215 protein-coding genes, 3 tRNA genes, 3 rRNA genes and 5 pseudogenes (2 of these 226 only partly in view) are annotated in these 221,315 nt (G+C 65.1%); 121 read left to right on the top strand and 105 right to left on the bottom strand.

Going from position 1 to position 221,315, the window contains the following annotated elements:
• From tpiA to hisC, 5 genes are all read right to left on the bottom strand, one after another.
• Nucleotides 1-640 carry the 5' portion of a triose-phosphate isomerase gene (gene tpiA, locus CHINAEXTREME_RS12855; RefSeq protein WP_007141754.1) on the bottom strand. 5 nt of this gene lie to the left of the window's left edge, so 640 of the gene's 645 nt are visible here — the first part of the coding sequence; it begins with the start codon at nucleotides 638-640; its stop codon lies off the left edge, out of view.
• Nucleotides 641-761: 121 nt separating this feature from the next.
• Nucleotides 762-1,328, bottom strand: coding sequence for a multiprotein bridging factor aMBF1 (locus CHINAEXTREME_RS22255; RefSeq protein WP_076738739.1), 567 nt, complete (start codon nucleotides 1,326-1,328; stop codon nucleotides 762-764).
• Between the two features lie 67 nt (nucleotides 1,329-1,395).
• The gene (locus tag CHINAEXTREME_RS12845; protein ID WP_007141751.1) at nucleotides 1,396-2,007 is read right to left on the bottom strand and encodes a CDP-alcohol phosphatidyltransferase family protein; all 612 of its coding nucleotides are present in this window, start codon (nucleotides 2,005-2,007) and stop codon (nucleotides 1,396-1,398) included.
• Nucleotides 2,004-2,537: an adenylate kinase family protein gene (locus CHINAEXTREME_RS12840; protein ID WP_007141750.1), complete on the bottom strand. Its 534-nt coding sequence runs from the start codon at nucleotides 2,535-2,537 to the stop codon at nucleotides 2,004-2,006. The genes CHINAEXTREME_RS12845 and CHINAEXTREME_RS12840 overlap by 4 nt, the downstream gene beginning before the upstream one ends.
• Entirely contained in the window at nucleotides 2,534-3,682 is a 1,149-nt protein-coding gene (gene hisC / locus CHINAEXTREME_RS12835) for a histidinol-phosphate transaminase (protein WP_007141749.1), read from the bottom strand. Before hisC ends, CHINAEXTREME_RS12840 begins: the two co-directional genes overlap by 4 nt.
• Before the next feature lie 373 nt (nucleotides 3,683-4,055).
• Here hisC and CHINAEXTREME_RS22250 point away from each other — a divergent pair, with 373 nt between their 5' ends.
• Both CHINAEXTREME_RS22250 and CHINAEXTREME_RS12825 read left to right on the top strand, forming a co-directional pair.
• Nucleotides 4,056-4,265 (top strand): hypothetical protein, encoded by a 210-nt coding sequence (locus CHINAEXTREME_RS22250; protein ID WP_007141747.1) that lies wholly within the window; start codon nucleotides 4,056-4,058, stop codon nucleotides 4,263-4,265.
• A gap of 97 nt (nucleotides 4,266-4,362) precedes the next feature.
• Nucleotides 4,363-4,557, top strand: a complete 195-nt coding sequence (locus CHINAEXTREME_RS12825; protein WP_007141746.1) for a cold-shock protein — start codon at nucleotides 4,363-4,365, stop codon at nucleotides 4,555-4,557.
• 77 nt (nucleotides 4,558-4,634) lie between these two features.
• On the opposite strand, the gene ligA is transcribed toward CHINAEXTREME_RS12825, so the two are convergent.
• Both ligA and CHINAEXTREME_RS12815 read right to left on the bottom strand, forming a co-directional pair.
• Nucleotides 4,635-6,392 carry an ATP-dependent DNA ligase LigA gene (gene ligA / locus CHINAEXTREME_RS12820; RefSeq protein ID WP_007141745.1) on the bottom strand — a complete coding sequence of 586 codons (1,758 nt, stop codon included), beginning with the start codon at nucleotides 6,390-6,392 and terminating at the stop codon, nucleotides 4,635-4,637.
• Nucleotides 6,393-6,469: 77 nt separating this feature from the next.
• Nucleotides 6,470-7,099: a class I SAM-dependent methyltransferase gene (locus CHINAEXTREME_RS12815; RefSeq protein ID WP_007141744.1), complete on the bottom strand. Its 630-nt coding sequence runs from the start codon at nucleotides 7,097-7,099 to the stop codon at nucleotides 6,470-6,472.
• Between the two features lie 111 nt (nucleotides 7,100-7,210).
• Here CHINAEXTREME_RS12815 and CHINAEXTREME_RS12810 point away from each other — a divergent pair, with 111 nt between their 5' ends.
• The 8 genes from CHINAEXTREME_RS12810 to CHINAEXTREME_RS22450 all read left to right on the top strand — a co-directional run bounded on the left by CHINAEXTREME_RS12810 (nucleotide 7,211) and on the right by CHINAEXTREME_RS22450 (nucleotide 14,216).
• Nucleotides 7,211-7,885, top strand: coding sequence for an Ntn hydrolase family protein (locus CHINAEXTREME_RS12810; protein WP_007141743.1), 675 nt, complete (start codon nucleotides 7,211-7,213; stop codon nucleotides 7,883-7,885).
• Between the two features lie 94 nt (nucleotides 7,886-7,979).
• Nucleotides 7,980-9,548 carry a hypothetical protein gene (locus tag CHINAEXTREME_RS12805; RefSeq protein WP_007141742.1) on the top strand — a complete coding sequence of 523 codons (1,569 nt, stop codon included), beginning with the start codon at nucleotides 7,980-7,982 and terminating at the stop codon, nucleotides 9,546-9,548.
• Between the two features lie 58 nt (nucleotides 9,549-9,606).
• Nucleotides 9,607-10,401 carry an aldo/keto reductase gene (locus CHINAEXTREME_RS12800; RefSeq protein WP_007141741.1) on the top strand — a complete coding sequence of 265 codons (795 nt, stop codon included), beginning with the start codon at nucleotides 9,607-9,609 and terminating at the stop codon, nucleotides 10,399-10,401.
• A gap of 62 nt (nucleotides 10,402-10,463) precedes the next feature.
• Entirely contained in the window at nucleotides 10,464-11,462 is a 999-nt protein-coding gene (cofD, locus tag CHINAEXTREME_RS12795) for a 2-phospho-L-lactate transferase (RefSeq protein ID WP_029601647.1), read from the top strand.
• A 9-nt stretch (nucleotides 11,463-11,471) separates the two neighbouring features.
• Complete coding sequence (locus CHINAEXTREME_RS12790) at nucleotides 11,472-12,215, top strand: tRNA-dihydrouridine synthase (RefSeq protein WP_007141739.1); 744 nt, start codon at nucleotides 11,472-11,474, stop codon at nucleotides 12,213-12,215.
• 219 nt (nucleotides 12,216-12,434) lie between these two features.
• Nucleotides 12,435-13,442 carry an arsenic resistance protein gene (locus tag CHINAEXTREME_RS12785; RefSeq protein ID WP_007141738.1) on the top strand — a complete coding sequence of 336 codons (1,008 nt, stop codon included), beginning with the start codon at nucleotides 12,435-12,437 and terminating at the stop codon, nucleotides 13,440-13,442.
• A 170-nt stretch (nucleotides 13,443-13,612) separates the two neighbouring features.
• Nucleotides 13,613-13,936 (top strand): hypothetical protein, encoded by a 324-nt coding sequence (locus CHINAEXTREME_RS12780; RefSeq protein WP_007141737.1) that lies wholly within the window; start codon nucleotides 13,613-13,615, stop codon nucleotides 13,934-13,936.
• 151 nt (nucleotides 13,937-14,087) lie between these two features.
• Entirely contained in the window at nucleotides 14,088-14,216 is a 129-nt protein-coding gene (locus CHINAEXTREME_RS22450; protein ID WP_007141736.1) for a hypothetical protein, read from the top strand.
• Nucleotides 14,217-14,329: 113 nt separating this feature from the next.
• Here the strand turns inward: CHINAEXTREME_RS22450 and CHINAEXTREME_RS12775 are convergent, their stop codons facing one another.
• Nucleotides 14,330-16,249, bottom strand: a complete 1,920-nt coding sequence (locus CHINAEXTREME_RS12775; RefSeq protein WP_007141735.1) for a DHH family phosphoesterase — start codon at nucleotides 16,247-16,249, stop codon at nucleotides 14,330-14,332.
• 161 nt (nucleotides 16,250-16,410) lie between these two features.
• On the opposite strand from CHINAEXTREME_RS12775, the gene CHINAEXTREME_RS12770 reads away from it, so the two are divergent.
• Both CHINAEXTREME_RS12770 and CHINAEXTREME_RS12765 read left to right on the top strand, forming a co-directional pair.
• Nucleotides 16,411-16,908: a Mov34/MPN/PAD-1 family protein gene (locus tag CHINAEXTREME_RS12770; protein WP_007141734.1), complete on the top strand. Its 498-nt coding sequence runs from the start codon at nucleotides 16,411-16,413 to the stop codon at nucleotides 16,906-16,908.
• Nucleotides 16,909-17,029: 121 nt separating this feature from the next.
• Nucleotides 17,030-17,467 carry an adenylyltransferase/cytidyltransferase family protein gene (locus CHINAEXTREME_RS12765; RefSeq protein WP_007141733.1) on the top strand — a complete coding sequence of 146 codons (438 nt, stop codon included), beginning with the start codon at nucleotides 17,030-17,032 and terminating at the stop codon, nucleotides 17,465-17,467.
• 37 nt (nucleotides 17,468-17,504) lie between these two features.
• Here CHINAEXTREME_RS12765 and CHINAEXTREME_RS21885 read toward each other — a convergent pair whose 3' ends face one another.
• The 3 genes from CHINAEXTREME_RS21885 to mobA form a co-directional block, all read right to left on the bottom strand.
• Nucleotides 17,505-17,660: a hypothetical protein gene (locus tag CHINAEXTREME_RS21885; protein ID WP_007141732.1), complete on the bottom strand. Its 156-nt coding sequence runs from the start codon at nucleotides 17,658-17,660 to the stop codon at nucleotides 17,505-17,507.
• A gap of 221 nt (nucleotides 17,661-17,881) precedes the next feature.
• A complete protein-coding gene (gene ilvD, locus CHINAEXTREME_RS12760) occupies nucleotides 17,882-19,618 on the bottom strand; it encodes a dihydroxy-acid dehydratase (RefSeq protein ID WP_007141731.1) in 1,737 nt (578 codons plus the stop codon).
• Nucleotides 19,619-19,702: 84 nt separating this feature from the next.
• Nucleotides 19,703-20,332: a molybdenum cofactor guanylyltransferase gene (gene mobA / locus CHINAEXTREME_RS12755; protein WP_007141730.1), complete on the bottom strand. Its 630-nt coding sequence runs from the start codon at nucleotides 20,330-20,332 to the stop codon at nucleotides 19,703-19,705.
• 240 nt (nucleotides 20,333-20,572) lie between these two features.
• Between mobA and CHINAEXTREME_RS12750 the strand changes: the two genes are divergently transcribed.
• From CHINAEXTREME_RS12750 to CHINAEXTREME_RS12715, 8 genes are all read left to right on the top strand, one after another.
• Nucleotides 20,573-20,932 carry a hypothetical protein gene (locus tag CHINAEXTREME_RS12750; protein ID WP_007141729.1) on the top strand — a complete coding sequence of 120 codons (360 nt, stop codon included), beginning with the start codon at nucleotides 20,573-20,575 and terminating at the stop codon, nucleotides 20,930-20,932.
• A 108-nt stretch (nucleotides 20,933-21,040) separates the two neighbouring features.
• On the top strand, nucleotides 21,041-22,120 hold the full coding sequence (locus CHINAEXTREME_RS12745) for a beta-ribofuranosylaminobenzene 5'-phosphate synthase family protein (protein WP_007141728.1): 1,080 nt from the start codon (nucleotides 21,041-21,043) through the stop codon (nucleotides 22,118-22,120).
• 63 nt (nucleotides 22,121-22,183) lie between these two features.
• Nucleotides 22,184-23,020 (top strand): RAD55 family ATPase, encoded by an 837-nt coding sequence (locus CHINAEXTREME_RS12740; protein WP_007141727.1) that lies wholly within the window; start codon nucleotides 22,184-22,186, stop codon nucleotides 23,018-23,020.
• 87 nt (nucleotides 23,021-23,107) lie between these two features.
• The gene (locus tag CHINAEXTREME_RS12735; protein ID WP_007141726.1) at nucleotides 23,108-24,049 is read left to right on the top strand and encodes a hypothetical protein; all 942 of its coding nucleotides are present in this window, start codon (nucleotides 23,108-23,110) and stop codon (nucleotides 24,047-24,049) included.
• Nucleotides 24,050-24,099: 50 nt separating this feature from the next.
• Nucleotides 24,100-24,702 (top strand): hypothetical protein, encoded by a 603-nt coding sequence (locus CHINAEXTREME_RS12730; RefSeq protein ID WP_007141725.1) that lies wholly within the window; start codon nucleotides 24,100-24,102, stop codon nucleotides 24,700-24,702.
• A 51-nt stretch (nucleotides 24,703-24,753) separates the two neighbouring features.
• A complete protein-coding gene (locus CHINAEXTREME_RS12725) occupies nucleotides 24,754-25,083 on the top strand; it encodes a transcription factor S (RefSeq protein WP_007141724.1) in 330 nt (109 codons plus the stop codon).
• Nucleotides 25,084-25,357: 274 nt separating this feature from the next.
• Entirely contained in the window at nucleotides 25,358-26,728 is a 1,371-nt protein-coding gene (locus tag CHINAEXTREME_RS12720; protein ID WP_007141723.1) for a DNA polymerase Y family protein, read from the top strand.
• A gap of 139 nt (nucleotides 26,729-26,867) precedes the next feature.
• On the top strand, nucleotides 26,868-28,250 hold the full coding sequence (locus tag CHINAEXTREME_RS12715) for a J domain-containing protein (RefSeq protein ID WP_007141722.1): 1,383 nt from the start codon (nucleotides 26,868-26,870) through the stop codon (nucleotides 28,248-28,250).
• 11 nt (nucleotides 28,251-28,261) lie between these two features.
• Here CHINAEXTREME_RS12715 and CHINAEXTREME_RS12710 read toward each other — a convergent pair whose 3' ends face one another.
• From CHINAEXTREME_RS12710 to CHINAEXTREME_RS12700, 3 genes are all read right to left on the bottom strand, one after another.
• Entirely contained in the window at nucleotides 28,262-28,900 is a 639-nt protein-coding gene (locus tag CHINAEXTREME_RS12710) for a uracil-DNA glycosylase family protein (protein WP_007141721.1), read from the bottom strand.
• Nucleotides 28,901-29,049: 149 nt separating this feature from the next.
• Nucleotides 29,050-29,769 carry a helix-turn-helix domain-containing protein gene (locus tag CHINAEXTREME_RS12705; RefSeq protein WP_007141720.1) on the bottom strand — a complete coding sequence of 240 codons (720 nt, stop codon included), beginning with the start codon at nucleotides 29,767-29,769 and terminating at the stop codon, nucleotides 29,050-29,052.
• Nucleotides 29,770-29,959: 190 nt separating this feature from the next.
• On the bottom strand, nucleotides 29,960-30,355 hold the full coding sequence (locus CHINAEXTREME_RS12700; RefSeq protein ID WP_007141719.1) for a CopG family ribbon-helix-helix protein: 396 nt from the start codon (nucleotides 30,353-30,355) through the stop codon (nucleotides 29,960-29,962).
• Nucleotides 30,356-30,453: 98 nt separating this feature from the next.
• Here CHINAEXTREME_RS12700 and CHINAEXTREME_RS12695 point away from each other — a divergent pair, with 98 nt between their 5' ends.
• Nucleotides 30,454-30,945, top strand: a complete 492-nt coding sequence (locus CHINAEXTREME_RS12695; RefSeq protein ID WP_007141718.1) for a metal-dependent hydrolase — start codon at nucleotides 30,454-30,456, stop codon at nucleotides 30,943-30,945.
• Nucleotides 30,946-31,084: 139 nt separating this feature from the next.
• On the opposite strand, the gene CHINAEXTREME_RS12690 is transcribed toward CHINAEXTREME_RS12695, so the two are convergent.
• On the bottom strand, nucleotides 31,085-31,906 hold the full coding sequence (locus tag CHINAEXTREME_RS12690) for a COX15/CtaA family protein (RefSeq protein ID WP_007141717.1): 822 nt from the start codon (nucleotides 31,904-31,906) through the stop codon (nucleotides 31,085-31,087).
• Nucleotides 31,907-32,165: 259 nt separating this feature from the next.
• Here CHINAEXTREME_RS12690 and CHINAEXTREME_RS12685 point away from each other — a divergent pair, with 259 nt between their 5' ends.
• Nucleotides 32,166-33,380, top strand: a complete 1,215-nt coding sequence (locus CHINAEXTREME_RS12685) for a M24 family metallopeptidase (protein ID WP_007141716.1) — start codon at nucleotides 32,166-32,168, stop codon at nucleotides 33,378-33,380.
• A 1-nt stretch (nucleotide 33,381) separates the two neighbouring features.
• On the opposite strand, the gene CHINAEXTREME_RS12680 is transcribed toward CHINAEXTREME_RS12685, so the two are convergent.
• A complete protein-coding gene (locus CHINAEXTREME_RS12680; protein ID WP_007141715.1) occupies nucleotides 33,382-34,083 on the bottom strand; it encodes a helix-turn-helix domain-containing protein in 702 nt (233 codons plus the stop codon).
• Between the two features lie 146 nt (nucleotides 34,084-34,229).
• Between CHINAEXTREME_RS12680 and CHINAEXTREME_RS12675 the strand changes: the two genes are divergently transcribed.
• Both CHINAEXTREME_RS12675 and CHINAEXTREME_RS12670 read left to right on the top strand, forming a co-directional pair.
• Complete coding sequence (locus CHINAEXTREME_RS12675) at nucleotides 34,230-36,713, top strand: DNA topoisomerase VI subunit B (RefSeq protein WP_007141714.1); 2,484 nt, start codon at nucleotides 34,230-34,232, stop codon at nucleotides 36,711-36,713.
• Nucleotides 36,710-37,801, top strand: a complete 1,092-nt coding sequence (locus CHINAEXTREME_RS12670; RefSeq protein WP_007141713.1) for a DNA topoisomerase IV subunit A — start codon at nucleotides 36,710-36,712, stop codon at nucleotides 37,799-37,801. Before CHINAEXTREME_RS12675 ends, CHINAEXTREME_RS12670 begins: the two co-directional genes overlap by 4 nt.
• Nucleotides 37,802-37,968: 167 nt before the next feature.
• Here the strand turns inward: CHINAEXTREME_RS12670 and CHINAEXTREME_RS12665 are convergent, their stop codons facing one another.
• Both CHINAEXTREME_RS12665 and CHINAEXTREME_RS12660 read right to left on the bottom strand, forming a co-directional pair.
• Nucleotides 37,969-39,315 (bottom strand): Nramp family divalent metal transporter, encoded by a 1,347-nt coding sequence (locus CHINAEXTREME_RS12665; protein ID WP_007141712.1) that lies wholly within the window; start codon nucleotides 39,313-39,315, stop codon nucleotides 37,969-37,971.
• Between the two features lie 186 nt (nucleotides 39,316-39,501).
• Complete coding sequence (locus tag CHINAEXTREME_RS12660; RefSeq protein ID WP_007141711.1) at nucleotides 39,502-40,209, bottom strand: MBL fold metallo-hydrolase; 708 nt, start codon at nucleotides 40,207-40,209, stop codon at nucleotides 39,502-39,504.
• Between the two features lie 241 nt (nucleotides 40,210-40,450).
• On the opposite strand from CHINAEXTREME_RS12660, the gene CHINAEXTREME_RS12655 reads away from it, so the two are divergent.
• The 3 genes from CHINAEXTREME_RS12655 (at nucleotide 40,451) to CHINAEXTREME_RS12645 (ending at nucleotide 42,332) form a co-directional block, all read left to right on the top strand.
• Nucleotides 40,451-41,428, top strand: coding sequence for a transcription initiation factor IIB (locus CHINAEXTREME_RS12655; protein ID WP_076738738.1), 978 nt, complete (start codon nucleotides 40,451-40,453; stop codon nucleotides 41,426-41,428).
• Between the two features lie 124 nt (nucleotides 41,429-41,552).
• Nucleotides 41,553-41,732 carry a DUF7836 family putative zinc-binding protein gene (locus CHINAEXTREME_RS12650; RefSeq protein WP_029601642.1) on the top strand — a complete coding sequence of 60 codons (180 nt, stop codon included), beginning with the start codon at nucleotides 41,553-41,555 and terminating at the stop codon, nucleotides 41,730-41,732.
• A gap of 363 nt (nucleotides 41,733-42,095) precedes the next feature.
• Entirely contained in the window at nucleotides 42,096-42,332 is a 237-nt protein-coding gene (locus tag CHINAEXTREME_RS12645) for a UPF0058 family protein (protein WP_007141708.1), read from the top strand.
• Between the two features lie 297 nt (nucleotides 42,333-42,629).
• Here the strand turns inward: CHINAEXTREME_RS12645 and CHINAEXTREME_RS12640 are convergent, their stop codons facing one another.
• On the bottom strand, nucleotides 42,630-43,127 hold the full coding sequence (locus CHINAEXTREME_RS12640; RefSeq protein WP_007141707.1) for a DUF555 domain-containing protein: 498 nt from the start codon (nucleotides 43,125-43,127) through the stop codon (nucleotides 42,630-42,632).
• Nucleotides 43,128-43,331: 204 nt separating this feature from the next.
• Between CHINAEXTREME_RS12640 and CHINAEXTREME_RS12635 the strand changes: the two genes are divergently transcribed.
• Entirely contained in the window at nucleotides 43,332-44,237 is a 906-nt protein-coding gene (locus CHINAEXTREME_RS12635) for a DNA-3-methyladenine glycosylase 2 (protein ID WP_007141706.1), read from the top strand.
• Nucleotides 44,238-44,274: 37 nt separating this feature from the next.
• On the opposite strand, the gene CHINAEXTREME_RS12630 is transcribed toward CHINAEXTREME_RS12635, so the two are convergent.
• Together CHINAEXTREME_RS12630 and CHINAEXTREME_RS12625 are read right to left on the bottom strand one after the other, a co-directional pair.
• Complete coding sequence (locus CHINAEXTREME_RS12630) at nucleotides 44,275-44,523, bottom strand: hypothetical protein (protein ID WP_007141705.1); 249 nt, start codon at nucleotides 44,521-44,523, stop codon at nucleotides 44,275-44,277.
• Nucleotides 44,524-44,528: 5 nt separating this feature from the next.
• Nucleotides 44,529-45,599, bottom strand: coding sequence for an MBL fold metallo-hydrolase (locus CHINAEXTREME_RS12625; RefSeq protein ID WP_007141704.1), 1,071 nt, complete (start codon nucleotides 45,597-45,599; stop codon nucleotides 44,529-44,531).
• Between the two features lie 137 nt (nucleotides 45,600-45,736).
• On the opposite strand from CHINAEXTREME_RS12625, the gene CHINAEXTREME_RS12620 reads away from it, so the two are divergent.
• The gene (locus CHINAEXTREME_RS12620) at nucleotides 45,737-46,015 is read left to right on the top strand and encodes an acylphosphatase (RefSeq protein ID WP_007141703.1); all 279 of its coding nucleotides are present in this window, start codon (nucleotides 45,737-45,739) and stop codon (nucleotides 46,013-46,015) included.
• On the opposite strand, the gene CHINAEXTREME_RS12615 is transcribed toward CHINAEXTREME_RS12620, so the two are convergent.
• On the bottom strand, nucleotides 46,012-46,530 hold the full coding sequence (locus CHINAEXTREME_RS12615; protein WP_007141702.1) for an SET domain-containing protein: 519 nt from the start codon (nucleotides 46,528-46,530) through the stop codon (nucleotides 46,012-46,014). The two genes, CHINAEXTREME_RS12620 and CHINAEXTREME_RS12615, sit on opposite strands and share 4 nt — an antisense overlap.
• Before the next feature lie 75 nt (nucleotides 46,531-46,605).
• On the opposite strand from CHINAEXTREME_RS12615, the gene CHINAEXTREME_RS12610 reads away from it, so the two are divergent.
• The 3 genes from CHINAEXTREME_RS12610 to CHINAEXTREME_RS12600 all read left to right on the top strand — a co-directional run bounded on the left by CHINAEXTREME_RS12610 (nucleotide 46,606) and on the right by CHINAEXTREME_RS12600 (nucleotide 49,604).
• Nucleotides 46,606-48,033 (top strand): bifunctional ADP-dependent NAD(P)H-hydrate dehydratase/NAD(P)H-hydrate epimerase, encoded by a 1,428-nt coding sequence (locus CHINAEXTREME_RS12610; protein ID WP_029601641.1) that lies wholly within the window; start codon nucleotides 46,606-46,608, stop codon nucleotides 48,031-48,033.
• Nucleotides 48,020-48,541, top strand: coding sequence for a cyclic pyranopterin monophosphate synthase MoaC (gene moaC, locus CHINAEXTREME_RS12605; RefSeq protein ID WP_007141700.1), 522 nt, complete (start codon nucleotides 48,020-48,022; stop codon nucleotides 48,539-48,541). Before CHINAEXTREME_RS12610 ends, moaC begins: the two co-directional genes overlap by 14 nt.
• A gap of 82 nt (nucleotides 48,542-48,623) precedes the next feature.
• Nucleotides 48,624-49,604, top strand: coding sequence for a DUF7351 domain-containing protein (locus CHINAEXTREME_RS12600; protein WP_007141699.1), 981 nt, complete (start codon nucleotides 48,624-48,626; stop codon nucleotides 49,602-49,604).
• A 10-nt stretch (nucleotides 49,605-49,614) separates the two neighbouring features.
• Here the strand turns inward: CHINAEXTREME_RS12600 and CHINAEXTREME_RS12595 are convergent, their stop codons facing one another.
• The 7 genes from CHINAEXTREME_RS12595 to CHINAEXTREME_RS12565 form a co-directional block, all read right to left on the bottom strand.
• The gene (locus CHINAEXTREME_RS12595; protein WP_007141698.1) at nucleotides 49,615-50,358 is read right to left on the bottom strand and encodes an archaeal proteasome endopeptidase complex subunit alpha; all 744 of its coding nucleotides are present in this window, start codon (nucleotides 50,356-50,358) and stop codon (nucleotides 49,615-49,617) included.
• Nucleotide 50,359: 1 nt separating this feature from the next.
• Complete coding sequence (locus CHINAEXTREME_RS12590; protein WP_007141697.1) at nucleotides 50,360-51,100, bottom strand: Ntn hydrolase family protein; 741 nt, start codon at nucleotides 51,098-51,100, stop codon at nucleotides 50,360-50,362.
• 113 nt (nucleotides 51,101-51,213) lie between these two features.
• Nucleotides 51,214-51,957, bottom strand: coding sequence for a beta-ketoacyl-ACP reductase (locus CHINAEXTREME_RS12585; RefSeq protein WP_007141696.1), 744 nt, complete (start codon nucleotides 51,955-51,957; stop codon nucleotides 51,214-51,216).
• Between the two features lie 106 nt (nucleotides 51,958-52,063).
• Nucleotides 52,064-53,503 (bottom strand): class III poly(R)-hydroxyalkanoic acid synthase subunit PhaC, encoded by a 1,440-nt coding sequence (phaC, locus tag CHINAEXTREME_RS12580; RefSeq protein WP_007141695.1) that lies wholly within the window; start codon nucleotides 53,501-53,503, stop codon nucleotides 52,064-52,066.
• Nucleotides 53,500-54,081 (bottom strand): poly(R)-hydroxyalkanoic acid synthase subunit PhaE, encoded by a 582-nt coding sequence (locus tag CHINAEXTREME_RS12575; protein ID WP_007141694.1) that lies wholly within the window; start codon nucleotides 54,079-54,081, stop codon nucleotides 53,500-53,502. Before CHINAEXTREME_RS12575 ends, phaC begins: the two co-directional genes overlap by 4 nt.
• A 43-nt stretch (nucleotides 54,082-54,124) precedes the next feature.
• A complete protein-coding gene (locus tag CHINAEXTREME_RS12570; protein ID WP_007141693.1) occupies nucleotides 54,125-54,610 on the bottom strand; it encodes a hypothetical protein in 486 nt (161 codons plus the stop codon).
• A gap of 82 nt (nucleotides 54,611-54,692) precedes the next feature.
• Nucleotides 54,693-55,022 (bottom strand): AbrB/MazE/SpoVT family DNA-binding domain-containing protein, encoded by a 330-nt coding sequence (locus tag CHINAEXTREME_RS12565; protein ID WP_007141692.1) that lies wholly within the window; start codon nucleotides 55,020-55,022, stop codon nucleotides 54,693-54,695.
• Between the two features lie 235 nt (nucleotides 55,023-55,257).
• Between CHINAEXTREME_RS12565 and CHINAEXTREME_RS12560 the strand changes: the two genes are divergently transcribed.
• The 7 genes and pseudogenes from CHINAEXTREME_RS12560 to cdd form a co-directional block, all read left to right on the top strand.
• Nucleotides 55,258-55,929 (top strand): MaoC family dehydratase, encoded by a 672-nt coding sequence (locus CHINAEXTREME_RS12560; protein ID WP_007141691.1) that lies wholly within the window; start codon nucleotides 55,258-55,260, stop codon nucleotides 55,927-55,929.
• Between the two features lie 162 nt (nucleotides 55,930-56,091).
• Nucleotides 56,092-57,477, top strand: a complete 1,386-nt coding sequence (locus tag CHINAEXTREME_RS12555; protein ID WP_076738737.1) for a phosphohexomutase domain-containing protein — start codon at nucleotides 56,092-56,094, stop codon at nucleotides 57,475-57,477.
• A 143-nt stretch (nucleotides 57,478-57,620) separates the two neighbouring features.
• On the top strand, nucleotides 57,621-58,676 hold the full coding sequence (locus CHINAEXTREME_RS12550; protein ID WP_029601638.1) for a BMP family lipoprotein: 1,056 nt from the start codon (nucleotides 57,621-57,623) through the stop codon (nucleotides 58,674-58,676).
• A gap of 4 nt (nucleotides 58,677-58,680) precedes the next feature.
• The gene (locus CHINAEXTREME_RS12545) at nucleotides 58,681-60,378 is read left to right on the top strand and encodes an ABC transporter ATP-binding protein (protein WP_007141689.1); all 1,698 of its coding nucleotides are present in this window, start codon (nucleotides 58,681-58,683) and stop codon (nucleotides 60,376-60,378) included.
• A complete protein-coding gene (locus CHINAEXTREME_RS12540; protein ID WP_007141688.1) occupies nucleotides 60,375-61,625 on the top strand; it encodes an ABC transporter permease in 1,251 nt (416 codons plus the stop codon). The genes CHINAEXTREME_RS12545 and CHINAEXTREME_RS12540 overlap by 4 nt, the downstream gene beginning before the upstream one ends.
• On the top strand, nucleotides 61,612-62,655 hold the full coding sequence (locus CHINAEXTREME_RS12535) for an ABC transporter permease (protein ID WP_007141687.1): 1,044 nt from the start codon (nucleotides 61,612-61,614) through the stop codon (nucleotides 62,653-62,655). The genes CHINAEXTREME_RS12540 and CHINAEXTREME_RS12535 overlap by 14 nt, the downstream gene beginning before the upstream one ends.
• A 52-nt stretch (nucleotides 62,656-62,707) precedes the next feature.
• Nucleotides 62,708-63,154, top strand: a pseudogene (cdd, locus tag CHINAEXTREME_RS12530) (cytidine deaminase); the annotation flags it as partial.
• Nucleotides 63,155-63,166: 12 nt separating this feature from the next.
• Here the strand turns inward: cdd and CHINAEXTREME_RS12525 are convergent.
• Nucleotides 63,167-63,619: a DUF488 domain-containing protein gene (locus tag CHINAEXTREME_RS12525; RefSeq protein ID WP_007141685.1), complete on the bottom strand. Its 453-nt coding sequence runs from the start codon at nucleotides 63,617-63,619 to the stop codon at nucleotides 63,167-63,169.
• Between the two features lie 58 nt (nucleotides 63,620-63,677).
• Between CHINAEXTREME_RS12525 and CHINAEXTREME_RS12520 the strand changes: the two genes are divergently transcribed.
• The gene (locus tag CHINAEXTREME_RS12520; protein WP_007141684.1) at nucleotides 63,678-64,511 is read left to right on the top strand and encodes a nucleoside phosphorylase; all 834 of its coding nucleotides are present in this window, start codon (nucleotides 63,678-63,680) and stop codon (nucleotides 64,509-64,511) included.
• Nucleotides 64,512-64,612: 101 nt separating this feature from the next.
• On the opposite strand, the gene CHINAEXTREME_RS12515 is transcribed toward CHINAEXTREME_RS12520, so the two are convergent.
• From CHINAEXTREME_RS12515 to CHINAEXTREME_RS21880, 4 genes are all read right to left on the bottom strand, one after another.
• Nucleotides 64,613-65,377 carry a mechanosensitive ion channel family protein gene (locus tag CHINAEXTREME_RS12515; RefSeq protein ID WP_007141683.1) on the bottom strand — a complete coding sequence of 255 codons (765 nt, stop codon included), beginning with the start codon at nucleotides 65,375-65,377 and terminating at the stop codon, nucleotides 64,613-64,615.
• Between the two features lies 1 nt (nucleotide 65,378).
• Nucleotides 65,379-66,191, bottom strand: coding sequence for a diadenylate cyclase DacZ (gene dacZ, locus CHINAEXTREME_RS12510; RefSeq protein ID WP_007141682.1), 813 nt, complete (start codon nucleotides 66,189-66,191; stop codon nucleotides 65,379-65,381).
• 332 nt (nucleotides 66,192-66,523) lie between these two features.
• A tRNA-Leu gene (locus CHINAEXTREME_RS12505) sits at nucleotides 66,524-66,608 on the bottom strand.
• A 52-nt stretch (nucleotides 66,609-66,660) separates the two neighbouring features.
• Nucleotides 66,661-66,834 (bottom strand): hypothetical protein, encoded by a 174-nt coding sequence (locus CHINAEXTREME_RS21880; RefSeq protein WP_006674019.1) that lies wholly within the window; start codon nucleotides 66,832-66,834, stop codon nucleotides 66,661-66,663.
• Between the two features lie 236 nt (nucleotides 66,835-67,070).
• Between CHINAEXTREME_RS21880 and CHINAEXTREME_RS12495 the strand changes: the two genes are divergently transcribed.
• Entirely contained in the window at nucleotides 67,071-67,379 is a 309-nt protein-coding gene (locus CHINAEXTREME_RS12495) for a transcription initiation factor IIB family protein (RefSeq protein ID WP_007141680.1), read from the top strand.
• Between the two features lie 128 nt (nucleotides 67,380-67,507).
• On the opposite strand, the gene CHINAEXTREME_RS12490 is transcribed toward CHINAEXTREME_RS12495, so the two are convergent.
• Complete coding sequence (locus CHINAEXTREME_RS12490; protein WP_007141679.1) at nucleotides 67,508-67,978, bottom strand: phosphopantetheine adenylyltransferase; 471 nt, start codon at nucleotides 67,976-67,978, stop codon at nucleotides 67,508-67,510.
• A gap of 139 nt (nucleotides 67,979-68,117) precedes the next feature.
• On the opposite strand from CHINAEXTREME_RS12490, the gene CHINAEXTREME_RS12485 reads away from it, so the two are divergent.
• The 3 genes from CHINAEXTREME_RS12485 (at nucleotide 68,118) to CHINAEXTREME_RS12475 (ending at nucleotide 72,398) form a co-directional block, all read left to right on the top strand.
• Nucleotides 68,118-70,373: an NADP-dependent malic enzyme gene (locus tag CHINAEXTREME_RS12485; protein WP_007141678.1), complete on the top strand. Its 2,256-nt coding sequence runs from the start codon at nucleotides 68,118-68,120 to the stop codon at nucleotides 70,371-70,373.
• Nucleotides 70,374-70,459: 86 nt separating this feature from the next.
• Entirely contained in the window at nucleotides 70,460-71,878 is a 1,419-nt protein-coding gene (locus CHINAEXTREME_RS12480; protein ID WP_007141677.1) for an outer membrane protein assembly factor BamB family protein, read from the top strand.
• A gap of 142 nt (nucleotides 71,879-72,020) precedes the next feature.
• On the top strand, nucleotides 72,021-72,398 hold the full coding sequence (locus tag CHINAEXTREME_RS12475; RefSeq protein WP_007141676.1) for a 30S ribosomal protein S8e: 378 nt from the start codon (nucleotides 72,021-72,023) through the stop codon (nucleotides 72,396-72,398).
• Nucleotides 72,399-72,515: 117 nt separating this feature from the next.
• Here the strand turns inward: CHINAEXTREME_RS12475 and CHINAEXTREME_RS12470 are convergent, their stop codons facing one another.
• The 3 genes from CHINAEXTREME_RS12470 to CHINAEXTREME_RS12460 form a co-directional block, all read right to left on the bottom strand.
• Nucleotides 72,516-72,959 (bottom strand): hypothetical protein, encoded by a 444-nt coding sequence (locus CHINAEXTREME_RS12470; RefSeq protein WP_238593274.1) that lies wholly within the window; start codon nucleotides 72,957-72,959, stop codon nucleotides 72,516-72,518.
• A 95-nt stretch (nucleotides 72,960-73,054) separates the two neighbouring features.
• A complete protein-coding gene (locus CHINAEXTREME_RS12465; protein WP_007141674.1) occupies nucleotides 73,055-74,056 on the bottom strand; it encodes a phosphate signaling complex PhoU family protein in 1,002 nt (333 codons plus the stop codon).
• A 320-nt stretch (nucleotides 74,057-74,376) separates the two neighbouring features.
• Nucleotides 74,377-75,021 (bottom strand): hypothetical protein, encoded by a 645-nt coding sequence (locus CHINAEXTREME_RS12460; protein WP_238593273.1) that lies wholly within the window; start codon nucleotides 75,019-75,021, stop codon nucleotides 74,377-74,379.
• A 151-nt stretch (nucleotides 75,022-75,172) separates the two neighbouring features.
• Here CHINAEXTREME_RS12460 and CHINAEXTREME_RS12455 point away from each other — a divergent pair, with 151 nt between their 5' ends.
• The 8 genes from CHINAEXTREME_RS12455 (at nucleotide 75,173) to CHINAEXTREME_RS12420 (ending at nucleotide 84,575) form a co-directional block, all read left to right on the top strand.
• Entirely contained in the window at nucleotides 75,173-75,775 is a 603-nt protein-coding gene (locus CHINAEXTREME_RS12455) for a helix-turn-helix transcriptional regulator (RefSeq protein WP_007141672.1), read from the top strand.
• A gap of 197 nt (nucleotides 75,776-75,972) precedes the next feature.
• The gene (locus CHINAEXTREME_RS12450) at nucleotides 75,973-76,635 is read left to right on the top strand and encodes a hypothetical protein (RefSeq protein WP_238593272.1); all 663 of its coding nucleotides are present in this window, start codon (nucleotides 75,973-75,975) and stop codon (nucleotides 76,633-76,635) included.
• 581 nt (nucleotides 76,636-77,216) lie between these two features.
• Nucleotides 77,217-78,083: a phosphate ABC transporter ATP-binding protein PstB gene (gene pstB / locus CHINAEXTREME_RS12445; protein WP_076738736.1), complete on the top strand. Its 867-nt coding sequence runs from the start codon at nucleotides 77,217-77,219 to the stop codon at nucleotides 78,081-78,083.
• A 349-nt stretch (nucleotides 78,084-78,432) separates the two neighbouring features.
• Nucleotides 78,433-79,410: a PstS family phosphate ABC transporter substrate-binding protein gene (locus CHINAEXTREME_RS12440; protein WP_044962147.1), complete on the top strand. Its 978-nt coding sequence runs from the start codon at nucleotides 78,433-78,435 to the stop codon at nucleotides 79,408-79,410.
• Nucleotides 79,407-80,330: a phosphate ABC transporter permease subunit PstC gene (pstC, locus tag CHINAEXTREME_RS12435; protein ID WP_007141668.1), complete on the top strand. Its 924-nt coding sequence runs from the start codon at nucleotides 79,407-79,409 to the stop codon at nucleotides 80,328-80,330. The genes CHINAEXTREME_RS12440 and pstC overlap by 4 nt, the downstream gene beginning before the upstream one ends.
• Nucleotides 80,330-81,280: a phosphate ABC transporter permease PstA gene (gene pstA / locus CHINAEXTREME_RS12430; RefSeq protein WP_007141667.1), complete on the top strand. Its 951-nt coding sequence runs from the start codon at nucleotides 80,330-80,332 to the stop codon at nucleotides 81,278-81,280. Before pstC ends, pstA begins: the two co-directional genes overlap by 1 nt.
• A 7-nt stretch (nucleotides 81,281-81,287) precedes the next feature.
• A complete protein-coding gene (pstB, locus tag CHINAEXTREME_RS12425; RefSeq protein WP_076738735.1) occupies nucleotides 81,288-82,151 on the top strand; it encodes a phosphate ABC transporter ATP-binding protein PstB in 864 nt (287 codons plus the stop codon).
• Nucleotides 82,152-82,286: 135 nt separating this feature from the next.
• Nucleotides 82,287-84,575, top strand: a complete 2,289-nt coding sequence (locus CHINAEXTREME_RS12420) for a PAS domain S-box protein (protein ID WP_007141663.1) — start codon at nucleotides 82,287-82,289, stop codon at nucleotides 84,573-84,575.
• 37 nt (nucleotides 84,576-84,612) lie between these two features.
• On the opposite strand, the gene arsB is transcribed toward CHINAEXTREME_RS12420, so the two are convergent.
• The 3 genes from arsB to CHINAEXTREME_RS12405 all read right to left on the bottom strand — a co-directional run bounded on the left by arsB (nucleotide 84,613) and on the right by CHINAEXTREME_RS12405 (nucleotide 86,945).
• The gene (arsB, locus tag CHINAEXTREME_RS12415; RefSeq protein WP_007141662.1) at nucleotides 84,613-85,797 is read right to left on the bottom strand and encodes an ACR3 family arsenite efflux transporter; all 1,185 of its coding nucleotides are present in this window, start codon (nucleotides 85,795-85,797) and stop codon (nucleotides 84,613-84,615) included.
• Nucleotides 85,798-85,903: 106 nt separating this feature from the next.
• Complete coding sequence (locus CHINAEXTREME_RS12410) at nucleotides 85,904-86,362, bottom strand: RidA family protein (RefSeq protein WP_007141661.1); 459 nt, start codon at nucleotides 86,360-86,362, stop codon at nucleotides 85,904-85,906.
• A 172-nt stretch (nucleotides 86,363-86,534) separates the two neighbouring features.
• The gene (locus CHINAEXTREME_RS12405; RefSeq protein ID WP_007141660.1) at nucleotides 86,535-86,945 is read right to left on the bottom strand and encodes an ArsR/SmtB family transcription factor; all 411 of its coding nucleotides are present in this window, start codon (nucleotides 86,943-86,945) and stop codon (nucleotides 86,535-86,537) included.
• Between the two features lie 162 nt (nucleotides 86,946-87,107).
• Between CHINAEXTREME_RS12405 and phoU the strand changes: the two genes are divergently transcribed.
• Nucleotides 87,108-87,779: a phosphate signaling complex protein PhoU gene (phoU, locus tag CHINAEXTREME_RS12400; protein WP_007141659.1), complete on the top strand. Its 672-nt coding sequence runs from the start codon at nucleotides 87,108-87,110 to the stop codon at nucleotides 87,777-87,779.
• Nucleotides 87,780-87,850: 71 nt separating this feature from the next.
• Here the strand turns inward: phoU and CHINAEXTREME_RS12395 are convergent, their stop codons facing one another.
• From CHINAEXTREME_RS12395 to CHINAEXTREME_RS12355, 9 genes are all read right to left on the bottom strand, one after another.
• Nucleotides 87,851-88,177 carry a HalOD1 output domain-containing protein gene (locus tag CHINAEXTREME_RS12395; RefSeq protein WP_007141658.1) on the bottom strand — a complete coding sequence of 109 codons (327 nt, stop codon included), beginning with the start codon at nucleotides 88,175-88,177 and terminating at the stop codon, nucleotides 87,851-87,853.
• 46 nt (nucleotides 88,178-88,223) lie between these two features.
• Nucleotides 88,224-88,877, bottom strand: coding sequence for a helix-turn-helix domain-containing protein (locus tag CHINAEXTREME_RS12390; protein WP_007141657.1), 654 nt, complete (start codon nucleotides 88,875-88,877; stop codon nucleotides 88,224-88,226).
• 71 nt (nucleotides 88,878-88,948) lie between these two features.
• Complete coding sequence (locus CHINAEXTREME_RS12385) at nucleotides 88,949-89,338, bottom strand: hypothetical protein (RefSeq protein WP_007141656.1); 390 nt, start codon at nucleotides 89,336-89,338, stop codon at nucleotides 88,949-88,951.
• A 6-nt stretch (nucleotides 89,339-89,344) separates the two neighbouring features.
• Complete coding sequence (locus CHINAEXTREME_RS12380; protein WP_007141655.1) at nucleotides 89,345-91,027, bottom strand: FAD-dependent monooxygenase; 1,683 nt, start codon at nucleotides 91,025-91,027, stop codon at nucleotides 89,345-89,347.
• Nucleotides 91,024-92,652 (bottom strand): electron transfer flavoprotein subunit alpha/FixB family protein, encoded by a 1,629-nt coding sequence (locus CHINAEXTREME_RS12375; RefSeq protein WP_029601635.1) that lies wholly within the window; start codon nucleotides 92,650-92,652, stop codon nucleotides 91,024-91,026. The genes CHINAEXTREME_RS12380 and CHINAEXTREME_RS12375 overlap by 4 nt, the downstream gene beginning before the upstream one ends.
• Before the next feature lie 2 nt (nucleotides 92,653-92,654).
• Nucleotides 92,655-93,539, bottom strand: a complete 885-nt coding sequence (locus CHINAEXTREME_RS12370) for an electron transfer flavoprotein subunit beta/FixA family protein (RefSeq protein WP_010546743.1) — start codon at nucleotides 93,537-93,539, stop codon at nucleotides 92,655-92,657.
• Nucleotides 93,540-93,701: 162 nt separating this feature from the next.
• The gene (locus CHINAEXTREME_RS12365; protein WP_007141652.1) at nucleotides 93,702-93,848 is read right to left on the bottom strand and encodes a hypothetical protein; all 147 of its coding nucleotides are present in this window, start codon (nucleotides 93,846-93,848) and stop codon (nucleotides 93,702-93,704) included.
• A 16-nt stretch (nucleotides 93,849-93,864) separates the two neighbouring features.
• On the bottom strand, nucleotides 93,865-94,725 hold the full coding sequence (locus CHINAEXTREME_RS12360; protein WP_007141651.1) for a polymer-forming cytoskeletal protein: 861 nt from the start codon (nucleotides 94,723-94,725) through the stop codon (nucleotides 93,865-93,867).
• 143 nt (nucleotides 94,726-94,868) lie between these two features.
• Nucleotides 94,869-96,650: a glycoside hydrolase family 13 protein gene (locus CHINAEXTREME_RS12355; protein WP_007141650.1), complete on the bottom strand. Its 1,782-nt coding sequence runs from the start codon at nucleotides 96,648-96,650 to the stop codon at nucleotides 94,869-94,871.
• 174 nt (nucleotides 96,651-96,824) lie between these two features.
• Here CHINAEXTREME_RS12355 and CHINAEXTREME_RS12350 point away from each other — a divergent pair, with 174 nt between their 5' ends.
• On the top strand, nucleotides 96,825-97,022 hold the full coding sequence (locus tag CHINAEXTREME_RS12350) for a DUF5800 family protein (protein ID WP_007141649.1): 198 nt from the start codon (nucleotides 96,825-96,827) through the stop codon (nucleotides 97,020-97,022).
• A 366-nt stretch (nucleotides 97,023-97,388) separates the two neighbouring features.
• Nucleotides 97,389-98,183 carry an SRPBCC family protein gene (locus CHINAEXTREME_RS12345; RefSeq protein WP_007141648.1) on the top strand — a complete coding sequence of 265 codons (795 nt, stop codon included), beginning with the start codon at nucleotides 97,389-97,391 and terminating at the stop codon, nucleotides 98,181-98,183.
• A 14-nt stretch (nucleotides 98,184-98,197) separates the two neighbouring features.
• Here CHINAEXTREME_RS12345 and CHINAEXTREME_RS12340 read toward each other — a convergent pair whose 3' ends face one another.
• On the bottom strand, nucleotides 98,198-99,340 hold the full coding sequence (locus CHINAEXTREME_RS12340) for a saccharopine dehydrogenase family protein (protein ID WP_007141647.1): 1,143 nt from the start codon (nucleotides 99,338-99,340) through the stop codon (nucleotides 98,198-98,200).
• A 68-nt stretch (nucleotides 99,341-99,408) separates the two neighbouring features.
• Nucleotides 99,409-99,963, bottom strand: a complete 555-nt coding sequence (locus tag CHINAEXTREME_RS12335; RefSeq protein ID WP_007141646.1) for a DUF7097 family protein — start codon at nucleotides 99,961-99,963, stop codon at nucleotides 99,409-99,411.
• 135 nt (nucleotides 99,964-100,098) lie between these two features.
• Between CHINAEXTREME_RS12335 and CHINAEXTREME_RS12330 the strand changes: the two genes are divergently transcribed.
• From CHINAEXTREME_RS12330 to CHINAEXTREME_RS12320, 3 genes are all read left to right on the top strand, one after another.
• On the top strand, nucleotides 100,099-102,621 hold the full coding sequence (locus tag CHINAEXTREME_RS12330) for a methyl-accepting chemotaxis protein (RefSeq protein ID WP_007141645.1): 2,523 nt from the start codon (nucleotides 100,099-100,101) through the stop codon (nucleotides 102,619-102,621).
• Between the two features lie 77 nt (nucleotides 102,622-102,698).
• Nucleotides 102,699-103,052, top strand: coding sequence for a DUF192 domain-containing protein (locus CHINAEXTREME_RS12325; protein WP_007141644.1), 354 nt, complete (start codon nucleotides 102,699-102,701; stop codon nucleotides 103,050-103,052).
• A gap of 208 nt (nucleotides 103,053-103,260) precedes the next feature.
• Nucleotides 103,261-104,793, top strand: a complete 1,533-nt coding sequence (locus tag CHINAEXTREME_RS12320; protein WP_010546741.1) for a (R)-citramalate synthase — start codon at nucleotides 103,261-103,263, stop codon at nucleotides 104,791-104,793.
• 109 nt (nucleotides 104,794-104,902) lie between these two features.
• Here CHINAEXTREME_RS12320 and CHINAEXTREME_RS12315 read toward each other — a convergent pair whose 3' ends face one another.
• The 3 genes from CHINAEXTREME_RS12315 to CHINAEXTREME_RS12305 form a co-directional block, all read right to left on the bottom strand.
• Entirely contained in the window at nucleotides 104,903-105,100 is a 198-nt protein-coding gene (locus CHINAEXTREME_RS12315; protein ID WP_007141642.1) for a hypothetical protein, read from the bottom strand.
• A 155-nt stretch (nucleotides 105,101-105,255) separates the two neighbouring features.
• A complete protein-coding gene (locus CHINAEXTREME_RS12310; protein ID WP_007141641.1) occupies nucleotides 105,256-106,677 on the bottom strand; it encodes a 4Fe-4S ferredoxin N-terminal domain-containing protein in 1,422 nt (473 codons plus the stop codon).
• 294 nt (nucleotides 106,678-106,971) lie between these two features.
• A tRNA-Ser gene (locus CHINAEXTREME_RS12305) sits at nucleotides 106,972-107,056 on the bottom strand.
• A 157-nt stretch (nucleotides 107,057-107,213) separates the two neighbouring features.
• Here CHINAEXTREME_RS12305 and CHINAEXTREME_RS12300 point away from each other — a divergent pair.
• The gene (locus tag CHINAEXTREME_RS12300; RefSeq protein ID WP_007141640.1) at nucleotides 107,214-108,164 is read left to right on the top strand and encodes an AAA family ATPase; all 951 of its coding nucleotides are present in this window, start codon (nucleotides 107,214-107,216) and stop codon (nucleotides 108,162-108,164) included.
• Nucleotides 108,165-108,353: 189 nt separating this feature from the next.
• The gene (locus CHINAEXTREME_RS12295; protein WP_007141639.1) at nucleotides 108,354-109,796 is read left to right on the top strand and encodes a sugar porter family MFS transporter; all 1,443 of its coding nucleotides are present in this window, start codon (nucleotides 108,354-108,356) and stop codon (nucleotides 109,794-109,796) included.
• Between the two features lie 128 nt (nucleotides 109,797-109,924).
• Here CHINAEXTREME_RS12295 and ppc read toward each other — a convergent pair whose 3' ends face one another.
• Nucleotides 109,925-112,672 carry a phosphoenolpyruvate carboxylase gene (gene ppc / locus CHINAEXTREME_RS12290; protein WP_007141638.1) on the bottom strand — a complete coding sequence of 916 codons (2,748 nt, stop codon included), beginning with the start codon at nucleotides 112,670-112,672 and terminating at the stop codon, nucleotides 109,925-109,927.
• Nucleotides 112,673-113,364: 692 nt separating this feature from the next.
• Here ppc and CHINAEXTREME_RS12285 point away from each other — a divergent pair.
• From CHINAEXTREME_RS12285 to CHINAEXTREME_RS12275, 3 genes are all read left to right on the top strand, one after another.
• A complete protein-coding gene (locus CHINAEXTREME_RS12285; protein WP_007141637.1) occupies nucleotides 113,365-114,270 on the top strand; it encodes a universal stress protein in 906 nt (301 codons plus the stop codon).
• A gap of 69 nt (nucleotides 114,271-114,339) precedes the next feature.
• Nucleotides 114,340-115,926 carry a succinic semialdehyde dehydrogenase gene (locus tag CHINAEXTREME_RS12280; RefSeq protein WP_007141636.1) on the top strand — a complete coding sequence of 529 codons (1,587 nt, stop codon included), beginning with the start codon at nucleotides 114,340-114,342 and terminating at the stop codon, nucleotides 115,924-115,926.
• Complete coding sequence (locus CHINAEXTREME_RS12275; protein WP_010546739.1) at nucleotides 115,914-117,023, top strand: SDR family oxidoreductase; 1,110 nt, start codon at nucleotides 115,914-115,916, stop codon at nucleotides 117,021-117,023. Before CHINAEXTREME_RS12280 ends, CHINAEXTREME_RS12275 begins: the two co-directional genes overlap by 13 nt.
• A 25-nt stretch (nucleotides 117,024-117,048) precedes the next feature.
• On the opposite strand, the gene CHINAEXTREME_RS12270 is transcribed toward CHINAEXTREME_RS12275, so the two are convergent.
• Nucleotides 117,049-118,482, bottom strand: a complete 1,434-nt coding sequence (locus CHINAEXTREME_RS12270) for a sulfatase family protein (protein WP_007141634.1) — start codon at nucleotides 118,480-118,482, stop codon at nucleotides 117,049-117,051.
• A 121-nt stretch (nucleotides 118,483-118,603) separates the two neighbouring features.
• Between CHINAEXTREME_RS12270 and CHINAEXTREME_RS12265 the strand changes: the two genes are divergently transcribed.
• Both CHINAEXTREME_RS12265 and CHINAEXTREME_RS12260 read left to right on the top strand, forming a co-directional pair.
• Nucleotides 118,604-119,035 carry a universal stress protein gene (locus CHINAEXTREME_RS12265; RefSeq protein ID WP_007141633.1) on the top strand — a complete coding sequence of 144 codons (432 nt, stop codon included), beginning with the start codon at nucleotides 118,604-118,606 and terminating at the stop codon, nucleotides 119,033-119,035.
• Nucleotides 119,036-119,104: 69 nt separating this feature from the next.
• A complete protein-coding gene (locus CHINAEXTREME_RS12260; RefSeq protein WP_007141632.1) occupies nucleotides 119,105-119,566 on the top strand; it encodes a universal stress protein in 462 nt (153 codons plus the stop codon).
• 74 nt (nucleotides 119,567-119,640) lie between these two features.
• Here CHINAEXTREME_RS12260 and CHINAEXTREME_RS12255 read toward each other — a convergent pair whose 3' ends face one another.
• From CHINAEXTREME_RS12255 to CHINAEXTREME_RS12240, 4 genes are all read right to left on the bottom strand, one after another.
• Nucleotides 119,641-120,117, bottom strand: coding sequence for a universal stress protein (locus CHINAEXTREME_RS12255; RefSeq protein WP_007141631.1), 477 nt, complete (start codon nucleotides 120,115-120,117; stop codon nucleotides 119,641-119,643).
• 66 nt (nucleotides 120,118-120,183) lie between these two features.
• The gene (locus CHINAEXTREME_RS12250) at nucleotides 120,184-120,684 is read right to left on the bottom strand and encodes a universal stress protein (protein ID WP_007141630.1); all 501 of its coding nucleotides are present in this window, start codon (nucleotides 120,682-120,684) and stop codon (nucleotides 120,184-120,186) included.
• On the bottom strand, nucleotides 120,681-121,103 hold the full coding sequence (locus CHINAEXTREME_RS12245) for a universal stress protein (protein ID WP_007141629.1): 423 nt from the start codon (nucleotides 121,101-121,103) through the stop codon (nucleotides 120,681-120,683). The genes CHINAEXTREME_RS12250 and CHINAEXTREME_RS12245 overlap by 4 nt, the downstream gene beginning before the upstream one ends.
• Nucleotides 121,104-121,256: 153 nt before the next feature.
• Nucleotides 121,257-122,039: a beta-ketoacyl-ACP reductase gene (locus CHINAEXTREME_RS12240; RefSeq protein WP_007141628.1), complete on the bottom strand. Its 783-nt coding sequence runs from the start codon at nucleotides 122,037-122,039 to the stop codon at nucleotides 121,257-121,259.
• Nucleotides 122,040-122,477: 438 nt separating this feature from the next.
• Here CHINAEXTREME_RS12240 and CHINAEXTREME_RS12235 point away from each other — a divergent pair, with 438 nt between their 5' ends.
• The 3 genes from CHINAEXTREME_RS12235 to CHINAEXTREME_RS12225 all read left to right on the top strand — a co-directional run bounded on the left by CHINAEXTREME_RS12235 (nucleotide 122,478) and on the right by CHINAEXTREME_RS12225 (nucleotide 126,978).
• Complete coding sequence (locus CHINAEXTREME_RS12235) at nucleotides 122,478-125,216, top strand: cation-translocating P-type ATPase (RefSeq protein ID WP_010546738.1); 2,739 nt, start codon at nucleotides 122,478-122,480, stop codon at nucleotides 125,214-125,216.
• A gap of 319 nt (nucleotides 125,217-125,535) precedes the next feature.
• Nucleotides 125,536-125,940 carry a universal stress protein gene (locus tag CHINAEXTREME_RS12230; protein WP_029601632.1) on the top strand — a complete coding sequence of 135 codons (405 nt, stop codon included), beginning with the start codon at nucleotides 125,536-125,538 and terminating at the stop codon, nucleotides 125,938-125,940.
• Nucleotides 125,941-126,090: 150 nt separating this feature from the next.
• Nucleotides 126,091-126,978: a universal stress protein gene (locus tag CHINAEXTREME_RS12225; protein ID WP_007141624.1), complete on the top strand. Its 888-nt coding sequence runs from the start codon at nucleotides 126,091-126,093 to the stop codon at nucleotides 126,976-126,978.
• Nucleotides 126,979-127,043: 65 nt separating this feature from the next.
• Here the strand turns inward: CHINAEXTREME_RS12225 and CHINAEXTREME_RS12220 are convergent, their stop codons facing one another.
• Nucleotides 127,044-127,454 carry a universal stress protein gene (locus CHINAEXTREME_RS12220; RefSeq protein WP_007141623.1) on the bottom strand — a complete coding sequence of 137 codons (411 nt, stop codon included), beginning with the start codon at nucleotides 127,452-127,454 and terminating at the stop codon, nucleotides 127,044-127,046.
• 271 nt (nucleotides 127,455-127,725) lie between these two features.
• Here CHINAEXTREME_RS12220 and CHINAEXTREME_RS12215 point away from each other — a divergent pair, with 271 nt between their 5' ends.
• The gene (locus CHINAEXTREME_RS12215; protein WP_007141622.1) at nucleotides 127,726-129,084 is read left to right on the top strand and encodes an APC family permease; all 1,359 of its coding nucleotides are present in this window, start codon (nucleotides 127,726-127,728) and stop codon (nucleotides 129,082-129,084) included.
• 375 nt (nucleotides 129,085-129,459) lie between these two features.
• Entirely contained in the window at nucleotides 129,460-130,221 is a 762-nt protein-coding gene (locus tag CHINAEXTREME_RS12210) for a proteasome assembly chaperone family protein (RefSeq protein ID WP_007141621.1), read from the top strand.
• A 79-nt stretch (nucleotides 130,222-130,300) separates the two neighbouring features.
• Here the strand turns inward: CHINAEXTREME_RS12210 and CHINAEXTREME_RS12205 are convergent, their stop codons facing one another.
• Nucleotides 130,301-131,227: a universal stress protein gene (locus CHINAEXTREME_RS12205; RefSeq protein WP_007141620.1), complete on the bottom strand. Its 927-nt coding sequence runs from the start codon at nucleotides 131,225-131,227 to the stop codon at nucleotides 130,301-130,303.
• A gap of 82 nt (nucleotides 131,228-131,309) precedes the next feature.
• Complete coding sequence (locus CHINAEXTREME_RS12200; RefSeq protein ID WP_007141619.1) at nucleotides 131,310-132,218, bottom strand: universal stress protein; 909 nt, start codon at nucleotides 132,216-132,218, stop codon at nucleotides 131,310-131,312.
• A 303-nt stretch (nucleotides 132,219-132,521) separates the two neighbouring features.
• On the opposite strand from CHINAEXTREME_RS12200, the gene CHINAEXTREME_RS12195 reads away from it, so the two are divergent.
• Nucleotides 132,522-133,754, top strand: coding sequence for a CBS domain-containing protein (locus CHINAEXTREME_RS12195; protein ID WP_007141618.1), 1,233 nt, complete (start codon nucleotides 132,522-132,524; stop codon nucleotides 133,752-133,754).
• An 80-nt stretch (nucleotides 133,755-133,834) separates the two neighbouring features.
• Here the strand turns inward: CHINAEXTREME_RS12195 and CHINAEXTREME_RS12190 are convergent, their stop codons facing one another.
• Nucleotides 133,835-134,752: a glycosyltransferase gene (locus CHINAEXTREME_RS12190; protein ID WP_007141617.1), complete on the bottom strand. Its 918-nt coding sequence runs from the start codon at nucleotides 134,750-134,752 to the stop codon at nucleotides 133,835-133,837.
• Between the two features lie 358 nt (nucleotides 134,753-135,110).
• Here CHINAEXTREME_RS12190 and CHINAEXTREME_RS12185 point away from each other — a divergent pair, with 358 nt between their 5' ends.
• Nucleotides 135,111-135,533: an SPW repeat protein gene (locus CHINAEXTREME_RS12185; RefSeq protein ID WP_007141616.1), complete on the top strand. Its 423-nt coding sequence runs from the start codon at nucleotides 135,111-135,113 to the stop codon at nucleotides 135,531-135,533.
• A 72-nt stretch (nucleotides 135,534-135,605) separates the two neighbouring features.
• Here the strand turns inward: CHINAEXTREME_RS12185 and CHINAEXTREME_RS12180 are convergent, their stop codons facing one another.
• Nucleotides 135,606-136,925 carry a hypothetical protein gene (locus CHINAEXTREME_RS12180; protein ID WP_007141615.1) on the bottom strand — a complete coding sequence of 440 codons (1,320 nt, stop codon included), beginning with the start codon at nucleotides 136,923-136,925 and terminating at the stop codon, nucleotides 135,606-135,608.
• A gap of 93 nt (nucleotides 136,926-137,018) precedes the next feature.
• On the opposite strand from CHINAEXTREME_RS12180, the pseudogene CHINAEXTREME_RS22245 reads away from it, so the two are divergent.
• Nucleotides 137,019-137,492, top strand: a pseudogene (locus tag CHINAEXTREME_RS22245) (metal-dependent hydrolase); the annotation flags it as partial.
• Between the two features lie 118 nt (nucleotides 137,493-137,610).
• Nucleotides 137,611-138,021, top strand: coding sequence for a universal stress protein (locus tag CHINAEXTREME_RS12170; protein WP_010546734.1), 411 nt, complete (start codon nucleotides 137,611-137,613; stop codon nucleotides 138,019-138,021).
• A gap of 25 nt (nucleotides 138,022-138,046) precedes the next feature.
• On the opposite strand, the gene CHINAEXTREME_RS12165 is transcribed toward CHINAEXTREME_RS12170, so the two are convergent.
• Nucleotides 138,047-138,271 carry a hypothetical protein gene (locus CHINAEXTREME_RS12165; RefSeq protein ID WP_007141612.1) on the bottom strand — a complete coding sequence of 75 codons (225 nt, stop codon included), beginning with the start codon at nucleotides 138,269-138,271 and terminating at the stop codon, nucleotides 138,047-138,049.
• Nucleotides 138,272-138,374: 103 nt separating this feature from the next.
• On the opposite strand from CHINAEXTREME_RS12165, the gene CHINAEXTREME_RS12160 reads away from it, so the two are divergent.
• The 7 genes from CHINAEXTREME_RS12160 to CHINAEXTREME_RS12130 all read left to right on the top strand — a co-directional run bounded on the left by CHINAEXTREME_RS12160 (nucleotide 138,375) and on the right by CHINAEXTREME_RS12130 (nucleotide 144,036).
• Nucleotides 138,375-138,839 carry an Hsp20/alpha crystallin family protein gene (locus CHINAEXTREME_RS12160; protein ID WP_007141611.1) on the top strand — a complete coding sequence of 155 codons (465 nt, stop codon included), beginning with the start codon at nucleotides 138,375-138,377 and terminating at the stop codon, nucleotides 138,837-138,839.
• A 69-nt stretch (nucleotides 138,840-138,908) separates the two neighbouring features.
• The gene (locus CHINAEXTREME_RS12155) at nucleotides 138,909-139,550 is read left to right on the top strand and encodes a dienelactone hydrolase family protein (protein WP_007141610.1); all 642 of its coding nucleotides are present in this window, start codon (nucleotides 138,909-138,911) and stop codon (nucleotides 139,548-139,550) included.
• 96 nt (nucleotides 139,551-139,646) lie between these two features.
• Nucleotides 139,647-140,099 (top strand): universal stress protein, encoded by a 453-nt coding sequence (locus CHINAEXTREME_RS12150; RefSeq protein WP_029601628.1) that lies wholly within the window; start codon nucleotides 139,647-139,649, stop codon nucleotides 140,097-140,099.
• A 32-nt stretch (nucleotides 140,100-140,131) separates the two neighbouring features.
• A complete protein-coding gene (locus tag CHINAEXTREME_RS12145) occupies nucleotides 140,132-141,052 on the top strand; it encodes a universal stress protein (protein WP_010546733.1) in 921 nt (306 codons plus the stop codon).
• Nucleotides 141,053-141,142: 90 nt separating this feature from the next.
• The gene (locus CHINAEXTREME_RS12140; protein WP_007141607.1) at nucleotides 141,143-141,547 is read left to right on the top strand and encodes a universal stress protein; all 405 of its coding nucleotides are present in this window, start codon (nucleotides 141,143-141,145) and stop codon (nucleotides 141,545-141,547) included.
• Between the two features lie 160 nt (nucleotides 141,548-141,707).
• A complete protein-coding gene (locus CHINAEXTREME_RS12135) occupies nucleotides 141,708-142,127 on the top strand; it encodes a universal stress protein (protein ID WP_007141606.1) in 420 nt (139 codons plus the stop codon).
• A 550-nt stretch (nucleotides 142,128-142,677) separates the two neighbouring features.
• Nucleotides 142,678-144,036 (top strand): TIGR00341 family protein, encoded by a 1,359-nt coding sequence (locus CHINAEXTREME_RS12130; protein WP_007141605.1) that lies wholly within the window; start codon nucleotides 142,678-142,680, stop codon nucleotides 144,034-144,036.
• A 22-nt stretch (nucleotides 144,037-144,058) separates the two neighbouring features.
• Here CHINAEXTREME_RS12130 and CHINAEXTREME_RS12125 read toward each other — a convergent pair whose 3' ends face one another.
• Nucleotides 144,059-144,478, bottom strand: coding sequence for a universal stress protein (locus CHINAEXTREME_RS12125; protein ID WP_007141604.1), 420 nt, complete (start codon nucleotides 144,476-144,478; stop codon nucleotides 144,059-144,061).
• 406 nt (nucleotides 144,479-144,884) lie between these two features.
• Nucleotides 144,885-145,350: pseudogene (locus CHINAEXTREME_RS12120) on the bottom strand (phosphopantetheine adenylyltransferase).
• Between the two features lie 234 nt (nucleotides 145,351-145,584).
• On the opposite strand from CHINAEXTREME_RS12120, the gene pyrB reads away from it, so the two are divergent.
• From pyrB to CHINAEXTREME_RS12105, 3 genes are all read left to right on the top strand, one after another.
• Nucleotides 145,585-146,520, top strand: a complete 936-nt coding sequence (pyrB, locus tag CHINAEXTREME_RS12115) for an aspartate carbamoyltransferase (RefSeq protein ID WP_007141603.1) — start codon at nucleotides 145,585-145,587, stop codon at nucleotides 146,518-146,520.
• Nucleotides 146,513-146,983: an aspartate carbamoyltransferase regulatory subunit gene (gene pyrI / locus CHINAEXTREME_RS12110; RefSeq protein WP_007141602.1), complete on the top strand. Its 471-nt coding sequence runs from the start codon at nucleotides 146,513-146,515 to the stop codon at nucleotides 146,981-146,983. Before pyrB ends, pyrI begins: the two co-directional genes overlap by 8 nt.
• A gap of 132 nt (nucleotides 146,984-147,115) precedes the next feature.
• On the top strand, nucleotides 147,116-149,011 hold the full coding sequence (locus CHINAEXTREME_RS12105) for an arginine--tRNA ligase (RefSeq protein WP_007141601.1): 1,896 nt from the start codon (nucleotides 147,116-147,118) through the stop codon (nucleotides 149,009-149,011).
• 378 nt (nucleotides 149,012-149,389) lie between these two features.
• Here CHINAEXTREME_RS12105 and arcD read toward each other — a convergent pair whose 3' ends face one another.
• The 6 genes from arcD to CHINAEXTREME_RS12075 form a co-directional block, all read right to left on the bottom strand.
• On the bottom strand, nucleotides 149,390-150,847 hold the full coding sequence (gene arcD / locus CHINAEXTREME_RS12100; protein WP_007141600.1) for an arginine/ornithine antiporter ArcD: 1,458 nt from the start codon (nucleotides 150,845-150,847) through the stop codon (nucleotides 149,390-149,392).
• Between the two features lie 620 nt (nucleotides 150,848-151,467).
• Nucleotides 151,468-152,355 (bottom strand): ornithine carbamoyltransferase, encoded by an 888-nt coding sequence (gene argF / locus CHINAEXTREME_RS12095; RefSeq protein ID WP_007141599.1) that lies wholly within the window; start codon nucleotides 152,353-152,355, stop codon nucleotides 151,468-151,470.
• Between the two features lie 56 nt (nucleotides 152,356-152,411).
• On the bottom strand, nucleotides 152,412-153,335 hold the full coding sequence (gene arcC, locus CHINAEXTREME_RS12090) for a carbamate kinase (protein ID WP_007141598.1): 924 nt from the start codon (nucleotides 153,333-153,335) through the stop codon (nucleotides 152,412-152,414).
• 303 nt (nucleotides 153,336-153,638) lie between these two features.
• Nucleotides 153,639-155,099: an arginine deiminase gene (arcA, locus tag CHINAEXTREME_RS12085; RefSeq protein WP_007141597.1), complete on the bottom strand. Its 1,461-nt coding sequence runs from the start codon at nucleotides 155,097-155,099 to the stop codon at nucleotides 153,639-153,641.
• Between the two features lie 79 nt (nucleotides 155,100-155,178).
• Nucleotides 155,179-155,967, bottom strand: a complete 789-nt coding sequence (locus CHINAEXTREME_RS12080) for an IclR family transcriptional regulator (RefSeq protein WP_007141596.1) — start codon at nucleotides 155,965-155,967, stop codon at nucleotides 155,179-155,181.
• Nucleotides 155,968-157,149: 1,182 nt separating this feature from the next.
• Entirely contained in the window at nucleotides 157,150-158,742 is a 1,593-nt protein-coding gene (locus tag CHINAEXTREME_RS12075) for an ABC1 kinase family protein (RefSeq protein ID WP_007141595.1), read from the bottom strand.
• A gap of 162 nt (nucleotides 158,743-158,904) precedes the next feature.
• Here CHINAEXTREME_RS12075 and CHINAEXTREME_RS12070 point away from each other — a divergent pair, with 162 nt between their 5' ends.
• Entirely contained in the window at nucleotides 158,905-159,336 is a 432-nt protein-coding gene (locus CHINAEXTREME_RS12070) for a hypothetical protein (protein WP_029601626.1), read from the top strand.
• Between the two features lie 116 nt (nucleotides 159,337-159,452).
• On the opposite strand, the gene CHINAEXTREME_RS12065 is transcribed toward CHINAEXTREME_RS12070, so the two are convergent.
• Nucleotides 159,453-159,887 carry a universal stress protein gene (locus CHINAEXTREME_RS12065; RefSeq protein ID WP_007141593.1) on the bottom strand — a complete coding sequence of 145 codons (435 nt, stop codon included), beginning with the start codon at nucleotides 159,885-159,887 and terminating at the stop codon, nucleotides 159,453-159,455.
• Between the two features lie 190 nt (nucleotides 159,888-160,077).
• Here CHINAEXTREME_RS12065 and CHINAEXTREME_RS12060 point away from each other — a divergent pair, with 190 nt between their 5' ends.
• Both CHINAEXTREME_RS12060 and CHINAEXTREME_RS12055 read left to right on the top strand, forming a co-directional pair.
• Entirely contained in the window at nucleotides 160,078-160,296 is a 219-nt protein-coding gene (locus tag CHINAEXTREME_RS12060; protein WP_007141592.1) for a hypothetical protein, read from the top strand.
• Between the two features lie 477 nt (nucleotides 160,297-160,773).
• The gene (locus CHINAEXTREME_RS12055) at nucleotides 160,774-162,030 is read left to right on the top strand and encodes a magnesium transporter (protein ID WP_007141591.1); all 1,257 of its coding nucleotides are present in this window, start codon (nucleotides 160,774-160,776) and stop codon (nucleotides 162,028-162,030) included.
• 179 nt (nucleotides 162,031-162,209) lie between these two features.
• Here the strand turns inward: CHINAEXTREME_RS12055 and CHINAEXTREME_RS12050 are convergent, their stop codons facing one another.
• Nucleotides 162,210-162,503 (bottom strand): HalOD1 output domain-containing protein, encoded by a 294-nt coding sequence (locus CHINAEXTREME_RS12050; protein ID WP_007141590.1) that lies wholly within the window; start codon nucleotides 162,501-162,503, stop codon nucleotides 162,210-162,212.
• A 58-nt stretch (nucleotides 162,504-162,561) separates the two neighbouring features.
• Nucleotides 162,562-163,743: a hypothetical protein gene (locus CHINAEXTREME_RS12045; RefSeq protein WP_007141589.1), complete on the bottom strand. Its 1,182-nt coding sequence runs from the start codon at nucleotides 163,741-163,743 to the stop codon at nucleotides 162,562-162,564.
• A 155-nt stretch (nucleotides 163,744-163,898) separates the two neighbouring features.
• Here CHINAEXTREME_RS12045 and CHINAEXTREME_RS12040 point away from each other — a divergent pair, with 155 nt between their 5' ends.
• The gene (locus CHINAEXTREME_RS12040) at nucleotides 163,899-165,254 is read left to right on the top strand and encodes a M28 family peptidase (protein WP_007141588.1); all 1,356 of its coding nucleotides are present in this window, start codon (nucleotides 163,899-163,901) and stop codon (nucleotides 165,252-165,254) included.
• Nucleotides 165,255-165,446: 192 nt separating this feature from the next.
• Entirely contained in the window at nucleotides 165,447-166,787 is a 1,341-nt protein-coding gene (locus tag CHINAEXTREME_RS12035) for an MATE family efflux transporter (RefSeq protein ID WP_007141587.1), read from the top strand.
• A gap of 181 nt (nucleotides 166,788-166,968) precedes the next feature.
• On the opposite strand, the pseudogene CHINAEXTREME_RS22555 reads toward CHINAEXTREME_RS12035, so the two are convergent.
• The 7 genes and pseudogenes from CHINAEXTREME_RS22555 to dhaL all read right to left on the bottom strand — a co-directional run.
• A pseudogene (locus CHINAEXTREME_RS22555) lies at nucleotides 166,969-167,133 on the bottom strand (helix-turn-helix transcriptional regulator); the annotation flags it as partial.
• Nucleotides 167,134-167,377: 244 nt separating this feature from the next.
• On the bottom strand, nucleotides 167,378-167,629 hold the full coding sequence (locus CHINAEXTREME_RS12030; protein ID WP_007141586.1) for a HalOD1 output domain-containing protein: 252 nt from the start codon (nucleotides 167,627-167,629) through the stop codon (nucleotides 167,378-167,380).
• Nucleotides 167,616-168,014 carry a DUF7344 domain-containing protein gene (locus CHINAEXTREME_RS12025; RefSeq protein ID WP_238593271.1) on the bottom strand — a complete coding sequence of 133 codons (399 nt, stop codon included), beginning with the start codon at nucleotides 168,012-168,014 and terminating at the stop codon, nucleotides 167,616-167,618. The genes CHINAEXTREME_RS12030 and CHINAEXTREME_RS12025 overlap by 14 nt, the downstream gene beginning before the upstream one ends.
• A gap of 217 nt (nucleotides 168,015-168,231) precedes the next feature.
• A complete protein-coding gene (gene ptsP, locus CHINAEXTREME_RS12020) occupies nucleotides 168,232-169,917 on the bottom strand; it encodes a phosphoenolpyruvate--protein phosphotransferase (RefSeq protein ID WP_007141584.1) in 1,686 nt (561 codons plus the stop codon).
• A complete protein-coding gene (locus CHINAEXTREME_RS12015; RefSeq protein ID WP_007141583.1) occupies nucleotides 169,914-170,174 on the bottom strand; it encodes an HPr family phosphocarrier protein in 261 nt (86 codons plus the stop codon). Before CHINAEXTREME_RS12015 ends, ptsP begins: the two co-directional genes overlap by 4 nt.
• A gap of 331 nt (nucleotides 170,175-170,505) precedes the next feature.
• Nucleotides 170,506-170,886 (bottom strand): dihydroxyacetone kinase phosphoryl donor subunit DhaM, encoded by a 381-nt coding sequence (gene dhaM / locus CHINAEXTREME_RS12010; RefSeq protein WP_007141582.1) that lies wholly within the window; start codon nucleotides 170,884-170,886, stop codon nucleotides 170,506-170,508.
• Complete coding sequence (dhaL, locus tag CHINAEXTREME_RS12005; RefSeq protein ID WP_007141581.1) at nucleotides 170,883-171,611, bottom strand: dihydroxyacetone kinase subunit DhaL; 729 nt, start codon at nucleotides 171,609-171,611, stop codon at nucleotides 170,883-170,885. The genes dhaM and dhaL overlap by 4 nt, the downstream gene beginning before the upstream one ends.
• A 181-nt stretch (nucleotides 171,612-171,792) precedes the next feature.
• On the opposite strand from dhaL, the gene tnpC (CHINAEXTREME_RS12000) reads away from it, so the two are divergent.
• Nucleotides 171,793-173,229, top strand: a complete 1,437-nt coding sequence (gene tnpC, locus CHINAEXTREME_RS12000) for an IS66 family transposase (protein ID WP_029601814.1) — start codon at nucleotides 171,793-171,795, stop codon at nucleotides 173,227-173,229.
• A 33-nt stretch (nucleotides 173,230-173,262) separates the two neighbouring features.
• Here tnpC (CHINAEXTREME_RS12000) and dhaK read toward each other — a convergent pair whose 3' ends face one another.
• Entirely contained in the window at nucleotides 173,263-174,264 is a 1,002-nt protein-coding gene (dhaK, locus tag CHINAEXTREME_RS11995; protein WP_007141580.1) for a dihydroxyacetone kinase subunit DhaK, read from the bottom strand.
• A 327-nt stretch (nucleotides 174,265-174,591) separates the two neighbouring features.
• A complete protein-coding gene (locus tag CHINAEXTREME_RS21480) occupies nucleotides 174,592-174,771 on the bottom strand; it encodes a hypothetical protein (RefSeq protein WP_152423893.1) in 180 nt (59 codons plus the stop codon).
• A 144-nt stretch (nucleotides 174,772-174,915) separates the two neighbouring features.
• Between CHINAEXTREME_RS21480 and CHINAEXTREME_RS11990 the strand changes: the two genes are divergently transcribed.
• From CHINAEXTREME_RS11990 to CHINAEXTREME_RS11970, 5 genes are all read left to right on the top strand, one after another.
• Entirely contained in the window at nucleotides 174,916-175,410 is a 495-nt protein-coding gene (locus tag CHINAEXTREME_RS11990) for a hypothetical protein (RefSeq protein WP_007141579.1), read from the top strand.
• A 353-nt stretch (nucleotides 175,411-175,763) separates the two neighbouring features.
• Nucleotides 175,764-176,801 (top strand): ornithine cyclodeaminase family protein, encoded by a 1,038-nt coding sequence (locus tag CHINAEXTREME_RS11985; RefSeq protein ID WP_007141578.1) that lies wholly within the window; start codon nucleotides 175,764-175,766, stop codon nucleotides 176,799-176,801.
• An 81-nt stretch (nucleotides 176,802-176,882) separates the two neighbouring features.
• On the top strand, nucleotides 176,883-177,626 hold the full coding sequence (locus tag CHINAEXTREME_RS11980) for a competence/damage-inducible protein A (RefSeq protein ID WP_007141577.1): 744 nt from the start codon (nucleotides 176,883-176,885) through the stop codon (nucleotides 177,624-177,626).
• 101 nt (nucleotides 177,627-177,727) lie between these two features.
• The gene (locus tag CHINAEXTREME_RS11975; RefSeq protein ID WP_029601624.1) at nucleotides 177,728-178,972 is read left to right on the top strand and encodes a CaiB/BaiF CoA transferase family protein; all 1,245 of its coding nucleotides are present in this window, start codon (nucleotides 177,728-177,730) and stop codon (nucleotides 178,970-178,972) included.
• A 323-nt stretch (nucleotides 178,973-179,295) separates the two neighbouring features.
• Nucleotides 179,296-179,550, top strand: coding sequence for a Sec-independent protein translocase subunit TatA/TatB (locus CHINAEXTREME_RS11970; protein WP_029601623.1), 255 nt, complete (start codon nucleotides 179,296-179,298; stop codon nucleotides 179,548-179,550).
• A 117-nt stretch (nucleotides 179,551-179,667) separates the two neighbouring features.
• On the opposite strand, the gene CHINAEXTREME_RS11965 is transcribed toward CHINAEXTREME_RS11970, so the two are convergent.
• The 8 genes from CHINAEXTREME_RS11965 to CHINAEXTREME_RS11925 all read right to left on the bottom strand — a co-directional run bounded on the left by CHINAEXTREME_RS11965 (nucleotide 179,668) and on the right by CHINAEXTREME_RS11925 (nucleotide 189,558).
• Nucleotides 179,668-180,045, bottom strand: coding sequence for a DUF7344 domain-containing protein (locus CHINAEXTREME_RS11965; RefSeq protein ID WP_007141574.1), 378 nt, complete (start codon nucleotides 180,043-180,045; stop codon nucleotides 179,668-179,670).
• A gap of 80 nt (nucleotides 180,046-180,125) precedes the next feature.
• Nucleotides 180,126-180,527, bottom strand: a complete 402-nt coding sequence (locus CHINAEXTREME_RS11960) for a pyridoxamine 5'-phosphate oxidase family protein (protein WP_007141573.1) — start codon at nucleotides 180,525-180,527, stop codon at nucleotides 180,126-180,128.
• Nucleotides 180,528-180,576: 49 nt separating this feature from the next.
• Nucleotides 180,577-181,563 (bottom strand): asparaginase, encoded by a 987-nt coding sequence (locus CHINAEXTREME_RS11955; RefSeq protein WP_007141572.1) that lies wholly within the window; start codon nucleotides 181,561-181,563, stop codon nucleotides 180,577-180,579.
• Nucleotides 181,564-181,642: 79 nt separating this feature from the next.
• Nucleotides 181,643-183,319, bottom strand: coding sequence for an aldehyde ferredoxin oxidoreductase family protein (locus CHINAEXTREME_RS11950; RefSeq protein ID WP_010546728.1), 1,677 nt, complete (start codon nucleotides 183,317-183,319; stop codon nucleotides 181,643-181,645).
• Nucleotides 183,320-184,505: 1,186 nt separating this feature from the next.
• Nucleotides 184,506-184,627, bottom strand: a 5S ribosomal RNA gene (gene rrf, locus CHINAEXTREME_RS11940).
• 123 nt (nucleotides 184,628-184,750) lie between these two features.
• A 23S ribosomal RNA gene (locus tag CHINAEXTREME_RS11935) occupies nucleotides 184,751-187,666 on the bottom strand.
• A gap of 221 nt (nucleotides 187,667-187,887) precedes the next feature.
• Nucleotides 187,888-187,959, bottom strand: a tRNA-Ala gene (locus CHINAEXTREME_RS11930).
• A gap of 128 nt (nucleotides 187,960-188,087) precedes the next feature.
• A 16S ribosomal RNA gene (locus tag CHINAEXTREME_RS11925) occupies nucleotides 188,088-189,558 on the bottom strand.
• The 16S, 23S and 5S rRNA genes sit together here with 1 tRNA gene alongside, the layout of an rRNA operon.
• Nucleotides 189,559-190,625: 1,067 nt before the next feature.
• Here CHINAEXTREME_RS11925 and CHINAEXTREME_RS11915 point away from each other — a divergent pair.
• The 4 genes from CHINAEXTREME_RS11915 to CHINAEXTREME_RS11900 all read left to right on the top strand — a co-directional run bounded on the left by CHINAEXTREME_RS11915 (nucleotide 190,626) and on the right by CHINAEXTREME_RS11900 (nucleotide 193,842).
• Complete coding sequence (locus CHINAEXTREME_RS11915) at nucleotides 190,626-191,684, top strand: ComEC/Rec2 family competence protein (protein ID WP_029601621.1); 1,059 nt, start codon at nucleotides 190,626-190,628, stop codon at nucleotides 191,682-191,684.
• On the top strand, nucleotides 191,684-191,959 hold the full coding sequence (locus tag CHINAEXTREME_RS11910; RefSeq protein ID WP_007142758.1) for a DUF3006 domain-containing protein: 276 nt from the start codon (nucleotides 191,684-191,686) through the stop codon (nucleotides 191,957-191,959). The genes CHINAEXTREME_RS11915 and CHINAEXTREME_RS11910 overlap by 1 nt, the downstream gene beginning before the upstream one ends.
• Nucleotides 191,960-192,052: 93 nt before the next feature.
• On the top strand, nucleotides 192,053-192,799 hold the full coding sequence (locus tag CHINAEXTREME_RS11905) for a proteasome assembly chaperone family protein (protein WP_007142757.1): 747 nt from the start codon (nucleotides 192,053-192,055) through the stop codon (nucleotides 192,797-192,799).
• A gap of 209 nt (nucleotides 192,800-193,008) precedes the next feature.
• Nucleotides 193,009-193,842, top strand: a complete 834-nt coding sequence (locus tag CHINAEXTREME_RS11900; RefSeq protein WP_007142756.1) for a class I SAM-dependent methyltransferase — start codon at nucleotides 193,009-193,011, stop codon at nucleotides 193,840-193,842.
• Between the two features lie 166 nt (nucleotides 193,843-194,008).
• Here CHINAEXTREME_RS11900 and CHINAEXTREME_RS22445 read toward each other — a convergent pair whose 3' ends face one another.
• On the bottom strand, nucleotides 194,009-194,137 hold the full coding sequence (locus tag CHINAEXTREME_RS22445; RefSeq protein ID WP_274520295.1) for a hypothetical protein: 129 nt from the start codon (nucleotides 194,135-194,137) through the stop codon (nucleotides 194,009-194,011).
• A gap of 250 nt (nucleotides 194,138-194,387) precedes the next feature.
• Here CHINAEXTREME_RS22445 and CHINAEXTREME_RS11890 point away from each other — a divergent pair, with 250 nt between their 5' ends.
• Nucleotides 194,388-195,683 (top strand): PQQ-like beta-propeller repeat protein, encoded by a 1,296-nt coding sequence (locus tag CHINAEXTREME_RS11890; protein ID WP_238593269.1) that lies wholly within the window; start codon nucleotides 194,388-194,390, stop codon nucleotides 195,681-195,683.
• Between the two features lie 166 nt (nucleotides 195,684-195,849).
• On the opposite strand, the gene CHINAEXTREME_RS11885 is transcribed toward CHINAEXTREME_RS11890, so the two are convergent.
• The 3 genes from CHINAEXTREME_RS11885 to CHINAEXTREME_RS11875 form a co-directional block, all read right to left on the bottom strand.
• Nucleotides 195,850-196,626 (bottom strand): inositol monophosphatase family protein, encoded by a 777-nt coding sequence (locus CHINAEXTREME_RS11885; RefSeq protein WP_007142754.1) that lies wholly within the window; start codon nucleotides 196,624-196,626, stop codon nucleotides 195,850-195,852.
• A complete protein-coding gene (locus tag CHINAEXTREME_RS11880; RefSeq protein WP_007142753.1) occupies nucleotides 196,623-197,246 on the bottom strand; it encodes a GNAT family N-acetyltransferase in 624 nt (207 codons plus the stop codon). The genes CHINAEXTREME_RS11885 and CHINAEXTREME_RS11880 overlap by 4 nt, the downstream gene beginning before the upstream one ends.
• A 478-nt stretch (nucleotides 197,247-197,724) precedes the next feature.
• Complete coding sequence (locus CHINAEXTREME_RS11875; RefSeq protein WP_007142752.1) at nucleotides 197,725-198,420, bottom strand: HAD family hydrolase; 696 nt, start codon at nucleotides 198,418-198,420, stop codon at nucleotides 197,725-197,727.
• A gap of 146 nt (nucleotides 198,421-198,566) precedes the next feature.
• Here CHINAEXTREME_RS11875 and CHINAEXTREME_RS11870 point away from each other — a divergent pair, with 146 nt between their 5' ends.
• Together CHINAEXTREME_RS11870 and CHINAEXTREME_RS11865 are read left to right on the top strand one after the other, a co-directional pair.
• A complete protein-coding gene (locus CHINAEXTREME_RS11870) occupies nucleotides 198,567-199,445 on the top strand; it encodes a DUF7351 domain-containing protein (RefSeq protein ID WP_007142751.1) in 879 nt (292 codons plus the stop codon).
• A gap of 72 nt (nucleotides 199,446-199,517) precedes the next feature.
• The gene (locus CHINAEXTREME_RS11865; protein ID WP_007142750.1) at nucleotides 199,518-200,153 is read left to right on the top strand and encodes a helix-turn-helix domain-containing protein; all 636 of its coding nucleotides are present in this window, start codon (nucleotides 199,518-199,520) and stop codon (nucleotides 200,151-200,153) included.
• Nucleotides 200,154-200,276: 123 nt separating this feature from the next.
• On the opposite strand, the gene CHINAEXTREME_RS11860 is transcribed toward CHINAEXTREME_RS11865, so the two are convergent.
• A complete protein-coding gene (locus CHINAEXTREME_RS11860; protein ID WP_007142749.1) occupies nucleotides 200,277-200,669 on the bottom strand; it encodes a hypothetical protein in 393 nt (130 codons plus the stop codon).
• Between the two features lie 203 nt (nucleotides 200,670-200,872).
• On the opposite strand from CHINAEXTREME_RS11860, the gene CHINAEXTREME_RS11855 reads away from it, so the two are divergent.
• Nucleotides 200,873-202,060, top strand: coding sequence for a S8 family peptidase (locus tag CHINAEXTREME_RS11855; protein WP_238593268.1), 1,188 nt, complete (start codon nucleotides 200,873-200,875; stop codon nucleotides 202,058-202,060).
• Between the two features lie 288 nt (nucleotides 202,061-202,348).
• Here CHINAEXTREME_RS11855 and CHINAEXTREME_RS22640 read toward each other — a convergent pair whose 3' ends face one another.
• Nucleotides 202,349-202,501, bottom strand: a complete 153-nt coding sequence (locus CHINAEXTREME_RS22640) for a DUF7837 family putative zinc-binding protein (protein ID WP_007142746.1) — start codon at nucleotides 202,499-202,501, stop codon at nucleotides 202,349-202,351.
• Nucleotides 202,502-202,738: 237 nt separating this feature from the next.
• Here CHINAEXTREME_RS22640 and CHINAEXTREME_RS11850 point away from each other — a divergent pair, with 237 nt between their 5' ends.
• Nucleotides 202,739-202,984, top strand: a complete 246-nt coding sequence (locus CHINAEXTREME_RS11850) for a DUF7861 family protein (RefSeq protein WP_007142745.1) — start codon at nucleotides 202,739-202,741, stop codon at nucleotides 202,982-202,984.
• A 43-nt stretch (nucleotides 202,985-203,027) separates the two neighbouring features.
• Here the strand turns inward: CHINAEXTREME_RS11850 and CHINAEXTREME_RS11845 are convergent, their stop codons facing one another.
• Nucleotides 203,028-203,840 (bottom strand): SDR family NAD(P)-dependent oxidoreductase, encoded by an 813-nt coding sequence (locus tag CHINAEXTREME_RS11845; RefSeq protein ID WP_007142744.1) that lies wholly within the window; start codon nucleotides 203,838-203,840, stop codon nucleotides 203,028-203,030.
• Nucleotides 203,841-204,008: 168 nt separating this feature from the next.
• Between CHINAEXTREME_RS11845 and CHINAEXTREME_RS11840 the strand changes: the two genes are divergently transcribed.
• Nucleotides 204,009-204,749, top strand: a complete 741-nt coding sequence (locus CHINAEXTREME_RS11840) for a hypothetical protein (RefSeq protein ID WP_007142743.1) — start codon at nucleotides 204,009-204,011, stop codon at nucleotides 204,747-204,749.
• 115 nt (nucleotides 204,750-204,864) lie between these two features.
• Here CHINAEXTREME_RS11840 and CHINAEXTREME_RS11835 read toward each other — a convergent pair whose 3' ends face one another.
• The gene (locus CHINAEXTREME_RS11835) at nucleotides 204,865-205,551 is read right to left on the bottom strand and encodes a helix-turn-helix domain-containing protein (protein ID WP_007142742.1); all 687 of its coding nucleotides are present in this window, start codon (nucleotides 205,549-205,551) and stop codon (nucleotides 204,865-204,867) included.
• Between the two features lie 187 nt (nucleotides 205,552-205,738).
• Here CHINAEXTREME_RS11835 and CHINAEXTREME_RS11830 point away from each other — a divergent pair, with 187 nt between their 5' ends.
• The 3 genes from CHINAEXTREME_RS11830 to CHINAEXTREME_RS11820 all read left to right on the top strand — a co-directional run bounded on the left by CHINAEXTREME_RS11830 (nucleotide 205,739) and on the right by CHINAEXTREME_RS11820 (nucleotide 209,021).
• Nucleotides 205,739-207,163, top strand: coding sequence for a DASH family cryptochrome (locus CHINAEXTREME_RS11830; protein ID WP_007142741.1), 1,425 nt, complete (start codon nucleotides 205,739-205,741; stop codon nucleotides 207,161-207,163).
• Nucleotides 207,164-207,253: 90 nt separating this feature from the next.
• Nucleotides 207,254-207,751 carry a hypothetical protein gene (locus tag CHINAEXTREME_RS11825; protein ID WP_029601618.1) on the top strand — a complete coding sequence of 166 codons (498 nt, stop codon included), beginning with the start codon at nucleotides 207,254-207,256 and terminating at the stop codon, nucleotides 207,749-207,751.
• 241 nt (nucleotides 207,752-207,992) lie between these two features.
• Nucleotides 207,993-209,021, top strand: coding sequence for a Cdc6/Cdc18 family protein (locus tag CHINAEXTREME_RS11820; RefSeq protein WP_007142739.1), 1,029 nt, complete (start codon nucleotides 207,993-207,995; stop codon nucleotides 209,019-209,021).
• A 126-nt stretch (nucleotides 209,022-209,147) separates the two neighbouring features.
• Here the strand turns inward: CHINAEXTREME_RS11820 and CHINAEXTREME_RS22235 are convergent, their stop codons facing one another.
• On the bottom strand, nucleotides 209,148-209,591 hold the full coding sequence (locus tag CHINAEXTREME_RS22235) for a hypothetical protein (protein WP_238593267.1): 444 nt from the start codon (nucleotides 209,589-209,591) through the stop codon (nucleotides 209,148-209,150).
• A 320-nt stretch (nucleotides 209,592-209,911) separates the two neighbouring features.
• Between CHINAEXTREME_RS22235 and CHINAEXTREME_RS11810 the strand changes: the two genes are divergently transcribed.
• The 9 genes from CHINAEXTREME_RS11810 (at nucleotide 209,912) to CHINAEXTREME_RS11775 (ending at nucleotide 216,823) form a co-directional block, all read left to right on the top strand.
• Nucleotides 209,912-210,826, top strand: coding sequence for a hypothetical protein (locus tag CHINAEXTREME_RS11810; protein ID WP_007142737.1), 915 nt, complete (start codon nucleotides 209,912-209,914; stop codon nucleotides 210,824-210,826).
• A 2-nt stretch (nucleotides 210,827-210,828) separates the two neighbouring features.
• Nucleotides 210,829-211,134, top strand: coding sequence for a hypothetical protein (locus CHINAEXTREME_RS11805; RefSeq protein ID WP_007142736.1), 306 nt, complete (start codon nucleotides 210,829-210,831; stop codon nucleotides 211,132-211,134).
• A 1-nt stretch (nucleotide 211,135) separates the two neighbouring features.
• Complete coding sequence (locus tag CHINAEXTREME_RS11800) at nucleotides 211,136-213,313, top strand: type B DNA-directed DNA polymerase (RefSeq protein WP_007142735.1); 2,178 nt, start codon at nucleotides 211,136-211,138, stop codon at nucleotides 213,311-213,313.
• Between the two features lie 383 nt (nucleotides 213,314-213,696).
• Nucleotides 213,697-214,101 (top strand): DUF7344 domain-containing protein, encoded by a 405-nt coding sequence (locus CHINAEXTREME_RS11795; protein WP_152423900.1) that lies wholly within the window; start codon nucleotides 213,697-213,699, stop codon nucleotides 214,099-214,101.
• A gap of 168 nt (nucleotides 214,102-214,269) precedes the next feature.
• Entirely contained in the window at nucleotides 214,270-214,521 is a 252-nt protein-coding gene (locus CHINAEXTREME_RS21475) for a hypothetical protein (RefSeq protein ID WP_152423899.1), read from the top strand.
• Between the two features lie 83 nt (nucleotides 214,522-214,604).
• Nucleotides 214,605-215,492 (top strand): ParA family protein, encoded by an 888-nt coding sequence (locus CHINAEXTREME_RS11790; protein ID WP_007142733.1) that lies wholly within the window; start codon nucleotides 214,605-214,607, stop codon nucleotides 215,490-215,492.
• A complete protein-coding gene (locus CHINAEXTREME_RS11785) occupies nucleotides 215,489-215,905 on the top strand; it encodes a hypothetical protein (protein WP_007142732.1) in 417 nt (138 codons plus the stop codon). Before CHINAEXTREME_RS11790 ends, CHINAEXTREME_RS11785 begins: the two co-directional genes overlap by 4 nt.
• 180 nt (nucleotides 215,906-216,085) lie before the next feature.
• Complete coding sequence (locus CHINAEXTREME_RS11780) at nucleotides 216,086-216,292, top strand: hypothetical protein (RefSeq protein WP_007142731.1); 207 nt, start codon at nucleotides 216,086-216,088, stop codon at nucleotides 216,290-216,292.
• A gap of 180 nt (nucleotides 216,293-216,472) precedes the next feature.
• Nucleotides 216,473-216,823 carry a DUF7344 domain-containing protein gene (locus CHINAEXTREME_RS11775; protein WP_238593266.1) on the top strand — a complete coding sequence of 117 codons (351 nt, stop codon included), beginning with the start codon at nucleotides 216,473-216,475 and terminating at the stop codon, nucleotides 216,821-216,823.
• 201 nt (nucleotides 216,824-217,024) lie between these two features.
• On the opposite strand, the gene CHINAEXTREME_RS11770 is transcribed toward CHINAEXTREME_RS11775, so the two are convergent.
• Nucleotides 217,025-218,017, bottom strand: coding sequence for a transposase (locus tag CHINAEXTREME_RS11770; protein ID WP_076738695.1), 993 nt, complete (start codon nucleotides 218,015-218,017; stop codon nucleotides 217,025-217,027).
• A 112-nt stretch (nucleotides 218,018-218,129) separates the two neighbouring features.
• On the opposite strand from CHINAEXTREME_RS11770, the pseudogene CHINAEXTREME_RS22510 reads away from it, so the two are divergent.
• From CHINAEXTREME_RS22510 to tnpC (CHINAEXTREME_RS11755), 4 genes and pseudogenes are all read left to right on the top strand, one after another.
• Nucleotides 218,130-218,477, top strand: a pseudogene (locus tag CHINAEXTREME_RS22510) (ribbon-helix-helix domain-containing protein); the annotation flags it as partial.
• A gap of 3 nt (nucleotides 218,478-218,480) precedes the next feature.
• A complete protein-coding gene (locus CHINAEXTREME_RS22230; protein WP_238593265.1) occupies nucleotides 218,481-218,687 on the top strand; it encodes a hypothetical protein in 207 nt (68 codons plus the stop codon).
• A gap of 280 nt (nucleotides 218,688-218,967) precedes the next feature.
• The gene (locus CHINAEXTREME_RS11760; RefSeq protein WP_010546651.1) at nucleotides 218,968-220,206 is read left to right on the top strand and encodes an FAD-dependent oxidoreductase; all 1,239 of its coding nucleotides are present in this window, start codon (nucleotides 218,968-218,970) and stop codon (nucleotides 220,204-220,206) included.
• 969 nt (nucleotides 220,207-221,175) lie between these two features.
• Nucleotides 221,176-221,315 carry the 5' end (the start) of an IS66 family transposase gene (gene tnpC / locus CHINAEXTREME_RS11755; protein WP_029601814.1) on the top strand. It continues 1,297 nt past the right edge of the window, so 140 of the gene's 1,437 nt are visible here — the first part of the coding sequence; the start codon lies at nucleotides 221,176-221,178; the stop codon falls past the right edge of the window.

The raw sequence follows: 221,315 nt of genomic DNA, 5'->3' as shown, positions 1-221,315 counted from the left end.
GCGGATCGACCAGATCCTCGAGCGCGGCCCGCGGATCGTCGGCCTTGGCGACCCCGCTGGCGAGCAACACGCCCTCGGCTCCGAGGTCGCCGGCCGCGACGACGTCGTCACCGGTACTGATTCCCGCGCCACAGAGGACCGAGACGTCCGGGTCGACGTTCCGGGCAGCCTCGACGGCATCCTCGACGACCTCGGGGTCGGCCTGGCTGACCGGGGTCCCCGTCCCGATGAGTTCCGGCGGTTCGACGGCGACGGCGTCCGGCCCGAGCGCCGCCGCGGCACCGATCTGTTCGGGGTTGTTTGCGCAGACGACGGTCTCGAGGCCGGCGCGTTCGGCCGCCTCGACGGCGCCGTCGATGTCGGCGAGTTTCAGCCGCCGCTCGGAGTGGTTGATTAGCGTCCCGTCCGCCCCCGCGTCGGCGAGCGACTCGGCGAGCGCGTGACCGGTGTTGCTCCCGTAGTCGATCGGGTCGACGTGCTGGGCCCAGGTTTCGACGCCGGTTTCGGCCACGCGCTCGAGGTGGGCCGCCTGCGGGGCGACCACCAGCCGGGCGTCAGTCGCTTCGTCGACGTCGCGTACCGCCGTCGCGACGTCGACCGGATCACACGGATACGTCTTCAGGTTGACGAGGACGAACATGGGCGTGAGAGGGCCCGCACGAAAGAAATAGCTTGCGAGTCATCGACGAGGATGGACGTGGGCCGAGAAGAGCGACGGACGGCGGAAAAACTCGCGGACGAACCGGCTGGTCCGGGCCGCCTCAGTCCTTGCGTTTGACGACGTCGCCCAGCGTGTAGCTGCCCGACGAGGAGCCGCCGGACCACTCCGAATCGTCGCCGGAACCACTCTGGGCGCTGAGTTCGATCTCGAGGAACCGCTCGAGTTTCGACTGGACCTGGTCGCTGGGCAGGGTGTCGCCGCGCTCGATCTTCCGGATGAGGCTCGCCTTCTCGTTCAACTCGTTGGCGAGATCGGACTGGCTGAGCCCCTTCTGCTCGCGGGCCTTCCGGACGCGCTCGTCGTAGTCGGTGGCGAGTTCGTCCATGTCGTCGAACATGTCCGAGCGGGAGCGACCGCCGGAGCCACCGGAACCGCCGGAACGACTCGAGGAGCTTCCGCCCGTCGAGCCACCCGAACTCGAGCCGCCCGAACCCGACGAGGAACTGCTCGAGCCGGTCGAGTACTTCGTCGAGGAGCCGGAGCTAGAGGTCTGGGTGACCTCGGTGCCGAAATCGGTGCAGTTCGAACATACGTCTAACTTCGCACCCTCGACTTTGATGGTCTTCGGAGACGACGTCTCGGCGCCACACATCTCGCACTGAACCATGCCCGAAGCTATATCGCGGCGAGCCATAAAGGATGCGGCGCGGTCCCCGGAATTGAGAGGTTCGCGGTCAGTCCAGGGCCGACCAGGAGTAGGCGAACCGCTGGAGGGCGGTCAGGTGGCCGACGGCCGCGAGGAAGACTAGCAACCAGCCGACCAGCCCCCAGCCGCCGTAGGTACCCGTAAAGGGATAGGCCAGGAAGCCGACGAACCCGATGATCGCCAGCCGGTCGGCGCGACCGACGGCCCCGCCGTAGACCCGCTCGAGGCCGACCGCCTGGGCCTGCGTGCCGAGATAGGATGTCATCACGACGCCGGTCACGGCCAGGAAGCCGAGGAAGTAGTCGAGGATCCCGGCCGCGAGGCCGCCGATGACGACGATGTCGGCGTAGCGATCCAGGACGTGATCCAGCAGGTCGCCGGACGACGACGCGACGTCCTGTTCGCGCGCGAGCGCGCCGTCGATGATGTCGAGCCAGCCGTTGAGGAAGACCAGCACCGCCCCGGCGACGTACCAGATCGGATCGGCGCGGCCACCGAGCAAGAAGGCGGCCCCGGCCAGGATCGCCGTCCCGAACGCGAGGACGCTCACCCCGTTCGGCGTCAGCCCGACGCGGTCGAACCCCGCGACGAACGGGTCGAGAAACGGCGAGATGTACGGGCGAAGCTGATCCAGCGTCATGTGAGATACCCCATGAAGTCGACCTCGCCGGCACTCGGTTCCCGATCCCCGGTGACGACCGCCTCGAGCGCATCGGCAACCCCGTCGGGATCACGGTCGGTCGTGTCGATCTCGTAGACCGACTCGAGGCCGTGCTCCTCGACCGCTTCCGAGAGGACGACGTCTAAGGCTTCGCTCTCGGCGTTCTCCGCGGCTTTCGCCTCGGTCTCGCCGCGCTCGAGTAGTCGCTCCTCGAGTCGCTCGGGTTCACACCGGAGGACCGCCACGCGGTCCGCCTCGAAGTGGTGGGCGAGGTGGGATTCGACGACCCCTTCCCGACCCTCGAGCCACTCCGCGAGCGCGTCGAGGTCCGCGACCTTGCTCTCGCGTTCGGCGTCGACCTCGGTGTACAGCCCCTCGCGCTCGAGGACGCGGTTGAGGTGGACCACCTCGAGGTCCGGCAGGGAGTCGTCTTCGGCGAGTCGCCCCTCGAGCAGGTCGGCCGCGGTTGTCTTCCCAGTGCCGGGGGTGCCGGTGACGGCGACTCTCACGCGTCGGTCACCTCCTGGCTATCGGGGTCGGATTCGGATTCGGCTCCCGAGTCGACCTCAGCGAGCACCGCGTTGACCGTCTCGACCGCACGTTCGGTCTCCTCCTCGGTGCCGCAGGTAATCCGGATACACTCCGGCAGCCCGAAACTCGTGCAGTCGCGGACGATGACACCCCGTCGCTGTGCTTCCTCGGCGACCCGCTCGGCGTCGCCGACGTCGACGAGGACGAAGTTCCCCTCGCTCTCCCAGACGGGAGCCTCGAGGTGTTCGCGCATGTACGCGCGGGACTCGCGGGCCGTCCCGACCGTCCGCTCGACGTGCTCGTCGTCGTCGATGGCGGCCAGCCCGGCCCGGCAGGCCAGTTCGCTGGCGGCGAAGGGGGTGTTCACGCGGGCGTAGGCGTCGCCCCACTCCTCGGGGACGACGGCGTACCCCAGCCGGATTCCGGCCAGGCCGTAGGCCTTCGAGAACGTCCGGAGGACGGCGACGTCGTCGCGGGCCTCGAACCCGTTCCGGCCCTCGATCAGCGCGAGGGCGCTGTCCCGGTCCGCGAACTCGCCGTAAGCCTCGTCGACGACGACCAGCGTTTCGTCGTCGGTGCGCTCGGCGATCTCGGCGACGTCCTCGAGCGGGATCGTCGATCCCGTCGGGTTGTGCGGACTGGTGAGATAGACCATCCGGTCGCCGTCGTAGGACTCGAGGACGGTCGCGGCGTCCTGTGCGAAGTCGTCGGCCTTCGAGAGTTCGTACTCCCGGACGTCGCCGTGGTGGAACCGGGCGCTCATCCCGTAGTAGGCGAAGCCGGGTGCGGGGACGAGTACGTCGTCGCCTGGCTCGAGGACGGCCCGCGAGAGGTAGTCGATCGCGCCGTCGCCGCCGTTTGCCAGCCACACCTGCTCGTCGTCGACGTCCCACTGCTCGGCGATGGCGGCGGTGAGGTCCGCGTGGGCGGCTTTCGGGTAGGAACTGACGTTCGAGGCGGTCTCGCGGATCGCGACGGCGGCCGCAGGGGAGGGGCCGTGGGGGTTCTCGTTCGAGGCGAGTTTGACGAACTCGGAGGGGTCCCGGTCGAGTTCCCGGGCGACTTCCTCGATCCCCCGACCGGCTTCGTACGCGACGTGGTCGGAGAGGTCTCGCGGTTGCATACGGGAACCCTGTTGCCGATGGCTCTTAAGGGTGCTCACCTCTCTCGAGGGCCGTAGGCGATCGGACCGGTCCCGGCCCGGTCACCAATCGCTACGTAGGGGCCGGGAGCAGGACGCGTATGGACATCGTCGAGAACACCCTCGAGTGCCCGATCGAGGACGTCCTCGAGCGGCCGCTGTTTTGTTTCCTCGGGACCGTTTCACCTGACGCGGCACCAGAGTATCCCCGCTGTGGTTCCGCTGGGAGGACGAGCGGGTCTGGATCATCGCCGATACCGAGAAGTCCTACGTCGATCGCGTTGCGGCGGAACCCCGAACCGCACTCGCCGTCGTCGACTTCGACGTCGCTGGCGGTCGCCTCCACCACGTCGGGATGCGCGGCCGCACCGACGTCGTCCCGTTCGACGAGGACCGTGCCGAGCGACTCCTCCGGCGGTATCTCGGCGCCGACCGGAGCGAGTGGGGCCCGCGGTTCAGGGGCCTCGATCCCGATCGCTGGCAGTTCGTCCGCTTCGACCCGGGGACGGTCGTGGCTCGCGACCAGTCGTTCGTTCCGGCGCTCGAGGCCCGTTCGGACGGGTAAGACGCGTCGGAGGGCGGATTGACGTTCGAATACTCTCGATCGTGGTACCGTTACCCTCGGAAGACTTATCCGGGTACCGGCCATACGTTTGTTTGTAATGGCAAACGGTAACGTTGATTTCTTCAACGACACTGGCGGCTACGGTTTCATTTCGACGGACGACGCGGACGACGACGTATTCTTCCACATGGAAGACGTTGGCGGCCCGGACCTCGAGGAAGGACAGGACGTCGAATTCGACATTGAACAGGCCCCCAAGGGCCCCCGCGCGACGAACCTCGTCCGCAACTAATCTCGCTTCGAACTGCCGTCTGACGGCATTTCTGACGCGATTCAGTTTTTTGTAACCAACGATAGAGAGCGACGGCGCTACGACCGCAACCGCTCGACGCGCTCGAGCGTGTCCGCGTCCTCGGGTGATTTGTCGTCTCGTACTGCCTGGAACCGCGGGAACCGCAGCGCGTAGCCCGACGAATACGTCGGCGAGGTCTGGATCTCTTCGTAGCCGACCTCGAAGACGACGGCGGGCTCGAGGTCGACCACCTGGCCCTCCTCCGCGGCGATGTGTGGCTCGAGTAACTCCGTCAGGTCGGCCAGTTTCTCGTCGGTGATCCCGGTCGCGACCTTGCCGACGGTTTCCAGGTCGCCCGTCGCCTCGTCGCGCACGGAGAGTTCGAAGGTGCCGAGGAAAGTCGCCCGTCGTCCTTCGCCCCACTCCGCACCCGTCACCACGCAGTCGAGCGTCTCCACGTCGGGCTTGCGCTTGCGCCAGTTCTTCCCGCGTCGGCCGGGCGAGTACGCGGAGTCGGGGTTCTTGAGCATGATCCCCTCGTGGCCGGCCTCGAGCGCCTCGGCGTCGATCGACTCGATCTCGTCGGGGTCGTCGGCGAGCCACAGCAGGGAGAGGCCGTCGACGTCGTCGGGGTCCTGCTGCGGATCGTCGCGCAGCACCCCCTCGAGTCGGTCGTGTCTCGCGGTCAGGGGCTCCTCGAGCAGGTCGTCGCCGTCGGCGTGCAGACAGTCGAAGAACACCGGTCGGACGGCGACGTCCTCGCGGGCCTTCGCGACGTCGTGTTTCCGGCGGAACCGCTTGAGGACCTCCTGGAACCGGAGGGGGTTGCCCGCGTCGTCGACTGCGACGACCTCGCCGTCCAGGATGGCCGGTCCCTCGAGCGTCCCCTCGGCGAACTCGACGATCTCGGGGAGCGCGCCGGTGACGTCCTCCATGTTCCGGGAGAAGAGGCGGGTCGTCGCGTCGTCGTCCTCACCGGCGGCCGACTCGAGGCCGTCCGGGTCGTGGTGCAACTGGATCCGCGCGCCGTCGTACTTCCACTCGACGGCGGCTTCCTCCCACTCCTCCAGGGCGTCGGTCACGGTCCCGGCCTGGGCGAGCATCGCCTGCACGGGCCGGCCGACGGCCAGTTCCATCGCGTCCAGCCCCTCGAGCCCTTCGTCGCGGGCGACGCGGGCGACCTCGCCGTAGTCGTTCGAGACTTGCAGGGCCCGCTCGACGCGCTCCTCGGGGACCTCGAAGGCCGCGGCGACGGCGTCGCGGACGGTGCCCTCGCCGACGCCGATCCGCATCTCCGAGAGGACGAGGCGGGCGAGATACCGGGCCTCGTCGCTCGAGCAGCGGTTGAACAGCCCGAAGAGGATGTCGACCTTGCGGTCCTCGCTGCCCTCGCCCTCGGCGGCGGCGAGGTCGACGAGTTCGTCGTGGACCTCGCGCACGGTGAGGTCGTCGTCGCCGCTGCCCCCGTCGCCGGCGGCGAAGGCGTCCAGTCCGCGCTGGCCGCCGAAGTCGTAGCTCGCGGCCACGTCGCCGATCTCGCCCACGTCGGCGAGGCGCTCCTCGACGTCGTCGGCGTCGACGTTCTGCCCGGCGGCGCGGGCGATCGCCTCGTAGCAGGCGCTGGGTCCGATATCGAGGGTGGTCGAGTCCCACGCCGGGAACACCCGTCCCTGGACGAAGCGGGCGACGATCTCGACGGTCGCGATTCGGTCGTCGGCTCCGTTCTCGGCGTCTCCTGCGTCCTCGAGGAGGTCCCGCACGTGAGCGACGATCTCTAGATCCGCGGGTTCGGCTTCGATCGCGGCGGCTCGGTCGGCGAACGTGGCGAACTCCATCGGCGGTGTCTATCGCCGGGGGAAGTAAAACGGTTCTGAGATGCACGAACCTCGGACGGTCCGCTCGCGGCGACGTCCTACCGGGTCGCCCTGATCCCGACGAACGAGCCCTCGCCGTACCCCTCCTCGACCGGCTCGGGGCCGTCGATCTCGTCGAGCCAGTGGTAGATCGTCTGGACGTACTCGAAGTCAGTGAAGCCGGTCGCCTCGAGTCGATCGACGAGTTCGTCGGTCGAAACGAACGTCGCGTCCCGGTAGAACGGGTTGTGCTCTTTCATCTCCTGGTATTTGCGGCCGACGGGACTTTCCCTGTCGATGTACCCGATCACGAGGCTCCCCGACGGCCGGAGGACGCGATCGGCCTCGGCCAGCGTCGCCGGAATATCGTCGACGAAACAGATCGCAGTCACGATCAACGCGGTGTCGAAACTCCCGTCCCGAAACGGGAGGGATTCGGCGACACCGCGAACCGCGTCGACGTCCCGCTCGCGGGCGCGCTCGAGCATCGCCTCGGCCGGATCGATGCCGACCTCGATCCCGAGGGGCGCAGCGAACCGCGCGCTGCCGACGCCGATCTCGAGTCCGCGGCCGGTCGACGGGACGAGTCGCTCGAGCGCCTCGAGTTCGGACCGATAGGCGTCCCCGTGTTCCTCGAACCAGCCCTCGTAGCGTTCGGCGTGTTCCTCGAACGGAGCCGTCGTGGGCATACTCGGCGATAGGATGCGGAGCACCACTAACGTTGGGCCCCGTTCCCGACCCGTGCTGGCTTCCCGCGGCAGGGCCCGCCGTTTTGACCCTGGACGTGGAACGATTCCGGGATGGACCCGACCGAATTTCGGACGGCCGACGGACGACCCGACGAACGGCTGGCGACCGACGGTGCCGGCTCCGGTTCCGGGGACGAGGGAGGCGGGACGCTCGTCGCCCTCGCCTCCCGGGACGGCGTCCTCGTGGCGGCCGACACGCGCGTGAGCGACGGCACCGTCGTCACCGGCGAGCGCGCCCGAAAACTCGAGAAGGTTCACCCAACCGCCGCGATGGGATCGGCCGACGGCCCCGGGAGCGTGCGATCGATCGTTCAGGTCGTCCGTTCCGCTGCCGACCACTACGAGAACGAGCGAGGCCGCCCGATGACGATGCCGGCACTCGGGAACGCCGCGTCCGCGGAGATCCGGTCCGAGTCGGACGCCGGTGCGTTCGTCCTCGGCGGCGTCGACGACGACGGGCCGCAGGTCTTCCACCTGCACCCCGACGGCGGCGTCTTCGAGGAGGATCACGTTGCGATCGGGAGCGGCCGCGAGGCCGCCGCGGGCGTTCTCGAGGCCGAGGCGACGGACTCGCTCGCGATAGCCGACGCGAGACGGGTCGCCGCTCGAGCCCTCGAGAGCAGTGCCGAACGCGACGCTCGAACCGGTTTCGGCGTGCACGTCGCCGAGATCACGGCGAGCGGGGTCGACCTCGAGGAACTGGATTCGACCGACGAACTCCGATAGAGCACCTGTCGCCGACACCGAAGTACGCTCGCCCCGGTTCCCGGACACCCTCGAGAGACGTGCTTTCAAGTCCGTCGGGCGCACACTCGGAGGTATGCCAGAAGCGGAACTCGCGACGCGGGTCGCGGACGTCCTGTCCGTCGACACCGACGACTTCCGGCGGCGGGCCGAGGAGGACGCCGAGGTGATCAAAGACGCCGTCGAGGACGGCGTGTTCGACAACCCCCAGGCGATCGTCGGCCTCGAGTACGAGTTCTACGCCGTCAAGGACGACGACTGCGCGCTCCGGCGAGTTCCGCGCCGGTTGCTCGAGCTCATCGGCTTCGAGAAGGAACTAGGGCTGCACAACGCCGAGATGACGACCAGCCCCCAGCCGCTGAACGCCGACGGCATCCTCGCCCAGGAGTCGGAGGTCAAGGCACGGCTCCGGACGGCGCTCGACGTGACCAAGTCCGAGCGGATGCGGCTGGTCAGCGACGCGCTCTGGACGCTGCCGCCGGAAGGCGAGGACGCGGGAACGTACCTGACCGACAGCGTCGAGCGGACGGTCGGCGACACCGACCGGACGATTCGGATCGCGACCAACATGAGCGATTCCGCCCGCTATCACGCGATGGCCAACACCGACCAGGCCAGCGCCGCGGGGATGTGCATCGAGGCTCCGAACGTCTCGCTGCAGGGAGATACGGTCATGCCCGAGAGCCTCATCACCTCGATCCAGCCTCACTACCAGGTCGCCCACGCCATCGACCTCCCCACCTACTTCAACTATGCGCTGCGGGTCGCCGGCCCGCTGCTCGCGCTGGGGGTCAACTCCCCGTTCTTTCCCGCCGACCTCTACGACGACGACGCGACTCCCGAGACGATCCTCGAGGACGGCTGGATGGAACACCGGATCAGCGTCTTCGAAACGGTCCTCAACGACCCCTCCACCGGCGAGGGGAAGGTGCGGTTCCCGCGGGACCTGAGCAGCGTCGACGAGGCCATCGACCGGGTCGCGACCGACGACACGATGGTACCGATGCCCGTCGAGGCCGGCGAGCGGTTCGACGACGAGTTCCCCCACTTCCGGCGCAAGCACGGCACCTACTGGCGGTGGGTGCGCCCGGTCTTCGGCGGCCCGACCCGGTCGGCCGCCAACGCCCGCATCGAGTTCCGGCCGATCCCCGCCCAGCCGACGGTGCGGGACTCCGTCTCCTTCCTCGCGGCCTTCGCCGGCCTGCTCGAGAGCCTGGTCCGACTCGAGCATCCGGTCCACGAACTCGACTGGCAGGTCGCCCGCGAGAACTTCTACGCGGCGATGCGGGAGGGGCTCGAGGCCGACCTCACCTGGATTACCAACGACGGGAAGGAGACGACCGATCCGCTCGACCTCTACGAGGACCTGCTCGCCCACGCCGAGGACGGCCTGACGAACCGGGGCCTCTCGGAGGAACAGGCCGCGAAGTACCTCTACCCGCTGCGCCGACGGGTGCGACAGCGGATGACGCCGGCCAGCTGGAAACGCGCCCAGGTGCGGGCGGCCCTCGAGGACGGCGCGGATCTCCCCGACGCGATCGGACGGATGCAGCGCCGGTACGTCGAACGACAGAGCGAGACGCTGCTCGAGGGGAGTTTCGCGGACTGGATCGTCGAGACCGACCGCGAGTGGGATCGGGAGTAGCGACGATCGGCTTGCCGGTTCCCTCACCCACGAGTATCCGCCCTTCGAACCCGTGGCCATGACACGACTCCCGCAACCCGGGTTCGGAACCTCCGGCCACGAGGGCGAGTCCTGCACGGAAGCGGTCCGGACTGCCCTCGAGACGGGCTACCGCCACGTCGACACCGCACAGATGTACGACAACGAGCGCGCTGTCGGCCGCGCGCTCGAGGAGACCGACGTCGACCGCGAGGACGTCTTCCTCGCGACGAAGGTCCACCCCTCGAACCTCGCGTACGACGACGTGATCGAGACGACCGAGGAGAGCCTCGAGCGACTCGGCGTCGACGCCGTCGACCTGCTGTACGTCCACTGGCCCGTCGACGCCTACGACCCCGAGGAGACCCTCCCCGCGTTCGACGAGGTCCGCGACCGCGGCTGGACCCGCCACGTCGGCGTGAGCAACTTCACCGTCGACCTGCTCGAGGAGGCCGTCGACGTCCTCGAGTCCCCGATCGCAGCCCACCAGATCGAACTCCACCCGCAACTCCAGCAGGACGACCTCGTCTCGGTCGCCCGCGACCACGACGTCGAGACGGTCGCCTACTGCCCGATCGCGCAGGGCGATGTCGCCGAAATCGACGTCCTCCGGGAGATCGCCGACGCACACGACGCGACGCCGGTCCAGGTCGCGCTGGCCTGGCACTACGGGCGGGACGGCGTCGTCCCGATCCCGAAAGGCACCGGCGACCACATCCGGGAGAACTACGAGGCGCTCGACCTCAAGTTGAGCGACGACGAACGCCGGCGAATCGCCGACCTGGATGCCGGCGAGCGACTGATCGACCCGGATCGGGCGGCCTGGAACCGGTAGCGACACCGCAGCCGCAGACGCGGCCACAAGCGATTAAGTGGCCACGGGCGAGAGTGTTGCGTATGGTTACTTTCCTCTCCGGAGGCACCGGAACCCCGAAGCTTTTAGACGGTGCCGGCGCGGTGTTTTCGCCGGAGGAGACGACGATCGTCGCCAATACGGGCGACGACATCGAACTCGGCGGTCTCTTCGTCTCGCCGGACGTCGACACGTTACTGTTTCAGGGCGGCGGAGTTCTCGATCGGGACACGTGGTGGGGAATCGACGGTGACACGCACCGGACCAACGCGGCGCTGATGGACCTCGCGGACGCCGCGGACCTCCCCGAGGGACCGCAGTATCTCCCCGAGGACAGACAGACCGCGGGTCGGCGACTCGCGAACTGGCGTCGCTTCTCCGGAATCGCCGAGTTCATGACTATCGGCGACCGCGATCGGGCCGTCCACATCACGCGGACCAGCCTCCTGGATCAGGGGGACACGCTGAGCGAGGCGACCGAGACGCTGGCCGACGCCTTCGGCCTCTCGGTCGACCTCCTGCCGATGAGCGACGATCCGGTCGCCAGCCTCGTCCACACCGAAGACGGGATGATGCACTTCCAGGAGTACTGGGTCGGCCACCGTGGCGACCCGACGGTCGAGACCGTCGAGTTCCGCGGCTCCTCGAAGGCCGAACCCGCGCCGGGCGTCCTCGAGGCGCTCGAGGACACGGTCGTCATCGGCCCGTCGAACCCCGTCACCAGCATCGGGCCGATGCTCGCCCTGCCCGGCTTCGCGGACGCCCTGGCGAAGACGACCGTCGTCGCCGTCTCGCCGTTCCTCGGGGACGAGGCGTTCTCCGGGCCGGCCGAGGACCTGATGGCGGCGGTCAACGCCGAGCCGGGCACGGAAGGACTGACGACGGCCTACCCCTTCGCCGACGCGTTCGTGGTCGACGAGGGCGACGACGCGACCTTCGACCAGCCGACGGTCAGGACCGACATCCGGATCGACGGCCCGAAGGACGCCAAGCGAGTAGCCCGGGCGATCGACGACGCGATCGGCCGTGTCGGCCGGGACTGACCATCGACCATGTTCGAACCACGCCTGGCGCTCGCGAGCCTGAGCGGGGCCGCGGACGCCGACTGGGCCCGGAACGGGGCCGACTACGCCGGCGCTGCATTCCTCGGCGGCATCGCGATCGATCCGGAGTCGCGGGCCGCGGCGCGAACGCTCGTCCAGCGGGACCGCGAGGAGTTCCTCCCCGAGGACCCCCTCGCGTTCGTCGACCGGGAACTCGCAGCCCTCGAGGACGTGCCCCTCCGGCCCGCGTTCAACGTCCGCAGCGCGACCGTCGACCCGGTCGCCGACGCCGCGCGGATCTGTCGGGAGCACGACGCCTTCCTCGAGATCAACGCTCACTGTCGCCAGGAGGAACTGTGTGCGGTCGGTTGCGGGGAAACGTTGCTGCGGGACGCCGATCGGCTCGCCGAGTACGTCCGGACGGCCGCCGACGCCGGCGCGACCGTCGGCGTGAAGGTCCGGGCGGAGGTGCCGGGCGTCGACCTGCCCGCTGTCGCTCGAGCGATCGACGACGCCGGCGCGTCGTTCGTCCACGTCGATGCGATGGACTCCGAACCCGTCATCGCCGACGTCTCCGACGCCGCGGACCTGTTCGTGATCGCCAACAACGAGGTCCGCGACGACGCGTCGGTCCGGGAGTACGTCGAGTACGGGGCCGACGCCGTCAGCGTCGGTCGACCGAGCGACAATCCGGTCGTGCTCGAGCGGGTCCACGACGCGGTTCGGCGACGACTCGCGGTCGGAACGCCGTAACGGACCGAGACTGTATCGCGGGTCAGCGGCGTCGTCCGGGTCGGGATTCGGGCCTCCCCGACTCGGCCGCGTTCCGCTGGAGGAGCTATTCAGGTACGACGTCGGCCTTCGGTGTCGCTCGAGACGCCGACATGGACTTACACGTGGCACGTTTAGGGGCGGACGGAAACTCGAGCCGGTCCCGTCGGCGCTGTATTTCCCAGTACTCGATCCCTCACTATGACTCGGATTTCGAAACGGTGGATCCAGCACAACCAGGTCGGTATCTACGCTATCGCCGTTCTCCTCGCGATCGGCGTGGGACTGGGCCGACCGGGTGTGGGTTCGACCATCGAACGGTTCATCAACCCCGTGCTCGCGGTCCTGCTGTACGTGACCTTCCTCGAGATCCCGTTCGTCCGGATCCGGCGGGCGTTCCGGAACGGGCGGTTCATGCTGGCCGCACTGGGGATGAACTTCCTGATCGTTCCCGTCGTCGTCTTCGGTCTCAGCCGATTCTTGCCCCGGGAGCCGGTCATCCTCGTGGGGGCGTTCATGGTACTGTTGACGCCCTGTATCGACTACGTCATCACGTTCACGGAGCTCGCGGACGGGGACGCCGAACAGATCACCGCGGCGACACCGGCGCTGATGATCGTCCAGTTGCTGTTGTTGCCGATCTATCTCTGGCTGTTCATGGGGGCACAGGTCGCCGAATTTATCGAGGCCGGGCCGTTCGTCGAGGCGTTCGTCGTCATCATCGCGCTCCCGCTGGTGTTCGCGTGGCTCACGGAGCTCTGGGCGGAGCGGTCCACGACGGGTTCTCGGTGGCAGGGTACGATGGGGTGGCTGCCGGTTCCGATGATGGGGACCACCCTGTTCGTGGTGATCGCGTCACAGCTCCCTCGCGTCCGGGACTCGATCGAGCAGATCGCTGCAGTGGTCCCGGTGTACGTCACGTTCCTGATCGTCATGCCGCTGCTCGGACGGCTCGCGGCGGGACTGCTCCGGATGGACGTCGGCGAGAGTCGCGCGCTCGTGTTTACGTCCGTGACGCGGAATTCGCTCGTCGTCCTTCCACTGGCGCTCGCACTGCCGCCGGAATACGCCCTCGCGCCGGCGGTGGTCGTGACCCAGACGCTCGTCGAACTGACGGGGATGGTCGTTCTCACCCGAGTCGTCCCCGGGTGGCTCGTGCCCGACTCGCCGGACCCGCTTCCCTTCCCGGGCGTCGCCCGGGGTGATTGAATCCCGATCCCGTTCGGTTGAAATCGACCCCTTCGAACCTTGCAGGCGTCACGAACCGACCGGGCGATAGCGCCCTCGAGCGAGACAAGTACCGGACAGGGTTCTCGGGTCCGATCCCCGGTCGAGACGACCACGAAAAGCCTATCCAGCCGGCTCGCTTGCTCTCTCGCATGAGCCTCGAGGATCTCAACGAGGACGTCCAGGAATCGTACTCCGCGTTCGGCGACGAACTCTCGATCTCGCTCGACCGCGAGACGCGCAACGAACTCGCCCTGCTCGAAACCGCGCTCGAGCCCGACGAGACCGACGAACTCGTCCGGCGGGCGATCCACATGCTCTTCCAGACCAGCGTCGACACCGGCAAACTCGACTTCCACCTCCGGTCGGGGTTCGACGTCACATACGACGAGTTCCTCTCGGGGATGACCTTCGACGAGATGACCGGCGCGGACCAGTACCCCTCGATGGACGACGAGCGGCGATACCAGTTCTGACTTCTCGAGCGTCGTTTCGATCGGCCCGGCGTCTCCCGCATTGTCGCCGGTTCGGACGGTCAGCGTCGAGAGAGTATGTGTATAATGCTCAATCAAGTGTTCGAGTTGTATAATAGGCGAGCTTATTAGTCTCCGCTGCCCCGCCTCGAACATGGCAATCAGTCAATCCCCGACCGACGTCGAGTATCGCTGTCCGGACTGTGACGGAACGCTTCTCGTTCGACACCAGTCCCTCGAGTGTACCGACTGCGGCTACACCCCGCGACACGGCGCGGACTGACCCGGAGAGTAGGGAGTATCGACAGTAAAACGCTATTCGGTGACCGGTTTCCGTTTTCTCGCCTTCTTCGTCGGAACGAGCGGCGAACCGCGTGAGGAACGTCCTGCTAGCCGTCAGTCGTCGTCGATCGGCGCCGCGCTCGAGAGTTCCTCGTCGATCTCGGCGTCCTCCATCTTGTCGACCAGGGCCTCGATCACTTCCTCGCGTTTGCCCTTGACGAACTTGATCGAGCCGACGACGAGGTGGCCCCCGCCGGAGACGCCGCCGCCCGGTACCTCCGCCTCGAGTTCCGAGACCATCTGCGGGATGTCCAGGCGGACGCCGTCGGAGCGCAGGACGGCGAAGTCCGGGCCGTAGCCCACGGTGATCACGGGGTCGCCGGTCTCCTCGATCTTGCGGTCGTGGATCTCGCCGGTCGTCTTCCCCGGCGCGGGGTAGGTAAAGCGGTGGGCGTGGTTCTCGACGTCGATCCGGTAGAGGTGCGCGCCGTTGTCCAGTTCCTCGTGCTCGAGGTGGGGAGTCGCGGCCGCGAGCTGTTCGTCGACTTCCTCGCGGGCGCGCTCGGCGAAGAAGTCCACGAGCTTGCGGTGGCGGTCCTCGTCGTCCGAGTCGATCTGGAGCAGGTCCTGGATCAGCTGATCGCCGGAGTTGTAGCGCAGCCAGAAGGCGGCGTAGTCCAGCGCCTCGCTGACGTCCTGCAGACGCTCTTCGTCGTAGCCTTCCTCGGCGGCCAGCGCGAGGTAGTCGTCCATCGCGTCGGCCTTCGAGCGGTCAGAGATGCCGGCGACGGCGGGGACGTGGCGCAGTTCCTCGGTGAGGTCGGGGTAGATCATCCGCGCGAGTTCGACACAGAGCATCCCCGTGGTGATTCGGTAGTCTTCGTCGTGGAGGTAGGGGTTGACGTGGGCGTCGAGCAGGTCGCCGACCGCGTCGGGGTCGGGGTGGTGGTGGTCGACGGCGATGATCGGGATGTCGTAGTGGGCCAGCGTCTCGTAGGCCGGGACGTCCTCGGCCGTCGAGCCGTTGTCGAGCATCAGCAGGAGCGGGAGCTGCTGGCCGTGTTTCTCGCGGTCCTCCAGCGCGAAGTTCAGGTCACGCGTCGCGTCCTCCATCTCGTAGAACGGGGCCTTCGCGGGCAGGCGCTTGATGAGGTGTCGCGGCGCGTCGTCATCCTCGTGGACGTCGGCGATGAACTTCTCAAGGGCGACCTGGACCGGGACCGCGGCACACATCCCGTCGCCGTCGGCGTGGTGACGCACGCGGACGGGCCGGCCCTCGAGGACCGCCCGGCGGAGTCGCTTCGCGACCTCGCGGAGGTTCGGTCGGAGCTTTTCGAAGGCGGGCCAGTCGATCAGCGGCTCGACGTCGTGGGGCTCGGAGCGGGACTCGAGGGCGGTTTCGATCCGTTCGCGGGCGGCCTCGGCGTCGTCGCCATCGAGTTTCGAGAGCCCGTCGACTTCGATCTGGACCGATCCCTCGCGGTGTTCGGGGGTACCGGTGACGCGGACGACGTCGCCGACCTCGACCGAGGGGTAGGCGCGGACGCCGGCCTCCTCGAAGGCAGCACAGGGAACGACGCCGTACTCGTCGGCGATGTGGAAGATCGTCGGCCCGGCGGTCTGTTTGACCTGGACGACCTCGCCCTCGAGGTGGATCTGGTCGCCGACGTTGGCCTCGAGGCGGTCGGTGCCGGTCAGCGCGTAGTCGTGAGAGACGTTCCGGAGGGTGAGGTCGTCGACGTCGACCTCGGTGTCGACCGGCTCGAAGGCCATGTCGCCGTTGTCGCGGATGCTCTCGAGTTCGACGACGAGTTCGTCGCCGACGGCGAAGGTGCCCTCGAGGACGGATTCGTGAACGAGACCGGAGACCGATTCGGAGAGATCGACGAAGACGCCGTAGTCGACGATGCCGTTGATTTCCGCGAGATATGACTGGTCTTTTTCGACGTCTTCTGCGGTACAATCCGAGTCGAGATCGTAGACGACGGAATCCCCGTCATCCGTGCCGGGTTCCCCGGCAGAGGCTCGTGTCATCTTGATTCATCGTTTGGGGGTGGCCGCGTATAACCCTTATCAAGCAGTGACGGGTGGGGTCCGGTCCGAATCCGGTCCGAGTTCAGTCCGGATCCGGATCCGGGTCCGGGTCCGGGTCCCCTTTCGGAACGTTTAGCAACCGCAAGCCCACAGGTACGGGCATGGGGCTGCTCGACGCCTTGTTTCGCTCGAACGAGATCCTCGGCATCGCCGAGGAGACCCTCGAGTTCGCGATCGAATCCTCGGAGGCGGCCCACCCCCGCGAGTACATGGGGTTCCTTCGGGGCACCGAGGCCGATCGGCTCGGACTCGAGCGGGACGGCCTCGTCATCACCGACGTCCTGGTGGTGCCGGGGACCGAGACGAACAGCGTCAGCGCCACGGTCAAGACGAACCAGATCCCGAACGACGTGAAGGCGTTGGGCAGCGTCCACTCGCACCCGAACGGGGTCATCCAGCCGAGCAACGCGGACCTGGATACGTTCGGCCGGGGGAGCGTACACATCATCATCGGCGCGCCCTACCGCCGGACCGACTGGCAAGCGTTCGACTCCCAGGGGAAGCCGACGAACCTGAACGTGATCGACGTCGAACTCCCCGAGACGGAGGAGTTCTTCGATTTCACGCAAGCGGATATCGACGAGGATTTGCGAGGATGAGAACGACGACGACGAGGACGAAGACGACGAAGACGACGAAGACGACGAAGACGAGGACGAGGATGAGGATGAGGACGAGAACGCCGAAACCACCAATACAACCGACAGAGGCAAGCGACGCATGAGTTCGACCCGCACCGTCATCGCACAGGGAACGTTCGACATCCTCCACCCGGGGCACGTCCACTACCTCGAGGAGGCGGCCGCGATGGGCGACGAACTGTACGTGATCGTCGCCCGGAAGGCGAACGTCGACCACAAGGCGAAGCCGATCTGTCCCGCCACCCAGCGCCGGGACGTCGTCGACGCCCTCGAGGCCGTCGACGAGGCGATCCTCGGCCACGAGGAGGACATCTTCGTCCCGATCGAGGAGATCGAGCCGGACGTGATCGCGCTGGGACACGACCAGCACCACGACGACGAGGCCATCGAGGCCGAACTCGAGCGTCGGGGGATCGATTGCGTCGTCGAACGGGCCAGCGCCCGAGAGCCGAAACGCGACGACGAACTCCTCTCGACGCGGCTGATCGTCGAGCGCATTCTCGAGCGACGGGGCTGACGCCGACGGTTCTCGGCCGCCAGTTCCTCCCGGCCCCTCAGTTCTCGATCACGATCGGCGGCGGCAGTCGCAGTGAATCGACGGTGTGGCCGGTTTCGACGAAGTGGTCGATAGCCGCCTTGGAGACCTCCCGTTCCGTTAACCCCTCGTCGGTCCCGGCGTGCCAATCGCAGTCGAGACAGTATTTATACATTCGTACCGACTTCCGTGGTAAGCGGGGGAAAGAACCGTGCAAGAAATAGAAGGGAGCAGGCCGGTCGAGAGCCGACTGGGAACCGTATCAATCCTCGTTTCGAATTGACACGTGTCGAAGTTACGGATGAGGGCACGAACGGGGCTCTCGCCGCGCCGGCGATCCGAGGTCGGGTTCGCAGGGGACGGGACGATCGACTCGGATCGTGAGAGCGCCCTCGTTCACTCCCGCTTGACGCCCGGGTTCGTCACGGCGCCGTCGGCCGCAGAGCCGAAGTCGCGGCCGAACTTCGCGAGCACGCCGCCCTCGTAGGCTGGCTCCGGCCGGTCCCACTCCTCACGGCGGGCCTCGAGTTCGTCCTCGTCGACGTCGACCTCGAGGGTGCGGTCCGGAATGTCGACCGTGATCTCGTCCCCGTCCTCGAGCAGGCCGATGGGGCCGCCGACGAACGCCTCGGGGGCGACGTGGCCGATCATCGGGCCGCGCGTGCCGCCGGAGAACCGCCCGTCGGTGATCAGGGCGACGTCGTCCTCGTGGCCCGCGCCGACGACCGCCGCGGTCACGCCCAGCATCTCGCGCATGCCGGGACCGCCCTTCGGCCCTTCGTTACGGATGACGATCACGTCCCCGGACTCGATGTGGCCCTCCTGGACGTAGGCCATCGCGTCCTCCTCGTTCTCGAAGATCCGGGCCGGCCCCTGGTGGTAAAACTCGTCGTCGCCGGTCACTTTCAGCACCGCGCCGTCGGGGGCGAGGTTGCCGGTGAGGATCTTGATCGCGCCCTCCTCTTCCTTGGGGTCGTCGACCGGGTAGAGGAAGTCGGCCTCGATTTCGTCGTCGCTCGGCAGTTCGTGTTCCTCCTCGAGGAATTCGAGTTCCTCTTCGATCGTCCGCCCAGTGACGGTCATCGCATCGCCGTGGAACAGGTCGGCCTCGAGCAGTCGCCGGATGACGACCGGGACGCCGCCGAGTTCGTGGAGGTCGTTCATCACGCTGTCGCCGCCGGGTTGCATGTCGGCGATCTTCGGCGTCCGCCGCGAGATTTCGTCGAAGTCCTCGATCTCGAGGTCCACGTCCGCCTCGCGGGCGAGCGCGAGCAGGTGGAGCACGCCGTTGGTCGAGCCGCCGATGGCGGTCTGGAGCGCGATGGCGTTCTCGAAGGACTTTCGCGAGAGGATGTCCGACGGCCGACGGTCCTCCTCGACGACCTCGACGGCGAGTTCGCCGGCCCGGCGGGCGACGGCGTACCGTTCGTGGTGTTCGGCCGGCGGCGAGGCGCTGCCCAGGGGTGCCATCCCGAGCGCCTCCGAAATGGAGGCCATCGTGTTCGCGGTGAACATCCCGCCACAGGAGCCCGCGCCGGGACAGGCGTTGCGCTCGAGGTCGTCGAGTTCGTCGGCGTCCATCTCGCCGGTCCCGTAGGTCCCGACGCCCTCGAACACCTGGACGATGGTAACGTCCCGGCCCTCGTGCTCGCCGGGCATGATCGAACCGCCGTAGAGGAAGACGGAGGGGAGATCCGTGCGGATCGCGGCCATCATCATCCCGGGCAGGTTCTTGTCACAGCCCGCGACGGTGACCAGCCCGTCCATCCGTTCGCCGAAGGAGACGAGTTCGACGCTGTCCGCGATGACCTCCCGCGAGATCAGCGAGGCCTTCATCCCCTCGGTCCCCATCGAGATGGCGTCGGAGATGGTGATCGTGCCGAACTCGATGGGCATCCCGCCGGCCTCGTCCGCGCCCTCGAGCGCCGACTCGGCGACCTCGTCCAAGTGAACGTTACACGGCGTGATGTCGGCCGCGGGGTTCGGAACGCCGATCATCGGGGAGGAGAAGTCCTCGTCGTCGAACCCCATCGCGCGGAACATCGCCCGGTGTGGGGCTTTCTCCGCGCCCTCTGTCACGTCGCGGCTCCGCAGCCGCTCGTCCTTGCCGAAATCGAACTCGTCGCTGCTCATGCACGGATCTTGGGACGCGTCGCCATAAGTCACCCTTTCCCGGCGTATCGTGCGACACTGGCCGGATCGGCCGAACGGCTTCGGTTATTCCAGTCGGTCGGCCGCGTCCTCGAGTTCGGCTTGCGTGTCGACGCTTTCGAAGGTCGCGTCGTCGACACCGGCGGCCTCGAGGTCGGACTCGGCGACGGTAACGCAGTCGATCCGATCGATCGCCGCGAGGATTCGCCCGTCGTCGCCCTCGAGCGCGGCCGCGCACGCCCGGGCCATCGCGTCGGTCCGGTATACCGCCTGCGTCGTCTGGTACCAGCCGTCCTCGAGGCGGACGACGGCACCGTCGCTCTCCTGTGCGCGCTCGAGCAGGAATTCCAGCAGCGTCGGGTCGACGAACGGCATGTCGCAGGCGACCACCGCGGCGTACTCCCGGGTCGCGGCCTCGAGGCCGACACGGATGCCGGCCAGCGGGCCCCGATCCTCGACGGGGTCGGTCGCGAACCGGACCGAGGCGTCACAACCCGCGAGGGCCGCGTCGATCGCCTCGAGCTGGTCCTCGCGGCAGTTGACCACGATCTCGTCGGTCACCGCCGCGAGCCGGTCGACGACGCGCCGGATCATCGGCGTCCCCACGACGTCGGCGACGGCCTTGTCCGCGTCCCCGAAGCGGGTCGAGTAGCCACCCGCGATGACGACCCCCGCAAGCGTTTGGTTCGTCGGCACGGTCGTCGGTACGCACGAGGCCGGATTATACCTGTTGGACCATCCCACGTGGCGGCAATCGACCGGACCCTGTCGATCCGGCCCCGACTCCGACCAGTCCATCCCCCGACGGCGCTTCGATCGGCCCCTCGAGCGGGATCGAACGATCACGGAATTTTATACGCTAACTGGGCTAATTCGTCCGATCCGACCGTTCCCTGAGGAAAAAAGCTTATACCTCACCGTTCGACTCATCGAAACATGGCACGCGACGATCCGGTACGCAGCCAGACAGCATCGAACACGAACGCGAATGCGAACGGGAACGAAGCCGACACCGATTCCCTCCCCAACCTCGTGACGATCGTCGGACGGGGCGTCCCCTCCCGGTTCGAAATCTCCGTCGACGGCGAGATCGAGATGGTCGGGGGCGACCCCGAACGGGAAGCGACGGTCGTCACCGAGAAAGTGGCGGAGGGCTCGATCGACGTCGGCGTCCAGCGGTTCCGGTTCTCCGGCGAGATGGCGAACGTTCGCGTCGTCGACTGGAACGGCGTCCCGGCGCCCGAATCCGCCAGTACGCCGAACGTCCACGTCGACTACGGCGTTCCCGGCCGGTAGGCGCGACAACTGCGCCCGGGGACTCGTTTCTTCTCACCCCGACGGCGTCAGTCGTTGCCACCGTCGAAACCCCCTTCCGGAGGGGTTTCCTACCCCCGGCAGAGCGGCATGTCAGGAGGATATGCGGAGGCGACGGCGACCGTCAGCGCGGGCGCCCGCCTCCACGTCGGGTTCCAGAACCTCTCCCTGGCCCGGGACCGTCTCTACGGCGGAATCGGCGTCGGCCTCGAGGAGCCGCGAGTGACCGTCACCGCCGAACCCGCCGAAGGAGTCGAGACCGACGACCCGCTGGTCGCCGACTACGCGCGCCGCGCCGTCGCGATCCTCGACGTTCCCGGTGTCGCGGTCGACCTCGAGTCGGCCCTGCCCCGTCACGTCGGCCTCGGCAGCGGAACCCAACTCGCGCTGTCGGTCCTCGCCGCGACCGCACACGCCTACGGCCTCGAGCCGCGGGTCCGCGAGCGCGCGCCGGCGCTTGGCCGTGGCGGCCGCAGCGGCGTCGGCGTCGCCACCTTCGAAGCCGGCGGCTTCGTCGTCGACGCCGGCCACCCGACAAACCGGTTCACGACGGACCCCCCTGCCGAGGGGGACTGGGCGGTGCCGCCAGTCGTCGCCCGCCACGACCTGCCCGATCGCTGGCGATTCCTCGTCGCCGTGCCCGAGGCCGACCCCGGCCGCAACGGGGACGACGAGGACGCGAGCATGCGCGAAGTCGTCGAACGAGCCGACCCGACCGTCTCCGACGAGATCGCGGGCGTCGTCACCCGGAAGCTGTTGCCGGCGGCCGCGGAGGGTCGACTCGAGGCATTCGGCGACGCGGTCGCCGAGATCGGGCGCAAGAACGGCTCCTGGTACGCGGACGCCCAGGGCGGTGTCTTTCGGCCGCCGGCCGGCGCGCTCGTCGAGGCGCTCGAGGAGTGTCCGGTGCTGACGGGGATCGGGCAGTCCTCCTGGGGGCCGGTCGTCTACGGCGTCACGGACCGCAGGCACGCCGCCGAGGCGAAAGCGGCGGCCGAGGATGCGCTCGCCGACCTGGACTGTGACGGGCAGGTGTTGCTGTCGGTGCCGGCGGGGGCCGGGACGAACGCGAGTACGAGCGCAAACGCGAGCGCAAGCTCGGACCGGAACCCGGACCCGGAACCACGAACGACCGGCGGCGCTCGCGTCACCCTCGAGGACGACACGTAGCGCAGGACTCGAGGACGACGCCCGCGCCACAACAGGTAAACCGGTCGACTCCAACGATCAGCCATGGAACGGCTGCCGCTCGGAATCTCGCGACTCGATCGCATCATCGGCGGCGGCGCGCCTGCCGGCAGCGTCGTGTTACTCGCGGGGGAGTCGGGTGCCGGGGCGCGGGAGTTTTGCTATACTAGCGCGCTGATGAACGGCCTCGCCAGGGTCGGCTCCGACCGGTTCGACCTCCACTACGGCGCGCTCGAGGATGGGACGAGACTCCCCGAAGAGATCCACTACGTCTCGTTCACCGACGAGCGCGACGCCGTCGAGAACGAGATGTCGTTCGTCGTCGAGGAGCCACTCGTCGAGGACGGAATGGAGGCCATCGAGTTCGTCGAGTTGGCCGAGGAGTACTTCCAGCTGACCCCCGTGCCGACCGACTGGTACGCGGAGCGGACCACCGACATCACGAACCTCGGCAACAAGACCGATCGGGGTGACGTCCTCGAGGCGTTCGGCGACTACCTGACCGAACACGCCGCGGGGAACCTCGTCGTCGTCGACTCGATCACCGACCTGGCGGCGGCGGCCGACGACCGGCTCGACTGGGCGGACCTGACGGTCCTGCTGAAGGGGCTTGCTCGTGCCTCCCACCGCTGGGGCGGCGTGATCCTCCTGCTCGTCAATTCCGAGCCGCTCACGTCGACCGAGCTCGGCCGGCTGAAGGAGTCGACCGACGGTACCTTGCTCTTCGAGTGGGAGAGCGGCGGCTCCGAGCGCGCCCGGACGCTCGTCGTCGAACAGTTCCGCGGCGTCCTCTCGCGGCTCGAGGACGAGGACGTCGTCCGCTTCGAGACCGAGATCGGCGACGCCGGCTTCGATATCAGCAACGTTCGGAAGATTCGCTGACGGTTTCTGGTCCCCGTTTCTCCGTTTCCCTGGGAGGTGGAAAATGGGCAATAATCCTTATGCGGCGCTCGCCGCTATGTGGGGTAGATGGCGGGTGAGGACAACGAGAACGGGGGGGTTTCGTTCGCGTTACCGGCCGACGTCGACGACTGGATCGCCGACGCCGCCGAGCGGCGCGACGAGTCGCGCGACGAGTTCTGTCGCCGCCTGCTTACCGCTGCCCGGGCCGTCGCGGCCGCCGAGGACGGGGTGCTCGAGGCCGAGGCCGAGGGCGAAGGCGGGCACGGAGACGGGGACGGGAACGGGGATGCCGAAAGCGGGAACGAGTACGCGTTCGACCCCGTCGTCCGCGACGACCTCGAGGCCCTGCAGGGCGAACTCGAGGCCAGCCGCGAGGAATTTCGGGAACTGCTGGAAGACGTCCGCTCGCGGGTCGTCCAGGTCAAACGCGAGACCGACGCGAAGGCACCGGCGGACCACGGCCACCCGGAGTACGCCGAGGCCGAGGCCCTCGAGCGCCTCCAGGTGGACCTCGAGGCCCTCGAAGAGACCGTCGACGGCGGCTTCGACAACTTCGAGGAGGTGCTCGATTACCTCCTCGAGCGGACGGATCGCCTCGAGGAGCGGTCGACGGTCCTCGCGACGGCCGTCGTCGATCTGCGGGATCGGTGGGACGACCTCGTCGAGCGCGAACGGCAACGCGCCCAGGTCGAAGACCTCAAACTGGCCGCGAACCGGCTTGGGATCCGGTCCGCGGCCTGCGAGGAGTGCGACGCGTCTGTCGATCTCGCCCTGTTGACCGCGCCGGAGTGTCCCCACTGTGCCAGTCCCTTCGCCGACGTCCGGGAGCGGACGTCTTTCTTCGGCTCTCACACGCTCGAGACCGGTAGCCCGCCCGCGCTCGAGGGGCGAGGGAGCGAAGTCGAGACGACACCGGAGGGCGTGTTCGAGGCCGTCGAGGCCGACGCGGACGGGACCGACGAGGACGACGAGCGCCGCGGGCTCGGACTCGGTGGTGGGAACGAGTGAGCGACCGAAACTCCGAGGATGGCGGAGAACCAGGTGTCGAACGAGAACCAATGGCCGACCGCGACGCGAACGACGGGATCGAGCGTTCCTCGAGCGACGAACGCGAGGGCCGAGACGGGAACGAGAACGAGAACGAGAACGCCAACTCGAGAACCGTCCGCCCGACCCTTCGGGACGATTCCGGGACGGAACCGGGCCGATCGCCGGCGGACCGCGACGGGAGCGTGTGGACCGAACACGACACAGTCTCCGACTCGCGGCCGGAAGGCAGCAGCGCTACCGGCCCGCTCGGTGATCTCGCCGCGACCGTCGAACGGCGCCGCGCCGAGTCCGTGGAGTTCGCGGCCGGCGCCTCGAGCGACGAGTTCGACGACCTGTTCGACCGCGAGGACGTCGCCGAACTCGACCCCGATCGGCTCTGGGAGCGACTCGAGGACGACGCGCCGCCGGCGGACCTCTTCGAGGACGAACGCGAGATCCGCACGGTCGACAAGCGGGAGTACTGCCACCAGTGTGAGCACTTCGCGACGCCGCCGAACGTCGGCTGTACGCTCGAGGGAACCGACATCCTCGACATGCCCGCACTCGACCAGTTCCGGGTCGCCGACTGTCCCGTGGTTCTCGAGGACGAAGAACTCGAGCGTCGCTACTAGACGGGAACCGAGGACCTAGGTGTTTTTGCGCTCGATCCCGTACCGCCCGACATGCAGTTTTGCGACGAATGCGGTTCGATGATGAAAGCCGACGGCGACCGCATGGTCTGTACGAACGAGGACTGCGGTGCCTCGAGCGAGCGGGACAGCGACCTGGAAGACGAGTTCGTTACGACGGAGTCCCAGTCCGAGGACGACGTCATCGAGTCCAGCGAGGACGCGAACTTCGAGGGCAAACCGAAGGCCACCGACGTGATCTGTGACGAGTGTGGCAACCAGGAGGCGTGGTACACGCTCAAACAGACCGCGTCGGCCGACGAGCCGCCGACGCGCTTTTTCAAGTGTACCGAGTGCGGCCACCGCTGGCGCGGCTATAATTGACTCGACCATCCCGCGTCTCGTCTCGAGCGATATATCCCCTTCGGGTCTTCCGCTTTTCGAGTAACGAACGACGACGTTTACCACCCTCGCGACGGAACTCGAGGATGCGGTTCCAGTATTCACCTCTTCGATACACGAGACCGTCACGAGCCGACGCGTCCGTCTCGGGCGTCTCCGCTCTACCAGGGACGCGTCGGTACACTTCGTCGTTCCGTCCCGGCGGACGGACGCAACGTTCACAACCGTCCGCGCGAATCGATCCGTAGGCACAGGTATGTCCGACGGGCCGCGCCTTCCCGGCGTCCAACGCGAGGACGACGAGGACCGGATCGTCCTCCACGTCGACGCGGATTGCTTCTACGCCTCCTGTGAGCGACTGCGCGAGCCCGAACTCGAGGGCGAACCCGTGGTCGTCGGCATGGGGTACGAACCCGGCGAGTCCGTCGGCGCGGTCGCCACCGCCAGCTACGAGGCGCGCGAGTTCGGCGTCGAGAGCGCGCAGGCCATCTCCACGGCCCTGGAACGACTGCCCCGCCGTGCGGCCCTCGACCCCGAGGCCCCCGACCACGACCCCGACCTGACCCGCGAGGAGACTGGCCACTACCGGCCCGTCGACATGGACTACTACGAGTCGATCGCCGAGGAAGTACAGTCGATCCTCCACGACTGCGCCGACGTCGTCCGGGAGGTCAGCATCGACGAGGCCTACCTCGACGTCACCGACCGCACCGCCTGGGAAGTCGCCGACGGGTTCGCCCGCCATGTCAAGGACCGAATCCGCCGCGAGGTCGGCGTCGTCGTCAGCGTCGGCGTCGCGCCCACGATGAGCGCTGCCAAGATCGCCAGCGACTACGACAAACCCGACGGGCTGACCGTCGTCCGCCCCGACGAACTCCGGGAGTTCCTCGCGCCGCTCGAGGTGAACCTGCTCCACGGCGTCGGCCCCGTGACGGCCCGGGAACTCCGCGAGATGGGCCTCGAGACGGCGGGCGACGTCGCCGCCGCCGATCCCGAGCCCCTGGTCGAACGGTTCGGCGAGCGCGGCCGGGAACTGTACGACCGCGCGCGCGGCGAGGACGACCGCCGCGTCGAGCCGAAGGGAGATCCAAAGAGCTTCTCGCGGGAGTCGGCGTTCGCCGAACCCGTCGCGGAGCCTGACCCGAAGTACGAACAGATAGAGACGCTCGCGGCCGCGGTCGCCGACCGGGCCCGCCGGGAAGGCGCGCTCTACCGAACCGTCGGCGTCAAGGCCGTCACGCCGCCGTACGATGTCAACACGCGCGAGCGCTCGCTGCCAGGGCCGGTCGACGACCCCGACCTCGTCGACCGGATCGCCCGTGACCTGTTCGCGGAGTTCGAGGACGACCCCGTCCGGAAGGTCGGCGTCCGCGTGGCGAACCTCGAGTTCGCCTCGGCCGACCAGGCGAGCCTCGAGGGGTGGGGCAGCGACGGCGGGTCGTCGACCGACGCGGTGGGGCCCGGGTCCGACGACGGCGGGGACCTCGAGTCCGAGAGCCAGGACGCCGAGGAGGAGAAGGAGGAGAAGAAGGAGAAGAAGGAGGGGAGCGTCGATCGCCCGGCGTCCCGGGACGAACTCCCGCCGGGCCAGACCTCGCTGGCCGATTTCACGTCGCGTTCGCGGTGACCCGGATCCGTCGATCGCAGGACACTGCGGCGGCAACGGGACGGTTTTCGTCTCGTTCCGGATCGATGGGCCGGAACATTGAAATTATAACCCTCCGTTGGTAACGATTCGCCAGACGCATCCGTCCCCGGACTTTCACATGACAGACGACTTCTACGACCTTCTCGAGATTCCCTCCGACGCCTCCCAGGACGAGATCAAGGAGGCCTACCGCGAGAAGGTCCGGGTCTATCACCCCGACGTGAACGACGACGACCGCGCTCGAGCGCAGTTCACGGCGGTCAAGAAGGCCTACGACATCCTCGGCGATCCGGTCGAGCGCCAGGCCTACGACCGGCTGGGTCACGAAAATTACGTCGCCAAACGAACCAGCGGCATCCCGTCGCCCGACGTCTGGAGCAGCGATAGCGGATCGGACGGGGCCTCGAGTTCGACGACGGGTTCGACGACCTCGACGTCCAGTTCCGGATCGACGGCAGAGACCTCGAGAACCGGCACCTCGAGTTCGTCGGGCGGCCGAACGAGAACGAAGTCGCGGACGGGGTCGACCTCCGGAACTGGCTCGACGGGGTCCGCCGGATCGGGTGCTGCGTCGACGTCCGCGTCCTCGCGGTCGCGAACCGACTCGAGTGGTTCCTCGTCGGCCAGCGACAGAGCGTCCGGGACGGCCGGAACGAAGACCGAGAGCGCGGCGGGAACCGGGACCGAAAACACGACCGCCACCAGCGACGGCGGAACGACGGCGAACGCCGCCGCAGGTACTGCCGGTGCAGCGACGAACCGTTCTGGGACTTCAAAAACCACGACCGGCACCGGTACCGGTACCGGCACGGACTCCGACAACGCCGTCCTCTCGTGGTGGCGACGGCGGAACTTCTCGCTTCCCCTGATCTGGGCCTCCCTGCTGGTCTACCTGACCGGGATCGTCCAGTTCGCCCTCGCTAACCGGAGCGCCCTTGAGGCCGTCGTCGCCGACGCGACTGCCGTCGGCGCGGACCCGGGGGCCCTCTGGGCGTACCTCACGACCAGCCGACACGGCGTCGAGACGATGTCCGAGTTCGTCGTCGGCTTCGAACCCGTTTCGCCGCCGCTCGAGCCGCCAGGGTGGTACGCGGCGCTCGCTGGAATCGTCGGCGTCGCCGTCGTAGTCGCCCTGGTCGACCGCGTCGTCAGGCGGGAGGATACCTGGGGAACGATCTCGATCGACGAGACGATCCTGTTCGCGCTCGCGCTCGGCGCGGCGGCGACGCTGGCCGGCGGGCCCGTCCTCGCCGGCGCGGTCCTCATGCCGTTCCTGTTTACCGTGATCGTCCACCGGACCAGGCTGGGACCGGGCTGGAAGCCGTCGTACCTCTACGTCCTGCCGGTGCTCGCGCCGGTGACCGGTATCACCGTCGGCACCGCGGGCGTCGTCGGCGAGGTCACGCTGGTCGTCGACCTGCTCGCGTACGTCGTGTTGCCGCTGGCTGGGGCGCTCGGCCTGCCGTTGCGTGCGACGATCAGGAAACACTTCGACCGCTAATCGGAGGCCGGTTAGCCGACCCGCGTCGCCACGCCCTTCGTCTGTCGGTAATCGCTCTCGAGGATCGACTCGAGCGTCGAAACGATTTCCTCCCGATCGCCGGCCGCCCACTCGTCGGGGTTCCGGATCGGGACGACCATGAAGCCGCGACCGCGGAGTTCGCGGGCGTGGAGGTCGGCCATGTCCAGATCGTGGTCGAACCGCCGGCGCTGTGTCGTGTACGCCCGGAGGACGTGATCGGTCACCGTCTCGCCGACGGGAAGCAGGATGTGCGCGTTGATCGCGCGCAACTCGGCGTCGAAGTACCGCTCGAGGTCGTCGTACTCCCGCCCGGTCGGCTCGTGGCCGTTGGGGAGACAGCACATGTGGAGATAACTGCAGTAGAGGTTCTCGCAGTCGGGGTCGTCCGCCGGGCCGGTCACGAACCCGGCCTCGCGGAAGACGTCCTGAACGGCCCGTCCGGCGTCGGTTCCGGTGAACGGGACGCCGGTACGCTTCCCGCCGTGGACGCCCGGGTGGTCGCCGATGACGTGGAAGTCGCCGTTGGCGTCACCGTACCCGAAGACGGCGTCGCGTCCCTCCTCGGGAGCGCGGTCGCAGGGCGGGCGGAGACCGAACGGATTGCTCGTCCTGTCGGTGACGTTTTTCACGGGTATCGGGAGGAGGCCCCGACAAATAACGGACGCGGTTGGCGCCGACAGGGGCGCCTGCTCGGATCATACGGTTTACTGTCCGTCAGTTCCGGCGCAACCGCCGCGCGGGTCGCGGTTGCGCCGGTTTATCGGGACAGGGATCCGTATCAGCCGTCGTGATCGGAGCGACGCCCGGCGTCGGTTCCGGCAGCGGCCGTTCGATCGGTTCCGTCGGCTCGGTGGGAATCGACGAGCAACGTCGCGTTGATCAGGGCGGCGAGTCCACGACGGAGCCGCTGGGAGACCGCCGAGTCGGAGATCTCGAGTTGCTCCGCGAGTTCGACGAGCGTCGTCTTCCGGGGAACCTCGAAGTACCCCGCCTCGTAGGCGGCGATCACGAGTTCACGCTGGGCGCGGGTGAGACCGAACCGGAACTCGCTGCCCGGGTCGACCGCCTCGTGGAGCTGGACCAACTCGAGCGAGACGTCGCCGTCGACACAGTCCGTGTAGAACTGCGAGAGGTCCTCGTAGGCCGGGAATCGGAGCCGGAGCGTCCACCGGGAGGCGGTCCCGACCGCGCTCGTGACGATCGCGTCGCTCTCCCGGATGGCCGCGAGCACGCCGTTGACCCGCTGGTCCCACTCGATCTTTACGAGCACGCTGTCGTCGACCTCGTCGATCGGTGTCGCGTCGTCGACGTCGGCCGAGGCCTCGAGGGCCGCGAGTATCTCGGCGGCGGCCTCGTCGGGGACCCAGAGGTAGGGGACGACGCCGTCGCTCGTGGGGACCGTCGTCTCGACGGTTACCGTCGCCTCCGGTGCGGGATCGAGCAACGATCCCAGCGGAAACTCCGACGCGGGAATCGCGACTGTTGCGATGACGCTCATTTGCTACTCTCGGTATCGGTCGCGTGGCTACCGACAATGTCCTTTGTGATCGTTCGTTCTCGAGACGATACGGATCGTCGCCGTTCGCGCTCGCGCCGATACATGTCGAACCTGTCCAGTAAGATATCGGTGGAATCTGTAAGAAGCGACCGGTTAGATGTCGAAGGTGTTTAAGTGGCCTCCGGGAGCGTCAGTACTCCTCGGAGCGCAACAGCGTCACCGATACCCGTCCGACGGCGTCGAAGTCCTTCAGGCGGTAGACCAGCGACCTGATCTGCTCGGCCGCGCCGTGACAGAACACCGCCTCGAGACACCACTCGCCGTGGTGGACGTGGCAGGTCGTGTCGATCGCTGCCTGGAACTCGTGTTGGATCTCGTGGAGGTCGTCGATGATCTCGTCGTGGACGTAGTCGAAGACGACCGTCGCGGCGACGGTACCCCGCGCCAGCTCGAGGGTGTGGTGGGATTCGACGTACTCCTGGATGGCCTCCCGGAGCGCCCGGGATCGGGAGTCCAGTCCCTCCGCTTTCCAGGTCCGGTCGAACTCGGCCAACATCTCTTCGGGAACGTTGAGGCTCGTTCGCATATTCGCCCGTTCGCTCGCGGGCGAAAAAGGTTCGGCGGTCGAACGGCTCCGTCACGGTGGATTTATGGGTCGGAACGGGGTCACTCGTACCGAGAGCGATGTACCAGGCTGGTCACTACGGCGTTGCCCTCCTCGCGTACGCCCCGCTCGGGATCGTCGTCGCGCTGGCCGGCTACCCCGGCGGCGCGCTCGTCGGTGGACTCCTCTGTGTGGGGCTGTCGACGCTGCCCGACGTCGATCACCGGCTCCCACTGGTCGATCACCGTGGCCCGACCCACACCGTCGCCTTCGCCTTTCTCGTCGGGGCGGCGCTCGCCGCCGCCGCGGCGATCCTCGTCGAGTCGTCGTCCCCGCTCGTCGACGTCGGGTTCGTCGGGTTCGCCTTCGTCGTCGGCACGGTCTCGATCGGTTCGCACCTGCTCGCCGACGCGCTGACGCCGATGGGAGTCCGCCCGTTCTGGCCGTTCTCGAGGCGTCACTACTCGATCGAGGCGACTCGAGCCGCGAATCCGATCGCGAACTACGCGCTGCTGGGAGTCGGCGTTGCGGCGACGGCTGTGGCTTTCGGGGTCGTATTGCTCGTCGCCTGACGCGAACGATCGCGACGCGGGTCGTCATCCTACCGGACAGAAGTCGATACGAAGTCGCTCGCGAATTCGCGGCCGTTCCGGTTCGACGTGGAACGGCCACACGTATGCGACCGGCGTTACAGAGTTCTATCCGGCAGTATCAGGCGCTCGAGGCGGAGCGAGTCAGGCCCAGTCCCGCGGCGAACGCGATGGCCAGAAGGGCTACGGTCGCGAGGTAGACCACGTCGAGGGTCGAACTGAAGTTCATCACCGCCTGCCGTCCGAGGTAGGCGACGGCGAACGCCAGGACGACCGAGGCGGACAAAAGCGGGACGATTCTCCGGTCCTCGAGTCGCCAGCGACCGACCATCGTGGCGACGATGGGGGACGCGAGCAGAGCGAGGGTCACGCCGTACTGGAGCAACTGAATCGTCGGGGTGTACTCCGTCACGACCCCGAGGTCCGTCGGGCTGAGTGCGACGTGCAGCGGCAACGCGACGAATCCGAGGCCGAGGGCGCCGGTGACGTGGCTCGCGGTCAGCGTCGACTGCCAGACGAGTACCGTCGCGACGACGAACAGGCTGAAGATGAGCACGGCCGTCCAGAAGTGCAGCGACAGGATGTCCATCGTGTACTGGGTGACGGTCTCGCGGCCGAGCGTGACCTGAACCGGAGTCAGGAGCATCCCGAGGACGACCAGGGCGGTAACGCGCCTGTCGACGCTCGAGGACCGCCAGGCGGCGAGCGCGGAGCCGATGATCGCGAAGCCGGCGAACATGGCGACGAAGCGGTGGAACCACTCGTAGAAACTCGGCAGGTTCGCGGGCAGGAGATTGAACGGTCCCGCGTCACACTGGGGCCAGTTGGCCTGACAGGCCAACCCCGAACCGGTCGCCTTCGCGGCGACGCCGAGCAGGATCGTTGCGGTGACGAGCGCCAGCGTGCCCGCGAGCAGGTGGGGGTACCCGAACCGATCGATCACCGAGCGAGAGGTCCGACGCCGGAAGTGACTGTTGGACGGCACGGTCGTTCAGCCGGGGGTTAGGAGCGGGCATATTTAGGTTTCCCGTGTCATGTTCGGGCGGTGGGAGTCGTCCCCGCCAGAGAGGCCCGGTTCGGAAACTCGCAACTGCCCCACCGACCGGTGTTTCGACCGGCGACGGCGACGGAACCGGCGTGGGCGAGAACGTGCCGGAACGGCGTTCGCCGCATTCAAGACAACCCCTGCCCCAGCACCCGCCATGGAGAAACGCGAGCGACTCGAGGCCTACCTCGAGGCGGAGGGGCTCGACGCCGTCTGGTTCGCCCGGCCGAACAGTTTCGCCTGGCTGACCGGCGGCTCGAACGTGGTCGACCGCGAGGGCGACACCGGCATCGCGGCGATCGGATACGAACGGGACGGGTCGGCGCTGCGGCTCGTGACCAACAACGTCGAAGCCGACCGGCTCGTCGCCGAGGAGCTGCCGGACGTAGCGCCCGACGAGGTCGTCGTCGAGCGCGATCCCTGGTACGAGTCGTCGCTACCCGAGCAGATCGCCGCCCGCGTCGACGAGGACGAAGGCGTCGCCGCGGACGTCGAGTTGCCCGGCCGCGAGACCGTGACCGTCGACGCGAGTCGGCTTCGACAGCCGCTGACCGAGAGCGACCTCGAGCGGTATCGGGCGCTCGGACGGGAGACCGCGAGGGCCGTCGAGTCGGTCTGTCGGGAGCTCCAGTCCGGCGATACCGAACACGAGGTCGCGTCGGCGCTGCGGGTGGCGCTTTCGGCCCGCGGGATCGAGGCGCCGGTCGTACTGGTCGGCGGCGGGGAACGCGCCCGCCAGTATCGCCACTACACCCCGACGGAGGCGGAACTCGGCGACTACGCGCTCGTCTCGGTGACGGCCGAGCGGGCCGGTCTCCACGCGAGTTGTACCCGAACCGTGGCCTTCGACCCGCCGGCGTGGCTCGATGAGCGCCACGAGGCCGCCGCTCGGGTCGAGGCGACGGCGCTGGCGGCGACGCAAGTGGCTGCGACTTCCGGCGGGAACGAGGCCGCCGACACAGACATCGACGCCGACGCCAGCGCGGGCACCGCCGGCGACGTGTTCGCGGCGATCCAGGCCGCCTACGACGCCGTCGGCTACGACGGCGAGTGGGAACACCATCACCAGGGCGGGGCCGCCGGATTCGACGGCCGCGAGTGGGTCGCCACGCCCGACCACGAGGGGCCCGTCACGGCGCCGATGGCGTACGCCTGGAACCCGACAGTACAGGGCGCAAAAAGCGAAGATACCGTGCTCGTGACCGACGAGCGTGTCGAGGCGCTGACCGCGACCGGGGACTGGCCGACGACGACCGTCGAGGCGGTCGAACTCGAGCGCGTGGGCGGGATCGACGCCAGCGACGACGGCGAGGGTGCGCTCGATCTTGACCTCGAGATCGAGCGGCCAGGGATCCTGGAACTCGGGAACTGAGCTACCGGTCGCCAGCGGTGTCGTCGTCTTCTTCCGTTTCGTCTCGCGTTTCGGCGTCGTCGCCGTCGCCGTCGCCGTCGTCCTCGTCCGCCAGCGGATCGGTCTCTTCGACGGTGATCGTGACGGGTTCGACGTCGTCCGCGAAGGCGGGTTCACCCGCGTGCGCGCTCTCGTCATGGCGCTCGCGGTCGAGGACTCTGTCCAGCGTGAAAATCGCGTTCAGTTCCTGTTGGACCTGATCGACGACGCCGCCGACCAGTTCGCTCGGCTGGATCGCCGTGTACTCGTAGGGGTTGTTGCCAGCCCCCTGGCTCTCGCGTTTCTCGCGTGTGACGCGTTCCTCGTCGTGGAGTTCGGCGAGCGCCTCGCGGACGGTACTCGGATAGAGACCGGTGCCTTTCGCGACTTCCTCGGAGGTGCTGCCCGGGTTCGCAAGCAGGAAGACGTAGATCTTCGCCCGCGTCTCGGTGTCGAGGATCCACGAGAGCAGGTCGACGATCCGCTGGTCGACCTCGTCCGTCGTAGTACGGATCCCGTCCTCGAAGTCGTCCTCGTCGAACCCGTCGTCGAACCCGTCGTCGAACCCGTCGCCGTCCTCGAGCGGGTCGCGGTTCGAGTCGTCGGTCGGGTCGACGTCGCCCTCGCCTTCGCTTTCGCCCTCGTCGTCGTCCACCCGGCGCTCGTCGGTGTCGTCCGGATTCATGTGTCCTCTCGTATAGGACGAAGTTTCGCGCGAGGTTAAACCTTTGTGAGGGGTGTCCCCGAGGGGGTTCGCCGTCGTTCGATCGGCGTCTACTTTCACTCCGGTAGCACACACCTTTTAGCCTCCCCGTTAGTACAGGGAGAGTGATGACGTCGTTCCAGTCGACACTCGGTGAGGAACCGGGGATCGCCGAGGAGCTGGCGGAGAGCCAGCAGGCGATCTCTATCGCCGAGTTCTTCGAGAAGAACAAGCACATGCTCGGCTTCGACAGTGGCGCTCGGGGCCTCGTCACGGCCGTCAAGGAGGCCGTCGACAACGCCCTGGACGCCGCCGAGGAAGCCGGTATTCTCCCCGATATCTACGTCGAAATCCAGGAGGAGGGTGACTACTACCGGCTGATCGTCGAGGACAACGGCCCCGGGCTGACGAAGGAATCGCTGCCCAAGGTCTTCGGGAAACTGCTCTACGGTTCTCGTTTCCACGCGCGCGAACAGTCCCGCGGTCAGCAGGGGATCGGGATCTCCGCCGCCGTGCTCTACTCACAGCTGACCAGCGGTAAACCCGCGAAGATCACAAGCCGCACCGAGGGCTCGAGCGAGGCACAGTACTTCGAGCTGATCGTCGACACCGACGACAACGAGCCCGAGATCAGCGTCGAGGAGACGACCACGTGGGACCGCCCGCACGGCACGCGCATCGAACTCGAGATGGAGGCGAACATGCGCGCCCGCCAGCAGCTTCACGACTACATCAAGCACACGGCGGTCGTCAACCCCCACGCGCGCCTCGAGCTGCGCGAGCCACAGGCCCACTTCAAGTTCGAGCGCGCGACCGACCAGCTCCCGGAGGAGACCGAGGAGATCCGTCCCCACCCCCACGGGGTCGAACTCGGGACCGTGATGAAGATGCTGACGGCGACCGACTCCCAGACGGTCTCGGGGTTCCTCCAGGAGGAGTTCACCCGCGTCGGGAAGAAGACCGCCGACTCGATCATCGACGCCTTCCGGGACCGCCACTACGGCCGGGAGATGCGCTGGCGGCCGCCCGCGGTCCACGAGGACGTCGACCTCCACGCAGCCGTCGAGGACGCGACGGCGAATAAGGGCGCGGACGCGACCGCCGCCTTCGCCGAGGCCATCGCCGAGGAGGTCGACGGCTACGACCGGATCGCCCACCACGAACTGCTCGAGGTCGTCGACGAGGCGGCCGAAGCGGTGGAGGGCGATCACGGCACCACCTTCGGCGACACGGTCCGCGAGAACGCGGTGACGGCGGTCTGGCGCGACCTCGTCGGTGCCGCGCCGGAGGACGAAGCTGCCGAGACCGAGGCCGAGGCCGAGGCGGAGGAGGTCGGGTCCGGGGAATCCCGGCTCGTCGCCGACCTCTACGACCTCGCCGACGAGGCGACGAGTACGCGCAAGGACGACGAGGTCGTCCGCGCGTTCGCCGAACGGCTCGCAGGCAAGTTCGACGACGCCACCGAGGACGACGTTCGCCACCGGCTCACTCGAGACGACCTCGTGGCGTACGTCGACCGCGCCGCGGACCTCACCGAGGAGTACGACGACGTTGCCTTCGGCGACACGGCCCGCGAGAACGTCGTCGAGGCGATCTGGGACGTGATGGCGACCGTGCCCGACGACCCGCCGCTCGTGCGCGAACTCGACGGCGACCGCGACGCGACCAGCGACCTCGTCGACGGGATGCGCGCGACCGACATCATGGCGCCGCCGACCCGGTGTCTCTCGCCCATCTCCGCGGACCTGATCGAGGCCGGCCTCGAGAAGGAGTTCGACGCCGACTTCTACGCCTCCGCGACCCGGGACGCCGAGGTTTCGGGCGGCGACCCGTTCATCGTCGAGGCCGGCATCGCCTACGGCGGCGAACTCGAGTCGGAGGGCAGCGCGGACGTGATGCGGTTCGCGAACCGCGTCCCGCTGGTCTACCAGCGCGGCGCGTGTGCGACCACGGACGTGGTCAAGTCGATCGGCTGGCGCAACTACGGGCTCGACCAGCCCGGTGGCTCCGGCCTGCCGAAGGGGCCGGCCGTCATCATGGTCCACGTCGCCTCGACGAACGTTCCCTTCACCAGCGAATCGAAGGATGCCGTCGCGAACGTCCCCGAGATCGAGGACGAGATCGAACTCGCGATCCGGGAGGCGGCCCGCGAACTCAAGAGCTACCTCAACAAGCGCCGGTCGATGCAGAAACGCCGGAAGAAGCAGAACGTCCTCGGGAAGATCCTGCCCGAGATGGCCGAGAAAGTCGCCGAAGTGACCGGCCGCGAGGAGCCGGACATCGACGACGCAATCGCACGCATCATGAACAACGTGCTCGTCGAGCGCCAGGTCGAGGAGAACGGCGACTCGAAGGCCGTCTCCGTCGTCGTCGAGAACAACTCCGGAACGAACGAGAGCCTCGAGATCACGGACATCGTCTCGGCCGAGCCCACCGACCTCTCGGACGGCGCGACGGTCGTCGAGATGGACGGCGAGTGGTTCGTCAAGTGGGAGCCCGAGGTGAAAAGCGACGACGAGGCGACCCTCGAGTACGAGGTGTCCGACGACGCGAGCTGTGATCTCGACGTGAAGGGTGTCGAAAGCGAGAAACTCACGGTGAACGAACAATGAGCGCGGACAACGAGCGAGAAGCCAGAGAACAGTTGATCGATCTCGCGGCGCAGTTCTACGACCAGTTCGAACTGGGCGAGATCCCTCACATGTCCGTGCCGACGCGGACGAAGAACAACATCGAGTACGACGAGGAGAAGGACGTCTGGGTCTACGGTGACCGGGAGTCGACCCGTTCGGCGAACTCCGTCCGCGGTGCACGGAAGCTGCTGAAGGCCGTGTACACGATCGAGTTCCTCGCCGACCAGCTCGACGAAGGCCGGTCGTCGACCCTGCGTGAACTCTACTATCTCTCGGAGAGTTGGGACAACGAGGAGGCCCAGTTCTCGGATCAGGACGAATCGAACCAGCTCGTCGAGGACTTAGAGATCGTGTCGGGCGCGACCCGCGAAGACTTCCACATGCGCCCCGAGGAGTCGGGTGCGACGATCATGGGCCCGCTGCACCTGCGCGAGCAGACTCGCCGGGGAGAACGCGAGATCCACTGCCAGAAGGACGTCGGCGAGGGCGGCTACCAGATCCCGAACAACCCGGACACGATCGAATTCTTGGACTGTGACGCCGACTTCATCCTCGCCGTCGAGACCGGTGGTATGCGCGACCGGCTCGTCGAGAACGGGTTCGACGACGAGTACAACGCCCTGATCGTCCACCTCAAGGGCCAGCCCGCACGGGCGACCCGCCGGATCACAAAGCGCCTGCACGACGAACTCGATCTCCCCGTCACGGTCTTTACGGACGGTGACCCGTGGTCGTACCGCATCTACGGCTCCGTCGCCTACGGGTCGATCAAGTCGGCGCACCTCTCCGAGTACCTGGCGACGCCCGAGGCCCAGTTCATCGGCATCCAGCCGGCCGACATCGTCGAGTACGAACTGCCGACCGACCCGCTCAGCGACTCCGACGTCAACGCCTTAGAGAGCGAACTCGAGGACCCGCGGTTCCAGACCGACTACTGGGAGGAACAGATCGAACTCCAACTCGAGATCGAGAAGAAGTCCGAACAGCAGTCGCTGGCGTCCCACGGCCTGGACTTCGTGACGGAGACGTACCTGCCGGAGCGGCTCGACGAGATGGGCGTCCTGTGAACCGCCTCGGGGTCAAGTGGTTCGAGACGCCTTTGGCGTCTCGTCATCACGACAATCGAAGCTTTTCGAACGACCCCGAGGCACTCGGCCTGTTCCGCCTGTAGACGGGAACGGAACGTCACCGGTTTTCGACGGAATCGCAAGTGGGGAATCGGGTTTCGGACCCGCTACAGGTAGCCGAATTCGTGTGCCGCGCCCATGAGGCCGAACAAAAGCACCAGGGCCAGGCTGACCGTGTAGTAGGCGATCCACTTGCGGGAGGGCTGGAACGGTTCGGGCAGATGCTCCCTGACGACGTACCAGTTCGCGGGGTAGAACAGGATTTCGGTGACCGCAAGCAGTGCGGAGATCCAGATCAGGAACGTCACCGGGACGGTTCCGACAGTGAGGACGACGCCACAACTGACTGCCACGATACCGACGACGACGAGCTTCCGGATCGGTTCGCTATCCAGGTCCTCGCGCTCGAGCGCCATCGGGAGGACGTCGGCAGTCGCGCGCGACGCGCCGTCGAGCAGCGTGATGACCGTCGAGTAGAGCGCGGCGAACGCACCGAGGACCATCGCGTAGTAGGACCACTCGCCGAAGGACTCGCTTAGAATGTCACCGATTGCGACCGCGAGGTTCGCGTCTTCGGGTGGATTGGGGTAGAGGACGTTCGACGCCAGGAGCACCATCGCGACGATGAGTACGAAACTGAATACGTAGCCGATGTTGAAGTCACGCCGTCCGGTCCGAATCCAGGCACGGATGTAGTCGTGATGTCGCTCGTCGTCCGGATCGAGGCCCCGTTCCCGGAGTTCGCCCGCGCCCTCTCCCTTGGCCATGCTCCAGCTGCCGATGAGGACGCTCGTGCTGAATCCGGTCGGGGCGAACCCGGCTGCGGCGGCGAAGAGGCCGACGAACAGCGGCCCGGTGAGGTCCGGGGCGGTAAACGTCGTCTCGACGACGACCTCGCCCGAGGGCGGGCCGACGAGGACGCCCACCAGGACGAGCACGCCGAGCGCGATCGTAAACCCCATTAAGAGCTTCTCGAGGAGGCTGTACCGTGCGAATAACACGAGCGCGCCCGCGAGGCCGACGCAGGCGACGAACGCCTGCGGGAACGAAAGCGGGGTCAGGGCTTCGACGAAGGCTGCAGTGCTCATCCCGACGGCGGCCGTAATCCCGGTGTAGGCGATCGTAAAGACTGCGACGGTGAACCATTGCATCCAGTTTTTGGGGCCAGGGATGTCGCCGTACGCCTCGACGGGGTTCCCGCCGACCCCGTAGTTGTAGCGGATTCCGAGCTCCCAGCCCCCGTACTTCGCGAGGTAGATGATGGCGAACACCCAGATCGCGAAGAGGCCGAACGTTCCCCCGAGCGTCGGTGCGAGGACGATGTGACTCCCGCCGATGCCGATCAGCGCCCAGAGCATCGACGGCCCGAAATGGTTCTTGAAGAAACCGGCCCACTCCGAGGACGGGTAGGTGAGATCCGGTTCGTCGGTCGTCTCAGTAGACACGCCGATCACCCGTCTCGGCGCTCGTGTCCGTGGTGAACGTTCCGACGGCCAACGGTAGCCTTGTGTTCTGTGACAACACTTTACACTTTGAACGAATGTTGGAATACCGCATGGGTTCTATGCGGTAATTTGTGACACGTTACTTATATCCGCGGATTTGTCCTCGAGTGTACAGGTGTGTTCATTGCTCCCTGCTCAGGGGGTGTCGAGAACGACCGGCACGCCGCGCTTGGCGAGGTCGAGGACGAACGCCTCCTCGTCGGCCTCGATCTCGGCGTCGGTGTCGTAGTGGACCGGTAGCACGAGGTCCGGTTCGACGCGCTCGGCGAAGTCGGCCGCTTCGTGGCGATCCATCGTGACCGTGCCGCCGATCGGCGGGAGCAGGAGGTCGGCGGTTACCTCCTCGTGAAACGGCAGAACGTCGGTGTCGCCTGGCCAGAACGCCGTAACGCCGTCGACGGTGACGCCGAAGCCACACCCTTCACCCTCCGGGTGGTACGGCATCCCCTCGTCGTCGGTGTGTGGACCTGCCGGATCGTTGTACGCCGGCGTCGTGTACAGGTCGAGCGGGCCCAGGACGAACGATTCGTCCGCGCGGACGCGTTCGACGTCGTACGGGAGGCGTTCGGGTTGGGTCTCGACCCCGTCGATCACTGCCGCGTCGACGGACTCGTGGACGACGACGATCGCGTCTTCGTGTGCGACTCGACGGATCGAGTCGGGATCGTAGTGGTGCCCGTGCGAGACCAGGATCAGGTCGCCGTCCCGGGGCTCTTGCCCCTCGAGCACGCCGTACCGTTCCGGACCGGGATCGATGTAGATAACCGCGCCGGTTCGTCCCTCGAGACGGACGGTCGCGTGGCCGAACCAGTCGACTGTTACTGCGCCGAAGCGGACGCTCATGGGGATCGGTTCTACCGAGGTTCCGAAAAGCGTTGGCTTCCCTACGATCCGGACTCGTGGCCCAGAGATCGTCAATGATTAATTGACATATAACCGGAACATATATAATAGCAATCCCGGTTGTTTTATAAAGAAGGCGAAAACTTTATATGCGTTACGGCCTTACCCTATGTTAGCCGAGGCGACCGGGTTTCTTCTGGTTACCCCACCCGGGAGCCCCGAGTAACCGACCCCATACACCATGACCAACATCCGAACCTATACCAACGAACGAAAGACGGAGGAGGAAGAGGCGGAACGAGAGGAGCGTGCCGAGGAGCAAGAGCACTGCCCCGAGTGTGGCGGTCGCCTCGTCTCGGACGCCGAGCACGCCGAAACTGTCTGTGAGGACTGCGGGCTCGTCGTCGAAGAGGACGAAATCGACCGCGGCCCCGAATGGCGAGCGTTCGACGCCGCCGAGAAGGACGAGAAGAGCCGCGTCGGTGCCCCGACGACGAACATGATGCACGACCAGGGCCTGTCGACGAACATCGGCTGGCAGGACAAAGACGCCTACGGAAAGGCCCTCTCGAGCCGCCAGCGCCAGAAGATGCAGCGGCTGCGCACCTGGAACGAGCGGTTCCGAACCCGCGACTCGAAGGAGCGCAACCTCAAGCAGGCGCTCGGCGAGATCGACCGCATGGCTTCGGCGCTCGGTCTGCCGGAGAACGTCCGCGAGACCGCATCGGTGATCTATCGCCGTGCACTCGAGGAGGATCTCCTCCCGGGTCGCTCGATCGAAGGCGTCGCGACCGCGCCGCGTCACGCCCCCCCCCGCCAGGCCGGCACCCCCCGTTCACTCGACGAGATCTCGGCGGTCAGCCGCGTCGACAAGATGGAACTGACCCGGACGTACCGCTACGTTATCCGGGAACTCGGCCTCGAGGTCCAGCCGGCCGACCCCGAGAGCTACGTCCCGCGGTTCGTCAGCGATCTCGACCTCTCGGACGAGACCGAGCGTATGGCCCGCGAACTCCTCGACTCGGCCCGCAAGGAGGGCGTCCACAGCGGCAAGTCGCCCGTCGGCCTCGCGGCCGCCGGCGTCTACGCTGCCGCCCTGCTGACCAACGAGAAGGTCACACAGAACGAGGTCAGCGAAGTCGCCAGCATCTCGGAAGTGACCATCCGCAACCGATACAAGGAGCTTCTCGAGGCCTCGGACACGGCCGCCCCGGCCTGAGGGGAGACGTCGGTTCGGTGCCGTGGTAGTCGGGTCGATGCGGTGACGTCGGAGTTGTAGGAGACGATTTTCCCTGCGTACGAGTGCGACAAAGTTTTTCCCGCCTGGTGTGTAACCCCATAACATGGATGAAACGACAGTGCAACTGTTGTGTCCGGAATGTGCGAAAGATTGGCAGACCGCGCCCGGCGAACTTCCGGAGTCCACGGCGATGTTTCACTGCCCGAACTGTCACGCATCTCGGCGGATGGCCGAGTTCATGCGGACCGATCGCGACCTCCAGACGCTGAAGCAACTCGGCTGAGTTCTTTTCCAGTGCGGTTTTCGGAGCCTGGCATCGCGCTCCGGGCATTCTCGAACGGCGATCGAAAGGCGCGGCCAACGAGTGCCGGCAAAATAACCGCTTCGATTCGACCGCCTCGAGGGGCGGCCCGATTTCGCTCGTCCGGACCCAGGGAAACACTGGACTTCCGACCGGAAGGGAACGATAAATCGATCCTTACCCCACCGTTGGTCGAGTATAGCCGTTTCTTCCACGAGTTTCGATTCGTTAGAGGCCCTCTTCGAAGGGTTAGCGAAAACGATAGTCTCGAGCGCTCATACGGGTCGTATGGTAACGCGACTCAAGATAATAATATAACCCTGCAGTGGATAGGAGAGCATGGTTATGAAGAAGCAGGAACTCATCCACCTTCACGGTCTTCTCGCCGAAGTATCCAACCAGTGTGCAGAGTGGGAGGACTGTGAGATCGACCTCGACGAGTACGAATCGCTCGGTATTCGACCGACATCGATTCACAAATCGAAGACTGACCACAAAGCTGCTGTTTTCGCCCTCGCCAGCGGAATCACGACCAACATGCGCGAGGACGAACAGGAAGCCGTCGCCGCTACTGCCGACTGAGTATCCCGACGTATCCTGCGGTCCTAACAGATTCATAACTGGCGAGACTGTCACCGCTGTTCCGCGCTCTACCACTGGTTGAAAACGAAACGTCCGATAGTGCACCCGGTAACCAGTTGTTATTTCCTCGGGCCTCGATGGCGGAGACACCACTGAACTATCAACGGGGAAAGCATCCGACACGAATCCGTCGGCGAGACGGGGAGTCCGCTGCAGGAGAAAGCGGTCCGAAGGTCGCGGGTAGCGGTCGTCGCTCTCGTATCGACGAGTCGATGATCGAGTCCCTGAGGCGGTCGGTTATTCGACCAGGTCTTCGAACTCCGGGAGGACTTCGTCGTCTTCCTCGTCCGCTTTACCGGCGTCGGCATCGGCCTCGTCGGACCCACCGGATTCCGACTCCTCGTCCTCGGTTTCGGACTCCGGTTCCGCTTCGGTTTCCGTTTCGTCTTCGATTTCTTCCTCTTCCAGTACCTCGACTTCCATGACCTCGAGTGGAATGTTCTCGAGCCGTTGGCCGATCTCCTTGCGTGCGATACGCGAGGCGTGTTCCTCGCGCTCGACGTTGAAGACGGTCATCTCGAGCTCGAGTGCGACCAGTGCCTCGTCGGCCGCGATGAACGCGGGCGGCAGTTCCTCCCCGGATGGGGAGGTCCGTTCGCCCATGTTGATCTCGACGTAGTTCAGATCAGGGTTCAACATCTCTCCCGTCTTCGAGATGGCGATGCGAATCGCCTCGTCTTCCGTCTCAACGTCGAATACCGGCACGGCAGCTTCGACGACAACCCTGCAGTTCATACCTAGACATTGTGTCGCCTACAGTATCAAGGTTCGCCTCGACCCCCCATTTTCGTGGCCGAGGTGGGTCTCAGCCGCGAGCGTGTCTCCGAATCCCCATCTCCGTCTCCGATTTTCACCCGCTATGAGCGGGCGGTACTGCGCTCGATCCCGTTCTGATCGGCTTCGAAAGGTCCAAGCCGCCGCCCTCGAAGCACCCCACGAATGGAAACCGGAACGATCCCGCTTGCGGACCTCCCCGGCGGCCTCGATCTCTACCTGACGCTCGAGAGCGGACAGAGCTACCTCTGGCGGCGCGAAGACGGCAAAATGTACACCGGCGAGCGGCCCGGCGACGCCTGGTACTACACCGTCGTCGACGACGCCTCGAGCGGGCCGGAGCCGGACGTGGTCCGCGTCCGAACCCGTGACGGCCGCCTCGAGTGGGAGTCGACGGCCGACGACGCCGAGGCGACCGTCCGCCGACTGCTGCGGCTCGACGACGACCTCGAGGCGATCGTCGCCGCTGCGCCCGACGATCCGCTGCTGACGGCGGCCTACGAGGCCCACCGCGGGATGCGGCTGGTGTCCGACCCAGCCTTCGGCTGTCTGATTTCGTTTATTTGCTCGGCCCAGATGCGCGTGAGCCGGATCCACTCGATGGTGTCGGCTCTGTCCCGAGAGTACGGCGATCCGATCGAGTTCGACGGGCGGACCTACCACGCGTTCCCGACGCCCGAACGGCTCGCGGCCGCGACCGAGGACGAACTCCGCGAGTTAGGCCTCGGCTACCGTGCGCCGTACGTCGTCCGTACGGCGGAGATGGTCGCCGATGGCGAGGCCCATCCGGAGGACGCCCGCGACCTCGAGTACGAGGCGGCGCGGGACTACCTCGGCCGGTTCGTCGGCGTCGGCGACAAGGTGGCCGACTGCGTGCTCCTATTCTCGCTCGGCTTCGACGAGGCCGTGCCGCTCGACACCTGGATCAGGTCGGCGATCGAGGACTACTACCCGGACTGCGATCGGGACTCCTACGCCGCCACGTCGCGGGCGATCCGCGAACGGTTCGGCGGCGAGTACGCGGGATACGCCCAGACGTACGTCTTCCATCACCTGCGAACTGGGGAGTAACGCCGGTTCCGGTCCCCGGGTCCCTGTTTTCGGGCGATTAGTCCTCGTAGTCCGCGCGGCCGGTCAGCGCCCAGTAGGCCTGCGAGGCGACCGTGATCGTGAACACGACGGCAAGGACCGCGACGACGGCCAGCGCGACGGTGCGCCCGAGGAGGTAGTACGCGAGTCCGCCGGCGAGGAGGACGAACAGGACCGATCCGAACGCGAGTTCGAACAACTCGCGGACGGTCGCCCGGCTCATCGAGACATCGACGAACTCGTCCTCGAGTCGGTCGAGAACGCCCATCGCGATCAGCGGAACTCCCCCAGCGTTCGCTGATCGCGTTTCAGCGGCCACGCCCGGTAGCCGTACTCGGTGGCGAGCGCGTCCGCGAACTCCTCGGCGAAGCCGTGGTGGGTGTAGACGACCTCGGGATCGATCGCCCGCACCGTCTCGAGCAGTTCGTCGTAGTCACAGTGGTCGGTCAGTGGGAAGGTCGCGTCGTAGCCGCCCCGATACCGAAAGGAGTCGTCAACCGCCCTACCGGAGAACCCGGCCTTCAGGGCGCCCTCGCGGTCGGCCGCGGTCTCGACCCAGTCCGCTCGCGCCTGGTTCGACGGGAGGACGACGATTTCGTCCTCCAGATCTCGCAACGAGTCGTACGCCCGCCCCGGGAACGAGAGATCGGTCGCGGACTCGATGGCGCGGTTGACCTCGCGGATCGACGCCGAGACGAGGATCTCACGGTCGCCGCCCCGTCCCTCGAGCGCCTCGCGGGTGAGCCACTGGAGCTTCTGGGCGCGACCCAGCGAGTAGCCGAACAGAAAGAGCGGCCGGTCGTCGTTGTCAACGAGCCAGTCCAGGATCTCGGCCTCGAGAGCGTCCTGGGGCGGGAACCGGTAGGTCGGCCGCCCGTACGTCGTCTCCATCACGAGGGCGTCGACATCGATCGCGTCGGGGTCGAACCCCTCGAGATAGCACCGGTCGCGGATCGAGAAATCACCCGTGTAGCAGTACCGCCGCGGTCCGTTCGCGGACTCGCGGTCGGACTCGACGTCGACGAGCGCCGCCCGCGAGCCGACGACGTGGCCCGCCGGGACGAGTTCGACCCCCGGTGCGGTCTCGGCGAACTCGAAGCCGGTGCCGGTTCGTGCTTCCGCGATCGCCGCCGTTTCGGCCGAGCAGACGACGGTCTCGGGCGCCGATCGAAAGGTGTGATCGGCGTGGGCGTGGCTGACGACGTTGACCGCGCCGACGGCGCTTCCGGCGTCGGCGACGATGCGACCTCGCTCCCCACGGTCGAAGTGGATGCCGTCCCGGCGGCGGACGGTCCCAGTTCCGGTTCCGGTTCCGGTTCCGGTTCCGGTTTCGGTTCCGGTCACGGGTAGCGATAGGGGCTCGAGGCACCTTGCGTTGTCGCCGGGCCCTGGTTCTGGTTCTGGTTCTGATTCCGGTTCCGGTTCCGGCTCTGATCCATAACGGACGGGATTTTTGACACTCGCGGTCGATTCATCCAACAATGTCCGAACGCACACGAGCACACGTCTTCGTTTCGGGGACCGTACAGGGCGTCTTCTACCGGGCAAACACCCGCGACACCGCCCGCGAGAAGGGCGTCGACGGCTGGGTGAAGAACCTCGCCGACGGCCGGGTCGAGGCCGTCTTCGAGGGGCCCGAGGACGCCGTCGAGGGGATGGTCCAGTGGTGTCACACGGGCAGCCCCGCGGCGGAGGTCGAGGACGTCGAGGTAGAGTACGAGGAGCCACAGGGCGAGGACGGGTTCGAGATCCGGTACTAACCCTGGTGGCGGTTGGCGTCGGCGACTGACTCCCGATACACCTCGAGCCACGGCGGCTCCTCGGTGTAGTTCCACTCGGCCCACTCGGCCTTTTCGCCGGCGTAGTAGGCCCGGTAGGCCGCCACCGGATCGCCGGGCCGCTTGTACTCGTCGGGCATCGCCTGCGGCCGTGACGTCGGCTCCTCGGCAGGGAACTCGATCTCGCCGGGCTCGATCCGCTCGATCACCCGCCAACTCGCGTGGTCGTCGTCCTTGTCGTAGCGCTCGACGAACTCCGCGTTGAGCGCCGCGGCGTGCTCGCGCAGGCGGAGCCAGTTGGCCCGGGACTCGGCGGCCCAGCGTGTGACCGGGTGACCGACGTGGGTCGACCCGTAGAGGAACTCGGGATCGTATCCGTTCTCGCGGGCCGCTGTACAGAGGACCTGGGCCGCCTCGAGCAGCATCTTGTTGACGTGCTGATCGCAGTGGTACCGCGCGGCGAGCCGGGGGTCCTCGTCGAGCCAGAAGACGTTCACGCCGTCTCTAGCCGGTCCCGGGCCATGAGCGTGTCGTCCGCAATCTTGAACGGCCGGCCGGTCGAACCCCTGTACATGATCACAGGCAGGCGGATGGCCGCCGTCGACGAGAACGCCGCGGCGCTTGGCGTGGCGCGCAAGCAGCTCATGGAGTCGAGCGGGAACGCCGTCGCTCGCGCGGTCCGGGACGTCGCCGAACCTGACTCGAGCGTGGCGATCGTCGCGGGACGCGGGAATAACGGCGGTGACGCGTTCGTCGCCGTCCGCTTCTTGGACGGGTACGCCGTCTCCACCCTCCTACTCGGGCGCCCCGAGAACATCGGGACCGAGATCTCCCGGGAGAACTGGGCGGCCCTCGAGCAGGCCGACTACGACGTCCGGGAGGTCCGGGACTCGAGCGGGTTCGACCTGCCCGAGGCCGACGTGATCGTCGACGCGATGCTCGGGACGGGGATCAGCGGCGACCTCCGGGAGCCCGTCGCGACCGCCGCCGAGGCGATCAACGACGCCGACGCGACCGTCGTCGCGGTCGACGTCCCCACCGGGTTCGACGCCGACGGGGGCGACCACGCCGGGAACCGGGTCGAGGCGGACCGCGTGGTCACCTTCCACGACGCGAAGCCCGGCCTCGAGGACCTCGCTGCCGAGATAACGGTCGCGGACATCGGCATCCCTGCCGCGGCGGAGCGGTTCGTCGGCCCCGGCGATCTCTCGCTGGCTCGGCCGGTCGGCCGCGACGGTCGCCCCTACGTCATCGGCGGCGGGCCGTACACGGGCGCGCCCGCGCTCGCCGCCCAGGCCGCCCTGCGGGCCGGCGCCGAACTCTCCTTCGTCGCCGCGCCCGAGTCGGTCGCCGGCGAGATCCAGGGCTACGCCGAGGATCTCATCGTCCAGCCCTACGAGGAGGACGTGCTCACGCCCGAGCGGGCCGATGAGTTGCTCGAGACGGCCCGGCGGTACGACAACCCCGTCGTGCTCGGCCCCGGGCTCGGCACCGCCGACGAGACGCTCGAGGCCGCCCGCCGGTTCCTCGAGTCTTACGACGGCCGTGTGGTCGTCGACGCCGACGCGCTCGCGGTCGTTCCCGACGTCGAGACCGACGCGACGCTCGTCTGTACGCCCAACCGGGCCGAACTCGCACGGATGGGCGGACCGGACGCCGACGATCTCCGGGCGGTCGCCGACGAGATCGAGTCGTTCGCCGCGGACCTCGGCCACGTCGTCCTCGCAAAAGGGGCCGACGACGTGATCACGGACGGCGAGCGGACCCGGATCAGCCGCTCGGGGACGGTCGGCATGAAGGTCGGCGGCACCGGCGACACGCTCGCCGGGATCGTCGCCGCGCTGCTCGAGGGGGCAGAACCGCTCGAGGCGGCCGCGGCGGGCGCCCACGTCAACGGCCTCGCGGGAGAACGGCTCGCCGACGGGAACGGACACGGGTTCCTCGCCTCCGAACTGCTCGGGGAGATCCCCGGGGTCCTGTGGGGTGATGCGGATGTCTGAGGAGACCGACGCCGACGGCGACGCGGAGGCGGAGGCGGAGGACCTCACCCACACCACCGACGACGGCGACGTTCAGATGGTCGACGTCGGGGACAAACCCGACAGCGAGCGCCGTGCCGTCGCGGCGGGCGAGATCCGCCTGCAGCCGTCGACGGTCGAGGCCATCCGCGCGGACGAGATCGGCAAGGGAGACGTGCTCGCGACCGCCCGGATCGGCGCCGTCCAGGCCGTCAAGCACACCTGGGAGACGATCCCGATGTGTCACCAGATCCCGATTACGAACGTCGACACCGACTTTTCACTGGGCGAGGACCGCGTCGAGTGCGAGGTCGCCGTCGAGACGACCGGCAAGACGGGCTGCGAGATGGAGGCCCTCGAGGGAGTCACGACCGGACTGAACGTCGTCTGGGACATGGTCAAAGCCGTCGAGAAGGACGAGGACGGGCAGTACCCCGAGACGGGTATCGAGAACGTCCGGGTACTCGAGAAGCGGAAACGGACGCCGTAGCCGCCGGCCTCAGCCCACGACGACCGCGGATTACGATTGTCAGTTTGAGAACTTACTTCTCCGTCCGTGACAAAGCGTCTCTATGGACGAGGTCGACGAGCCGTCGATCGGATCACGGGACCGCGGGCCGGACTCGAGCCCCTCGATCGCTTCGCCGACCGCGGAACCGGCGCGGGCGGAACGCGTGTCCGACCCGAGCGACGCGTTCCAGGCCCTCGGCAACGAGATCAGGATGGGTATCCTGGATACGATGCTCGAGCGGACCGACGGCGAGGGGCCGTCTCGAGTCTCGTTCTCGGCGCTGTTCGAGGCATCGGACGTCGATACCTCCGCCGGGTTCGCCTACCACCTCGAGCAACTCGTCGGCCCGTACCTCCACCAGTACGACGACGGCTACGAACTAACCTACGCCGGCGAACGGATCGGCAGGACCATTGCGACCGGGACGTACACTCACCGGGTCGATCGGCCGCCGGTCGAACTCGAGGAGTCCTGTCCCTTCTGTGGTCGGCAGGACCTCGAGGCCAGGTCGGCCGACAACGTCGTGACGATCTCCTGTGACGACTGCGGCCGATCGCTGTTGCGACTCGGCGTCCCGCCTGTGGGGATCGGGGGCCACGGCGACGAGTTCCCCGCGGCGTTCGACCGGTATCATCGACACCGACTCGGACTCGCCGCCGACGGGGTCTGTCCCGACTGTAGCGGCGACGTCTCCGGACGGCTCGTGACGCCGAGTACGACCGTCGCGGACGAACTTCCGTCGGAGTACGACGACCACGTTCAGGCGGAGTTCTCGTGTCACGGTTGCGGTATCGAGTTGCGGTGTCCGGTGACGCTCGCCGTTCTCGATCATCCGTCCGTCGTCTCCTTCTACCACGAACACGGCGAAGACGTCTCGGAGCGGCCGATCTGGAACGTCGGCCACGAGTGGACCGAGACGACTCTCTCGGAGGAGCCACTCGCCGTTCGCGTCGTCACCGAACTCGAGGGGGACGTGCTCGCGCTCTACGTCGACGAGCACGCATCGGTCGTCGACGTACAGCGTTCGTCGGCCGACGAGTGAGAGTGAGTCGCTACGAGCCGACTTCGGCGAGGGCGTCCCCGATGCGGGCCGAGGAAAGCGCCTCGACGCCGTCGCGGGAGTCGATCGTTCGAACCTCGACCCTTTCGGGCTCGAGGTCGTCGCCGGTCGTCGCGTCGAGTCCCTCGAGTGCGGTCTCGATGGCCCACTGGCGTCCGCCGCCGGAACCCCCGTCCTCGAACTCCGCTTCGAAGAACCCCCTGACGTCGTTTGCCCCGTCGCCGACCGCAGTCGCGTTCCAGCCGTACGGCGTTCCGCTCGGGTCGACCTCGAACAGCCGCGGTCGAGTTGCCTCACCAGCGGGATCGGCTCCGCCGACCAGCAGCGCAGCCCCGTACGGCCGCGATCCGCCGTTCTGTGTGCGTTCCTGGACGTGATCGGCCAGCCGCTTCGCCAGCGTTTCGACGCCGATCTGCTCGTCGTATCGCAGCCGGTGGCGCTGGCTCGCCCGACGGGCGACGTCGACGAGCTGTCTGGCGTCGGCCGCGTGTCCCGCGGACGCGATTGCGAGATGGTCGTCGACGGCGTGCACTTTCTCGACCGATGTCGGCTCGAGCAGCGGCGACCGGACGCGTTTTCGCGCCGCGAGGACGGTGCAGTCGTCGGCGACGACGCCGACGCTCGGCGCACCCCGGTCGACGGCCTCCCGTGCGTACTCGACCTGGTAGAGCCGGCCGTCCGGCGAGAAGATCGTGCTCCCGCGATCGTAGGCCTGCTGGTGGGCACCCGAGTCCATCTCAGGCCACCTCCTCGGTCGTCGCGGCGACCGCTGCGTTCGGGGTGTCGAACGTCTCGAGGTCGATGCCGTCTTCTGTAATCGTCGCGAGGGTCGTACCGTCGCCGCTCGCAGTGTCTCGCTCGCTCGCGCTGTGGACCGCAACGGCCGCAGCTTCCCGGAGCGCCGACACCGGGAGATCGGGCTCGTAGGCATCCTCGAGGTTGCCATAGGCCAGTTGCATCCCGCTTCCGCTCGCCGCGTAGTCCGCACGCATGACCCCGCCACCGCGACCGATCTGGTACAGCGACGGCTCGTCGTCGACGCCTGCGAGCACGAGCTCGAGCGCGCGGTATGGCCCCTGCTGAATCAGGTCGCCGGCGACCGTCGCTATCGTCTCGACAGAGGCGCCCCCCTCGCCGCGCAGTTCGTACAGTCGTCGCTCGGACCGAAGCTGTCGGACGAACGTCTGGGCCTCGCCGACGTTGCCCGAGAACGTGAGGGCCGTCCGGTCGGCGACAGGCTCGATCTTTCGAGCCCGTTTGCTGGTCACGAAGCGACCGCCCAGGCTCGCTCGCCTGTCGGCCGCGAGAACGACGCCGTTCGTTCCGACGACGCCGACTGTCGTCGTGCCAGTTTCGACGATTCTACTCGAGTCGTCCGCCGTTCCTTCCCCGAGAGGGGCCTGAAACCCGTCAGTCGCAGGACTGATCGGTTCCAACTCGTGTCCGGGGCGGGACCGACCGTCAGTTGTTCGTCGCATACACCGTACGAGCGGCTCCGACGGATTAACTGTTAGCTAAAATATATTTTAGCTGCGGGTGCGTACGAACCCGGCTCGGCGCTGTTGCGGGATCCGCTCCGCGACGAGCGACCTTAGAGGTCCATCCCGCCGTTGACGTCGATCACTTCGCCCGTCACGTACGACGACTCCTCGCTCGCGAGGAACCGGACGACCGAGGCGATGTCCTCGACCTCCGCCAGCCGCTCGAGCGGAATCCCCGAGACGATCCGGTCGAGGACTTCGTCGGGGACGCTCTCGACCATGTCCGTCCGCGTGAACCCGGGTGCGACGCAGTTCGCCGTCGACCCGCCCTGGGCGAACTCGAGCGCGATCGTTCGCGTGAACCCGAACATGCCGCTCTTTGCGGTGGCGTAGTTCGCCTGCCCGAAGTTCCCCTGTTTGCCGACGACGCTCGAGATGTTGATCAACCGGCCCTCCTCGGCGTTCCAGATGTCGTCGTAGAACTCCTGAGTGCAGTTGAACATCCCGCCGAGGTTGACGTCCATGACGCGATCCCACTCCTCGCGGCTCATCTCGGTAAACTGCTTGTCGGCCGTGATGCCCGCGTTGTTCACCAGCACGTCCGCCGGGCCGAACGCCTCGTGACAGATCTCGCGCAGCCGCTCGACGTCCTCGCGGTCCGAGACGTCGGCCTGGGCGGCGACCGCCGACCCTCCGGCGGACTCGACGGCGTCGACCGCCTCCCCGGCCGCTTCCTCGGAGGACCGGTAGTTGATGACCACGTTCGCACCTTCGTTGCCGAGACGTTCCGCGATCCCCCGACCGATACCGCGTGCCGAGCCCGTGATGACGCAGGTTCGTCCCTCCATAGACATGTTCGGGGACAGGTTCTACCTCCACTGATAAATAATGACATGTTGAATGAACTAACAGGAATGGTGTCGACCGGTACGGCGGGGAGCGCCGCGGATCGATTGGTGGCTATCGCTCGGCGGCCTGGTCGATCCAGCTCTCGATCCGACTCGGCGAGATTCCGGTCTCGGCGGCGAGGTTCGCAACATCAGCGGCGGCCAGGTCGTCGAACGTCTCGATGCCGGCAGCCGAGAGGTCCTCGGCGTAGGCCTGTCCAACGCCGTTCAACTCCGTGAGGTCGTCGGGTTCGGCCTCGAGGGCGGTTTCCCCGCCGTCGCCCTCGGTGACCTCGTCGACGACCTCCTCGTCGACCGTCATCTCGCCCGGCTCCGCTGGCGTTTCCTGAACGTCGTCTTCGCCGCGGGCCTCGATCTCCTCGTCCGATCGGGTTGCGGTCTCGGCCTCCACCTCGAGGTCTTCGTCGACCCGGGATCGCTCCTCGAACCACTCGCAGACGTCCGGCCAGAGTTCGTCGTGGCTCCGCGAGGAGACCGACATGCCGATGTGACCCGTCGCGAACTCCATGATCTCCGTGTCCTCGGAGGGAATGGCCTCGTTGAACGGCTTCGAGGCCCCCGGCGGAATGAGGTGGTCGTACTCCGCGACGATCTGGAGGACCGGCACGTCGATGTTCTCGATGTCGACGTGTTTCCCGTCCAGGTGGAGTTCGTTGTCGATCAGCTTGTTCTCCTGGTAGATATCCTCGATGAACTGCTCGTAGGCCCGGCCCGCGACGTCGATCCCCTCCGAGAGCCATCGCTCCATCCGGGCGAAGTTCTCGACGAAGTCCTCGTCCTCGACGTTGTCGTAGAACCGGACGTACTTCGTCACGTTGTTCGCGACGGGGTCCATCAGCGCGAACCCGACGTCCAGGAACTCCGCGGGGACGTTGTCGAACGTCTCCGTGACCTCCTCGGGGTCGTAGTACTCCTCGGCACCCCACAACTCGAGGACGCCGCCGTCGCCGGCGAAACAGAGCCCGGCGGCCATCAGCCCGAGGTTGCGGACCTTCTCGGGGTGGAGGGCGGTGTACATCGCGGACATCGTCCCGCCCATACAGTAGCCGAGGACGTTGATCGCGTCCTGGCCGGAGCGTTCGCGGACAACGTCGACGCAGTTGTCGATGTACCGGTCGACGTAGTCCTCGAGTCCGAGGGCGCGATCGAGCTTCGAGGGCTCGCCCCAGTCGATCAGGTAGACGTCGAAGCCGGCCTCGAGCAGCGTCTGGACGACCGAGCGGTCCGGCTGCAGGTCGAGGATGTACGGCTTGTTGATCAGCGCGTAGACGATGAGGATCGGGACGTCGTACTGCTCGTCAGTTTGGGACTCGTAGTGGAGCAGTTCGAGCTTGTTCTCCTCGTAGACGACCTCGCTCGGCGTCTTCCCGACGTCGACGTTCTCGAGGGTCTCGGTCCGCTCGGGTGCGACCTGACTTTTCTCGGCCAGGTCGGCCGTCGCTTCCCAGGCTTTCCGCTGGAAGTCCAGTGCGGTTGCGTACGGGTTGTTCATTGCTCGCTATCGCCCTCCGTCTCGCTTCCCTCGAGGTGCTCGAGGTGCTCGAGTACGCGGTCGAGTTTCCGCTCGACGTCGTGCTGGCGGCGCTCGAGTTCGACGAGTCGGTCGCCGACCTCGACGACGTCCTCCTCGGTCGCGAAACCGAGCGACCGCAGCGTCTCCTGGGAGGCCTCGTCGGCCTGCTGCTGGAGTTCGAGGACGTCGCCGACGGTCTCGCCGGTCATCTTCGCGAAGGCCGTCGTCGACATGACCTCCTTGAACGCCTCGTTGGCGGTGTTGAGCCAGATGTCGCGGAACTCCTCGACGTCGACGTCCTCGCCCTCGAGCACGTCGTTCATCCGCTCGACCATCTGCTCGGAGGCCCCCATCCAGGACTCGTAGGCCCGCGCGTACCCCTCGACGCCGTCCGAGATCTCCTCTTCCTCGCTCATCTCGCCGACCGCGTCCGACCAGCTCTCGACGAACTGGGCCTGGGCCTCCATGTTGTCCTCGAGCGCCTCGAGGAACTGTTCGTTCCACTGTTCGACGAACGCGTTCCAGTTCCCCGCCTGGGGAGGTTGTGAGTCCGACATTGGCGAAAATTGTGTAAGTAGTGTAAAAAGTCTGGTCCCGGCGTCAGGCCGACACGTCGAACTCGTCGGCGGTCTCCTCGACGTTCTCGGCGACGGCCGAGACGTTGCGCTCCATCTGCTCGTGGGCCTCGAGCGCGGTGTCGAAGGACGTGTCGATCATCTCGGCGTAATTGTCGGCGAACTCGTCGTAGGCGTCCTCGGACTCGTGGACCGCCTCGATCATGGCCTCCATCGACTGCATCTGGGCTTCCGTCGCGGAGTCGACGCCCTCGTCGACGAGGTCGCGCATGTCGTCGAACTCGGCGGCGTCCTCGGGCATCGTGGACTCGAGGGCGTCGAAGTAGGCGTGGAGCGCGCCGCGCGTGAACTCGGCGTTGGACTCGGCTAGCGATTCGGAGGTCTCGAGGGCGTCGGCCATCGCGCTCATCGAGGTCTTCTGGGCCTCGAGGGCGTCGTGGGCGAAGCGCTGGGATTGTTCGAGGGCGGTGCGCTGTGCGTCGAAAACGGCGGTGAGTGGGTTCTGGGTCATGGTTGGTGTGGTGTCGTGGTGTGTCGGGTGTGATCTGATTCGGGGCGTGCCGTGCGTCGGGTCGGGTAGCGGGATCGCGACGTTACTCGTCGTCATCGTCCCGGTCGCGTTTGACCGGTACGACGATCGTCTGGACGATGTCGCCCTCTTCGATGTCGAGGGCTTCCCGTTCGGGGCCGGGAATGCTGATCCGACCGCCGCTCTGGACGCGAGCCTTGAACGTCGCCGTCCCCATGTTCATCGGCCCGAACGCTGACAGCTCTTCGAAGGGGTTCGACGACGCGGAGGTCGCCTCCAGCAACTGCTTCATCATCTCCTGCTGGGACTGAGCAACCTGCTCGCCGGCTTCCTGCATTCCCTGGGTGAACATCGCGGGCGGAAACCACGGCGAGCGGTCGGAGTCGTCCGTCATCACCCGTACCAACGACGGCGTCGCTAATAAGAGTTTCCACTAGATACCATTTGATGCCATCAGATGGAGCAGCCGGGACGATACCGGCGGGGACCGACGCTCTCGACCCACCGTGCCTCCAATTCCCATACATCGAAACCGGGTGTAACCAGATCTTACGGCATCCGAGGGATAGTAAAAACCGATTGGATGAGCCAAAGAAGTGATAACCTCCCCCACCCTAGTTCGGTCGTAGATGTCTCACCAGAACTCCGGGACACCCGATTTCGCCGCCGTGACGGACGCCTGGACGACGATGACTCAGAGCTTCTTCCAGAGTGCGACCGCCGCAAACCGGGCAGCAGTATCGGCGATGATGCCCACGACCGACGACCAGAGTTCGTCGGCGTCCGCATCGCCCTCGAGCGGCCGTTCGGGTGACGAGACCGTCCCCGCGTCGATCCCCTCGGTCGATCACTCCGACCTCGACTGGGAGTTCGACCGCAGCGTCGACGACCGCGACGAGATCACCGTCGGCGACGCCGTCACGTTCGAGAAAACCCTGACCGACGAGGACGTTCGCGCGTTCGCGACGATCAGCGGCGACACCAACCGACTCCACCTCGACGACGAGTTCGCCGCCCGCACCCGGTTCGGCGAGCGAATCGTTCACGGGACGCTCGTCTCCGGGCTCATCAGCGCCGCGCTCGCACGCCTTCCCGGGCTGACGATCTACCTCTCGCAGGACCTCGAGTTCAGCGGTCCGGTCGGGATCGGCGACCGCGTCTCCGCACGCGTCGAAATCGTCGAAGCGCTTGGCAACGACCAGTACCGCCTCGAGACGGTCATCCGCGACGAGGACGACGATGCGACCGTCATCGACGGCGAAGCGGTCGTCCTGATCGACGAAATGCCCGACGAATCGTAACGCCCGTTCCGTCGTCCGTCCGGTTCGAAACGCGGTGTCCGTTCGCGGCCCCTGGCCCCGACCGGATCCCAGTCCCGTCTCTCTTTCTCGTCGACCCCGCCGAGGACTGCCCGGCGAGTCCGTCTCAGATAGTATAAGTGCGTCCTCCGGAAAGGGACGGCCATGTCACTGTTCGGGACAGCCGGGATCCGCGGCCCGGTCGAAGAGATCACACCCGCGCTCGCGCTCGAGGTCGGCCAGGCCGCGGGCCGGCCGGGAGAAACGTTCGTCGTCGGCCGTGACGGCCGCGAAACCGGGGCGGCGCTGGCCGCTGCGATGGAGGCCGGCCTCGAGAGCGCCGGCGCCGACGTCTACCGCCTCGGCCAGGTGCCGACGCCCGCGCTGGCGTTCGCCTCGCAGGGCCGCCGCGGCGCGATGATTACCGCGAGTCACAACCCGCCGACGGACAACGGGATCAAACTGTTCGCCGACGGCGTCGAGTACGACCGCGAGGCCGAACGCGGGATCGAAGATGGGGTCACCGAGGGTGTCCCGCTCGCCTCCTGGGAGCAGTGGGGCGATTCCGAACGGCTCGAGGTCCTCGACGACTACCGCGACGCCGTCGCTGACTACGTCGACGCGCAGTTTTCGGACGGCGAGGGCGCGCCCCTCGCGGGACTCTCGATCGCCGTCGACTGCGGCAACGGCATGGCCTCGGTGGCGACCCCACAGGTGCTCGAGCGACTGGGCGCGGAAGTCGTCGCGGTCAACGCCAGCGTGGACGGCCACTTCCCGGCCCGCGAGAGCAAGCCGACGCCGGAGACGCTCTCGGACTTCTCGACCTTTCTTTCGGCCGCGCGCGAGGACGGCTCGGCGTTCGACCTGGGGCTCGCCCACGACGGCGACGCCGACCGCCTCGTGGTCCTCGGCCCCGACGGCGACGTGATCCACGAGGACACCGTCCTCGCGGTCGTCGCGGCACACTACGCGGCCGAGAGCGATGCCGACGATCCGGTCGTGGTCACGACGCCGAACGCCTCCGCGCGGATCGACGAGCAGGTCCGGGAAGCCGGCGGTCGCGTCGAACGCGTCCGACTGGGCGCGCTCCACGAGGGAATCGCCCGGGAACGCCGCGCCGGCGACGCGGACACCGAAGTCGTCTTCGCGGCCGAACCCTGGAAGCACATCCACACCGCCTTCGGCGGCTGGATCGACGGCGTCACAAGCGCCGCGGCCGTCTCCGCACTCGTCGCCGAGGCCGGGGACACCGGGACGCTGCGGGAGCCGGTCACCGAACGCCCCTATCGCAAGGTTAGCGTCGACTGTCCGGACGACGCCAAACCCGACGTCATGGCCGACCTCGAGTCCGAGTTGCCGGCCGCGTTCCCCGAGGCTGCCGTCGACACCGATTACGGAGTCCGCCTCGAGTTCGAGGACGCGTCCTGGGTGCTCGTCCGGCCCAGCGGAACGGAGCCATACGTACGCATCTACGCCGAGAGCGACAACGTCGACGCCCTGATCGGCGACGCCCGCGAGGTCGTCGAGGCGACCGTCGCCGACCGGAGCTAAACGTACGCACGTCCGCGCTAGCGGGAAATGAGAGTACTACTTTCGTAGTAAACTGTTGCGTGCACCGCTGACGCGTCGGTTCGCGTAAACGGGTCCGTCGATTCCGACGGCTATAAACCCTGTCTCCTCACTAGCCGTGTCTAATGCCACGAAACAGGCGGACGTTCTTGACAGGTGCCGGCGCTGCTGGGCTCGCGGGGCTGGCTGGCTGCGTCGGTGGGTTCGGCGACGGCGGCGGCGATTCCGAAGCACGGATCGGCATGGTGTACGCAACCGGCGGCCTCGGCGACAACTCGTTCAACGACATGGCCCAGCAAGGGCTGTTGGACGCCGAGGACGAGTTCGACATCGCGTTCGACGAACGTGAGCCGGAGACGGAAGGCGAGTTCACCAGTGCACAGCGGGACTTCGCCGAGTCCGGCGACTACGACCTCGTCTCCTGTATCGGCTTCGCACAGCTCGACGCGCTCGAGGAGAACGCGGATGCCTACCCCGACCAGGACTTCATCATCATCGACGAGGTCCTCGAGGTGGACAACGTCCGAAGCTACATCTTCGGCGAGCCGGAGGGATCGTTCCAGGTCGGTCACCTCGCAGGCCTGCTGACGGACATGGAGTTCGCCGCGGCCGAAAGCGAGACGAATCCCGACGCGAACACGGTCGGGTTCGTCGGTGGCGTCGAATCGCCGCTGATCGAGTCGTTCGAGGCCGGATTCAAAGCCGGCGTCGAGTACGCGAACGAGGACGCGGAGGTCGTTACCTCCTACGTCGGCGACTTCAACGACACCGCCGGCGGCCAGGAGGCCGCGCTGTCGATGTACCAGGACCAGGACGCCGACATCGTCTTCCACGCGGCGGGTCGAACCGGCGTCGGCGTGCTCCAGGCCGCACAGTCCGAGGGTCGGTTCGCGATCGGCGTCGACGCCGACCAGTCGCTGACCGAACCCGACTACGCGGACGTCATCCTCGCGAGCATGGTCAAGCAGGTCGACACCGCGGTCTACTCCGCCGTCGAGTCGGTCGTCAACGATGCGTTCGAGGGCGGCGAAACCGAACGCCTCGGCCTCGAGGAAGAGGGCGTCAGGGCAGTCTACGGTGACACGATCGGAGACGAGATCCCCGACGACGTCACGGGCGCACTCGACGAGTCCAGACAGGCGATCATCGACGGCGAGATCGACGTCCCACAGGAACTGTAATCGCATGACCGACTCCGGCACAGGCACCACTACCGAGGAAGGGGAAACCGCTCGAGGGGGCACCGGTCCCGACTCGAGGCGGGCGGCCGACCTGGCCGTCCACCTCGACGGGATCACAAAGCGGTTCCCGGGCGTCGTCGCCAACGACGACGTCGACCTCCGCGTCGAACGGGGGTCCGTCCACGCGTTGCTCGGGGAGAACGGTGCGGGGAAGACGACGCTGATGAACGTCCTCTACGGGCTCTACCAGCCCGAAGGGGGCCGGGTCGTCGTCGACGGCGAGGAACGCTCGTTCGACTCCCCACGGGACGCCATCGACGCGGGAATCGGGATGATCCACCAGCACTTCATGCTGGTCGACACGATGACCGTCGCGGAGAACATCGCGCTCGGCAACGAACCCCGGAAGTGGTTCGGGCTCGCGGTCGACCGCGAACGGATCGACCGCGAGATCCGCGACCTCTGTGACCGATACGGGTTCGACGTCGATCCGGGAGCGACGGTCGCCGACCTCAGCGTCGGCGCACAGCAGCGCGTCGAGATCCTCAAGGCGCTGTATCGCGGCGCAGACGTGCTCATCCTCGACGAGCCGACGGCCGTCCTCACGCCCCAGGAAGTCGAGGGGCTGTACGAAGTCCTCGAGGAGCTTACGGCCCAGGGGAAGACGATCATTTTCATCACGCACAAACTCGGCGAGGCGACCCACGCGGCCGACGAGATCACGGTCCTCCGGGACGGGAAATCCGTCGGCACGGTCGACCCCGAGGGGACGACCCAGGACGAACTCGCCGAGTACATGGTCGGCCGCGAGGTGCTGCTGGAAGCCGAGGCCGACCCCTGCGAGACGGGCGACGTGGTCCTGTCCGCGGACGACGTCGTCGTCGAAGACGAACGCGACGTCGAGGTCGTCTCCGGGATCGATCTCGAGATCCGGAGCGGCGAGATCTTCGGTATCGCGGGCGTCGACGGCAACGGCCAGGGGGAACTGATCGAAGCCGTCACCGGACTCCGGACCCCCGACGAGGGGCGGATCACCTTCGACGGCGAGGACGTGACCGACTGGTCCCGCCGGGAACGGATCGACGCCGGCATGGCGTACGTTCCGGAGGATCGCCACGAGCAGGGGCTGGTCATGCCGTTCGACTTGGTCGAGAACGGCGTGCTCGGCAGCCAGCGTTCCGAGGAGTTCTCTCAGTCCGGACGGATCGACTGGGAGTCGGTCCGGACCCATACCGAAGACATCATCGAAACCTACGACGTACGGCCGCCCGACCCCGACGCCGACGCGGTGTCGCTGTCGGGCGGCAACCAGCAGAAGTTCATCGTCGGCCGCGAGTTCGAGCGCGACCCCGACCTCGTGGTCGCGACCCACCCCACTCGGGGCGTCGACATCGGTTCGACGGAGTTCATCCACGACCGACTGCTCGAACTCCGCCAGGAGGGGGTCGCCATCCTGCTCGTCTCCTCCAAACTCGACGAAGTGCGGAGCCTCTCGGACCGACTGGGAGTCATCTACGAGGGCGAGTTCATGGACGTGACCGATCCCGACGATCTCACCGAGGAGGAACTGGGACTGCTGATGGCGGGCCAGCGCCCGTCCGAGAACGCCGACGCGGATGCGAGCTTCCGCGGCGACGGGTCCGGTGTCTCCGCGGACGGTGGGGGCGACGGACGCGACGAACCGGCGGGTGATTCGGCATGAGGGACCGGGTCGAACGACTGATCGAGCGACTCGTTCGCGCCTCGGCCGTCGAACGGATCGCGGTCAGCGTCGCCGCGCTGTTCGCCTCGATCCTCGTCGGTGCCGTCCTCGTGTTCGTCTCCGGCGGGTTCGCCTCCTGTCGTACGGGGCTCGACCTGGCCGGCTGGACGTTCTGTTACAACCCGATCCAGGTCTACTACGAGCTGTTCCTCGGCGCGATGGGCCACCCACTCCAGGGCGGCTGGTCGCCGATGAACTACAGCCTGGCGACGACGCTCCAGCAGACGACGCTGTTGATCTTCACGGGGCTGTCGGTCGCCGTGGCCTTCCGTGCGGGGCTGTTCAACATCGGGACGCAGGGACAGTTAGTCGTCGGTGGGCTCGCGACGGCGGTCAGCGTCGTGTACGCGGCGGCGATCGTTCCCGGCGGACTCGTCGGGACGATCGTCCTCATCCCGATTGGCGTCCTCGTCGGCGCGATCTTCGGCGGCCTGTTCGGGGCGATCCCCGGGGCGCTGAAGGCCTACGCCGACGCGAACGAGGTGATCACGACGATCATGCTCAACTTCGTCGCGGTCGGGGTCGCCTCGACGCTGCTGTCCTGGCAGTTCCAGGACCCCAACAGCAGCAATCCCCAGACTCAGCCCGTGCCGGAGTACGCCGAGATTCCGACGATTCCGTACGTCGGCTTCGGCGGCCGGATGGACTTCTCGCTGCTGGCGTTTGCCTTCGCCGTCGCGCTCATGCTCGGGGTCGCCTGGCTGCTCGCCCGCACGTCGTTCGGATACGAACTCCGAACCAGCGGCGTCCAGCCCGAGGCGGCCGCCTACGGCGGCGTCGACGACAAGCGCATGGTCGTCTCGAGCATGACGCTCTCGGGCGCGCTCGGCGGGATCGGCGGCGCCTTCTGGGTGCTGATGGTCCACGGGCGCTGGCTCGAGAACGTGCCGGAACTCGGGTTCGACGGGATCGCCGTCTCGATCCTGGCGGGGAACAACCCGCTCGGGGTCGGCGCCGCGGCGTTCCTGTTCGGCATCCTCCAGAGCGGGAGCCGGTCTATCGGTACCGCGACGGACGTGCCGCCGGAACTGGTCGGCGTGCTCAGCGGGCTCATCATCCTCTTCGTGGCGATGCCGGAGTTCTTCCGGATGATCGGCTCGCGGTACGTCCACGTCGAGCGGGAGCGGCCCGCTCGAGCGGACGGCGGGGACGCCGAGAGCGAGACCGGAGGTGATGCCGATGCGTGATCGACTGCCCATTCCCGAGTCGAGCTACATGCAGGCAGTCGTCGGCGGAGGACTGGTCGCGACCGTCCTCTTCCTCGCGCTCGCCAGTCCGAGTACGCACACGGCGACGCTGCGGCTGGCCGTCCCGATCGCGCTGGCGGCCATCGGCGGCATCTTCGCCGAAAAAAGCGGCGTCATCAACATCGGTATCGAAGGTCTGCTGATCGTCTCGGCGTTTACCGGCGTCGTGGTCACGTTCCGGCTCGGCTCCGGCGAGTCGACGCTACTGATCTCCCACCACTGGTGGGGGCTGCTCGCGGGCGTGCTCGTGAGCACGCTGTTCGCGCTCGTGTTCGCGGTCGTCTGCATCGAGTTCAAGGCCGACCAGATCATCGCTGGCCTGGCGGTCTGGCTCATCGCGCTCGGGCTCGCGCCGTTCGTCTCGCGGATCGTCTTCGAGAGCCCCAACACGGCCACCGTCGGAACGTTCGACAACGTGACGGTACCGGTGCTCTCCGAGTTCCCGCTCGTGGGCTACTTGCTGTTCGACACCCCGCCGCAGGTCTGGATCATGCTTATCTCGGCCGTCCTCGGCTGGTATCTGCTCTCGCGGACGAGCTTCGGCCGCTGGGTCGTCGCGAGCGGCGAGAACCCGAAGGCGCTCGACACCGCCGGCGTCGACGTCCGGAAGGTCCGCTACGCGGCGGTCATCCTCTCGGGCGTGTTCGCCGGGCTCGGCGGGGCCGGCTTCGCGCTCGGCCAGCTGGGCACCTTCGCCGGTGGCGGCGAGACCGACATCGGCGGCCGCGGGTTCATCGCCATCGCGACCTACCTGTTCGCGAACTACCACCCGATCGGCGCGCTTGCCGGCTCGTTCCTCTTTGCCGGTCTCGACGCGATCCAGGTCCGGCTCCAGGCCGCCGGATACGCCGTCCCGACGGAGCTGATCCGGACGATCCCGTACGTGACGGTGATCGTCGTCCTGGTCTTCGTCGGCAAGACCCGACTGCCGGAAGCGGCCGGCGAGAACTACGAATCCGGCGAGGACTGACTGCCTTCCGGCGAGGCGATCGCCGGTCGATGCCTTCTTACCCCTCCTCGAGGCAGTACAGATCACCATGAGTGCCGAGAAGTCGAACGACGCTGGCGACCGCGACGACGGGGACCTCATCGAGCGCGCCCGGGAGATCCAGTCGCAGGCTCACGTTCCCTACTCCGAGTACGCGGTCGGCGCGGCGATCGAGACCGGAGACGGCGAGGTGTTCGTCGGCTGCAACCTCGAGAACGCGAACTTCAGCAACAGCCTCCACGCCGAGGAGGTGGCGATCGCCGAGGCGGTCAAGAACGGCCACGGCGAGTTCACGCGGCTCGCGGTCAGTTCGGACCGCCGGGACGGCGTCACCCCCTGCGGGATGTGTCGCCAGACGCTCGCGGAGTTCTGCGACGACGACCTGCGGGTCATCTGTGACGAGGGCGAGGGAGTGGAACCGACGGAGTACGCGCTGGGAGAGCTCCTCCCGAACACGATCAGCGAGGAGACGCTCGAGTAGCGCGTTTCGGCCCTATTCCGCCTCGATCCGTTCCTCGAGCCGTTCCCGGAGGATCGTCCGGTGACACCGCTTCTTGTCGGTGTTCTCGTAACAGACCAGCGCGAGCGACTCGCCGGACTCGATGCGTGCCTCGAGGTCCGCCAGGGCCGCCCGTGCCTTCGGGTCCGTCTCGATGTGATCGCGGTACGCGTCGGCGAAGTCGACCCGATCCCAGGCCGCGTCGTGGGCTCCTTCCTCGCACAGTCCTTGCATCTTGAACTCCTCCTCGGCCGCCTTGGCGGCCTCGAGGAGGTCGGCGGGCGGCCCCAGCGCGGGGCGGTTCTCGTCGACCGCGGCGTGAAACCACGGCGCGGGCTTTCGGACGACCCCGACGAGCGTCGTCTCCGGCGGCAGGTCGGCCCGGTCGTGCTGGAGGGCGGCGACGTAGGTGTCAGCGAGCGATCCGGATTCGGTACCGCGTGCCATACCGGCGGTACGCGTGCCCCGCATTTATATACGGTGCCGGCCCGAACCCCCGCGTCGAATGCCAGCCGACAGCGAAGATCCGAACGCGGACGTACAGTACCACCTCGAGGTCGCCCCCGAGGACGTCGCGGACACCGTCCTCCTGCCCGGGAACCCGGAGCGCCTCGAGAAGATCGTCGCTCACTGGGACGACCACGAGATCCGCGCCCACCACCGCGAGTACCGGACCGCGACGGGCAGCTACGAAGGGACGCCGATCTCGGTCACCTCGACGGGGATCGGCAGCCCCTCGGCCGCCATCGCGGTCGAGGAACTGGCCCGCGTGGGCACGGACACGTTCATCCGGGTCGGGTCCTGTGGCGCGCTCCAGCCCGAGATGGACGTCGGCGACCTCGTCATCACGACCGGCGGGGTCCGCCAGGAGGGCACCAGCGACGAGTACGTCCGTGAGGACTACCCGGCCGTCGCCGACCACGAGGTCGTCAGCGCGCTCGTCGCCGCAGCCGAGCGACTGGGCTACGACTACCACACCGGCGTCACCATGAGCGCCGACTCCTTCTACGCGGGCCAGGGCCGGTCCGGCTACGACGGCTTCGAGGCAGCCGGCTCCGAAGACCTCGTCGACCAGCTCGTGGAGGCAAACGTCAAGAACATCGAGATGGAGGCAAGCGCCATCCTCACGCTCGCGAACCTCTACGGGCTGCGCGGCGGCGCGGTCTGTACGGTCTACGCCGACCGCGACGGCGGCGAGTTCCGCACCGAAGGCGAGTCCCGGGCCGCCGAGACGGCGACGCTCGCGACGCACCTGCTGGCGAAGATGGACGAGGCCAAGCGCGAGGCCGGCGTCGACCGCTGGCACGCGGGACTCTCGCTGGATCTCGAGGACGTCTGAACCGGACGGTCGAAATCGACCCCGACGCCGGGAAGGAAGCGGCCCCGCGGCCGCCACTACGTGAAACACGTCGAGCGGGCGGCCTGAGAACGACGCCGTCCCTACTCTCGATTTCGAACGACGCCTTCGTCCAGGACCTTCCGGTTCGGCACGATGTACTCCTCGGAGTCGTTCTCGATCTTCGTGACGAACAGATCGACCTCCTGGACGATCCCCGACTGGTCGCCGATCCGGACCTCGTCGCCGATCCCGTAGGGCTGGTTCAACAGGAGGTAGATCCCTGCAGCACTCGAGACGAGGAAGTCCTTGAACGCGACCGTGAAGACGATTACGACGCCGACGGCGTACACCGTCAGCAGGATCAACAGCGCGAGAACGTGGACGCCGATCTGTCCCAGTGCGATGATGAACGTGACGTAGAGAACGGAGTACTTGATCAGTCGCGGAAGCAGTGAAATTTCGGGGAGCTTGACCCCCCGTAGATACTCGCTGACCGCGAGTTCGGACTTGTCCGCGATGATGAACCCGAGGATGAGCACCAGGACGGCGACGAAGACCTGCGGGATGAACTCCGTCACCCGGAACCAGAACGCGTCGGTGTTCAGCAACTGGGCGATGTGGATCGCTGTCAGGATCGCGATCCCGTAGATGAACCACGAACTCAGTCGGGCGACGATCTCGACGGTGGACGTACCGAGCGACTGTGCCGTCCGCTCGAACGGCGTCCCCTCGACCGCGTCGGGCACTCCCGCCGCCGTGAGCAACTCCTTGTTGAGCCGCCCGACGAGGTAGCCGACGACGAGGCCGAGCGCGAGGACCGCGGCGGCGATGACCGCCGGCTCCTCGATAAACGTCTGCCAGTCCATGTCAGTAGGCCTCCGGGTCGACCTCCAGGATCATCTCGCCGCCCTTGAACGCCCGGACGAGCCCGTCGCTCTCCGAGAGTACGATCGCGATCGCGTTCGTGTCCCTGGTGATCGCGCCGCCGGCCATGTGCCGCGCGCCCAGCCCCTTCGGAATGTCGACCCCCTCCGCCGACGGCTCGAGGTAGCGATACGCCGAGACGATCTTGCCCGCGTCGGAGATGACGAACGCGCCGTCGAGTCGGGAGAACTCCTTCAACATTACGTTGACGATCGGATCGCCCACGTGGACGTGGGACTTCTCGAAGGGGTTGTACGACAGCGGCCGGGACTTGTTCATCACCTTGCCCGCGTCGCCGACGATGAACAGCGCGCCGACGGGCTTGCCCTTCTGGCCCTTCTTGCCGAGTTCGATCGCCAACTCGAGCACGGACTTGATGACGTCGGGTTCGGCCCGCGACTTGGCGAAGAGATCGTAGATGCCCGTGTGGTCGTCGGCACTCGCCCGCACGCGTGAAACGGTATCGATCTCGTTGTCGAAAAGCCGCGTCGCGCAGGCGAGTTCGTCGCCGTCCTCGATCACTCCCTCTTCGAACGCACCCTCGAGGCCGAACTTGATCCGGTCGGAGACGTCGTCGAACGCGAGCGGGAGTTCGACGAACGTGTCCGCACCGACGTCGTTGTCGGTGCCGACGACGATGACGTCGACGTCGTCCATCGTCGCGAACCGCTCGTAGTAGGATCCGCTCGGCGAGAACAACAACACGCCGTCGACACTCGAGAAGAGATCCCCGAACACGTCGTCTAACCCGTCCATTGCTTTTACAAGTTGGTTCCGCGCGAATAAGCGTTTTGGGACGTCTGACGTTCGTCTGTCGCTTTTCTCTCCCGTAGGCTGCGTTTATTGATCCCTCTCCGGTCGTGATCCGTTGTTGACAATGTGCTCCCGCTGGTTCGGACTCGAGTAGTCGAGACGGATTGTGGCCCGGGTGGTGAGGGTGCTGGCACGCTCGAGGCTATCGTCTTCGATTGAAAAAGGCGCGGGACCGGATTCGAACAACGCGAAGACGTGCTCACTCCGTTGTGCGCGTCTTCTCTCGTTCGAATCCGCTGACTGCATTCTCCGCTCACGGTGTTGTTCGCGGAGAATGCGCGGGACCGGATTCGAACCGGCGGACCCCTACGGGACAGCGTCCTAAGCGCTGCGCCGTTGGCCTAGCTTGGCTACCCGCGCGCACTCCCGCCTTTTCACGAATCGAGTAAGAACCTGTCGATCCGACGCGTCGTCACTGATGCTTGACCGGCTCCTCCGGGGACCAGTCCGGCGGGACGATAAAGGTCACGTGCTCCGGATCGCGTAGCTGGTGGAGCTCCGCCGCTTGCTCGGCCAGCGATCGGTCCCGGTACGGCATCTCGAGGCCGCAACCGGTACAGACGAGTTTGCAGGTTGGTTCCTTCATGTAGTAGTCCCGATGAGACCGCCGGTCGGGAAGCGTCACGTCGACTTCTCGTTTGTCGTCCCCCCGCTTTAGTAGTTGTCTCCTAGTGAAACCGCGGGAGAACGGCCGGTTCGCATAGTCGTTCGTAGCTGTACGTTGGATCGAGTAGCACCGTATTGGCGATTCGCCCCACGATCGTTGCGATCGTTTCCGATTCGTGACCGCGGGTTTATTTCCGATGAGGCGATAGTCCCGGTATGCACAGCGCTCGAGACCGGATCGAGTACCGATCGTGGCTCGAGGACCTCGAGCGGATCGCCGATCGGCTCGACCTCTCGACGGAAGCACGATCCACGGCGACGGACCTCTTTCTGACCGACGTCCCGGACGACGATCGTTCGAAGCGGGCAGTGCTTGCCGCGAGCGTCTACGCGGGATCGCTCGTCGCCGGCGAGGGACGCACGCAGGGCGAGGTCGCCGAGGCCGCGGAGGTCTCTCGGCTCTCGATACAGTCGCGCTGGAAGGACGTCCTCGAGCGGGCCGGCCTCGAGCCGCCGGGCTGGTAGTTCGAGCCACGCTCGATTACTGTCGCCGGTAACAACCGATTAGGGCGGTGTTATGCCGTGCTGACGGTCGGGTAGCGGTCGAAAGACGATATTAGGCGGTGAAAACGATGCGAAAGCGGGACCGACCGTCACTCGGCGTCGTCCAGCACGTTGCCGTGCTCGTCGATCTCGCCCTGGACGATACGTGTACTCGAGATGATGTCCCCGTCATCCGCGCGAACGTGTGGGACGACGACGACCTCGAGCGGATCGTATCCGTGTTCGCGGCGAATCTCGTTGATCCGTTCTCCGCCCTCCCGGGTCTCCGGCGAGACGACCAGATAGTCGAACTGTGGCTCGGTCGCGATCCCGGTCGGTTTCTCGAGGGTACGGATCTCGAACTCGCGGTCGTACTCGTCGGCGAACGTCTCGAGGGCCGCCTCGAGATCGGTCTCGCGTTCTTCGTAGCTCCGAACCGGTCGATCCACCTGCCGCGTTTTCGGCGCGAGCTCGTCGCTCGTCAGTCCGACAGTCACGTCCCCGAGTTCGAACGCCCGTTCGAACAGCTTGCGGTGGCCGTCGTGAACGGGGTCGAACGTCCCACCAAGCGCGACGTCCATACCCGACCACACTTGCGCGCCCCGTATAAAACGGTCGAATCGGGGGGCCGCTTGAACGACAGGCTCCCGCAGAACGGTTCGACGTCCGTCGAAACAACCCTTCGCATTGTTTTTAGTGGTGGCCCGCACTGTCCTCCATATGGGACTCGACGAGGATTCACTGGACTACCACCGGACCGATCCACCCGGAAAGATCGAGATTTCGACGACGAAACCGACGAATACGCAGCGTGACCTCTCGCTCGCGTATTCGCCCGGCGTCGCCGCGCCGTGTATGGAAATCGACGAGGACGCCGACGAAGCCTATACGTACACTTCGAAAGGGAACCTCGTCGGCGTCGTCTCGAACGGCTCCGCCGTACTGGGGCTCGGTGACATCGGCGCACAGGCGTCCAAGCCCGTCATGGAGGGGAAAGGCGTCCTCTTCAAGCGGTTCGCGGACATCGACGTCTTCGACCTCGAACTCGACGAGTCCGATCCCCACAAGTTCGTCGAGGCCGTCAAGATGATGGAACCGACCTTCGGCGGGATCAACTTGGAGGACATCAAGGCCCCCGAGTGTTTCACGATCGAGGAACGGCTCCGCGAGGAGATCGACATCCCGGTCTTCCACGACGACCAGCACGGGACCGCGATCATCTCCGGCGCGGCGCTGCTCAACGCCGCAGATATCGCCGACAAGGACCTCGAGGACCTCGAGATCGTCTTCTCCGGTGCGGGCGCGAGCGCGATCGCGACAGCGAAGTTTTACGTTTCGCTCGGCTGCAAGCGGGAGAACATCACGATGTGTGACTCCTCGGGGATCATCACCGAGCCCCGCGCCGAACGGGGCGACGTCAACGAATACAAACAACAGTTCGCTCGCGACGTCCCCGAGGGCGACCTCGCGGACGCGATGGAGGGTGCCGACGTCTTCGTCGGCCTGTCGATCGGCGGGATCGTCGACGAGGAGATGGTCCGGTCGATGGCCGAGGATCCGATCATCTTCGCGATGGCCAATCCCGACCCCGAGATCGGCTACGAGGAGGCCAAAGAGGCCCGGGACGACACCGTCATCATGGCGACGGGGCGGTCGGACTATCCGAATCAGGTCAACAACGTCCTCGGGTTCCCGTTCATCTTCCGTGGGGCGCTCGACGTCCGCGCGACCGAGATCAACGAGGCGATGAAGGTCGCCTGTGCCGAGGCGCTTGCGGACCTCGCCCGCCAGGACGTTCCCGACGCGGTCGTCAAGGCCTACGGCGACGAACCGCTCCAGTACGGCCCCGACTACATCATCCCCAAGCCGGTCGACCCGCGCGTGCTGTTTCGCGTTGCCCCGGCCGTCGCCGAGGCCGCGGTGGAGTCCGGTGCCGCCCGGACCGAGATCGACCCCGACGCGTACGAGGAGGAACTCGAGGCCCGCCTCGGCAAGTCCCGCGAAATGATGCGGGTCGTCCTCAACAAGGCCAAGAGCGACCCCAAGACGGTCGCCCTGGCGGAGGGCGAAAACGAGAAGATGATTCGGGCGGCCTACCAGATCCAGGAGCAGGGGATCGCCGCTCCGATCCTCATCGGGGACGAAAGCGAGATCCGACAGACTGCGGCGAACCTCGGACTGGACTTCGATCCGCAGGTCGCGGACCCCTCCGTCGGCGACTACGAGGAGTACGCCGCACGCCTTCACGACCTCCGCCAGCGCAAGGGGATCACCCGGACCGAGGCTACCGATCTCATCGAAAACGACACGAACTATTTCGGGAGCGTGATGGTCGAACAGGGCGACGCCGACGCCCTCCTGACCGGCCTCTCGCATCACTACCCCTCGGCGCTGCGGCCGCCCCTGCAGGTCATCGGCACCGCAGACGACGTCGACTACGCCGCGGGTGTCTACATGCTGACGTTCAAGAACCGCGTCGTGTTCGTCGCCGACGCGACGGTCAACCAGGACCCCGACGAGGAAGTGCTCGCGGAGGTCACCAAACTGACCGGCGACCTCGCCCGGCGGTTCAACGTCGAACCCCGCGCAGCACTGCTGTCGTACTCGAACTTCGGTAGCGTCGACAACGAAGGCACCCGCAAACCGCGCCGCGCCGCGAACATGCTGCAGGACGACCCCGAAGTCGACTTCCCGGTCGACGGCGAAATGCAGGCCGACACCGCCGTCGTCGAGGACATTCTCGAGGGGACCTACGGCTTCTCGGAACTCGACCAGCCCGCGAACGTGCTGGTCTTCCCGAACCTCGAGTCGGGTAACATCGGCTACAAACTGCTCCAGCGGCTCGGCGGCGCGGACGCCATCGGGCCGATGCTGGTCGGCATGGACAAGCCGGTTCACGTCCTCCAGCGGGGCGACGAGGTCAAGGACATCGTGAACCTGGCCAGCGTAGCGGTCGTCGACGCCCAGCAGGACTAACGACGTCGGGGCCCGGCACCTCCGACCGCCGTCGAACATCGGGACCGTTTTGAAGAATCGCTACGCGAGTTCCAGCAGACCCCCGTATGTCCGATCGATCTCCGATCCCGCGAATCGAAGACGAAACCGACCGTAGCCGGCGGCAGTTCCTCCGTGCGGCCGGCGTTGCGTCGGCCGCCGGACTGGCCGGCTGTGCGACCCCGTGGACGTCGGCCGACGGAGACGGATCGCCGTCCACGTCCATGTCCGACCGCGACGCGGCCGATACCGTCTCGGCGTACGCGAGCCACCCCGACGACGACGTGAGGATGTTCCAGCGCGGGCTTCGCCGACTCGGCTACTATCCCGACGAGGTCGTCCCGGACGAGGTCAGCGTCAACTGGTCGTTCCCGATCAACAACGTCGGTCACACCGCGGCCAAGTCCAGCCCCGTTCCGACGCCCGACGGCGACACGATGGTGATGGCGGGCGATACGGGCTGGGTTCACGGCGTCGAGCCGTCCGGTGAACCCCAATGGCTCACGGAGACCGGCGCGACCAAGCTCGGTTTCCACGGTTCTCCGGCTATCGTCGACGGAACCGCCTACATCGGGGGGTACGACGGCGACCTGTACGCGATCGACGTCGAGACGGGAGAACTCGTCTGGCGGACCCGCTCGAGCGAACTCGACGGCACGCTCGCGATCGGCTCGAGCCCCGCCTACTACGAGGGTACTCTCTACGTGATCGTCGAGTACGGGAGCCCGTCCTCCGGTGCACTCTGGACGTTCGACGCCGAAACCGGCGAACCGACCTGGAGCGACGATCGGATCTGGGGGCAGTCCCACCCGTCGCCGACGATCGACCTCGAGACCGGGCGGATCTGCGCCGGGTCGAACGACGGCGCCGTCTACTGCTGGGAGTTCCCCTCCCTCGAGTTCGCCTGGAAGTTCCAGACCGGCGGCGAGGACGGACCCGACGGCGAATCGAAGGCGGACGGCGAGTTCAACCTCGGCGCGGAGATCAAAGGGACCATCGCGGCTCACGACGGCTACGGCTACTTCGGATCCTGGGACGAGCACTTCTACTGTCTGGACCTCGAGGACGGAACCGAGCAGTGGTCGTTCGAGACCGACGGCCGGATCATGGCGAACCCGGCGCTCGATCCGGAGGCGGACGTCGTCTACACCGGCAGCAACGACGGATACGTCTACGCCCTCGACTGCGACACCGGCGAGGAACTGTGGGCGACGGACGTCAACGGATCGATCATCGGAGCACTGACGGTCACCGCGGGATCGGTGCTGGTCGGCTCGTACGACTCGTATCTGTACGCGCTCGACGCCGAGACGGGAACCCGGCGGTGGCGCGTCGAGAACCGCGGCCACGTCACGAGCGCCCCGGTCCCCCACGACGGGCGGATCTACTACGCCGAACGCGGCGTCTTCTCGAACTACTGGGACGACGAGGAGGAGACGATCCTCGAGGAACCCGGCCACGCGTACTGTCTGGTTCCGGACGAGTGAGGGGCCGGGGATCGCGACGACCGAAGCCGAAGCCGGAACCGGACCGGACCGGACCGCAACCGCCACGGCGGACCCCGAACGGGCCGTCGATCCGCCGGCGTGAAAGCGTGCATTCAAGTAGGCGCCGGGCTTTCTCCCGGATATGCAAGATCAGGGACGCTCTACGCGCAAGCGTACCGGCGGTCGACTGAAGAACGTTCGAAAGCGCCGAAAGAACGAACTCGGCCGACTCCCGACCGAGACGCAGGTCGGCGAGCCCCGGTTCCGGACCGTCGACGTTCGCGGGAACGATACCAAGACCCGCGCGCTGGCGACCAACGTCGCGAGCGTCAACAAAGGCGAGGAAACCGTCACGGCCGAGATCGAGGACGTCGTCGAGAACGAAGCCAACCCGAACTACGTCCGCCGAAACATCATCACGAAGGGCGCGGTCATCGAGACGTCCGAAGGCACGGCGCGCGTGACGTCCCGTCCCGGCCAGACCGGACAGGTCAACGCCGTCCTCGAAGCGGACAAGTAACGCCTCCCTTCCCCTTTTCCGACGTTCAGGGCCGCCCAGCCGACGGCTCGCTTCTCGAGGGGTCGTTCGATTTCGCGGCGGTTCCGGCGTCGAACCGACGAACAAAACCCGATCCGCTCAGGTCGGAATGCGCGTCCGACGCTCGAACGCCGACGTCTTCCGGATCTCGTACTCCTCCAGCAGTGTCCGCTCGTCGTCTTCGAGGAACTCGGCGAGATCGGCCCGTTCGTACGCCGCCTCGTCGTCGAACTCGTTTTTCGCCTCGAGCTTGTTCCGGGCGGCTTTGGCATGGAGCCGGGCCAGTTCCCGGGCCTCGTAGCTGAACGTCTTCGCCTGTTCAGTCTCCGAGGCCTCGTAGGCGGCGTCGAATCGCTCGGCGGCTCGTTCGTACTCCTCCAGTGCACCCTCGAGGTCGCCGTTCGCTCTGGCCTCTTCGGCAGCCTCGTACGCGTCGTCGCCCTTGATGTAGTAGTCGACCGCCTCCATATTCGCCGTCACACACCCGGCAAGCGAGAGAACTGTGGTGCCGGTCCACGCGAGAAATTGCCGCTTCGAGAGCATGCGGACCACTTTCTACTACCTGTAAATCTACTTTCCGGCCCGGCGATTCACAGGTCAAATCGCCGACAGCGCTGTACGATCCGATCGAGTCGGGCTCAGGATCGCGGTCGAGGCGCTGCCTTCTGGAGAGCGGTTTCGGCGATGTTACCGCCGTAGTCGGCGCTCCGGGACAGCGAGTCGACGATCAGCCCGAGCGACTGGGCCTGGACCGGCTCCTGCTCGCGGAGCATATCGTCAATGTGACGTGTGTGCTCGTCGATCTCGAGGACTGCCTCGCGTGCGGCATGACCCAGGGCGTTTGCCTCGTCGGTTTCCTCGACGAACAACGCGTCCATCGCTTTCTCGAGGACGTCGGCGGCGTCGTCTTGCAACGCGACGAGCGCCTCGGCGACGCTTTCGGGAATCTCCTCGAGTTTGAGCGCGAGCTGGCTGATCTTCGCGGCGTGGTCTGCGACGCGTTCCAGTTGGCGGGCGCTAGAGTGGAAGTCGAAACAGTCCTCGCGGGAGACGCCGAGTTCCTCGGCCGCCCGCGGCGATCGGAGGGTGGCACGGAAGATCCGCGAGACCACGAGCCAGAGTCGGTCGACGTCGTCGTCCCGTTCGATGACGTCGTGGGCGATGTCGTCGTCGTTCTCGACCAGCGCCGTCACCGCGTCCTCGAGCATCGAGGTCGCGATCAGGCGCATCCGCCGGACGGCGTTGACGATCGACAGCTCCGAGGAATCGAGCAGATCCTGGATGACGACGCTGTCGGTCGTCTCCTCTAAGACTTCGACGCCGACCAGGCTCTGGGTTGCCGACCGGATCGCCCGTCGCTGGTCGGTCGTGATCCGGCCGGCCTCGAGTCGAATAATGTCGAAGCCGCTGACGTACATCGTCATCACGGCCCGCGTAAGACGTTCTCCCTCGAGATCCGAGACGTCGAGCGTGCCCTCCTGTCGGTCGCTCTCGCTCTGTGGGGTCAACAGCAGGGCGTCGTCCTCTGGGTACAGTTCCACTGTCGTCCCGGAACTGACGTCGTTGTCCGTCGCCCACTCCTTGGGCAGGGAGACGGTGTACGTCGATCCGCCCGTTACCTGGACCTTGCGCGTCTCCATGGTCGCGCGTTGACGGTCCGTACATAAATCGACTCCTATCTATAGACCCGTCATCGGAGGGGGCCATAGCGTATCCGGTCGTTGGCGAGACCGAGTTCGACCGCCTTCGGTCCGATCAGTCCGGTGGAACCGGACCGATGGGTTCCGTTGACACCCTCCTGGACGGAGACAAAATCGAGTGAAACGGAGTACCAGATTTTCACCTGTACTGATCATTAGAGCGGTCAATCGAGATCGCAGACGATGCACCTATGGTCGAATTCACGAAACTGCTCCCAGCAGCGTCGCGACCGGACGAATTCATCGTTCGAATCGTCGATCTATATATCCGTCCAATCCGTGATATCAGTGACCGTCTCAGTCTCGAGGTCCACTGTGATCGAGTAGTACGTCTCATCTTCACCGGGATGGACTACCCTAACGGTCGCTTCGTCCTCGAGATACGTAGGATCACGGTCGATAGTCACACTTTCGTTCTGCCCTCCGGTCGAGATCGAGAACGTCGCTGTCTCCGTACCGTTATCCGTCGACGTTTCGTTGAGCCCGGAGAGCGTCGTTGTCTCCATCGCATCCGCCGAGATCTGTTGAATCGGTTCGACGGTCATCTCGTACTGTTCGACATCCGCGAGTGCTTGTCGAACGGTTTCGTTAGTTCGAGCGATCGCCTGTGCGTCTCGGCGGTCACGTTCGGTCAGGGGTTGCTCTGTAGTCGTGTTGACGTGGAACGTACCGCCGTCTTGGCGATCGATCTCGACCTGGTCGACATGGCTCATATCCTCGACGACGGCCGCCTGCTCGTCACCGTGCTCGAGTGTGACGTTTTCCGCCGAGACGACGAATTCCGAACTCGGTTGAGAGTCGACGAGTGGGGTAGGGACACCCACTGCAGTTCCAGCCACAGCGAGTCCAACGCCGAGGAGGGCCAAACTACCCAGGAACATGATCTTGGACTGTAACTCGGACACCATTCGTGTCTTCTATTCGGTGAAAGACCCAATCAATACTGTGCTGAAAGCAGTTGGAAACGCGTTGAAAACGCATTTCACGGCTGTTTCAGCCCTGTTTCACGGCACAAGAGCGATACGCATTAGAGGGAGGTTTCCACTATCTGACCGTATGGATCTGTCAGCCCTCCATGGGAAGCACCTGGGTGCGGCAGCCGTCTTCGTTGCCGCGATCTTCGTGCTTGCCACGCAGTTGATTACACCATCGCCAGTCATGGTCTCCGTTGGGGAAAACGGTACGGAGACCACCCAATTAGGCCAGTACTTTACCTATACTGACGTCGCGATTATCGCTGTTGCCGCTTCGCTTCTCGGTGCCAGTGGAACCTATCTATTCCTCCTCGAGTCTTTTACTACAGCCGCGACCGCTGGATCCAGCGGACGGTCCGTCGAAAGGACGGAGAACCGATCATCACCGACGGCACAGCCTCGGACAACTGAACGTACTGCGGTTACCCGTGGGGATGCGACCGTACAATTCAGGGACCGTGATCAGCAAGAGCAGTGGGAAGAAACGGTTGCTCGACTGCAAAACCACGAGGAAACCGTCTATTCGACCGTGCTCGATGCGGACGGCACACTCCCTCAACGAGAGATCGTCGCGGACACGGATCTCTCGAAGGCCACGGTTAGCCGAACACTCGACACCCTCGAGGGCAAAGGGTTAGTCGAACGGAAGCGGAGAGGAATGGGCAACGTCGTCGTTTTGAAGTGAGACGACCAGCTACGAGAAACGAGTCTGAAAGGCGTTCCAAAACTAGTTTCCAATCAAACACTTTCCGGTCTTTCAGCGAATGGTGTACTCGGGAGTCTCACTCCCGGCTCGAGCAATCTCGGAGAAGCAGCACCCATACTGCTGACTCGAGGCCGACTCGAGGCTGGGTATGGCACTCCCAACGAGGTGACACACCAATGCGACATACAGTACCCGTGCTTGCGATCGTTGCACTGCTCGTCCTTGGGGCTGGCAGTGTCACTACCGCAGCGATGACCAGTTCGACAGCTGATACCCTATCAGCCGATGGATTGCCCGCGAACTACACGACCGAGATCACTAATTCGGACGCGATGACGGATGCCGAGATCGACCGTGCTCTCACAACGGCCTGGCAGAACGACACCGTCCAGAACTACTTCGATGACGGTGCTGCCGTCCACTTCGACGTCTGGGCATCGGAGTTACACGACGACACGATGTACGTCAAAGTCGCCCCGATCGATGCCCCCGACGAAACGCGGGTTATCGCGGACGTCGACCTCGATCGTCAGGCCGTCACGTCGACGGATGAGCCTGTGAAACTCGACACCACGGATTCCGTCTCGATCGATGCCAGTGATATCGATCTGGACCAGCCGGATCAACAGGACGAACCCAGTGACGTTGAGGACGTAACTCAGTATTCCGCCACTGAGACCGTCGAGTTCGACCTCAACGAGAGTTCGATCGAACATGGTGGCGACGGGACGTTCGATTTCACGCTCGGCAGTGAAAGCGATACAGGAATAACCGTCTCGGCCGGGGATATCCTGCGAATCGATCTATCGCCGGACAACATCCTGGACGGTGATGAGTAAGAGCCGGTTCCTGTAGGTTCACACCGACCTATCACCGCTCCGTTCCCCGTTGTATTTTCAGTAGTCCCCGTACCCGACAGTGGACGAAGATGACTTCCACGAGCTGTCCCGCTCGCACTCCAGTCATTGACCGAAATCGGGTTGGAGGTGGTTCGTGCTCGGAGTCGGTTCACCAATTGCGTCGAGCACGGCCTTCACGTCTCCAGCCCCCATTGCGATAATCGACGCAGCAGAGGAGAAGCTATTGCAGATATCTTCTCCGAGGGTTTCAACAGAGCTGCCCGATATATGGCCCGCTCGAGGTTGTGGGGTACGACTCGCTTCGACTCGACCGTCCAGCCCCCGAATCCGTACGGATACCGCGTGGACCGGTAAGCAGATACGTATCGATATGTAGGTCTCGGGTGAGACACGTACCGCTCATAGCGGGGTACTTGACGACCGAGTTCGTTCCTCGACGTAATGACGGAGCGTCCCCCGTCCCCGTACGGTTTCGAGACCAGCGCGAGCGATCCGTTCGGATCCGCTCGAACGAATCCGGAACAGGTAACTGCCGGAGCCACAACTCCTAGGTACCTCGCATGACCGCGAACGGCGGCGGCCCAGGAACTGTATCGACGTCCGAGACCGGCCGTCCGGAATCCGGGATCGGGTCGGTTACCGACGAAGATTCTCGCCGCGACGCCGAACCGGCCGAGACGATCATCGAGTCGCGGGACCTGGACGTCTACTACGGCGACGACCAGGCGCTACAGAGTATCTCGATGGAGATCCCGGAACAGCAGGTGACGGCGCTGATCGGCCCGTCGGGCTGTGGGAAGTCGACGTTCTTGCGGTCGATCAACCGGATGAACGACCTCATCGACGTCGCTCGCGTCGAGGGCGACCTCTTCTTCCGCGGGAAGAACGTCTACGACGACGACGTCGATCCCGTCGCCCTGCGCCGGAAGATCGGCATGGTCTTCCAGAAGCCGAACCCCTTCCCCAAGTCCATCTACGACAACGTCGCCTACGGCCTCCGCGTCCAGGGCGAAGACGACGGCGACCTCGACGAACAGGTCCACACCGCCCTCGAGCGGGCTGCCCTCCTCGACGAGGTCGAGGACCAACTCGAGACGAGCGGGCTGGACCTCTCCGGCGGCCAGCAGCAGCGCCTGTGCATTGCGCGAGCGATCGCGCCCGACCCGGAAGTGATCCTGATGGACGAGCCGGCGTCGGCGCTCGACCCCGTCGCGACCTCGAAGATCGAGGACCTGGTCGAGGAACTCGCCGAGGAGTACACGGTCATCATCGTCACCCACAACATGCAGCAGGCGGCCCGCATCTCGGACAAGACCGCCGTCTTCCTCACCGGAGGCCGCCTCGTGGAGTTCGACGACACGAACAAGATCTTCGAGAATCCCGAACACGACCGCGTCGAAGACTACATCACCGGCAAGTTCGGGTAGCGCCGTCCTCGGTACGGTTCCGATCCGGCTACGTATCGTCACGTCGACGGGCTGCGGGACCGGCGTTTCATCCGTCGAATACGACTGCAATCTGAGGCTCCCCGTTTTCGTGATCGCTTTCCGAACGCGTTCGGCTTCTACGTACTCGTCACTCGAGCAGGTGGCTGAGCTAACGGTCCCGCCGCCGATCGACCGATTTAGCGTCTTTTCTCTCCGTAACAGGTGTTTCGAGACCCGTACCGAGAGATAACCGTTGGCTCCGTCTCGAGGTCGTGTTTCCCCATGACTACGTACCGCTATATATCCATCATAGTATGGTACTTATCCGGCAGTTGGCCATCCCCTAGTGATGTCGAAAGACTCCACTGGCGAACCGTCGTCCGGGCTCGGACGGCGGCGTTTTTTGGCCGGGTCGGCCGCGGTGGCGTCGACCGGGCTCGCCGGCTGTGCCGGCACGCTCGCGGACAGGGCACGGGAGGTAAACGTCGCCGGGAGTTCGACCGTGTTCCCCATCACCGAGGTGGTCGCGTCCGAGTTCTCGAAAGAGCGGGACGACGTGACCGTCTCGATCAGTCAGACGGGGACCGGCGGCGGCTTCTCGAACTTCTTCTGCCCCGGGATGACGGATATCAACAACGCGAGCCGCGGAATCGCCGACGTCGAACGGGAACAGTGCGGAGAGAACGGAATCGATCCGATCGAGTTCACCGTCGCGACGGACGCGCTGACTGTCGTCGTCAGCCCGGACCTCGAGGAAGTCGACTGCCTCACCGTCGAGGAACTCCGGGAGTTCTGGCGCGAAGGCGGTGCCGATCGCTGGAGCGACGTCCGTGACGAGTGGCCCGACGAGGAGATCGAGTTCTTCGGCGCGGACACGACCTCGGGGACCTTCGACTACTTCGCCGAGACGATCCTCGAGGAGGACGACACCCACCGGACCGACTACCACGCCACCGAACGTGACCGGACGATCGTCCAGGGGATCCAGGGTAACCAGTACGCGATGGGGTACTTCGGGTTCGCCTACTACGACGAGAACCCCGAGCAGGTAAAGGGCCTCGAGATCGACGACGGCGACGGCTGTGTCGGTCCATCGCTCGAGACTGCTCGCGAGGGCGAGTATACGCCGCTCTCCCGGCCGCTGTACATCTACGCCGCACGGGAGTCGCTGGAACGGCCCGAAGTGCGGGACTTCGTTCGGTTCTACCTCGAGCGGAGTTCGACCGATCTCATCAACGAAGTCGGCTACGTCCCGGTCTCCGAGGAGGTGCGCGACGAGAACCTCGAGAAGTTCGAGGAGGTCGTCGAGGAGGTGGTCGACGAATGAGTACTGACGCGCCCGATCTCACGAACGACGGCGCTCGCTCGTTCCGAGGCATCGCGTTCAAGACCTTCTTCGCGGTGTGTGCCTTCCTCTCGATCCTGACGACGCTGGCGATCATCGGCACGCTGCTGTACGACGCCGTCGACTTCTTCGCGGCCGTTCCCCCGCTCGAGTTCCTCACCGGGACCGAGTGGACTCCCTCGAACGAAGTGTACGGTGTCTGGCCGCTGATCTCCGGCACGCTGATCATTACCTTCGGCTCCGCCGCGATCGCCCTGCCGATCGGACTGCTGACGGCGATCTACCTCTCGGAGTATGCCACCGAGCGGAGACGGGCCTACCTCAAGCCCGCGCTCGAGGTGCTCACGGGTGTCCCGACGGTCGTCTACGGCTACTTCGCGCTCGTCTACGTGACGCCAGTACTCGACCGCATCCTTCCGCTGGGAACCTTCAACGCGCTGTCGGCGTCGATCATGGTCGGGATCATGATCATTCCGATGGTCTCCTCGATCAGCGAGGACGCGATGAGTTCGGTTCCGGACTCGCTTCGCCAGGCCAGTTACGGGCTCGGCGCGACGAAGTTCACCGTCTCGACGTCGGTCGTCGTCCCGGCCGCGCTGTCCGGCATCCTCTCGTCGTACATCCTCGCGCTCTCGCGGGCGATCGGTGAGACGATGATCGTCGCCATCGCCGCGGGGATGACCCCCCGGATGATCGACCTGACCGATCCCGGCGGGATGTTCCTCGAGTCGGTCCAGACGATGACCGCCGCGATGGTCCAGATCGGGGCCAGCGACGTCGTCGGACAGTCGACCGAGTACAAGAGCCTGTTCGCGGTCGGGTTGACGCTGTTCGTCATCACGTTCGCGATGAACCTCTTCAGCGAGTGGGTCTCCTCGCGCTACCGGGAGGTGTACCGCTAATGTCTTCGGAAACGGACTCGACAACGGAAACGGATCTCACTGACGCATCGGAATCGCCACGACAACCGTCGTTCGAACAGGTGAGTCGGACGAAAGACGTCGCGTTCCGCTGGCTCACGCTGGCGGCGGCGCTGGTCGGCATCGTCGCGCTCGCCGCGTTGCTCCTCAACGTACTCGTGGACGCGCTGGCGATCTTCGACCCCGCGAACGGGCCGTGGGTCGACTGGGCGTTCCTCACGAACCCGCCGAGCTTCAGCAATCCGTACAACGCTGGCTTCTTCCCGGCGATCGTCGGCTCGATCGCGCTGATGATCCTGATCGCGCTGATCACCTTCCCGCTGGGCGTCGGCGCGGCGATCTACCTCGAGGAGTACGCAAGCGACGGGCCGCTGACCCGGTTCATCCAGCTCAACATCGCGAACCTCGCCGGTGTCCCCTCGGTCGTCTACGGGCTGCTCGGGCTCGGCCTGTTCGTGGGGCTGCTCAATATCGGATTCGGGACGTTGCTGGTGGCCGGCTTCACGGTGTCCCTGCTCATCCTGCCGATCGTCATCATCTCGGCCCAGGAGGCGATCCGCTCGGTGCCCGATTCACAGCGCCAGGCCAGCTATGGCATGGGCGCGACGAAGTGGCAGACGATCCGCAACGTCGTCCTCCCGCGGGCGATGCCCGGCATCCTGACCGGGACGATCCTCGCGCTCGGGCGGGCGATCGGCGAGACCGCGCCGCTTATCATGATCGGCGCTCCCACGGCCGTCTTCGGCGTTCCGAACAGCCTCTTCAGCAAGATCAGTGCGATGCCCATGCAGATCTACACGTGGGCGGACCTCCCCGAGACGGAGTTCCAGTACGGCGTCGTCGCGGCCGGCGTGGTGACGCTGCTCGTCATCCTGCTGTCGATCAACTCGATCGCGATCGTCATCCGCAACCGATACCAGACCCAGGAGTGATCACCCGATGACCCAACGCACGACCACCCAGACTCCGACCGACCGTACCGACGACCGACCGACGACCGAACCAGCGACGGACGCCGAACCCGCAACCGACCGTTCGGGTTCGGTCGCCGATCCAGTGATCGAGTCGCGGGACCTGGACGTCTACTACGGCGACGACCAGGCACTACAGAGTATCTCGATGGAAATCCCGGAACAGCAGGTGACGGCGCTGATCGGCCCGTCGGGCTGTGGGAAGTCGACGTTCTTGCGGTCGATCAACCGAATGAACGACCTCATCGACGTCGCCCGCGTCGAGGGCGACCTCTTCTTCCGCGGGAAGAACGTCTACGACGACGACGTCGACCCCGTCGCCCTCCGCCGGAAGATCGGCATGGTCTTCCAGAAGCCGAACCCCTTCCCCAAGTCCATCTACGACAACGTCGCCTACGGCCTCCGCGTCCAGGGCGAAGACGACGGCGACCTCGACGAGAAAGTTCACACTGCCCTTGAGCGGGCCGCCCTCCTCGACGAGGTCGAAGGCCAGCTGGATACCAGCGGCCTCGAGCTGTCGGGCGGCCAGCAGCAGCGCCTGTGCATTGCGCGAGCGATCGCACCCGACCCGGAGGTCATCCTGATGGACGAGCCGGCGTCGGCGCTCGACCCCGTCGCGACCTCGAAGATCGAGGACCTGGTCGAGGAACTCGCCGAGGAGTACACGGTCGTCATCGTCACCCACAACATGCAGCAGGCGGCCCGCATCTCGGACAAAACGGCCGTCTTCCTCACCGGAGGCCGCCTCGTGGAGTTCGACGACACGAACAAGATCTTCGAGAATCCCGAACACGACCGCGTCGAGGACTACATCACCGGCAAGTTCGGGTAACCCCCAAGATTCGTTTCGATCTACGGGCCGCCGGTCGTCCGTCTCGGGTCCGTAGCTCGAACGGTGAGCACCGCTGTCACCTCGTTGTCACGGTCTACCACAAAGCATTACTGAGAAAAATCACAAGGCGGTGGTATGGCTGACCCGATTCGGGTCCTGCACGTCGACGACGATGCCGAGTTCGCGGAGCTCGCAGCGACGTTTCTCGAGCGAGCGGACGATCGGCTCTCGGTCGTCACCGCGACGAACGTCGAGGCGGGCCTGGATCGACTCGAGGCCGGCGGGATCGACTGCGTCGTCTCCGACTACGAGATGCCCGGTCGAAACGGTCTCGAGTTTCTCGAGGCCGTTCGAGCGGCGTATCCCGACTTGCCGTTCATCCTCTTTACCGCGAAAGGCACCGACGAGGTCGCAAGCGAGGCGATTTCGGCCGGCGCCACCGACTACGTCCGGAAGGAGACCGGGACGGGACAGTACGCAGTCCTCGCCAACCGGATCGAGAACGCCGTGGAGAGGCGGCGAAGCGAGCGGGAAGCCGACCGATTCCGACGGCGATTGGCGGACCTCACCGAGAACATCCCCGACTGTGTCTGGATGTTCGATGCCGAGTGGGAGGAACTGTTGTTCGTCTCCGGATACGAACGGGTCTGGGGACGCTCCCGGGAGGCCCTCGAGGAAGACCCCCTGGATTTCCTGCAGGCCGTTCATCCGGAGGATCGGGACCTAGTCGAAGAGGTGATGGAAGCGGCCTCGAACGGCGAGGCGAACGACTTCGAGTACCGGATTCGGCGGAACGGAGAGACGGGCTGGGTCTGGGTGAAGTGCGAACCCGTCTTCGACGAGGAGGGGACCGTGGCCCGAATCGTCGGCTTCACCCGCGACATCACCGAGCGCAAGACCCAGGAACGGGAACTCGAGCGCGTCACCCGTCGCTACCGGGCCTATATCGAGAACGCGATGGACGTCATCACCGTCCTCGAAAAAGACGGGACGATCTCGTACGAGAGTGCGGCCATCGAACGGGTGCTGGGCTACGAGCCCGACGAACTGGTCGGTGAGAACGCGTTCGAGTACGTGCATCCCGAGGACCGGGACCGCGTTCTGGAGACGTTCCGGTCGATGACCGAGCAACCGGTCGACGCCGAACCCGACAGGAGGCGAGTCGAATACCGGTTCGAACACGCCGACGGCTCGTGGGTCTGGCTCGAGTCGGTCACCAGCGGCGTGATCGATACCGCGCTCGACGGCTACGTCGTCAACTCTCGAAAGATCTCGGAGCGAAAGGACCGCGAACGGACGCTGTCCGCGCTCCACGCTGCGGCCAGACGGATCGGCGGCGCGGACGAACCCACGGCGGTCTACGAGGCACTCACCGAGACGGCCGAACGGATCCTCGAGTTCGATCTCGTGGCGATCGACGTCGAACGGGACGGTTACCTGATCCAGGAAGCCTGGACGCTCGAGGTCGACGACCGGGAGTACCACGATCGGACGTCACTAGAGGAAGACAGCTTCGCCACGAGGGCGTACACCCGCCAGGAGACGATCGTCGTCGACGACCTCCGTGAGAGCGAGATCACCCCGGCGGATCCGGAGTACCGCTCGGCACTGACGATCCCGATCGGGGAGTTCGGCACGTTCCAGACCGTCTCGAGCGACGTCGAGGCGTTCGACCGTCACGACCGCGAGTTCGCCGAACTCCTCGTCGGTCACGCGACGGTCAAACTCGCCCAGTTGCAGGACAAGCGCGCGCTCCACGAGCGAACCGAGCAGCTAGAGCGACAGAACGAGCGGCTGGACGAGTTCGTCAGCGTCGTTTCCCACGACCTCCGTAATCCGGTTTCGGTCGCGAAAGGGAACCTCGAGCTAGCCCGTTCGGACGGACCGGAGACGGTCGACGAACACCTCGAGGAAGTCGAGTGGGCGCTCGACCGTATCGACGGACTGATCGAGGACCTGCTGTCGCTCGCGCGCAACGGGGAGGAGATCGGCGAACGGGAACGTATCAACCTCGCGTCACTGGCCGAGCGCTGCTGGCGGAGCGTCGCCACGGCGGATGCAACGCTCGAGGTCGAGTGCGATCGGGAACTGGAGGCCGACGCCGGGCGGCTCCAGCAACTCTTCGAGAACCTCGTCCGGAACGCGATCGATCACGGCGGCAACGACGTGACGGTCCGGATCGGCAATCTCGAGGACGAGGACGAGGACGACGGGTTCTACGTCGCCGACGACGGACCGGGAATTTCGGAGGCGGACCGCGAGGACGTGTTCGACGTCGGTTACTCGACGTCCAGCGACGGGACAGGGTTCGGCCTGTACATCGTGAAACAGATCGTCGACGCCCACGGCTGGGACGTCCGTGTGAGCGACAGCGTCGACGGGGGCGTCCGGTTCGAAATAACGGGCGTCGAGTTCGTCGAGTAGCCCGCGAGTGGCTCGAGCGGACGGCTCGCCGGGAAGGTCAGTCGTCCGTTTCGGTCGCCCGATCGACCTCGACGCCACCCTCGGCGTTCTCGAGCGTTCCGGTTTCGTACCCCGTCCAGTCGAACCGTTCCTGGAGGCGGATCGCGACGTGGACCAGTGCCAGCAGAACCGGAACCTCGATCAGCGGGCCGACGACGGTCGCGAAGGCGACCCCGGAACCGACGCCGAAGACGGCGACGGCGACCGCGATCGCGAGTTCGAAGTTGTTCGACGCGGCAGTAAAGCCGATCGCCGTCGTCGTCGAGTAGTCCGCACCGATGCCACGGCCCATCGCGAAGCTTACCAGAAACATCACGACGAAGTAGATCGTCAGCGGGACCGCGATCCAGAGGACGTCGGTCGGCTGTGCGAGAATGTTGTCACCCTGTGTGGCGAACATGACGATAACCGTAAACAGCAGTGCGACCAGGGTGAGGGGGCTGATTTTCGGGACGAACTCCTCGTCGTACCACTCTTCGCCCCTGGTATGCACCCCGCCCAGGCGGGTGAGGATGCCCGCGGCGAACGGAACGCCGAGGAAGATCGCGATCGCGCGGAAGACCTGCTCGACGGTGATCTCGAACGCACCGATCCCAGCCACGAGAGCGTCCATTCCCAACAGTGGCGGGAGAAACAGCGCGAAGAACCAGACGTACACCCCGTAGGTAAGGATCTGGAACACGCTGTTGAACGCCACCAGCCCGGCGGCGTACTCGCTCGAACCATCCGCAAGGTCGTTCCAGACGAGTACCATGGCGATACAGCGGGCCATGCCGATGAAGACCAGCCCGAGGAAGTACTCGGGATTGGCCGGAAACGGCGGGACGAGTCCGCTGAAGAAGACCACTGCAAGCAGGAACATCAGCGTCGGTCCGATGAGCCAGTTTTGCAGCAGACTGAGACTGAGCACCCGCCACTTCCTGAACACCGTCGGCAGCCGCCGGTAGTCGACCTTCGCCAGCGGCGGGTACATCATCAGGATCAGTCCGATCTCGACGAGGTGGTACTCCTGGATCGGCGCGACGACGCCGGGTGCGACGTAGCCGAGTCCGACGCCGACCGCCATCGCCGCGAAGATCCAGACGGTCAGGTACTTGTCGAGAACGTCCATCGACCGCGGATCGCCACAGTCCGGACAGCCACAGTCCGGCCCGTGTTCGTGGACGTTGTCTCCATCGTTCATCGATCCCGTCCCTCCGTCCGACCGGCCGTCGATCCCATCCAGTTCCGTCCCGATACGACCTCTCGCGTCGTGGGTTTCGAGTACCTGAGCAGTTTCATCGGTCGCGTCATTCGTCGGCTGCGATCGCCTCGAGCTGGATCCTGGCGTCGCCCGGCAGTTCACAGACACCCTCCACCGTCCGTGGCGGGAATTCGCAGTCGAACCGCTCGGCGTAGGCGTCGTCGACCTGCCGACGACTCTCCGCGTCCAGATCCGTCATCGCGACCCTGACACGCACCAGGTCCTCGAGGCCGAGGCCGTAGCCCGCGAGGACCTCCTCGAGCCGATCGAGGCAGCGTTCGGTCTGGCGCTCGATCGGTTCATCGCCGACGCGCCCGTCCGCAGCAGGGAGGATTCCCTCGAGGAAGACGAGGTCCGACCGCCCGATTCGCTGGCCGAACGCACCGGTCGAGGCCGTCGACTCCCGTTGCCGGCATCCGGCGGAACTCGGTCGGCTTCTGTCGGTGCCAGGGTCCTCCTGTGATTCGCCCGGTTCGTTCCGTCGACTCACATTCGATTCAACCATATCTCAAATGAGCGACTCCAGGTATGTATATCTGATCATTTTAGAGTGCCGAATACGTGCTACTCTGGCCTGTTTGGGGAGTGTATTCGGAACGGGGCCGAAATCGGACGTAGATACGAATGAACAATTCGTGTTCTGTGATGGCCCAGGACGAACCGGAACGGACGAGCGACTACGATCGAGTACTGCTCCGACGGCGCGTCCCGTCCAGCGCGGTCACGAGGGCGATCGCCCGCCGTGTCGGTTCGTACTTGCGCCACTTGCCGTCCTTCCGCCGGGTTACCAGCCCCTCCTCGTGCAGTCGGGAGAGGGCGTGACTGATCGCGCTCTGGCTAACGTCGAGCAGCGGCGACAGCTCGCAGACACAGAGTTCGCCGTCGGCCTCGACCAGCAAGCGGACGATCCGGTACCGAGTTTCGTTCGCCAGCGCGGAGAGGACTCCCACGTCCCGTTCCAGCGTCGACTCCGCGAACTCGCCGTCGAGGGACTCGAGTTCGTCGAGTCGTTTCTCGAGGTCGTCGTCGCGACACTCGCCCAGTTCGTCGGCCAGGTATCGCTCGAGCCGACCTGTAGCGTCGGTCATTAGCTCTCATTTTAGCACCTGATCAATTAACGCTTTCGCCGCCCGATTCGCGTCGATATCGCCGTAGCCGCCGCAAAGACGGGGCGATAGCGACGGCGACGACCGCCCCCGTCAAATACAGTGAGCACAAGCTATATTTCCGCCCGGAAAGGTGGATGGACCATGGCTCGGAAATCTTATCAGGAGAAACTCGCGGAACTCCGCGAAGACATCCTCTACATGAGCGAAGTCGTGATGGAACGGTTGCGGATGGGGCTCGACGCCCTAGAGCAGAAAAACGAGGACCTCGCCCGGGAAGTGATCGAGGGCGACGGCGAGATCAACCGCATGTACCTCGACCTCGAGCAGGAGTGTATCGACCTGCTCGCGCTCCAGCAACCCGTCGCGAGCGACCTCCGCTTTATCGCCGCCTCGTTCAAGATCATCACCGACCTCGAGCGGATCGGCGACCTCGCGGTCAACCTCGGGGAGTACACCCTCGACGCGACGCGGGATCTCTTCCCGGACGTCGACGTTCAGTCGATGGGCGAGATCACCCTCGAGATGGTCGAGGATGCGATGAACGCCTACGACACCGAAAACACCGACAGGTGTCGCGAACTGGCCGATCGAGACGACGATCTCGACGACCTCGCCGAACGGGCCAGCGAGATCGTCGTTCGAGACCTGATCGAGCGCGAACTCGAGGCCGCCGACGAGGTCGAACAGCTCCTCCAGGACGTCTCGCGGCTCCTGTTGACGGTCCGGGACCTGGAACGGGTCGGCGATCACGCGGTCAACATCGCCGCACGGACGCTGTACATGGTCGAGAACGACGACGAACTGATCTACTGACGAACAGACGGCTCCGTTACCCTCGGCTGACGCGGTTCGTTCGGCGCGCTCGAGCGGTCTCGAGCGAGAACTTAGACGCGAGAACGGAGGACGACGCGTCCGGTCGAGTCGACCTCGACGCGGCGGTTCGCATACGTAAAGGAGATACTCCCGCTCCGGTCCGGCGTTCCGGAGGAGTCGAACAGCGAATCCAGCGCACCGGGATCGATCGCGTCGTATAGAGGACCGTACTCCCCGGCGACGGCCATCACGTCGTCGGTCCCGTCGTCCGCCGCGACCGCGGCGACGACCGCCTCGCTGAGCGGCCGGTCGTCGTCCGCTCGATAGACGAATCGCCCGTCGTTCGGCTCCCGCTCCCGCTCCGGCTCCGGCTCCGTCGACAACTGTTCAGTGCTCATGTTCCCAGGAACGGGAACGAACGGGGAAAGGAACCGGGTTGGCTGCTCAACCCTTCTTATCGGGGCCGCTTTCTCGAATGGTGTGCTCCAGGAGGTTCGCCTGGCCCCGACGGAGCCGCGCGGACAGCGCCTGGTCCGAGATGCCGAGTTCGGTCGCGAGTTCCGAGAGGGTCGTTCCCCGGGGAACCTCGAAGTAGCCCGCCTCGAGCGCGGCCTCGAGGGCCTCCCATTGTCGGTTCGTGATGCCGTAGCGGTCGGTCGTCCACGCTTCCTCGCGGTAGATACGTTTGAGCCGGAGCTCGATCCCCCGGTTCGCACACTCCTCGCGGTACGAGAACAGGGCCGTCCGGTTCGGTGCCCTCGCCCGGACGACCGTCGAGTCGGTAACGACGGCCTCGAGCAACACGACGTCGTGCTCGGCGGCGACGGGGTAGGTGAGCCCCGTCGCCGCCTCCTCGGTGAGCACGACGCTGTACAGCCGCCGCTCGCCGGCGTCGTCGAGCAGGGAGACGCTCGCGACGTTCGAGTCGTCCGTCAGGACGGCCCGCAGCGAGTCTAGCCCTTCGCCGGTCGCCCAGAACAGGAGTTTCAGCCGGTCGGCATCGGTACGATAGATCTCCTCGAGTCGAATCCGTGCGGCGGCTGCCTCGACCGTGGCGAGTACCGGCGTCCGGAGTTCGTACTCGACGATCAGCGCCACGTGTTCGGTACGGGACGAGTGAGGATTACTGTTCGGGGCGGTTGCCGTTCGACGGTACCAGCGGTGATCGTCTACGCTCTCGCCGGGACCTGCGTCAACAACTGCGCCGTGTCGATCACGTTTCGCGTCTCGAGTAGCAGTTCCGCCGCTTCCCTAACGGTGAACTCGGCGTCGAGATCGACCCCGTGACACAGCGCGTAACACTCGAACCAGTCGTTCATCGCCGACTCGAGGGCCGCGAGTTCGGCGGGCGAGAACTGGACGAGTCGCCCGCCGGTTCGCCCCTCGACGTAGAGCCAGATCGCCGGGCCGGCACCGTCCCGGAGGTACTCGCTCGGCTCTTCGGGGCGGAGCACGCCGTCGTCTCGCCCCTCGAGTGGAGAATCGGCGCGCTCGAGGTGCCGCCGCTCCCGTTCGGCCCGGCGCTCGAGTGCGGCGATTCGGGGTCCGTACCGGCTCACGCGCGATCACCCCTCGCGATACTCCACACCCTTCCCCCCGCGGGGGTGTTCCCACGTCGTGTCGGCAACGATCGCGCAGGTCCCACACTCGACGCAGGGCTGGGTGTCGAGGCTGACGACCGTCTCCTCAGTGCCGTTGTGCGTGACCTCCTCCGAGCGGTAGCAGCCGCCGCCGAAGTCCTCCGCGCTGACCGGGCAGGCGTAAACCGCCGCCCCGCTCGCGTCGAACGACTCGTCCTCGAGTTCGATGTGCGGGTTGCCGACGTCCGTATCGTAGGTCAACTCGCCGATCCGCTCCTCGAGGTTCGGCGGTTCGATGTCGGTCTCCCACTGGATGGTGCGGCCATGTTCCTCACCGATGATCGACGGGACCGTCACGTAGCCCGTCCGCGTGTCCGGTAGCATCGAGACCAGGAACGGCGAGTTGTACGCCCGCTCGAGAAGCCGGTTCGAGATCGGGTTCCCGAGTGCGACGCGGCCGACCGGCGAGTCGAGGACGCGTTCGACGGCGTTCGTCACGGTCTCGCGCTCGCCGACTGCGCGGGCGAGTTCGTACCGTCGGGGCCGGAGTTTGTCCATCGTGCCCGAGTCCTCGAGCAGCTTGGCGTAGCGCCGGCCGGCGGCCTCGGGATCGGCGTTGCCCCGCGTGACGGCGAAGGCGTCGGCTGCCAGCGCCCCGGCCGTGACGGCGTGGTTCATCCCCTTGATGATCGGTCCCTGAGCCTGCATCTGGCCGGCGGCGTCGCCGACGAGGACGAGCCGATCCTGGTAGGGCTCGGGGTGGGCGACCTTCTTCGAGTCGGGGACGAGCTTCGCGCCGTACTCGCGTTCCTCGTACTCGTCGCCGAGCCACCGAGCCATCATCGGGTGTGTTAGCAGGGCGTCGAGCAGTTGATGGGGCTCTGCCTGCTGCTCGACGAGGCTGTCGAGATGGAAGACGGTCCCGATCGACAGCGAGTCCTCGTTCGTATAGAGGAAGCCGCCGCCGCGGACGTCCTCGAACAGGTCCCCCGAGAAGAGGTGAGCGGCCCCTTCGTCCTCCTCGAGGTTGAACCGGTCGTCGATGACGTCGGGGTCCATATCCACGACGGCCTTGACGCCCTGGAACCACTCCTCGGGTTCTTCCCAGTCCATCAGACCCGCGTCGCGGGCGAGTTCGGAGTTGACGCCGTCGGCGGCGACGATCAGGTCTGCCTCGATCGGCTCGAGTTCGTCGCAGGTGACGCCGACGATTTCCCCGTTTTCGCGAAGGAGGCCGTTCACCCGGACGTTCGTCAGCACGCCGCCGCCCGTCTCGCTCGTCTTCTCGTGGACGCGCTGCTCGAGCCACGAGTCCATCCGTCGCCGGAGGACCGCCTCACACCAGTCGGTATCGTGCTCGTGGAGGTCCCTGAGGTCGTAGGTTTTGACGCTGTTGCCCGCGACGTTGTGGATCCGGTAGTCGGTGACCGGCCGCTCGGCGGCTTTCTCGCGGAAGCCGTCGAAGAGGTCGTCGATCGTGTACGGTGCCGAATCTTCGGCGTAGATCAGGCCGCCGGAGACGTTCTTCGAGCCGGCCTCCGTGCCCCGTTCCAGGACGAGCGTCTCGACGCCGTGTTCCGCGAGCCGCGCCGCAGCCGCCGCGCCGCCCGGTCCGCAGCCGACGACGACGGCCTCGTAGTGTTCGCGATCGGCGGTGTCGGCACTCATCGGCCCTCACCCCCGTTTTCGCTTCCGTCGCCGCCCCCGTCCGCGATCGCCTCGAGTTCGGTCCGGCCGGACTCGATCGCCTCGGTCAGTTCCGGGAGCACCTCGAACAGGTCGCCCTCGATGAAGTAGTCCGAGAAGTCCCGGATGCGGGCGTCGGTGTCCGTGTTGATCGCGACGATCGTCTCCGACTCGTCCATCCCGACCTTGTGCTGGACCGCGCCGGAGACGCCGGCGGCGATGTAGAGATCGGGCGCGACGACCTGTCCCGTCTCGCCGATCTGTCGTTCCTCCTTCGAGTACTCCTCGACGTGGCCCTCGAACTGGTAGGAGGAGGTGACGATGCCCCGGGTGATGCCCAGTTCCGCGTCCTCGAACGCGTCGACCAGGTCCAGCCCGAGTTCCATCCCCTCGGTGGGATCGTCCGCGATACCCCGCCCGAGACAGACGATCACCTCGTGACCCGTGAGGTCGATGCCCGCTTCGAGCCGGTCCTGTTCGGTGATCTCGACGCGGAACCAGTCGTCCTCGAGGGGCATCTCGTGTTCGACGACCAGCCCGTCCCGATCGTACTCCGGCTCGATCGGCTCGAAACTCCCCGGAATCACGGACGCGCCCTGCGGGTGGAACTCCCGACCCGGGTTGTCGAGACAGAGGATGGTCGAGTACTCGAAGCCCGAGAAGTCCGGACGCTTCATATGAAGGACCTTCTCGAACGTTTTCTTGACGCCGGGCTCGCCCGTCTTGACGGGGTTCGAGACCTCGTTCTCCTCGATGTACAGGTCCGAACAGTCCGAGGCGAGCCCGGAGTCGAGTTCGGCCTGCACCTTCGCCGAGAGGTCCCGGCCGTTGTTCGTCGCCGGGAACAGGATGTAACGGGGCTGGTCGTAGTCGCGCCACTCCGTGCTCTCGATCGACCCTTCGCCGCGGGCCATGTGTGCCGAGATTTCGGTGTAGGGTTTGTGCAAGAACCGCTCGAGTCGGTCGTCGTCGTGGTAGACCGCGACGTCGGCCCCGTAGGCGATACACTCCTCGGCCAGCCCTTCGCAGTCGTCGCCCATCAGGAAGGCGACGACGTTCTCCTCGTCTCCATACTCCTCCGCGAACTCGTCCATCAGGCGACGGGCCTTCCCCAGCATCTCCTTCGAGACGTCGATGAGTTCCCCCTGCTGGGTCTCGCAGAACACCCACATGTCGGCGTAGTCGCCATCTTCGAGGGCGCGGACGTGTCGTTTGTCGCGAGTGGGGTGAGAGAGTTCGTCGTCTTCCTCCTCTTGCTCTCCTTCTGCGTTGCCGTCACCAGCTTCGGCTTCGTCTTCGTCTTCGTCTTCGGCTACCTCCTCGATCTCTTCGCCTTCCGCCTCCTCACCGACCGTCTCCTCCGTCTCCTCGTACTCGCCTTCCGTCTCGGTGTCGCCCTCGAGACCCTCGCTCTCACTGCCGCTCTCGCTTTCTCCGTCGACCGCACCGACGGCCTCGAGCCGCCGATGGACCGCCTCGCGGGCCGTCTTGCGGTCCCGGCCCGCCTGCTCGGCTTCCAGAATCGACTGGAGTACGTCCTCGTCGTCGATCGATTCCAGTTCATCCTCGAGTTCGTCGACCGTGTGTTCGTTCGGATCCATGGTCATGGTCAATCACCTGTCCCCGTGCCGGCGTCCCCTCCCGCGGCGAACGGGTGCATCTCTTCGAGGACTTCGCCCATGTCGTCCTCGCCCGGATCGATCATCGTCGCCTCCCGCTCGGACGGCGCTTTGGGAATCGGGTCGACCGAGGAGACGATCGTCGGCGAGCCGTCGAGCCCGATGTAGTCGGGGTCGAGGTTCAGGTCGACGTGGTCCCACGTGGTCAGATGCTCCTCGTGGTTGGCCGCCCGCTCCTGGGTCTCCGCGCGGAGTTGCTTGTGGGTCAGCCGGTGGGACGCTTTCCGGTAGGTGGGCTCGAACTCGGGATCGGTGACGACGAAACACGGCAGGGGCGCTTCGACCGTCTCGATCTCGTCGACGTCGCCCTCCACGAGTCGCTTCGCCCGCAGCCGACGCTCCTCGGGATCGACGTCCAGCGCGATCACGTGGGTGACGATCGGCCAGTCCATCCCCCAGCAGGTCTGTGGACCGGTCTGGCCCGTCTCGCCGTCGGCCGTCTTGAACCCCGCGAACACGAGGTCGATCTCCGCGACCTGCTCCTGGTACGTCTCGAGGCCCGCGTTCAGGGTGATCGCCGTCGCCCACGTGTCCGAGGCCGCGAGTTCCCGATCCGAGAGGAGGTAGCTGTCGTCGAGATAGACCGATTCCATCGCCTCCTCGAGTACCTCCGCGTACCCCGGTGGCCCCATGCTCATCCCGCTGACGTGCCCGCCGTGGCGGACCTTCGTCTGGAGCGCCGCCTGGACCGCGAACTCGTCGTTCGGGTTCATCACCGTCGGCGTCTTCCCTCGCTCCAGGTGGCCGTCCTCGTCGAACGACACTGCCCCCTCCGAGAAGTCCGGGACGCCCTTCGTCAGTACGATCGATCGCATGGATACCTCCATCCGCGAAGTGTGTCTTTTATTACCATGCTCGTCTTTCCCTATCGCATTTATCAGTATTAAGAATAGGGGTAAAAATCGCCAGTAGAAACTCGCGCCGATAGCCACGACTCGCCTCGAAAACCTATTTCGGCCAGAGCCGGAGGGCGGGCGTCACCGACGCGGCCACGAGAGCCAGCGGGAGACGCCTTCGTAGAATCCCCCGAGGACCGTCCCCCAGAGAACGTGAGAAACCAGTCCGGCCCGGCTGAGGTTCGGCAGTGGCGCCTCGAGACCGACCAGCGACAGCCAGACCGGCATCACGAAGCCGGCGGCGCTACTCCCGTTCGCGTTCGGTCGTCTCCATCGTGATCTCGCCGGTCGCCCGGATCGTACCGTCGACCTCCGCTCCGGGGGCGAGCCGCAGGTTCTCACAGGAGACGTCGCCGAGCACGCGAGCGTCGTCCTCGAGGACGACGTCCCCGTCGCGGGTCGTCAGGTCGCCGTGAATGCGGGTCCCCTCGCCGACCGAGACGTCGTTTCGAGCCCGTAGACTGCCGAAGACGTTGCACTCACGGCCGACCTCGAGGCGTTCGGCGCGGACGTTGCCGTGGAGCCGGCAGTTCGAACCGATGGTCGCGGGCGTCGAGACGCGCCAGGCGTCGTCGCCCAGCGTCGCGTTCCGCGGGATCACGAGCGGGTCGGCGTCGGGTTCGTCGTCCCCCTCCTCCTCGACGAGTTCCGAAATGAGCCGCTGGGCCGTGTCCTCCTCGCCGATCAGCAGGAGGTGCTTGAGGTAGACGAAAAGCAAGACGATCGTCGGCATGGGGTTCCGGATGACGATCCAGCCGTTGGCCTCGAATCCCTCCTCGATGTCGACGTCGTCGCCGATGTCTAAGTCGCCGGCGACTTTCAGTTCGCCGCCGATGTGGACCCGCTCGCCGATGTAGGCGTCCTCGCCGACCAGGACGTTCTCGGCGACGTCACACCACATGTCCAGCCGGCAGTCGCCCTCGGCTTCGATCTCGCCGTCGACCTCGACGCTCTCGCCCGCGAGTACGTTCCGACCGCGGACGCCGAACTCGATCGTCGCTCTGCTACCGACGAGGACGTCTCCGTCCGTCTCTACGGCGACTTCCTTGACCTCGGTCCCGTCGGGGACGACGAGTTCGTCGAGCGGATCCCTGCTGAAGGCCACACTCGCATCCAATGTGACCCCCCAGTAATAAAGCTCGCGCGTCGTCTGACGCACAGCAGACGGGCACCCGGCGGCCCGTCGCGACTCGCGACGAACCGACTGCCCGACTCGACGTACACCGTCGCCTCGGACGAACGCGCCGGCTACAGTTCGTACACGCGGGCCTCGTAGGGGCGCAACTCGAGTGTCGCTCCCGAGTCCGATCGTCGCCGGCCCCCGTTCTCGTCGCCGTGCCCGTGGGTCCCGAGCAGGAGGTCGGGCGACTCCTCCGCCTCCGCCAGCGCCGGGAGTTCGACCGTCGGCTCGCCGTCGAAGAAGTTACAGGCGACGACCAGCGTCTCGTCCTCGAGCGTCCGCCGGTACGCGAACACCTCGGGGTGGTCCGGCGCCAGCAGTTCGTAGTCGCCGTAAACGAAGACGTCCCGGCGCTCCCGGAGGTCGATCAACTCCCGGTAGTAGTGCCAGATCGAGTCCCCGTCGGCCCGCGCGGCCGCGACGTTGACCGCCTCGGAGTCGTCGTTGACCGGGAGCCAGGGCTCGCCGTCACCCTCCTCGCCGGTGAATCCGGCGTGTGGCTCGTCGGACCACTGCATCGGCGTCCGGGCGTTGTCCCGGCTCCGTGCCTCGACGATCGGGCGGACCTCCTCGTAGGAGTCGTACTCGCCGGACTCGAGGGCCGCCTCGACGAAGTTCGCGGCCTCGACGTCCCGAATCTCGTCTCGCGTCTCGAACGTGGTATTCGTCATCCCGATCTCCTGTCCCTGGTAGACGAAGGGTGTCCCCTGCAGCGTGAACAGGAACGTGGCGAGCAGCTTGCCCGACTCGCGCCGGTACTCGCCGTCGTCGCCGAACCGGGAGACCGCCCGCGGCTGGTCGTGGTTGCTCAGGTAGAGGCAGTTCCACCCCTCGTCGGCCAGCGTTTCCTGCCAGTCGGTGATGACGTCCTTGAACTCGAGCAGGTCCAGCTCCTCGACGTCCCACTTGCCGCCGTCGCCGGTGTCGACGCCCATGTGTTCGAAGTGGATCAGCATCGAGAGGCCGGAGCCGTCCCCGCCGACGTACTCGCGGGCCGTCTCGGCGTCGACGCCGACCATCTCGCCGACGGTCATCTCCTCCTCGGAGAGCACCCGCTCGCACATTTCGTCGATGTACTGCCCTGATCGTGGCCCGTTCGTGAAGTGCTCCGCGCCGGTCAGGCCCTCGTCGGGGTCGCCGTCCGGCAGCCCCTCCGGTTTGGAGATCAGGTTGATGACGTCCATCCGGAAGCCGTCGATGCCCTGCTCGAGCCACCACGTCATCATCTCGTAGACGGACTCGCGGACGGCCTCGTTGCGCCAGTTCAGGTCGGGCTGTTTCTCGTCGAAGAGGTGGAGGTAGTACTCGCCGCGCTCGTCGTCGTAGGTCCAGGCCGGCCCCTCGAAGAACGAGTTCCAGTTGTTCGGCGGCTGGCCTTTTCCGCCGGGGCCGTCGCCCCGCCCTTCCCGCCAGTAATAGTAGTCCGCGTACTCGGGATCGCCCTCCCGGGATCGGACGAACCACTCGTGTTCGTCGGAGGTGTGGTTGACCACCAGGTCCATGATCAGGCGCATGTCCCGGGCGTGGAGCTCCTCGAGCAGCCGCTCCCAGTCGTCCATCGTCCCGAACTCGGGGTGGATCGACCGGTAGTCGGCGATGTCGTACCCGTTGTCGGCCATCGGCGACTCGTAGACGGGGTTGAGCCAGACGACGTCGACGCCCAGCGCTTCTAGGTAGTCGACTTTCTCGAGGATGCCGGGGATGTCGCCGATCCCGTCCCCGTTCGAGTCGTTGAAACTCCGCGGATAGATCTGGTAGACGACGGCCTCCTTCCACCACCGGCGCTCGAGGTCCCGATCGGAGTCGCCCGTCGGTCGCGTCCCCGAATCGCTTCGACTAGCGTCGCTCATACGTACGCTCCGTCACCCTTCGTCAAAATAATGATGAAATATTTTCTCGTACGGGAGGATCGGCGAGATCCGCGTGCCGTCTCGAGTTCGATGACGGTGGGAACGCCGCAGGGAACCGGGGCGGTTGCGTTCCCAGCCGCCCCGTTTTTATTATCCCACCTCGTACGGCCGGTCATGACGACTCTCGCGTTCGACGACGATGGCGTCGACGTCGTGTACGAAGGGACCGAGTTCCGCCTCGAGCGGGACCTCATCGAGGAGGCAACCGAGAAATCCTACCACGACGTCACGGACCACGAAGTGCTGAAGATCGTCGCAGAGCAGCCGAACCTGCAGGGCGAACCGCGGCGAATCGGCGACATTCTGGACTGACGGAGGCTCGCGGCTACCGGTCGGCCTTTCGACCGCAATCGCCCTCAAGCGGTGCGTTCTCCTCACCCTCGGTGACGGCCTTGGAACCGTGCCGCGGTCGACGATAGCCCCGCGTCCGCATCGGTGGACTCCCCGAGCGTGCACTCGCAGCCCCAACCACCATTGGTGAGGTCCCCGAGCGTGCACTCGCAGCCCCAACCACCATTGGTGAGGTTCGCTCGAGTACCTCACACGACCGATGCAACCCAACGTTCGTTCCCGGCACCGACGTCCACATTCCCCCGGACCGGCAGCGTCGACCGTCGCGGCTCCCGGCCACGGCCGGCCTCGCGTCGAACCGCTCCGCGGTCCTCCGAGAGGGCGACAATGACGGCCGACTCGAGCGAAACCGCGTTCGACGAGCGGACCGCTCCTCCGGATCGGCGCTCCCGGGCTACCGACGAACCGAACGTCGGCCGGTGGGAACGCGTCGCGTCGGCGGCGATCGGCGGCGCGCTCGTCGTACGCGGCCTCCGGGATCGGTCCCTCTCCGGCGCGTCGACGGCGGCGGTCGGTGCGGCCCTGGTCACCCGCGGATTGACCGGTCGTAGCCGGCTCTATCGGCTGCTCGACACCGACGGGGACGCCGGCGAGGGACTCGCTCTCGAGGCCGCGTACGACGAGCGAAAGCCGACCGTCGCGCGATCGATCATCGTGGGGCAACCGGCAGCGGAACTCACGGAGTACTGGCGCGATCCCGACCACCTCGACCGGATCGCCGGCCGGTTCGCCGACGTCTCCGGCGATCCGGCGGCCGAGGAACGCCACCACTGGCGCGCGGACGCCCCGCTGGGCCGGTCCCTCGAGTGGGAGGCCCTGCTGGTCGAGGACGAACCGGGCGACCGGCTCCGCTGGCAGTCGCTCGAGGGCGCACCGATCGGCTACGAGTGTACGATCTCGTTCGAGCCGGCACCGGGGGATCGGGGCACGCTGGTCGACCTCGAGATCGAGTACGATCCGCCGGGCGGCCCGATCGGCGACGCGGTGCTCTCGCGGTTCGGCACCCCTGTCGACCTGGTCGCAGGCGAGAGCCTCCGTCGGTTCAAGAGCCTGGCCGAGACGGGCGAGATCCCGTCGGTCGAGGCGAATCCATCGGGTCGCGGACGCGGCGACCTGGTGTAAGCCGACCGCCGCCCTCAGGGCGAGCAAACGTCGACCGGCGGCGTCCCGGATTCGGGCGTCGACTCGTCGAAGAACCCGTCGACGCCCTCGAGTTCGAGGACGAATTCGGGGCCGAACGCACCGCCTGGCGTTCGAAAGCCGGGGTCGACGTCCCCCTCGAGGACGCGTTCGACCGCGGTCACGGCGGCGTCGACGGTCACGACGTAGGCGTCCGGGGTCTGGAGTCGCGAGACCGCACGGGTTTGGGGCTCCTTCTCGTCGGGGTCGCCACCCTCGCCGGCCTCACTATCGACCCGCGCTTCGCCCCAGACGTACACCGACCCGCGCTTTCGGGACCACGAACCGGGTCCCTCTCGGACGTAGCCCGCGAGTTGCTTCAGCGTCTCGCGGACCGGCGTGGCGGCGACGATCGGCGCGAGGTAGCGGTGGGCTTTCAGCGCCGTCGTGACCGGCGGCGGCGCGAGGACGTAGACGGTCACGTCCGGCACGCCAGTCGTGTAGTGGGCCGTCGAGACGTCGCCCGTCGGCATCGTCACCGCCGGTCTGGTTCCCCGGCCGAAGTCGATCCGTCGCGTCCGCCACGCGGCCGGCACGCGTTCGAGCGTCCCGTCCCGGTAGACGGCTCCGCCGTCTTCGGCCCCCTCGAGGACGGTCCGGACGGTGCCGATCGAGGGCGGGCGCAGCGAGTCCGCGCCGAGTGCGAGCGCGTCGGCTTCGGGGAGTCGCCGGTCGAGGTGCGCCGCGAGACAGTCCATTGCGACGACCGAGAAGCCGACGGCCGGGAGCAACGAGACGCCGGCGTCGATCGCCGCCGCGTCGCGGTCGGCGATCCCCTCGATGACGGGGATTTCGCCGGTGATGTCGACGTAGTCGGTGTTCGTCCGCAGACAGCCCTCGACGAGCGGGTCGGCCGTGTTCGAGAAGGGGCCGGCACAGTTCAACACGCAGTCGACGTCCGCGCCGTCGATCGCCTCGGCGACGACGTCGGGGTCCTCGAGCGCGAACCGCCGGCCCGGCCGGTCGAGGTCGTCGACCTGCTGCCGGAGCCGGTCACCGTCACGACCGGCGAGGACGACCTCGAGCCCCCGGTCGATCGCTTCGCGGGCGATCAGGGAGCCGACGAACCCGTACGAGCCGTAGACGAGTACCTGTGACACGTCGGCGGTTCGGGACTCCGGCGGTTAAGGGGTCTCCCGGCGAGCGCCACGGAACGGGCGGGAGCCGCTCACTCGTCGGCCGTCCCGGCGTCGTCGCCCGCACCCGGGTCGTACCGGTCCGCCGCCGACTCGAAGCCCAGTTCGTCCTGCTCGCGGCTCCGCCGGCCCTCGAGTTCCGCGATGGCTTCGGGCTCCGGCGCGGCGTCGTCGGTGATCCGCGCCCACGAGTCGTGGACCTTCGAGTGACACCAGCGACAGAGATAGATCGTGATCTCGTGGGAGAGTTCCTCGCCATCACGGGCGTAGGAGAGGTGGTGTTCCTCGAGCAGCGGCCGCTCGTCGTCGTGGGCCATCCGCTTTTCCTCGAGGCCACAGCGGACGCACTCCCGGTCGCGGTTGCGCGACCGGAAGTGCGGGCAGTCGGCCCACGTCTCCTCGCGCTCGGGGTCGACGACGGGACACTCGTAGTCCTCCTGAGCGCGCTCGCGCGCGAACTCGGGGTCGTGCTCGTAGTGGCCGAACGCATACCGGCACGTCCCCTCGCCGGTCAGGTGATCGCAGACGCCCGCGTACTCGTAGGGGTCGTCGACTCCGACCGGCGTCCCCTGGGGCGTTTTTTCCATCCGGCCCGGGATTGGGGCCGCGAGGAATTGAATCCTCCGTCCGTTCGTCGCCATACCCATCAGTAATCATCAGTGATAGAATCCGGAGAAAGATTTTTGAGGTTATCAGAGACAGGAGAATTATACTTCGAACTCATGATCGGGAAGATGCGAGGTCTGGTTCCGGCGGTCATCAGGCGCAGTTACGCGCTCAAGTTCGGCATCGTTCTGTTACTGTTGGCGCTCTCGGTGGGGGCGATCGGCCTGGTCGCGACGGCGAGCGTCACCGACAGCGTCGAGGCGAACGCCCTCGAGGACCAGGAGGCGTTCGCGAGACAGGAGGCGATCACGATCGACAACTGGAACGAGCAAAACGAGCGGCGAACCGCGAGTACCGCCAACACGCCCGTCGTCGAGGACGGGGAGGTCGGCGAGATCCAGTCGTACCTCAACGACCTGCAACTGGATCTCTCCGGACAGGTCGTCGACGTCCACTACGTCGACCAGGAGACGGGCGATCTCCTCGCGACGACCGCTGACGACGCCCAGACGCTCGAGGACGTCGATTTCCCAGACCGCGATCGGATCGATTCCGAACTGTCCGCGGTCGAGGTCCAGCGCACCGATGCCTACGAAACCGACGGTTCGGCGGCCGTCTCCTACTACGTCAGCACCAGTGGCTCGGACCGGACGGCCATCGTGATGACCTTCGACCTCGAGGACGTGATGACGGACCTCGGCGGGGGCGAGGAGCGAGATTCCGTCACGTTCGCGGTCGATCGCGACGGCCGACTGGTTCTCGACGGCACGTTCACCGGGACCGGACAGGACGCGCTCCAGGGCGATTTCGTCGGGAACCGCTTCCTCGAGGAGTACGAGAACGACCACAGCCTGCTCGACGAGGCTCTCGGGAGTCAGAGCCCCACCCACTCGGACGCCATCGCGTACGAGGGGTCGCCCGGCGGCTCGCTCGCGGACGAACCCTACGAGTTCACACCGGACGGCTACGTCGCGGCCTACCACGGCACGGAGATGGGGTTGATCGTGCTGACCCATACGTCGGCCGGGGACGCCTACGGGTTCGTCGACACGGTCAACCAGTACGGCACGCTGGCCACGGTCGGCGGGGTCCTCCTGATCGGTCTCGTCGGGGCGGTTCTCGGCCGCAATACAGCCGCTTCGATCGACCGTCTCACCCAAAAGGCCGCCCGAATGGAGGAGGGGGACCTCGACGTCGATCTCGAGACGAAGCGCATCGACAATATCGGGCGACTCTACGACGGCTTCGACTCGATGCGGGCCGAACTCAAGGACACGATCCACGAGGCCGAGCGGGCCCGCGCCGAGGCCGAAGCCGAGCGCGAGGAGGTCGAGCGGATCAACGACCACCTCGAGCGGAAGGCCACCGACTACAGCGACGTGATGCAGTCGGCCGCCGACGGCGACCTGACCGTCCGAATGGACGCCGACGGCGAACACGAGGCGATGACCGAGATCGCCGAGGAGTTCAACGAGATGCTCGCCGAGATCGAGACGACGATCGACCGGCTCACTCAGTTCGCGACCGACGTCGCGACGGCCAGCGAGCAGGTCACTGCCTCGAGCGAGGAAGTCCGCTCCGCGAGCCGGGAGGTCAGCAGTTCGATCCAGGAAATCTCCGATGGCGCCGAACGGCAACACCAGTCGCTGCAGTCGGTCGACACCCAGATGAACAACCTGTCGACGACGACCCAGCAGATCGCGGCCTCCTCGAACGACGTCGCCGACATCGCCGAACGAACCGCCCGCACCAGCCGCGACGGGCGCGAGGCCGCCCAGGAGGCGATCGACGCCTGTGACGACCTCGAGGACGAGTACCGCGACGTCGTCGCCGAGTTCGACGAACTGCGCGAGCAGGTCGACCAGATCGACGAACTGGCCGATACGATCGCCGAGATCGCCGAGCAGACGAACATGCTCGCGCTGAACGCCAACATCGAGGCCTCCCGCTCCGCGAGCGGCAGCGACACGGAAGGGTTCAGCACGGTCGCCGCGGAGGTCAAGGAACTCTCCCAGGACGTCAAGGGGGCCGCAAAGCAGATCGGCGACCGCCTCGAGGCGGTCCAGACCCAGACCGAGCGATCGGCTACGGAGGTCGATCAAACCAGCGAGGAGATCGAACGGGTCAACGACCTCGTCTCCGACGTCGTCACGGCGCTCGAGGACATCGCCGACTACGCCGGCCAGACGAACGACGGCGTCCAGGAGATATCGGCGGCGACCGAACAGCAGGCCGCGTCGACCCAGGAGGTCGTCGCGATGGTCGACGAAGTGGCGACGATTTCGGAAGAGACGACCGCCGAAGCCGAAACGGTTGCCGCGGCCGCCGAGGAGCAGACCTCCGCGCTGACCGAGGTGTCGAACTCCGCGGACGAACTGAGCCAGCAGGCGACGGTCCTCTCGGAGGCGCTGGATCGGTTCGACACGGACGCCGACGGCGACCGCGAGGCCGCGTCGCTCGACGACGTCGCGGGACTCGAGGAGATCACTGAAGCGGAATCACGGGACGACGGGAACAGCGGAGAGTCCGAAGCGAGCGACGGGAACTCGAGCACGGACGACACCGATGCCGCGTTCGCCTTCGACGAGGACGGCGACGTCGTCCGGACCGAGGGCGCCGAACCGGATTCGCCGGAGTAGACGCGACGTCCCCGGGGGCGGCCGCCGTCCGGCCGACGGACGTGAGCTTTTTGAGGTCCCGGGATCCACTCGAGGTCGTGCGCGTACGTCACGAACCGGCCGACGGCGAGCCGACGACCCTTGCATCGACGGTCGACCTCGCGGATTCGATCGTCAGCCAGACCCGCGGACTCATGTTCCGCCGATCGCTTCCCGACGACTACGCGCTCGCGTTCCGGTTCGACGCGGCGAAGACCCGGGACGTTCACATGCTGTTCGTCTTCGTTCCGCTCGACGTCGTCTGGCTCGTCGACGGCGTCGTCGAACGGGTCGAACGGCTCCGCCCCTGGCGCGGCTTCGAGCGTGCCCGGGCCGACACCATCCTCGAGTTGCCCGCGGGAACGGCGGCGGGCGTCGACCCCGGCGACCGGGTCGTCCTCGAGGGTGAGTGACCGAACGTTCACTCCTTCCGGAACGTTGCCGTCTCGAGTCCGTGATCGTAAACGCTGCCATAATACGTGGGTTTAAGTCAGGTGGGTTCGATAGGACGAGACACGATGGCACGAGATCCATTCTCATCGCCTGACGAGGATAGAGGAAGTCGGGGCAACCCGGCTGGGCGCGAAATTCCGCGACGAACGTAGTCGCAGTTCATCACTCTTGTCCGTAGATCACACCCCCGAAGAGACGATTCCGTCCGATCGTACCGTCCGCCTGCTCGACACGACGCTCAGAGATGGCGAACAAGCTCCCGGCGTCTCGCTGTCGCCCGACGAGAAAGTCGACGTGGCCCGCTCGCTCGAGCGTGCTGGCGTCTCGGTCGTCGAGGCCGGCAGCGCGTGTACGGGCGCGGGCGAACGCCGCGCGATCTCGCGCGTCACGGATCTGGACCTGGACGCCCGCGTCACGAGTTTCTGCCGTGGGCTGGAACGCGATGTCGACCTCGCGCTCGAGTGTGACGTCGACGGCGTCCACGTCGTCGTCCCTGCAAGCGACCGACACGTCGAGTCGAAGGTGGGCACCTCGCTCGAGGACAACCTCGCGACGACGGCCGAACTCGTCGAGTACGCCACGGACCACGACCTGTGGGTCGAGGTCATCGGCGAGGACGGCTCGCGAGCGGACCTCGACTATCTCGAGGCCCTGGGCGAGCGGGCCCTCGAAGCGGGCGCGGACCGGTTCTGTTTCGCCGACACTGTCGGGCACGCGGGACCGGAACGCACCGCGACGGCGGTGGCCCGGCTCGCGGAGCTGGGGCCGGTCAGCGCACACACCCACGACGACCTCGGACTCGGGGTGGCGAACGCACTGGCGGCCGTCTCCGCGGGGGCCGATCTGGTCCACTGTACGGTCGACGGACTCGGCGAGCGCGCCGGCAACGTCGCCCTCGAGGAGGTCGCGATCGCCCTCGAGCACGTCTACGGCGTCGAGACCGTCGACCTCGAGCAACTGTACGACCTCGCCCAGGTCGTCTCGCGGGCGACCGGCGTCCAGTTGCCACCGAACAAGGCCGTCGTCGGCGAGAACGCCTTCACCCACGAGAGCGGAATCCACACCGACGGCACGCTGAAAGACGACAAGATGTACGAGCCGTACCCGCCGGAGACGGTCGGCCGCGAACGACGACTCGCGCTCGGCAAACACACCGGCCGGGCGGGCGTCGAGGCCGCCCTCGAGGAACACGGCGTCGAGGCGACCGACGACGAGGTCGCCGAGATCGCCACCCGAGTGACCGAACTCGGTGATCGCGGCCGCCGGGTTACCGACGCCGATCTGCTGGCGATCGCCGAGGACGTGACGGGCGACGACCGCGAGCGCGTCGTCGAACTGTGCGATCTCAACGCAACCAGCGGCGGGGCGGTCCCCACGGCGAGCGTCCGCCTCGACGTCGACGGCGAGGAGCGAGTCGCCAGCGGTACCGGTTCGGGGCCGGTCGACGCCGCAGTGTCGGCCGTCCGGGAGGCGCTCGGCTCGCAGGCCGACGCAGAACTCGAGTCCTACCACGTCGACGCTGTCACCGGCGGCACCGACGCCGTCGTTACCGTCGAGGTGACGATGGTCCGGAACGACCGCTCGGTGACCGTGGCCCGCAGCGAGGCCGACATCACTCGCGCGAGCGTCGAGGCGATGGTCGACGCGCTCGACCGGTTGCTCGCGAGCGAATCGCAGCCGCTCGCGCCGGCGGACGACTGATACGGGTTCCTGGCCGTCAGTTCCGGCGCAACCGTGACCCGGACGACGGTCGCGCCGGTACCCCGGGACAGCGATCCGTCTGAGATGACGTCCACCAGTAGCCGTCAGTTCAATGGAACTGGCGGTTGCTGATCACGTCCCATGGATCGAACAGGTAGAGTACCGCCAGAAACAGTGCGAGAGCGACCACGAACAGTTGCACGACGCCGACCGCGGAGTCCGGCACGGCCGACTCGAGCGTCGTCGCTATCAGCGCGGCGACGGCGATCCACAGGGTGCCGACGATCAGTCGGTCGCGAGTGTCCATACCGGAGCTACGCGTCCGGGAGCAAGAAACGTCCGCATCGCCTCCGGAGGACGTGGCGCGCGAAAGGCGGATTGCGAACCGGCTCGAGTCTCACGGCGCCAGTTCGAAGCGAGAACGAAACCGGATTCGGTCGCCGAAACGTCGGCCGCCGCCGGTCAGAGCCCCAGTTCGCCGCCGACCGTCTTTTCGTCGAGTTCGTCCTTGCGGACGTCGGTCATCCCCACGTCGTCGTAGGCGACCGGTCCCGGGACCTGCTCGGCGTGAGGCCCTGGCTCGTTACCGATGTAGGTGACGTTCGGGTTGGTGTTGTACTCCTCGAGGAGTTTGAACCGCCCGGTTCCGTCGCCGTACTCGTCCTCGAGGAGATCCTGGGCCTCGTCTTCGGTCAGTCCATCGTCGTCCTCGTCCTCCGCCGGCTCCTCCTCGCCCTCGAGGATCGCGATCGCGTCCTGGAGCTCTTCGTCCTCGGGATCGTGCTCTTGCGCGCGGGCGAGCGCGACGTTCTCGAGGTACTGCTGGGGATCGCTCTCGGGGTCGTGCATGTCGCCGAACTGGATCGCGCCCGGGGGACAGGCCTCTTCGCAGGCCGTGGTCCCGACCATGTCCTCGCCCATCTGTCCGTCCTGTCTCGGCGGATCGAAAACGCATTTCTCCATGACGCCCCGGGGACCGGCGCCGGCGACCCAGCGGTCGCGCTTGTCGAACCGCATGTCGGCGTCCATCTCCTGGGCGGTCTCGTTCGGGTCGTCCCACTTGAAATAGTTGACGCCGTACGGACAGGCGACCTGACAGTATCGACAGCCGATACAGACGTCGTAGTCGGTCAGGACGAGTCCGCCGTCGTCGCGGGTGTGGCGGGCCGTCGTCGGGCACACCTTCTCGCAGGGCGCGTCGGTACAGTGCTGGCAGGGCCGGATCAGGTAGTTGAAATCGCGGGTCGACTCGTAGTCCTCGGCCTCCGGGGACTCGACGAGCCCGTCGTCGTAGGCCAGGATGTACATCCAGTTTGCCCCCTGGTTCCAGTTGTGTTCGGCGTTACAGGCCACGACACAGGAGAGACAGCCGTCACAGACCTCGAGGTCGAGCGCCATTCCCCACTGGGTTCCCTCCGCCTCGGCGTCGCCGCCCCCGCCGTGGCCGTCGTCCTCCTCTTCCTGGGTCACGCTCGACGGCGGATCCGGAGACTTGCTGGCCCCGAACGCACCGAGTCCGACGGCGCTGGCACCGGCGCCCATCTTCTTCATCATCTTCCGCCGTGACTCGTCGCCGCCGATCGTCGAGAGCAACTCGCCGACGGCACCGGGGTCGTCCGGCTCTTCCCGGGCCGCCTCGATCCGATCGGCCATCGGCCGTTCGTCCTCGCCGAACTCCTCGAGGACGTCCTCGTGATAGCGATCGTAGAACTCCTCCTCGGTGATCTCCCCCTTCGTGAGCCGCATCGCGTCTTTCGCCATCTCCATCCCGAGTTCCGCGTCGTACTCGGTCTCCTCCAGCATCGCCTCGAACTCCGCTTCGGCGGTTTCACCCAGCGGGTGGAACGCATCGTCGTCGGTAGCGTCGTCGGGTGCGTCACTCATCGACCGGCCTCACCTCGCGCTCGGCTCCGAACTCGATCACGATCACGAGTGCGGGCGGACACAAGCGACACGCGCGCACAGAACGGAGCATTGACAGTCACACCCATGCCGACCACACCCATATCGAAAAACGACAAGCCTGCGAATGACGGGTCGTCGTCAAGAGGGGAAAACGGCCGCTTGCAGTGCTCGAGAAGGTCGATATCGATGAATTGACTCCGCCCGTTACAAGTCGCGGCGACCGGATGATTCGCGCCGCTACGCGTCTCTCGTCGTCGTTGGTCGCCACAGAAGCGCCGAGAGGGAGATTTGAACTCCCGAGTCCGTGAGGACAGCAGATTTCGAATCTGCCGCCTTGGCCGGGCTAGGCTATCTCGGCTCACTCCCATCTACCCGCGTGACGTTTTTACCGGTTTCGATTTTTCCCGCCGCCTGTGACGGGTTCCCGATTCCCGTCCCGAACCCTCGGTCTCGACGTCCCCGGCACGGTCCGGGCGAGCGTAAACGATTTGACGAAAGGCCCCGACGCCGTGTCCATGGACGTCACCCAGGCCAGCAGCGAGTGCGAGGCCGTCCTCGAGACGGTCGGCGACGCCGTCATCTGCGACCGGTCGTTCCTCGAAGAGATCCTCGTCGGCGTCGTCGCGCGCGGACACGTCCTCGTCGAGGACGTACCCGGCACCGGCAAGACGCTGACCGCCCGCAGCGTCGCCGACGCGCTCGGCCTCTCGTTTTCCCGCATCCAGTTCACGCCCGACCTCCTCCCCGCGGACGTCACCGGAACGCACGTGTTCAACGAGCGCGAGCGGACCTTCGAGTTCAACGAGGGGCCGATCTTCGCCAACATCGTGCTCGCCGACGAGATCAATCGCGCGCCGCCGAAAACGCAGGCCGCCCTGCTCGAGGCGATGGAGGAGAGCCAGGTCACGGTCGACGGCGAGACCCGCCAGCTTCCGGACCCGTTCTTCGTCATCGCGACGCAGAACCCAGTCGAACAGGAGGGAACGTTCCCGCTTCCCGAAGCCCAGGTCGACCGCTTCCTCGTCAAAACCGCGATGGGGTACCCCGACGAGGACGGCGAGATCGATCTCCTGCGCCGGCGGGCCGGCCGCGAAACGACGAGTCCCTCGGTCGAGTCGGTGCTCGAGCCCGACCAGGTCGACCACCTCCGGTCGGTGCCGGAGACGATCCGCGTCGACGACGACCTGCTCGAGTACGTGGCCGCACTGGCCCGCGAGACGCGAACTGACGGCCGGGTCGAGGTCGGCGTCTCCCCGCGGGGGACCCAGCGGCTGTTCGAGGCCGCCCGGGCTTACGCGACGATCCGCGGCCGCGAGTACGTCACGCCGGACGACATCAAACGCGTCGCGAAGCCGGTCCTCGCTCACCGGCTGGTGTTGACACCCGATGCGACCGTCAACGACGTCGACAAAACCCGGGTCGTGGAGGGCGTCCTCGAGTCGGTGCCGGTCCCGACGATCCAGTAACCGGGCCGCAGCTAGGACTCGCGCGTACCCGTGGAGCCGGTCCGGAGACGTCGTCGGTCTACGCCATTCCATCACACTTCTCAAGTGATGTGTATTATTGCTGGACGAACATGGTGATAATTGATGTTTGTCTCGATAAATCGATGGGTTTGTTTACTATTGTAAGAAATAATTCTTCAGCGTTGGACTATGCCACTGATCCCAACCCGCTCCGGGAACTCCGAACGGAACTCGTTCGTCTACGTCGTCGCCGCGCTGGCGGCGCTCAACGGGCTTCTGTTCGGGTTCGACACCGGCGTCATCGCCGGTGCCATGTTGTATATCAAATCGAGTTTCGAACTAACCGCGTTGCTTGGCTACCCGGTGAGTTCCTCCCTCGTGGAAGGGCTCATCGTCAGCGGTGCGATGGGGGGTGCGATCGTCGGTTCGGCGTGCGGGGGACGGCTGGCGGATCGCCTCGGCCGGCGACGGCTCATCCTCGTGGGAGCCGTAATCTTCTTCGTCGGCTCGCTCGCCATGGCGATCGCACCGAACGTCGAAGTGCTGATCCTCGCCCGATTCGTCAACGGCATCGGGATCGGTTTCGCGGCGGTCGTCGGCCCGCTGTACATCTCCGAGATCGCTCCGCCGACGATCCGGGGATCGCTGGTCTCGCTGAACCAGTTGGCGATCACGAGCGGCATCCTCGTCGCCTACCTCGTCAACTACGCGTTCTCGAGCGGCGGCGCGTGGCGCTGGATGCTCGGCGTCGGAATGGCTCCCGCGGTCGTTCTCTTCGTCGGCATGCTGTTCATGCCGGAGAGTCCGCGCTGGCTCTACGAACGGGGCCGTGAGGGAGACGCCCGGAACGTGCTCTCGCGGACGCGCTCCGAGAGTCGCGTCGCCGAGGAACTCCGCGAAATCAGGGAGACGATCGAAACCGAATCCAGTTCGCTCGGCGATCTGTTGCAGCCGTGGGTGCGCCCGATGCTCGTCGTCGGTATCGGGCTCGCAGCCTTCCAGCAGGTCACCGGGATCAACGTCGTCATGTACTACGCCCCGGTGATCCTCGAGTCGACCGGGTTCGCGGATACCGCGTCGATCCTCGCGACCGTCGGCATCGGCGTCGTCAACGTCGTGATGACCGTCGTCGCGGTCCTCCTGATCGATCGCACCGGGCGTCGTCCGCTGTTGCTCACCGGTCTCGTGGGGATGACCGTAATGCTGGGCGTGCTCGGACTGGCGTTCTTCCTGCCGGGCCTGTCGGGCGTCGTCGGCTGGATCGCGACGGTCGGCCTGATGCTGTACGTCGCGTTCTTCGCGATCGGTCTCGGCCCGGTGTTCTGGCTGCTCATCTCCGAGATCTACCCGACCCAGATCCGCGGGACGGCGATGGGTGCGGCGACCGTCGTCAACTGGGCGGCGAACCTGCTCGTCTCGCTCAGCTTCCTCGGTCTGGTCGACGCAATCGGCCAGGCGTGGACGTTCTGGCTCTTCGGCGGGCTCTGCCTGGCCGCCCTCGCGTTCAGCTACACGCTCGTCCCCGAAACGAAGGGGCGCTCCCTCGAGGAGATCGAGGAGGACCTCCGCGACCAGGCGATCGCCGCCGGTACCCACCCCGAACGGTCGACGATCGCCGATGACGACGACTGAAAGACACGGATAGTACCGATCCGGGGCTCGAGTTCGACGGCGCGCCGATCCGCAGTCGGTACACTCGAGCCGAACGCGGTGTGAGAGTCAGTGAACGGGGCGCCGGCTACCGGACGACTCCACTATCACTACCCCGTATTCTTCATCCCGGCCGCGATCCCCTTGACCGTCAGCCGCAGCGTTCGCTCTTCGACGTCCGTCCGGTGGGTCTGGTCGAGCAGGTACACCTGCAGCAGGTTCAGCGGATCGACGTACGGGTTTCGCCGCTCGAGGTTCTCGCCGAGCCAGTCGCGGGTATGCAACTCGTCGCGGCGGCCGATCGTCTTGATCAGGTCCGAGGCCCGCTCGTACTCCTCGCTCACGCGGGGGAAGAACCGCTCGCGCAGGTCGTCGTCGGCCAGGTCGGCGTACTGCTCGGCGATCTCGAGTTCGGTCCGGGACAGCGACAGCGCGGCGTTATCGAGGGTGGTCCGGAAGAACGCCCACTCGTCGTACATCTCCTGGAGCGTCTCGATCGAACCGCCGTCGTCTCGCGGTTCCTCGCCGCTCGACGTTCCCGAGGAGCGTGGCTCCTCGCCCTCGAGGTAGGCGTCGATCCCGGCCGCGATGGCGTACCAGCCAGGCAGGATACACCGCGACTGCGTCCAGGAGAACACCCACGGGATCGCCCGGAGGTCCTCGACCGTGCGCTCGCCGCTGCGGGAAGCCGGCCGCGATCCCAGGTTGAGATCCTCGATGACCGTGATCGGCGTCGCCTGCTCGAAGTACTGGACGAAGCCGTCGCTCTCGAGCAGATCGCGGTACTCCCGTCGGGCGGCGTCGGCCATGATCTCCATCGCCTCGGTCCACTCATCGGCGACCTCCTCCTCGGGTTGCTCGATCGCCCGCTTGCGTGCCCGGAGCTGGGCGTTCAGCATCTGCTCGATGTTGCGTTCGGCGATCCGGGGATTGGCGTACTTCTCCGCGATGGCCTCTCCCTGTTCGGTGAACTTGACCTGGCCCGTGACGGTGCTGTTCGGCAGGGCGAGCAGGGCCTCGTTCATCGGGCCGCCGCCACGCGAGATCGAGCCGCCACGGCCGTGGAACAGCCGCATCGTGACGTCGTGGTCGTCACAGATCTCGCCGAGTCGCCGCTGGTTCTTGTACAGCGACCAGTTCGCGGCGAGAAAGCCGTTCTCCTTGTTCGAGTCCGAGTACCCCAGCATGATCTCCTGGGTCCGGCCGCGGGCCTCGAGCGCCTTCGCGTATGCCTCGTTCTCGAACAGCGTCCCCATGATCCGCCGGGCACCCGAGAGGGCGTACTCGGTCTCGAGCAGCGGCACGATGTCGATCCCGCAGTGTTCCGGCAGGGAGACGACGCCGGCCTGATCGGCGAGGAACAGCACCTCGAGAACGTGGCTGGGATCTTCGGTCATCGAGATGGCGTAGGTATCGATGGCCTCGACGCCGTACTCGGTCTGCCAGTCGCCGAGTTCGTCGAACAGGCGCAGAACCCGCGCCGAGTCTTCCGAGAGGTCCGCGTCCCGGAGTTCGCCGAGGTCGATCACCGACTCGTCCTGGAGGACCGCGTCGGTCAGCAACTCCACGCGCTCGTCCTCCGAGAGCGCACGGTAGTCGATTCCCTCGGTCTCGAGGGCTTCGGCGATGGCTTCGGTGTGTTTCGCCTGGTGGTCACGCAGGTCGAGACTCGCCAGCGAGAAGCCGAAGGTGGCGACGCGTCGCCGGATCGGATCGACGTGGGCATCGACGACGCTCTCGCCGCCGTTGTCCCGCAGGCTCTCGGCGATGACCTCCAGGTCCTCCCGGAGTTCGTCGGCGTCGTCGTAGCCGCCGGGCCGAACGTCGCCGACCCGGTCGAGCCGTTCGCGCATGAGCTTGAGTTTCTGACGGTAGGGTTCGTCCGGGTACCGATCCTCGGCCTCCCGGGCGGTCCCGGGGAGCCGCTCGCGGTCGCGCTCGAGCGAGGCTTCGAACGCCGATCCCGCGGTGATCCGGCTGCCGTCCTGGCTGAGGACCCCGGAGAGGCGCTTGAGCTGGTCGCGGTACTTCTCGAGGATGACCGCACGCTGGCGCTCGAGCGTGGCCGCGGTCACTTCGGGGGTGACGTAGGGGTTGCCGTCGCGGTCGCTGCCGGCCCACGAGCGGAACTCGAAGAGCTTCGGCACCTCGAGGTCGCCCTCGATTTCTTCGTCGATCGCGTCGGCAAGTTCGTCGTACACCTCGCCGACGACGTCGAACAGCGTGTTCTCGAGGTACCACTGGACGTTTCGGGCCTCGTCTTCGGGTTCGGGTTGGCGGTTGCGGACCTGTGGGGTCTGCCAGAGGCTCGTCACCTCGGCGTCGACGTCGCGCCAGACCTGCCGTTTCTCCTTGTCGGTTAACAGCCGCTCGTCGACGGTCTCGAGGTACGTCGAGATGGTCCGGAGCTTCGATTTGACGGTCTTGCGCCGTGCCTCCGTCGGGTGGGCGGTGAACGTCGGCTCGATGAGCACGTCGTCGAGCACCTGCCGGGCGGTCTCGAGGTCTACCTCTCCCAGTTCCTCGGCGGCAGTCTCGAGGCTGTCCTCGAGCGTTTCCTCCTGGGAATCGGTTCGGATCGAGCGGACGCGTTCGCGTTCTTCCGCGAGGTTGATCAGTTCGAAGTACGTCGTGAACGCTCGAGAAACGATCCGTTGCTGGTGTGGGGAGAGTCCCTCGAGTTCCGCGATCAGCGGCTCCCGGGACTCGAGGTCGCCCGACCGATAGGCGATGGCATTTCGCCGGCAGGACTCGACGGTCTCGAACGCGTTCCGGGACGTTTGCTCCTCAAGAACGTCTCCGAGCAACGCGCCGAGTTCGCGGACGTCCTGGCGGACGTCCCTGTTGTGCAGGTGCATAACACACCCATGGTCACGGGGATGTAAAAAATCCTTGGTGGAGTTTACAATCGCCGCATTCGGAACGTCCTCGAACGACAACAATTCTTGATGATAGATAGGAACGGTTTAGCGGATGGTTTCGGCACCACCTGCCTGGAGAGCGAATCGTCTGTCGTACGATGAGAAACCTTACTTCAGTTCTCAATTGTGTTATGGCCCAACATCGCCGACGGTCGATGCCTTCGATCGGCCGCCGGACGGTACCGACGTTCCGACTGTTCGGCCCGTCCCGCCTCCGGGACGACGACCGAAACCGGTTGGAGCGTCGCGAGGGTCCGGTGGCCACACGACGCTTACTACTACCGGGCGGCGCTGACGAAGAAATAGTTTGACATCGAATTTAATACGACTAGTGAATAACAGCTACCTGGCATTTTGATCAGATACGGTCGAATCGATAATCTCAGTTACCTCGGTGAAAAACACCACGAATGCCTGTTTTACCGGATATTAACTCGAGTCGTTTTCCGTCTCGCTTTTCGAGGTATTTCCATACGGAAACCACCATATAGCTAGATCTGATATAGAGTCGATAAACCGTCTCCCGAACCGTCCATCCCTCGAGAACTGGCACGGCCCGCTCCCCCGACCGCCGCGCACCTTTATTCCGGTCGGCGACGAACCTCGAAACGTTCCACGAGAGCAGTACCATGTCATACCACGTTCTCGTGCCCGTCGACGGTTCGGATCGGGGATTCGCCGCCCTCGAGTACGCGCTCACCTCGTTTCCGGACGCATCGATCACTGCCCTTCACGTCGACGACCCGCGTCACGACCCCGGGACGGGCATCGGTGATTCATCGCCGGCCGAACCCCCCGATGGTCGGGAGGACGGGGGCGTCCTCGAGCGCGCGGCCGACCGCGCGGACGAGTCCGAACACGACGGCGAGTTCCGGATGGAGCAACGGGAGGGGCGACCGCACGCCGAGATCCTCTCGGTCACGGCCGGTGACGATGACGACCGCGGCGTCGATCACGTCGTCCTGGGCAGTCACGGGGCGTCGCCGATCGACCAACCGTTCCTCGGACGCGTCAGCGAGGCCGTGGTCCGACGCGCCCCGGTCACGACGACGGTCGTTCCGGAGTCGACCGATGCGATCCGCGAGCGCCAGTTCCCCGGCAAGGTGTTGGTCCCGGTCGACGGCTCCGAACAGTCGACGGCAGCCCTCGAGTACGCGCTCGCGACCTTCCCGGAAGCGCGCCATACCGCCTTCCACGCCCTGGCGCTGCCGGTCGATCGCTCGAGAGCGAGCGCCGAGGGGACGTACCTCGAGAAGATCCTGTCGGCCCACGAGCACCGCGCTGACGAACTCCTCGAGGCGGCGACCGACCTGGCCGACGAGTACGGGGCGACCCTCGAGACGGCGACGGCCGACGAGAAGCCGGCGGCAGCGATCGTCGACTACGCCGAGGCCAACGAGTTCGACCAGATCGTCATGGGGAGTCACGGCCGCTCGCTCGCGGCGCGGTTGCTCGTGGGTTCGGTAGCCGAACGGGTCGCCCGCCGCTCGCCGCGAACGGTGACGCTCGTCAGAGGTGTGTCGGCGTCGGTGTGAGTCGGCGGTTCCGCATCCGCTTGCCCGTCCGACCGAAATTTCATGTAGCCGCGAGTGAACGTGTAGGATATGGCACAGACGACGGAGTCGACGGTCCTCGAGCGGACGGGGATCACGACCGATCTGCTCGACCGGCTCACCGCACGTATCGAGACGGTCGGCGACCGGTCGGAGATCGAGGTTCGGACGCCGGTCGCCGACGAGGGGATCGCCTCCGTACCGGCCTGCGACCCCGCGGACGTCGCCGCCGCGGTCGAGCGAGCGCGGCCCGCGCAAGCGGCGTGGGCGAACAGGCCGATCGAGGAGCGGGCCGCCGTCCTCGAGCGGTTCGGCGACCTCGTCGGGGAGTACCGCGAGGAGTTGCTCGACGTCGTCCAACTGGAGACCGGCAAGGCGCGCCACCACGCACTCGAGGAGGTACTGGACGTGCCGCTGACGTGTTCGTACTACGCCGAGAACGGACCCGCTGTCCTCGGGGACGAGGAGCGCTCGGGAGCGGTTCCGCTCGCGGCCGACGCGACGGTCACGTACGACCCGGTCGGCGTCGTCGGCGTGATCTCCCCGTGGAACTATCCGCTGACGCTGGCGATGACCGACGCGATCCCCGCCCTGCTGGCCGGCAACGCCGTCGTCTGCAAACCCGACGAACGGACGCCGTTGATCGCGCTCGCCCTCGCCGACCTCCTCGAGAAGGCGGGACTCCCGGAGGGGGTGTTCGGGATCGTCACCGGCGAAGGGGCGACGGCCGGGCCCGCCCTGATCGACGAGGTCGACTACGTCGCGTTCACCGGGGGTACGGAGACCGGCCGAGCGGTCGCCGAGCGGGCCGGCCGGAACCTGATCGACTGTTCCCTCGAACTCGGCGGGAAGAACCCGATGCTCGTCCTCGAGGACGCCGACGTCGAGACGGCGGCCCGCGGCGCGGTCAAGGGGGCGTTCACAAATGCGGGCCAGCTCTGTCTGGCCCCCGAGCGGATCTACGTCGACGAACGGCGGTACGACGAGTTTCTCGACGCCTTCGTCGGTGCGACCCGGTCGCTCTCGGTCGGGCTCGCGTTCGAGTACGGCCCGGACGTCGGCTCGCTGATCGACGGGGACCACCTCGAGCAGGTCCGCGAACACGTCGAGGACGCGGTCGACGACGGCGCCGCGCTGCTCTCGGGCGGCCGCGCTCGGCCCGACGTCGGGCCCTTCTGCTACGAGCCGACGATCCTGACCGACGTCGACCCCGACTCGCGGGTCGCCTGCGAGGAGACGTTCGGCCCCGTCGTCTCGGTCGTCCCCGTCGCGGACGTCGACGAGGCGGTCGAGCGGGCCAACGACACGTCGTACGGACTCAATGCCAGCGTCTGGACGCAGGACCGCGATCGCGGCCGGGCGGTCGCCCGCCGGATAGACTGCGGCACCGTCTGCGTCAACGACCCGTACACGGTCGGCTGGGCAGCCGTCGACGCCCCGATGGGCGGGTTCGGCGACTCAGGGCTCGGCCGGCGGCACGGCCCCGAAGGCCTCCGCCGCTACGTCGACGCCCGAACGATCGCGACCTCGCGGATCGGCCCGCTCGACGCGCCGCCGGGGATCGATCCCGGCTGGTTCGCCCGGATCATGTCCGGACTGACAACGGTCCGGCGGCGGCTGACGAGGTGGGTGCCGTGACCGTGACCGACGCCGCCGACACCGAGGTGTTTCTCACCGGCTTCCCCGGCTTCCTGGGGTCGGCCCTGCTCGAGCGGCTGTTAGCCCGCGGGGACGGGCCGGTCGCCTGCCTGGTCCAGCCCCGATACCTCGAGACCGCGCGCCGTCGGGCGCGGGAGATCACCGATGGGCTCGCGGGCGTCGACGACGAGGACGTTCGCCTGCTCGAGGGCGATATCACCGAGCCGGACCTGGGACTGGACGACGCGGCGGCGCTCGACGACGTCGGCGAGGTCTACCACCTCGCGGCCGTCTACGACCTCGGGGTCGACCGCGACCTGGCGGAGGCGGTCAACGTCGGGGGGACCGAACACGTCCTCGAGTTCGTCGAGGAACGCGGCGCTCGCCTCCACTACGTGAGCACCTGCTACGTCAGCGGTCGCTACGACGGCGTCTTCACCGAGGACCACCTGCGGGAGGGCCAGTCGTTCAACAACCACTACGAGGAGACCAAGTACCGCGCGGAGGTGGCGGTCCAGGAGCGGATGGCCGACGGACTCCCCGCAACGATCTACCGCCCCGCGATCGTCGTCGGGGACAGCCGGACCGGCGAGACCGACAAGTACGACGGCCCATACTACCTGCTACGGCTGCTGCTGGCTCAGCCGTCCTGGCTCTCGGTGACGTTCGCGCCGCCGGGCGCGGACGGGGCCGAACTCAACGTCGTCCCCCGCGACTTCGTCGTCGACGCCATTGCCTCTCTCAGCGACCGCGAAGAGTCCGTCGGCGAGGTCTATCAGCTGTGTGACCCCGCGCCGCTTCCCGTCTCGCGGTTCGTGGACGTGCTCGCCGACGCGGCCGGTCACCGTACCGTCGGCGTGCCGACGACGAAGTCACTCGCGCGGGCGGTGACCGAACGTCTCGAGGCCTGGCTCGATGTCGACCTCGAGCCGGCGACCCTCGACTACCTCGACCACCCGACGCGGTACGCCTGCCCGGCGACCCGTCGGGCGCTCGCGGGCAGCGGGATCGAGGTGCCGCCCTTCGAATCCTACGCGGACCGGCTGGTCGACTACGTGCGCCGGAACCCGGACGTACGCGACGACGCGATGGTCTGACCGCGTCGGCTACGACTCGCGTCGGCTACGACTCGTAGGGCCACGTCGTGATCGCCCCGTAATCCCCGGGGACGACAGGCCCGTCGAGTAATGGGTCGTCAGTCGCCGCCATCCACTCGTGGAGCTGGCGGGCGAGGTCCTCGCGGACGTCCTGGTACCGGGGTTCGAAGACGACGTTCTCGTTCTCCTGAGGGCTCTCCTCGAGGTCGTACAGTTCCTCGTACGGACGTGGCGGGACGGCGTCGCTCTCCCGGACGGCCCGGCCGGCTTCGCTCGCGAAGACGTCCTTGGTGAGGTACACTTCCGGGAGGTGCCAGAAGCTCCGAATGTACTTGTACTGCTCCGTCCGGATCGCTCGGACCGGGTTGTACATGTCGTGCCAGGTCATCCCGGCGAACACCCGTTCGCGGGGCTCGTACTCGTCACCGGTCAGCAGCGACAGGAAGCTTCGCCCGTTCAGCCCGTCGGGGCGCTCGAGGTCGTCCACGACGGTGCCGTCCCTTTTCTCGTCCCCGTTCCCGTTCCCGTCCCCGCCTCCGTCGTTACCGCCGTCACCGCCGTCCCACGCGACGAGCTCGAGCAGCGTCGGTAACACGTCGACGTTGCTCACCAGTTCGTCGTACCGCGTCCCGTCGTCCGCCACGCCGGGATACCGGAGCAATAGCGCCGCCTCGATCCCCGGATCGTAGCAACTGCCCTTCGCCCGCGGGAAGGCGATCCCGTGTTCCGTCGTAAAGACGACCAGGGTTTCCTCCTCGAGACCGGTCTCGGCCAGCGCATCGAGGATCGAGCCGACGGCGTCGTCGACGGCCCGGACCATACCGTGCATCTCCGCCAGGTCCTGCCGGACGCCGCGCCGATCGGGGAGATAGGTCAGGGGTCGAACCTCGTCGGGGTCGTCCGTCTCGTAGTAGTCGCTGTCGAAGCCGAACCGGCCGTTCTCCTCCTCGACGCGATGGAGTTCGAAGAAGCCGACGGCGGCGAAGAAGGGCGCGTCGAACGCGGCTTTCTCGAGGAAGCCGGAGACCACCGAGGCGACGTTTCGCGCCCGGTTGGCCTCGTGGACATCCGGCGAGACACCCGGGTAGAGGTTCCCCTCCGAGTGGACGTACTCGTACTCGAGGCGGTCGGTGTCCTGGGTGATGTGCTGGAGCCCGAACAGGTGGGTCTCGTAGCCGAGGTCGTCGAGGTAGTGTGGGAGGATCCGTTCGCCGTCGTCGAGTTCCCAGTCGCCGTGGGCCAGCCCCATCAGGCCGTTGACGTGGGGATGGCGGCCGGTCATGAAACTGCCGCGGCTGGGCGAACACTGCGGGGCCGTCACGAAGTGATTCTCGAAGAGGGCACCGCGATCGGCGAACTCGTCGATCCGGGGTGTTTCGACGTCAGCCCCGTAACAACCGAGGTACCGACCCAGATCGTGGCAGGTAATCAGCACGACGTTCGGTCGATCGGCGGGCATGACGGGGAATACAACGATATCCCGAATAACTGTTGGGCGGCGCGGGACCGTCCACGGGTCGCCACGACCTCACGGGTACCCGGCAACACGGTTTTTTGTCCGCGGTCGACGAACGAGGGGCATGGACGTGCTGATCCCAATCGACGATTCCGATCCCGCCCGGAAGGCGGTCGCCCACGCGGTCGAATCGCACCCGGTCGACGACACCGATCTTTACCTGCTACACGTCGTCGATCTCACCACGGCGATGTACGGCGAAGAATCTCTCTACGCGTACGATGCGCTGATCGAGGCGAGGTGCGAGGCCGCCGAGCGACTGTTCGACGAGGCCGTCGAGATCGCGGCCGAGGCCGGCCACGACCCTGACGACGTCACCAGGGAGACCGTCGTCGGCCGCCCGGCCCGAGAAATCGTCGAGTACGCGGAAGACCACGGGGTCGACGCCGTCGTGATCGGGAGCCACGGCCGCAAGGGCGCGTCGCGGATCCTGCTGGGCAGCGTCGCCGAACAGGTCGTCCGGCGCGCCCCCGTCCCGGTCACCGTCGTCCGATAAGATCGACTCGAGGCCGCTGTCGCCCGCCCCCGCATAGTATTTTGCCCCTCCGCGAGGTACGGGTCCCCGATGTCCCGGAAGATACTCGTCCCAGTCGATGGCTCGCCGTTGTCCAGGCAGGCCCTCGAACACTCCCTCGAGGAGTTCGAGGATGCTACCGTAGTCGCACTCCACGTACTGGACCCGTCCGAACCCGGATACAGCACGCCGACGCCTGTCGACGTCAGAACCGAGCCGCCACGGGGCTCTGACGAGTGGTACGAACGGGCCCACGAAGAGGAGGAATCGGTCTTCGAAGAGGTAAGGGAGATAGCGGCCGAATACGACGCCGAGGTGACGACCGAAAGCACCACCGGCGAACCCACCCGCGAGATCGTCGACTACGCCGAGGAGAACGACGTCGACCACGTCGTGATCGGCAGTCACGGGCGTACCGGGCCGACGCGGCTGCTGCTGGGCAGCGTCGCCGAGGTCGTCGTCCGACGCGCGCCCGTGTCCGTCACCGTCGTTCGAGACGTGGAGGCGATCTGACCGCCGTTTCCGGCGGCCGGACGGTACACGGCCTCGAGACAGCTCGGTGGGAACGGGCGACCCCGTCGCGTCGCTTACCGCACGACTGTGACCGGAATCTCGACCCGCCTGACGACGACCTCCGCGGTACTGCCGAGACGCAGGTCCGTCGCGGTCCCCCGGGTGCTTCTACCGCGGCTCCCCATCACGACCTGATCGATCTCGGCGTCCTCGACGTAGCCGACGATCGTCTGTGGCGGGGAGCCGACCGCGGTGGCCGTCTCGATTTCGGCGTCGTCGGGGTCGACGTCGACGGCCTCGAGGGCCTCCGCGAAGAGTTCTGACGCCGCTTCCCGCTTGTTCTCGTGCCAGGCTTCGGTCAGCGGGGTCAGTCCATCCCCGTCCTCGTCCTCGTCTTCGTCTTCGTCCTCGTCGTCGGTCCGCTCGAACGGGTCGATCGCGTGAAAGAGGACGATCCGTCCGTCCGGAAAGGTCTCGAGAGCGTACTCCAGCGCCGACTGTGCGTGCCCGGACCCGTCGTGGGGGACCAGAATCGAAGTCGATCGTGACATCGGTATCGGAGTGGTGATCGAACCCAATGCGAGGAACGGTTGTAAACCTACGCCCGCCCCCCGCCGCTAAGACGGCGCGGGCACGACGAGCACGGGGATCGGCGACCGCCGAAGCAGGCGGTCGGTGACGCTCCCCAGCAGCGTCCGCTCTATATTCCCACGCCCGGTTCGCCCGACGACGAGCAGGTCGACGTCGTTGTCCGCGGCGTACGAGAGGATCGTCGAGGCGGGCCGGCCTCGCCGAACCGCGGGACGGACTTCGCAGTCGCGGCTGTCGACCGTGGCGACGACGTCCTCGACCAGTCGCCACTTCGCGCGCTCGAGGTCCGCGACCTCGGCGGCGCCGAACCGAAGCGGGTCGCTCGTCGCGTCGACGACCGAGAGGACGTGGACGATGGGCCGGTCAGGGCCATCGTCATCGGCCGCGTCGGCTATCAGGATCGCTCGCTCGAGTGCCTCGCCCGCGGCCGGGCTGCCGTCGGTCGGGACGAGGATCGAGTCGATCCGCTCGAGGTCGAAGTCGAGGTCGAGTTCGTCAGGTTCCGACCGATCTCGCGCCGGCGTCACCGGACGACCGCGACCGGGATCGGCGAGCGTCGGACGACCGTCTCGGCGACGCTGCCCAGCAGGACCCGCGAGACGCCCTCGCGGCCGTGACTCCCGATGACGATCGTGTCGACCCCGTGGTCTTCCGCGAACGCGACGATCTCGCGGTCGGGTTCCCCTGTCGCGACTTCGGTCTCGAGCTCGCGGTCGTGTTCGGCGGCCCGCTGGGCGGCCTCGTCGAGGATCGTCTGCCCCCGGTCCCGGGCCTCGTCGTCGGGGGTTACCTCCGTGGACTCGTCGAACGCGCCCCAGTAGCCTTCGGGTGCCGGAACGACGTACAGGGCGGTGACGTCCGCGTCCGGGAACTTCTCGAAGGCGTACTCGAGGGCGTCTTTCGACGGCGCCGATCCATCGTACGGGACGAGGATGCGATCGCTCATAGTTGTGGATACGTTCTCATCCGATATAATACGTCGTCCCGACTCCCGCGGAGAGAGGACGAGTGCTATCCGAACGGCTTTCCGTCCGTTCCGGGACGTTCCGTGCCGAAAACGGCAGTCGGGGAGGGGGCCGGGACGCCCTAGCTACTTCCGCTACCACTCCATCCCGCCGTTGATCCCAATGACCTGGCCCGTCATGTAGTCGGCGTAGTCCGTCGCGAGGAACCGCACCATCCCGACGATGTCCGTCGTATCGGCGAACCGGTTCAGCGGGATATCGTCCCGGATCTGCTCCCGGATCCGGTCGGGAACCTTCTCGAGCATGTCCGTCTCGGTGAACCCGGGCGCAACGCAGTTGGCCGTCGACCCGTGTCTCGCCAGTTCCAGCGCGATCGTCCGGGTAAACGCGATCAGCCCGCCCTTCGAGGTCGCGTAGTTTGCCTGCCCGTAGTTGCCCTGCTGGCCGACGACGCTCGAGATGTTGATGAGCCGTCCCTTGTCGGCGTCCTTGATGTCGTCGTAGAACGCCTTCGTGCAGTTGAACGTCCCGTTCAGGTTGACCTCCATGACCGTCGTCCAGTCCTCGTAGGTCATGTTCTCGAACTTCCGGTCTATCGTGATCCCCGCGTTGTTGACCAGGACGTCAATCGACCCGACTTCCTCGTGGACCCGTTCGACCATCTCGGAGACGTCGTCCGGGTCGGAGACGTCGGCCCCCACCGCGATCGCCGTCTCGTCGTTTTCCCGGATTCGCTCGGTCACCTCCCTGGCTTTCTCGTCGGAACTGCGGTAGTTCACGACCACGTCCGCCCCACACCGGGCGAACTCGAGTGCGATGTCACGACCGATCCCGCGCGAGGATCCGGTTACCAGACAGGTCCGGTCGGCGAGCGGGCGTCGATCCAGCGGTTCCAGCCGATGAATGGATTCTGACATGCATCCGTCGCCTCAACGTCCACCGTGTTAACAATACCCCCATATTTGCCGCGGGTTCGTCCAGGTCGCGAGTCGCGGGTTGTCCACGGTCGATACCGGCACACGTCGGCTGATCTCGCCCCCGCAACGGCATTCGAGAGGGGCGTCCCGGAGCACGGAGCTGGTGCTGAGCCGGTTCCGGCCGGGCCGCCGGGGTATTAAGATGGTCATCGTCGTAGGAGCGGCCCGCGATCGTCCGGATTCCGACCAACCCAGCGTCGGGTTCGGCGGCGACGGGAGGTCGACGGCCGGGCCCGATCTCGAGCGAAAGGCCGTTCGGGCAGGTGGCGACGTTCCGCGACGGGACCACCGTTCGCCGGATGGGCCGAGGGTACCGTCGATATCGTCCCCGCTACAGCATCGGCACGCACACCGCGACCCACTCCCCTCGACACACACGTGTCACGACCAGCATACGACGAACGAGCGGAACCTGAGTCAGACAGCGACTGGCACGCCAGTCCCATCGAGGACGTCTACGACGCACTGGCGACCTCGGAGGAGGGACTCGAGCCGTCGGAGGCGCGGGACCGCCTCGAGCGGGAGGGTCCGAACGAGATCGAAGCCGAGGAAGGGGTCTCCCGGCTCGGAATCCTGCTCGAGCAGTACTCCTCGGCGTTGATCTGGGTGCTGATCGTCGCAGCGGTCGTGATGACCGGGGTCGGACACACGCTGGATGCGGCCGTGATCGCCGCGATCGTCGTCTTCATCACGCTGTTCGGCTTCGTCCAGGACTACCGGGCCGAGCAAAGCATCCGCGCGCTCCAGGAGCTGTCGACGACCTCCGCCCTGGTCCGGCGCGGCGGCGAGAAACGGGAGGTCGACGCGACGCGGCTGGTGCCCGGCGACGTGATATTCGTCGAGTCCGGCGACGTCGTGCCGGCGGACGCCCGCGTCGTGGCAGCGTCGGACCTGCGCGTCGACGAGTCCGCCCTGACCGGCGAGAGCGTCGGGGTCTCGAAAACCACCGGGGTCGTCGATCCGGAGACGTCGCTGGCCGACAGGACGAATATCCTCTACAAGGACACCGTCGTCGAGCGGGGGTCGGGGACGGCCGTCGTCGTGGGGACCGGTTCCGACACCGAGATCGGGCGGATCGCGACCGCGCTCGAGGAGGCCGAGGAGCGCGAGACGCCGTTCCAGGCGGAGATGGATCGGCTGGGAAAGCTCATCGCGGTCGGCGTCGCGGGCGCGGTCGCGGTGATCGCGGCCGCCGAACTCCTCGTCGGCGACACGGATCCGTTGCAAGTGTTTCTCACGGCAGTGGGGATCGCCGTCTCGGCCGTTCCGGAGGGGCTCCCGGCAGTCGTCACCCTCTCGCTCGCGCTCGGCGCTCGCCGGATGGCCGACCGCAACGCGCTCGTTCGCCGGCTCCCGGTCGTCGAGGCGCTCGGCTCCGTCGACGTCATCTGCACGGACAAGACGGGGACGCTTACCGAGGAAGAGATGACCGTCCAGCGGATCGTCGCCAACCGCGAGGGCTACGAGGTGACGGGGACGGGCTACGACGCCGACGGCGAAGTGCTCCGAGACGGCGAGCCGGTCGAGACCGAGCGCGTCGGCGAAGTGCTTCGCTGTGGGATGCTCTGTAACGACGTCGAGATCGGGAGACGGGAACGCGCTGACGACGTCACCGGCGGGGACGGCGAGGACGGCGAGCGGACCTACCTCGGCGACCCCACCGAAATCGCGCTGTTCGTCGCCGCCCAGAAGGCCGGATTCGACCGTCGGGAACTCGAGGAGTCTTTCCCCCGCGTGGGCGAGATCGGGTTCACCTCGACCCGAAAGCGGATGACGACGATCCACCGGACGCCGGATGGCGACTCGATCGCGTACACCAAGGGCGCGCCGGAGGTCGTCCTCGATCGGTGCGACCGCGAACTCGTCGACGGCGAGATCGTTTCCCTCTCGGACGACCGCCGGGCGGAGATCGAACGGCGGTACGAGTCGCTCGCGGCCGACGCGTTCCGCGTGATGGGGTTCGCGTTCGATCCCGACGTCCCGGAATCGCAGGTCGAGGACCCGGGCCCGGACGAGGACCTCGAGTCGGGGCTGGTGTTTCTCGGTCTGCAGGGGATGCTCGACCCGCCGCGTCCCGAGGTCGCCGACGCGCTCGCGGCCTGTCTGTCGGCGGGGATCGACGTGGTGATGGTAACCGGCGATAACGCCGCGACGGCGCGCGCGGTCGGGGAAGAGATCGGCCTCCGTTCGGCACGGGTCGTCTCGGGTCCCGACCTCGAGGGGATGGACGACGACGAGTTGCACGAGATCGTCGAGGACGTCGACATCGTCGCGCGCACTTCTCCCGCACACAAGACGCAGATCCTCCGGACGTTACAGGAGAAAGGACACACCGTGGCGATGACCGGTGACGGGGTCAACGACGCGCCCGCGGTAAAAAACGCGGACGTCGGCGTCGCCATGGGGATCCGTGGGACCGACGTCACCGAACAGTCCTCCGACGTCGTACTCCTCGACGACAACTTCGCGACGATCCGGGATGCGGTGAAAGGAGGCCGCCGGATCTTCGACAACGTCCGCAAGTTCGTCAACTTCCTGCTATGCTGGAACGCCGGCGAGGTGTTGCTCGTGTTCTCCGGCTCGCTGCTCGGGTTCGGACTCGTGATCACTCCCGTACAGATCCTCTGGATCAACGTGGTCACCGACGGTCTCCCCGCGCTCTCGATGGGCGTCGATCCGGCGACCGACGACGTCATGGACAGGGGCCCCAGACCGCCCGACGAAGGTGTGATTACCGACCGGATCACAGTCTCGATCCTGGGCGTCGGTGCCCTCATCGCGGCGACGATCATGCCGCTTTTCTACATCCATCGGGCCGACGTCGAACTCGCGCGAACGATGGTGTTTACGTCCCTCGTGGTCTTCGAGATCGCTGGCATCCAGGCGGTCCGCTGGCGATACGGACACGGGCCGTTCTCCAATCGGTGGCTCGTGATCGGCGTGGCAGTCGCGCTCGGGTTGCAACTCTTCTTGCTGTACACGCCCGTCGCGGTGCTCTTCGACGTCGTCCCGCTGGCGCTCGTCCACTGGGGGCAGATCGGCCTCGCCCTTGCGACCTTCGGCGCGTTGCTCGCCGCCCTCGAGCACATGCTGGATCGGTACTACGACCGGTACTGATACGGATCCCTGTCCCGATTTCGCGGCGCAACCGCCGCCGAGTCGCGGGTACGCCGGAACTGACGGACAGTAACCCGTATGAGTTCCGGCACACCGCCGCCGGTCGCCTGGCCTCGATGGAATCCGGGGCAAAGAATCGATGCCGTCGCTCGAGTCGAACACGATCCGGCGGGACACGACCCGCGGAACGACTTCCACGTCACGCCAGGTACGATACTGCACGCCGAACGAGGGCGGCAGTCCGAGCGCCGAACGTCGGACCTATCAACTCTCGATCGTGTGGGCAAACGAACTTGCCGATCCGTCGCGTGGAGAGGGTATGACTCGGGTACTGGTCCCGGTCGACGGCTCGGCGGAAGCAGAGCGAGCACTGGAATCGGCGTTCGAGTTGTTTCCCGACGCCGAGGTCCACGTCCTCCACGTGGTACAGGTCACTCGTATTCCGTCCGACCCGGAGACGACACCTTACGAATACGCCAAAGAGAAGGGGAAAGGGTTTCTCGAGGACGCCGAGGCGATCGCAGCCGAGTACGATCGGAACATCGAAACGGCGCTCACCGAGGGTCACGCCGGACGAACCATTCGGAACTACATCGACGATCACGACATCGATCACGTCGTCATCGGAAGCACCGGCCGATCGGGGGTGTCGAGGGTGCTGCTCGGCAGCGTCGCCGAGACGGTCGCCCGTCGGTCCCCCGTTTCGGTCACGATCGTTCGGTGACGGCCGGCCATCGCCGCTCTCGATCGACACCGGCGGCCCTCGACCCGAGCAGCGGCCGACCCCTGGTGAGCGACCGTGGTTCGGGTTTATACGGGTCGCCATGGAAGGTCGAGTCGATCGGGCGAGCCACCGCTCGCACCGACGATAGCCATGCCACAACACGTCCTCGTTCCGCTCGACGGCTCGGATCACGGGTTCGCGGGCCTGGAGTACAGCCTCGAGTCGTTTCCCGACGCGTCGATCACCGCACTCTCAGTGATCGATCCCACGCACGATCACACCGCGACGGTGGGGTCGTCCGAATCACCGCTGGAGCGTGCCGAGGCGCAGCGGGACGCGGTCCTCGAGCGCGCGGCTGACCGGGGGGACGATCACGGCCGGGAGATACGGACCCTGGGTCGAACCGGCCGCCCACACACCGAGATACTCACGGTCGTGACCGACGAAAACATCGACCACGTCGTGCTGGGGAGCCACGGCGAATCACCGATCACGAGCCCGTTTCTCGGCCACGTGAGCGAGGCCGTCCTGCGCCGGGCCCCCGTCTCGACGACGATCGTTCCCGAGTCGACCGCGGCGCTTCGCGAGCGCGACATCCCCGGAGAGATCCTCGTCCCGGTCGACGGCTCGGAACAGGCCGAGGCCGCACTCGAGTACGTACTCGAGACGTTCCCCGGCGGCTCCTACACCGGGTTTCACGTGCTCGAACTCCCGTTCGATCGGTCTCCGGAGGCCGTCGAGGGGACCTACCTCGAGGGGGTTCGGACCGACTACGAAGACCGCGCCGATGAGATCCTCGCGTCAGCGACGGCGCGTGCGGACGAACGGGGCGTGTCGATCGAGACGGCGACCGCGTCCGGAACGCCCGCCGAGGAGATCATCGACTACGCGGTGGCGAACGAATACAGCCAGATCGTGATGGGGAGCCACGGACGCTCGCTCCCGGCGCGATTGATAACCGGGTCGGTCGCGGAACGGGTCGCCCGGCGCTCGCCACGGACGGTCACTCTGGTCCGGGGGAACCCGACGACGGACTGAGGCCGTGTCGCCCGCAGCCGCCAGCTCGACCTCGCGACACTCGACGCTGGAACTCCCTCACGGGGTCATCTGACGATCGTTACCGGGACCGGTGCTCGACGGGCGACCGTCTCGGCGACGCTCCCGAGGAGCACTCGAGAAGCCCCGTCACGACCGTGGCTGCCCATGACGATCTGGTCGACATCGTGGTCGTCGGCGTACCTGATTATCTCGCGGGCCGGCCGGCCAACGACCACCGCCGTTTCGATCGATCCACCGTGCTCGTACTCGGCGACCAGTTCCGCGAGCATCTCGCGTCGTCTCGCTCGCAATTCGTCGTAATCCAGCCCCGCCGTCTCGAGATGGACCTCCGGTGGCCCCCTCGAAAAGACGGTGAGAAGCGAGATCGATGCGTCGGGAAACGACTCGAGGGAGTGCTCGAGTGCCCGCTCCGACTGTTCAGAGCCGTCGACCGGGACGAGGACCTGTTTCGACATCCGTGACCAGTATACAGATCCCAGGTCACGTAATACCCACCTTCCTTCGGCACCTCGAGACGCCGATGGAGTGGCCCCGGAGGGGGCTCGAACTCGCGACGGCGGTATTACTGTCCGTCGAGCGACCATCCCGGCAACGCCCCGACGAGGATCGATGTGTAACCGGTCCGTCGGTGACGGTGCGGCCGGAGACAGGAGAACCGATGTCAAGACTCCGGGATCGCACACGGGCTATTTACACAGGGGGAATGAACCGGTACGACACCCGATCATGAGTCGCAACGGCGAGGAACTCTCGCGGGAACTCGGATTACTCTCCGCGTTCGCTATCGGCGTCGGCGTAATGGTTTGTGCCGGGATTTTCGTCCTGCCGGCGTCCGTGGCCGCGACCGCGGGTCCAGCGGCTGCGGTCTCCTTCGTTCTCGCGGGGTTCATCGCCGCGTTTACCGCACTGTCGATCAGCGAACTCGGGACGGCGATGCCGAAGGCTGGTGGTGCATACTACTATATCAACGACGCACTCGGCCCGCTGTTCGGGAGTATTGCCGGCTGGGGGAACTGGATCGGACTCGCTGCCGCCGTTGCGTTCTATCTGATCGGTCTGGGGAGTTATACGGCGATCTTACTCCCCGTTCCGGCAGTCGAACTCGGCTTCTACGTCCTCTCGCCATCGCAGGTGATTGCGTTGCTGGCGGGGCTGTTCTTCATCAGTATCAACTATCTCGGTGCCGAAGAAACGGGAACGGTGCAGATCGCCATCGTCATCGTCCTCGTTACAGTCCTGGGTGGCTTTACCCTCCTCGGCTCCGTTCGGGTCGATCCCGCGAACCTTCGGCCGTTCGCGCCGCCGGAAACCGGCGGGTGGAGTGGCGTGTTCCCCGCCACTGCGCTCGTTTTCGTGTCGTACCTCGGCTTTGCCGAAATCAATACGGCCGCCGAAGAAATCGAAAACCCGGGTCGGAACCTCCCGGTTGCCGTCATCGGGAGCCTCGTGTTCGCGACGCTCCTGTACGTGTTGCTCATGATCGTCCTGATGGGGGTCATCCCGTACGAGGACGTGATCGAATTCGGGGACGTCGCCGTCGTCAGGGCGGCCGAACGCCTGTTCGGCCCGCTCGGATTGGTGGCGCTTACGGTCGCCGGCCTCCTCGCGACGGCCTCGAGCGCGAACGCATCGATCCTCGCATCGTCCCGGATCAACTTCGCGATGGCTCGGGATCGAATCATTGTTCCAGAACTCAACGAAGTTCATCCCCGCTTCGAGACGCCGTATCGGTCGATCATGCTTACCGGAATCTTCGTCATCGCGTTCGTTCTCATCGGTGACATCGAGGTGCTCGCAAAGGCAGGGAGCGTGCTTCATCTCATCGTGTACGGACTCTTGAACCTCGCACTCATCGTTTACCGGGAAACGGACGTCGAAGGATACGATCCCGACTTCGAAGCGCCGCTGTACCCGCTCGTCCCCGTTCTGGGCACACTCTTTTCGTTCGGCCTGATTGCGTTCATGGCTTCGATCGAAATCGTGCTGAGTGTCCTGTTCGTCGTATTCGGGGTTCTCTGGTACGTCGTCTATGCACGGACGACCACACGACAGAAGGGGATCCTTGCACGATATCTAGAGACCTGACGGATCGAACCGCTGGCGGGAACGTGTCGTCCGCGAGCACCGGGGAAGAGACGCGGCGCTGCTTTCGAAACCGCGTCCTCGGTTGCAGCGCTCTGTACGATTCGAGTGATCGTGTCTTGGCGTGCCGGACGGATCTGTGCATCGCTCGTTTGGATACGGTCGCCGTCGTCCGTCCGAGTAACTGCGGAAGATCCTGTGTCCTGTGTCCTGTGTCCTGTGTTCCCATCGTAATGCAGCCGATCCCGGCGGCTGCGAACCGCTCACTGACGGATGGTCGCCGATCCCATCCTCGCCAGTGCGATCGTGAAACATGGTATCCCAGTTACCCCGAACTGGGCATACAATGATGTGGTGGCTCGAAGTACCGGAACACGTATGCCTGACCAGACTGCGTCCGCATCGTTCGAGCAGGTTGTACAGGTATCGGCGGAGTCACCCACGCTCATCGAGGGGCTCCCCGGACACGGCCTCGTCGCGTCGATCGCCGTCGACCAGATCACGGACCAACTCGCCCTCGAGCATTACGGGAACGTCGCCTCCGACGCGTTCCCCCCGATCGTCACCTTCGAGGACGGCCTCGTTCAGGATCTGGTCCGGGTCTACGCCGGCGAGAACCCCGCCGTGATGACCCTCGAGAGCGATCTCGCGCTCCCGCAACAGTCGTTCGAACCCCTCGCCGAGTGCGTCCTCGAGGAGCTGGCCGACGACTTCGAGCGGGCGATCTTCCTCGCTGGCGCGCCCGCCCAGTCCGAGGAGCGACTCGGCGAAGTCACTGGAGTCGCGACGAACGACGAGATCCGGACCGACCTCGTCGACGCCGGAATCACCGTCCCCGAGGAGCCGGGGCTGGTCGGCGGCATCACGGGGACGCTGGTTCGGGAGTGTTTCCAGGCCGACGTCCCCGCAGCGTTGCTGATCGTTCGTTCCCACCCGTTCCTGCCCGATCCGGGGGCGGCGAAGTCGGTGATCGAGAACGCTCTCGAGCCCCTCGTGGAGTTCGACATCGACACGACGGCGCTCGACGAGCAGGCCGACGAGATCCAGCAGCGGATGCAACAGGTCGCCAAGCAGTACCAGCAGATGGCCGAAGAACAGCAAGGAAAACAGCAGCAGGTTCAGACGGGAATGTTCCAGTAACGACGGCGCCGCGTTCAGTCCGCTCTCTCTGCCCGCTAGTTACCCCCGAAATCGGGCCGCGGACGGGGATCATCAGTCGTCAGGCGTCGTCGCGTGCGGCCAGCGGCACGCACCACACCGGCACGTCGACGGAACGGACGACCGACTCCGTGATGCTCCCGAGCAGGTGACGCTCGAGGCCCGAGCGCCCGTGCGTGCCGATGGCGATCAGGTCGATTTCGTCGTCGGCGTAGTCACGGATCACGCGCGCTGGCGGCCCGTTCGCGACCGTCCCCTGAACGCTGACGCCGGCCTCCCGCGCCCGGTCCCGGACCGCGTCGAGGGCTTCCCGTCCGGTCTCCTCGAGTCCGGCCAGGATCTCGTCGGGGGCCACGTTGCCGGGAACGTGACTCGTGTCTGCCGAGTACAGCGCGTGGACGGTGGCGTCGAACGTCGACGCCGTTTGGATCCCCCAGTCGACCGCGGCCATCGCCCCCTCGCTGCCGTCGGTCGGCACCAACACGTCGTCGACGGTGTCGGCCGTCAGCGGGGTCTCGGTTTCTGTCTCCGTCGGCGGGACGGCCAGCACGGGCACGTCGACGGTTCGCAGGACGTTCTCGGTGACGCTGCCCAGTAGGACGCGGCGCACGCCTGACTGCCCTTTCGTCCCCATCGCGACGGTGTCGATCTCGGCCTCCGCGACGTAGTCGGCGATGACGCGGTACGGCACGCCCTCTTCGGTCGCGGTCGTGACCGAGAGCCCCGCGTCGCGCTCGCGCGCTCGCTGCGCGACGGCTTCGACGGCGGTTTCGGCCTCTGAGGCGGCGGCCTCGCGGATCCCTGCTTCGTCCGTCCCGTCCTCGAGCGTCCCGATCCCGTCGAACTCGGAGCCGTCGACGACCGAGAGGACGTGTACGTGTACCTCCGCGTCGGCCGCGACCGCGACGTCGAGTCCGCGTTTCGCACCCACGAGTGCGTTCTCGCTGCCGTCCGTCGGGAGTAGTATCGAATCGATCGCGTCTCGCATCGCTAGCCCCTTCCCCGCGACGGCGAATAACAGTGGGGGGTGGTAATAGTGAAGGGCCGTGTTCGAACGACCCGGACGGCGGTTACGACGTGTCCGACTCGTCCTCGAGCGTTCGGGCCGTCAGCACGGGGACGCTCGCGTTCGGCACCACCCGCTGGGAGACGCTGCCGACGACGAGGCGCTCGACGTTCGACTTGCTCTCGGTCCCCATCACGAGCAGGTCGACGTCGGTCCGGTCGACGTACTCGAGGATTACCTCCGTCGGCGGGCCGCGTTCGATCGCTTCGACGGTCTCGAGGCCGCGGTCGCCGGCCCGATCGGCTACGGCCGCCGTCGTCCGCTTCCCGTGTTCCTCGAACGCGTCCCGGAGCTTCGAGGGTCCGCTCCGGCGTTCGTCTCCGAGCGTATCGTCGTCGGCGTCGACCGCGTACAGCGCGTGCAGCCGGGCATCGCAGGCCTCGGCGAGCGAGAGCGCTCGGTCGGTCGCCGCGGCCGATCCGATCGAGCCGTCAGTGGCGAGACAGACCCCTTCGACGGCGTCGCCCTCGTCCACGGACGCGTTCTCGAGGTCGGGACCGCCGGAGCGCCGGGACGCCGCGCCGACCGTCATCACCGGCCGTTCGGCGTCCCGGATCACCTCGAGGGCGACGCTACCGAGCAGTGCCTGGCGCAGCCCGGTCCGGCCGTGTGTCCCCACGACGAGCAGGTCCGCGTCGATCGAGTCGGCGTATTCGCGGATCTCGTCGGCTGGCCGGCCGGTACGGACGGTGGCATCGGCTTTCCGACCCGCTTCCCTCGCGCGCGTCACGACCTCCTCCGCGGCGGCCTCGCGTCGATCACGTCGACGGCCGCTCCTGAACCCCTCTTCGACGACGGACAGGGCGCGAACGGACGCCTCGAGCGTTCGGGCCAGGGCGATCCCCGCGTCCGCGGCGTCCGCGGCCACGTCGCTCCCGTCGGTCGCGATGAGAACGTCGTCGTACTCGTACATGTAGACGGCTACGACGACCCGGATCTTTGCTCTGTTGCCCTGACCCACGATCGGCCGAACCCGCCGGAGACGGAGCGTCGATACCGGACGTCCGTGAACCGATTCCGGTTGCGGCAACTCCGAGCCGGCGGGAACGACCGCCCGGGTATTTGGGACTCGGTATCGAACGCTCACGTGGAGGCGTCACTCGTCACTCGGAAGGGCACACCGTAGACCGAACTACCGGGTGCTGACACCGAACGCCGACCATCGCGCATCGATCGTCGAACACAGCGCGGCACCGCGGACACGATACTCACAGCCATGAATATTGCCGATATCGTCTCGGAGGAGTACGTCGAATTCACCCCGGACACTACCGTCTCGAAGCTCGTCGGCACCTTCGCCGATACCGACGTCAAAGGTGTCGTGGTGCGAGGAGAGGACGAGTTCGAAGGAGTGGTCACGCGCCGACAGCTCGCCACGTCGCACCGGCAACCGAACGAAAAGCTCGGGTCGCTGGTCTGGCACGTCCCCAGGCTCGCCCCCGACGAGGACATCCGGAAGGTGGCACAGCTGATGATCGACACCGACTCACGCTTGCTCCCGGTCTTCGACGACCGGGAGTTGATCGGCGTCGTCACCGTCGACGACGTCCTCGAGAAGGTTCGCCCCTACCTGGACGCGGCGACCGTCGCCGACGCCTGCTCGACGGATCTCGTCGCGCTCGATCCGGAGTCGAGCCTCGGGGAGGCGCTGAACGTCTTTCGTGAGAACCGCATCACGCACCTGCCGGTCGTCGAAGACGGGTCGGCCGTCGGGATCTGTAGCCTCTACGACGTGACGGATCTGACGGTCCGCGCCGAGGTCCAGAGCCAGGGCGGCGACGCCGGCGGTGTCGACCCCTTCGGCGGGGAGATTTCCTCGAGCATGGGCCGGACGCGCCGCGGCGGGTACGGCGCGCGGGAAGGCGAACTCGAGCGGATGCTCGATCTCCCGGTCCAGGACGTGATGGCGTCGCCGGTCCGGACGGTTGGGCCGTCCGAGACCCTCGATACGGCTGTCGACGAGATGTTCGAGATCGGCGCCTCGTCGCTCGTGGTGACCGATCCCGACGACCCCGACGGGTCGCCGTCCGGGATCGTGACCAAGACCGACGTGCTCGACTCGCTCACCTGGGAGGCCGGCGGCAACCGGGCCGTACAGGTGTACGGCACGGACCTGATCGACGACCTGACCTACGACGAGATCGTCGAGACCGTCGAGACGTTCGACGACCGGGACGGTGAGATGAACGTCCTGGACGCGAAGGTCCACCTGCACGAACACGACGAGAAACGCCGGGGTCGGCCACTCCTGCTCGCACGCGTCCGTCTCCACACCGACCGGGGGCTGTACGTCGCCTCGGGCGAAGGGTTCGGAGCCAAACACGCGCTCAACGAAGCCCAGGACGTCCTCGAGCGGCAGATCCGCGACGAGAAGACCTACGGTCGCACGAAGAAGCCGCCGGGCGAGGAGTACTGGGAGAAGCGGTTCGGCTGGCTACTCGAGGAGTAAGGGTCTCGAGGACGGGGCGGGTGGGTGAGTTCGCCGTTCGCCGGCTTCCGTCCGCCGGATCCGAACCGGCGGCGGAACGCCTACTCGGTTTCGTTTTCGACAACGGTCACGTCGAACGTGTCCGACCAGCGGTAGCGCCGACCGCCCCAGACGAACGTCGGGCGAACGATCCCGGCGATACCGAAAAGCGGTGCAAGGATCAAGGACGGCACTGCGAACGGCCACGTCTTCCGCTCGACGTCGAGCGCGCGGTACCGGTCGCGCGCGAGGTACGTGACGCTCACGGCGACCAGCAGCGGCGCGACGAGGCCGGCCGCCACGACGGCGAGGAAGATCCCGAGGATCGCGAGCGTTCGCCGCGGCGCGAACCGGTAGAAGATCGTGACGAATCGCGTGACCCGCTCGTAGGTAACTCGAGGGCCGCCCGGGACTCTCACCGGACTGATGAGTTCCCGCGAGGCGACGACGTCATCGGTGTACTCCGCCAGCAGGGCGTCGTCCGAGACCGTTCGACGGAGGTCCGCGATGTAGCCCTCGAGGTCGATATCACGCCGGTCGAAGGTGAGGCCGCCGCCCCAGGCCACCCAGTTCATCCGATCAACAACGAACGAGGCGACGACGATAGAGAGCGGTTCGAGCAGTTTGAACGGGTAGTCCTCGCTGTAGAAGACCGGGATCGCCGTCACGGTCCCGTGCTCTTCGCCGAGGCGCTTGATGGTGGCCAGCCACTCCTCGTCGCGCTCGACGTCGTCGTCGGTCAGCACGATCCGGTCCTGGGAGGCGTGCTCGAGCGCGAGCGCGACGGCGTTTGCCTTCCCCGAGCACCCCTCCGGCTCGCCGGCGACGAGCAGTCGAGACTCCTCGGGGAGGTCGACGCTCGCCACCGGGTCGTCCTCGCTATCACAGACGACCAGCAGTTCGTCCGCGGGCTCGAGTTGCTCGGCTAGCTGTTCGCACGACGCCGTCCACTCGACCGTCGGCAGGATGACGCTCGCCATCGGGCCACCGTACGTCGGGTGGTCGGCTAACGGTTTGGGGACGGGTCACCGGCTGAGAAGCCGCCCCGCTCCGCGGCGGTGTAGGGACCGCGACTCACTGGGTCGCTCGAGCACCGGCCAGCCGCCGTCGGGAACCCGTAATCGGGGACTACTTCCGGTTCGGTCGGACCACAACGGGGACCGCCGCTACCGTCGGAACGGATGGCTTTCCGGTGGTTTTGGGCGGACCGCCGGAGTTCGTAACCGCGTTCTGAACACCGCTCGGGTTCGGCTCGCGGCGGTCGGCGGACGGTAATCGACAGTAGTGTTTCTGAAACAACAATAGCTGCTTATGACTGGTCCCATCGACCGATCGTATATGAGCGAAGGGACAGACATGGATATCGACCGGCCCGAAGCGATGGAGACCCGCGACTCCGAAGGAATGAAGTGGATCAGCGGGATCGCTTCGATCGTCGGCCTCTGGATACTGGTCTCGCCGTTCGTCTTCGAGTCGACCGAGGCAGTGATCTGGAACAACGTCATCGTGGGGGCGGCGGTTTTCCTGTTCGCGGGCTACAACTACTACCGACTCGTCAGTGCGCTCCCGACCAGCGTCGGCGTCATGTCCCTCGCCGCGCTCCTGGGGCTGTGGACCGCGGCCGCGCCCTTCGCGTTCGAGATCGGGAGCCAGACGCTGCTGTGGAGCAACGTCGTCGCCGGCGTACTGGCGCTGATCTTCGCGGGCTACCTCGCGTACGCGGGTCGATCGGTCCGGACCGGCACGCCCGCGAGGACGTGACCGTGGCTGGCTGACGTCGTGACGACGCCGGAGCCGGACGACGACGTGACGGCCTGACGACCGGGGCACTCGTCAGTCGGTCCCGTATCGGTGCTCGAGCAGTTCGGAGATGGAGTCGGCGACGTCCGTGAGGTACACCGTCCCCCACAGCGTGACGATCACGGCGCCGACGGCGTTGAAGACGAGGTCGACGATGGTGTCGTCGATCCCGTACTGGGCGAGGACGGCGTCGAGTCCCAGACGGATCGCGCTCCGGTCGGCCGCGAACTCGAGAATTTCCCAGCTCACTCCGGCCGCGAGTACGAACAGCAGGATGAACGTCGCCATCAGTTTTGGCGGGATGTAGACGTCGGTGGTGTGGACGTGCACGGCCCGGAAGACGGCGTAGCCGGCCGCGGCGACGACCGACGCCGACAGCGCGTGGGTGAGGTGATCCCACGGCCCGACCGCGTCGTACAGGCCCGCCGAGCCGAGCGCGTGCAGGAAGACAGCGGCCGTGATCCAGAGCACGAGTCCCGGGTCCATCGGGAGGTCGTACTCCCGCTCGAGGATCGCCGGAACGAACGTGATCGCGAGCGCGACCGCGGCGTTGGCGATCGTCGTGAGGTCGCGAGCGTAGAGCCCCCAGAGCAGGACGCCCACGAGCACGGCCTGCATGGCTCTGCTCGCCCGTCGCTGACCGCGGCTCGAAAGCCCGAGCCGGTCCCTGAGCGTCGACGTCTCGGTGTCGTCGGCCGGTTTGCCCTCTTCCTCCTCCTCGACCTCGGTCCGGGGTCGGGGCGGCACGTACGTGCGGTCGGTCGGCCCGCCGTTGTGCGAGCGGAAGTAGCGGTCGAAGAGGACGCCGCTGCCGATCCCGGCGATCCCCGCGTAGACGAACTCGAGCATGACTGCCGCGTTGATCGCCGTCGCGGAGCGGCCGTCGAGGAGGAAGGCCGTCCCCAGAACCGTATCGGCCAGCCACCGGAACACGTTCCAGAGCCCGGCGACGGCGAGCGTCGTCACGACCACGAAGACGACGGCGAACGTCCGGTTCATTCGAACGGCCGTAAACTGGTGGAGTTCGGCGGCGATCAAAAGCGCCAGCGCGGCGACCGCGAGATAGATCGGCAGATCGGTCGCGAACGCCCGGCCGAGCAGGGCCTGCCAGAGGATCGGCACGGCGACGATCGCGACGAGTTCCCACGGCGGCATGACTCGCAGATCGCGAAACGCGATCCCGGGTAACAGGACGATGGCAACGACCGCCGTCGCGATGACCGTCCAGTCGAACGCACCCTCGAGAGCGGTCAGGGCCGCCGTCAGTAACAACACGCCCGTGAGGAGCCAGCCGGCGACGGCGTTCGGCCCCGTCTCCGAGAGCAACGCGCCCAGGTCGTCCGTCCGATCCATACCGGGCATTCGAACGAAGCACCCAAAGCGGTATCCCTCTCCACTTCCCCCGACGGAACGCTCTTGTCATTCCGTCGGTTACGAGAGGACACGATGATGGCTACGACGCACGCGCTGTTGGGCATGCTCCTGGCCGTGCCCGTCCTCGCGGTCGCTCCCGAACACGCACCCGCCGCGTTCCTCGCGGGATTCGTCGGCGGTCTCGCGCCGGATCTCGACCTCTATGCCGGCCACCGGAAGACGCTTCACTACCCCGTCTACGCCTCGATCGCCGCGGTCCCGGCGGTCGCGCTGGCGATCCTGGCGCCCTCGACGTGGTCCGTCGGCGCAGCCGTCGGGCTCGCGGCCGCGGCGTTGCACGCCGCCACCGACGCGCTCGGTGGCGGCCTCGAGTTGCGCCCGTGGGAAGGGGCCTCCGACCGGGCCGTCTACAGCCACTTCCACGGGCGGTGGCTCCGCCCCCGGCGACTGGTCCGGTACGACGGCGCGCCCGAGGACCTCGCGCTCGCCGGCGTCGCGGCGGTCCCGGTAGCGATCGCCGGCGGCGACGCCGTCGCGACGGTCGTCGGCGCGTCCGCCCGTACGTCCCGGCGCGTTACCTCGACCCGGAGGGGTGAGCGGCGAGACGCGGGCGTCGGTCCGCCCGCGTTCTACTTTTTTGTGGGTTGCCATGGAACTCCCGAATATGCACGTCCTCGTCCCGATCGACGACTCCGACCCGGCGGAACAGGCGCTCGAGTACGCACTCGCGGAGTACCCCGACGCGGACATCACGGCACTGCACGTGATCGATCCCTACGAGACGAGCGTCGACGCGTGGTTCGCCGACCAGGACTACCTGGCAGACCTGGAGGCGGAAGCCGAGACGTTGCTCGAGACCGCCCGGGAGAGAGCCGACGACCACGGAGCCTCGATCGACACCGACTCGGTCGTCGGCAAGCCGGCCCGGGAGATCACGGACTACGTCGAGGAGGCGGACGTCGACGAGGTCGTCATCGGCAGCCACGGTCGCCGCGGGACCAGCCGTGTGTTGCTGGGCAGCGTCGCCGAGACGGTGGTCAGGCGCGCACCGGTCCCGGTAATCGTCGTCAGATAGCGGCACCGTCCTCGGGGTTCTCGGCCTACGGCACCCTGATGGGGAGCTTCTCGACGAGCTTGACCTGGATGGTCCGCTTCAGCGTCGGGACGAGCCCGCTCCGGAGCAGGTCGACGTCGGCCTCGATCCGGGCGTGCTCGTCGGTCTCGTACTCGAGGTCCCGCGCGAGACGATCGGCGTCCGTTCGGCCGCCTGCCCCGAGAGCAACGCGACTGCTGTCGGCGCAGCCGTCGATTTCGGTCCCGGTCACGTCTCGGATCGACTACGGACAGCCCCGTATACCCCCGAGACCGATGAAACGTTTAACTCGCCGCCCGGTGGAGCGTTCACCGGGGAGCGTGCCCCGGATACACATGGCAACCGACGACAACCCGTTCAAAAGCCTCGAGCGCCAGTTCGAGCGCATGCAACGGCAGTTCGAACAGGCCCTCGAGACGTGGAACGTCGATCAGTTGGGAACGCCGGCGACGGCGACCGAGCGGATGGGGATCGATCTCGCCGACCGCGGCGACGAGTTCGTCCTGACGGCCGACGTTCCCGGATTCGAGAAACAGGACATCGAGCTGCGGCTCTCGGACGATACGGTTCACATCACCGCGAAGCGCGAGCGGGAGACGACCCAGGAGTCCGACGAAGCGGACGAGGACATGTACATCCGAAGCGAACGCGAGCGTCGATCGCTGAGTCGCTCCGTCAGCCTCCCCCAGCCGGTCGAGGAGGACGCAGTCGAGGCGACGTACAGGAACGGCGTCGTGACACTGATGCTCCCGAAGCGGGAGACGACGGAGCCGACGGGCCGGACGATCGACATCGACTGAACAGCCGCCCTGGGCGGATCGGCCCCTCGAGCCCGAGGGGTAGGGGTCGGCACACAGAGACCACGAGAAATGTCCGCGAGGAACTACACCACGATTCCGGTCGACGACGTCGAACTCGAGGGTGATCTCGCCGTCCCGGCGGACGCGGACGGCGTCGTCATCTTCGCACACGGGAGCGGAAGCAGTCGGAAGAGCCCGCGAAACAACTACGTCGCCGACGCGCTCCGGGACCGGGGACTGGGGACCCTGCTGTTCGACCTGCTGACCGAAGCCGAAGACCGGGACCGCGAGAACCGGTTCGACATCCCCCTGCTGACCGACAGGCTGGTCGCGGCCACCGAGTGGCTCCGCGACAGCGGGGAGACGGGTCCGGACGTCCGGTACGGCTACTTCGGCTCGAGCACGGGGGCCGCGGCGGCGTTGCGCGCGGCGGCCCGTCCGGACTCGGGTGACGTCGATGCCGTCGTCTCTCGCGGCGGCAGGGTCGACCTCGCCTCGGAGCGACTGGGTGAGGTCACCGCGCCGGTCCTGCTGATCGTCGGCGGCGAGGACGAACAGGTGCTGCGGCTCAACCGGGAGGCGACCGACGCGCTGGCCGGCCAACGCGAGGTACACGTCGTCGAGGGCGCGGGCCACCTCTTCGAGGGAGAGGGCGAACTCGAGGAAGTCGCCGACGTGGCAGCCGACTGGTTCGAGCAGCAGCTCCTGTGAGGATATCGACGACCGGCGGGAAAATACCGCTACCCTGCTCCCACGGGTCTGGTGAGGCCCCCCGACACTATGGTCGTTCCGCTCGAATACTCGCGTATGGTCAGTACGGTGCTCGTCCCGGTAGACGGTTCGCCGCTATCGTTCCAGGCGCTTCGCCACGCGCTTCGAGAATACCCCGAGGCCGAGGTGATCGTCTACCACGTGGTCGACCTCTTCGATCCCGGCTACGGGCGCGACTCCGTCGTCGATTCGCCGTCGGCCTACGAGCCACTGATCGGCACCGACGAGTGGTACGGCTCGGTCGAGGAAGCGACCGATCGCCTGTTCTCGGAGGCCGACGCCGTCGCCGACGAGTACGATCGGGAGGTGACGACCGAGTCCGACATCGGCGACCCGGGGCGTCTCGTCGTCGAGTACGCCACCGAGGAGGACGTCGACCACGTCGTCATCGGTGCTCACGGCCGGCCCGACGAGCGGCGGCCGCTGTACGGAAGCGTCTCCGAGACGGTGGTCCGCCGGGTTCCGGTCTCGATAACCATCGTTCGGTGAGGCGGGGACTCTTCCGACGGGGTGGCTTGATGATGGTTCGTCTCGAACTCTCGAACAGGACCATGATATCCGTCGATACCGTGCTCGTCCCGACCGACGGCAGCGCCGGCGCAGAGGCGACGATCGCCCGTGCGATCGACCTGGCCGAGACGTACGGAGCGGCCGTCCACGCCCTGTACGTCGTCGACGAAGGGATCGGTGCCACCGACGCCGACCTCGATGCCGACCAACTCGAGGCTGCGTCGGCCCACTCCGAGCCCCGCGGCCGCGACGCGACGATTCAGGTCACGAACCGCGCCGAAGAGCGGGGGCTCGAGACCGCCCGTGAGGTTCGGGAGGGTGTTCCCCACCGGTCGATCCTCTCGTACGCCGACGAACATGACGTCGACCTGATCGCAATGGGGACCCACGGTCGAACGCGAGCCGGCGAGGAACGCGCTCGCATGGGGAGTACCACCGAGCGCGTGATCACGCTCGGCGACGTACCCGTGCTTTCCGTACCGTTGACGGCCGATACCCCGGACGATCCCGAACTCGAGCGGGTCGTCGTCCCGACCGACGGCAGCGACGCCGCCGAGCGCGCCGCCGACGGCGCCCTCGAGATCGCCGAGCGGTACGACGCCGAGATCCGGCCCGTCTACGTTGTCGACGCAACGATCTACGACCTCGAGGACGCGCCCCGGAGCATCATCGGACTGCTCTCGGAGGGGGGCGAGAACGCGACCGAGACCGTCGCGGCCGCGGCCGCGGAACGCGACCTCGAGGCGGTGACGGCCGTCCGTCGCGGCGTCCCGGCGGACGAACTGCTCGAGTACGCGACGGACGTCGGCGCCGATCTCGTCGTCATGGGGACACGAGGACGCGCGGCCGGCGCCGCCGACGACCGCCTGCTGGGGAGTACGACGGCACGGGTCGTCTCGCGGGCTGAGGTGCCGGTACTGGTCGTCGAGTAGTCCGCCCCGATTCGATCGGGACTGGGTCCGGGTGGAATCGCGGTGTGCGGTGTAAACTATATGCCGCCACCTGTGGTGGTTACCGACCGCATGTACGAGACGATCCTCGTCGCGACCGACGGAAGCGAACCAGGGAGCCGTGCGGCCGAACACGCGATCGACCTCGCATCGACGTTCGACGCCGACCTCCACGCGACGTACGTGGTCGACACCCGACGGTACGGCGGTTCGGTGGTAGACGACTCGGGCGAGGTCCTCTCCGACCTCGAGGACCGGGGAAACGAGATCCTCTCCGATATCGCCGCTCGAGCGTCCGTCGACGTGGAACGGGAACTCCGCCAGGGTCGCCCTCACGAGGAGATCGGTGCCCTCGCGGAGGAGATCGACGCCGATTTGATCGTGCTCGGGAACCGCGGGCTGGGATCCGGTGGCGAGATCGGGAGCGTCGCGGAGCGTGTCGTCAGGTACGTCGACCGGCCGGTGCTGACCGCTTGATGTGGAGTGCTGTACCGATTTACCGGCACGACCGCTGCCGGGTCGCGGTTGTGCCGGAACTGACGGACAGCAAACCGTATGAGAGCGTCGCGTGTCCGGACATATCAGCCATCGAGGTGTGAGCTATTTGTCGCCTTTCGACGTGGAACCCGTTACGCCGATGTACGACACGATACTCGTTCCGACGGACGGGAGCGACCCGGCGAATCGCGCGGTCGAACACGCACTGACGCTCGCCGACCGGTACGACGCCGACGTACATGCGTTGTACTGCGTCGAGACCCACCGGTACGGCGAACCCGCATTGAGCAGCGCCGAGATCGTCCTCACCCGACTCGAGGAGCAGGGCCAGGCGATGCTCGAGGAACTCGCGGACCGGGCGGACAACGTGGGGATCGAGTGCGAGTCCACCGTCTGTCACGGGCGGCCCTGGGAAGAGGTCCGGAAGAAAGCCGAGGAACTCGACGCCGACCTGGTCGTGATCGGGTTCCAGGGCCAGAGTCACGAGCGGACGGGGAAGATCGGCAGCGTGGCGGAACGCGTCGTCAGGACGGCGGATCGTCCGGTGTTGACCGCCTGAGGTGCCGTCGGCGCGACGAGTCGGACCGGCGTTCTCGCCTCCGTCGCCCGCGGCGTTTCGACGTCGTAACCATCCGCCGTTGGAGTCGCCGATCCACGGGGACGGAGTCGCGCGTCGGGTGCTCGAGTCCGAACCTGACGACCCGTCGGTCGACCGACCGGGTTCGGCAGGGGAGGGTTCCGGAAACGGGAACGTTCGAACCGCGTCCGAAATGGTCGGCTGATTGATTGTATCGTGCAGTTTCGGCGGGATCGAACGGCGGACCGGTTAGCAGGCTGTACAGGTGCAGCTGGTAGCTGTACATTTACAGCAGTATGGGTGTAATCATCGGTTAGCCGAAAGGAACGGGATCCGTTACGTCGGCAGGGAACGCGGTTCCCGCGAGTCGTCAGTCGTCGGAGATGGAGGCGACGACGTCGCATCGATGGCCCGCCCCGGTATCGTTCCAGGCGTCGACTGCAGGGTCGAATCGAATGGCACAGCCTGATCCTTGCAGTACAGGCCTGGACCGGCACCAGAACTATCCCGCCGTCCGTGGTCGACCCGTTCGATGCGGTACCTCGAGATCACCGTTCCCGCCGATCGTCGACGTGCCATCCTCGACGTACTCGACGAGGAAGGAATCGAGTACGTCGTCACCGAGGAGGTGACGGCGTCCGCTGTCGACGATGCGGCGGTCGTTCGGCTTCCACTCCCGACCCGTGCCGTCGAACCAGTACTCGACCGACTGGCCGACGCCGGCCTCGAAGCGGGTCGCGTCGTCGTCATCGACGCTCAGACGGTCGTTTCGAGCGAGTTCGATGACCTGCTAGAGCGGTACAGCCGTGGCGGAACGAGAGGCCCCCGGACCTCGAGACAGGTGTTGCGGACGAAGGCGGACGAGTTCACGCCGTCGCTCTCGGTGTACCTCGTCATGCTACTGATCAGTGCCGTCGTCGCGACCGCGGGACTGCTGGCGGACTCGCCCGCGGTCGTCGTCGGGTCGATGGTCATCGCGCCGTTGCTCGGTCCCGCACTGGCTGCCAGCGTCGGCATCGTCACCGGTGACGACGACCTGCGATCCACGGGGTTCCGGTACCAGACGCTCGGTGTCGCCATCGTGATCCTGGCATCGATCGGGCTCGCGACGCTCGCCCGACTCGGCGGGCTCGAACCGGGTGGTGTCGACATCGTCGTCGTCGCCGAACTCGAGGAGCGGGTCTCGCCGAACCTGCTCTCTATCGCGGTCGCACTCGGGGCCGGCGTGGCGGGTATCCTGAGTCTGACGCGGGGCTTCTCCGAAGCGATCGTCGGCGTGATGATCGCGGCCGCGCTGATCCCGCCGGCGGCAGCCGTCGGCATCACGGCTGCCTGGGGGATGTACGGCGCGGCCGTGGGAGCGCTCGTGCTCGTCGTCGTCAACGTCCTGTCGATCAACCTCGCCGCGCTGGTCACGCTGTGGGTCGCCGGCTACCGGCCGCAGGGGCTGTTCGACGTGTCGCCGACACGCAAGCGTACGGCCACCTACGGGGTCGTCTTCGGGGTCGCGTTGCTCGTCCTCGCCGCGCCGCTGGCCGGAATCACGCTGCTCGAGTTCCAGGCAACCCAGTTGAAATCGTCCGCCGACGAGGCGGTCGCCGACGCGCTCGAGGAACCTGAACACGCCGACCTCGAGGAGGAATCCGTCGAAGTCGTTCTGGACGACGACTATCCGGTCCGCTCGATCGATCGCGTCGTGGTGGCGGTTCGCGGTCCCGATCCCGGCCCCGATCCGGAACTCAGCGATCGGATCTACGAGCGCATCGTCGAGTCCGAGGGCCCAGTCGTCGTCGAAGTCAGGTACCTCGTCGGCGAACAGCGCGGTCAGCGAGATACCAGTGGAGACTGGATCGGGAAACTGATCGTACACACGGCGGGCGACGGTCGGTGATCGTGGCTCCGCCGCTCGGCCCCTACCTGACGACGGTCACCGGAACCGGCGCGCGCCGAACGACCCGTTCCGCGACGCTCCCCAGCAGGACCCGACTGACCCCGGTGCGGCCGTGGCTGCCGATGACGATACGGTCGACGTCCGTGTCCGTCGCGAACTGGACGATAGACCGGGCCGGGGAGCCGGCGAGTACCTCGGTCGTCAGCGAACACCCATGCTCGTCCGCCAGCGACCGCGCGGGCCCGAAGGTCGCCTCGAGACGGTCGTCGTCGGTCGCGACGGGTAACTCCACGCCGTAGGGCGCGTCGTCGCCGCGATGGGCGGCGACCGACGGTTCGACGACGTGCAAGGCGGTGAACTCGGCGTCGGGGACGTTGCTGAAGGCGTACTCGAGTGCCTCGCGAGCGGGATCGGAGTCGTCGATCGGAACGAGGACGTGCATACGGTACTGTTCGAGGGGACGACGCATATACGATGTGACGAGCCACCTACGTTCTGTTCAGTGGACGGATCGGCTATCCTATTCTCATTCCAATATGTGGGTGAAGCGATGGAACCCGGTCGATACCCTCACTGGACCAATCGACCAGATGCCGATAACTCGAATAATTCATGATTTAGTTTGTCCGGGGAAACACGATTCTGATCGATACGGAACCGACAGCCTCTCGAGCGGGGTGGAACGGATATTCTACTGGTCCACCGAGCTCTTATACGGCCCTGCTTACTCACAGACCGAACGGCTTCCCTCCGATCGACTAGTATGATACGCTGTCGAGAGTCCTGGCAGTCAGCGTCACGTGCGAACGATCGGGCGGAGACCTGCGTCCACGCGTCGCGAACCCAACTCACTCGAGCAGTCGACCGTGTTCATCGATCTCGCCTTCGACTACGCGCGTCGACGAGATGCGCTCGCCGTTCTCGGCGAGCACGTACGGAGCGACGATACCCGTCAGCGGTTCGTCTCCCTCCTCGCGCCGCAGACGGTTGATCGTTTCGAGTTCCGGCGCGGTTTCCGGGGAGACGACCAGCGTGTCGATCGAGGGTTCGTCGCCGACGATTCCATACTCGCTCTCGAGTTCGTGGATCTCGACGGTGCGACCCCGGTCGTCGAGTTCGGCGATCGTTTCGGCAACGGACTCCCGACGGTGCTCGGAGGAGGGGATCTCGCGGGGCTTTCCGGGTTTCGGTCGCAAAAGCGTCGCTGGTGAGCCCAACGACGACGCCGTCGTTCCCGAACCGAAGCGCGTGGTCGAACAGGTTCCGGTGCCCGTCGTGGATCGGTCCGAACGTGCCGGCGACGGCGACCTTCATACCCTCGCTAGTGGTTCTGGCCGTATCACCCCTGTTTCTACCGGGCCACGGGACGACCGGCGACCTCGGCCAATAGCCCGAACACTGTTTCTTCTCCGGAACGTTCGATCCGGACGGGATATTTAGTATTTAAACCTGTATCGATACAGGTCTGTGCATCCATAGCAAACCTCCCCCGAGCAGGTTCACGATGGAAGGGAAGATTCAAGTTATGCGGAGCGGACACCCAGAGTGATGCACCTCGACCACCTCGTCACCAGCAAGCAACTGTCGCGGGCGGACATCGAAACCGTCCTCGACCGGGCAGCCGAGATCGATGCCGACCCAGGGGCATTCACCGACCGTTACTCCGACGCCGTCCTCGGGCTCCTCTTTTTCGAACCGAGCACCCGCACGAAAATGAGCTTCGACACCGCCATGAAACGCCTCGGCGGCGACGTCGTCGACATGGGCTCGGTCGACTCCTCGAGCGTCAAGAAGGGAGAGACGCTGGCGGATACGGTTCGAGTCATCGAGGGCTACGCGGACGCGCTGGTGCTGCGCCACCCCCAGCAGGGCGCAGCCCAGATGGCCAGCGAGTTCGTCGACGTGCCGCTGTTGAACGCCGGCGACGGCGCCGGTCACCATCCCACACAAACCCTGCTCGACCTCTACACTATCCGCGAGAACGCCGGCCTCGAGGATCTGACGATCGGGATCATGGGGGACCTGAAGTACGGGCGGACGGTCCACTCGCTGGCCCACGCGCTGACGAACTTCGACGTCCACCAGCACTTCATCAGCCCCGAGAGCCTCCAACTTCCGCGGGAGGTCGTCTACGACCTCCATCAGGAACAGGACGGCACCCAGATCCGCGAACACGACGAACTCGAGGGAATCCTGCCGGACCTGGACGTCCTCTACGTGACTCGCATCCAGCGTGAACGGTTCCCCGACGAAAACGAGTACCAGCAAGTCGCCGGCGAGTACCAGATCGGCCCCGACCACCTCGAGGACGCCAGCGACGACCTGACGATCATGCACCCACTTCCCCGCGTCGACGAGATCGCACCCGAAATCGACGATACCGACCACGCGGCCTACTTCGAACAGGCCCACAACGGCGTCCCCGTCCGAATGGCGCTGTTAGATCTGCTGCTCACGAACGCCGGAGGTGAGACCGATGAGTAACGAGGACGACCAACACCTTCAGGTCAGCAAGATTCAGGACGGCACCGTCATCGACCACATCCGTGCCGGACAGGCGCTCAAAGTGCTTGGTATTCTGGGAATCGACGGAACGAACGACGAACAGGTCACGGTCGGGATGAACGTCTCGTCGGACCGCCACGGTCGCAAGGACATCGTCAAAATCGAGGGTCGTGAACTGAGCCAGGACGAGGTCGACGTCCTCTCGGTGATCGCGCCGAACGCGACGATCAACATCGTCCGGAACTACGAAGTCGCCGAAAAGCGCCGCGTCGACCGGCCCGAGGTCGTCGAAGGCGTCCTCTCCTGTCCGAACCCGAACTGTATCACCGCCAACGACGAACCCGTAAGTTCCCGGTTCGAAGTGCTGGACGACGGGATGCGGTGTCGGTACTGTGAACAAATCGTCAGCGAGGACATTCCCTCGCTGATCGATCCCGAGTAAGGCCGCCGTCACCCCGGTCCCGTCGTTTCTCTGCCGTCGAACCGCGGGACGGAACCCCGTCGAAGTATCAATAATAATACCGGAACGATCGTAGTGGAACTTATATTTCTGGGGAATAAACGACCACCTATAATGCTTTATCAGCTTCGACAGGATCTGATTACGGGGCTCCGCGATGCGACGGCGGACGCGGGGTACGACTACGAAATCGACATCTCGGACATCGAAGTCGAAGACGTCACCGACGAGGAAAAAGGGGAGTTCTCCTCGCCACTCTCGTTCTCGATCGCGGCAGACGCGGGCGAACCCCCCGTGGCCGTCGCGGAATCGATCGCAGACGCCCATCGCGCGAACGGGCTTCCGGACGGGATCGAGACGGTCACCGTCGAGGGCGGCCACATCAACTACCACGCGGACAGGTCGGCGCTCGCGAACGAGACGCTGTCGGCGATCCTCGAGGACGGGACCGAGTACGGCACCCGCACGGTCACCGAATCGGATACGATCCTCGCCGACGTTTCCTCCCCCAACATCGCCAAGCCACTCCACGTGGGCCACCTGCGGAATACGATCCTCAGCGACGCCGTCATGAACGTTCTCGAGGCGCGGGGCCACGACGTCACCCGCGACAACCATCTCGGCGACTGGGGGGTGCAGTTCGGGAACCTGATGCACGAGTACACGGAGTTCGGCAACGAGTCGGACTTCGAGTCGGACCCGATCGAGCACCTACTCGAGTTGTACCAGCAGTTCGAACAGCGCGACTCGATGCTCGAGGACCTCGAGGAGAACGAACCCGTCACCGACCGCTTCAAAGAGTCCGTCGAGGAGGAGCGCGAGTACCACACCGAAAGCGGCAAGGAGTGGTTCGCCCGCCTCGAACAGGACGACGAACAGGCAGTCGACCTCTGGGAGACGTTCCGGGAAGTGAGTATCGACCGCTTCGAGGAGACCTACGCCGACCTCGGCGTCGACTTCGACATCTGGATGGGCGAGAGCTTCTACGCCCGCGAGGGCTGGAACGACGTCGTCATCGAGAAGGCACTCGAGAACGACGTCGCTATGCGCGGCGAAGGCGAAGCGGTGTACATCCCGATCTACCCGGACGACTACGAGAACGTGGGCGACCCGAACGCGGCGGACGTCGACCCCTCGCTCGACCGCGCTCGCGAGATGCTCGAGGAAAGCGACGACCTCGAGGACGCCGACTTCGAGCCGTTCTATATCGTCAAGTCCGACGGCTCGACGCTGTATGGCACCCGGGACCTGGCGACCATCGAGTACCGTCTCCAGGAGTACGACGCGGACCAGTCCGTCTACGTCGTCGCGAACGAACAGGACCGGTACTTCCAGCAGCTGTTCGTCGCCGCCCGGAAGATGGGGTACGACGACATCAAGCTCAAGCACATCGACTACGGCCTGATCAGCCTGCCCGAGGGCAGCATGTCGACCCGGAAGGGACAGATCATCACCGCTCGCGAAGTGCTCGACCGTGCCCGGGACCGCGCCCGAGACATCGTCGAGGAGAAGGGCCGCAGCGCCGAGGGGGAGATCCAGACGGTCGCGAACAAAATCGCGCTGGCGACTGTCAAGTACGAGATGGTCGCCTCCAAGCGGGCACGAGACATCACCTTCGACATCGACGAGTCGGTGTCGCTCGAGGGCGACACGGGACCCTACGTCCAGTACGCGGCGACTCGAGGGTACAGCATCCTCGACGGTGCGGACGCCGTCCCGGCTGCCGACCAGATCGATCCGTCGAACTTCAACGAGACGGACGTGGAACTGCTGTACGAACTCGCTCGCTACCCGATCGTTCTGGAGCGCTGTGAGGAGCGATACGACGCGGCGCCGCTTGCCCACTACCTCCTCGAACTTGCCCACGTGTTCAACTCCTTCTACCACAAGAACCAGGTTCTGGAGGCCGAGACGGCCCGGGACGAGCGTCTCGTGCTGACCGAGGCGACGACGCAGGTCTTCGAGAACGGGCTCGACCTGCTCGGCATCGACGTGCTCGAGCAGATGTAAGTCGCTCGGCTCCTCCTTCGACCGTTTTCGTTACGGTGCCGGTTTGTCGCCGGTCCGTCGTCAGTAGACGGGGTTGACATTCGTTACTCGTGCACTTCCAGTTCCAGCTCCCACTAATTATAGAATAGGGACCAAAATCGGAAATAGACAAAATGTAGTAAGTAGTATTCGAGAGATAAATACCGTTATTCGGGCATTGGAACCTATTTGGTGGGTGTATTGAATCGGATGAAGACGAAGTAATAAGATATCATATTATAAAATTTTTCATATACTAACTGTCGTACAGGAGCGCGCCCACATATGGCGGGTCTTGTTTCTAAATCTCGAGGAAGGGGTAACCAGCAGAAAGAAAAAACCGGAAAAAGGTCCGAAGCGTTACGCGACCGCTTCGGCCGGCTGCTCCGTCGGTTCTTCCGGTTCCTTCATGTACATCTTCCACCCGGTGAAGCCCATGATGACGACCAGGATCGGCGACAGCAGCCCCACGAAGAAGTACGGGAGGTAGCTAAGCACGGGCACGCCCAGTGCGGCAGCCATGAAGACGCCCCCGGAGTTCCACGGGATCATCGCCTCCGAGACGGTACCCGTCTCCTCGAGAGTCCGGGAGAGGCTCGTCCCGTCGAGGTCGTATTCGTCGTGGAGGTCGCGGAACGTCATGCCCGGCACAACGATGGACATGTACTGGTCGGCCGTGAGGACGTTCATCAGGAGCGGACCGATGGCGGTTGCGAGCGTTGCACTCCCGACGCCGCGGACGGCTTTGGCAGTGTTGTGGGCAAGTACCGCCAGCACGCCCGTGATCTCTAGCAGCCCACCGATCGACAGGGCACCGAAGACGATGGTGATGACCCAGATCGAGCCGTTGAGGCCACCGCTCGCGAGGAGTTCGTTGACCAGTTCGACGCCGGTTTCGGGACCGGTACCGTAGTGGATGATATCCCACGCTTCGGCGAATCCACGGCCCTGAATGAGGACCGAGACACCAGCACCGGAGAACACGCCAGCACCGAGCGCCGGCAGTGCGGGATAGCCCGCGATCGCGAACCCGAACGTGATGATCAGGGGAATCAGGACGAGAACGGACAGTTCGTACGTGCCGGCGAGGGCACCCTGAATTTCGGCGACCTGTCCGGCCGCGTCTCCAGCGCCACCTGTATCGGCGGTGAGCCCGAGGATCGTGTACAGCACGAGCGAGATGACGCCGATGATGATCGTGTTCGGGAACATCCCGCGAACGTGGTCCCACAGATCGACGTTACTGACACCGGACGCGAGCAGGGTGGTGTCCGACAGCGGCGACTGTTTGTCACCCATGTAGACGCCCGACAGGATCGCACCGGCGGTCAACGGCTCGGGAATGCCGAGCCCGGCGCCGATACCGACCAGTGCGATACCGAGCGAACCCGCCGTGGTCCAGGAAGACCCGACCGCCATCGCGACCACGAACGAAAGGAGTGCGGCAAGCGGGACGAAGACGCTCGGCGTGAGGAACTCGAGCCCCCAGTACATGATGAAGGGGATGGTCCCGGCGTCGATCCACGAGGCGATCAACATATAAATCACGAAGAGGATGAAGATCGCCCCGAGTCCCATCACGATACTGTTCGAGATACCGTCGAAGAGTTCGTCCCACGAGTACCCCCAGTGGTATCGTGCGATGAGCCCGATGAAGGCGATCCCCCAGAGCAGGGGCATCTGTGCGTCGAGCCCGAGATAGACGATACCGACAGCCAGGAACATGATCATCCCGGCTATCGGTAACAGTGCTTCACCGAACGACGGTCGCCGTTCGGGATCGAAATCCTCGTAACTTTTCGGTTCGAAATCTACCATTGTGATTACCTGTTGTTTCGGTGAGGTGGTTACTGATCGGTTCGCCGTCACTTACGACGCTCTGATCAGGGTCTCGTTGCCTACACTTCGGTCTTTATCTCAGGCTAGGATAAAACTACCGCTGATTCCTATTTCGGTAGGTAGTGATTTCCAATAATAATCCCTCAGAATCCATCAGAACGGCTCTGCTTGACACACACTCTCTCACAGGGCGAGCATCGATCACGACGCCTTCCGATATCAGTAGCTGATAGATATATATTAACGTGCGGTAATTGGGTAGGATCAGGCAGGAGTTCGAGTTCACTCTATCGACGGCGATGGACGACGACACCAATCGTTCCGGTTCTCGAGAATGTCCGTGCCCCCTCGAGAACAGGTTCGGGGTACGTGCCGTCCCAGCGACGGACAGTCTCAGGGACACACCGGGAGCTCGGTGTGGTCCAGTCGGTCCTCGATCGTGAGAGCGAATCGCCAAAGTCGAAAGTGGGTACCGGGTTCGAGGGGCTCCGTGCCGTGGCTACACACGACGCGCGCTGTAGCCGAAAAGTGGGTTGGGGATGGATGTCGACGCGTTTTGTTTCGACCGCTTCCGTCGGTGTTCGAGGGGAGATCCGGACTTATTCGTTGACCAGCGTATGGAGGATGGCCTTCTGGACGTGCATGCGGTTTTCGGCCTGGTCGAAGATCACCGACTGGGGACCGTCGGCGACCTCAGCCGTAACCTCCTCGCCACGGTGGGCCGGGAGGCAGTGCATGAAGACGGCGTCGTCGCGAGCAGCGTCCATGAGATCCTGGTCGACCTGGAAGCCGTCGAACTCGGCGAGTTTCTCCTCGCGCTCGTCTTCCTCGCCCATGCTGACGAAGACGTCGCTGTAGACGGCGGTCGCGCCGTCGACTGCCTCGTACGGGTCGTTGGTGACCGTCACGTCAGCATCGCTGACGCGTTCCTGGATCTCCTCGTCGGGCTCCATACCTTCGGGAGTGGCGATGCGACAGTCGACGTCCATCTTCGCGGACGCCTGCATCAGCGAGTGGGCGACGTTGTTCCCGTCGCCAACGAACGCGATCGTGTCGAGACGGTCCTTTTCGTGGAGGGTGTACAGGTCGGTCAGAGCCTGACACGGGTGGAGGAGGTCAGTCAGTCCGTTGACGACCGGCACGTCGGCGTTCTCGGCCAGTTCGATCATTTCCTCGTGATCGAACAGACGGGCCATGATGGCGTCCTCGTACCGAGACATGACCTGACTGACGTCCGAGATGGGTTCTCCGCGGCTGAGCTGAGAGGACCCCATCTCGAAGAAGATTCCGTGGCCCCCGAGCTGAGTCATTCCCGTCTCGAAAGACAGGCGCGTCCGCGTCGACGGCTTCGCGAACAGCATCACGAGGGTCTTGTTGTCCATTACGGCGGAGAACTCGTCGGGGTTCTCCTTCATTTCGTCAGTCAGTTCGAACAACTGCTCGATCTCTTCCGTTGTGACGTCGTTGAGGTCTATGAGATGCTGCATCGGTTTGTGTTTGTTTTGGTCTGGTATTTAGTTCTTCGGCTATTCTCACTTATCGGTTATCGGTCCGCCGGCACGATCGTCGTGCCGGTTTCATCGTCAAGCGCCTCGGTCGCGGTTTCCGGGGCCGTGATGATCGCTCGCTCGCCACCGTTTTCGACGAATTCGATACAGGCCTCGACCTTCGGTGCCATACTGCCTTCACCGAACTCGCCGGCCTCGAGGAGGTCTGCCGCTTCGTCGACGGTGAGCTGATCGAGTCGTTCCTGGTCGTCGGTCCCGAAGTTCCGATAGACCGCTTCGACGTCGGTCAACACTAGGAACTCGTCGGCTTCGATATCAGTCGCGAGCACCTGTGCGGCGCGGTCCTTGTCGATGACAGCTTCGACACCGGAGAGGCCGTTGCCCTCTTCAACGACGGGAACGCCGCCGCCGCCGACGCTGATCACTGGCTTGCCGGTTTCCACGAGCGTCTGGATACGTTCCGACTCGATGATTTCGATCGGTTGCGGGGACGGAACGACACGCCGGTAGCCGACCTCGCCGTTACCGTTCGTGTCCTGCTTGACCGGGAAGTCCTTCTCTTCGGCTTCGGCTTCGTCGTAGAACGGGCCGATCCGCTTCGTGGGGTCGTCGAATGCCGGATCGGCTTCGTCGACGAGCGTCTGCGTAATGACGGTCGCGGGCGTTTCGCCGAGTTCCTCACGGAGTTGCTGCTGGAGGAGGTAGCCGATCTGCGCCTGCGATTCGGCACCGAGGACATCGAGTGGCTTCTCCGCGGCAGTGTCCGACTCTTCGTTTTGCAGGAGCAGCTGGCCGACCTGGGGGCCGTTACCATGGGCGAAGACGAGTTCGTGGCCACGCTCGCGGAGATCCGCAAAGTGTGGAGCGGTTTCACGAATCGTCTCTCGCTGGTCTTCTATCGATCCTTCGCCACCTCTGAGTAGGGCGTTCCCACCCAGAGCTACGACTGTATAGCTCATGGGTACTTGCAACTCTCTCCAGGTGGCAGAAAACTCTTATGCTGATTCTCAGGCGTCGGTGTGACGAACGCTCGCAGGACGTGTGAGTAGCCCGAGTACAGATACTGTGTCCCCACAGCGGCGTTTTGGCTTCCTGTGACGTCGAAGGCTACTGGACGTCCGAAGCCCAGTGGGGAAAAACAAAAACGAGCGGCTGTGCCGGGGTCATAAAGAACGGCGACCGAGTAGCGGTGCAGGGATCACGACGAACGCAGACGAGGGGGAACACCGACGACCGTGCCTCTGACGTTGCTCGATGAGACGTTACTTCGGAGCGCGACGGAGCGGCGTCGTCATGCAGTGAATCGCACCGTACCCCGCCCGGAGGTTGATGATCTTCCGACCTTCGCCGTCGGGAACGACCGTCACGTCGTAGTCCTCCTGCAGCCCCGTCACGAACTGGTGCATGACACAGTCGTCGTCCTCCGTGAAGCGGACGGGCAGGATCTTACGCGGGCCGAGCGTCAGGAAGTTCGTGATCGCCTTCAGTGCCGTGTCGACGTCCGGATGGTCCGGATCGACGTAGTCGTAGACGTCGACGATCTCGAAGCCCTTCTCGCGCAGGTAGTCGCCGAAGTTCGCGTCCGACCGATCCAGGACGTACGGCTTTTCGCCGTCGTCGGTCCGGCGATACACGTCGAGAGTCGTGTTGTCCACGAGTTCCTTGTGCGCCACGGCGAGGTCCTCGTCGACGAAGTTGAACCACGTATCGAGATGCATGATGTCCATCTCGACTTCGCCGTTGTCGTCGTCCTTGTTCTCCTGAGCGGCTTCGAACGGTGCGCGAACGAGTCCGACTTCCGGCGCACCGAACGCGTCGTCCATCAGGAGGCGATGACCGGCCGCGTAAGTGGTCCGATGGACGTACTCGGTGTCGTCCTCCGCGATGTCATGTTCCGGATACGCAGCGCCTTCCGGAACCTTCGCCGAGACCCCGAGGAGCGAGAACTCGCCGGCGGGATAGAAGTCGCCGCCTTCGACGAGTACCTCGGTCGACTGGATGTCGTCCCGTTCCGGGACGTGCTCCGTGACGTCGTGTTCGTGTACCTGGCTCAGGTCCGCGACGATGTCAACGTCGAACTGGTTCCCGTCGAGGGCTTTCCAGGACGCGCGAGCGATGTCGACCTCGGGCTTGCGCGTGTCCTCTTTCATCGAACAGAGGACGACCCCCTTCTGGGTGACGAACTGCTGGTCCCGCTGGAAGTACATGTTCGTCAGTGGCTGTTCGAGTTGGACGCTCGTCGTGTCCCAGCGGTCGGGGTTCGACCCGGGGACGTCCTCCTCGGCGTCGGCCCGATGCCGAATGACCTTCGCGTTGCCCAGGACGGCCTGTATCTGTGTATGCGGGTTGAGCTCGTGCAGTCGCGACCACAATTCGTCCCGCCGATTCACCCGGACCTCTTCCTCGAGTTCGCTGAGATCGAAGTCGACACGCGACGAGAGCAGCGCGCTCATCCCGCCGCCCTTGGCGAGGTCGTCGTGGAGGTAATGGATCGGGTCGTCCACGGGCAGTGCTTCCTCAAGGTCCCGAGAGAGGCTGAGATGTTCCCGTTGGGCCTCGACGAGCGAGAAGTCGTCGAGGAAAAGGTTCGGTTCGGGGTCCATGATCCCGACGAACGTTTCGGTACCCGGAAGATGCATCCGAACCGCCTGCAGTGGGTCCCACTCGGCGGTAGCCTGTACTTTCGGAAGGTCGTCCGTGTGCTTCGGGGATTGATTACTCATGGGAATTCAGCTAGGTGTTTCGACAACAAGTACGTAAATGCATCGCTGAAATATACAGCCGTTTATCCGACTTACCGTGTTACTCGGTCTCTATTTTCACTTCGATGATGTTTGCAGCCTCCATCACCAGCTCCGGCACCTCGTCCGTAAACTGTGCGTTCTGCAGGCGAGTTTTCGGTGCGGTGACGCTGACGGCACCCGCGACGGCTTCTCCCGGACCACGGACCGGTGCACCGATGGACCTGGTCCCGCGGATCTCCTCTTCGTCGTTGACCGCGTACCCCCGTTCGCGGATCTCCGCCAGTTGCTCGCGGAGCGTTCCCCGATCGGAGATCGCGTTCGAGTCGTCGTCGAACTCCGTCCGCGCGATCAACTCGTCCCGACGCTCCTCGGGAAGAAACGCGAGTATGGACTTGCCGGCCGCGCTCGTGTAGAGTTGGCGCGGAGTTTCTCGCATCCTGAGGTGGTAGTCGCTGGTCACCGCATCTTCCCCCATCGCTTCGTAGAGTACGATCTGGTTCCCGTTCGATTCGGTGACCAGATGAGCGGTGTGACGGGTCTGGTCGGCCAGTTCGTCGATTTCGTCCCGCCCGATCCGATAGAGGTCGGTGTTGTTACGTGCGTAGTTCGAGATGGGAATGACCCAGTATCCGAGCTGGTAGGTACCGTCGTCCTCTTGGGTTACGATCCCCTCCTGGCGAAGCGTTGCCAGGTACGTGTATATCGTCGATTTCGTCAGTTCCAGGTCGTCGGTGAGTTCCTGTAACGTGGCGCCTCGCCTGTCTTTGATCGCATGAACGATGTCGATCGCTTTGTGCACGGATTTGATCTGGCGGGGTTCGTCCGCGTCCGACGTGTCCGGTTTCATATTTGAACGCACGCAGAGTAGCATCTTATACTGTCCTCATCTGCCCACCGATTGAAAATAGTCAAATACACTCCGCCGACCCTGGTTACCGATACGAGTCTCGTCGAGATGTCGGCCCTCAACCCTCGAGGACGGCGAAAATGTGGTCCCCGGCTCTCGAGAGCGTTAGTGCTCGTCGATACGCAGCGGCCTCCAATGGCCGATGGTATCCGGGCGGTCCACTCTAGGTTCTCGATCGTAACGTGAATAGCGGTCGTAACGAGAGAACTCCGGATTCGCCGGTCGAGAGGCCTGATAAAATCGCCATATGATTGATTTGATATACCCAAACTCAGTGGGGAACACGATGGACCCGCAAGTGGTGAGACTACATCCCTATAACCGATATCTCGGCGTTAAGGCACTGATATAGCCGATATTACCTTCTCACGAACACGCCAAAGACGACTCGGCCACGATATAGGGTTTGATAGAATCAAACGAATTCTGCTGGTTTCCGTTCGTACCCACTCCGCTTCTCACTTCTCGGTGTGCATCTCCCCTGTAAGAGGGCGGGTACCGTTCTCTTCGGCTTGCTCGTGGGACCGCGACCTCCCGCGGTCTGACCGTGGTCTCCGCACTCGAGCCGAGACGGAGAGTGCCCGGCCCGTAGATTACAACAGTACCAGTGTAATTCGATATACTCAAATAGTGTTCGGCTGCTCGATCGATCCAACCCCGTTTTCGGCCGTTGTGGCACTCATCGAGGTGGGCACACCTACTGGTCGACGTCACGTGAAGTTGACGGGGGCGCTAGATCCGTGCAGTTCGAACTGCCCGAACTGAATTCGATCCGATAAGAACATCTGAGGCGTTTATATTTTAGTATAGCCAAGACAATATATAGTCTATTGGAGTATAACGCTGTACTGATCAATACTGGACCGTCGAACGATCAGCCAATCCAACCATCGAATACAGCGACGAGAAAATCCCCATTAGACCGGGATTTGTCGTTATAGATTCCGACTTGACTGCATTGTCTCTATTGCGGACAGCCCTATTGTGACGATGAAAATAATCTCTGTAGAATGACTATTTTTGTCCATACGCTACTACATACCATCCAGATTGAAGCCGAGATACATTATTAAACTCTGAATTGTTTATTATCAGAGGCCGATCTAAACTAACTCGAGCGCGTTACGGCACCGACGTCCACCGGACGCGAAGGTACTGGGCAAGCGCCAGCAGCGCCCCCGCGAGACTCAGGAGTTCGTACGCCCCCTCCTGGAACGTCAACAGCCCAGCCGTCACGAACAGCGCGGCCGCAAGGACGGCGTACCCGACGCCCGGATCGCCGCCGGTCGGCCCTTCGACCGGCTCGGTCCGGACGAGGAGTTCGCCCCGCTCGAGTTGGCCGAGGACGGCGTCAGCCCGGGCCGGTAGCCCCGCCACGACCGGTGCGGAACGCCGGAAATCCGCTTTCACGTCCTCGAGCAGCGCCTCGAACTCGCTCTCGATGAACCCGTAGTCGACGAGAAACGATCGCGTCACTGCGATGAAATCGAACTCGGGGTCGAGGCTCCGACAGACCCCCTCGCCGACTGTCCCTACCCGCATGAGCAACATGACGTTCGGCGGGATCCGGAACGGAAAGTCGTGGAGCATCGACAGCAGTTCCGTGACGATCAGCCGCCAGGTGACGTCGCCCCGGCCCTCGAGGTTCTCGATCACCAGTTCGAGCACCTGCCTGACCGCGACCCGGTCGACGTCGGGGTCCAGCACCTCGAGGGCGATGAGCGTGTTCAACAGGCCGTCGACGTCCCGCCGGACGAGCGTCCGGTAGAGGTCGGTGATCTCGTCCTGTTCCTGGCGCGTGAGCCGCTGGCTCATTCCGTAATCGTAGATCACGAGCCGTCCACCTTCGGTCACGGCGAGGTTTCCGGGGTGAGGATCCGCGTGGAACACGCCGTCGACCAGCCCCATCCGGAGGTACGTGCGGGCGATCAACGTCGCCAGCTCCGTCCGGCCCATCCCGGCTGCCTCGAGTGCGTCGTCGTCGGTGATCTTTCGGCCTTCGACGTACTCCATGGCCACCAGCCGCTTCGAGCAGCGATCGTCGTACGTCTCGGGGACGACGACCCGGTCCTCGTCCGCGAAGTTCTCGCCGATCTCGGCCATGATCGAGGCCTCGCGGGCGAAGTCCAACTCCTGGAGGATGATCTCCTCGAAGTCGTCGGCGAGGTTCCGGATCGAGTAGCGCTGGCGCTCGTCGGCGAACGCCGCCAGGATCGGGACGAATCCCCGGATGACGCGCAGGTCCCGTTCGACGAGCGAGACGAGCCCCGGGCGTCGCACCTTCAGTGCGATCCGTTCCCGTCCGCTGTCGGAGTCGAACTCGGCCGTGTAGACGAACGCGAGCGACCCGCCCGCGACGGGTTCGAGCGTCTCGAGGTCGACGGCTGGATCGTCGCCGAGCTCCGCCTCGACGACGGTCATCGGATCGCCGCCGGCGTCTTCGGGAACCTCGTCCTGCAGGGTAGCGAACTCTTCGACGTAGGTCGGGGGGACGATGTCGGGGCGCGTCGAGAGCACCTGTCCCACCTTGATGAACGCGGGGCCGAGATCCAGCATGATATCGGTCAGTCGTTTGGCACGCTCGCGGTGGACCGCCGTCGTCACCTGCCGGGATGGGCCGAACAGCAGGAACCGGCGACGATCACGGAGGAAGGCGATGGCGACGGGGAGAAACCGGACGAGAACCTGTAGATACCGGACGTAGTACCCTCTCATCGGTGTCGGGCGAAGGGGCCGTCGATCGTGGGACGATCCATACGTCGTGTTCGAAGACCGAACACAAATACGTCGGTGATCCCGCTGACTGCGGTCGATCAGGCCGGCGCCGCCGTCGAACCGATCGATAGATTGAACAGTTCCGCCAGTCTCGTCGTAGCTATGGACGCGGGGCAACGACGGCAGTGGGGTTTGCTGGTCGGGTGCCTGCTCGTGACCGGAATCGTCTACCTCGGGTTGATCCCGCGTCTCGTTCTCGAGGGGGACGGCTCGCGGGCGGTACGGTACGTCGGACTCGGCTGGGTGCCTTACACCTGTCTGTTCTACGTCGTCGGTCGGCTCTTCTCCACGCCGGAAACCCTGCCGAACATGCGCGCGGCCGACGCCGGTCTGGGGCTCTTTCTGGTGGCGCTTCTGTTGAGCCTCGGTCTCGACGCCTGGGGGTTCACGCCGGAAGCCGTCCCGGCGGCCCACGCCCTTCAGGCGGTCGCCGTTTTCGTCGGACTCGCGCTGTTCGGCTGGGGGCTTGGCCGTCGGTCGAAGGCGATCGCGACGAAGACCGATGCGGACACGGAACGCCGCTCGAGCGAGTGAGGCGAGCCGTCGCTCGAACGTCGTCCGAGTGGGATCGTACGGACTGCTGTCCCGATTTACCGGCACAGCCACCCCAGGATCGTGGGTGCGCCGGAACTGATGGACAGGAACCCGTCTCAGTCCTGCTCCCCGACCACGAGCACGTCGAGATCGCCGTGACGGGTAACGCCGTCCGTGACGCTCCCGAGCATCAGTCGGCCGACGCCACCCCGTCCCCGCGTCCCCATGACGACGACCTCCGCGTCCACCTCGTCGGCATACTCGAGGATCTCGTGAGCCGGGACGCCGGTCCTGACTTCCCCTTCGACGTCGATTCCGCGGTCGGCCCCACGTTCCTCGAGTCGCTCGACGAACGTCGCTGCGCGATCGGTCAGGACGTCGGCCGCACTCGCGTCGTCCCCCGGGAGCCGAACGGAGCCCAGCGGCCCGGTTTCGGCGATACTGATGGCGTACACCGTACCGTCAGCCGTCTCCGCGAGGTCGAACGCGCGACTCGCTGCCCGCTCGGCGTAATCGCTCCCGTCGGTCGGAACGAGGATCCGATCGTACATATCTCGACGGTCGCGGTCGACCCCTATAAATCGCGCCGCCGACTCCCGTTCTTCGCCCCCGATACTGCCCCTGCTGAAGGGTAATCGATCCGAACGAGACCCTCGAGACGGCGTCCCGACGCCGGTAACCAGTCGCTGGGAACCGCGCTCGTCGTTTATGACGGCGCTGGCGAATGGGTCGAACGGAGTCATGAACGCCGACACGCTGCAAGCGGAACTCGAGGCCGCGGGCGAACTGATGGTAACCGTCGAAACGTTCGAGGAACCGCTCGAGTTGCACCGCCACGACACCGAAATCGGCACCGAAGAGATCACGCTCGAGTTGACCGACGGGGAGCTGGTCTTCGACGTCGACGCCGTCGTCGGCTACTGGAAGCACCAGCACTCGCTGTCGGACTACGGGCTCTGAACGGTTCGAAACTCGAGAAGATCCGGCAGTCTTTAGATCGCTCTTTTCGGTTCGCGACAGATCGCGAGGTGTACAAAACGGCATGAACAGCCACCGACGCCGCATCGATGCCATCGCTCGAGACGCCGCTCTTGCCCCCCTGATCGAGCGGGACCAACGATAGACGATACGTCTCCGTCCCCAACTCCGCGGCGACGGCAGAGGCCGTCGTCGCCGACGAGCGCGTCCTCGCGGAGATCACTCTGGCATCCTCGCCGCGGGCACTGCTGCTCGAGGACGTTCTCGATACCGGGAAGACTCTCGGCGCAGTCGTTCGCCGCCGCGCTCGCTCGACTTCATCCGGATTCAGTTTACACCCGTCTCGATCCCCTCCGCAATCACCGGCTCGTACGACTATCTCTACCGGTCTATATTCCGACCCGCGTTCACGATAGTGCTACCAGTTATGATTTACTGCTAGACTTATATGCTCCGTATATGACCCGGCAAACGGACCTACCGGAGACGATTGCGATGGCTTCGGAGCCGTCGGAGCCGTTCACGGACCTGCCACTGAACGAGTGGCGAAACGTATTCTTCGCACTCTCCGAAGAGATACAAGAACACCTCATCGCGGACATGAGTCGGGATGAATTGAAGACGTTTATCGACCAGCTCGATCCGGACGAAGTGACTGCGGTTCTCTGGTTTACTGATGAAGGGACGCGTGACGCGCTGCTCACCACGCTCGATAGCGAGCGCCGCGAAAAAATCGATTTCTTACTCTCGTTCGACCCTGAAAGTGCAGCCGGGGTGATGAGCCTCGATTACGTCACTGTCGATGTAACGCGGGAGTTCTCGGAAGTGATCGAACGCGTTCGTCGGTTCGAAGAGACGACGGGACAGGTTCCGACGATCTTCGTCACTGAGAACGGAGAATTACGTGGGGAACTCCCTGGAGTGGCGCTGTCCGTTGCCAATCCTGAAACCGAGACGATCAGCGACTACGTCCAGGAGACACCGAATGTCCGGTACGACCGCGATGACGAAGAGGTCCTTGAGGTGTTCAGGCAAAACCGCGAGCGCTCCGTTGCCGTGCTCGACGAGGACAGGGACATCCTCGGAGTAATCCACGCCGAGGACCTGTTGCGACTGCTCGAAGAGGCGCGGGGTGAAACGCTGTACGAGTTCACTGGCGTCACTGAAGAGGAAAGCGTTCTCGACGGTCCGGGAACGAAGGTACGGCGACGATACAAGTGGTTGATCCTCAATCTCGGAACGGCGTTTATGGCTGCAGCGGTGGTTGGGTTGTTCGAGTCGACTATCGCTGCTGTCGCCATCTTGGCGGCATACATGCCGGTCGTCGCCGGAATGGGTGGCAATGCTGGGACACAGGCGATGGCGGTCACGGTTCGTGGGATTTCACTCGGCGAGGTGTCGCTCAACACCGGTAAGCGTGTCATCTTCAACGAAGTCGTTGCCGGTGCTGTCAATGGGACGATTACCGGTGTGCTCGTCGCCGTGATCGCTACCGCCTTTTCGTTCGGCGAATTCGGCCTCTTACTCGGGGTCGTTATCGGTATCTCGATGGTCGCGAATCTCGTCATCGCGGGCTTTTTCGGCGCAATTACGCCGATGTTGCTCGACCGAATCGGATACGATCCGGCGACGTCTGCGACGATCTTCATCACCACGGCGACCGACGTGCTGGGCTTTTTCGTCTTCCTCGGACTGGCCCAGGCAGTCCTACTGTAAAGTCGCTGATCGCCTTCCGTCCCCGCCGACCGAACTGGCTGACCCGGTGTCCAGTCCGACCGCTCTCTCTGGAATAAGCGCGGTATATCCAACACGGGCTTCACCCCGTCATCGACGGAGGGCGTCAACGAGGCTTTGTTATTGGAAATCAGGTGAAGGCATAGCCCCGCCGACCGACATCACCGTGCGTCGTAGACGTGAACCGTCATCGTCTCCTCGAGCGACGCGACGACGTCGTACTCTCCGACCGTGAACGCGACTCGTACCTCGGTCCCTCGACGGTCGGCGTGCTCGAGCAACTCCGCGAGGGCCCCAGCGTCGACGCTCTCGTATAGCGACTCGAGTTCGGCGGCGGGGACTCCCTCGGCGGCAGCGATCGCTCTGACGAGGGTGTAGAGTATCGACTCCGACTCGCGGCGCTCGGTTCGAAGGAGGGCGTCGTCGGACGACCGGTCGCAGTCGTTCGTGACCATATAGGGACTCGTGACTGTTCGGCAAAGAGGACGGTTCCAAATCAGATTGGGAGTGGGGTCACCTCGCGAACCGTCCCGCGAGCAAGCCGCCGTAGACGACAGCACCGACGAACGAGAGCGCGACGCCGACGGATCGAACCTGGGCCTGGGCGGTCCCGAAGGCGATGCCGGCCGCCTGGACGGTGACTCCGGACGCCAGGAGCGCGATCGAGATCGCCACCGTCCGCTCGCTCGCACCGGGAAACCGGCCGTCAGGGATGGGGAAGAACTGGTAGGCGTAGCCGGCGATCGTCAGCGGGAAGAAGCCAGCCAGTACGAGGGTCCGGTGAACCGCCACGGCGTCCTCGATCCCGGCGCCGAACGCCAGCGGGACGGCGACTGCGACGGCAAGCGCACCCGCGAGCGCCCCCAGCCCGATGCCGGCGAGCTCGGTCCGGGAGCGGTCGGTTCGAACGGCGACGACGGCCACCAGGAGCAGGTAACACACCATCGCGATCCCGGTAACGAGCGCGCCGACGCGGAACCAGCGCGGACGGCCGAGCCCTGCAGCGAGAAACGCCGGGGCGATCGCGCCGGCCGCGAGCGTCGGCCAGGCGAGGCTCCGCGGCGGCGAGACGTGGTAGAAACCGACCAGCAGGCGCGCACCGAGGGCGAACACGAGCACCGCGCCGAACCCGAACGCATAGACGTGATTCGCACGCGAGACGGCGACCGACTGCTCGAGGAGCGGCGTGCTCGCAAGCAGTGCGACCGTCCCGACCAGGAGATACCCCAGCGCGACCGGGATCGCCGCCGTCGCGACCCTGGTAGATCGCTGGGGGCGGTCACCCAGTTTGAACACGTCCCCGGGCCGCTCGAGGAGGACGGGCCCGACCGTCTCGGCCAGCGAGCCGACGAAAGTGGCTACGCCCAGCGTCCAGAGAATCGCCCCGGCCGTGAACAGGGTACCGATCCCGTCTCGCAGCCATCCGCCGACGAGGAGCGCGACGCCGAGGTAGGCCATGACGAAGTGGACCCCAGCGAGCCGTGGCTCGGACAGCGTCCGCCCGGCGTAGGGCGGCAGGAGGAGATAGCCCATCCCGAAGATCATCGGGCAGACGAAGCCGAACAATCCGAGCAGGACGATCGTTCGCCCGTCGGCCCCGGCGAGGATCGAGAGCAGGGTGGCCGCGAAGGCGGCCGTGCTGGCGACGACGAACCGCTGGGTCCAGCGTTCGAGTCCGGCAGTGCTTGCGTTCATCTCGCAGTGACAGTCACGAGGAGCCGACCGACCAAGTAAGTTGAGCGGCACATCTCCGCCCGGCGACCTCGAGTCGGTGACCGCGTTCGTGACATCGAGCGGTCCCGACTTCCGCATCCCGTACCTTCTTTGGGGTTCCCGATCCCCCACACTCCATGACGAAACTACCTGACAGCGTCGTCGGCGACGCCCACACGAGTTCCTTCCACTGGGACGTACTCGAGGATCTGGTCGACATCGGAAACCGGATGGCCGGCCAGGAAGGCGAACGACGGGGCGCGGAACGCGTGAAAGCGGCCTTCGAGGAGGTCGGCCTGCGAAACGTCGCCCTCGAGGAGTTCGAGATCGACGGCTGGTGGCGCGGGAACGCCGTCCTCGAGACCGCCCGCTCCCACGCGGAGACGTACGACGCCGACTATCAGGTGATCGGTCTCCCCGGCACCCCGAGCGGAACCGTCGAGGCGGAGCTGGTCGACGTCGGCTACGGCCGTCTCGAGGACTTCGCGGACGCCGACCTCGAGGGGAACGTCGCGATGGCCTCGAGCGAGACGCCCGCGGATCACGACCGCCGGCTCCACCGCATGGAGAAGTACGCTAGCGCGGTCGACGCCGGCGCGGTCGGCTTCGTCTTCCGCAACCACGTCGAGGGGTGTCTGCCTGCGACCGGCGAGATCGGTTACGACAACCGCCCCGGGCCGATCCCCGCCGTCGGCGTCTCCAGGGAGGTCGGCCGACGGCTGCTCCGCCACGCCGAGGACGGCGAACTGACGGTCGAACTCGGGGTCGACGCCCGGAACGAACCGACCGACTCCGTAAACGTCGTCGGCGAGGTCGGGCCCGACACCGACGAGGTCGTGCTGGTGACCTCCCACGTCGACGCCCACGACATCGCCGAGGGGGCAAACGACAACGGCGCGGGCACCGCGCTGGTCTGTGAGATCGCCCGCCTGCTGAAACGGGTCGAGGACGACCTCGAGACCCGCGTCCGGTTCGTCCCCTTCGGCTCCGAGGAGATCGGCCTCCAGGGAGCCTCCCACGCCGCGGCGACGCTCGATCTCGAGAACGTGAAGTGCGTCATCAACCTCGACGGCGCGGGCAACTCCCGTACCCTCCGCGTCAACGCCAACGAGTTCGACGCCGTCGCGACCCTCTTCGAGGAGGTCGCCGACGAGTACGACGTGCCCCTCGAGACGGACGACACCATCAGCCCCCACGGGGACCAGTGGGCGTTCGTCCAGGAGGGCGTCCCCGCGTCGATGACCTCCTCGAGCTCGGACTCGAGCGGCCGCGGCTGGGGTCACACCCACGCCGACACGCTGGACAAACTCGACGTCCGCGACCTCCGGGAACTGTCAGTGCTCGTCGCCTCCGCGGCGTTCACCGCCGCCGAGGCGGACCGGGAGTTCCCGCAGCGCTCCCGCGAGGAGACGAAGGCGTTGCTCGACGAGGGGTACGTCCAGGAGCTGAAGATCGGCGGTCGGTGGCCGTACGACGAGACCGGGGACGAGTAGAAGTACCGGCCTCGAACGGTTCGAACGGGAGCGTCCGTTCCGCGCCGTCGAAACACCCCCAGCGCTTCCGCAAACTCAGTTTTTAACCACGCCGGCGGGCATTCATCGCCAGTGCTGTCGGTAGTCCTTGCTCTCGTCGGGAGTCGCCTGTGGCGCGCCTGGCGGCGGGTGTTCGACCTCTCCTGGCCCGTCATGGCCGAACAGGTGTTGCGAACGCTGATGCGGACGACCGACCTGATCGTCGCCGGCTTCTTCTCCCCCGCGGCGGTCGCCGCGGTCGGCCTCGCGGACATCTACGCCCGGTTCCCGCTCCGGTTCGGGATCGGCATCGGCGACGGCGCGATCGCGCTCTCGAGCCAGGATACCGGCGCCGACGCGACCGCCAACCGCGACCAGGCGGTGACACAGGCGCTTTTGCTCGGGCTGCTCGGCGGGATTCCGTTCGTCCTCTTCGGCCTGGTGCTCAACGAGTCGGCCATCGCCGTGCTCGGGACCCTCGCCGAGGACGGCGCGATGGCCCAGGTGATCGAGTACGGCAGCACCTACCTGCTTCTCATCATGGTGTCGGCTCCGGCCATCCACGTCAACTTCATCGCCGCCCGGTCGATCCAGGGGACCGGCGACACGAAGACCCCGATGTACGTCAACGGCGCGGTCAATGCGCTCAACATCCTCCTGACGGTCGGGCTCGCGTTCGGCCTCGGGCCGCTGCCGGAACTGAGCGTGATCGGCATCGCCGCCGCGACGGCGCTTGCCGACGGGCTCGGCGCAGTCACCTTCCTGGCGATCATCGGCAGTTCGGCAAGCGACATCCAGTACGTCCGGCCGCGGCGGTTCGTCATCGCCAAACAACTCGTACTCATCAGTTGGCCCCGCATCGCCGAGGGCATCTCCGAGATGATCGCCGAGTTCCCGTTCAACGCAATCTTGCTCGCGTTCGGGACCGAGGTCAACGCAGCCTACCACATCGGCCGCCGGATGTACCAGCAGGTCGCCTCGCCGCTGGGCCGGGGGTACGGCGTCGCCGCCAACATCCTGGTCGGCCAGTCGCTCGGCGAGGGCGACTCGAGTGTGGCGTACTACTACGGGCTCGCGGCGACCGGACTGAGCGTGCTCACGGTGGGTGGGCTCTGTGCAGCGCTTTTCGTCTTCGCCGAGCGATTCGTCCTGCTTTTCACCCGCGACCCCGCGACCGTCGAGTACGCGACCGGGTTCGCGCAGGCGTACGCGATTGCGGCGGTGCTGATCGCCGCGTACATCGTCCTCGCGGGGTCGCTCCGGGGCGGCAGCGAGACGCTCACGCCGTTTATCGCCCGCCTCGTCGGAACCTTCGTCTTCCTGCTCGGGTTCACGTACGTCGTCGGCGTCGAACTCGGCTACGGGGTCGTCGCGGCCTACCTCGCTATCATCCTGGATTTCGTCTTCCGGGTTGCCTACCTCGCGGTCGTCTACTACCGTCGCCGGTGGGTCGACCGCGGCACGTCGATGATGACCGAGCGGGGCAGCCTCGAGGGGAGTTCTCAGGACGATTGACGATCGTCGATAGGGCGGTTTTCAGAGTGGCCATGGTACTCCCATCTGGCATCCGAAAACAGGAACCGGTGGAAAATCGCCTTCACTGATGTCTTGAAGATGGGTCGTTGAATAGGCAGTACGTCTCTCTCGTGATGAGGTCACCGTGCGATCGCTCGAGGGTCGCTATCGGTAGAGGGGTTCACGGCTCCTCGATGTCGTCGAGTTCGGGATCGGACAGATCTTCGACTGCACAATCGAAGTACGCTGCGAGTTTGAACGCAAGTTCCAGTGAGGCTACCGGTCACGTTCGCTGGCGTTGATTGTCCGGCGAGAGACCGACTGCCTCCGCAAGGTCCGCCTGGCTATCGTTGCGATCCTGACGTTCTGTAGTCCGTGAGAGACGGAATCACGATTCCGGCAGCTGTCCAGTAGCCGGTAGAAAACGCGTGCACCATCCAGAGAATATATCCAACAAGGGCGGACGCCGGTAGATAGGGCTGTTTCCTCTTCCGGTCGGTCATTTGCACCGACTCACACTGCGAGTCGAACTCCCACTCGTGAAGACGCTGTGTGCGCCGTTAGATTCTGCCAGACCAGTCACCAAAGGGTTATTTTTGCTTTCCGGAACAGGCCTTATATTTCATTCCATCGATAAATATCGTTCCACCGTGCGTTAGACGCACCTGGTGGTCGCTGACACGAAACGTAAATTCCCAGATGCCGTCGTCCATGTTCTCTAACTTCTCCAACACCACGGGATCGATATAGTCCGCTAGGATGAAATCCACCTCTGATGCATCCATATTATCCGATTGAGCTATCGCTTCGATCACCTCGCCGACAATATCATTGTCTGACATCGTGATACAGTTCCTCATAGATATCACAACCCGTGATCAGCGACTTGGGAAACCGATCAATCGATTCATCTATAAGATTGAACATAGCTTCGACCTCCTCGAAGTGGCGGCCACGCTGGACGCAAAACGGGTCACGCTCCCATCGGACGTAGCCAGCGGCGGCCAGTTTCGGGAGGTGGCTGTGCTCAAGTCGCATGGCCGCTCTCTCTGAATCCCACGACGAGTCGGGCGCCTTCGCGGCTTCCGGAAGCGGAAGTCTCCTCTCCTTTGGTGCGTCCTTTAACGAGTAGAGTATCATTCGACGTTCCTGGGAGGCAAGGACCTCGTGGAGTTGATCCCACCGATCGATTGCGGATCCCTCCGGACTGGATGGATCGGTTTCCATGTCCTCCATAGGGGTGTGAGGTAAGTTAAACATTGTAGCAGCCAGGATCTCTTGAAAGACCAACTATCTGTATTTAGCAGAAAATGACCGTCTTCCTCGGATTCTGTCAGAAGCGCCTGCAGAATACAGAGGATGAGTTCGTCACGATACCTCGGTTGTCTCACGACGACGGTAGTGAACGTATTCGCTGGCCTGATCGAACTGAACACGCACGGGCTTACTCGCCTTCGAGATACTCGTGAACTTCCGCTTTCGTACTGGCACTGAGTACGCGGTCCGCCAGTTCTCGAGCCGTTTCGCTCTCGGTTGCTGTCACCTCGGCTTTGACCGTCGGAATCGTCACCGCACTCATACTCAACTCGTCCAAGCCGAGGCCGACGAGCAGTTCGGTCAGATCAGGGTCGCCAGCCATCTCACCGCACATCCCGATCCAGGCGTTGGTGTCGTGGGCAGCCTCGACGCTCCGACGAATCGAACGCAGGACCGCCGGATGCAAGGGGTCGTGCAGGTCGGCGACGGCGTCGCTCTCCCGGGAGGCGGCCATCACGTACTGGGCCAGGTCGTTCGTACCGATACTGAAAAAGTCGACGCGCTCGGCGAGTTCTTCGGCCATCGTAACGGCCGCCGGCGTTTCGATCATCACCCCGATCTCGGGGACGGCGTAGGGAATACCCTCTTTCTCGAGGGTCGTCGCGACCTGATCGACCGTGTCGCGGGCGCCATCGAGTTCTTCGACGGTCGTGACGAGCGGGAACATCACTGAGAGACGACCGGACCCTTCCATAGCAGCGCGCAAAAGCGCCCGGAGTTGGGTCTCGAAGAGGTCCGCGTCCGCATCGAGAGAGCGGCGGATCCCACGGTCGCCGAGGAACGGATTCTCCTCTTCATCAGCGTCGAGATACGGGATCGGTTTGTCACCGCCGATATCGAGCGTGCGGACGACGATCCGACCGTCCGGGAACGCGTCGAGTGCATCAGTGTATACCTCGAGCTGTTCGTCCTCGTCGGGCGGCTGCTCGCGGTCGAGAAACAGGAACTCGGTCCGGTAGAGACCGATTCCGTCAGCCCCCTGCCGGGTCGCTCCCGGGAGTTCCGCACTGGTACCCACGTTTGCAGCGACCTCGATCTCCGTGCCGTCTGTCGTCTCGACGGGTCCTGTCCGGATTTCGACGTCTCGAGTAGCAGAAACGCGCTCGCGCGTCCCTTCGTCAGGGTCGACGATCACCGCGTCCTTCTCGGCATCGATAGCGACAGTCGTTCGTTCCTCGATTTCCAGTAATTCCTCGCCAAGGCCGACGACCGCGGGAATGCCAAGCGAACGTGCGAAGATGGCGGCGTGGGACGTCCGTCCCCCGGTTACCGTCGCGAATCCGGCAACTCGGTCAGGATCGAGCTGTGCCGTATCGCTTGGGGTGAGACGTTCGGCGAGAATTACCGTTCCTTCCGGGACCGCTGATAGGTCGATCCGCTCGTCGCCCGCGAGCAGCCTGCGGAGCCTGTCTCGGATGTCCCGCATGTCGTCGGCACGCTCGGCCATCATACCATCCATCCCCTCGAACTGGTCGACAGCGTCCCCGAACGCCCGGTCTACACCGACTTCCGCGGCGTCCCCCTCTTCGATCGCTTCCTGGATACTGTCGGTGAGCTGTGGATCGTCCAGGAACTGCAGATGGGCGTCGAACACTGCCGCTTCCTCTTGACCGACGCGTTCGGCCGTCTGTTCGCGTTCACGCTGTAACTCGTCACGGGCGCTCTCTCTGGCCTCCTCGAAGCGCTCCAGTTCGGTCTCCGGGTCGGCGGCCTCGACAGATTCCGCGTCGGGTATCCCCCCGGTTCGGTACCAGCGAACCGTTCCGAGACCGGACAGCGGCGTAACGGCGACGCCTGATATCCTAAAGGTCATTCTGGCGTGGTGAGCACTGCTTCGAGCGCTTCCAGTGCAGCCTCTTCGTCAGGGCCGTCGGCAGTGATAACGACGTCTTCGCCCGACGGGGCGTTCAGACCGGTCACTGCGAGCATACTCGCAGCGTTGACCGGATCACCATCGACTGGTGCGACCGTGACCTCGCTGTCGTACTCGTTTGCCGCCTCGACGAATCTCGAGGCCGGCCGTGCGTGCAGGCCGTCTTCCGGAACGATCGTTACGGTGCGTTGAATCATACTGTATCGTTTCGTTGGATGAATTATCGCGTTCTGGAGACTCAATCAGCTATACTCCCTAATTCAAGGAGGCCACATCAGAGTAATACCCTTTCGTAGCACGGTGACCCCAGGATACTCATATTGACGGGTTCGTCGTCGTACAGACCGTACGGATCGAGCAGCGTCGTCACCCTGCTTTCGTCCTCCGCTCCGCCGATCGGTTCCGCACTCCAGCGTGCACGCGTATCGTCGGACGAACGACGAACGGTACTACCCGATCACCCCCGGGGAGGGGTCAGAAGTCGGTTACGTCGCTCACTTCTCCGCCAATCACCATTCGGGGTTCGGATCAGTCCAGTTTCCGATATTCGCGTGCTTCTTCAGCCCGTTCGACAACCGAATCGAGCGTCGCTTTCCCGCTGGTCGTCTCGACGCCAGCGTTGACCGTACCCTCTAACACTGGTGCATCGGCGATTACTGCGTCGGCATCGCTCATCTCGATCGCCAACTCGGCGTTCATGACGGCGCTCCCGAGATCGACGAGGACGACGACCCCGTCTCCGTCGTCTGCGGCCTCGATAGCGTCCCGAATTCGTCCCGCGTCGGTACCGAGGCCTCCGTCCTCGCCGCCCGCGGGCTCGATCTGTGCGTCGGCGGCCATCTCCAGGGCGACCTCACAGATCCCTTCCGCGGCGCGAGCGCTGTGTGAGACGACGACGAGGCCGATCATTCTCCCTCGCCCTCCGAGACCTCGTCGGGCATCTCCTCGGGTGCTTCCTCGGCCTCTGCAGTGGCCTCGACTTCGCCGTTGAGATACGTCTGTGCGGTCGCAAGCAGTTCTTCCACGATGAAAAGCGTCGACGTCGCGCCGGGGTCCTGATGACCAACCGACCGCCAGCCGAGGTAAGACGCGCGCCCCTTCTTCGCTCGGATGGGCGTGGTGAACTCGACGCCACGCTCGGCCGCGTCGACCGCCTTCGCCAGCGCTTCGAGGGGTGCCAGATCGTCAGTCTCGATCGATTTCTTGTAGGTGTGGACGGCCGGTGTCAGCGCGTCAACCATCGTCTTCGCGCCGACCTCGGCGCCGCCGCGATCCTGAACCTTCTCCAGGTACGCCTCGGCGAAGGCGACGCTGGTCTCAGCGGTAATCCCCTCGTCGGCGAACTCCTGACTGGCGGACATAATCGAGCCGCCGTACAGCGGTCCGGACGCGCCGCCGACCTCCGAGACGAGCGTGACGCCGATCGTCTTCACCAGCTCTGCGGGCTCTGCCTCGTCCATATCCTTGACTTTCTCGTTTGCCCCGCTGAACCCGCGGGTCATGTTCGTCCCATGGTCGGCGTCGCCGATCGCCGAATCCAGCTCTGTCAGGTGGGTCTTCTCCTCCTCGAGTCGCGCAGTGACGTTTTCAAGTGCCTGTACAACCGCCTCTCGTTGTCGCTCCGTATCGCTCATTTGAATTGGGATAGAAGAACGGTATGTGTTTAGCCCGGGCTGATTTCGGTACTCTCTCGTAGGAAGCGTTCAACGGACGCGATATGAACAGGCAGCAGACCTCGGATACGATTCTCAGGGATGGGCTCCGCACCGGAGCCCATCCCGTTACTTCTGCTGTCACTACTGGTTGGTGGAGTCTGTGAACGCAGACGATTTCACCAAAGAAGAGCTCCTTTCTCGGCTTCTCCAACTTGAGCAACGAGTCGAAGAACTCGAACGGGAGAACAAGCGAAAGGACAAGAAAATCGATCAGAAGGACGAGCGGATAGAAGAACTCGAAACACGCCTTCGCAAATACGAAAATCCGCATACACCGCCCAGTAAGCGACGGTCGGGGACTGACGAGTCCCCGACCTCGCAGGACGACGAAGACGAGAATGTTCGAACCGATGGCGGTACTCCCGGACGGAAGGACGGTCACGACCCTGAGTGGCGTGCAACAGCAGATCCCGACAAAGAGATCGATGTCACCTGTGACTGTTGTCCCGAGTGTGGCGAACACTTCGACGAGTCGGTGGGCGTCAGCCCCCGACTCGTCGAGGAGGTTCCCGATCCACAGCCACCAGAAATCACCCGGTACAACCGTCACTACTACCAGTGCAGCTCTTGTGGAACAGAAACCGTTGCTACACACCCCGACTGCCCCGATGAGGGGCAGTTCGGGGTGAACGTCATCTCTCAAGCAGCACTTTCTCGGTACGATCACCGCCTCCCCTACCGGAAAATCGCTGACCGGTTCGAGCAACTGCATGGATTAGAACTCTCGGGCGCGTCCGCGTGGCACGCGACCGAGCGCGCTGCGCGCGCCGGTCGCTGCGAATACGAACAGATTCGAAGACAGATTCAGCAAGCAGAGATCGTTCACGTTGACGAAACCGGTATCAAACGCGAGGGTGAGCAGGCGTGGATTTGGACGTTTCGGACGAGCGAGCACACGCTATACGCCGTAAGGGAGAGTCGTGGAAGTGATGTTCCCGCGGAAGTCCTCGGCGAGGACTTCCCGGGAACGGTCATCTGCGATGGGTGGACGGCGTATCCAGCGTTCAGCAGTAACCTTCAGCGGTGCTGGGCACATCTTCTCCGAGAAGCTGAAGACGCTGCTAGTGACCACGAGGAGGCAGAACCCGTTTACCGGTATCTCAAGCAGATGTTCGTCGGTCTCCAGTCGTGGCTGGAGACCGACCCGAGTCTTCGTGAGAGAGCACAGATGCACCGCTCATGCCAGAACGGGCTTAGATCGCTCGTGGGGCGGTCAGTAACCGACGAACCAGTGGCAACACTACTCGGGAAAATCGAAGGAGGGATCGACCACTGGCTCACCTTCGTCGGTGAGCCAGCGGTCTCCCCGACGAACAACGCAGCTGAGAACGCACTTCGTGAACCAGTCGTTCTCCGGAAAATCATCGGGACACTCCGTAACGATCGAGGTATGTTCGTTCACGAGACGATCTTGTCCCTGCTGGCGACATGGCGCCAGCAGGGACGCAATCCCTACGAAGAACTTCGCCGAGTCGTCAACAACAATGAGATGATATCACGGGCTCACACTGAACCGGCTGTTGAGACTTCGGGGTAAACACGTACGAAGAACGCAAAGCGTTTGCAAGGGTTATTCCGTCACTGTCAGTCCCGGCGTGTCGGCCGGAGCTGACAACAGCTCTTCGAGTTCGTCGTCGAGGGCACAGACGGTGATCGACGCCCCCTCCATGTCCAGCGACGTCATGTAGTCGCCGACCCACGCGTCCCAGGTCTCCAGTCCGTGCTCGTCCATCAGCTCCTGTAGGCGGTTGTTGACGACGAACAGTTCCATTAGCGGGGTACCGCCCATCCCGTTGACGATAGTCAGGACCTCCTGGCCGTCGTCAAGCTCGAGGTCTTCAAGCACCTGTTCGGTGAGGTGTTCGGCGATCTCGTCGGCACTCGCTTTCTCCGTTCGCTCCGTTCCCGGTTCACCGTGGATACCGATCCCGAGCTCGATCTCGTCCTCTCCGAGGTCGAACGTCGGCTCGCCTTTGTCCGGCGTGATACAGGAGGTCAGCGCCATACCCATCGTGCCGACGTTGTCGACTACTTTTTCGGCGACGCGCGTCACTTCGTCGAGGTCGGCACCCTCGGCGGCCTTCGCGCCAGCGACCTTGTGGACGAGGATCGTTCCCGCGACGCCGCGGCGACCCGTCGTGTACAGCGAGTCCTGGACGGCAACGTCGTCGTTGACGACGACCTGCGAGACCTCGATGTCTTGCATCTCGGCCATCTCGGCCGCGGTATCGAAGTTCATCACGTCGCCCTCGTAGTTTTTCACGACACAGAGGACGCCTTCGCCGCCGTCGCAGGCCTCGATCATCGATTCGAGCTGATCTGCAGTCGGTGACGTGAACACCTCACCGGCCGCAGCACCGTCGAGCATCCCCTCGCCGATATAGCCGCCGTGGGTCGGTTCGTGGCCGCTTCCACCACCGGAGACGATTCCGACTTTCCCGTCGATCGGAGCGTTCTTCCGTACGAGCACTTCCGCATCGTCGAGCCGGCGAAGTTGGTCGGGGTAAGCCGCCACCATTCCATCCAACATCTCGTCGACGACGTCTTCTGGTTCGTTGATGAGCTTCTTCATGACTTACCTTTTCTTTCGCTCCTCAGATATTTAAACTAGCACGGGTATTAGTTCTCGCCTGTCCTGTTCGGGCCCGTAGGCCGCGGTCTCGATTGGTGGGTATGAGGCGTCAGTTGGCGCAAAAAGGGTTGCACCGATTGTCCACGGGAATCGGCTGGTCTGGACCGGAATACCTACGGAATACGTCCCGTATGCAGTAGACCAATTCGGAACTGACGAACTGGTAATAAGAGCGGCCTGCTGAATACAGAGAATGGGTGCAGCAAACTGACGTCATTTCTCACGAGCCACTCCTGGTGAGTCAGCCGATCCGTAGAGCTACGAGCGTCACGATGGCGCCGAATTTGAGTTCGCGTAGCTCACACCAACTATAGAGAGAAAAACGGCACCGATCAGTACAGGATACTGGACGTACCACGGTGTTTCTGCCAAAAAGAATAGTCCAAAGACGAGTAAAACCAGACCAAGCACCGTGAAGGCGAGCCACGAGTTGTTCTTGTCCGTCATCGTTTGTTAGTCATCGTTCCAATATTGTATCTTTTTGGCATGAGCGACGTTGGCTTATGTGAGAGGGAGTTTTTATATGAGATGTTACTTATCAAGAAACCACGAAGACTTATTGAGGATCCTCTAGAAACGTAATCCGCCCTTATGGTCCAACCGTTCGTTCGCACCAAGCCTCTCCAAGCTCTCAAACTCGGAGCTATCCTCGGAGTCCTCGGGTTCGGAATCGCCGGAGTCGCTGGTTTGTTCCCTGACGGGGGACTCGACAGCCTCCTTATTCTCGCCTTCTTTCCGATGGTTCTCGCCCTTGTGATCGGTGCCGAGGCGCTTCTCGCGGGCTCCCGTCTCGCCCGCGCCGACGATCCGGGGAGCCGATTACGAAGCCGGCCCTTCTACACGGCAATCCGGGTTCTCGAGGTCGTCGCCACTATCGGTGCGCCCGGTGCGTTCTACCTCCTCATCGTCGAGGTCGGTAGCGAGGTCGCCGGCCCGGGCGCGATCGGGTTACTGTTATACGGGGTTGGCTTCGGCCTGCTCGCATTCGGTGCGGTGGTACTGCGAACGGTGGTCGAGTACTACGACCACCGCCAGAACCGCTCCACGTCAGGACACATCCGAGACGGAAACGATATCTCCGAGTGACAGCGGGGTTAGCGGTTGGAATCTCCCCTCCGATGACCAATCCGATCTTACCAGGTCTCCCCATATCACCGTACCGCACGCGCTGTGTATGGAATCAAATACTGTCCCCTGACGGGATAGGAGACAAACAACAAGATCCCAGGAATACCACCCCTCAACAGGGCGGCCTTCCATCACGTGGGGGTACGCCCGAACCCAGGAACGATCGTCTGGTCGACAGTAGATTCCGGCTTTCCGAGACGGAGAAATAGCTGCGTCCGGAGTGTGCCACTGAGGATCAGTATACCGTCTGCTGTCAAACACGACCTACCGCTTCGCTCGGCTTTTTCCTGCTCGCTGCAGAAGAAGTCGGTATGACCGACGCGCTCTTTCTCACGAGCGAGGAGATCGACGGACTCGCGACGCCCGCGGAGTACGTCGAGGCAGTCAGGGACGGCTATCGCCAGGTCGGCGAGGGCGCACCGGCACACCCTCGCCAGAAGTTCCGCCGGGCCGACCCCGAGGGGATGTTCACCAGCTACGCCGCTCTGCTCCCGGAGACGGGCGCGATGGGCGGCTACATGTACGGTGCCGGGTTCGGCGCGGGCGACGCCTGGTTCGTGACGCCGCTGTTCGACGCCGAGAGCGGCGAGCCGCTGGCCTTGCTCGACGGCGCGAGCATGAACCCGTTCAAGACCGGTGCCGCCGGCGCCGTCGCCGTCGACGAACTCGCTCGAGCGGACGCGACGACGCTCGCGGTCATCGGCAGCGGCTCCCAGGCACGGGGCCAGTTGCACACCACCGCGACCGTCCGCGAGTTCGAGGAGGTTCGCGTCTATTCCCCCACCCGCGAGAACCGCGAGGCGTTCGCCGAGGAGTTCGATTCCCACCTCGAGGCGGCCGTCTCGGCCGTCGACTCGAGTGCGGACGCGGTGTCGGGCGCTGACGTCGTCATCACGGCGACGAAGTCGAGCGAGCCGGTCTTCGACGGCGACGACCTCGAGCCCGGCACGCACGTGACGGCGATGGGCCAGTACGCCGAGGGGAGCCGCGAACTCGACGTCCGAACGATCGAGCGGGCCACCTACGTGCCGGACCTGCGCGAGCGGGCTACGTACGACGCCGGCGCGTTCCTGGCCGCGCTCGAGGACGGGGCGGTGACGGAGGACCACGTCCACGCGGAACTGGGCGAGGTCGTCGCCGGGAACGCGCCCGGGCGGACGAGCGACGACGAGATCACGGTGTTCGACAGCGGCGGGACGGGGATCGAGACGGTCGCCGCGGCCCACATGCTGTACGAACGGGCCGCGGACCGTGGGCTCGGCTCGCCGATTTCGCTGGCCCCGGCGAGCGAAGCCCTGACGGGGCGACTCCCGGAGACGGGGCTCGAGTCCGACGGCGACGGTACGTGACGACGGGACCATCGGGTGGCCGCCGGAGACCTCAACGGTCGGGTTTTTGCGTCCGAAGCGCCATCGATCGGTAGACACCGCATGGACGTAGCGATCATCACGGTCGGCGACGAACTGCTCTCGGGCGACACGGTGAACACGAACGCGAACTGGCTGGCGACCCAACTCGCCGAGCGCGGCGTCGCCGTCGAGCGAATCCTTTCCGTTCCCGACGACCGCGAGAGCATCGCCGACCGCGTCGCCGCCTACGGCGAGGCGTTCGACGCCGTCATCGTAACCGGTGGGATCGGCGGTACGCCCGACGACGTGACAGTGGAAGCCGTCGCGGACGCCTTCGACCGCGAGCTGACCGTCACCGAACTCGCCAGGTCCGACGTCGAGCGCCGCCTGGCCGAAATCGAGGACCGGCTCCCGGAACACGACCTCGCGGTCGACGTCGACGCCGAAGCCGCGCTGCCCGAGGGGAGTCGACCGCTGCTGAACGACGAGGGGCTCGCGCCCGGCTGTGTCCTCGAGAACGTCTACGTCTTCCCGGGGATCCCCGACGAACTGCAGGCCATGTTCGCGTCGGTGGCCGAGGAGTTCGCCGGGGATCGCCGCTCGCAGTTCCTCTACACCGTCGAACCCGAGGCGAACATCGTCCACGCGCTCGAGGGGGCGATGGACCGCTTCGCCGTGACGGTCGGCTGCTACCCCGACCGCGAGGCGGGGCACAACCGGCTGAAAGTCACCGGCACGGACGACGACGTCGAGGCGGCCGCGGACTGGCTGCTCGAGGCGATCGACGCGAGCGAGACGCCGGTGTCGCGGGACTGGGGTGAGTGAGGATCGGCCGACTCGAGGGGACTTCCTGTGTCGATGCTATCCCGGAGACGGCGACGTAAACTAAACACCTAACCCGCTTCGCCCGACAGATGCTCGTACCGATGGTTGGCGAAGCACGCGACCCGGACGACTCGGCCGGCCCGCTGGACGGAGTGACCGTCGTCGACGCCTCGCAGGTGCTCGTCGGTCCGTTCTGTACGATGCAACTGGGCGACCTCGGCGCGGACGTGATCAAGATCGAACGCCCCGGGACGGGAGACCAGACCCGCGGCTGGTATCCGCCGCAGTTCGAGGGCGAGATGGACGGAGATGGCGACGCAGTCAGCGCCTATTACGCCAGCGTCAACCGCAACAAGCGGTCGATCACGCTGAACCTCAAAACCGACGAGGGCCGTGACCTCCTTCGGGAACTCGTCCGCGACGCCGACGTCTTCGTCGAGAACTTCCGCGTCGGCACGCTCGAGGAGTGGGGCCTCGGGTACGAGGACCTCCGCGAGGAGAACGACGACTTGATCTACTGCTCGCTGTCGGGCTACGGCGAGTGGGGACCGTACGCCGAGAAGCCGGCCTACGACCTCATCATGCAGGCGGAGGGCGGACTGATGAGCATCACCGGCGAGGAGGGCCGCGAACCGGTCCGCGTCGGCGTCGCCATCGCCGACATCGGGGCCGGGATGTACGCCACGCAGGCCATCCTCGCCGCGCTGTTCCACCGGGAACTGCAGGACGCCGGCGGCCAGAAGATCGACGTCAGCCTCTTCGACGGCCAGGTCGCCTGGATGTCATACATGGCGACGAACTACTTCGCCTCGGGGGAGCCTCCCGAACGAATGGGGAGCAAACACCCGACGATCGCCCCCTACCAGGCGTTCCCTACACAGAACAGCTACGTCGTCGTCGCCGCGGCCTCCGAGAAACTCTGGGAGAACTTCTGTCGTGCGCTCGAGCGCGAGGACCTCCTCGAGGACGACCGGTTCCGGACCAACGCCGACCGCGTCGAACACCGGAGCGACCTCGAGGCCGAACTCCGGAGCGAACTCGTCGAGTATCAGATCGACGACCTCCTCGACCGCCTCGAGGAGTACGACGTTCCCGCCCGGAAGGTCCACGACATGGAGGACGTGTTCGAGCATCCTCAGGTGGAGGCCCGGGGGATGCACAGCCGGATCGACCATCCGACCGCCGGGACGATCGACGTCCCGGGGAGCCCGATGCATCTCTCGCAAACGCCGACGACGATCCGCCGCCATCCGCCGACCCTCGGCGAACACTCGGCGGACGTTCTCGCCGAACTCGGCTACTCGGACCGAGAGATAGAGAAACTGAAAGACGCGGACGTCATCTGATCGCCCGGTAGGGGTTGGCTCAGCATCGGAACGATACCCAATAATAGTGGGAGAGGACTTACCAGTGTCACAGCGTCACACTCGGATGGCCTGCCATCCCCACGGCAGGTCGCGGCATCGGTCCGCAATCGGCACCCACCGGCACCGATCGCTGCCAGCCTCCCGCAATCGACGCTACGCTCCCGCTCCCGATCCGTCGCAGACCTCGAAAATACCTTTTCGAACGATCTGGGCCCGTAGAAACCGCTGACGAGTCAAGAATCGACTCGATTCGGGACCCCGTGATGGAAAAGACTACAAGTGTTCTCGGCAGGTGTGTGGACGTGACATCGATCGCACCGCTGTTCATTCCGATGGCCCCCGGCGGACCGGAACTGCTGCTCATCGTCGGGATCGCCGTCCTGCTGTTCGGCGCACAGAAGATCCCCGCGCTCGCGCGCTCGATCGGCGAATCCGCCGGTCAGTTCAAGAAAGGCCAGGCGCAAGTCGAGCAGGAACTCGAGGAGATCAAACCGGACGCCAGCGGTGCAGGTAGTGCTGGTGCCGGCACGGACGCCGAGACGGATCTCGAGTCGTAAACGCCCGATTCTCGACGTCGTTCTTTTCTTCGCTTGCAGCGACGGGACTGACTCTCGTCCTCGGCCTTCGCCTTCTCTCTTCCCCTCGAGTCGGTTCTCGGCCGCCAGAACGATGTGCTACGAGGACGAGCCGTCACCGGCTTCGCCGTCGAAAAGCGAGTAGATCGTGCTGGGGACGTCGACCACCCTGATCCGCTTGCTCTGGGGATCGAACGCGATCAGGCCGGCCTCGTCCAGCGCAGGCAGCGTCGAGTGGTAGAGCTCGTGTCGGATGCGGTCGTAGCTGTCTCCCGTCTCGTTCGTCTCGCCTTCGTCCGCCTCCGCAGCGGCGATGATCGACGCGAGTTGCTCGAGGGTCGTGTCCGGCCGGTCCCGCAGGAACAGCAGCGCGGTTCGGACCCGTCGATCCGCGAGGAGCCGGAAGAGGTCGTCCGTCGAGAGATCGGTCTCCTCTATCCCCTCGAGTTCGGTAGCGTCGCGGGACCACTCTCCCATTCGATGGTGCCTGTACCGATCCACCCCGGAAGTACTCCCGGCGGGCACGCGCAAGGTCGGCCGACCCGAAGCGCGGCGGTTCACTCGGGGCCGAACGCGCTGACGTGTTCGGGTTCGATCGAGATGATGACTCGCTCCGTTTCGATCGGGTTCGGGTACTCCTCACCCATATAGCGGTGGGCGAGTTCGTCGATGTGTTCGCGTGCGCCGTCGGTCGTGAGTTCGGCCGCCTCGCCCGTCACGGACAGCATCCGGTAGGGGTCGTCCGGATCGGTCATGCTGACGGCGACCCGCGGGTCGTTCCGGACGTTTTTCTCCTTGCGGCGGTCACGCTCGGTGTTGACCAGCAGCCGACCGGCGTCGGCGTCGTAGTCGATCCACACCGGCGTCACGTGGGGCGAACCGTCGGGTAACAACGTCGAGATGTGCGCGAACGTCTTCTTTTCGAACAGGTCGTGGAAGTCCTCCGGGATCGATGCCATGGCGGCCGTTCGTCGCCCCAGTACTAAATCTCGCGCCCTTCCCTCGTCGTTACACCGTCGCGACGCCACGCTGGCGATCGAAGGCCTCCCGGACCGCCTCGAGGTCGTCGAACGCCGACAGCGCCAGGCCGAGTTTGATCCGGGCCTTCCAGGGTGGGAGGTCGCCGGCCGGTATCGCCCCGTGCTCGCGAAGCGTTCGACTCCCTCCCGGCCCGCCGTACCGCGCGGCCACGGCCCCGTCGTAACACCGCGTCGCGACGACGACCGGGACGCCGCCATCGACCGCGTCCGCGACCGCGTCGCCGATCTCCGGCGTCGTGTTCCCGATCCCGCTGGCCGCCAGCACGAGGCCGTCGACGCCGTCCTCGAGGGCTCGCTCGAGTTGGCGCGCGTCGACGCCTAGCCCGCTGGGGAGCAGGTCGACCCGGGCCGTGGTCTCGAGCGCGGGGAGCGAGACGGACTCGCTACGTGGGTCCCGCCGCAGGGCCACGCCGTCGGGCGTGACCTCCGCGACGGGACCAGCGGCGGGCGAGGCGTACCCCTCCGGCCGTCCGGCGCGGGCTTTCGTCACCCACCTGGCCGCGTGGACGAGGTCGGCGAAGGCGACGTAGGCACCCTCCGTGAACCGGTCGTCGGCGGCGACGGTGACCGCCTGCAGGAGGTTCCCGGCCCCGTCGGCGCTCACCGCGTCCGCCGGCCGCTGCGCGCCGGTAAAGACGACCGGCAGGTCGGCGTCGGCCGCCAGGTCGAGGTAGTACGCCGACTCCTCCATCGTGTCGGTCCCGTGGGTGACGACGACGCCATCGACGCCGTCCTCGACAGCCCGTTCGACCGCGCGAGCGAGGGACGCGACGTTCTCGAACGACAGGTGAAAACTGAGTTCGTCGCAGACCGACTCCGTCTCGAGGGTCGCGATCCCCTCGAGTTCGGGGACGGCAGCGACGAGTTCGTCGCCGCCCTTGGAGGGGGTCGCGCCATCTGGCCCGCCCGTCGATGCGATCGTGCCGCCGGTGCTCAGTACGCGAACGCGTGGCATAGGCTGGCGTTTCGCCCGGAGCTACTTCGTTCTCCTTACCGGAGTCGCCGCTTGTGAGGCGACGGGTCCAGCCCGTCGATCAGGCTTCGCCCGCGTAAGGAACCGCGTCCTCCGGTACGACCCCGTCGTCCCAGCCGCGGACGTCGTAGTATTCCTCGAGTGCTTCTTCGAAGTCCGGGAGGTCGTAGGGCAGGTCGTCGTCCGCGCGGTCGAACCCGCGCTGGTTGTTGAAGTGCCGCTCGAGCGTGACGGTCCGGGCGCCGACCGCGAGCAACTCCTCGAAGTCGGCGTCGAACAGTTGCTCGTACCGTTCCGGGGTCATGTAGTCCCGGGAGAACTTACAGACGACGCCGGAGTCGTTCAGCGCCATCAGGTTCTCCCGCTGGACGAGTCGGTCGGCCTTGCCCAGGGTGCCGGTCGGCTCGAGGGCGTCCTCTTCAGGGACGAGCGGGTACTCGACCGAGTAGAAGGTGGCATACATGTGGTCGGCACCACGGTTGGCGACCGCGTAGGACAGGCCCTGGCCGTGCAGTACCCGGCCCTCGTGGGCGGCGAAGTCCATTCCCTTGACCGTCCAGTTGTCGACGCCCAGGTCTTCGTGGACCCGGTCGATACCCTCCGCGAGGTCGTCGCCGACCCCCTCCCGGTAGGCGATCTTCTCGACGAGGTCGTGGATCAGGTCGGCATTGCCGAACTCGTCCTCGGCCGCGAGGTAGGCCGCGACCGTGTTTCCGGCGGAGATGGCGTCGAGCCCGTACTCGTCGCAAAGCCTGTTGGACTTCATCACCTCGACGATGTCGTCGATTCCGGAGTTCGAGCCGAACGCCATCGCGACCTCGAACTCCGGCCCTTCGGTTTCGACGCCGGCCTCCTCGTCCCTGGTCGGGAGCTTACAGGCGAAGGCACAGGCCGAACAGGTCCCCTTCTTGTACTTCTTGTCCGCAACGGCCGCGCCGTTGATCCCCTCGACTCCTTCGAACTGCTGTTCGGAGAAGTAGTAGGAGGGCAGCCCCTCGACCTCGTTGGCGAGGTCCATCACCGCGACCGTTCCCTGCTCTTTCATGATGTGGTCGTCGGTCGCCGCTTCGCGATGGATCTCCCCCTGAGTCGCCGAGATCTCGCCCGCGAGATCGATGTCACTGTCCCCGTCGAAGGTGACTGCCTTGACGTTCTTCGACCCCAGCACCGCGCCCAGTCCACCGCGGCCGAACGCCCGCTCCTCGGAAGTCATGATCGACGCGAACCGGACCTCTCGCTCGCCGGCAGGGCCGATAACAGCGGTCTGGTCCGACGTCACGCCGTGTTCGTCCTCGAGATAGGACAACGTCCCGGAGACCGTCGCATCCTCGAGTTCCGGGACGGGTTCGAACGTGACGCCGTCGTCGCGAACGTGGATGACCAGCAGTTCGTCGCTCGCGCCGGCGATTTCGACCGCGCCGTACCCGGCCGCGGTGAAGTTCCGGGACATGAAGCCGCCGGCGTTGCTCGAGAGCAACCCATCCGTCAGGGGTGAAACGCCGGTACAGTTCATGCGCCCGGTAAAACTCATCGTAGAGGCCTGCATCGGCCCGGTAGTGAAAAACAGCCGATTGGCCGGGTCGAACGGATCGACGTCGAACGGAATCCGCTCGTGTGCGAGACGCGTCGCGAGGCCACGCCCGCCGAGATACTCGCGGTGGATCGATTCGATCTCCGTCTCACTCGTGGTCCGGTCACCGACGTCGATCGTCAGCATCGGATTGCGAGCGTGTAGCATACCTCGTCCATTTCCGGGACCAGTATTAGGTTTTTATTTATTCCGGCCACCTCGAGCGAGAGTTTGCCCGACAGACCGAACCCACGGGGCTACCGGAGAGCGACAACGATCGACGCCGAATCGCTCGAGAACCCCACGGGTATCGCGTTAGCCTTCTCTCTCGCCCTCTCCACCCGCGGACTTACCCTTCGAGGGATCGAAGAACGCCTTTGGCCCGTGATCGTCCCGCCAGATGACGCGAAGAGTCGCCCCACGGGCAGCCGTATCAGCCGCCGGCCGTCCGCCGACTCACCCGTCGCACCGTCCCGCACGGTCGAATCGGCCCGGACCTCCTCACCACGGTCGCCATCATCCTCGTCAACCGAGTCGAACTCGTATCACGAGTTCTCGAACGCGTGTCTCCTCTCATCCGTCGCGAACACCACGACGTCCCGCGAACCGACCGTTTCGGAAACGATACCCCCGCCTCGCGTGCTCGAGACAACGGGAACCCAACCGCTTCGTCGTCGACCTCGAGACCGAGGACGACCGCCTTCGGGTCCAGGCCCGTCCGCTCCCACGATCGCGTCAGCTCCGTTCCACGATGTGTCCTGAGGCTGAACCCGTCGCTCTCGGGATAGTGAGCGTACAGGTCGTCGCCGTAATCGATCTCCGTGGGCTCGTCGCCCTCGCTTGTCGCTTCGCTACGGGCATCCTCGAGGACATCGTTGACGATTCGTGATTGTCGAGTATCGACATCGGATAGGTTTTCGAGAGTGTCGATTCGATGACGATCACGTCCTCATCGAGGCCCTCGTAGTAATCCGTCCCAAACGTGGGCTCGTCGACGCTCGGAATCGCATCGTTCGGTACGACCTGGCGAACGTCCATGCCGAACCCGATGCAGCGACGTCCTTTGGTACCGGGGTCGAAACGGGTTCGTCGACGGGCGCCTGATCTGCATGACCGACTGATTGTCGCTCCTCTGAGATTCGTCGAGTAATCAGTAGTTGAGCAGGCACAAAGCGGTACTACTGTACTAGAGCCTCGAGATACGCAGGAAAACCGCGCTGCTCAGTATCGTACTCCGACCGGCGGAATCGAACCGCCGCTAATCCAGGATCGGTAGGAAATAGAATGAATGGAAGCCAAAGCGGCAGTGCCGCTTCGACGTGACCGTGATCCCTCTCGGGAAGGTTGATATGAATAGGGGCGGCGAATCGACGTTCCCAGAGGGTCTCCCACTCCAGTAATTGCCGATACGCAGGCGGGCTTATCTTCCGTGTTCGGGATGGGTACGGGAGGAACCCCGCCGCTCTGGCCGCCTTAATGCCGACTCGCGGAATCGAACCGCTGATGATGCACCAGCGTCGGTGATGACCGTAATGTACGTGTAGTCCAGTTTGCGTCCGGACCCGCTCCTGAGTCACGGATCCAATGCGATGTAGTATGAGTGTGTGGCTCGATCGATTAGTGCTCGCGGGCTCAACGCCTCGTTGCCTTGGCGCGTACACCCCGAGTCTATCGAACTCCTCTTCTAGGAGAGATCTCGGCGGTATCTCGTTTCCAGGTGGGTTTCGAGCTTAGATGCGTTCAGCTCTTACCCCGTGGTGCGTGGCTGCCCGGCACGTGCTCTCTCGAACAACCGGTACACCAGTGGCACCCATGCGTAGTTCCTCTCGTACTATACGCACGTTCCCGTCAGGAACCGTAACACCCCCAATAGATAGCAGCCGACCTGTCTCACGACGGTCTAAACCCAGCTCACGACCTCCTTTAATAGGCGAACAACCTCACCCTTGCCCGCTTCTGCACGGGCAGGATGGAGGGAACCGACATCGAGGTAGCAAGCCACCCGGTCGATATGTGCTCTTGCGGGTGACGACTCTGTTATCCCTAAGGTAGCTTTTCTGTCAGCAATTGGCCGCATCAAGCAGCCTAATTGGTTCGCTAGACCACGCTTTCGCGTCAGCGTCCGTCGTTGGGCCGGACACTGTCAGACTTCCGTATGCTCTTGCGCTCTATCCCGCGTCTCCGACACGGGTGAGGAAATCTTGGGGCGCGCTCGATATCTTTTCAAGCGCGTACCGCCCCAGTCAAACTGCCCGGCTACCAGTGTCCTCCGCCAGGAGTGAGAGTCGCAGTCACCATCGGGTAGTATTTCAATGCTGGCTCGGTGGCCCGCTAGCGCGGGTACCTGTGTACCGCCTCCTACCTATGCTGCACAATGGCGACCACGTCTCAGTGACAGCCTGCAGTAAAGCTCTATAGGGTCTTCGCTTCCCCTTGGGGGTCTCCAGACTCCGCACTGGAACGTACAGTTCACCGGGCCCAACGTTGGGACAGTGGCGCTCTCATTGATCCATTCATGCAAGCCGCTACTGAAGCGGCAAGGTACTACGCTACCTTAAGAGGGTCATAGTTACCCCCGCCGTTAACGGGTCCTTCGTCCCATTGTACTGGGTGTTCAGATACCCGCACTGGGCAGGATTCAGTGACCGTACGAGTCCTTGCGGATTTGCGGTCACCTATGTTGTTACTAGACAGTTGGAGCGCCCGAGTCACTGCGACCTGCCACTTCGCGTGGCAGGCATCCCTTATTGCGAACGTACGGGACTAACTTGCCGAATTCCCTAACGTCGGTTGATCCCGACAGGCCTTGGCTTTCGCCGCCACGAGTACCTGTGTCGGATCTCGGTACGGACAGTGTGCTCGCCTTTTCACGGGCTCTAGGTTGACCTGACTTGCGCTATTCCGCCATTCGCTCGCTTCGTGCCATTACGGCTTCCACGAACTTCGACGGTTCGACTGGGCGAAAGCCCAGCTCAGGCGGCCCCAAAGCGTCAGCTTTGAGTGCACACTGGCACAGGAATATTAACCTGTTTCCCTGTTGACTCACTCGACTTACGGTGAGACTTAGGACCGGCTAACCCTCAGCTGATCAGCATTGCTGAGGAACCCTTACTCGTTCGGCCGTCGGGGTTCTAACCCGACTAACGCTGCTACTATGACCAGGATTTTCGTTACTGAACGGTCCACACGATCTCTCGACCGTGCTTCCACCCGAACAGAACGCCGACCTACGCGATTACCCTGTAACGGGTACGGCTAGGTCTCGGTGGTGGACTTGAGCCCCGATCATTTTGGGCGCCCCGAACCTCGGCCGGTAAGCTGTTACGCTTTTCTTAGAGGGTAGCTGCTTCTAAGCTCACCTCCCGGCTGTCTAGGGCTCGGGACCACCTTCGATCGCACTTAGTCCACACTTGGGGACCTTAACCCAGCTCTGGGTTGTCTCCCTCACGGTACACAGGCTTACCCCGTGCACCGGACTCCCTGCGTCAAACGGCGTTCGTAGGTTCGGAGTTGGACAGGGGGGCGCACTCCTCTCGGAGTGCGGTCCCCCAATCCGTCGCTCTACCCCACGAACTACCTCGGCAGAGGTCATGCTTCGACATGTTTCGGTCGGAACCAGCTGTTTCCGGATTCGATGGGCCTTTCACCCCTAGACATAGGTCACGCGAGGGTATTGTAGGACACCAACGCTAACAGGCCTCCACGTGCCTTTCGGCACGCTTCGCCTTGCCCATGTCTAGATCATCCGGTTTCGGGTCGTACCCGTTTGACTCCCCGCGCTTGAACACGGCGGCCCTCGCAATGCTGCGGCCATGTCGGTTTCCCTACGCCTGCCCCGATACTCGGGTTAGACTCGCCAAACAGGTACACTCCCTGGTTCGTTTTTCAAAACGTACGACGGAACACCGGCTTCCCGATCTTCTTACTGGTAGCTCGCGCTACGGTCATTTTGATCGGGACCTTGTGTGCCCCGTCGCTCTATCGCCAACTGATTTCACGCCCTATTGCACCTCCCTTCGTGGGGTGCTTTTCAGCGTTCGCTCACGCTACTTGTTCGCTATCGGTCTTGAGGAGTGTTTAGTCTTCCCAGTCGATGCCTGGGAGATTCACGAGGAATTTCCAATCCCCGCTACTCTGGAGCTGACTCGTCCGATACTGGTCTGCAATACGGGACTGTCACCCTGTGTCGTGCTCTGTTCCAAGAGACTTCCTGCAGACGGTCGCGGAGTGATCGTCAGTCCGAACACCACATTGCCCGAAGGCTTCGGTTTGGACTGGATCGCGTTCAGTCGCCCTTACTAACGACATCACGTTACGTTTTCTTTTCCTGCCGATACTGAGATGTTTCAGTTCTCGGCGTTCCCCATTGCGCGAAGCAATTGCGGTGGGGATTCCCATTCGGAAATCCTGTGTTCTTCCCCTCCGTGCGGGTCCCACAGGCTTTTCGCAGCTTGGCACGTCCTTCTTCAGCTCTCAAGCCGAGCGATCCACCAGCTGGCACAGTAGCCACGTTCGTCGGATCTGGAATCGGTTGCGAATGCAACCAGTGACCCGGGAACGGGTCCAGTGGACGCCTGGACTACACGTACACACGGTCTCATCTGCAACGCTGTCGACTGCAGCGTGCATTAACCCTTCCCACCCGCGCTTGCGCGGGGTGGTGCATCGGTTTCGGTTGGGATCAGATCGTTGCGCCGTCTCCCACTTAAGGGCACGGTTTCGATCTCTCCCAGTCATGGACCCACAGGGATTCGAACCCTGGGCATCCTCCTTGCAAAGGAGGCACTCTCCCACTGAGCTATGGGCCCACCCCGCCGGCGGAGCCGGCGGGTGCGAAGTGTTAGCCTTGACAGTTCAAAGGTGCCCGATCGGCCCGGCGTGGCGCGATCGAACGTGGAGCGAAGGTGGGCCAGGGCGTCGCCCTGGTCCCGGTCAGTGGAGGTGATCCAGCCGCAGATTCCCCTACGGCTACCTTGTTACGACTTAAGCCCCCTTGCGGAGCCCAGATTCGACCCGGAAACCGGGCCTCATCCGGACCCCACTCGGGTGCTTTGACGGGCGGTGTGTGCAAGGAGCAGGGACGTATTCACCGCCGTCTTCTGAACGGCGATTACTACCGAATCCAGCTTCATGCGGACGAGTTTCAGTCCGCAATCCGAACTACGACCGAGTTTCGGAGATTAGCGTCGCCTCTCGGCGTTGCATCCCACTGTCTCGGCCATTGTAGCCCGCGTGTCGCCCAGCACATTCGGGGCATACTGACCTACCGTTGCCCGTTCCTTCCTCCAGTTTGGCACTGGCAGTCCTCCTAATGTACCCAACCACCACGAGGGTGTTGCTGGCAATTAGGAGTGCGGGTCTCGCTCGTTGCCTGACTTAACAGGACGCCTCACGGTACGAGCTGACGGCGGCCATGCACCTCCTCTCAGTAGCTCCAGTAAGCTCATCAGGCTGACCTTCATTGCTACTGTCGATGCTGGTGAGATGTCCGGCGTTGAGTCCAATTAAACCGCAGGCTCCTCCGGTTGTAGTGCTCCCCCGCCAATTCCTTTAAGTTTCATCCTTGCGGACGTACTTCCCAGGCGGTCTGCTTCACGGCTTCCCTACGGCACAACACAGGCTCGTAGCCTGTGTCACACCTAGCAGACATCGTTTACAGCTCGGACTACCCGGGTATCTAATCCGGTTCGTGACCCGAGCTTTCGTCCCTCACCGTCGGATCCGTCTTCCAGAGGCGCTTTCGCCACCGGTGGTCCGTCCAGGATTACGGGATTTCACTCCTACCCCGGACGTACCCCTCTGGTCTTCCGGTCCCAAGCCGATCAGTTTCCACCGGACGCCCGCACGTTGGGCGTGCGGATTTCCCGACGGACTTGATCGGCCAGCTACGGACGCTTTAGGCCCAATAAGAGCGGCCATCACTCGTGCTGCCGGTATTACCGCGGCGGCTGGCACCGGTCTTGCCCAGCACTTATTCCTGGACCACCTTACGGTCCAGAAAAGCGAGGACTATATGCCCTCGCACTTGGAGTCCCCTTATCGCACTGGCGTGCAGTGTAAAGGTTTCGCGCCTGCTGCGCCCCGTAGGGCCCGGTATCTTGTCTCAGATACCGTCTCCGGGCTCTTGCTCTCACAACCCGTACCGATTACTGGCACGGTGGGCCGTTACCCCACCGTCTACCTAATCGGCCGCAGCCACATCCTCTGGCGCCGGAGCGTTTCGAGCTCGGCCCACTCCAGGTGCCGAGCCGTATGCGCCATTAGCCTCAGTTTCCCGAGGTTATTGCGCTCCAGAGGGTAGTTTGGCCACGTGTTACTGAGCTATCTGCTACGGGTCTGAACCCGTGCAACTAGCATGGCTAAATCGGACTCCAATAGCAATGGCCTCCGGCAGGATCAACCGGAATGCTCTTCCCCGCAATGCGGGGAGGTTGGCGGTGAATGCAATGCACTCACACTTGCTATGGTCCACGTTCGATGACACCGATCGCGGACCGATCGGGCGTCACCGAACTGTCAAGGCTAACATCAGATCCCATCTGTACGGCGGACCGCAGGGGTGGAATCCTCATCTTCTTCCTACTAACCCGAAACCGCCGCCCATACTTAAGGCCCTTGAATTGTATCGGCGAAGGTAGGCAGTACCAAGCAAGCATTAGGGACGTGGTCGGGTCCGATACCGTCCTCGAGTGCGAAAGTAAATTGTGATTACGTGCGCGGGCACGAAAGTGCAAGTCCTGTGCCGTGGTCGACCGATCGATGCTCGTCGGTCCGATCCAGTCTGTGTCGTCCCGGTCGGAGGCCAGACCGGGTCACAACACCGTATCCGGATCCGGACCCGGACCCGGACTCGAGTCCGCCGCGGAGTTGCCAACACCGTGTCTGTCGAGATCAGTGGCCGACTACTGGATAAGCCGTCGGTCCCGGTCCGATCACGGCTCGCCGGACAGTATCGAACTCGTGGGGCTTCTGGTCTCTCCTCGGTCATACCGAGACGTGCCGCAGGGCCGTTTCACACGGGAACGAGTGTATTAGAATCAAATAGTAGAACGTAATTGGAAGTACTATCAGATGGAAGAGAACACGGAAACGTCGGACTTTCTCGCGGCCTGTGATAGTTGTGGTACGGTATTTGCGGCGACGATAACGGCCGACGACAGAGTTCTCCCGATCGGTGCTCGAGATGGCTGTCGATGTGGGGGGACGTCGTTCTCTCGCATAAACGAAAACGATTTCGAGAATCCGTCCGACACAGCCTGATGGTACCCGGGGGTCGTCCGTGATCGAACGGATCGACTCGAGTTCGAAGGATTCGTACCCCCAGAATGGGCCATGACGTGGACGTCGCGTCGGTTGACTTGCGCGGTCGTCGCGACCGTTTGAAGTGGTCGGGGTGTCGGATTCCACGATCGTCTCGCGCGATCGGCTCGTCCGATCCCAACGGTCATTGGGACGGAACCGGACTAGAGGGACGATGAGACGGCTGGCTTTGATCGCCTTGCTCGCGGTGATGCTGGTCCTCGCCGGATGTGGGGGTGGAGGATACGGACCGATGGGCGACGCTGCGCCGGAGATAGACGACGGGACCAGTAGTGACGCCTCGATGGACGGGGAGTTGGAGATCCATCACATCGACGTGGGACAGGCCGACGCGACGCTTCTCGTCGCGCCGTCGGGCGAAACGATGCTGATCGACTCCGGCGACTGGCGCCAGGACGGGTCCGAGGTGATCGAGTATCTGGAGGCCCGGGATATCGACCGGATCGATCACCTCGTCGCCACGCACGGCCACGCGGACCACATTGGCGGCCACGCCGCAGTCATCGAGCACTTCGAAACCGAGCGCGACGGTGTCGGGACGGCGTACGACTCCGGGGTCGCCCACACGAGCAGGACGTACGAGAACTATCTCGACGCGATCGAGGACCACGACGTGGAACTCCTGGTCGTCCAGAGCGGGGATAGCTTCGCGTTCGGGGACGCGCGCGTCGACCTCCTGAACCCGCAGGCCGGTGAGTCGGAGGACTCCGAGGACGGCCTGCACGCCAACAGCGTGACGCTCAGGATCGAGTTCGGGGATTTCACGTATCTGACAACCGGCGACGCGGAGTTCGACGCCGAACGGCGCATGGTCGACGAGCACGGTTCGACCCTCGATGCGGACGTGTACCAGGCCGGACACCACGGTTCGTCGACGTCGTCGACGGAGCCGTTCCTCGAGCGGGTCTCCCCCGAAATCGCGATCATCTCGAGCGGCTACGACTCACAGTACGGCCACCCTCACGACGAGGTACTCGCCGCGTATGCCGAGCGCGACGTCGAGACCTACTGGACCGGCGTCCACGGTGACGTAGTCCTGACGACCGACGGCACCGACTACGAGGTCGAGTCGGAAGGCGAGTTCTCGGCCGATCCGGCCGATCTCCTCGAGGAGAAGCCGGACGACGAGGATGGAGACGAAGACGAAGACGAAGACGACCAAGCGAGGCTCGCCCACGCAACTAACGTACCCACGGCACCACTAGCGGCATAATGACCGAGACCCACACTGCGACCCTCGACCGCATCGTCGACGGAGAGACGGGGGTGCTGTTGCTCGAGGCGGACGGTGAAACGGTCGATCAACTCACCATCGACGTTACCCGCCTGCCGGCGGACGGACGACACGAGGGCGCAGTCTTTGCGGTCACGCTCGAGGGCGACGAACTCAGTGACATCGAATACCGCCCCGAGGAAACCGATTCCCGTCGGAAGAGGCTCCAAGAGCGTCTCGATCGACTCTCCTCGCGGTTGTCCGATCGGGACTGACGGATTGTTTCTCCGGAAGGTGGGACCGGGAAATCAGCGTCCGGCAACGTCCCGTAGGCCTATGTGACGGGTCGGTGTAGACCGACGATGACCATGCCAGAGCCATCCGCCGAACTGTTCCACCGGTCGTCCGACCTCGATGCGGAGTCGCCGACGCTGATCGAAGGGTTGCCGGGCCACGGACTGGTCGCGTCGATCGCCGTCGATCAGATCGTCGATCAACTCGGCCTCGAGAAGTACGGGTCGATCCGCTCCGACGAGTTCCCGCCCGTTGCCTCGTTCACTGACGGGCTCGTCCAGGATACGGTACGCGTCTACGGCGGCACGGAACCGGACATCATGACACTGCAAAGCGACGTTCCGATCCCGAAAAGCGCGTTCCCCGATCTGCGCCAGTGCGTCCTCGAGGAACTGGCGAACGATTTCAGCCGCGCGATCTTCCTCGGGGCCGCGCCAGCGCAGTCCGAGGACCAACAGGGAGATGTCGTCGGCGTCGCAACGACGGAAGCACTGAAGGCCGAACTCGAGGACGCCGGGATCGAACTGGCGGCGGAGTCCGGTGCCGTAAGCGGTGTGACCGGTGCGCTCGTCAATGCCTGTCATCAGGCGGACGTTCCAGCGGTACTGCTGCTCGTCCGCGCGGATCCGCGGCTCCCGGACCCGGCCGCGGCACGGTCCGTGATCGAGACGGCGCTCGAGCCCCTCGTCGACTTCGACATCGATACGACCGAACTTCGCGAACAGGCCGAGGAGATTCAGCGCCAGAAACAGCAGGTCGCACAACAGCTACAGCAAGCACAGGAAGAACAGGACGAACCCATCAGGGGGATGTTCCGATAGGATCGGTTCTCGTCCGGATCGATTTTAACTGGCGATGTCGAAAGCCGTGACGACGTAGCGTCGCGTGTGTCGGCGCGGATTCCGACTTCGGGTCTCCGGATATGCTCCGGATATGCTCCGGATATGCTCCGGATATGGGAACCGCGGATGTGAACGTGCCTCGGAAATAGGTACTAAAATACAAAAACGCGAGCCGACACCTGTTCCCTGTGACTGGGATACCCGACCCCGAAACCTATTACGACGACCACGACGAGAAGGAGTGGGAACGGCTCGAGAGTTCCCTTCACGGCCGCTTGGAGTGGGAAACCACCGTCGAGATCCTTCAGGATCACCTTCCGGAGACGGGACATGTCCTCGACGCCGGCGGCGGGGCCGGCCGCTATACGATCTGGCTGGCCGAACGCGGCTACGAGGTGACGCTCGTCGAACCCAGTGCGGGCCAGCGGGCGATCGCGAGGGAGAAAGTCGCGGAGCGCGGCCTCGAGGAGAGCGTCACGATCATGGAAGGCGACATCCGGGACCTCCCCCTCGATAGCGGTCGGTTCGACGCGACGCTCTGTCTGGGCGGCCCGCTTTCGCACGTCCTCGAGGCCGACGGGCGAGCGCGGAGCGTCCGTGAACTCGAGCGCGTGACCGCCGCTGGTCGACCGGTTTTCGTCTCCGTGATGGGGCTTCTGAACTGGCTGACCCTTCTCCTCGTTACGCCCAGGCATCTCGACTTGCTTCCCGAGTTGGCCGAATCCGGCGATTACGACGCCGACTTGCTCGGCGACCGCGAGCCGCTGTTCACCGAGACGCACTTTTTCCGGGCCGACGAGTTGGAGTCGTTGCTCGCCGACGCCGACCTCTCCGTCGAGTCGATCGTCGGTTTGGAAGGGTTAGCCTCCGTCTACTCGGCTGGTCCCCTCCGGAAAGAGGCTGCCCGGCGTTCCGACGCCGAATTCGATCGAATCCGTCGACTGGTCGACCACCAGCGGAACGACCGGACTGTCGCCGATATGTCGGCACACATGCTCGCGGTTTGCCACGTCGAGAGGTAGCCGACGTCGGCGAAACCTGGGAAGTCATCCGGTTGACCATCCACGCCGGGGCCCCGAGGAGTCGCCGGCTACCGGCCGGAAAAGTCGGCGTTCTCACGACGTAGGCGTTCGTTACGGGCAGAGGCAGGGACAGGGGCAGGGATAGGGGCAGGGATAGGGGCAGGGATTACTCGACCGACTCGTCCTCGAGAACGGTGTCAGCTACGTCCCCGAGGATCTCGAAGTCGGCGTCCCCGCAGTCACAGTCCGATCTCCCCCCGATCGGTTGAACGGTTCCATCGCTCCAGATGTTCACGGCGTAGGCGGAGTTGCAGGAGCGACATCTGGCGACGGCCCGTTTCCGCTCCCCATCGGGAATTGCTTCTCTTTGATCCGCGTTCCCCTAGTATTGTGTGACCAGACGAGTGAATTTCTCGACGTGATCCATTCGTTCGCCCACGATACTTCACGTTTTCACACCCCCTCCGAGGGAAGAGGCCGTCGAACGTCGAAGGTGTCGGCGAGCAAGACTTATAGCGGTATAATATATTACTTGACGTAGTTCGATGAATAGGCGGGAACTCCTCGCCGTAACCGGAGCGACGGCCCTTTTCGGCTGTTGGCGATCCAGCCTACGCGAGAGCGATGGCAAGCGCCCCGGCGACTCGAGGCCACGGTGGCTATCCGACGTCCCGCTCGACGGCTGGACGATGCGGCGCGGTGATCACCGTCGGACGGGCCGGGCGCCGAACGCGAGCCTGTCGCTCTCGGATACTCCGCAGGTCCGGTGGGAAACGACGGTCGCCGAACACGACGTGGGCGACATCGTCGCGACCGAGTACGGCGTCGTCACCGGAACCGGGGCGGACACCTCGACCGTGCTCTTTCGCCGTAACCCGACGAAGGAGCACCGTGTACGGGCGGGGGGTCCTCGCGGCAGCGAACCCGTGATCGGGGACGGCGTACTGTACTTCGGCGGGAGTCGCCTCACCGCGGTGAACGTCGTCGCCGACCGGGTCGAATGGAGCACGTCGATGGCGCCGATGCCGGGGGACAAGTCGGAGACTCCCGTTCCCGTACGGGGGACCCCCGTAGTTGATGCGAACGCAGTGTACGCCGTCGGGATGCTCTCGCGTGAGGGCGTCTCGCTATTCAGGCTCGACGGTTCGGATGGGTCGCTCGAGTGGAATCGTCCCCTCTCGGACCGGCACCTCGACGTCGACTACGAACCCGTTCTCCGCGACGACCTGCTCGTCGCCGTGGTTCCGGACCCGGGAACCGATACGCTGCAAGCGGTCGCCGTCGATCGGACGAAAGGAACCGAACGATGGCGACAATCCCTCCCGATTCCAGGCGGGTACGACGCGATTTCCCGCGAGTCGTTCACCCCCGTCGCGGCGGGCGAACATGTGGTTTTCCGATCCGGGGAGACGATCCACGCCGTTGATCTGCGGACGGGGACGGTCGAGTGGGAGTATCGGTCGGACCACGGGAACGTGATCGGCCCGGTCGCCGCGGACGACGAGTGCGTCTACGCCGCGACTCGAGAGGGGCAGGTCCTCGCGCTCGATCGTCGGACGGGAGAGCACGACTGGGTGGCGTCGATAGCGGGGCAGTGTCGCGAACCGGTCGCCGTCGGGGACGAACACGTCGTCGCCGTCGGTCAGCGCGAGACCGGCGACGCGAAGGGGATCCACTCGCCGGCGACGGTGGCTGCGATCGAGAAGGCGACCGGGAGTCCCCGCTGGACGTTCGAGCACGAGGGGACGGCACGGGCACCGGTCATCGGCGACGGCTCCGTCTTCGTCGCCTTCTGGACCGTCCGACACGGTGCCTGGTCGACCGTCGCGGCACTCGGATGATTACCGCGTACTACGCTCTCCACCCCATTACGCTTGACCACACTTGTGCCCGTTCGGAACGCGGTCGCCGCCTTCGGCGGACTGTTTCCCGTTGTAGGTGCGACACGTTGACGACTGGAGCGTACCGTCGAACCCCAAAACGGAGGTCCCGCCTCGAGCCAGGGAGCTATCGTGCTCCGTCGACTGCCGCCCAGAGCGCCGCCAGGGTCTCCTCGTCACAGGCCGCGACGTACAGGGGGCCGTCTCGACGGGTCGCCCCGCCGGCCTCCGCTGCGAGCAGTTCGGTGACCGCCTGCTCTTCCTCGTCCGGGTGGAACTGGACGAGCCCCTCGAGTCGGCCACGGGCGAACAGACTCGAGTGAACTGTCGGGGCCCAGCTATCGAGAACGCGCTTGACCGTGTCGTCCAATGCCTCCCGGATTTCGTCGGCCCGACGACCGAGGTCGGGGCTACGGGGGACGTCGCGGCCGACGATGGTCGCGACCGTGGCACCCTCGATCGGCACGTCGCTGTCGGCGGTCACGCGTTCCCCGTCGTAGCGAACGCCCGCGTTCCGGCGCGCGAGATAGGTCTCGTCGGTTGCCGGCAGGTGGACGGCCGCGAGTAGTGGCTCGCCTTCCCGACGGACCGCAACGGAGGAGCCGAAGGTTGGCAGTCCCGCCGCGAAGTTGTTGGTACCGTCCAGCGGGTCGATTATCCAGCGATACGGCTCGGTCCCGTCGAACTCCCCGGCCTCCTCGGCGAAGACCTCGTGGGCGGGGAACGCCCGGCGGACGAGCGGGAGCATCCGCGCCTCGGCGGCTTCGTCGGCAGCGGCCTTCACGTCGTGAGCGCCGTAGTCGCCGTCGTCGTCGCCGTCCCGGTATCGGTCGGGAAGCTCCGCCCCGCCGGCCAACACGGCCGCGCGGGCGACGGCCTCGATGCCGTCGTGGTCCGTGGTCATGCTTTCCCCCGGCCCGTCCACTCGGGTGCCAGCAGCCCGAATCGGTGGACGTCGCGGAACTCGCCCCCCGTGAACCGCGCCTCTCGCGAAACCCCTTCGCCGACGAACCCGACCCGCTCCAGGAGCCGTCGTGACGGCTCATTTCCGTCGAACACCTCGGCCTCTACCCTGTGGAGTCCGAGTTCCTCGAACGCGTGTTCGATCAGCAGCGACACCGCTTCCGTTGCGTACCCGCGTCCCCTGTATTCGTCGAAGAGCCAGTAACTCAGCGTCCCGGCGGTCCCGTCGATATCGAACAGGTTCACCGCACCGGAGATAGTCACCTCGCTCCCGGCTTCCGGGCCTCCGTCTTCGTCCCCGTCCGTTCCCGATTCCGTACGCCCGTCGTCGGAGCGTTGCTCGTGGGACGGGCAGACGAAGAGGTTGCTGCTCGAGTCGTCCGTGGCGACGGACTCGAGGAAGGACTCGACTCGCGACTCCGGCCAGGGCTTATCGAACCCGAGGGTACGTCGGAACGCCGGTTCGTTCCTGACCCGACACAGAGCGGCCCGGTCGCGTTCGGATCGTTCGATCGGTCGAAGGGTGACGTTCGGCCCTCTCAGAAAGGCGTGTCCTGGCATGGCGGTCTTCGTACTATCGTCCAGACGGGGTCGTCAAAGTCGTTTGGAGAAATTGGCTTCCCATCGGCGGTGAAGCGAACCGGTTCCGTCGACCGTCGACGAGGTCCTGTACGAGTATCCCGAGAAACGGGCCCACGTCCGAGGAGTTGCCCGATCCCGGCGTCGTCCAGCGGATACACCCGAGTATGGGTGAACGAGGGTTGGTCGAACGGTTCGATGGCTTCCTCGTCGGCCGCGTCAAAGCCCGCTCGCACCTCGTCGACCGGTCGAAGGACGAACGGAGGCCACACCGATCCGATCGTTCCCGTTCCGATCGGGAGAGTCGAGACGATCGATCCCGAAAACGAGCGGATCAGCTTCGAGTAGTACGGAAAACTCCCGAATGGGTCGACCACGTCCGTATTCGGTCGCCTGCCCTTGTGCGTCCGTGGTCACGACGCAGTCCGTCGAGTCACGACTCACGGCTCACGCGTGATAGTTAGCCGGCGAGGAGGCCAGGGAGGTCCGACAGGGACGAGATCGTATACGTCGGCTCGGGATCGCCCGCAGTTCGATCCTGGTCGTCGAACGGGATCCACGCCGTATCGATACCGAGAGCGTTCGCACCTTTGACGTCCTTGGAGAGCGAGTCCCCGACTTTCAGTACCTCGTCGGGGTCCACCTCGAGTCGTTCCAGGGCCAGTTCGAACGGCTCACGGGCGGGTTTCACCCGCGACGTGTCGGTCCCGTAGACGACCGTGTCGACCCGTCCCGTCAATCCGGCTGCCTCGAGTTTTGTCGCGTGGGTGTCCGCCGGACCGTTCGTCACGATAGCGGTAGAACGGTTCGTCGCCGCGGTAAGGGCTGCGTCTGCTCCCGGCCGGAGGGAGACCGCACCGTTGTCCAGCGCATCGTCGTACGCTCGGACGAGTTCGTCGGCGGGGATTTCGGTACCCGTGGCCGCCGCCGCAGTTTCGAATATCCGATGTTCGTACGTTTCGGCGTCCAGCGTGGCCGACTGCTGTCGGACGATCTCGGCTGCGAGTTCCAGCGTCTCCGCCCCGCAAAACGGTTCGATGCCGGCCGCGGAACAGGCGGCGTGAAACACCTCGGTCGGCTCCTGGTCGTGTTCGATGAGGGTCCTGTCCAGGTCGAAGATGACGGCCTCGTAGCGGGCCTGTGTCCGGGAACGCATCGGTTTTCCAGGACACAACTGCTGCGGGAACTACCAAATCCGTTTGGAGAAATTGCCTTCCCATCGGCGGTGAAGCGAACCGGTTCTCCGCGTTGGTCCCGGCGTCGGTGTTCAGAGTTATCACTACGCCGCGCGTTGGCGGGAGTATGGGACGGCGGGATCGGACGTCGGAGGAAAGCGACGATGGTGGGGGGACGACCCCGGAAGACTCGTTCGGGCGGCTCACGAATACGACTCGACTCGAGATTTTACGCACCCTCGCTACCGGCGACACACCACTCGACTACACCGACCTGTTCGAACGGGTCTCCGTTACCGACAGCGGACAGTTCAACTACCACCTCCGACAGCTCGTGGACGAGTACGTGGACAAGGCCGAGCGTGGGTACGCTCTCACCCAATCCGGAAGGCAAGCGGCCAACCTCCTCGCGACGAATTCCCTGCAGGGCGGCACGAGTCGCCAGTTCCGACGGATCGACTCCCGATGTGGGGGCTGTGGCTCCGCCGCCGTCGAGATCGGGTATCGCGAGGGGGAAGGAATCGTTCGCTGTCCCGACTGTGACCGGCAACTGGCGAGGTTCGATTTCCCGCCTGCCGCCGCGACCGCGTATTCCCTCGAGGAGTTCGTCGACGCGTTCGCCCGGCGTACCCGGGCGTATTTCGGGCTGGCGGACGACGGGATCTGCCCGTTCTGTGCCCATTCGCTGTCGTTCGAAATCCGGCCCTCGGCGGCGACGCGGCCCGACGACGTCCCAGCCGTCGGGACCTGCACCGAGTGTCCGGCCGGGATCCGTGCACCGATCGGATTGCTCCTCTCGACTCGAGCACGTATCCTGTCGGCGTTCGCTGACGTGGGCGTGAACCTCCGAGAGACGCCGTTCTGGGAACTCGACTGGTGTACGCTCGATGCGCCGGAAATCCGCCGGACGGATCCGCTCGCCGTCGAGCTCGACGTGGAGATAGCCGGCCAGTCTACACGAGTGGTGGTCGATTCGGAGGCGGAGATTCTGGAGTTCGACCGCTGACGGTCCGGTATCAGGAGGGGCCCAGTATACTGGGCACAACGTTTTACCGGCCTGGGAGTGGGAGAACGAATCATGCGAGAGGCGAGCGTTTCCGTCGGCGAGTCCGCCTTCGAGGCTATGGGAATCGAGACGCTGCTCGCCCTCGGTCGGGAGGCGGGAATCCGGAAGTTCGAGGAGCTGGCATGTCGGGGGAACGGTGCGACCGTCCGGGTCGAAGTGAACTCACGGTACGACGAGGAGGCTCTCGAGGCGCTCGACTGTGTCGACCAGTGGACCCACGTCTCGGAAACGGGCGACGGACACCTGTACGTGATCGCGTTCACTGCACCCGAACTGCCGGAGAGTCTGGCGGAGAAAGCCCAGGAGCTGATCGGGACGTGTGATCCGGAGTTGAGAGACGAGGATGCGACGCTGTCGCTCGTCGGACCGCAGGAATCGATTTCCGGGACGCTTCGCGAGTACGAAGCGGCGGGAGTCTTCCCCGATCTCGAGCGGCTCGGCGCGTACGAGGGAGGGAGTCACCCACTGGATTCCCTGACGGATCGGCAGCTGGAGGTAATTCGAACGGCCGTCGATATGGGCTACTACGAGGTCCCCCGCGAGGCGACTGTGGAGGAGGTCGCCGCCGAACTGGAACTCGATCCGTCCACCGTTACCGAGCACTTGCAGCGAGCGGAGCGAAACGTGCTCACCCGGGTGCTGTCGTAGCGCCCGCCGTCGACGAGTGATCAACCGAAGCCGTCGACCGGCACGGTCGTCCCGTCCAGGTTCGATCGCCTGCATCACGATACGGGCGGCTTTCGAGACTCGAGGTGGGCTATAGCGACCGATTCACTCCTCGTCCGCGGCCGGCACTAGCAGCGTGACCAGGTGCCACGGGGATCGGTCTCCGCGATCATCACCTCGCCGCCGACGCGGGTCACGAGCCAGTCGACCGTCCAGAGACCGACGCCTCCCGTGCAGTAACGACGTCTCCTCGCCCTCGGTAAGCGCCTCGCGCTCCATCTCGGGGATTCCGGACCCGTCGTCGACGACGGAGACGGCGGACTCGAGCAACTCGCGGTCGCCCGGAACGCTGACGTCGACCGGATCGACGAGCGTTGCCAGGCCGGCAGGGAACCGACCGGGACCGAGTCCGTGCCGTCGCTCGTTTTCCGGGTTCTTGGCCGCCGGCCAGTTGACTCCTTTGTTCCGAGAATCTGTCCCGATTGTGACACTCGACATCGAAGTATGTAGTATTAATAACAATATTGGCGAACGGCTCCAACCCGAGAGATCGCTGGAGGAACCACCGATAACGGGACTCTACCGTACACCATCGGTCGTTCGCGTTCTCGGGCACCGTCGAACAGAACCGGTTTCACTGCATCACTGTTCAGAAAACACACAAAAATATTAATTACCTTCGCCGATAGCTACTGGTTGCAATGCCAGACAATAACACTCCTGTTGATGAATCGCACGTCAGCCGACGGTCGATCCTCCAAGTGACCTCGGGCGCCGTCGCCGGGGTCGGCATAACCGGGCTCACAGCGGCGGATTCCGACGGACTGCTCGAGGTGAACGTCGGTTTCGAGAATCAGCGCGGGCGAAACGCGGCGGTCGAGGCTGCGGACGAGGTACGACGTGAATTCGCGTTCGACGCGATGACGATCACGGTTCCGCAGGAGGCGATCTCCGGACTCCAGCGGAATCCGAACGTCCGATACGTGGAAGAGAACGGCCTGATGCAGGCATTCGACCAGGTAACGCCCTGGGGCGTCGAGCGCGTCGGGGCGCCCGATGCTCACGACGCCGGTGAGACGGGTGACGGAGCCGACGTCGCTATTCTCGACACCGGCATCGATTCGACCCACGAAGCACTCCAGGACGTTCTCGGCGAGGGGAAAGCCTTCATCGAGTGCGGCGAACGGGCGAGCAACGGGCCGCCGTGTAGCGTCGCGGGCAACGGCAACGGGTGTAACGAGCCGTGGGACGACGACAACGACCACGGAACCCACTGTGCGGGCACGGCAGTCGCGCCGGACGACGGCGTCGGCGTCGTCGGCGTCGCCACCCAGTCGACGCTGCACGCGGTAAAGGTCCTGGACTGCGACGGCAGCGGCACGTACTCGGACATCGCGGCCGGGATCGAGTATACGGCGGATCAGGGCTGGGACGTCTGTAGTATGAGCCTGGGCGGTAGCCAATCGGACGTCGTCTCCGACGCGGTCACGTATGCCTACGACCGTGGCGTGTTCCTCGCTGCAGCAGCAGGGAACGACGGCCCGTGTACCGACTGCGTGAGCTACCCGGCCGCGGAACCGGAGGTCGTCGCGGTCAGCGCGACCACGGACACCGATGCCCTCGCCGACTTCTCCTCGACGGGGCCGGAGATCGAACTCGCCGCACCGGGCGAGGACGTCTACTCGACCGTTCCCGGTGGCTACGATACGTTCTCGGGCACGTCGATGGCCTGTCCCCACGTCGCGGGCGCGGCGGGGCACCTGCTGTCCAACGACTACACGAACGAAGAAGCGCGTAACCGCCTTCACGAGACGGCGGAGGACATCGGCCTCGGGGAAAACGAACAGGGACACGGCCTACTCGACGTGGCCAGCGCGCTGGGCGTCTGAGCCCGTTTTCGAACGCGCTCGACAGCCAGTAGCGACCGTCAGACTCGGGAGGTGTCGTTACCACCCACTTTCGAGGGTTGAGAGATCCACGACGGCCGAATCCGATCGTATTCCACGGGTACGCGTCAGGAGATCCGGTGCCGGACGATCGCTTCTGCGTCGCATTCGGGGCAACGCTCGGTATCCTCGTCGACGGAGGTTCCGCAGCGTCGGCACTCATACACGACCGCTGTCTGGGTCGTCCGGGCGAGTAACCGATTTACGTTTTCGAACAGCATGATCCGACGGTTACTGCGGGGTCACGACGTCCCGACATTCGGGACACTCGGCGTATACCGTCGGTCCCGTCTCCGTTTCGTACTCGAGAATCACGTCGGTCGTCGTGATTCCGGCGCTACAGAACGGACACGTACCGAGGGACGGTGGCTTCGTCGTGGACATGATGGTGGATGGCGGGTATGCCCGTGACAGGGACGGGGTTCCCCTCTCTACTCCCAGTATCATCCCGGAATCCTATATAAGCGATCCAACCACAGTGAAACTGAAACTGGCGTTGAGAGAGTCCAGATCCGTGTATGGGGGTGTTCAGAGGAATGCCGGCCAGTACCGTCCCTTCCACCGGCAGCGGGTACCCGCCCCCGAACAAAGGATGACACTGACTGGGCTCCATCTCTCCGTATGCACCACGATCGCATTCACGCCCGGAAGCCGACCCACGATCTCGAGCGCTGGTCGACGGGGACTATCGAATCCATCGACGAACGCGACGGGCACTGTGTCGTCACCGTGCTGGCCGCAGACGGTGAAACCGTGGAACTCACCGTCACGTTCGCGATTCGGGAGTTGGTTCTCAGCCGGTTGGATATCGACGACGGAGCGTCGCCGACCGGAGAGCGCGTCTGGTACCGGAAACGCGGCGGGTGAGTGGCGCCGATCCACTGGCCGACCGTCGAGGGTCTCGTGCGGGTCACCGGTCGACGAGCCGACCGAGCAGGCCACCCGGCAGACCGGAACGGATGATCCGGTCGACCAGCGGATCCGGCAACACGGTCGCCAGCCACGGGAGCCAGCGCGCGCGGCGCCCGACCCGGTACCTGCTGCGCGGCGAACCGGTCGTGGCAGCCTCGACGACGGTTTCGGCGACGGTCTCCGGCGGCACACTCTCCGGGCTATAGCCGTCGAACGCGGCGTACTGCTCGGCGTACGGCCCCCTGCGTCGGCGGTCGTCCTCGACCTCGAGCGTCTCGGTCGCCCGCTCGTTCAATCCCGTTCTGGCGGGCCCGGGCTCGACGAGCGAGACCGTAACGCCGTGCGGGGAAACCTCGCGCTGCAGTGCATCGATGTAGCCGTCGAGCCCGGCTTTCGCGGCGCTGTAGGGGCCGTGATACGGCAACGCGACGGTGCCTGCGACCGAGCCGAGCGCGACGACTCGTCCTTCCCGACGGCGAAGCGTCGGCATGGCTGCGTGGACGACCGTGTGGACCCCAGTCAGGTTCGTCTCGAGATGGCGACGAAACGCCGCCGGCGAGACGTCCTCGAGCGCACCGAGTTCGTACCAGCCGACCGCGGAGATCACGCAGTCGATCGGCCGATCCGCAAGCAGTTCCCGGACGGCGATTTCGTCCCGGACGTCCACCCGTACGGTTTCGACCGTGTCCGGGAGAGCGTCGAGTCGGTCGGGATCGCGGTCGAGGCCGAGAACGTCGTGTCCCGCCTCGGCGAGCCGCGTCGCGACCAGCCGGCCGATCCCACCGCCAGCACCGGTAAGCGTGACGTGCATACCGTCCGGTAGACGGGCCAATATTATTATACTAATAATTGAGGCGACCCGTCCGGTCCCGGACCGGGCGTGGTATCGGATGCGCAAGATTCGAGGCGACCGTCCCATCCTCATCCCGGCTTTCTCCCGGTAGAGTCCTTTATGCTCCTCGACCGGCTAGCCAGAGCGATGGTCCATCCAGCCACTCGCCGTCGCAACGCAGTCGAAGCCGACCTCGAGGATCGAGGGTTCACGCTCGAGTCCGACGGCGAGGCGACGGTCGCCGTCGACGGCCCGACGGAGGTGGCAGGCGTCGACGCGCCGCTCCATCTCGTCTATCCGGCCGACGGGTCGCCGCTGACGGTCGGGTCGAAAATCGCGACCGCCGCCCACCAGGGACACGTTCCGGTCCTCATCACCGACCAGTGGCTGGACGACGAACTGCGAGCCGTCCTGGAACCGCCGTTCCTCCTCGCGTCCAACCCCGGCGGTGGCAGACGATTTTACAACGTCGAGGACCGGATTCGATTGACCGACGACAGCTTCGCCTGTCTCGGAACCCCCGGTCGAATCGAATGGCGGGAACCGGCATCCGATACCGACGATCCCGAACTCGTTCTCGAGGCCGGCGACGAGATCGTTGCAACGCTCGAGTCCGTCCGGGCGTTACGTTGTCCCGGCCCGGAGCCGACGGCGTTCCGGTATCGGTACAGCCGCGGCGACGACGGACGTCTGTCCGTCCGTCGAGGGGAGGAAACGGTCGGACGATACACGAGCTTCCGGTCTATGCGGACGGATGGCTTTCGTCCTGTCCCTCTTCCACTGGTCCCGGAACAGCACGTGCGTCGGAACGGTCACCTCGCACGGGCGACGCTCCGGGCTGCCGTGACCGACGACGGAGTCGAATACCGCCGCTGTCGGTCCGCATAGCGAGAGCGACCCGTCCCCTCGTCGGGAGTCGGCGAGGCCTCGGCGGTGCTTCTCGAGGTGAGCCACAGCCGGGTAACGGCCGGTTCGTGAGGCTGGCGTCGTCGGGGACGTTGCGTTATGGTCGCTCCTTTCCGTCGGTTCGTCGAACCGGATCGGTCGTGGCGGTGGTCCGAACGGCCGCATCGATGAGGTTGTCCGTCGCGCGGCGCAGGAGCTCCGAGAGGTTCTGGTGGGACGTCCCGAGTTCGTCGGCGAGTTCGCGCGTCGAAATCTCGCGGGGAACCTTGTAGTAGCCGAGTTCTTTCGCTTTGCGGAGCGCCTCGCGCTGGGCCGGTGTCAGCTTCCCACCCATGTGTCGCGGGTCGTCCGGCTGGGAGAGTTCGAGGAGCGTGAACTCGTAGTCCCCCTTGGCGAGGATCGCCCGAAAGGCGTCGAACTGCTCCCGGGTGCCAAAGCGGATGCGGATCCGCCAGCCGTCAGCGGTGGCCTCCGCGTGGAGAATCGACGCTTCAGTATCCAGGTAGGCGTTGATCCGGGCTTCGATCTCGTCGCTCCACTCGAGTTGGTAGAACTTTTCGCCGCTGAACTCCGCCGTTTCGACGATTTCGTCGACGGAGGGATCGTCCGCGAGCATCGTATCGAGCTCGTCGAAGTCGACGTTACTGGCCCAGATGCAGGGCATCGTCCACTTCGTGCTGTGGGCCGCGATCCGTTGGGCCTCGATCTGCAGGTCGGATAATCGAGCAAAAGTGTCCGCCAGGGCGAGGGCGTCCAGTTCGATCCGGAAGGCCGCAAGGAGCATAGGGTACCAACGTCACCGACTGGTAAAATATGGCATGGGGTGCTCGAGTCGGGTACCCGCTTTCGAAGGCCCGGGTATTCGGGTGCCGACGAGCGCCTTCCGCCGGTTAGACGATCACGGCGCCGTCCCGCCGGCCGTTTTCGACGTTGGGCCACAGATACTTGATCCCGGTTTCCCTGGAGAGAACATGGAAACCGCCGTCGTCTGGTTCCGGGACGACCTCCGGATCACGGACAATCCGACGCTCGCCGACGCGGTTACCGCAGCGGACGAGGTCGTGCCGCTCTACGTCGTCGATCCCCGGAAGCGCGGCGAGACGGAGTACGGAACCGAAAAGCTCGGGGCCCACCGCGCGAGATTCCGCCGGGAGTCGCTGCTCGAGTTACGGGCGGGACTCCAGGACCGAGGCGGCGACCTGTTCGTCAGACGCGGTCGGCCGGAGACGGTCCTTCCCGAAGTCGCGGGTCGCGTCGACGCCGATGCCGTCTACGCACAGACGAAACCGGCGACGGAGGAACTCGAGACCGAAGTTGGGGTTCGAGAAACCCTTCCCGACGACGTCTCGTTCGAACGCCGCTGGACGCACACGCTGTATCACGTCTCGGACCTGCCGACGTCGTACGAGCGGATGCAGGATACGTTCACGCCGTGGCGCAAGGCGGTCGAACGCGAGTGTTCGGTTCGAGACCTCGTCGCGCCCCCGGACGCGGTTCCGACTCCGGACCTGCCCGCGGGCGACGTCCCGACGGTGTCCGAGTACGGCCTCGAGGCGCCGACGGACGACGACCGGGCCGTCCTGCGGTTCGAGGGCGGCGAATCGGCCGGTAAACGCCGTCTCGAGGAGTACTTCTGGGAGGAGGATCGCCTGCGGGAGTACAAGGAGACGCGAAACGGGCTGCTTGGTGCGGCGTACTCCTCGAAGTTCTCGCCGTGGCTGGCGGCGGGATGTCTCTCGCCGCGGTGGATCCACGAGGAGGTTCGTCGGTACGAGGACGAGCGGGTCTCGAACGAGGACACTTACTGGCTCGTCTTCGAGTTGCTTTGGCGGGACTTCTTCCAGTTCCAGTTTTGCAAGCACGGCTCGCGGTTTTTCCACCCCAACGGGATCCGAGACGTCGAAAAGGCGTGGGAACGCGACCGCGAGGCGTTCGATCGGTGGGCGAACGGCGAGACTGGAATCCCCTTCGTCGACGCGAACATGCGGGAGCTGAATCGGACGGGATACATGTCGAACCGCGGCCGACAGAACGTCGCCTCGTTTCTCGCCGACGCGCTCGGGATCGACTGGCGCTGGGGAGCGGCGTACTTCGAGGAGCGACTCGTCGACTACGACGTCGCCTCGAACTGGGGCAACTGGGCCTATCAGGCCGGCGTGGGGAACGACTCCCGGGACAACTACTTCGACGTCCTCTCCCAGGCCGAGTACTACGACCCCGACGGCGAGTACGTGACGACCTGGCTGCCCGAACTCGAGGGGGTGCCGCCCGAGGCCGTCCACAGGCCCTGGGAACTGAGCGAGGGCGAGCGAGCCGAGTACGGCGTCCGGCCGGGCGTCGACTACCCCGAGCCGATAATCGACCTCGAGGCACGCTACGAAGACCTGCAGGGCTGATTCCCTCGGTCGGGTACCACCGACTCGAGGCGGACGGGAGCCCTATCGCGACCGCCCACGCATTTGTGTCAGCGGGCGGTACACTCCGGCATGTTCAGGCGCGCTCGAGAACTCGGCCCGCCCGTGCTGGTCCCGCTGGCCTGGCTGTTCGTGACGGCCGCTCACCTCGGGGTCGTAACCGAGCACACGCTGTTTATCGCCCATATCGTGATGACCGTCCTCCTGGTCGGCTTCGCGGCGACCGGCTACCCCGACATGCGCGACGGCGTCCTGCGGACGTGGTGGCGGATCATCGCCGCGGGGTCCGCCGTCACGCTCTGTGGCGTCGTCGGCCTCGGACTCGAGCCGGCGAATCCGACGTTGACGGGCGTGGCTCTCTACGGCTGGATGCTCCTGCCGGCGGTCGGCTTCGTCGATACCGGGCGTCGGGTTACCGAGGGGACCTGGATCTACGCCGCTGGCACTGCGGGGTGTCTACTCGGTGCGGTCCTCTACGCCGTCGGATCGCAAGCAACCGCGGTCGGCGGGCTCGTGCTCGTCGGACTCGGTCAGACGGCAGGTATCTCCGACGCGGCGCTGCGCGACTAGGTTATGTCGCCGGCGACCGCGAATCGACGCCCGTCTCAGTCGATACCCCGGGACTGTGTGGTCGTTCCCCCGTCGATCTCGGAAGCGATCGGTTCCCGGACCTTCCCGGAAACTAACCGGAACGCCGTCCGAATCGCCGTACGGCACCTGACTGGGACGGCTCACTCCCCGTTCAGTCCCTTTCCGGAAACGACCCGATTACACTTTTAGTACTTGCTGCAAAAGAGGACAGCCAGGAACGATGATCCGCGATGCTCGAGTCCTCCGGGCCGGGTTCGTCCCTCGAGAGGTCGAGCATCGCGACGCCGAGGTCAACCACCTCTCCAGCGTCCTCGAACCGATCACGAACGGCGAACCGGCGGAGACTGCCATCGTCACCGGGCCCAGCGGCGCGGGAAAGACCTGTCTCTCGAAGTTCGTCACCGAACGGCTGCGGGAAGCAGTCCTGGACGTCGAGGTCACCTACGTGAACTGCTGGCGCAACTACACCCGGTTCCGGACGCTCTACCGGATCCTCGACGACCTCGGAACGACGATCGACATCCACCGACAGTCGACGCCACACGACGAACTCATCGATCGACTGCAGCACCACGACGGTCCCCGAACGGTCGTCATCCTCGACGAGGCGGATCAACTCGAGGATCCGAGCGTGATCTATGACCTCCACAGCCTGCCGCAGTTCGCGATCGTCTGTATCGCGAACGAAGAGGAAGACCTGTTCAACCGGGTCGACGACAGGCTAGTGAGTCGACTCCGCTCGAGCGAACACGTCCGGATGGACAGCTACTCCGACGGACAGCTCTACGATATCCTCGACGCTCGCGCGAAGTGGGGACTCGAAGAAGCCGTCATCACCGACGAACAGCTCTATCGCATCGCTGACGCGGCCGCCGGCGACGCCCGGCTCGCGATCGGCATTCTCCGCTCGGCGGCCGGCAAGGCCGACCGCGAGAACCGCGAGCGGATTACCGACGATATCCTCCTCGCTGCAGCGGAAGACGCACGCGCTCAAATCAAACGAAAGAGTCTGGATTCGCTCACCCCACACCAGCGAGTCGTCTACGATATCGTTCGTGACCACGGACCGCTCAGTCCGAACGAAATCCACGACCGATATACCGCCGAGGTCGACGATCCACGAACGAAACGAACCGTCCGGACCTATCTCTCGAAGATGGCCCAGTACAACCTTCTCGAGGCCGAAGGGACGAGCCGTGATCGGGAGTATTCGATCGTCGACTCGACTGCCACTCCGGCAATTCGGTAATCCCGGGGCATCGGGAGTAGTCGCTCGTCGATTCAGGATCAGACCGGCGAGCCAGTTCTATAGTAACAACTGAACCTGTTCGCACACCGATCGCACAGCTGTCGTGCGATAGGTGCCCACTGCCTTTCAGTGGCTACTATAATTCTCCTGAGAGAGATAACTCGAGGAGGAATCCGGGTTCCCGGGTCGATCGTGTCCCGGCTCGAGATCGTTGTCGGTTAGCCACTCCCATTCGGTGATCGTCGCCAGAACCTCTTTGTCCGGCTCGTCGTGGGCCGACTCGGCGTCGTGGATCGAAACGACGCGTTTCATTGGATACGGAGCGTGCCCGAGTCGATCCCCCCGCTGATACTGATGGAGATCGAACACGTAAACCCCCTCGTCGCCATCGATAACGATCGCGTTGACGCCTTTGGTCTTCAGATCGTCCAGGAAGTCTTCTGCTAACGGATAGCCGTCGTGTAACGTAGAGAAGTGTTTCTTTTCCCGAGAAATATACACTGCGCTCCGTCCGTCTGCAAGGGAGAACGTGTCAACGTTCTCTGGTTTCCCATCACCCACTCCCGACATATACGAGTTCACTACCGCCACCGGATCTTATATGTAGGCGTTCATGCAGTGTTGGCTTGAAAACAGGGGACGTTCCCTCGGCCTTTCACACCCTTGATAGCTTGACGGTGACGGTGAGGAGGGAGCCGACGACTCCCGAGGATCGACGATTCAGGAACCGTTCCCGGAAACGGTCCTCGTGGTGGGTATCCCCCGCCGAACGCCGGATTCTCCCCAGAGAGTTGTCTTTCCTGAAACGCGGAAACGACACGCCTCGGCTTATCGGGTGTGTGGGCGTCTAGTCGCGTATGGCCGCGTACTCCCACTCGGAATCGAATCGGATGACAGTCGATGGACCGACCCGGGACGCCGATCGCAACCGGAACCTCGTCGACCGGGCCGATCCGGCCACCGACGGGATGCTCTTTCCCCGGCTTTCGAACGGGATCACGCTCCTCGATGTAGCCGGTGGGCGCGGCGTCCAAATCCTGCAGTCGTTCGTCCTCGATCACCTCCTTCTCAACGAGGGGCCCGCTTTCTGGATCGACGGGGACGGCCACGCGACGACGACTTCGCTCGCCCGGATCGCACCGAGCGGACGGTTACTCGACCGGATTCACGTCGCCCGTGGGTTCACCGCCTACCAGCACTACGGGGCGATCCGTGACCTCCCGACGGCGGTGAACCGATCCATCCAGCGATCGACGACCGATGCCGAGCCTCGAGACCGATCGCCGTCCAATCGGTGTGAAACATCGTCCCCACACACCCCGTCTCTCGTCGTCGTTCCGGCAGTCGATGTCCAGTACCGGGCCAGTGATTCCCTCACCGGAGAAGGGGCGGAGACCCTCCAGGCACGGACGCTCGCACGACTGGGGAGCTACGCCGACGGGTACGACGTTCCGGTCCTCGTCACACGCAGCAAGCGCGACGAGTTCTCGAGGCCGATCGAGACGGCAGCCGACCGTCGCATAGAATGCGAACGAACGAAACTGGGCCCGCGGTTCGTGGGCGAGGACTTCGAGACAGTCGTCTATCCGGTCGACGACGGCGCGTACTACCAGACGACGTTTGCCTACTGGCGACGGGTACTCGAACTCCGTGCACGACAGGTCGGCCTCGAGCCGACCACCGAGCCGTCGACGGGGGGCCCGGATGCCGTCGAGGTGGGGTCGGGAACGGGGATGGACTCGACAGCCGACAGTGCAACCCCGCTGCTCGAGGCATGGACCGCCGCCGACACAGGGGGGCGATAACGATGGGCCGAACCAACCCGACGTACCGGGACGCGCTACGGGCCCTCGAGGAGCGCTGGGCGGACTTTCGCCGCGCCCTTCGGCGTCGCGATCAACCGCGCTTCGACCGACTGTTCGAGTACGCCCGGGAACACGCCGACGCGAGCGGGTTATTGAACCACCGGAACCCCCTCCTGCCCGCTCTCCTCAGCATCGACCTCGAGCAGGAGGCCCGTCTCGACGAGTACGAACAACGACTCGAGACGCTCGAGGCCGCCCTCGACGAACGCGACGATCGGGAAGACACCGCATGTGATCCAGAGGCGTAATATGCCGTTCACCATCGACTTCCTCGACGACGGCCGCGTACTCGAGTGGGAAGCGACCGCCGACGGTGCCGTCGCGACCGAGCGCGACGACTATACGCCGCGGTTCTTCGTCGCCCCTCGCTCCCCGGAAACCGACATCGATCTCGCGGAACTGCGGACGACGTATGACCGACACCCGGAGGTCGTTTCGACCGAGATCGTTACGCGACGGCCGGCCTTTCGACGGGGAGAAGAGCCGGTCCTCGCAGTCGACGTCGCACACGTCGACCGAGTGACTCGGCTCGCCCGACGGGCCCGCCAACTGTCCGCATATCCCGTCGGGGACCTCGCATGCTTCAACGTCGACTTTTCGCGGGAGTTCCGCTACTGTCTGGAGAACGGGCTCGACCCGACGCCGGCGAGGGAGTTGTCGACGCTCCGACTCGAGGTTCCGGTACCCGAAACGGGCAGTGAGGTATACACGGAACTGTCCATCGACGGCGAGACCGTCACCGGGTCGCCGGGGGAAATCCTGTCCGCAGTCCAGGCGGCGCTCGATGCCAGGGATCCGGACGTCCTCGTCTGTTCGACCGGCGAGATCGTCCCGACGCTACACGGGATGGCCGCGGCTGCCGACGGCGACGTCGATATCGACGAGTTCACGCTGAGTCGCTGGCCCGACGTCGACTACCAGCAACTCGCGAGCCGGTCGACGTACTCGAGTTACGGTCGGGTCGGGCATTCGCCCGCCCGGTACAACGTTCCGGGACGAGCGATCGTCGACGAGTCGAACACCTTCTTCTACGGCGAGACGAACCTCCAGGGAGTCCTCGATCTCGTGTCGCGCTCGTGGAAACCGGTGCAGGAACTCGCGTGGGCGTCGATCGGGAACGTGCTCACCGCGATCCAGATCCGTGAAGCCCACGACCGTGGCGTCCTCGTACCGTGGAACTCCTGGCGACACGAGTTCTACAAACCGATGGGGACGCTCCACGATGCCGACCGCGGCGGATTCGTCTTTGCGCCGGACGTCGGCCTGCACGAGGACGTCCACGAACTGGATTTCTCGAGTTTGTATCCGAACATCATCTGTACGCGCAACGTCTCTCCGGACGTCATCCGCTGTGAGTGTCACGATCGCGACGACGTACCCGGGCTCGGCTACTCGATCTGCGACGACCGGGGCTATCTCGTCGACGTACTCGAGCCGATCGTCGACGCGCGTGACGAGATCAAGGCCGCGATCCGTCACGAACGGCAACGCGACGATCCCGACCGGCAACGGCTCGAGGAACTCGAAGGCCAGTCGGGGGCACTGAAGTGGATCCTCGTCACCTGCTTCGGGTACCAGGGGTTCAGCAACGCGAAGTTCGGCCGGATCGAGTGCCACGAAGCGATCAACGCGTACGCCCGCGAAATCCTGTTGACGGCCAAGCGACGCCTGGAAGCCGGCGGGTGGCGCGTCGTCCACGGAATCGTCGATTCGATCTGGGTGACGCCGGACCCGGACGTCGACGATACCGAGCGGACGGCTCTCGAGACGCTCGCGACGGCGGTTACGGAGGCCGTCGACGTCCGGCTCGAACACGAAGCCCACTACGACTGGGTCGCGTTCGTTCCCCAGCGCGAGAGCGACGCCGGCGCATTGACGAAGTACTTCGGCAGAGTCGCCGGCGAAGACGAGTTCAAGATCAGAGGAATCGAGGCCCGACAGCGGTCGACCCCGGAGTTCATCGCGGACGTCCAGCGGGAGTGTCTCGAGCGATTCGATGTGACCCGGTCACCGGAAGCCGTCCTCGCCTGCCTCGAGGACGCACTCGAGCGACTTCACGCCGGCACAGTTCCGACCGACCGACTCGTCGAACGGAACCGGGTCTCCAAACCGCTCGAGGGGTACACGCAGAACACCCAGAACGTGGCCGCGCTGAAACGCACCCGGGAGCAGGATATTGCCGTCCATCCCGGACAAACTATCGAGTACGTGGTCGTCGACGACGAGAAGACCTCTCGAGAGCGGGTTGCGCTGGCCCACGAAGCGGTCGAGTCGTACGATCCGTCGTACTACGAGACGCAACTCGTCCGAGCCGTCGAGAGCGTGCTTTCGCCGGTGGGATGGGACCGGACGGACATTCGACGGGCACTCGCGGAGACTCGAGAACTGGAGTTGTCCGATTTCCATCGGGACGAGGATCCGGGGTGAACGCTGCCCTCTTCAGCGAGTCGGTGACGGACGTTCCTCTGGAGCCGGTGAGAATCGCCCTCCGAGACGGATAGTTGAATCATCTTTTCTTTTACTGTATTGGGGATATTTGTTGTTAGGGGTCGAGCACGTTTCGAACGGCGGCAACCCGTTCGGTGAACCCACGATCCGTCCGGGACCGCGGTCGCTCTCCGTCGATATCGATGCTCGCAGCGAGTCCCCGACCGCCGTCTCGATTCATCACCAGTACTCGATCGGCAGTGCGAACAGTGATTTTCGTACTGACTGATGGTTTCCACCGTATCTCGACTTTCGTATACTGGTGTGTGGGCTTGCCAATCACAGTCACGGACTTATCATTGTCACAGTTCGACTTTCACCATATGACGGGAGAGGATGGGAAACGAAACGGGGAGGACGTGCCCGCACCACTGGAGAGAGGGTATTCCAATTCCCTGGACGAATCCTTCCGTCTCCTCGCAAACTATCGGCGACGATGTGTGCTTCACTGCCTCCGGAAAAATCACTCGCTGACGGTTTCGGAAACTGCTCGGCAGATCGCAGCGTGGGAACGCGACTGCCCACTCGAGGACATTTCGGGAGAAGCGATCAGACAGATCACGACGAATCTCTACCATACGCACCTCCCAAAATTAGAGAACGCGAATCTGGTTGAGTTCGATCCCTCCTCGAAACGAATCATAGCCTGTGAACTCCCCTCGTTTATTGCGACCGCTCTCGAGCTCTGTGCCTGGGAGGATTACGGGGATAACTCCCACCGTAACTGAACGGTAGTTCACTGTCCTTTCACTACCGTGGCTTGCTACACTGGCCACGACCGATCCGTCCTGCCACTGTGAGTTCTCGACGTCTCTCTCGAGGATGAATTAGTCGGGGGTTCGACTATCTGTCTGCTGAGTAGACTTAACCTCGTTCGGAAGTGTTCTGTTTCACCGTTGGGGCCGGGTTCGGTAGGTTGGATAGGGGAGTCAGATAGAATAGGTGCAGTATCTACAACAGCAACAATAGTTGGGATAATTGAAATAGGCGCAGTAGCTGGAATAGGTACAATAGGTGTGGAAGCCAAAATAGATGAAATAGCTACAGCATACGGAATAGGTAATTCACCTACTGCAGCTAAGCTACCTATTACAAGCTCCTGCGGTAGAGATAAGTACGACAAGTTAAACATACGAAACGTCCGCTGAGACGGAAATTGTCGGAAGAATAGGTACCTATCTGAGACACAATAGGCGCCTATTGCGGTCTGCGGCGGACGGAGTTACATACTATGGGAGCCACAGACGAGCCACGCGCTGTAAGCGTCGTCATCCTCAAAGGCGGTGTCGGGAAATCAACGACCTCGATCAACCTGGCCCGACAGCTCGCCGAACGGGGTGATACGCTCTTTGCGGATCTGGACCCGAACGGGCACGCGACAAACGGCCTAGGATTCGAAGACGCGTATGGGGCGGACCTCGATCTCGGCGACGTTCTCCTCGAGGGCGATGCCACCCCGAGCGACCTGATCCGTGAGACTGAACACGGATTCGACCTGCTTCCGTCTTCGAATACGCTCGAGGACGTCGAGAACGACCTCGCCGGCGCGATGCAGGGATCCGCACGAATCAAATCGAAGGTCGTGGATCCGCTGCTCGGCGACGTGTACGACTACATCGTGTTCGACTGTCCAGCATATCCCGGAATGTTGAACAACAACGCCCTGGTCGCGACGGGCAACGTCATGATCCCCATCGAACCGGGCTCGAGCGCGATCGGCGGCTACAAGCGAACGATGGAGCGGCTGATCGAACCGGCACGTGAGTATATCGACGTCGACGTTCTCGCAGTCGTTCCCAACAAACTCGAGGATCGGATCGATCAACGGACCGAAGATCGAGAGCTGCTGGAGAACCTGAACACCGCCAGTTACGAGGTCAATCCGGGCCAACCACTGCAGGAGGCAGTTCCCGACTTCGCTCGAATCACAGCTGAAACGTTCGAGCAGATCGACGCAGGTGAAATCGATACGCCCAAGCCGGGAATCAGGTATCGTTCGTCGCTTTCCCGGTCGCTCCAGCACAACCAGCCACTACAGGACTACGATCCGGAAAGCGATCAGATCCCCTGTTACGAGGAACTGGCCGCGATCGTTACGAACGGAGGGATCGAACGATGAGCAATCCGTTCGACGACCTCGAAAGTGGAACCGAATCCGGGAACGACGAGGACTCGTCCGCCTCGGGTAAGTCGGGCAGACGATCGACGGAGTCCACGACACAGGAGACGACCACATCCACGCTGTCGACGAGCGACGAGGGAGCGACCGGCGAAAGCGAGGCATCGGCGGATCCCGCAGAGACGGGACCGGCATTCGAGTACAGCGAAGTGCGACAAAAGCCGCTGTACGCGAAAGACGAAGAATGGGCCCAGTTCGAAAAGAACGTTCGAACGACTATCGGCCCGCGACTCGCCCAGGCGGACGTCGTGGACGAAGCGACGAGGGAAATCCACAACGCCGTTCTGAAACTCGCCAACGAGCAACCGGACCGTGTAGCCGAGTTACTGCTCGAAGAACGGCGATCACAGTAGCGGTACCCGACGGTTCGTCCTTCGAGGTCGATCACGAGACATTCCGTTTCCGTAGCGGGTCAAAGCAACCTATCGACGAAGCGCCAAGTAAGCGCGACTTCTTTATTATCGTTCGCTGCATGGAGTACGTAGTCGTACAGCGGGATGGCACCGACTGGACGACACCCATCGAGAAACCATATGGCTGCAGATAGCAACACCGGGGACCCTTCGTTCGAAGACGAACTCGAGACGTTGATTCTCACTGCGTTCGCTCGTGGGGACGCAATCGAAGGGCAGTGGGACATCGAGGTACCAGTTTCATCGGCTCCAGACTGGTCGATTACGGTCGAGAAACGGCTGAGCGAGGCGGACTCCCCCCACGAGTCCACGTTCCTCGACGACTGAGCGACCGGTATCCTAACGGGACGCACCCAACAGAATCCGATCCCTGACGGTTTGATTTCTTTTGATATCGACCGGTAGAAATAGCTATACTATGTGGCGCTAATGGTGACCTGTACTCTGCTGAAGTCGCCGACTGAGAAACCGTTGACTTCCGACGCGTAGGTGAAGTACGGAGACGACATGACGCCACAAGCCCGCACCCCAGACGATACGGACACAGGGACGGACGAGATTCCCTCGACGACGTTGTTCGCGATGTTCGCCAATGAGCGACGCCAACAGATACTCGCCTATCTGATACGACGGCCGGGCGACGTTCTCCTCGGAGATCTCGCCGAATACATCGCGATCAATGAGGGAAACGCTACACAGGAGTGGTACGAACGGATCTGTACTGATCTCTACCATTCGCATTTGCCACAGATGCGTGATTGTGGTCTCGTGACATACGATCTGGAGACGGAAGCCATCTCACTGAGCGTCGAGCGAGGGGTACTGTCCCCGTACCTCGAACTCACGACCAACGTTTGAACGCGGTCGACTCTCGAGACTCCCATCAAAACTGTCTCGCCTCACTGACCGTCGAGTTTCCGTCGTAGAACGGGGTTCGTTTCTCGAGACGTACCTACTGTACACCGTCGATGGTGGTGTTGGTGGTTCTCCGTTTCCAGGGGAGAGCTGATACGTCTCGAGAAGGTTACTAGATACTACGAGGGTGTCATAGAACTCTTCTCACACCGTGATGATGGTGCTTCCCGGATTGTCTCCGCGTTCATAGTTGGTGATGGCGACCACGAGGCGCAGACAGAGTGCGAGGAACACCTGCGCTCGTGCGTGGACGCGGCCTCGGGCGTGCGTTCGCCCGAGGCCGCAGTCCTTGACTGATTCGTTGGTTCGTTCAACCCCCGTACGGCGGTTGTACGTCTCATCCAACGTGGATTGCTTCAGTTGAACGTCTTCGCTGTGTTCGTCGATGCGGTCTTCGACTCTGTACTCGATATCTTTCGGCTCGTCGGTGTTTCGCGCGTTGTACGGAGCGACTGGCACGACCCCTGCGGCCAGCAGGTGGTCGTGCCAGTCGAGCGTGTCGTAGGCGCTGTCTCCAAGCATCCAGATCGGTGTGGAGACGGCGAGCGCGTCACGCGTGACGCGCATCGCCGTCTCCTCTGGCGCTTGCTTACTCTCTGTGAACTCCGCCGCAATCGGGATCTTTTGTCCGGTCGAGACGATCGTACAGCCGTAGCCGTGGTAGTACTCGTCGTCGGTTGGATCGTAGCACTTCGACGCGTCTTGATCGGCAGGCATCGCCCTCACGTCAGTTGAATCGATGCAGTAAGTCAAGTCGAGCAGGCCGCGGCGGGCGGCCTGCTCGACGAGTCGGCCAAAGACCTCGTCAACGACGTGTTCGAGGTCGGTGAGAAAGCGATCGACCGCGTCTCTGGACGGCGGTCGATCGAACCCACAGCTGAGCCAAACAACCGTGTTCCGAAGCTCTCGCTCAACCGGACGAATCCCGTAGATGTCCTTGTAGTAGCAGTGGAGGAAGCCACGCATCAACTCTGGTGGTTCATGCTCTCGTGTTCGCCCCGTCTGCGCCGGGGCGAACACGTCGAACTCTTCGAGAAACTCGAAGGAGAGGTGCTCGAACAACGCTAGCGTCTCGGTCTCCGCGACATTGAAGAACGACTCTACCGAAGGATCATCTTGCAGGGTCGCTGAGGCCATACCATCTCAGCATTCACCCTGCTCTTTGGTGTGGTAATCGTTCTATGACACCCTCAGATACTACTATTATGATGGAAGACTGAGATTGCAGCAAGGGCTGAAACGAGCGAATATGCCAGCCGATCAATCGAAGACGGACGACTACATCGAATATCCCGATCAGGAGCGCCGGCGGTCTCCGCAAGGCGGGTGTGAAGTGTGTGGCTCAGCACAGTCCCTTCGGGAGTATTCGCTCGGCCCGCCGTCAAAAGACGACGCGACAGTCGTTTTGTGCTCGACCCACTACCAGGTTGCCGCGATGCTGGGTGGCTCCCGGTATCTCGACGCTACTGCGACGGATTACGATCTCCAGGAGACACAAAAGGTCACAGTGCGTGTCCCAAAGGCACTGATCGAAAGTGCGGACTCTGCGGCCGAACAGCAGGGACAGACCCGGAGCGAATTCGTTCGTGATGGGATACAGATGGCTATCGAGTTGCAGGACGTGGACGACGCGTTCGAAGACATTCTGGTCCAGGCGGTCACGTCGTCCAACGACGCCGGTCCGGAGACGTCCGGTTCGGAGTCGGAGTCGAAACCCGAACCTGAACCGGAACCGGACGTCGAATTCCTCAAGGAACGGATTCGGAGACTCGAGTCCCTGCTCGAAGACAGCCTCGAGAAAATCTAATTTGCCTTTTCTTGCCGGCTGAGTCGTCGTTCGGATTATCGCTACGTAGTCGACTCAAAGGCGGACCCGCGGTTACGACAGCGACGACCGATTCCCTGTCAGGCAAGCGTCGAGAGACGAACTACCGCTGGCCGAGCCGGTAGGGAGCGCCTCGACTACTTCGACGGCAGCCTCAAGTGAACCTACTCCTAACATAGGACGTGACGCTTTCACAGACGACCAGCCGACGGATTCGAGGTATTTCGTCCTGCCAGCGATCGATTTCCGTCCGAGGTGAACCGTGACGACCGATCCGACGGTTCTGGTCGTTGGGGGTGGCGCGACGGGCGCTGGCGTCGCCCGAGACCTGGCGTTGCGCGACGTCGACGTGATGCTCGTCGATCGTGATGGACTTGCAAGCGGAACATCGGGTCGGTCCCACGGGTTGCTCCATAGCGGTGCACGCTATGCCGAAGCCGATCTGGAGAGTGCCGAAGAGTGTCTCGCGGAGAATCGAATCCTCAAGGACATTGCGGGGGCCTGTATCCGCGATACCGGCGGGCTGTTCGTTCGACTGGCTGAAGATGACGAGGACTACTTCGAACGGAAGATGGCGGCCTGCAAGGCTGCCGGTATCGAGGTGGAACGTCTCGACGGCGACGAAGCACGCGAGCAGGTGGCCGGACTGTCCGACGACGTCGTCGAGGCGTTCCGCGTCCCCGACGGCGTCGTCTATCCGTCACGACTGGTCGCTGCGAACGCGGCCGACGCCGAGGCCCACGGAGCAGCAGTCCGCCCCAATACCCCGGTTACGGACGTAACCGTCTCTAACGAACGGATCGACTCGGTCGAGTTAGGCGGCGACCTCGACGGCACGGTCAGGCCCGAAATCGTCGTCAACGCGGCAGGGGCGTGGGCCGGACAGCTCGCCGAGATGGCTGGTGCCACGGTCGGGATGGCTCCGTCTCGAGGTGTGATGGTTGCGGTCGAGTACGACGACCTCGGGCCAGTGCTGAACCGCTGTCGGGAACCGGATGACGGCGACATCATCGTTCCCCACGAGGGGGAGGTCGTCCTCGGGACGACGAGCGTTCCCGTCAACGACCCCGACGAGTACGATCGGCCAGACTGGGAGGTAGAACGGTCCGTCTCGGAGTGTGCGGCGATGCTCCCGTCCGTCGCCGACGCACCGACAGTCCGAACCTGGTGGGGTGTGCGTCCCCTGTACGCGCCGGATGAAGCCGGATCTGACCGCCGAGGGATTTCTCGCGGCTTCACCGTGATCGACCACGCTGACGAAGGAGTTTCGGGGCTCGTTAGCGTCGTTGGCGGCAAGTTGACGACGTACCGCCGAATGGCCGAGGTCACCGCTGATCGTGTTTGTGCCCGACTCGATATCGATGCGACGTGCGAGACTGCGACTCGAAGGCTTCCGGCAGTCGATGAGACGGACCGACTCGACGAACTCGTAGAGCAATACGGGGGTGCGAACCCGACCGATTCCAGTACCGTCGGTACCGCAACAGCTGTCGACGAGTAAGTCTCGCGCTGGACGACCTCCCACTGTGACCGGCGAGTTTACGGGGGCGTGGTTGTCAGACCGTGTCCTTTCGACTGTGATCAGTGCCGACGTACCCAGTAGCAGTGCTTCTCTCGAGCGTGTGGGCCGCCGGCACCGAGCACTGCCTCGTCGATATCGGCACGAGCGCAAATTCATATATCGATATATAGTTTATTTGGGGGCAGGGCTACTGTCGTGCTGTCCGAGCAAGTGCCTCTCGAGGTGAGCAACGGCGGTAGCAACCACAGTTCTCGAGGCCCGGGACGTCACGTTCTCTGAGCACTGCCGCCCAATCGGATGGGTGGAAGACGATACCAAGGAGGTGTCAATCCCATATCGACGTCGAGTTCCGGCCGACGCGTGTGTATCACTCGAGAAACGGCTCTTGGTCGGTGCAACGTATGCGCGGAGCCTGCGACGCGGAGACTACCCGAGCTATCGTAGCTCGATCCGCCCGCCACGATGGCCAGTGGTTTCCCGACGGTCAAACAACGGTTCGAACGAAGTGCACCTTCCAGGAGATGGAAGCCAAAACGATCGGCCGATGGTGATCTCGAACCATGTCGTGTAGCTCTGGATCGTCCGAACAACTCGAGGCAGTGACGGATGAACCGAGTAGTCCACGAACGGGTTTGGAGAAAACTAACTCGTCGGACGAGGGCCCAGCAGGGGGCGAATATATGCGACAACGGCCAGTAATAGCGTTCGGAGCTGCAAACTGAGACGCTCCACGTATCTCCAGGGTTCGGTGGTGGTGCCGCAGTAGCCTGGCCAGCATTCGATCAACAGTATGTGTTTAGCCCGGGCTGATTTCGGTACTCTCTCGTAGGAAGCGTTCAACGGACGCGATATGAACAGGCAGCAGACCTCGGATACGATTCTCAGGGATGGGCTCCGCACCGGAGCCCATCCCGTTACTTCTGCTGTCACTACTGGTTGGTGGAGTCTGTGAACGCAGACGATTTCACCAAAGAAGAGCTCCTTTCTCGGCTTCTCCAACTTGAGCAACGAGTCGAAGAACTCGAACGGGAGAACAAGCGAAAGGACAAGAAAATCGATCAGAAGGACGAGCGGATAGAAGAACTCGA

The sequence above is a fragment of the Halobiforma lacisalsi AJ5 genome (assembly GCF_000226975.2).
GTDB lineage: Archaea > Halobacteriota > Halobacteria > Halobacteriales > Natrialbaceae > Natronobacterium > Natronobacterium lacisalsi.
Note: the sequence above shows the minus strand (reverse complement) of the source record. Positions and strands in the feature narration are given on the sequence as shown.

Bases quoted from the DNA above. Each gene is read 5' to 3' on its own strand.
- arcC (WP_007141598.1), bottom strand. From the start codon at position 153,335: ATGAGCTATACAGTCGTAGCTCTGGGTGGGAACGCCCTACTCAGAGGT.
- CHINAEXTREME_RS12825 (WP_007141746.1), top strand. From the start codon at position 4,363: ATGGCAAACGGTAACGTTGATTTCTTCAACGACACTGGCGGCTACGGT.
- CHINAEXTREME_RS21885 (WP_007141732.1), bottom strand. From the start codon at position 17,660: ATGTATAAATACTGTCTCGACTGCGATTGGCACGCCGGGACCGACGAG.
- CHINAEXTREME_RS12515 (WP_007141683.1), bottom strand. From the start codon at position 65,377: ATGGACTGGCAGACGTTTATCGAGGAGCCGGCGGTCATCGCCGCCGCG.
- CHINAEXTREME_RS12055 (WP_007141591.1), top strand. From the start codon at position 160,774: ATGACCCGGCAAACGGACCTACCGGAGACGATTGCGATGGCTTCGGAG.
- CHINAEXTREME_RS11950 (WP_010546728.1), bottom strand. From the start codon at position 183,319: ATGCTACACGCTCGCAATCCGATGCTGACGATCGACGTCGGTGACCGG.
- CHINAEXTREME_RS12215 (WP_007141622.1), top strand. From the start codon at position 127,726: ATGAGTCGCAACGGCGAGGAACTCTCGCGGGAACTCGGATTACTCTCC.
- CHINAEXTREME_RS12610 (WP_029601641.1), top strand. From the start codon at position 46,606: ATGATCACAGGCAGGCGGATGGCCGCCGTCGACGAGAACGCCGCGGCG.
- pstB (WP_076738735.1), top strand. From the start codon at position 81,288: ATGACCCAACGCACGACCACCCAGACTCCGACCGACCGTACCGACGAC.
- CHINAEXTREME_RS11775 (WP_238593266.1), top strand. From the start codon at position 216,473: ATGACGCCACAAGCCCGCACCCCAGACGATACGGACACAGGGACGGAC.
- CHINAEXTREME_RS12845 (WP_007141751.1), bottom strand. From the start codon at position 2,007: ATGACGCTGGATCAGCTTCGCCCGTACATCTCGCCGTTTCTCGACCCG.
- CHINAEXTREME_RS12730 (WP_007141725.1), top strand. From the start codon at position 24,100: ATGGCCGACCGCGACGCGAACGACGGGATCGAGCGTTCCTCGAGCGAC.
- CHINAEXTREME_RS12160 (WP_007141611.1), top strand. From the start codon at position 138,375: ATGGCAACCGACGACAACCCGTTCAAAAGCCTCGAGCGCCAGTTCGAG.
- CHINAEXTREME_RS12080 (WP_007141596.1), bottom strand. From the start codon at position 155,967: ATGAAACCGGACACGTCGGACGCGGACGAACCCCGCCAGATCAAATCC.
- CHINAEXTREME_RS22255 (WP_076738739.1), bottom strand. From the start codon at position 1,328: ATGGTTCAGTGCGAGATGTGTGGCGCCGAGACGTCGTCTCCGAAGACC.
- pstC (WP_007141668.1), top strand. From the start codon at position 79,407: ATGAGTACTGACGCGCCCGATCTCACGAACGACGGCGCTCGCTCGTTC.
- CHINAEXTREME_RS11980 (WP_007141577.1), top strand. From the start codon at position 176,883: ATGGACGTAGCGATCATCACGGTCGGCGACGAACTGCTCTCGGGCGAC.
- CHINAEXTREME_RS12060 (WP_007141592.1), top strand. From the start codon at position 160,078: ATGAACGCCGACACGCTGCAAGCGGAACTCGAGGCCGCGGGCGAACTG.
- CHINAEXTREME_RS12765 (WP_007141733.1), top strand. From the start codon at position 17,030: ATGAGTTCGACCCGCACCGTCATCGCACAGGGAACGTTCGACATCCTC.
- CHINAEXTREME_RS22450 (WP_007141736.1), top strand. From the start codon at position 14,088: ATGGCAATCAGTCAATCCCCGACCGACGTCGAGTATCGCTGTCCGGAC.
- CHINAEXTREME_RS12630 (WP_007141705.1), bottom strand. From the start codon at position 44,523: ATGGGCGTTCTCGACCGACTCGAGGACGAGTTCGTCGATGTCTCGATG.
- CHINAEXTREME_RS12720 (WP_007141723.1), top strand. From the start codon at position 25,358: ATGTCCGACGGGCCGCGCCTTCCCGGCGTCCAACGCGAGGACGACGAG.
- cofD (WP_029601647.1), top strand. From the start codon at position 10,464: ATGGTTACTTTCCTCTCCGGAGGCACCGGAACCCCGAAGCTTTTAGAC.
- CHINAEXTREME_RS12310 (WP_007141641.1), bottom strand. From the start codon at position 106,677: ATGAGTGACGCACCCGACGACGCTACCGACGACGATGCGTTCCACCCG.
- CHINAEXTREME_RS12410 (WP_007141661.1), bottom strand. From the start codon at position 86,362: ATGGTTGAATCGAATGTGAGTCGACGGAACGAACCGGGCGAATCACAG.
- CHINAEXTREME_RS12450 (WP_238593272.1), top strand. From the start codon at position 75,973: ATGCGACATACAGTACCCGTGCTTGCGATCGTTGCACTGCTCGTCCTT.
- CHINAEXTREME_RS11890 (WP_238593269.1), top strand. From the start codon at position 194,388: ATGAATAGGCGGGAACTCCTCGCCGTAACCGGAGCGACGGCCCTTTTC.
- CHINAEXTREME_RS12750 (WP_007141729.1), top strand. From the start codon at position 20,573: ATGGCACGCGACGATCCGGTACGCAGCCAGACAGCATCGAACACGAAC.
- CHINAEXTREME_RS12740 (WP_007141727.1), top strand. From the start codon at position 22,184: ATGGAACGGCTGCCGCTCGGAATCTCGCGACTCGATCGCATCATCGGC.
- CHINAEXTREME_RS11855 (WP_238593268.1), top strand. From the start codon at position 200,873: ATGCCAGACAATAACACTCCTGTTGATGAATCGCACGTCAGCCGACGG.
- CHINAEXTREME_RS11785 (WP_007142732.1), top strand. From the start codon at position 215,489: ATGAGCAATCCGTTCGACGACCTCGAAAGTGGAACCGAATCCGGGAAC.
- CHINAEXTREME_RS12225 (WP_007141624.1), top strand. From the start codon at position 126,091: ATGCCACAACACGTCCTCGTTCCGCTCGACGGCTCGGATCACGGGTTC.
- CHINAEXTREME_RS12155 (WP_007141610.1), top strand. From the start codon at position 138,909: ATGTCCGCGAGGAACTACACCACGATTCCGGTCGACGACGTCGAACTC.
- CHINAEXTREME_RS12520 (WP_007141684.1), top strand. From the start codon at position 63,678: ATGCCAGCCGACAGCGAAGATCCGAACGCGGACGTACAGTACCACCTC.
- CHINAEXTREME_RS11960 (WP_007141573.1), bottom strand. From the start codon at position 180,527: ATGGCATCGATCCCGGAGGACTTCCACGACCTGTTCGAAAAGAAGACG.
- CHINAEXTREME_RS12015 (WP_007141583.1), bottom strand. From the start codon at position 170,174: ATGATTCAACGCACCGTAACGATCGTTCCGGAAGACGGCCTGCACGCA.
- CHINAEXTREME_RS12565 (WP_007141692.1), bottom strand. From the start codon at position 55,022: ATGACGGACGACTCCGACCGCTCGCCGTGGTTTCCGCCCGCGATGTTC.
- pstA (WP_007141667.1), top strand. From the start codon at position 80,330: ATGTCTTCGGAAACGGACTCGACAACGGAAACGGATCTCACTGACGCA.
- CHINAEXTREME_RS12485 (WP_007141678.1), top strand. From the start codon at position 68,118: ATGGGACTCGACGAGGATTCACTGGACTACCACCGGACCGATCCACCC.
- CHINAEXTREME_RS12190 (WP_007141617.1), bottom strand. From the start codon at position 134,752: ATGGCGAGCGTCATCCTGCCGACGGTCGAGTGGACGGCGTCGTGCGAA.
- arcA (WP_007141597.1), bottom strand. From the start codon at position 155,099: ATGAGTAATCAATCCCCGAAGCACACGGACGACCTTCCGAAAGTACAG.
- CHINAEXTREME_RS12770 (WP_007141734.1), top strand. From the start codon at position 16,411: ATGGGGCTGCTCGACGCCTTGTTTCGCTCGAACGAGATCCTCGGCATC.
- CHINAEXTREME_RS12725 (WP_007141724.1), top strand. From the start codon at position 24,754: ATGCAGTTTTGCGACGAATGCGGTTCGATGATGAAAGCCGACGGCGAC.
- CHINAEXTREME_RS12395 (WP_007141658.1), bottom strand. From the start codon at position 88,177: ATGAGCACTGAACAGTTGTCGACGGAGCCGGAGCCGGAGCGGGAGCGG.
- CHINAEXTREME_RS12695 (WP_007141718.1), top strand. From the start codon at position 30,454: ATGTACCAGGCTGGTCACTACGGCGTTGCCCTCCTCGCGTACGCCCCG.
- CHINAEXTREME_RS12455 (WP_007141672.1), top strand. From the start codon at position 75,173: ATGGATCTGTCAGCCCTCCATGGGAAGCACCTGGGTGCGGCAGCCGTC.
- CHINAEXTREME_RS11780 (WP_007142731.1), top strand. From the start codon at position 216,086: ATGGCTGCAGATAGCAACACCGGGGACCCTTCGTTCGAAGACGAACTC.
- CHINAEXTREME_RS12125 (WP_007141604.1), bottom strand. From the start codon at position 144,478: ATGCACGTCCTCGTTCCGATCGACGACTCCGATCCCGCTCGCGAGGCA.
- phaC (WP_007141695.1), bottom strand. From the start codon at position 53,503: ATGAACAACCCGTACGCAACCGCACTGGACTTCCAGCGGAAAGCCTGG.
- CHINAEXTREME_RS12555 (WP_076738737.1), top strand. From the start codon at position 56,092: ATGTCACTGTTCGGGACAGCCGGGATCCGCGGCCCGGTCGAAGAGATC.
- CHINAEXTREME_RS12260 (WP_007141632.1), top strand. From the start codon at position 119,105: ATGTCCCGGAAGATACTCGTCCCAGTCGATGGCTCGCCGTTGTCCAGG.
- CHINAEXTREME_RS12475 (WP_007141676.1), top strand. From the start codon at position 72,021: ATGCAAGATCAGGGACGCTCTACGCGCAAGCGTACCGGCGGTCGACTG.
- CHINAEXTREME_RS11905 (WP_007142757.1), top strand. From the start codon at position 192,053: ATGCCAGAGCCATCCGCCGAACTGTTCCACCGGTCGTCCGACCTCGAT.
- pyrB (WP_007141603.1), top strand. From the start codon at position 145,585: ATGCACCTCGACCACCTCGTCACCAGCAAGCAACTGTCGCGGGCGGAC.
- CHINAEXTREME_RS12345 (WP_007141648.1), top strand. From the start codon at position 97,389: ATGACGGCCGACTCGAGCGAAACCGCGTTCGACGAGCGGACCGCTCCT.
- CHINAEXTREME_RS12045 (WP_007141589.1), bottom strand. From the start codon at position 163,743: ATGAACGCAAGCACTGCCGGACTCGAACGCTGGACCCAGCGGTTCGTC.
- CHINAEXTREME_RS12075 (WP_007141595.1), bottom strand. From the start codon at position 158,742: ATGAGAGGGTACTACGTCCGGTATCTACAGGTTCTCGTCCGGTTTCTC.
- CHINAEXTREME_RS11770 (WP_076738695.1), bottom strand. From the start codon at position 218,017: ATGGCCTCAGCGACCCTGCAAGATGATCCTTCGGTAGAGTCGTTCTTC.
- CHINAEXTREME_RS11955 (WP_007141572.1), bottom strand. From the start codon at position 181,563: ATGCCACGCGTTCGCGTACTGAGCACCGGCGGCACGATCGCATCGACG.
- CHINAEXTREME_RS12050 (WP_007141590.1), bottom strand. From the start codon at position 162,503: ATGGTCACGAACGACTGCGACCGGTCGTCCGACGACGCCCTCCTTCGA.
- CHINAEXTREME_RS12470 (WP_238593274.1), bottom strand. From the start codon at position 72,959: ATGCTCTCGAAGCGGCAATTTCTCGCGTGGACCGGCACCACAGTTCTC.
- CHINAEXTREME_RS12135 (WP_007141606.1), top strand. From the start codon at position 141,708: ATGTACGACACGATACTCGTTCCGACGGACGGGAGCGACCCGGCGAAT.
- CHINAEXTREME_RS12545 (WP_007141689.1), top strand. From the start codon at position 58,681: ATGACCGACTCCGGCACAGGCACCACTACCGAGGAAGGGGAAACCGCT.
- moaC (WP_007141700.1), top strand. From the start codon at position 48,020: ATGCGGATGTCTGAGGAGACCGACGCCGACGGCGACGCGGAGGCGGAG.
- CHINAEXTREME_RS22230 (WP_238593265.1), top strand. From the start codon at position 218,481: ATGGCTATCGAGTTGCAGGACGTGGACGACGCGTTCGAAGACATTCTG.
- CHINAEXTREME_RS12815 (WP_007141744.1), bottom strand. From the start codon at position 7,099: ATGCCCACGACGGCTCCGTTCGAGGAACACGCCGAACGCTACGAGGGC.
- CHINAEXTREME_RS12065 (WP_007141593.1), bottom strand. From the start codon at position 159,887: ATGTACGATCGGATCCTCGTTCCGACCGACGGGAGCGATTACGCCGAG.
- CHINAEXTREME_RS11965 (WP_007141574.1), bottom strand. From the start codon at position 180,045: ATGGGAGAGTGGTCCCGCGACGCTACCGAACTCGAGGGGATAGAGGAG.
- CHINAEXTREME_RS12030 (WP_007141586.1), bottom strand. From the start codon at position 167,629: ATGTCAGACAATGATATTGTCGGCGAGGTGATCGAAGCGATAGCTCAA.
- CHINAEXTREME_RS21480 (WP_152423893.1), bottom strand. From the start codon at position 174,771: ATGACGGACAAGAACAACTCGTGGCTCGCCTTCACGGTGCTTGGTCTG.
- CHINAEXTREME_RS12355 (WP_007141650.1), bottom strand. From the start codon at position 96,650: ATGAGCGACGCTAGTCGAAGCGATTCGGGGACGCGACCGACGGGCGAC.
- CHINAEXTREME_RS11800 (WP_007142735.1), top strand. From the start codon at position 211,136: ATGCCGTTCACCATCGACTTCCTCGACGACGGCCGCGTACTCGAGTGG.
- CHINAEXTREME_RS12780 (WP_007141737.1), top strand. From the start codon at position 13,613: ATGAGCCTCGAGGATCTCAACGAGGACGTCCAGGAATCGTACTCCGCG.
- CHINAEXTREME_RS12700 (WP_007141719.1), bottom strand. From the start codon at position 30,355: ATGCGAACGAGCCTCAACGTTCCCGAAGAGATGTTGGCCGAGTTCGAC.
- CHINAEXTREME_RS11820 (WP_007142739.1), top strand. From the start codon at position 207,993: ATGATCCGCGATGCTCGAGTCCTCCGGGCCGGGTTCGTCCCTCGAGAG.
- CHINAEXTREME_RS12550 (WP_029601638.1), top strand. From the start codon at position 57,621: ATGCCACGAAACAGGCGGACGTTCTTGACAGGTGCCGGCGCTGCTGGG.
- CHINAEXTREME_RS11885 (WP_007142754.1), bottom strand. From the start codon at position 196,626: ATGACCACGGACCACGACGGCATCGAGGCCGTCGCCCGCGCGGCCGTG.
- CHINAEXTREME_RS12775 (WP_007141735.1), bottom strand. From the start codon at position 16,249: ATGACACGAGCCTCTGCCGGGGAACCCGGCACGGATGACGGGGATTCC.
- CHINAEXTREME_RS12025 (WP_238593271.1), bottom strand. From the start codon at position 168,014: ATGGAAACCGATCCATCCAGTCCGGAGGGATCCGCAATCGATCGGTGG.
- CHINAEXTREME_RS12420 (WP_007141663.1), top strand. From the start codon at position 82,287: ATGGCTGACCCGATTCGGGTCCTGCACGTCGACGACGATGCCGAGTTC.
- CHINAEXTREME_RS12575 (WP_007141694.1), bottom strand. From the start codon at position 54,081: ATGTCGGACTCACAACCTCCCCAGGCGGGGAACTGGAACGCGTTCGTC.
- CHINAEXTREME_RS12675 (WP_007141714.1), top strand. From the start codon at position 34,230: ATGACGTCGTTCCAGTCGACACTCGGTGAGGAACCGGGGATCGCCGAG.
- hisC (WP_007141749.1), bottom strand. From the start codon at position 3,682: ATGCAACCGCGAGACCTCTCCGACCACGTCGCGTACGAAGCCGGTCGG.
- phoU (WP_007141659.1), top strand. From the start codon at position 87,108: ATGGCTCGGAAATCTTATCAGGAGAAACTCGCGGAACTCCGCGAAGAC.
- CHINAEXTREME_RS12185 (WP_007141616.1), top strand. From the start codon at position 135,111: ATGAGCGAAGGGACAGACATGGATATCGACCGGCCCGAAGCGATGGAG.
- dacZ (WP_007141682.1), bottom strand. From the start codon at position 66,191: ATGGACGGGTTAGACGACGTGTTCGGGGATCTCTTCTCGAGTGTCGAC.
- CHINAEXTREME_RS12600 (WP_007141699.1), top strand. From the start codon at position 48,624: ATGGACGAGGTCGACGAGCCGTCGATCGGATCACGGGACCGCGGGCCG.
- CHINAEXTREME_RS12680 (WP_007141715.1), bottom strand. From the start codon at position 34,083: ATGAATCCGGACGACACCGACGAGCGCCGGGTGGACGACGACGAGGGC.
- ligA (WP_007141745.1), bottom strand. From the start codon at position 6,392: ATGGAGTTCGCCACGTTCGCCGACCGAGCCGCCGCGATCGAAGCCGAA.
- CHINAEXTREME_RS12525 (WP_007141685.1), bottom strand. From the start codon at position 63,619: ATGGCACGCGGTACCGAATCCGGATCGCTCGCTGACACCTACGTCGCC.
- CHINAEXTREME_RS22235 (WP_238593267.1), bottom strand. From the start codon at position 209,591: ATGTCGGGAGTGGGTGATGGGAAACCAGAGAACGTTGACACGTTCTCC.
- CHINAEXTREME_RS12620 (WP_007141703.1), top strand. From the start codon at position 45,737: ATGTCCGAACGCACACGAGCACACGTCTTCGTTTCGGGGACCGTACAG.
- CHINAEXTREME_RS11845 (WP_007142744.1), bottom strand. From the start codon at position 203,840: ATGCACGTCACGCTTACCGGTGCTGGCGGTGGGATCGGCCGGCTGGTC.
- CHINAEXTREME_RS12645 (WP_007141708.1), top strand. From the start codon at position 42,096: ATGAAGAAGCAGGAACTCATCCACCTTCACGGTCTTCTCGCCGAAGTA.
- CHINAEXTREME_RS12280 (WP_007141636.1), top strand. From the start codon at position 114,340: ATGGCACAGACGACGGAGTCGACGGTCCTCGAGCGGACGGGGATCACG.
- dhaK (WP_007141580.1), bottom strand. From the start codon at position 174,264: ATGAAGAAGCTCATCAACGAACCAGAAGACGTCGTCGACGAGATGTTG.
- CHINAEXTREME_RS12685 (WP_007141716.1), top strand. From the start codon at position 32,166: ATGGAGAAACGCGAGCGACTCGAGGCCTACCTCGAGGCGGAGGGGCTC.
- CHINAEXTREME_RS12705 (WP_007141720.1), bottom strand. From the start codon at position 29,769: ATGAGCGTCATCGCAACAGTCGCGATTCCCGCGTCGGAGTTTCCGCTG.
- CHINAEXTREME_RS11860 (WP_007142749.1), bottom strand. From the start codon at position 200,669: ATGTCGAGTGTCACAATCGGGACAGATTCTCGGAACAAAGGAGTCAAC.
- CHINAEXTREME_RS11830 (WP_007142741.1), top strand. From the start codon at position 205,739: ATGGAAACCGCCGTCGTCTGGTTCCGGGACGACCTCCGGATCACGGAC.
- arcD (WP_007141600.1), bottom strand. From the start codon at position 150,847: ATGGTAGATTTCGAACCGAAAAGTTACGAGGATTTCGATCCCGAACGG.
- CHINAEXTREME_RS12230 (WP_029601632.1), top strand. From the start codon at position 125,536: ATGACTCGGGTACTGGTCCCGGTCGACGGCTCGGCGGAAGCAGAGCGA.
- CHINAEXTREME_RS11880 (WP_007142753.1), bottom strand. From the start codon at position 197,246: ATGCCAGGACACGCCTTTCTGAGAGGGCCGAACGTCACCCTTCGACCG.
- CHINAEXTREME_RS11910 (WP_007142758.1), top strand. From the start codon at position 191,684: ATGACCGAGACCCACACTGCGACCCTCGACCGCATCGTCGACGGAGAG.
- CHINAEXTREME_RS11990 (WP_007141579.1), top strand. From the start codon at position 174,916: ATGGTCCAACCGTTCGTTCGCACCAAGCCTCTCCAAGCTCTCAAACTC.
- CHINAEXTREME_RS12810 (WP_007141743.1), top strand. From the start codon at position 7,211: ATGGACCCGACCGAATTTCGGACGGCCGACGGACGACCCGACGAACGG.
- CHINAEXTREME_RS12105 (WP_007141601.1), top strand. From the start codon at position 147,116: ATGCTTTATCAGCTTCGACAGGATCTGATTACGGGGCTCCGCGATGCG.
- CHINAEXTREME_RS22250 (WP_007141747.1), top strand. From the start codon at position 4,056: ATGCGCGGCCGCACCGACGTCGTCCCGTTCGACGAGGACCGTGCCGAG.
- pstB (WP_076738736.1), top strand. From the start codon at position 77,217: ATGACCGCGAACGGCGGCGGCCCAGGAACTGTATCGACGTCCGAGACC.
- CHINAEXTREME_RS12300 (WP_007141640.1), top strand. From the start codon at position 107,214: ATGGACGTCACCCAGGCCAGCAGCGAGTGCGAGGCCGTCCTCGAGACG.
- CHINAEXTREME_RS12745 (WP_007141728.1), top strand. From the start codon at position 21,041: ATGTCAGGAGGATATGCGGAGGCGACGGCGACCGTCAGCGCGGGCGCC.
- CHINAEXTREME_RS12535 (WP_007141687.1), top strand. From the start codon at position 61,612: ATGCCGATGCGTGATCGACTGCCCATTCCCGAGTCGAGCTACATGCAG.
- CHINAEXTREME_RS11805 (WP_007142736.1), top strand. From the start codon at position 210,829: ATGGGCCGAACCAACCCGACGTACCGGGACGCGCTACGGGCCCTCGAG.
- dhaL (WP_007141581.1), bottom strand. From the start codon at position 171,611: ATGAGCGATACGGAGCGACAACGAGAGGCGGTTGTACAGGCACTTGAA.
- CHINAEXTREME_RS12220 (WP_007141623.1), bottom strand. From the start codon at position 127,454: ATGTCGAAACAGGTCCTCGTCCCGGTCGACGGCTCTGAACAGTCGGAG.
- CHINAEXTREME_RS12380 (WP_007141655.1), bottom strand. From the start codon at position 91,027: ATGAGTGCCGACACCGCCGATCGCGAACACTACGAGGCCGTCGTCGTC.
- CHINAEXTREME_RS12265 (WP_007141633.1), top strand. From the start codon at position 118,604: ATGGACGTGCTGATCCCAATCGACGATTCCGATCCCGCCCGGAAGGCG.
- CHINAEXTREME_RS12315 (WP_007141642.1), bottom strand. From the start codon at position 105,100: ATGGACACTCGCGACCGACTGATCGTCGGCACCCTGTGGATCGCCGTC.
- CHINAEXTREME_RS12570 (WP_007141693.1), bottom strand. From the start codon at position 54,610: ATGACCCAGAACCCACTCACCGCCGTTTTCGACGCACAGCGCACCGCC.
- CHINAEXTREME_RS12655 (WP_076738738.1), top strand. From the start codon at position 40,451: ATGACCAACATCCGAACCTATACCAACGAACGAAAGACGGAGGAGGAA.
- ppc (WP_007141638.1), bottom strand. From the start codon at position 112,672: ATGCACCTGCACAACAGGGACGTCCGCCAGGACGTCCGCGAACTCGGC.
- CHINAEXTREME_RS12180 (WP_007141615.1), bottom strand. From the start codon at position 136,925: ATGGATCGGACGGACGACCTGGGCGCGTTGCTCTCGGAGACGGGGCCG.
- CHINAEXTREME_RS11835 (WP_007142742.1), bottom strand. From the start codon at position 205,551: ATGCTCCTTGCGGCCTTCCGGATCGAACTGGACGCCCTCGCCCTGGCG.
- arsB (WP_007141662.1), bottom strand. From the start codon at position 85,797: ATGAACGATGGAGACAACGTCCACGAACACGGGCCGGACTGTGGCTGT.
- CHINAEXTREME_RS12365 (WP_007141652.1), bottom strand. From the start codon at position 93,848: ATGCCGGTCTGGCTGTCGCTGGTCGGTCTCGAGGCGCCACTGCCGAAC.
- CHINAEXTREME_RS12540 (WP_007141688.1), top strand. From the start codon at position 60,375: ATGAGGGACCGGGTCGAACGACTGATCGAGCGACTCGTTCGCGCCTCG.
- CHINAEXTREME_RS12195 (WP_007141618.1), top strand. From the start codon at position 132,522: ATGAATATTGCCGATATCGTCTCGGAGGAGTACGTCGAATTCACCCCG.
- CHINAEXTREME_RS11915 (WP_029601621.1), top strand. From the start codon at position 190,626: ATGAGACGGCTGGCTTTGATCGCCTTGCTCGCGGTGATGCTGGTCCTC.
- CHINAEXTREME_RS12805 (WP_007141742.1), top strand. From the start codon at position 7,980: ATGCCAGAAGCGGAACTCGCGACGCGGGTCGCGGACGTCCTGTCCGTC.
- CHINAEXTREME_RS12130 (WP_007141605.1), top strand. From the start codon at position 142,678: ATGCGGTACCTCGAGATCACCGTTCCCGCCGATCGTCGACGTGCCATC.
- CHINAEXTREME_RS12255 (WP_007141631.1), bottom strand. From the start codon at position 120,117: ATGTCACGATCGACTTCGATTCTGGTCCCCCACGACGGGTCCGGGCAC.
- CHINAEXTREME_RS12330 (WP_007141645.1), top strand. From the start codon at position 100,099: ATGATCGGGAAGATGCGAGGTCTGGTTCCGGCGGTCATCAGGCGCAGT.
- CHINAEXTREME_RS12635 (WP_007141706.1), top strand. From the start codon at position 43,332: ATGGAAACCGGAACGATCCCGCTTGCGGACCTCCCCGGCGGCCTCGAT.
- CHINAEXTREME_RS12370 (WP_010546743.1), bottom strand. From the start codon at position 93,539: ATGCGATCGATCGTACTGACGAAGGGCGTCCCGGACTTCTCGGAGGGG.
- CHINAEXTREME_RS11850 (WP_007142745.1), top strand. From the start codon at position 202,739: ATGCACCACGATCGCATTCACGCCCGGAAGCCGACCCACGATCTCGAG.
- CHINAEXTREME_RS12270 (WP_007141634.1), bottom strand. From the start codon at position 118,482: ATGCCCGCCGATCGACCGAACGTCGTGCTGATTACCTGCCACGATCTG.
- CHINAEXTREME_RS11865 (WP_007142750.1), top strand. From the start codon at position 199,518: ATGCGAGAGGCGAGCGTTTCCGTCGGCGAGTCCGCCTTCGAGGCTATG.
- CHINAEXTREME_RS12735 (WP_007141726.1), top strand. From the start codon at position 23,108: ATGGCGGGTGAGGACAACGAGAACGGGGGGGTTTCGTTCGCGTTACCG.
- CHINAEXTREME_RS22640 (WP_007142746.1), bottom strand. From the start codon at position 202,501: ATGTCCACGACGAAGCCACCGTCCCTCGGTACGTGTCCGTTCTGTAGC.
- CHINAEXTREME_RS12785 (WP_007141738.1), top strand. From the start codon at position 12,435: ATGACTCGGATTTCGAAACGGTGGATCCAGCACAACCAGGTCGGTATC.
- CHINAEXTREME_RS12245 (WP_007141629.1), bottom strand. From the start codon at position 121,103: ATGAGCGATCGCATCCTCGTCCCGTACGATGGATCGGCGCCGTCGAAA.
- CHINAEXTREME_RS12070 (WP_029601626.1), top strand. From the start codon at position 158,905: ATGGACGCGGGGCAACGACGGCAGTGGGGTTTGCTGGTCGGGTGCCTG.
- CHINAEXTREME_RS11840 (WP_007142743.1), top strand. From the start codon at position 204,009: ATGGTCCATCCAGCCACTCGCCGTCGCAACGCAGTCGAAGCCGACCTC.
- CHINAEXTREME_RS11790 (WP_007142733.1), top strand. From the start codon at position 214,605: ATGGGAGCCACAGACGAGCCACGCGCTGTAAGCGTCGTCATCCTCAAA.
- CHINAEXTREME_RS11795 (WP_152423900.1), top strand. From the start codon at position 213,697: ATGACGGGAGAGGATGGGAAACGAAACGGGGAGGACGTGCCCGCACCA.
- CHINAEXTREME_RS12350 (WP_007141649.1), top strand. From the start codon at position 96,825: ATGACGACTCTCGCGTTCGACGACGATGGCGTCGACGTCGTGTACGAA.
- CHINAEXTREME_RS12440 (WP_044962147.1), top strand. From the start codon at position 78,433: ATGTCGAAAGACTCCACTGGCGAACCGTCGTCCGGGCTCGGACGGCGG.
- CHINAEXTREME_RS12480 (WP_007141677.1), top strand. From the start codon at position 70,460: ATGTCCGATCGATCTCCGATCCCGCGAATCGAAGACGAAACCGACCGT.
- CHINAEXTREME_RS12640 (WP_007141707.1), bottom strand. From the start codon at position 43,127: ATGAACTGCAGGGTTGTCGTCGAAGCTGCCGTGCCGGTATTCGACGTT.
- CHINAEXTREME_RS12145 (WP_010546733.1), top strand. From the start codon at position 140,132: ATGGTTCGTCTCGAACTCTCGAACAGGACCATGATATCCGTCGATACC.
- CHINAEXTREME_RS12405 (WP_007141660.1), bottom strand. From the start codon at position 86,945: ATGACCGACGCTACAGGTCGGCTCGAGCGATACCTGGCCGACGAACTG.
- CHINAEXTREME_RS12375 (WP_029601635.1), bottom strand. From the start codon at position 92,652: ATGACCATGGATCCGAACGAACACACGGTCGACGAACTCGAGGATGAA.
- CHINAEXTREME_RS12170 (WP_010546734.1), top strand. From the start codon at position 137,611: ATGCACGTCCTCGTCCCGATCGACGACTCCGACCCGGCGGAACAGGCG.
- CHINAEXTREME_RS12035 (WP_007141587.1), top strand. From the start codon at position 165,447: ATGGCCGAACAGGTGTTGCGAACGCTGATGCGGACGACCGACCTGATC.
- argF (WP_007141599.1), bottom strand. From the start codon at position 152,355: ATGCAGCATCTCATAGACCTCAACGACGTCACAACGGAAGAGATCGAG.
- CHINAEXTREME_RS12660 (WP_007141711.1), bottom strand. From the start codon at position 40,209: ATGAGCGTCCGCTTCGGCGCAGTAACAGTCGACTGGTTCGGCCACGCG.
- ptsP (WP_007141584.1), bottom strand. From the start codon at position 169,917: ATGACCTTTAGGATATCAGGCGTCGCCGTTACGCCGCTGTCCGGTCTC.
- CHINAEXTREME_RS12715 (WP_007141722.1), top strand. From the start codon at position 26,868: ATGACAGACGACTTCTACGACCTTCTCGAGATTCCCTCCGACGCCTCC.
- CHINAEXTREME_RS21880 (WP_006674019.1), bottom strand. From the start codon at position 66,834: ATGAAGGAACCAACCTGCAAACTCGTCTGTACCGGTTGCGGCCTCGAG.
- CHINAEXTREME_RS11870 (WP_007142751.1), top strand. From the start codon at position 198,567: ATGGGACGGCGGGATCGGACGTCGGAGGAAAGCGACGATGGTGGGGGG.
- CHINAEXTREME_RS12800 (WP_007141741.1), top strand. From the start codon at position 9,607: ATGACACGACTCCCGCAACCCGGGTTCGGAACCTCCGGCCACGAGGGC.
- CHINAEXTREME_RS12790 (WP_007141739.1), top strand. From the start codon at position 11,472: ATGTTCGAACCACGCCTGGCGCTCGCGAGCCTGAGCGGGGCCGCGGAC.
- CHINAEXTREME_RS12490 (WP_007141679.1), bottom strand. From the start codon at position 67,978: ATGGACGTCGCGCTTGGTGGGACGTTCGACCCCGTTCACGACGGCCAC.
- CHINAEXTREME_RS12495 (WP_007141680.1), top strand. From the start codon at position 67,071: ATGCACAGCGCTCGAGACCGGATCGAGTACCGATCGTGGCTCGAGGAC.
- CHINAEXTREME_RS12670 (WP_007141713.1), top strand. From the start codon at position 36,710: ATGAGCGCGGACAACGAGCGAGAAGCCAGAGAACAGTTGATCGATCTC.
- CHINAEXTREME_RS12295 (WP_007141639.1), top strand. From the start codon at position 108,354: ATGCCACTGATCCCAACCCGCTCCGGGAACTCCGAACGGAACTCGTTC.
- CHINAEXTREME_RS12140 (WP_007141607.1), top strand. From the start codon at position 141,143: ATGTACGAGACGATCCTCGTCGCGACCGACGGAAGCGAACCAGGGAGC.
- CHINAEXTREME_RS12335 (WP_007141646.1), bottom strand. From the start codon at position 99,963: ATGGAAAAAACGCCCCAGGGGACGCCGGTCGGAGTCGACGACCCCTAC.
- CHINAEXTREME_RS12205 (WP_007141620.1), bottom strand. From the start codon at position 131,227: ATGCGAGACGCGATCGATTCGATACTACTCCCGACGGACGGCAGCGAG.
- CHINAEXTREME_RS11975 (WP_029601624.1), top strand. From the start codon at position 177,728: ATGGTTGGCGAAGCACGCGACCCGGACGACTCGGCCGGCCCGCTGGAC.
- CHINAEXTREME_RS12200 (WP_007141619.1), bottom strand. From the start codon at position 132,218: ATGTACGAGTACGACGACGTTCTCATCGCGACCGACGGGAGCGACGTG.
- CHINAEXTREME_RS12150 (WP_029601628.1), top strand. From the start codon at position 139,647: ATGGTCAGTACGGTGCTCGTCCCGGTAGACGGTTCGCCGCTATCGTTC.
- CHINAEXTREME_RS12040 (WP_007141588.1), top strand. From the start codon at position 163,899: ATGACGAAACTACCTGACAGCGTCGTCGGCGACGCCCACACGAGTTCC.
- CHINAEXTREME_RS12465 (WP_007141674.1), bottom strand. From the start codon at position 74,056: ATGGAGACGCGCAAGGTCCAGGTAACGGGCGGATCGACGTACACCGTC.
- CHINAEXTREME_RS12240 (WP_007141628.1), bottom strand. From the start codon at position 122,039: ATGTCAGAATCCATTCATCGGCTGGAACCGCTGGATCGACGCCCGCTC.
- CHINAEXTREME_RS11875 (WP_007142752.1), bottom strand. From the start codon at position 198,420: ATGCGTTCCCGGACACAGGCCCGCTACGAGGCCGTCATCTTCGACCTG.
- pyrI (WP_007141602.1), top strand. From the start codon at position 146,513: ATGAGTAACGAGGACGACCAACACCTTCAGGTCAGCAAGATTCAGGAC.
- CHINAEXTREME_RS12560 (WP_007141691.1), top strand. From the start codon at position 55,258: ATGTCTCACCAGAACTCCGGGACACCCGATTTCGCCGCCGTGACGGAC.
- CHINAEXTREME_RS11810 (WP_007142737.1), top strand. From the start codon at position 209,912: ATGACAGTCGATGGACCGACCCGGGACGCCGATCGCAACCGGAACCTC.
- CHINAEXTREME_RS11985 (WP_007141578.1), top strand. From the start codon at position 175,764: ATGACCGACGCGCTCTTTCTCACGAGCGAGGAGATCGACGGACTCGCG.
- CHINAEXTREME_RS12285 (WP_007141637.1), top strand. From the start codon at position 113,365: ATGTCATACCACGTTCTCGTGCCCGTCGACGGTTCGGATCGGGGATTC.
- dhaM (WP_007141582.1), bottom strand. From the start codon at position 170,886: ATGATCGGCCTCGTCGTCGTCTCACACAGCGCTCGCGCCGCGGAAGGG.
- ilvD (WP_007141731.1), bottom strand. From the start codon at position 19,618: ATGAGCAGCGACGAGTTCGATTTCGGCAAGGACGAGCGGCTGCGGAGC.
- CHINAEXTREME_RS12650 (WP_029601642.1), top strand. From the start codon at position 41,553: ATGGATGAAACGACAGTGCAACTGTTGTGTCCGGAATGTGCGAAAGAT.
- CHINAEXTREME_RS12210 (WP_007141621.1), top strand. From the start codon at position 129,460: ATGCCTGACCAGACTGCGTCCGCATCGTTCGAGCAGGTTGTACAGGTA.
- CHINAEXTREME_RS12590 (WP_007141697.1), bottom strand. From the start codon at position 51,100: ATGCGACGAACAACTGACGGTCGGTCCCGCCCCGGACACGAGTTGGAA.
- CHINAEXTREME_RS12585 (WP_007141696.1), bottom strand. From the start codon at position 51,957: ATGTCTATGGAGGGACGAACCTGCGTCATCACGGGCTCGGCACGCGGT.
- CHINAEXTREME_RS11825 (WP_029601618.1), top strand. From the start codon at position 207,254: ATGTTCAGGCGCGCTCGAGAACTCGGCCCGCCCGTGCTGGTCCCGCTG.
- CHINAEXTREME_RS12595 (WP_007141698.1), bottom strand. From the start codon at position 50,358: ATGGACTCGGGTGCCCACCAGCAGGCCTACGATCGCGGGAGCACGATC.